Annotated in this window: 185 protein-coding genes, 6 tRNA genes and 5 pseudogenes (1 of these 196 only partly in view); 75 read left to right on the forward strand and 121 right to left on the reverse strand. The window is 40.3% G+C overall.

Going from position 1 to position 230,686, the window contains the following annotated elements; all coding sequences use genetic code 11:
• The first annotated feature begins 268 nt into the window (after window positions 1-268).
• Together C2869_RS15955 and rsmF are read left to right on the forward strand one after the other, a co-directional pair.
• The gene (locus C2869_RS15955; protein WP_108603896.1) at window positions 269-1,078 is read left to right on the forward strand and encodes a sugar nucleotide-binding protein; all 810 of its coding nucleotides are present in this window, start codon (window positions 269-271) and stop codon (window positions 1,076-1,078) included.
• A gap of 194 nt (window positions 1,079-1,272) precedes the next feature.
• Window positions 1,273-2,733, forward strand: a complete 1,461-nt coding sequence (gene rsmF / locus C2869_RS15960; protein ID WP_108603897.1) for a 16S rRNA (cytosine(1407)-C(5))-methyltransferase RsmF — start codon at window positions 1,273-1,275, stop codon at window positions 2,731-2,733.
• Between the two features lie 446 nt (window positions 2,734-3,179).
• Here rsmF and C2869_RS15970 read toward each other — a convergent pair whose 3' ends face one another.
• The 7 genes from C2869_RS15970 to dnaQ all read right to left on the reverse strand — a co-directional run bounded on the left by C2869_RS15970 (window position 3,180) and on the right by dnaQ (window position 7,590).
• Window positions 3,180-4,769 carry a cytochrome-c peroxidase gene (locus C2869_RS15970; RefSeq protein WP_108603899.1) on the reverse strand — a complete coding sequence of 530 codons (1,590 nt, stop codon included), beginning with the start codon at window positions 4,767-4,769 and terminating at the stop codon, window positions 3,180-3,182.
• Window positions 4,770-4,888: 119 nt separating this feature from the next.
• Window positions 4,889-4,965: transfer RNA gene (locus C2869_RS15975), tRNA-Asp, on the reverse strand.
• A gap of 27 nt (window positions 4,966-4,992) precedes the next feature.
• Window positions 4,993-5,069: transfer RNA gene (locus tag C2869_RS15980), tRNA-Asp, on the reverse strand.
• Between the two features lie 47 nt (window positions 5,070-5,116).
• Window positions 5,117-5,193: transfer RNA gene (locus C2869_RS15985), tRNA-Asp, on the reverse strand.
• A gap of 31 nt (window positions 5,194-5,224) precedes the next feature.
• Window positions 5,225-5,301: transfer RNA gene (locus C2869_RS15990), tRNA-Asp, on the reverse strand.
• 114 nt (window positions 5,302-5,415) lie between these two features.
• Complete coding sequence (locus C2869_RS15995) at window positions 5,416-6,837, reverse strand: TIGR03503 family protein (protein ID WP_108603900.1); 1,422 nt, start codon at window positions 6,835-6,837, stop codon at window positions 5,416-5,418.
• 36 nt (window positions 6,838-6,873) lie between these two features.
• Window positions 6,874-7,590: a DNA polymerase III subunit epsilon gene (gene dnaQ, locus C2869_RS16000; RefSeq protein WP_108603901.1), complete on the reverse strand. Its 717-nt coding sequence runs from the start codon at window positions 7,588-7,590 to the stop codon at window positions 6,874-6,876.
• Window positions 7,591-7,701: 111 nt separating this feature from the next.
• Here dnaQ and rnhA point away from each other — a divergent pair, with 111 nt between their 5' ends.
• Together rnhA and ltrA are read left to right on the forward strand one after the other, a co-directional pair.
• The gene (rnhA, locus tag C2869_RS16005; protein WP_108603902.1) at window positions 7,702-8,163 is read left to right on the forward strand and encodes a ribonuclease HI; all 462 of its coding nucleotides are present in this window, start codon (window positions 7,702-7,704) and stop codon (window positions 8,161-8,163) included.
• A 751-nt stretch (window positions 8,164-8,914) separates the two neighbouring features.
• The gene (ltrA, locus tag C2869_RS16010; protein WP_108601131.1) at window positions 8,915-10,150 is read left to right on the forward strand and encodes a group II intron reverse transcriptase/maturase; all 1,236 of its coding nucleotides are present in this window, start codon (window positions 8,915-8,917) and stop codon (window positions 10,148-10,150) included.
• 217 nt (window positions 10,151-10,367) lie between these two features.
• Here the strand turns inward: ltrA and C2869_RS16015 are convergent, their stop codons facing one another.
• On the reverse strand, window positions 10,368-11,108 hold the full coding sequence (locus C2869_RS16015) for a class I SAM-dependent methyltransferase (RefSeq protein WP_108603903.1): 741 nt from the start codon (window positions 11,106-11,108) through the stop codon (window positions 10,368-10,370).
• A 173-nt stretch (window positions 11,109-11,281) separates the two neighbouring features.
• Here C2869_RS16015 and gloB point away from each other — a divergent pair, with 173 nt between their 5' ends.
• The gene (gloB, locus tag C2869_RS16020; RefSeq protein WP_108603904.1) at window positions 11,282-12,058 is read left to right on the forward strand and encodes a hydroxyacylglutathione hydrolase; all 777 of its coding nucleotides are present in this window, start codon (window positions 11,282-11,284) and stop codon (window positions 12,056-12,058) included.
• Between the two features lie 119 nt (window positions 12,059-12,177).
• The gene (locus C2869_RS16025) at window positions 12,178-13,797 is read left to right on the forward strand and encodes a LysM peptidoglycan-binding domain-containing protein (protein WP_108603905.1); all 1,620 of its coding nucleotides are present in this window, start codon (window positions 12,178-12,180) and stop codon (window positions 13,795-13,797) included.
• A gap of 174 nt (window positions 13,798-13,971) precedes the next feature.
• Here the strand turns inward: C2869_RS16025 and C2869_RS16030 are convergent, their stop codons facing one another.
• The 3 genes from C2869_RS16030 to C2869_RS16040 all read right to left on the reverse strand — a co-directional run bounded on the left by C2869_RS16030 (window position 13,972) and on the right by C2869_RS16040 (window position 17,225).
• The gene (locus tag C2869_RS16030) at window positions 13,972-15,309 is read right to left on the reverse strand and encodes a family 16 glycosylhydrolase (protein ID WP_108603906.1); all 1,338 of its coding nucleotides are present in this window, start codon (window positions 15,307-15,309) and stop codon (window positions 13,972-13,974) included.
• A gap of 68 nt (window positions 15,310-15,377) precedes the next feature.
• A complete protein-coding gene (locus C2869_RS16035; RefSeq protein WP_108603907.1) occupies window positions 15,378-16,208 on the reverse strand; it encodes an amidohydrolase family protein in 831 nt (276 codons plus the stop codon).
• Window positions 16,209-16,214: 6 nt separating this feature from the next.
• Window positions 16,215-17,225, reverse strand: coding sequence for a zinc-binding alcohol dehydrogenase family protein (locus C2869_RS16040; RefSeq protein ID WP_108603908.1), 1,011 nt, complete (start codon window positions 17,223-17,225; stop codon window positions 16,215-16,217).
• Between the two features lie 513 nt (window positions 17,226-17,738).
• On the opposite strand from C2869_RS16040, the gene C2869_RS16045 reads away from it, so the two are divergent.
• Window positions 17,739-18,398 (forward strand): putative glycoside hydrolase, encoded by a 660-nt coding sequence (locus C2869_RS16045; protein WP_108603909.1) that lies wholly within the window; start codon window positions 17,739-17,741, stop codon window positions 18,396-18,398.
• A gap of 193 nt (window positions 18,399-18,591) precedes the next feature.
• Here the strand turns inward: C2869_RS16045 and C2869_RS16050 are convergent, their stop codons facing one another.
• Window positions 18,592-19,365: an IclR family transcriptional regulator gene (locus C2869_RS16050; RefSeq protein ID WP_108603910.1), complete on the reverse strand. Its 774-nt coding sequence runs from the start codon at window positions 19,363-19,365 to the stop codon at window positions 18,592-18,594.
• 491 nt (window positions 19,366-19,856) lie between these two features.
• Here C2869_RS16050 and C2869_RS16055 point away from each other — a divergent pair, with 491 nt between their 5' ends.
• A complete protein-coding gene (locus C2869_RS16055; RefSeq protein WP_108603911.1) occupies window positions 19,857-21,509 on the forward strand; it encodes a sulfatase family protein in 1,653 nt (550 codons plus the stop codon).
• Window positions 21,510-21,780: 271 nt separating this feature from the next.
• Here the strand turns inward: C2869_RS16055 and C2869_RS16060 are convergent, their stop codons facing one another.
• Window positions 21,781-22,371, reverse strand: coding sequence for an HvfX family Cu-binding RiPP maturation protein (locus C2869_RS16060; RefSeq protein ID WP_228710685.1), 591 nt, complete (start codon window positions 22,369-22,371; stop codon window positions 21,781-21,783).
• Window positions 22,372-22,582: 211 nt separating this feature from the next.
• On the opposite strand from C2869_RS16060, the gene mfd reads away from it, so the two are divergent.
• Together mfd and C2869_RS16070 are read left to right on the forward strand one after the other, a co-directional pair.
• A complete protein-coding gene (gene mfd, locus C2869_RS16065) occupies window positions 22,583-26,056 on the forward strand; it encodes a transcription-repair coupling factor (RefSeq protein ID WP_108603913.1) in 3,474 nt (1,157 codons plus the stop codon).
• A gap of 3 nt (window positions 26,057-26,059) precedes the next feature.
• Window positions 26,060-27,730, forward strand: coding sequence for a CsiV family protein (locus C2869_RS16070; protein WP_108603914.1), 1,671 nt, complete (start codon window positions 26,060-26,062; stop codon window positions 27,728-27,730).
• 61 nt (window positions 27,731-27,791) lie between these two features.
• Here the strand turns inward: C2869_RS16070 and C2869_RS16075 are convergent, their stop codons facing one another.
• From C2869_RS16075 to gshA, 3 genes are read right to left on the reverse strand one after another with little or no spacing between them, the layout of a single operon-like run.
• Entirely contained in the window at window positions 27,792-28,508 is a 717-nt protein-coding gene (locus C2869_RS16075; protein WP_108603915.1) for a DUF4919 domain-containing protein, read from the reverse strand.
• Window positions 28,487-29,107, reverse strand: coding sequence for a transglycosylase SLT domain-containing protein (locus C2869_RS16080; protein ID WP_108603916.1), 621 nt, complete (start codon window positions 29,105-29,107; stop codon window positions 28,487-28,489). Before C2869_RS16080 ends, C2869_RS16075 begins: the two co-directional genes overlap by 22 nt.
• Window positions 29,107-30,726, reverse strand: coding sequence for a glutamate--cysteine ligase (gene gshA / locus C2869_RS16085; RefSeq protein ID WP_108603917.1), 1,620 nt, complete (start codon window positions 30,724-30,726; stop codon window positions 29,107-29,109). The genes C2869_RS16080 and gshA overlap by 1 nt, the downstream gene beginning before the upstream one ends.
• Window positions 30,727-31,149: 423 nt before the next feature.
• On the opposite strand from gshA, the gene C2869_RS16090 reads away from it, so the two are divergent.
• Window positions 31,150-35,373, forward strand: a complete 4,224-nt coding sequence (locus C2869_RS16090) for a response regulator (RefSeq protein ID WP_108603918.1) — start codon at window positions 31,150-31,152, stop codon at window positions 35,371-35,373.
• A gap of 314 nt (window positions 35,374-35,687) precedes the next feature.
• Here C2869_RS16090 and C2869_RS16095 read toward each other — a convergent pair whose 3' ends face one another.
• The 7 genes from C2869_RS16095 to C2869_RS16125 all read right to left on the reverse strand — a co-directional run bounded on the left by C2869_RS16095 (window position 35,688) and on the right by C2869_RS16125 (window position 41,869).
• Complete coding sequence (locus C2869_RS16095) at window positions 35,688-36,632, reverse strand: NADP-dependent oxidoreductase (protein WP_108603919.1); 945 nt, start codon at window positions 36,630-36,632, stop codon at window positions 35,688-35,690.
• 5 nt (window positions 36,633-36,637) lie between these two features.
• A complete protein-coding gene (locus C2869_RS16100) occupies window positions 36,638-37,519 on the reverse strand; it encodes an alpha/beta fold hydrolase (RefSeq protein ID WP_108603920.1) in 882 nt (293 codons plus the stop codon).
• 7 nt (window positions 37,520-37,526) lie between these two features.
• The gene (locus tag C2869_RS16105; RefSeq protein ID WP_108603921.1) at window positions 37,527-38,258 is read right to left on the reverse strand and encodes a Slp family lipoprotein; all 732 of its coding nucleotides are present in this window, start codon (window positions 38,256-38,258) and stop codon (window positions 37,527-37,529) included.
• Window positions 38,251-38,643 (reverse strand): hypothetical protein, encoded by a 393-nt coding sequence (locus C2869_RS16110; RefSeq protein WP_108603922.1) that lies wholly within the window; start codon window positions 38,641-38,643, stop codon window positions 38,251-38,253. Before C2869_RS16110 ends, C2869_RS16105 begins: the two co-directional genes overlap by 8 nt.
• A gap of 64 nt (window positions 38,644-38,707) precedes the next feature.
• Window positions 38,708-39,406 carry a tRNA (adenosine(37)-N6)-threonylcarbamoyltransferase complex dimerization subunit type 1 TsaB gene (tsaB, locus tag C2869_RS16115; protein ID WP_108603923.1) on the reverse strand — a complete coding sequence of 233 codons (699 nt, stop codon included), beginning with the start codon at window positions 39,404-39,406 and terminating at the stop codon, window positions 38,708-38,710.
• Window positions 39,406-41,319, reverse strand: a complete 1,914-nt coding sequence (locus tag C2869_RS16120; RefSeq protein WP_108603924.1) for an ATP-dependent DNA helicase — start codon at window positions 41,317-41,319, stop codon at window positions 39,406-39,408. The genes tsaB and C2869_RS16120 overlap by 1 nt, the downstream gene beginning before the upstream one ends.
• 286 nt (window positions 41,320-41,605) lie before the next feature.
• Window positions 41,606-41,869 carry a hypothetical protein gene (locus C2869_RS16125; RefSeq protein ID WP_108603925.1) on the reverse strand — a complete coding sequence of 88 codons (264 nt, stop codon included), beginning with the start codon at window positions 41,867-41,869 and terminating at the stop codon, window positions 41,606-41,608.
• Between the two features lie 213 nt (window positions 41,870-42,082).
• Here C2869_RS16125 and C2869_RS16130 point away from each other — a divergent pair, with 213 nt between their 5' ends.
• On the forward strand, window positions 42,083-42,304 hold the full coding sequence (locus C2869_RS16130) for a hypothetical protein (RefSeq protein WP_108603926.1): 222 nt from the start codon (window positions 42,083-42,085) through the stop codon (window positions 42,302-42,304).
• A gap of 70 nt (window positions 42,305-42,374) precedes the next feature.
• Here the strand turns inward: C2869_RS16130 and uvrB are convergent, their stop codons facing one another.
• The gene (gene uvrB / locus C2869_RS16135; RefSeq protein WP_108603927.1) at window positions 42,375-44,405 is read right to left on the reverse strand and encodes an excinuclease ABC subunit UvrB; all 2,031 of its coding nucleotides are present in this window, start codon (window positions 44,403-44,405) and stop codon (window positions 42,375-42,377) included.
• A 30-nt stretch (window positions 44,406-44,435) separates the two neighbouring features.
• Window positions 44,436-45,824, reverse strand: coding sequence for an MATE family efflux transporter (locus C2869_RS16140; protein WP_228710686.1), 1,389 nt, complete (start codon window positions 45,822-45,824; stop codon window positions 44,436-44,438).
• 746 nt (window positions 45,825-46,570) lie between these two features.
• Here C2869_RS16140 and C2869_RS22505 point away from each other — a divergent pair.
• From C2869_RS22505 to nth, 12 genes and pseudogenes are all read left to right on the forward strand, one after another.
• The gene (locus C2869_RS22505; RefSeq protein WP_159084199.1) at window positions 46,571-46,711 is read left to right on the forward strand and encodes a hypothetical protein; all 141 of its coding nucleotides are present in this window, start codon (window positions 46,571-46,573) and stop codon (window positions 46,709-46,711) included.
• A gap of 436 nt (window positions 46,712-47,147) precedes the next feature.
• Window positions 47,148-47,224 (forward strand) — tRNA-Asn (locus tag C2869_RS16145).
• A gap of 32 nt (window positions 47,225-47,256) precedes the next feature.
• A tRNA-Asn gene (locus C2869_RS16150) sits at window positions 47,257-47,333 on the forward strand.
• A gap of 501 nt (window positions 47,334-47,834) precedes the next feature.
• Entirely contained in the window at window positions 47,835-49,655 is a 1,821-nt protein-coding gene (locus tag C2869_RS16155) for an EAL domain-containing protein (protein ID WP_228710687.1), read from the forward strand.
• A gap of 199 nt (window positions 49,656-49,854) precedes the next feature.
• Window positions 49,855-50,439, forward strand: coding sequence for an electron transport complex subunit RsxA (rsxA, locus tag C2869_RS16160; RefSeq protein WP_108603929.1), 585 nt, complete (start codon window positions 49,855-49,857; stop codon window positions 50,437-50,439).
• Window positions 50,436-50,981: an electron transport complex subunit RsxB gene (gene rsxB / locus C2869_RS16165; RefSeq protein WP_108603930.1), complete on the forward strand. Its 546-nt coding sequence runs from the start codon at window positions 50,436-50,438 to the stop codon at window positions 50,979-50,981. The genes rsxA and rsxB overlap by 4 nt, the downstream gene beginning before the upstream one ends.
• Before the next feature lie 13 nt (window positions 50,982-50,994).
• Window positions 50,995-53,601, forward strand: a complete 2,607-nt coding sequence (rsxC, locus tag C2869_RS16170; RefSeq protein WP_108603931.1) for an electron transport complex subunit RsxC — start codon at window positions 50,995-50,997, stop codon at window positions 53,599-53,601.
• A 2-nt stretch (window positions 53,602-53,603) separates the two neighbouring features.
• Window positions 53,604-54,662 carry an electron transport complex subunit RsxD gene (rsxD, locus tag C2869_RS16175; RefSeq protein WP_108603932.1) on the forward strand — a complete coding sequence of 353 codons (1,059 nt, stop codon included), beginning with the start codon at window positions 53,604-53,606 and terminating at the stop codon, window positions 54,660-54,662.
• Window positions 54,659-55,306, forward strand: coding sequence for an electron transport complex subunit RsxG (gene rsxG, locus C2869_RS16180; protein WP_108603933.1), 648 nt, complete (start codon window positions 54,659-54,661; stop codon window positions 55,304-55,306). The genes rsxD and rsxG overlap by 4 nt, the downstream gene beginning before the upstream one ends.
• Window positions 55,303-56,004 (forward strand): electron transport complex subunit E, encoded by a 702-nt coding sequence (locus C2869_RS16185; protein ID WP_108603934.1) that lies wholly within the window; start codon window positions 55,303-55,305, stop codon window positions 56,002-56,004. Before rsxG ends, C2869_RS16185 begins: the two co-directional genes overlap by 4 nt.
• Before the next feature lie 15 nt (window positions 56,005-56,019).
• Window positions 56,020-56,418 (forward strand): annotated as a pseudogene (locus C2869_RS16190) (endonuclease III); the annotation flags it as partial.
• Between the two features lie 38 nt (window positions 56,419-56,456).
• The gene (gene nth / locus C2869_RS16195) at window positions 56,457-57,137 is read left to right on the forward strand and encodes an endonuclease III (RefSeq protein WP_108603935.1); all 681 of its coding nucleotides are present in this window, start codon (window positions 56,457-56,459) and stop codon (window positions 57,135-57,137) included.
• 552 nt (window positions 57,138-57,689) lie between these two features.
• Here nth and C2869_RS16200 read toward each other — a convergent pair.
• Entirely contained in the window at window positions 57,690-58,517 is an 828-nt protein-coding gene (locus tag C2869_RS16200; protein WP_108603936.1) for a MipA/OmpV family protein, read from the reverse strand.
• Window positions 58,518-58,880: 363 nt separating this feature from the next.
• Between C2869_RS16200 and C2869_RS16205 the strand changes: the two genes are divergently transcribed.
• The 10 genes from C2869_RS16205 (at window position 58,881) to C2869_RS16250 (ending at window position 71,186) form a co-directional block, all read left to right on the forward strand.
• Window positions 58,881-59,168: a hypothetical protein gene (locus C2869_RS16205; protein WP_108603937.1), complete on the forward strand. Its 288-nt coding sequence runs from the start codon at window positions 58,881-58,883 to the stop codon at window positions 59,166-59,168.
• A 108-nt stretch (window positions 59,169-59,276) separates the two neighbouring features.
• Entirely contained in the window at window positions 59,277-59,756 is a 480-nt protein-coding gene (locus C2869_RS16210; RefSeq protein WP_108603938.1) for a DUF411 domain-containing protein, read from the forward strand.
• Window positions 59,756-61,141, forward strand: coding sequence for a TolC family protein (locus C2869_RS16215; RefSeq protein ID WP_108603939.1), 1,386 nt, complete (start codon window positions 59,756-59,758; stop codon window positions 61,139-61,141). Before C2869_RS16210 ends, C2869_RS16215 begins: the two co-directional genes overlap by 1 nt.
• Window positions 61,141-62,895 carry an efflux RND transporter periplasmic adaptor subunit gene (locus C2869_RS16220; RefSeq protein WP_108603940.1) on the forward strand — a complete coding sequence of 585 codons (1,755 nt, stop codon included), beginning with the start codon at window positions 61,141-61,143 and terminating at the stop codon, window positions 62,893-62,895. Before C2869_RS16215 ends, C2869_RS16220 begins: the two co-directional genes overlap by 1 nt.
• A 14-nt stretch (window positions 62,896-62,909) precedes the next feature.
• A complete protein-coding gene (locus C2869_RS16225; RefSeq protein WP_108603941.1) occupies window positions 62,910-66,068 on the forward strand; it encodes an efflux RND transporter permease subunit in 3,159 nt (1,052 codons plus the stop codon).
• A gap of 81 nt (window positions 66,069-66,149) precedes the next feature.
• Window positions 66,150-66,494 carry a copper resistance CopC family protein gene (locus C2869_RS16230; RefSeq protein WP_228710688.1) on the forward strand — a complete coding sequence of 115 codons (345 nt, stop codon included), beginning with the start codon at window positions 66,150-66,152 and terminating at the stop codon, window positions 66,492-66,494.
• Window positions 66,495-66,511: 17 nt separating this feature from the next.
• A complete protein-coding gene (locus C2869_RS16235; protein WP_108603942.1) occupies window positions 66,512-67,399 on the forward strand; it encodes a copper resistance D family protein in 888 nt (295 codons plus the stop codon).
• A gap of 111 nt (window positions 67,400-67,510) precedes the next feature.
• On the forward strand, window positions 67,511-68,338 hold the full coding sequence (locus C2869_RS16240; protein ID WP_108603943.1) for a formyltransferase family protein: 828 nt from the start codon (window positions 67,511-67,513) through the stop codon (window positions 68,336-68,338).
• A gap of 81 nt (window positions 68,339-68,419) precedes the next feature.
• Window positions 68,420-68,866, forward strand: coding sequence for a MerR family transcriptional regulator (locus C2869_RS16245; protein ID WP_108603944.1), 447 nt, complete (start codon window positions 68,420-68,422; stop codon window positions 68,864-68,866).
• The gene (locus C2869_RS16250; protein ID WP_108603945.1) at window positions 68,853-71,186 is read left to right on the forward strand and encodes a heavy metal translocating P-type ATPase; all 2,334 of its coding nucleotides are present in this window, start codon (window positions 68,853-68,855) and stop codon (window positions 71,184-71,186) included. The genes C2869_RS16245 and C2869_RS16250 overlap by 14 nt, the downstream gene beginning before the upstream one ends.
• Before the next feature lie 255 nt (window positions 71,187-71,441).
• Here the strand turns inward: C2869_RS16250 and C2869_RS16255 are convergent, their stop codons facing one another.
• Window positions 71,442-71,939, reverse strand: coding sequence for a hypothetical protein (locus C2869_RS16255; protein ID WP_159084200.1), 498 nt, complete (start codon window positions 71,937-71,939; stop codon window positions 71,442-71,444).
• An 87-nt stretch (window positions 71,940-72,026) separates the two neighbouring features.
• On the reverse strand, window positions 72,027-72,956 hold the full coding sequence (locus tag C2869_RS16260; RefSeq protein WP_108603947.1) for a hypothetical protein: 930 nt from the start codon (window positions 72,954-72,956) through the stop codon (window positions 72,027-72,029).
• Window positions 72,957-73,064: 108 nt separating this feature from the next.
• On the opposite strand from C2869_RS16260, the gene C2869_RS16265 reads away from it, so the two are divergent.
• Window positions 73,065-73,313 (forward strand): helix-turn-helix domain-containing protein, encoded by a 249-nt coding sequence (locus C2869_RS16265; protein ID WP_108603948.1) that lies wholly within the window; start codon window positions 73,065-73,067, stop codon window positions 73,311-73,313.
• Window positions 73,314-73,364: 51 nt separating this feature from the next.
• Here the strand turns inward: C2869_RS16265 and C2869_RS16270 are convergent, their stop codons facing one another.
• Entirely contained in the window at window positions 73,365-73,595 is a 231-nt protein-coding gene (locus C2869_RS16270) for a hypothetical protein (RefSeq protein ID WP_108603949.1), read from the reverse strand.
• 371 nt (window positions 73,596-73,966) lie between these two features.
• Entirely contained in the window at window positions 73,967-74,347 is a 381-nt protein-coding gene (locus C2869_RS16280) for a hypothetical protein (protein WP_108603951.1), read from the reverse strand.
• A 1,084-nt stretch (window positions 74,348-75,431) separates the two neighbouring features.
• Here C2869_RS16280 and C2869_RS16285 point away from each other — a divergent pair.
• A complete protein-coding gene (locus tag C2869_RS16285) occupies window positions 75,432-76,304 on the forward strand; it encodes a hypothetical protein (protein WP_108603952.1) in 873 nt (290 codons plus the stop codon).
• Between the two features lie 943 nt (window positions 76,305-77,247).
• Here the strand turns inward: C2869_RS16285 and C2869_RS16295 are convergent.
• From C2869_RS16295 to C2869_RS16305, 3 genes are all read right to left on the reverse strand, one after another.
• Window positions 77,248-77,634 carry a hypothetical protein gene (locus tag C2869_RS16295; protein ID WP_108603954.1) on the reverse strand — a complete coding sequence of 129 codons (387 nt, stop codon included), beginning with the start codon at window positions 77,632-77,634 and terminating at the stop codon, window positions 77,248-77,250.
• 67 nt (window positions 77,635-77,701) lie between these two features.
• Window positions 77,702-78,022: a hypothetical protein gene (locus C2869_RS16300; RefSeq protein WP_108603955.1), complete on the reverse strand. Its 321-nt coding sequence runs from the start codon at window positions 78,020-78,022 to the stop codon at window positions 77,702-77,704.
• Window positions 78,023-78,143: 121 nt separating this feature from the next.
• Window positions 78,144-78,893 carry a hypothetical protein gene (locus C2869_RS16305; RefSeq protein WP_108603956.1) on the reverse strand — a complete coding sequence of 250 codons (750 nt, stop codon included), beginning with the start codon at window positions 78,891-78,893 and terminating at the stop codon, window positions 78,144-78,146.
• 193 nt (window positions 78,894-79,086) lie between these two features.
• Here C2869_RS16305 and C2869_RS16310 point away from each other — a divergent pair, with 193 nt between their 5' ends.
• The gene (locus tag C2869_RS16310; protein ID WP_108603957.1) at window positions 79,087-79,293 is read left to right on the forward strand and encodes a hypothetical protein; all 207 of its coding nucleotides are present in this window, start codon (window positions 79,087-79,089) and stop codon (window positions 79,291-79,293) included.
• Between the two features lie 85 nt (window positions 79,294-79,378).
• Window positions 79,379-81,103, forward strand: a complete 1,725-nt coding sequence (locus C2869_RS16315) for a recombinase family protein (RefSeq protein ID WP_108603958.1) — start codon at window positions 79,379-79,381, stop codon at window positions 81,101-81,103.
• Window positions 81,104-81,376: 273 nt separating this feature from the next.
• Here the strand turns inward: C2869_RS16315 and C2869_RS16320 are convergent, their stop codons facing one another.
• From C2869_RS16320 to C2869_RS16350, 7 genes are all read right to left on the reverse strand, one after another.
• On the reverse strand, window positions 81,377-84,487 hold the full coding sequence (locus C2869_RS16320) for an efflux RND transporter permease subunit (protein ID WP_108603959.1): 3,111 nt from the start codon (window positions 84,485-84,487) through the stop codon (window positions 81,377-81,379).
• Between the two features lie 54 nt (window positions 84,488-84,541).
• Window positions 84,542-85,573, reverse strand: coding sequence for an efflux RND transporter periplasmic adaptor subunit (locus C2869_RS16325; protein ID WP_108603960.1), 1,032 nt, complete (start codon window positions 85,571-85,573; stop codon window positions 84,542-84,544).
• Window positions 85,574-85,575: 2 nt separating this feature from the next.
• The gene (locus tag C2869_RS16330; RefSeq protein ID WP_108603961.1) at window positions 85,576-86,904 is read right to left on the reverse strand and encodes a TolC family protein; all 1,329 of its coding nucleotides are present in this window, start codon (window positions 86,902-86,904) and stop codon (window positions 85,576-85,578) included.
• Between the two features lie 57 nt (window positions 86,905-86,961).
• Window positions 86,962-87,297: a hypothetical protein gene (locus C2869_RS16335; RefSeq protein ID WP_329604274.1), complete on the reverse strand. Its 336-nt coding sequence runs from the start codon at window positions 87,295-87,297 to the stop codon at window positions 86,962-86,964.
• 78 nt (window positions 87,298-87,375) lie between these two features.
• Window positions 87,376-88,278, reverse strand: coding sequence for a cation diffusion facilitator family transporter (locus C2869_RS16340; RefSeq protein ID WP_108603963.1), 903 nt, complete (start codon window positions 88,276-88,278; stop codon window positions 87,376-87,378).
• Window positions 88,271-88,999: a transglutaminase-like domain-containing protein gene (locus C2869_RS16345; protein ID WP_108603964.1), complete on the reverse strand. Its 729-nt coding sequence runs from the start codon at window positions 88,997-88,999 to the stop codon at window positions 88,271-88,273. The genes C2869_RS16340 and C2869_RS16345 overlap by 8 nt, the downstream gene beginning before the upstream one ends.
• Before the next feature lie 12 nt (window positions 89,000-89,011).
• Window positions 89,012-89,668, reverse strand: coding sequence for a cation transporter (locus C2869_RS16350; protein WP_108603965.1), 657 nt, complete (start codon window positions 89,666-89,668; stop codon window positions 89,012-89,014).
• An 80-nt stretch (window positions 89,669-89,748) separates the two neighbouring features.
• On the opposite strand from C2869_RS16350, the gene cadR reads away from it, so the two are divergent.
• The 3 genes and pseudogenes from cadR to C2869_RS16365 form a co-directional block, all read left to right on the forward strand.
• Window positions 89,749-90,153, forward strand: coding sequence for a Cd(II)/Pb(II)-responsive transcriptional regulator (cadR, locus tag C2869_RS16355; RefSeq protein WP_108603966.1), 405 nt, complete (start codon window positions 89,749-89,751; stop codon window positions 90,151-90,153).
• A 286-nt stretch (window positions 90,154-90,439) separates the two neighbouring features.
• Window positions 90,440-90,688 (forward strand): annotated as a pseudogene (locus C2869_RS16360) (endonuclease III); the annotation flags it as partial.
• 18 nt (window positions 90,689-90,706) lie between these two features.
• Window positions 90,707-90,790 (forward strand): annotated as a pseudogene (locus C2869_RS16365) (endonuclease III); the annotation flags it as partial.
• 12 nt (window positions 90,791-90,802) lie between these two features.
• Here the strand turns inward: C2869_RS16365 and C2869_RS16370 are convergent.
• From C2869_RS16370 to C2869_RS16380, 3 genes are read right to left on the reverse strand one after another with little or no spacing between them, the layout of a single operon-like run.
• Window positions 90,803-93,172 carry a TOTE conflict system archaeo-eukaryotic primase domain-containing protein gene (locus tag C2869_RS16370; protein WP_108603968.1) on the reverse strand — a complete coding sequence of 790 codons (2,370 nt, stop codon included), beginning with the start codon at window positions 93,170-93,172 and terminating at the stop codon, window positions 90,803-90,805.
• A 15-nt stretch (window positions 93,173-93,187) separates the two neighbouring features.
• On the reverse strand, window positions 93,188-93,478 hold the full coding sequence (locus C2869_RS16375; protein ID WP_108603969.1) for a type II toxin-antitoxin system RelE/ParE family toxin: 291 nt from the start codon (window positions 93,476-93,478) through the stop codon (window positions 93,188-93,190).
• The gene (locus tag C2869_RS16380) at window positions 93,465-93,722 is read right to left on the reverse strand and encodes a type II toxin-antitoxin system ParD family antitoxin (RefSeq protein WP_108603970.1); all 258 of its coding nucleotides are present in this window, start codon (window positions 93,720-93,722) and stop codon (window positions 93,465-93,467) included. The genes C2869_RS16375 and C2869_RS16380 overlap by 14 nt, the downstream gene beginning before the upstream one ends.
• Window positions 93,723-93,886: 164 nt before the next feature.
• On the opposite strand from C2869_RS16380, the pseudogene C2869_RS22880 reads away from it, so the two are divergent.
• Window positions 93,887-94,015: pseudogene (locus tag C2869_RS22880) on the forward strand (endonuclease III); the annotation flags it as partial.
• A 98-nt stretch (window positions 94,016-94,113) separates the two neighbouring features.
• Window positions 94,114-94,908, forward strand: a complete 795-nt coding sequence (locus C2869_RS16390; protein ID WP_108603971.1) for a substrate-binding periplasmic protein — start codon at window positions 94,114-94,116, stop codon at window positions 94,906-94,908.
• 431 nt (window positions 94,909-95,339) lie between these two features.
• On the opposite strand, the gene C2869_RS16395 is transcribed toward C2869_RS16390, so the two are convergent.
• Entirely contained in the window at window positions 95,340-96,518 is a 1,179-nt protein-coding gene (locus tag C2869_RS16395) for an alpha/beta hydrolase (RefSeq protein WP_108603972.1), read from the reverse strand.
• Window positions 96,519-96,748: 230 nt separating this feature from the next.
• Here C2869_RS16395 and gloA point away from each other — a divergent pair, with 230 nt between their 5' ends.
• Window positions 96,749-97,135, forward strand: a complete 387-nt coding sequence (gene gloA, locus C2869_RS16400) for a lactoylglutathione lyase (protein WP_108605092.1) — start codon at window positions 96,749-96,751, stop codon at window positions 97,133-97,135.
• A gap of 27 nt (window positions 97,136-97,162) precedes the next feature.
• Here gloA and C2869_RS16405 read toward each other — a convergent pair whose 3' ends face one another.
• From C2869_RS16405 to C2869_RS16450, 10 genes are all read right to left on the reverse strand, one after another.
• The gene (locus C2869_RS16405) at window positions 97,163-97,543 is read right to left on the reverse strand and encodes a hypothetical protein (protein ID WP_108603973.1); all 381 of its coding nucleotides are present in this window, start codon (window positions 97,541-97,543) and stop codon (window positions 97,163-97,165) included.
• Between the two features lie 227 nt (window positions 97,544-97,770).
• Window positions 97,771-98,328 carry a hypothetical protein gene (locus C2869_RS16410; RefSeq protein ID WP_108603974.1) on the reverse strand — a complete coding sequence of 186 codons (558 nt, stop codon included), beginning with the start codon at window positions 98,326-98,328 and terminating at the stop codon, window positions 97,771-97,773.
• A gap of 540 nt (window positions 98,329-98,868) precedes the next feature.
• Window positions 98,869-100,161: a tetratricopeptide repeat protein gene (locus tag C2869_RS16415; protein WP_108605093.1), complete on the reverse strand. Its 1,293-nt coding sequence runs from the start codon at window positions 100,159-100,161 to the stop codon at window positions 98,869-98,871.
• Between the two features lie 94 nt (window positions 100,162-100,255).
• Window positions 100,256-100,873 (reverse strand): energy transducer TonB, encoded by a 618-nt coding sequence (locus C2869_RS16420; protein WP_108603975.1) that lies wholly within the window; start codon window positions 100,871-100,873, stop codon window positions 100,256-100,258.
• 4 nt (window positions 100,874-100,877) lie between these two features.
• Window positions 100,878-101,285, reverse strand: coding sequence for an ExbD/TolR family protein (locus C2869_RS16425; RefSeq protein ID WP_108603976.1), 408 nt, complete (start codon window positions 101,283-101,285; stop codon window positions 100,878-100,880).
• Between the two features lie 73 nt (window positions 101,286-101,358).
• Window positions 101,359-101,886 (reverse strand): MotA/TolQ/ExbB proton channel family protein, encoded by a 528-nt coding sequence (locus C2869_RS16430; RefSeq protein WP_108603977.1) that lies wholly within the window; start codon window positions 101,884-101,886, stop codon window positions 101,359-101,361.
• A 3-nt stretch (window positions 101,887-101,889) separates the two neighbouring features.
• A complete protein-coding gene (locus C2869_RS16435) occupies window positions 101,890-103,248 on the reverse strand; it encodes a MotA/TolQ/ExbB proton channel family protein (RefSeq protein WP_108603978.1) in 1,359 nt (452 codons plus the stop codon).
• Window positions 103,249-103,261: 13 nt separating this feature from the next.
• Window positions 103,262-104,023 (reverse strand): DUF3450 domain-containing protein, encoded by a 762-nt coding sequence (locus tag C2869_RS16440; RefSeq protein ID WP_108603979.1) that lies wholly within the window; start codon window positions 104,021-104,023, stop codon window positions 103,262-103,264.
• A gap of 245 nt (window positions 104,024-104,268) precedes the next feature.
• A complete protein-coding gene (locus C2869_RS16445; protein ID WP_108603980.1) occupies window positions 104,269-106,953 on the reverse strand; it encodes a TonB-dependent receptor plug domain-containing protein in 2,685 nt (894 codons plus the stop codon).
• A 69-nt stretch (window positions 106,954-107,022) separates the two neighbouring features.
• Entirely contained in the window at window positions 107,023-108,738 is a 1,716-nt protein-coding gene (locus tag C2869_RS16450; protein WP_108603981.1) for a hypothetical protein, read from the reverse strand.
• Window positions 108,739-109,190: 452 nt separating this feature from the next.
• Here C2869_RS16450 and C2869_RS16455 point away from each other — a divergent pair, with 452 nt between their 5' ends.
• A complete protein-coding gene (locus tag C2869_RS16455) occupies window positions 109,191-109,985 on the forward strand; it encodes an acyl-CoA thioesterase (protein WP_108603982.1) in 795 nt (264 codons plus the stop codon).
• Here the strand turns inward: C2869_RS16455 and C2869_RS16460 are convergent.
• From C2869_RS16460 to C2869_RS16470, 3 genes are all read right to left on the reverse strand, one after another.
• The gene (locus tag C2869_RS16460; RefSeq protein ID WP_159084201.1) at window positions 109,982-110,854 is read right to left on the reverse strand and encodes a phospholipase A; all 873 of its coding nucleotides are present in this window, start codon (window positions 110,852-110,854) and stop codon (window positions 109,982-109,984) included. The two genes, C2869_RS16455 and C2869_RS16460, sit on opposite strands and share 4 nt — an antisense overlap.
• A gap of 366 nt (window positions 110,855-111,220) precedes the next feature.
• Window positions 111,221-112,906, reverse strand: coding sequence for an AMP-binding protein (locus C2869_RS16465; protein WP_108603984.1), 1,686 nt, complete (start codon window positions 112,904-112,906; stop codon window positions 111,221-111,223).
• A gap of 231 nt (window positions 112,907-113,137) precedes the next feature.
• Window positions 113,138-113,749: a DNA-J related domain-containing protein gene (locus C2869_RS16470; RefSeq protein WP_108603985.1), complete on the reverse strand. Its 612-nt coding sequence runs from the start codon at window positions 113,747-113,749 to the stop codon at window positions 113,138-113,140.
• A gap of 128 nt (window positions 113,750-113,877) precedes the next feature.
• Here C2869_RS16470 and C2869_RS16475 point away from each other — a divergent pair, with 128 nt between their 5' ends.
• Both C2869_RS16475 and C2869_RS16480 read left to right on the forward strand, forming a co-directional pair.
• A complete protein-coding gene (locus C2869_RS16475) occupies window positions 113,878-115,272 on the forward strand; it encodes a GH1 family beta-glucosidase (RefSeq protein ID WP_159084202.1) in 1,395 nt (464 codons plus the stop codon).
• Between the two features lie 73 nt (window positions 115,273-115,345).
• A complete protein-coding gene (locus C2869_RS16480; RefSeq protein WP_108603987.1) occupies window positions 115,346-116,185 on the forward strand; it encodes a CvfB family protein in 840 nt (279 codons plus the stop codon).
• Between the two features lie 750 nt (window positions 116,186-116,935).
• Here C2869_RS16480 and C2869_RS16485 read toward each other — a convergent pair.
• The 5 genes from C2869_RS16485 to C2869_RS16505 are packed head-to-tail and all read right to left on the reverse strand — an operon-like array spanning window position 116,936 to window position 120,000.
• On the reverse strand, window positions 116,936-117,388 hold the full coding sequence (locus tag C2869_RS16485; protein WP_108603988.1) for a GNAT family N-acetyltransferase: 453 nt from the start codon (window positions 117,386-117,388) through the stop codon (window positions 116,936-116,938).
• Window positions 117,388-118,536, reverse strand: coding sequence for a cupin domain-containing protein (locus tag C2869_RS16490; RefSeq protein ID WP_108603989.1), 1,149 nt, complete (start codon window positions 118,534-118,536; stop codon window positions 117,388-117,390). The genes C2869_RS16485 and C2869_RS16490 overlap by 1 nt, the downstream gene beginning before the upstream one ends.
• Before the next feature lie 18 nt (window positions 118,537-118,554).
• Window positions 118,555-118,860 (reverse strand): peptidylprolyl isomerase, encoded by a 306-nt coding sequence (locus tag C2869_RS16495; RefSeq protein WP_329604275.1) that lies wholly within the window; start codon window positions 118,858-118,860, stop codon window positions 118,555-118,557.
• 36 nt (window positions 118,861-118,896) lie between these two features.
• Window positions 118,897-119,433, reverse strand: coding sequence for a peptide-methionine (S)-S-oxide reductase MsrA (gene msrA, locus C2869_RS16500; protein ID WP_108603991.1), 537 nt, complete (start codon window positions 119,431-119,433; stop codon window positions 118,897-118,899).
• 45 nt (window positions 119,434-119,478) lie between these two features.
• On the reverse strand, window positions 119,479-120,000 hold the full coding sequence (locus C2869_RS16505; protein ID WP_108603992.1) for a DUF3465 domain-containing protein: 522 nt from the start codon (window positions 119,998-120,000) through the stop codon (window positions 119,479-119,481).
• Between C2869_RS16505 and C2869_RS16510 the strand changes: the two genes are divergently transcribed.
• Entirely contained in the window at window positions 119,999-120,547 is a 549-nt protein-coding gene (locus C2869_RS16510) for an NADAR family protein (RefSeq protein ID WP_228710689.1), read from the forward strand. The genes C2869_RS16505 and C2869_RS16510 overlap by 2 nt on opposite strands.
• A 94-nt stretch (window positions 120,548-120,641) precedes the next feature.
• Here C2869_RS16510 and C2869_RS16515 read toward each other — a convergent pair whose 3' ends face one another.
• Genes C2869_RS16515 through C2869_RS16530 form a run of 4 tightly spaced genes read right to left on the reverse strand, consistent with a single transcriptional unit; the run spans window position 120,642 to window position 123,125 of the window.
• Window positions 120,642-121,142: a YcgN family cysteine cluster protein gene (locus C2869_RS16515; RefSeq protein WP_108603993.1), complete on the reverse strand. Its 501-nt coding sequence runs from the start codon at window positions 121,140-121,142 to the stop codon at window positions 120,642-120,644.
• Window positions 121,143-121,145: 3 nt separating this feature from the next.
• Window positions 121,146-121,811, reverse strand: coding sequence for a fumarylacetoacetate hydrolase family protein (locus tag C2869_RS16520; protein ID WP_108603994.1), 666 nt, complete (start codon window positions 121,809-121,811; stop codon window positions 121,146-121,148).
• Window positions 121,811-122,842 carry a lytic murein transglycosylase gene (locus C2869_RS16525; RefSeq protein WP_108603995.1) on the reverse strand — a complete coding sequence of 344 codons (1,032 nt, stop codon included), beginning with the start codon at window positions 122,840-122,842 and terminating at the stop codon, window positions 121,811-121,813. The genes C2869_RS16520 and C2869_RS16525 overlap by 1 nt, the downstream gene beginning before the upstream one ends.
• Complete coding sequence (locus C2869_RS16530) at window positions 122,829-123,125, reverse strand: YcgL domain-containing protein (RefSeq protein ID WP_108603996.1); 297 nt, start codon at window positions 123,123-123,125, stop codon at window positions 122,829-122,831. Before C2869_RS16530 ends, C2869_RS16525 begins: the two co-directional genes overlap by 14 nt.
• A 188-nt stretch (window positions 123,126-123,313) precedes the next feature.
• Here C2869_RS16530 and minC point away from each other — a divergent pair, with 188 nt between their 5' ends.
• From minC to C2869_RS16560, 7 genes and pseudogenes are all read left to right on the forward strand, one after another.
• Window positions 123,314-124,078, forward strand: a complete 765-nt coding sequence (minC, locus tag C2869_RS16535; RefSeq protein ID WP_108603997.1) for a septum site-determining protein MinC — start codon at window positions 123,314-123,316, stop codon at window positions 124,076-124,078.
• 26 nt (window positions 124,079-124,104) lie between these two features.
• On the forward strand, window positions 124,105-124,914 hold the full coding sequence (gene minD, locus C2869_RS16540; RefSeq protein ID WP_108603998.1) for a septum site-determining protein MinD: 810 nt from the start codon (window positions 124,105-124,107) through the stop codon (window positions 124,912-124,914).
• 3 nt (window positions 124,915-124,917) lie between these two features.
• Complete coding sequence (gene minE / locus C2869_RS16545; RefSeq protein WP_108603999.1) at window positions 124,918-125,181, forward strand: cell division topological specificity factor MinE; 264 nt, start codon at window positions 124,918-124,920, stop codon at window positions 125,179-125,181.
• Between the two features lie 106 nt (window positions 125,182-125,287).
• A complete protein-coding gene (locus C2869_RS16550) occupies window positions 125,288-125,902 on the forward strand; it encodes a LysE family translocator (RefSeq protein WP_108604000.1) in 615 nt (204 codons plus the stop codon).
• A gap of 36 nt (window positions 125,903-125,938) precedes the next feature.
• Window positions 125,939-126,436, forward strand: a pseudogene (locus C2869_RS23160) (hypothetical protein); the annotation flags it as partial.
• Window positions 126,437-126,490: 54 nt separating this feature from the next.
• Window positions 126,491-126,979 carry a GGDEF domain-containing protein gene (locus C2869_RS23165; protein ID WP_408011899.1) on the forward strand — a complete coding sequence of 163 codons (489 nt, stop codon included), beginning with the start codon at window positions 126,491-126,493 and terminating at the stop codon, window positions 126,977-126,979.
• A gap of 231 nt (window positions 126,980-127,210) precedes the next feature.
• Entirely contained in the window at window positions 127,211-128,611 is a 1,401-nt protein-coding gene (locus tag C2869_RS16560) for an IS4 family transposase (RefSeq protein ID WP_108602231.1), read from the forward strand.
• Window positions 128,612-128,727: 116 nt separating this feature from the next.
• Here C2869_RS16560 and C2869_RS16565 read toward each other — a convergent pair whose 3' ends face one another.
• From C2869_RS16565 to C2869_RS16575, 3 genes are all read right to left on the reverse strand, one after another.
• The gene (locus C2869_RS16565; RefSeq protein WP_108604002.1) at window positions 128,728-129,285 is read right to left on the reverse strand and encodes a rhomboid family intramembrane serine protease; all 558 of its coding nucleotides are present in this window, start codon (window positions 129,283-129,285) and stop codon (window positions 128,728-128,730) included.
• A gap of 206 nt (window positions 129,286-129,491) precedes the next feature.
• A complete protein-coding gene (locus C2869_RS16570) occupies window positions 129,492-131,006 on the reverse strand; it encodes a sensor domain-containing diguanylate cyclase (RefSeq protein ID WP_108604003.1) in 1,515 nt (504 codons plus the stop codon).
• Window positions 131,007-131,096: 90 nt separating this feature from the next.
• Window positions 131,097-132,137, reverse strand: coding sequence for a glucosaminidase domain-containing protein (locus C2869_RS16575; protein WP_228710690.1), 1,041 nt, complete (start codon window positions 132,135-132,137; stop codon window positions 131,097-131,099).
• A 349-nt stretch (window positions 132,138-132,486) separates the two neighbouring features.
• On the opposite strand from C2869_RS16575, the gene C2869_RS16580 reads away from it, so the two are divergent.
• The 4 genes from C2869_RS16580 (at window position 132,487) to C2869_RS16595 (ending at window position 137,610) form a co-directional block, all read left to right on the forward strand.
• Window positions 132,487-135,084, forward strand: a complete 2,598-nt coding sequence (locus C2869_RS16580) for an efflux RND transporter permease subunit (RefSeq protein ID WP_108604005.1) — start codon at window positions 132,487-132,489, stop codon at window positions 135,082-135,084.
• A gap of 74 nt (window positions 135,085-135,158) precedes the next feature.
• Entirely contained in the window at window positions 135,159-135,920 is a 762-nt protein-coding gene (locus tag C2869_RS16585; protein ID WP_228710691.1) for an outer membrane lipoprotein-sorting protein, read from the forward strand.
• Window positions 135,920-137,338 carry a hypothetical protein gene (locus tag C2869_RS16590; protein ID WP_108604006.1) on the forward strand — a complete coding sequence of 473 codons (1,419 nt, stop codon included), beginning with the start codon at window positions 135,920-135,922 and terminating at the stop codon, window positions 137,336-137,338. Before C2869_RS16585 ends, C2869_RS16590 begins: the two co-directional genes overlap by 1 nt.
• 47 nt (window positions 137,339-137,385) lie before the next feature.
• Complete coding sequence (locus tag C2869_RS16595) at window positions 137,386-137,610, forward strand: YgaP family membrane protein (RefSeq protein WP_108605096.1); 225 nt, start codon at window positions 137,386-137,388, stop codon at window positions 137,608-137,610.
• A 234-nt stretch (window positions 137,611-137,844) separates the two neighbouring features.
• Here the strand turns inward: C2869_RS16595 and C2869_RS16600 are convergent, their stop codons facing one another.
• On the reverse strand, window positions 137,845-138,234 hold the full coding sequence (locus C2869_RS16600) for a YacL family protein (RefSeq protein ID WP_108604007.1): 390 nt from the start codon (window positions 138,232-138,234) through the stop codon (window positions 137,845-137,847).
• A 283-nt stretch (window positions 138,235-138,517) separates the two neighbouring features.
• Between C2869_RS16600 and C2869_RS16605 the strand changes: the two genes are divergently transcribed.
• Window positions 138,518-141,295 (forward strand): CHASE domain-containing protein, encoded by a 2,778-nt coding sequence (locus tag C2869_RS16605; protein ID WP_108604008.1) that lies wholly within the window; start codon window positions 138,518-138,520, stop codon window positions 141,293-141,295.
• 144 nt (window positions 141,296-141,439) lie between these two features.
• Here the strand turns inward: C2869_RS16605 and C2869_RS16610 are convergent, their stop codons facing one another.
• The 19 genes from C2869_RS16610 to C2869_RS16700 all read right to left on the reverse strand — a co-directional run bounded on the left by C2869_RS16610 (window position 141,440) and on the right by C2869_RS16700 (window position 162,716).
• On the reverse strand, window positions 141,440-143,065 hold the full coding sequence (locus C2869_RS16610; protein ID WP_108604009.1) for a methyl-accepting chemotaxis protein: 1,626 nt from the start codon (window positions 143,063-143,065) through the stop codon (window positions 141,440-141,442).
• A gap of 407 nt (window positions 143,066-143,472) precedes the next feature.
• Window positions 143,473-144,150 carry a hypothetical protein gene (locus tag C2869_RS16615; protein WP_159084204.1) on the reverse strand — a complete coding sequence of 226 codons (678 nt, stop codon included), beginning with the start codon at window positions 144,148-144,150 and terminating at the stop codon, window positions 143,473-143,475.
• An 8-nt stretch (window positions 144,151-144,158) separates the two neighbouring features.
• A complete protein-coding gene (locus tag C2869_RS16620; RefSeq protein WP_228710692.1) occupies window positions 144,159-144,713 on the reverse strand; it encodes an RNA polymerase sigma factor in 555 nt (184 codons plus the stop codon).
• Between the two features lie 100 nt (window positions 144,714-144,813).
• A complete protein-coding gene (locus C2869_RS16625; protein ID WP_228710693.1) occupies window positions 144,814-145,509 on the reverse strand; it encodes a TonB family protein in 696 nt (231 codons plus the stop codon).
• 674 nt (window positions 145,510-146,183) lie between these two features.
• On the reverse strand, window positions 146,184-147,227 hold the full coding sequence (locus C2869_RS16630; protein WP_108604011.1) for an ABC transporter ATP-binding protein: 1,044 nt from the start codon (window positions 147,225-147,227) through the stop codon (window positions 146,184-146,186).
• Window positions 147,228-147,263: 36 nt separating this feature from the next.
• Entirely contained in the window at window positions 147,264-148,940 is a 1,677-nt protein-coding gene (locus tag C2869_RS16635) for an ABC transporter permease (protein WP_408011865.1), read from the reverse strand.
• A 166-nt stretch (window positions 148,941-149,106) separates the two neighbouring features.
• Window positions 149,107-150,330: a flagellar hook-associated protein FlgL gene (flgL, locus tag C2869_RS16640; RefSeq protein ID WP_108604012.1), complete on the reverse strand. Its 1,224-nt coding sequence runs from the start codon at window positions 150,328-150,330 to the stop codon at window positions 149,107-149,109.
• Between the two features lie 2 nt (window positions 150,331-150,332).
• Complete coding sequence (flgK, locus tag C2869_RS16645; RefSeq protein WP_108604013.1) at window positions 150,333-152,426, reverse strand: flagellar hook-associated protein FlgK; 2,094 nt, start codon at window positions 152,424-152,426, stop codon at window positions 150,333-150,335.
• A 152-nt stretch (window positions 152,427-152,578) separates the two neighbouring features.
• Entirely contained in the window at window positions 152,579-153,631 is a 1,053-nt protein-coding gene (flgJ, locus tag C2869_RS16650; protein WP_329604276.1) for a flagellar assembly peptidoglycan hydrolase FlgJ, read from the reverse strand.
• A gap of 6 nt (window positions 153,632-153,637) precedes the next feature.
• Window positions 153,638-154,735: a flagellar basal body P-ring protein FlgI gene (locus C2869_RS16655; RefSeq protein ID WP_199915692.1), complete on the reverse strand. Its 1,098-nt coding sequence runs from the start codon at window positions 154,733-154,735 to the stop codon at window positions 153,638-153,640.
• Window positions 154,736-154,766: 31 nt separating this feature from the next.
• The gene (gene flgH, locus C2869_RS16660) at window positions 154,767-155,450 is read right to left on the reverse strand and encodes a flagellar basal body L-ring protein FlgH (protein ID WP_108604016.1); all 684 of its coding nucleotides are present in this window, start codon (window positions 155,448-155,450) and stop codon (window positions 154,767-154,769) included.
• Window positions 155,451-155,492: 42 nt separating this feature from the next.
• Window positions 155,493-156,281 (reverse strand): flagellar basal-body rod protein FlgG, encoded by a 789-nt coding sequence (gene flgG / locus C2869_RS16665; RefSeq protein ID WP_108604017.1) that lies wholly within the window; start codon window positions 156,279-156,281, stop codon window positions 155,493-155,495.
• Window positions 156,282-156,509: 228 nt separating this feature from the next.
• A complete protein-coding gene (locus tag C2869_RS16670) occupies window positions 156,510-157,274 on the reverse strand; it encodes a flagellar basal body rod protein FlgF (protein WP_108604018.1) in 765 nt (254 codons plus the stop codon).
• A gap of 382 nt (window positions 157,275-157,656) precedes the next feature.
• On the reverse strand, window positions 157,657-159,117 hold the full coding sequence (gene flgE, locus C2869_RS16675; RefSeq protein WP_108604019.1) for a flagellar hook protein FlgE: 1,461 nt from the start codon (window positions 159,115-159,117) through the stop codon (window positions 157,657-157,659).
• Window positions 159,118-159,175: 58 nt separating this feature from the next.
• Complete coding sequence (locus C2869_RS16680) at window positions 159,176-159,913, reverse strand: flagellar hook assembly protein FlgD (protein ID WP_108604020.1); 738 nt, start codon at window positions 159,911-159,913, stop codon at window positions 159,176-159,178.
• A 13-nt stretch (window positions 159,914-159,926) separates the two neighbouring features.
• The gene (flgC, locus tag C2869_RS16685; protein WP_108604021.1) at window positions 159,927-160,355 is read right to left on the reverse strand and encodes a flagellar basal body rod protein FlgC; all 429 of its coding nucleotides are present in this window, start codon (window positions 160,353-160,355) and stop codon (window positions 159,927-159,929) included.
• Entirely contained in the window at window positions 160,355-160,756 is a 402-nt protein-coding gene (gene flgB, locus C2869_RS16690) for a flagellar basal body rod protein FlgB (RefSeq protein WP_108604022.1), read from the reverse strand. Before flgB ends, flgC begins: the two co-directional genes overlap by 1 nt.
• 199 nt (window positions 160,757-160,955) lie before the next feature.
• Complete coding sequence (locus C2869_RS16695; protein WP_108604023.1) at window positions 160,956-161,774, reverse strand: CheR family methyltransferase; 819 nt, start codon at window positions 161,772-161,774, stop codon at window positions 160,956-160,958.
• Between the two features lie 18 nt (window positions 161,775-161,792).
• The gene (locus C2869_RS16700; RefSeq protein ID WP_108604024.1) at window positions 161,793-162,716 is read right to left on the reverse strand and encodes a chemotaxis protein CheV; all 924 of its coding nucleotides are present in this window, start codon (window positions 162,714-162,716) and stop codon (window positions 161,793-161,795) included.
• A 166-nt stretch (window positions 162,717-162,882) separates the two neighbouring features.
• Here C2869_RS16700 and flgA point away from each other — a divergent pair, with 166 nt between their 5' ends.
• The 3 genes from flgA (at window position 162,883) to flgN (ending at window position 164,400) form a co-directional block, all read left to right on the forward strand.
• Window positions 162,883-163,572 (forward strand): flagellar basal body P-ring formation chaperone FlgA, encoded by a 690-nt coding sequence (gene flgA, locus C2869_RS16705; protein WP_108604025.1) that lies wholly within the window; start codon window positions 162,883-162,885, stop codon window positions 163,570-163,572.
• A 75-nt stretch (window positions 163,573-163,647) separates the two neighbouring features.
• Complete coding sequence (flgM, locus tag C2869_RS16710) at window positions 163,648-163,971, forward strand: flagellar biosynthesis anti-sigma factor FlgM (RefSeq protein WP_108604026.1); 324 nt, start codon at window positions 163,648-163,650, stop codon at window positions 163,969-163,971.
• A 6-nt stretch (window positions 163,972-163,977) separates the two neighbouring features.
• Entirely contained in the window at window positions 163,978-164,400 is a 423-nt protein-coding gene (gene flgN, locus C2869_RS16715; protein ID WP_108604027.1) for a flagellar export chaperone FlgN, read from the forward strand.
• A gap of 395 nt (window positions 164,401-164,795) precedes the next feature.
• Here flgN and C2869_RS16720 read toward each other — a convergent pair whose 3' ends face one another.
• The 3 genes from C2869_RS16720 to C2869_RS16735 form a co-directional block, all read right to left on the reverse strand.
• The gene (locus tag C2869_RS16720) at window positions 164,796-166,874 is read right to left on the reverse strand and encodes a methyl-accepting chemotaxis protein (RefSeq protein WP_108604028.1); all 2,079 of its coding nucleotides are present in this window, start codon (window positions 166,872-166,874) and stop codon (window positions 164,796-164,798) included.
• Between the two features lie 370 nt (window positions 166,875-167,244).
• Window positions 167,245-168,636, reverse strand: a complete 1,392-nt coding sequence (locus C2869_RS16730) for a malectin domain-containing carbohydrate-binding protein (RefSeq protein WP_108604030.1) — start codon at window positions 168,634-168,636, stop codon at window positions 167,245-167,247.
• Between the two features lie 542 nt (window positions 168,637-169,178).
• Window positions 169,179-172,865: an Ig-like domain-containing protein gene (locus tag C2869_RS16735; RefSeq protein ID WP_159084205.1), complete on the reverse strand. Its 3,687-nt coding sequence runs from the start codon at window positions 172,863-172,865 to the stop codon at window positions 169,179-169,181.
• A gap of 1,036 nt (window positions 172,866-173,901) precedes the next feature.
• On the opposite strand from C2869_RS16735, the gene C2869_RS16740 reads away from it, so the two are divergent.
• From C2869_RS16740 to C2869_RS16750, 3 genes are all read left to right on the forward strand, one after another.
• Window positions 173,902-177,666: a TonB-dependent receptor domain-containing protein gene (locus C2869_RS16740; RefSeq protein WP_108604032.1), complete on the forward strand. Its 3,765-nt coding sequence runs from the start codon at window positions 173,902-173,904 to the stop codon at window positions 177,664-177,666.
• Between the two features lie 73 nt (window positions 177,667-177,739).
• Window positions 177,740-179,407, forward strand: coding sequence for an Ig-like domain-containing protein (locus tag C2869_RS16745; protein ID WP_108604033.1), 1,668 nt, complete (start codon window positions 177,740-177,742; stop codon window positions 179,405-179,407).
• 82 nt (window positions 179,408-179,489) lie between these two features.
• The gene (locus tag C2869_RS16750; RefSeq protein ID WP_108604034.1) at window positions 179,490-181,001 is read left to right on the forward strand and encodes a tryptophan halogenase family protein; all 1,512 of its coding nucleotides are present in this window, start codon (window positions 179,490-179,492) and stop codon (window positions 180,999-181,001) included.
• Between the two features lie 228 nt (window positions 181,002-181,229).
• Here the strand turns inward: C2869_RS16750 and C2869_RS16755 are convergent, their stop codons facing one another.
• From C2869_RS16755 to dsbC, 15 genes are all read right to left on the reverse strand, one after another.
• A complete protein-coding gene (locus tag C2869_RS16755) occupies window positions 181,230-182,105 on the reverse strand; it encodes a TraB/GumN family protein (RefSeq protein ID WP_108604035.1) in 876 nt (291 codons plus the stop codon).
• Between the two features lie 576 nt (window positions 182,106-182,681).
• Window positions 182,682-183,029, reverse strand: coding sequence for a 50S ribosomal protein L19 (rplS, locus tag C2869_RS16760; RefSeq protein ID WP_108604036.1), 348 nt, complete (start codon window positions 183,027-183,029; stop codon window positions 182,682-182,684).
• Window positions 183,030-183,068: 39 nt separating this feature from the next.
• Entirely contained in the window at window positions 183,069-183,821 is a 753-nt protein-coding gene (trmD, locus tag C2869_RS16765) for a tRNA (guanosine(37)-N1)-methyltransferase TrmD (RefSeq protein ID WP_108604037.1), read from the reverse strand.
• A gap of 3 nt (window positions 183,822-183,824) precedes the next feature.
• Window positions 183,825-184,355 carry a ribosome maturation factor RimM gene (rimM, locus tag C2869_RS16770; protein WP_108604038.1) on the reverse strand — a complete coding sequence of 177 codons (531 nt, stop codon included), beginning with the start codon at window positions 184,353-184,355 and terminating at the stop codon, window positions 183,825-183,827.
• Window positions 184,356-184,379: 24 nt separating this feature from the next.
• Window positions 184,380-184,628 carry a 30S ribosomal protein S16 gene (gene rpsP / locus C2869_RS16775; RefSeq protein ID WP_108604039.1) on the reverse strand — a complete coding sequence of 83 codons (249 nt, stop codon included), beginning with the start codon at window positions 184,626-184,628 and terminating at the stop codon, window positions 184,380-184,382.
• A 223-nt stretch (window positions 184,629-184,851) separates the two neighbouring features.
• Entirely contained in the window at window positions 184,852-186,648 is a 1,797-nt protein-coding gene (locus C2869_RS16780) for a choice-of-anchor I family protein (protein WP_108604040.1), read from the reverse strand.
• Window positions 186,649-186,894: 246 nt separating this feature from the next.
• Window positions 186,895-188,484, reverse strand: coding sequence for an ABC-F family ATPase (locus C2869_RS16785; RefSeq protein ID WP_108604041.1), 1,590 nt, complete (start codon window positions 188,482-188,484; stop codon window positions 186,895-186,897).
• 73 nt (window positions 188,485-188,557) lie between these two features.
• On the reverse strand, window positions 188,558-188,941 hold the full coding sequence (gloA2, locus tag C2869_RS16790; RefSeq protein ID WP_108604042.1) for an SMU1112c/YaeR family gloxylase I-like metalloprotein: 384 nt from the start codon (window positions 188,939-188,941) through the stop codon (window positions 188,558-188,560).
• Between the two features lie 331 nt (window positions 188,942-189,272).
• Window positions 189,273-191,327 carry an alpha/beta hydrolase family protein gene (locus tag C2869_RS16795; RefSeq protein WP_108604043.1) on the reverse strand — a complete coding sequence of 685 codons (2,055 nt, stop codon included), beginning with the start codon at window positions 191,325-191,327 and terminating at the stop codon, window positions 189,273-189,275.
• Entirely contained in the window at window positions 191,328-191,912 is a 585-nt protein-coding gene (locus tag C2869_RS16800; protein WP_108604044.1) for a hypothetical protein, read from the reverse strand. It abuts the gene before it with no gap.
• Between the two features lie 2 nt (window positions 191,913-191,914).
• A complete protein-coding gene (locus C2869_RS16805; protein ID WP_108604045.1) occupies window positions 191,915-193,369 on the reverse strand; it encodes an energy transducer TonB in 1,455 nt (484 codons plus the stop codon).
• A gap of 318 nt (window positions 193,370-193,687) precedes the next feature.
• A complete protein-coding gene (lysS, locus tag C2869_RS16810; protein WP_108604046.1) occupies window positions 193,688-195,229 on the reverse strand; it encodes a lysine--tRNA ligase in 1,542 nt (513 codons plus the stop codon).
• Between the two features lie 25 nt (window positions 195,230-195,254).
• A protein-coding gene (prfB, locus tag C2869_RS16815) for a peptide chain release factor 2 (RefSeq protein WP_108604047.1) occupies window positions 195,255-196,353 on the reverse strand; the annotation gives its coding sequence in 2 pieces (ribosomal slippage) (window positions 195,255-196,277 and window positions 196,279-196,353; 1,098 coding nt in all).
• Window positions 196,354-196,564: 211 nt separating this feature from the next.
• Window positions 196,565-198,280, reverse strand: coding sequence for a single-stranded-DNA-specific exonuclease RecJ (recJ, locus tag C2869_RS16820; protein WP_108604048.1), 1,716 nt, complete (start codon window positions 198,278-198,280; stop codon window positions 196,565-196,567).
• 10 nt (window positions 198,281-198,290) lie between these two features.
• Window positions 198,291-199,019: a bifunctional protein-disulfide isomerase/oxidoreductase DsbC gene (gene dsbC, locus C2869_RS16825; protein ID WP_108604049.1), complete on the reverse strand. Its 729-nt coding sequence runs from the start codon at window positions 199,017-199,019 to the stop codon at window positions 198,291-198,293.
• A 288-nt stretch (window positions 199,020-199,307) separates the two neighbouring features.
• Between dsbC and C2869_RS16830 the strand changes: the two genes are divergently transcribed.
• The 4 genes from C2869_RS16830 to C2869_RS16845 are packed head-to-tail and all read left to right on the forward strand — an operon-like array spanning window position 199,308 to window position 203,587.
• Complete coding sequence (locus C2869_RS16830) at window positions 199,308-201,320, forward strand: methyl-accepting chemotaxis protein (protein ID WP_108604050.1); 2,013 nt, start codon at window positions 199,308-199,310, stop codon at window positions 201,318-201,320.
• A 7-nt stretch (window positions 201,321-201,327) separates the two neighbouring features.
• Window positions 201,328-202,305, forward strand: coding sequence for a cytochrome-c peroxidase (locus tag C2869_RS16835; protein WP_159084206.1), 978 nt, complete (start codon window positions 201,328-201,330; stop codon window positions 202,303-202,305).
• Window positions 202,306-202,349: 44 nt separating this feature from the next.
• Window positions 202,350-202,970, forward strand: a complete 621-nt coding sequence (locus tag C2869_RS16840) for a cupredoxin domain-containing protein (protein ID WP_108604052.1) — start codon at window positions 202,350-202,352, stop codon at window positions 202,968-202,970.
• Complete coding sequence (locus tag C2869_RS16845) at window positions 202,970-203,587, forward strand: cytochrome P460 family protein (RefSeq protein WP_108604053.1); 618 nt, start codon at window positions 202,970-202,972, stop codon at window positions 203,585-203,587. The genes C2869_RS16840 and C2869_RS16845 overlap by 1 nt, the downstream gene beginning before the upstream one ends.
• Window positions 203,588-205,340: 1,753 nt before the next feature.
• Here the strand turns inward: C2869_RS16845 and C2869_RS16865 are convergent.
• The 5 genes from C2869_RS16865 to C2869_RS16895 form a co-directional block, all read right to left on the reverse strand.
• Window positions 205,341-205,721 (reverse strand): hypothetical protein, encoded by a 381-nt coding sequence (locus C2869_RS16865; protein ID WP_108604057.1) that lies wholly within the window; start codon window positions 205,719-205,721, stop codon window positions 205,341-205,343.
• Window positions 205,722-206,201: 480 nt separating this feature from the next.
• Window positions 206,202-206,576 (reverse strand): hypothetical protein, encoded by a 375-nt coding sequence (locus C2869_RS16875; RefSeq protein ID WP_108604059.1) that lies wholly within the window; start codon window positions 206,574-206,576, stop codon window positions 206,202-206,204.
• Between the two features lie 535 nt (window positions 206,577-207,111).
• Window positions 207,112-212,589: an RHS repeat domain-containing protein gene (locus C2869_RS16885; protein ID WP_108604061.1), complete on the reverse strand. Its 5,478-nt coding sequence runs from the start codon at window positions 212,587-212,589 to the stop codon at window positions 207,112-207,114.
• A 579-nt stretch (window positions 212,590-213,168) separates the two neighbouring features.
• Window positions 213,169-214,083, reverse strand: coding sequence for a site-specific tyrosine recombinase XerD (gene xerD / locus C2869_RS16890; RefSeq protein ID WP_108604062.1), 915 nt, complete (start codon window positions 214,081-214,083; stop codon window positions 213,169-213,171).
• Between the two features lie 20 nt (window positions 214,084-214,103).
• Entirely contained in the window at window positions 214,104-214,604 is a 501-nt protein-coding gene (locus C2869_RS16895) for a methylated-DNA--[protein]-cysteine S-methyltransferase (protein ID WP_108604063.1), read from the reverse strand.
• Between the two features lie 114 nt (window positions 214,605-214,718).
• Here C2869_RS16895 and fldB point away from each other — a divergent pair, with 114 nt between their 5' ends.
• The gene (fldB, locus tag C2869_RS16900) at window positions 214,719-215,234 is read left to right on the forward strand and encodes a flavodoxin FldB (RefSeq protein ID WP_199915584.1); all 516 of its coding nucleotides are present in this window, start codon (window positions 214,719-214,721) and stop codon (window positions 215,232-215,234) included.
• A 96-nt stretch (window positions 215,235-215,330) separates the two neighbouring features.
• Window positions 215,331-215,987 (forward strand): S1 family peptidase, encoded by a 657-nt coding sequence (locus C2869_RS16905; protein ID WP_108604064.1) that lies wholly within the window; start codon window positions 215,331-215,333, stop codon window positions 215,985-215,987.
• Between the two features lie 1,012 nt (window positions 215,988-216,999).
• On the opposite strand, the gene C2869_RS16910 is transcribed toward C2869_RS16905, so the two are convergent.
• Window positions 217,000-218,121 carry a DUF3083 family protein gene (locus tag C2869_RS16910; RefSeq protein WP_108604065.1) on the reverse strand — a complete coding sequence of 374 codons (1,122 nt, stop codon included), beginning with the start codon at window positions 218,119-218,121 and terminating at the stop codon, window positions 217,000-217,002.
• A 298-nt stretch (window positions 218,122-218,419) separates the two neighbouring features.
• Between C2869_RS16910 and C2869_RS16915 the strand changes: the two genes are divergently transcribed.
• Window positions 218,420-221,275 carry an EAL domain-containing protein gene (locus tag C2869_RS16915; RefSeq protein ID WP_108604066.1) on the forward strand — a complete coding sequence of 952 codons (2,856 nt, stop codon included), beginning with the start codon at window positions 218,420-218,422 and terminating at the stop codon, window positions 221,273-221,275.
• A gap of 238 nt (window positions 221,276-221,513) precedes the next feature.
• Complete coding sequence (locus C2869_RS16920) at window positions 221,514-221,870, forward strand: ankyrin repeat domain-containing protein (RefSeq protein ID WP_108604067.1); 357 nt, start codon at window positions 221,514-221,516, stop codon at window positions 221,868-221,870.
• On the opposite strand, the gene C2869_RS16925 is transcribed toward C2869_RS16920, so the two are convergent.
• From C2869_RS16925 to C2869_RS16955, 7 genes are all read right to left on the reverse strand, one after another.
• On the reverse strand, window positions 221,867-222,679 hold the full coding sequence (locus tag C2869_RS16925; RefSeq protein ID WP_108604068.1) for a hypothetical protein: 813 nt from the start codon (window positions 222,677-222,679) through the stop codon (window positions 221,867-221,869). The two genes, C2869_RS16920 and C2869_RS16925, sit on opposite strands and share 4 nt — an antisense overlap.
• A complete protein-coding gene (locus tag C2869_RS16930; RefSeq protein WP_108604069.1) occupies window positions 222,679-223,668 on the reverse strand; it encodes an MlaD family protein in 990 nt (329 codons plus the stop codon). Before C2869_RS16930 ends, C2869_RS16925 begins: the two co-directional genes overlap by 1 nt.
• Window positions 223,668-224,345 (reverse strand): ATP-binding cassette domain-containing protein, encoded by a 678-nt coding sequence (locus C2869_RS16935; protein ID WP_108604070.1) that lies wholly within the window; start codon window positions 224,343-224,345, stop codon window positions 223,668-223,670. The genes C2869_RS16930 and C2869_RS16935 overlap by 1 nt, the downstream gene beginning before the upstream one ends.
• A gap of 2 nt (window positions 224,346-224,347) precedes the next feature.
• Window positions 224,348-225,097 carry an ABC transporter permease gene (locus C2869_RS16940; RefSeq protein ID WP_159084207.1) on the reverse strand — a complete coding sequence of 250 codons (750 nt, stop codon included), beginning with the start codon at window positions 225,095-225,097 and terminating at the stop codon, window positions 224,348-224,350.
• 278 nt (window positions 225,098-225,375) lie between these two features.
• Window positions 225,376-226,035: a response regulator gene (locus C2869_RS16945; protein ID WP_108604072.1), complete on the reverse strand. Its 660-nt coding sequence runs from the start codon at window positions 226,033-226,035 to the stop codon at window positions 225,376-225,378.
• Window positions 226,036-226,044: 9 nt separating this feature from the next.
• Complete coding sequence (locus tag C2869_RS16950) at window positions 226,045-228,114, reverse strand: ATP-binding protein (protein WP_159084208.1); 2,070 nt, start codon at window positions 228,112-228,114, stop codon at window positions 226,045-226,047.
• 130 nt (window positions 228,115-228,244) lie between these two features.
• Complete coding sequence (locus tag C2869_RS16955; RefSeq protein ID WP_108604074.1) at window positions 228,245-228,712, reverse strand: hypothetical protein; 468 nt, start codon at window positions 228,710-228,712, stop codon at window positions 228,245-228,247.
• Between the two features lie 566 nt (window positions 228,713-229,278).
• On the opposite strand from C2869_RS16955, the gene C2869_RS16960 reads away from it, so the two are divergent.
• On the forward strand, window positions 229,279-230,184 hold the full coding sequence (locus C2869_RS16960; protein WP_108604075.1) for a DMT family transporter: 906 nt from the start codon (window positions 229,279-229,281) through the stop codon (window positions 230,182-230,184).
• Window positions 230,185-230,575: 391 nt separating this feature from the next.
• Here the strand turns inward: C2869_RS16960 and C2869_RS16965 are convergent, their stop codons facing one another.
• On the reverse strand, window positions 230,576-230,686 hold the 3' portion of the coding sequence (locus C2869_RS16965; protein ID WP_159084209.1) for a response regulator. The gene runs 270 nt beyond the window's last position; 111 of the gene's 381 nt are visible here — the last part of the coding sequence; its start codon lies beyond the right edge, outside the window — the gene reads right to left on this strand; its stop codon occupies window positions 230,576-230,578.

Consider the following 230,686-nt stretch of genomic DNA (forward strand, 5'->3'; position numbering starts at 1 on the left):
AAAAATTTAGCCTTGTATTGGCAGCATAGTTGAGCTCATACAGCTAATACAACAACCCGCATACGTATGCAGATTTAACAATTAAATTACAAACCAACAAAAAAAATGTATGATTACGCTAATCAAAAACATCGGAAACACATGAATATAAAAGGAATTTACTAATACGAAGTACGTAATCACTTTCATATAGCAACAAAAAAAGTTAATAAAGTGTTGCATGAATACGTATGCAAAATGAAACATTTAAATAACATAGAGGTACAAGATGAAAGCCATAATTACCGGTGCCAATGGCAAAATCGGCCAATACCTCACTCGTCATTTAACCGATAGTGGTTGGCAATGCTTATCTTGGGATCGTGCCATTGTCGCGGTAAATGACGAACAAGCCATCTACCAATTTATTGAACGGACTCAACCTGATGTGGTTTTTCACCTTGCTTCGTTCTCTGATCCCATCGGACTCAAAAACGAATCTTGGATTGTCAATTACGATTGGCCTACCACCATAGCTAAATGTTGCCAGAAAATAGGCACTCAACTTGTCTACATTTCCTCAGCGCAAGTGTTTAATCACAGCTCACTTGGCCCTTATACGTTAAACAGCGTTGCCAATGCCACTTCTGGCACTGGCTATGAAAAACGTATGGCGGAAAAGTCATTATTAGATATTAATCCAAACAGCCTGATCATTCGCTTAGGCTGGCAAATAGACCCCAATGCGACAAAACAAGAAATGGCAAATTGGCTAATGAGCTTTAGTCGCTGCCAAGACGGCAATAAGCTACTGATGGCTGAAAATGATTTTCCGAGTTGCGGTTTTATTGATGACACTTGCAAAACACTCACTGCGTTGGTTTTAAGTGAACACCAAGGTGGCATATACCACTTTGACTCCAATCGAATTTGGAATTGTTGGCAAATTGCAACCGCGCTCAACCATACCTATTCGCTTAACTTAACTATTGAAAAAATCGACGTTGAAAGGCAATGTGAAGACATTAAGCCCCACGATAGTCGCTTAATTGATACTCGAGTCAACTTACCGCCACTTAGCGAACATCTCCTGTTTTAACGGACACCCGAACATACTTATATAACAAAACAAGTGGCGGATAGATTTTCCACCACTTGTTCATAACATGTGCGTTATCAACAAACGTAACTAACACGTGTTAAGTTAGAGCATGACTATATCCCTACAGCACAGTCACTTTTTATAACATTTATGCTATAGTCGCGCGAAATTTTCGACCTAGAGCCATTCCTGTGACTGAATTAACCAATAAATTACTACCTGAGTCGTTTATCGATTTTATTCGCCCTCACCTTCCAAGTAATCAAACGCTGGAAGCCTTTGTCGAATACTGCCATCGTCCGCTGCGTAAAAGCATTCGAGTCAATACACTCAAAATTACTGTGCCTGATTTTGTCAGTCAGGTAACAGAGAAAGGTTGGCAGCTGCAACCTATCCCTTGGTGTGACACCGGATTTTGGTTAACTCGACCCGAGCAAGAAGAAAAGTCATTGGCGCTTGGCAATACATTTGAGCACTTATCCGGGTTATTCTATGTACAAGAAGCCAGCTCTATGTTGCCACCTGTTGCTTTACTCTTTAATAGCCAAACACCGCAATTAGCTTTAGATTTAGCGGCAGCGCCGGGATCAAAAACCACCCAACTAGCAGCATTAATGGCTAATCAAGGTTTACTAGTCGCAAACGAATTTTCTTCCAGTCGAATCAAAGGTTTATTCTCAAATATTCAACGCTGTGGGGTCGCCAATGTCGCCCTGACCCATATGGATGGTCGGCTATTAGGTCACTTAGAAGAAACATTTGACAGCATATTGCTAGACGCGCCGTGTTCAGGTGAAGGCACTGTCCGCAAAGATCCTGACGCCATGAAAAATTGGACAGAGCAAAGTGTTCACGATATTGCAGATACGCAGTTTGATTTAATTTGTGCCGCTTTTCGAGCTTTAAAAATAGGCGGGGAAATGGTGTACTCAACCTGTACATTAAACCCGTTTGAAAACCAAAACATTTGTTTTAAATTGCAGCAGGAATTTGGCGAAGCCGTAACATTTTTACCTCTAGCTGATTTATTCCCCGGTGCGGCCGATTGCATGACAGAAGATGGTTTTTTGCACGTATGGCCACAAATATATGACTCAGAAGGATTTTTTGTCGCAAAAATCAAAAAAACAGCTAGCGTTAACCCTAATGACCAAGAAAACCCTTTTAAACGATTAGGCAAGTTTCCGTTTTCTCATACCAAGCAAAAACAAGCCAATGAATTTCAATCATTTCTAACTAAGCAATTTAATTTTAGCCAACTCCCTTTAGACAACCTTTATAGTCGAAATAATGAGCTTTGGTACTTCCCGACCAATATTGAAAAATTAGCAGGAAAAATAAAACTAGACAGAATTGGTGTTCGACTGGCAGAAGCCCATAAAAGCGGTTTTAAGTTAGATCACAGTTTAGCAATAACCTTTGGTCATTTATTTTCAAAACAAGTAATAAAACTAAACACAGAAAATGCAAAATCCTATTTAATGGGACAAGATATCAGGCTTACAGAGCAGGAATTGCCAAAAGAATTGGGCAAAGGCGAAGTCATCATGATGTATAAAGATCAAGTCATTGGCTTGGCAAAAAACCTAGGTAATCGAATTAAAAATCAATTACCCCGCGAGCTAGTAAAAGATAATTTACATAATATATAAATTATTACTATATATACAGATTTAAACTCAAGGCCAAAAGGGGTTTGCCTAGCAAATCCCTTAATTAACAATATATTAACTCAGATGACCTCCGACCAGATATCACTGTTATAACCAAATACCGAATAGTTTTTGAATTAATATAGCTTTTTTATCCTACGCTTTTTTTAATTTAGTCTAATCTAATTAATAACCGATGCGATTATCGCGCCTGATAATTATTTTTGTAAATCAATCACTTAGATATATCCAAATAATTATTGGGCAATTTAGTTTCATGCTGTTACCTCTAGTTTTAGTTTTTGTTAGCGCACGGCTCATCCCTGTGAGCCATTTCCCTGAGCCCGGACAAAGGAACTTTGCTCGGGCTTTTTTTTGCCCAATTGTATTCGAGTTAATAAAAAGTCGTGTTAGTAATAAAAAATTAGCCGACATGGTAATTACACTCAATCAAAATACCGCATTAGCTTGTCTAACCATGATCCCGGAATGTGCACCTCAACCTCATGCCCTTTGGACTTAACAAAATCAGCGGTACGCCCATATAAGGTGTACTGGTAAGTTTTACCCGCTTTAGCAGTGTAATCGATAAATGGGGATCGGCTAGCCCAAAAGTGGTAGCCATCATTGCGTACAATTTCAATATCAATTAACTCGGCATTTTTATCTCTTTTTTGCCAATCTATCTTTGGCACGCTCGAACCTGTTTCTGTCACTAGAAAGCTGACGCCCAATGGTTGCACTTCAGGGGCTTGCTGCCCATTTACGGCCGGTTTTTCGCTACGTAGTTGTGGTCTGTCAAATGGATATAATTCATGTTTAACTCGCTCATCCGTCAATGCGTGTTGCATAAACTCAATAATGGCTTTGCGCTGAAATTCAGTAAATTGAAAATTGTATAACTCGCCATTGGGTTTCTTACTAGCAATAGACTTAAATGGCACCTTTGCATAAACGTCAATCACTTGTCCTAAGCTGTGCTGTTGACCTGTATGCATAAAGGTTTTTTTTAAACCAACATTGCGCAAGCTAGGCACTTTCATTAACCCAATATGCGCTTTATTGCCAGTGATAGCGCTTTGTCCTAAATCGGCGTTTTGCCCCTGAATACCAATATTATAAAATTTATTATCCGTAAAAAGTGGAGGTTTATGACAATCCGTACAACCTGACTGTTTAAAAAACTCCCAACCTAAATTTTGTTGATAGCTTAGTGGCTTTACACCTTGCATAGCTTGATCCCAAGGTGTTTGGTTGGCAACTAATGTTCGCTCATAGGTTGTAATGGCAAAAATTATTCTCGCCAGCGTAATTTCACTATCACCAAATGCGCGTTCAAATAAAGCGGAATAAGAGGGATTGTTCTCAATGGCTTGGGCCACATCAACTGGCCAAGCTGTGGCTAAAGCAAGTGGTGAAGATTGGCGCAGCTTATCAATTAACTCCTGAGGTCGTTGCTCTGCTTTAGCCATTTCAACAGCGCTAAATAAAGGTCCGAGCGCTTGGTTTTCTAACGCACCTCCCTGCTTGATTAACACTTTACCCGTTTGAGGATCTAAAAATTGTGAACCTGCGCGACCGTCCCAAAAATTCAAGTCGGACCACAAGCCCGAAAAATAACTCTGAGCTGCTCGGCTCGTTACCTGCTGGCGATAATGGAAATGTTTATTTTTGCTCAGCTTACCTTGATGATCGCGAGCTTTAACGCCTAGGCTTCCCCAGATATCATCTGGTGTTCCAAGCTTCTCATCATACCCAGGTCCATTAGCTATACGTGGATCAGCCCCTGCCGCTGCAGGAATATGACAGGTACCACACGCTACTGAATTATCGGTTGATAGCTGCTCATCCCAAAAGAGTATTTTACCTAATAGCCGTTTCGGTTCACTGAATGGGTTTTCTGACGGAAAATTAACCGGTGGCAGTTTAGTATAAGCTTCAGCGGATAACGTGATAGGCGAGTAAGTGACAAGTATAAGAAAAACTAGGAAAAGTACGACAAAATAACCAATGGAACAAAACGTGAATCGAAACATTAACCTTGTCTAATATTGCAAGTTGAAAAACAACCAGCACTATAATCTGTTACAGAAACAAAACCGATAGGTTAAATTGATAATGATTTGGTAATAAATAGATATGATAGATAAAGAAGTGGCGGAGTGGACGGGACTCGAACCCGCGACCCCCGGCGTGACAGGCCGGTATTCTAACCAACTGAACTACCACTCCGCGTGGCATGGTTAAGCATAAATAAGATGGCGGAGTGGACGGGACTCGAACCCGCGACCCCCGGCGTGACAGGCCGGTATTCTAACCAACTGAACTACCACTCCGCGTGGTTGCTTAACGCATAAAAGTTCTTAAATTTACAATTCGACGATGGCGGAGTGGACGGGACTCGAACCCGCGACCCCCGGCGTGACAGGCCGGTATTCTAACCAACTGAACTACCACTCCGCATAAATCGAAATCGCAAATTGTCTAGCAGTGGCGGAGTGGACGGGACTCGAACCCGCGACCCCCGGCGTGACAGGCCGGTATTCTAACCAACTGAACTACCACTCCATTTCTGCTATATCAAGCATTCTGCTTGGCTTTTGACGGGGTCTCTGTCAGAAGCGGGCGCAATGTTAAAGTTAGATGGCGCATGAGTCAACCGCTTTTTTTCAATTTTTTCATTTATCTTTCTTCTGGCAAAGAAAGGTCGATTATATCATCAGTATCTGACGATTTTTCATCCGCATCATCTAATACCAGCTCCTTCTTGGCTTTTTTGAAGTTCAGCTTAGGTAAACCTAACTTTATTTTCTTGCCAGATTTGATAAACCAAAACACAAAAATCCCAATTAAAATCAAGCCAACATTAACGCTAACAGTAATAATCATGGCTTTGCGCTCTTTTTCTTCCTGTAGCGCTTTCAATCTAGCCTCTTCCGCCTCTCTCTCGGCTTTTTCTCTTGCCAGTTGTTCTGCTTCCATTGCGGCTAATTCTTCGGCGGTCGGTTCAGGGGGCGGCGGCGGGTCTGCTGTAAAGACCACAGGAGGCACACGGATCATGACATCACGGCCATTAATATCCTGTCCAAATGCATCAAGCTCGATTTTATAAGCGCCATCTTCATAGTTCATTAAAGGTTGCACCCGTATATCAGCACTTTCCTGATCAAGCGAGAATTGCTCTATTTCACCGTTGGGAAAATAAGCTTTGCCATTAAACACAAAACTTTCAAAGTTAATTTTATCGCTTTTAGGACCTATTTTAAGATGATGAAAATCGCCATTTACCACTGTAGTTTCAATACTGATATCAAAAGGTATCGGCTCTAAAATCAAAGGGTCCATCGTTAGCTCTCGATTAAATAAAGCCAAATCAAGATACATACTCGGCAACCATTCACCTGGCGGTAAATTCAAGCGATAAACACCTGTGAACTTGCCATCTTTTGGATATTGATCAAATTCTTTACCGTCATCGGCAAAGCTAGCGACTTTCGCGCTATCTGCGCCAAAGTTTTCGTATTCGCTATTATTAGTACTGGTAAAAGTGACATCCAAGCTGACAACGTCACTAAAGCTTTTATATTCAATAGGCCGACCAGCATTAGTTAAGCTGGCGTTAATTGTGATTGTTTCACCTTGAAACAAAATGGGAGGTAACGGCTCGGCACTGAGTTGAATATCAGACATCACCATTATTTTATTATGATCTTCTAACTTTCCGACAACCTGCCAAGGCCCAACCATAGGCTTGATCAGGCGGATCATGTCATACGTTTTATCGTCAAACCAATCGCCTTCTTCATCTTTAATCGTTGGTGCATAAAGTTTGCTGCCATCAGGACGGATTAAAATAACAGGAGATGAGCCGAATTTACGAAAAAAGATAAGGGTGACTTCGTCTACCGCGTAATCAATACGAAAACGATTATCAAGTAACTTAACACCATTGAAAGCGCCTTTACTGCCTAGCATGCTGATAACATCCAGTACGCTAGGGTCGTTTTTAGGCCAGTGTTCGCTGTCGTTAACCTCAACCGCTAATACGCTAGTTGGGCAACAACAACGCCAAATGATGATAATAATAGCCAACAGGCGAAGCATAGATTTTCCTATCTGATTACCTGAAGGGTTTTATTTTTATTCGTTTAGCCAAAGGCAACTGCCGCCTTTTTCTTTGACTAACGCTAAGCGCTCTTGGTGCGCTTGTATTTCTTCAGGTGTTGCTGTAATTATTGTTAATGGCGAACGGTTAGATGACACTCTGCGAATACCGCCTGATTCTGCGCCTTCGCTGCCCCCATCAGATGCTAAATTTAAATCCGTTTGTCCACCTGTCATTAACAGGTATACATCAGCTAATATTTCAGCATCAAGCAAAGCGCCGTGTAACGTTCGGTGTGAATTATCAATCCCATACCGGTCACAAAGTACATCCAAGTTATTCCGTTTGCCCGGGAACAACTTTTTCGCCATAACTAAAGTATCGGTAACAGTACAAATATCTTCAGTTTTTATATTGTAGCCATTTAACCTAAATTCATGATCCATAAAGCTAACATCAAACGGCGCATTATGAATGACCAAATCGGCACCTTTGATATAGTCAATGAATGACTGCCCTATTTCATTAAACATGGGTTTATCGGCGAGCATTTCATCGGTAATGCCGTGAACTTCTATCGCTTCAGGATCAACTAACCTATCTGGCTTAATATAAACATGAAAGTTATTACCGGTTAACCGGCGATTAATCACCTCCACGCAACCAATTTCAATAATACGATGGCCTTCATGAACGGGACCACCTTGATTCATACCTGTTGTTTCGGTATCGAGAACTATTTGACGAGACATATTTTGCCAACAATACAACGCACTTGGGTTGTAATCTTATTAACCTTGACTATCAATATACCGTATACTGCGCGACAAATTAAATGTTAGTCCCACAAATAACACAAACAAATGAAAAAAGTTTATCTCTATACTGATGGCTCCTGCTTGGGTAATCCAGGTCCTGGCGGCTACGGTGCTGTATTACGCTACGGCAAACATGAAAAAGAGTTGAGCCAAGGTTACCAATTAACCACGAACAACCGTATGGAGCTATTAGCAGCCATTGTTGGTTTAGAATCATTAACCGAGCCTTGCGATGTCACCTTAACAACTGACAGCCAATACGTTAAAAATGGTATTAATCAATGGATCCACGGCTGGAAGAGAAAAGGTTGGAAAACAGCAGATAAAAAGCCAGTTAAAAATGTTGATTTATGGAAACGTTTAGACGAAGCAGCTAACAAACATAAAGTAGACTGGCAGTGGGTCAAAGGCCATGCTGGCCATGCCGAAAACGAACGTTGTGATGATTTAGCCCGCGATGCTGCATCATCAAGTGAATTGCTAGAAGATAGCGGTTACGTGAGTTGATTAAATGTAACTATTTAGCATCTCAAGCTGCGGACTTCTAACCATTTATAATTGATAACACTATTAGCCTTATTTTGGCGGGACTTGGCTTACAAGTCCTACCATTGGTGCCTGCGTGGATGCAGGTACTTAGAATTTGTTGGAAACAAAACTCTGTAGTTTTGCTCTTCTAGTGAGAGGGGTTTGCAGGCTCAGCAAGCATAAATGCTCACCCAGTGTGTTACGAGTTACCAACAGTACAAGGAAGGCTGGAAGGTAACGCAACTATATAAAACATGATGGTTTGGCCCATCCCATCGGCATTCAGGTGCAGGTGGAAACCACCTTATGCGGCATTGGTTAAGAGTCACTGTCGTGAGCGATAAGGGAAAGGCAAACACAATGATTTGTCAGGTGTGAGTTAAAGAGACGAACAGCGTAGGTGTCGAAATATTTAACCGTTGCATCCCGAAACCAAGCTACTGGGTGGAGTTTGGGAAGAGCTTAGAGGCAACCTGATTACCAACTAAGCGGGAGCCGGCAAAGAGCTGACGTGAATTTAACTCGGGGTTTTATATGGAACGTAAGAACCAGTCGTTTTGATGTTAACAGATATCCTCGAATGGAAACCCCATGAGAGCCAAGTCTGAATGCAAAGCACTGGGGCGGAGCAATTCGTAGTAGTGATGATGATAGCTGTAATGGTTATCTAGCGAAGGGATTGCCTCGTTTTAAATGAAACTTTCATCAACTGCTGCAGCAGGAGGAATGATTGAATTCAGCAAAACCATTTAGTATTTCGAAATGGACAGTTTATGAAGCCTGGTTACGTGTAAGAGCCAACGGTGGAGCGGCAGGAATTGATGAGCAATCGATGAGTGATTTTGAACAGGACTTGAAGAAGAACCTGTACAAGATATGGAATCGAATGTCATCGGGCAGCTATTTTCCACCGACGGTGAAGCGTGTCGAAATCCCTAAGGATAAGGGCGTTCGAGTACTAGGCATACCCACGGTATCAGACCGAGTTGCACAGATGGTCGTCAAGATGGAGTTGGAGCCTGAATTAGAATCGGTATTCGATAATGATTCTTATGGTTACAGACCTAATCGCAGTGCACATGATGCATTAGCGATAACGCGCCAGCGGTGTTGGCGATACGACTGGGTGATTGATTTAGATATCAAAGGCTTCTTTGATAACTTGGACTGGGTGTTATTGGGCAAAGCGTTACGCAAACATACCAATAACCCATGGGTATTACTCTATATCGAACGTTGGCTTAAAGCGCCAATGGAAACCTCGGATGGTCAGATAATAGAGCGAACGAAAGGAACACCACAAGGAGGCGTGATAAGCCCATTGCTAGCCAATTTGTTTTTACACTACGCATTCGACAAATGGTTGCGAAGAGAACATCCACATGTTCAATTTGCACGCTATGCGGATGATGCAGTGGTTCACTGTCGTAGTGAGCAAGAAGCAAAGGCGTTAAAGCAAGCTATTGAGCAACGCATGTTAGATTGTTGTCTAGAATGTCATCCAGAGAAAACTAAACTGGTTTACTGCTTTGATGAAGGTAGACAAGAAGCACATGAAGTCATTAGCTTTGATTTTCTTAGTTACTGTTTCAGGCCAAGGTTAGTAAGGAATCGGTGGGGTCGCATGTTTGTTGGCTTTACACCTGCTATTAGCCCTAAAGCGAAACAGAAAATTAGAGAGAAAGTTAAAGCGCTCAAGCTACATAAGCAAACGGGGTTAACGATACAAGAGTTGGCGTATAAGCTTAATCCGATGATAAGCGGGTGGATAAATTACTTCAGTCGGTTTTGGAAAACAGCATTAAGGCCACTTATGTCTTGGATAAACCTTAAATTGTTGAAATGGGCGAAGAAGAAATACAAACGGCTGAAATTCAGTTACCAAAGAGCAAGAAAATGGATGCAAAGGGTGTGTAATACACAACCGTATCTATTTTCTCATTGGCAATTTGGTTGCAGGCCGTAAATGGTGAAACGAGAGGAGCCGTATGAATTGAGAGGTTCACGTACGGATCTGTGAGAGGCTGAGGGGGAAGCTCCCTCGGCCTACTCGACCCAAGACTTGATATTTCACAACGGTTATTTGCGACAAATGCCGGTAGATTAATTACCTAATTCAAAGTTATTAAACGATCTATGGCTTATCAATTTTATTACGCTGAATAGATACAATATAATAATCATCAGCCACGATTTCGCATTCTAACCGTTCCTACCTTCACCGTTTGTAGTTTAGGGTTTAACTTCCATTTCGGTTTAATTGGAGTTAACGGCAACTCACGCTTGCGCGCAATCAAAACATAAACAGCGCCAAAATAACTAAAGTGCTTATGGGTAAAACGGGTAATGCTTTTGTTTTTAATATAAGCTTTTTTCCAGATTAGTGAGCGCTGAACAAAACGTTGCTCTGATACGACCTGGCAACCGAGTAGATTAAGCCAATCAGTAACCCGATTAGGCGAAAAAAAACGCCCAGACCAAGGTAAGTCGTTTTTAAGTTTAGGGACGAATCGCCCCAAACCACATAAGCTAATCGGATTAAAGCCCGTAATAATTAAATAGCCATCTGGGATCAATATTCGATGGGCTTCACGCAATAATTGATGAGGGTCATGGGTAAAATCTAAATTATGCGCCAGCAAAACAGCGTCGATAGAATTTTCTCGAAAAGGTAAATGATGCCAATCAGCCTTTACTCCAATGTTTTTCCCACTGGTTGCGACATTCACTTGGTGCTTTATCGGGCTGGCAGAGCAATCAATTTCAGCACTTAAATGCCCTAGCTTGACCATATGATAACCAAACACTCGTGGTAACCACTGATTTAAATGCCGCTCAGTTTGCTTACGCAGCCATTTACCTTGAGGCAAGTCATCCCACGCATAGGGTTGATTATAGCGGTTATATTGTAAAGCGGGTTTCATCAATAAGCTTAATAACAATTAATTGATTGATTCGGTTTATACTGTGTAACAATCTTGTATGCAGTATTAGTTCAAAAGAAAGATAACCAATAAATTACGCTTATGCTGCCTTTTAAAAATAAAGGTATACAATAGCGTTAATAGCAATCTTTAAACTTAATATAGCAACTGCCATGATTTCAGTCACGCCCATACCCGCATTTAACGACAATTACATTTGGAAAATAAGTTCAACAAGGTCAAATGCTTGCGTTGTCGTTGATCCAGGTTGTGCTCAAGCAACACTGAACAACTTACAAAAACATGAGCAGACGTTAGCAGCAATATTAATTACCCATCATCACAAGGATCATATTGGTGGTATAAACAAACTGACTAAAGCTTTTCCTAACGCCAAAGTTTACGCGCCGCAACATCCAAATATTCCATTAAACAGCCAAATTATAAATTCAGCTTCTACCCTGACCCTGCCCGAACTCGAGATCGATTTGAATTGCTTGTTAGTACCTGGGCACACGCTTGATCATATCGCGTATTACTCTAGTGAGATTGGGTTATTTTGCGGAGATACGTTATTTTCTGCCGGCTGTGGTCGTATGTTTGAAGGCACGCCACCTATGTTCTTAGCTTCATTAACCACACTAGCTAATCTACCAAAAGACACGGCTGTTTATTGTGCCCACGAATACACATTAGCCAATCTTCAATTTGCGTTAACCATAGAGCCCGACAACCAAGTATTACAAGAAGTGCAAAAAACAGTTAATGAAAAGCGCCAAAAAAACATGCCTAGTCTGCCTAGCTCTATTGCCATTGAAAAAGCGATTAACCCGTTTTTACGTTGTCATTTGTCTCATATCCAACAACGAGTAGCTCACCTTTCAAACCAACTACTTACAAATGAAGTCGACACGTTTACGGCTATGCGTAAGCTAAAAGACTGTTTTTAAGTGTGAGTAGTTCAATAGGTGATCTGGCGCTGGCGGCTTAAGTTATAACAGTACAAAGTTGATTTCATCCTGCACTAACTTTACCATCGGTCATTAGTTGATTTTGTCTAAAACGTTTTATGAAAAATATTGTCCTATTAGTCGGTTTATTAAGTCTTGTCGGCTGTAAGCAACTAGACTTGTTAAAAACTAATAACGCGGCTGAAACGAATAAACAGCCTGTAAAAAATGAATTTTTAGCAACCGAAATTGATCCTAATGAGGATATTTTTTATTACGACGTCGCACTGCCTGAAGCCTATGTCAATCAATTACAAAATCCAGAGTTAACCAAACCAGTATTTGGTAATATCTGGCAACGCATTCAATCACAACTGACATTTGATATTCCCAATAATCGCCGCATTGCAATCCAAAAATCATGGTACGCACGCCACCCAGACTACTTAGAGCGTGTAGCAAAACGAGCTGAGCCGTTTTTATATCTCATTGTCGAAGAGATAGAAAAGCGCGGCTTACCGATGGAGCTCGTATTACTTCCAATCGTTGAAAGTGCTTTTGATCCCTTCGCCTACTCCCACGGCAGTGCTTCTGGTTTATGGCAATTTGTCCCCGATACTGGCGAGCGCTTTGGCCTTAAACAAAACTGGTGGTATGACGGTCGGCGCGATGTACTTGCAGCGACCCATGCTGCCCTAGATTACTTAACTTTTTTAAATAAAGAATTTGATGGCGATTGGTTACATGCGCTGGCAGCCTATAATTCGGGGGAAGGACGCGTCGCCCGCGCCATTAAGAAAAACTACAAAAATGGCGAAAACGTTGATTATTGGTCGCTGGAATTACCACGAGAAACCGATGCCTATGTTCCCAAATTATTGGCCTTAGCTGATATTATGCGACGCCCGCATGACTTTAAAATGCGTATGTACCCTATTGCTAATGTCAGTGTACTAGAACAAGTCAATGCACCTTCTCAGATTGATCTAGCTAAAGCAGCCAAGCTAGCGGATATGGACGTCAATGAATTACACGCGTTAAATCCTGGATACAATCGTTGGGCTACAGCGCCAGATGGGCCCCATACATTTTTACTTCCTATTGAAAAAGCTGAAGCCTTTAACAACGCGATTAAGAATATTGAGCCCAAGGCATTGGTAGCTTGGCAACGCTACAAAATTAAATCCGGCGACAGTTTAGGTAAAATAGCGAAACAACATAATGTCACGATAGAAAGCATTCGTACTGCAAATAATCTCAAAGGCAATATGATCCGCGTAGGTAAACACCTTTTGATTCCCGTAGCGGCAAAATCGGAAGATAGTTACGACTTTACTGTCGATCAGCGTTTAGCAAAAACGCAAACTAATGACCAAGGTAAAGCGAAAGCAGAACATATTGTCAAAAGCGGTGATACTTTTTGGGACATAAGCCGAAAACACAAAGTCAATGTCAGAGAACTAGCCAAGTGGAATAATATGGCGCCCGGAGATCCTATATTCCCAGGACAAAAGTTAGTTGTATGGAAGACTGCCCCGTCAGACAATCAACTTCTTGGTGAAGCGCCTACCGTTAAAAAAGTAAAGTATAAAGTTCGCAGCGGCGACTCATTAGCCAGAATTGCAAACAAATTTAATGTCACTATAAGCGACATCGAAAACTGGAATAAATTAAGTCGTAAAAACTACTTACAACCAGGGCAGTTATTGCAACTTTATGTGGATGTGACACGCATTTGATTTAACGACAAATCTATCCCGATCCATACCATGCAGCGCTAATTCAGCTAAAAGTGCTTAAAAGTAAAAAACGGTGATAACTTTAGATTACCACCGTTTTTTGTTTTATAAAATAATGCCAATAGTCAATGGCAACACTTAAACACTATCGTGATAACTTGACCATTATTCAATTCAAATAGCGCTAACTGAAATATTATCTAAGTAAGTTACCTGCCCGTCAGAACCTTCAATCAGCAATGTCACCTGATTAGACTGCTGAGTATTGAAATCCAAAGTATAAAGCGCAAACTGCTCGCTATGTACTTGGCGTTGAACTAGGGTTTTACCCATATCATCAATGACTTTTATAACAGCGCCTTGTTGAGCCGCTGATTTAGCATATAGATTAACCTGATAAGGTGAATTTAACTTGGTGCTCAGTTGCTGCTTAATTTTCCCCTTGGACAACTTGGCGCCCAATGCTTGGGTGTAACTAGCCCCATGCTCGTGAACAACCTCGGCTTGCCCTGACATAGCCCATCCCAACTGACCTTGCTCAAAGCCGGCGTTATCAACAAGATTGGCTTTACTTTCGACTAACTGATAACTTCTTACATAATCATAGTAAGCAGTATTGATTGACGGATCATCTAATTCAATTGCCGTGGGATAAGGTTGATGCTCTCCCGCAATTTTTTTAATCAGTTTGGGTTGCCAGTCATAGGTTTCAACCACCATACGTAACGACATAGGGCCGTTAAATGGCACTGAATCAATCTCATGGTTAAGGTCAACTGTACCCATTTTTTGCCCATCAAAATAAAAATGCACTTGATTGGGTGTCACCCACCACGCAGAGTAAACATGATAGTCTTGGTTTAACTTTACACCGGCATTATGTTTGGCGCCTTGCGACACATATTTGTCACCACGGCATTTGCCATTTTGCATAGATGTTGGCTTGTAATGCGTATTGGAATGCATGCGATTAGCCCACCATTCATTGGGCCAGCCTCCAATAGCCTCTAATATATCTATTTCAATTGAATGCCGCGTATCGCAATCGCTTGGATTTTCCGCTTTATCTGAATGCAACCAAAATGTGGTCGACATTTTAGTTTTAGACGCTTTAATTCGCGATTCAAAATAGCCGTAAGTGGCTTGATGAATACCTGCAACAGCGGCACCGCCCATGGTATAGCCGTCAGCATCTTTTGCGTAAGTCGAGGTTTTTAATTGCAATACACCATTATTAACCGCCACATTGTCAGGTAAAAATCTTGCTGGTCTGCGCCCTTTCCAAGTTTTAATTTGATTGTGCCATTTACTCGAGTCTAATTCAGTGCCATTAAATTCATCAGACATCACCTCAACTTTTCGCCATTCAAAACCAATAGGAGGTTCGGGCAAGTAACTAGGCAAATAGCTTGGAACATTAACTGATAACGAGTTTGAAGTAGTAGAAGCTATAGGCGTGCAAGCCGTAACTAGCCCCACTAAACTCAAACTAAAAATAGGAAATTTGTACATAATAAATAAACTTACAATTAATACAGCGTCAACTAAAAAGCCACCCTAAGGTGGCTTTTTAGTTGACGCTAAACTTGATAAAAACGAGCGGCATTTAAGCCGAAAACTTTGTCATAATCTTCGGGGTATTCCTTTTTAACAAACTCGTCTACTATATTTTTAATTTGCTGATAACTACCACCTAACAAACATACTGGCCAATCAGAACCAAACATTACGCGATCAGCGCCAAATGCGTTAAAAATAACCTTTAGGTAGGGTATAAAATCTTCAGTTTGCCAATTATTAAAATCGGCTTCCGTGACCATTCCAGACACTTTGCAATAAATATGCTGATGCTGAGCTAATTGCTCAATGTTAGCCTGCCAAGCCGAAAAGTCTTCGCCTGTCGCTATTTTAGGTTTAGCAATATGATCGACAACCAAGCGCATTTCAGGTAAGGACTCAACTAACTTTAAAGTTTGCGGTAATTGGTGAGCAAAAATCAAAATATCGTAACTATAACCCGACTCAGCTAACGTTTTAATCCCTTGGATAAAATCGTCAGCAAGCATAAAGTTAGGGTCGACTTCATCTTGTAATACATGACGAAAGCCCACTAACTTGCGACTATTTTTATATTGCGCAAGCAATTGAGGTAGCTGCGCAGATCTTAAGTCAATCCAGCCAACTACGCCCTTGATTTGTGGATACTCATCAGCAAGTGACAACAACCAGTTCGTTTCCTGTTGCGTTTGACGAGCTTGCACAGCAATACAAGCGTCTAATTGATTGCTTGCTAACTCTTGCGCTAAGTCCTCAGGCAAAAAGTCTCGTTGCAAAATACTTAATTCTTCGCTTATCCAGCCATATTCCGCTTTTGAGTACTGCCAAAAATGTTGATGAGAATCGATACGCATCAATGACTAATCCATTTCAACAACAGCTTTGATCACGCCAGTTTCTGGCTTAACCCAAGTTTGAAAACGATCTATTAACTCACTGAATTTTGCGGTATGGGTAACGAACGCATTACTTTTAACTGAACCGTCGCGTAAACAAGCAACTACATGTTCAAAGTCTTCTTTAGTGGCATTACGGCTACCTAATAATGTAGTTTCGCGTTTATGAAACTCAGGATCATCAAATGCAACACTGGCTTTAACAACACTAACAAATACAATACGGCCGCCATGTGCTAGGTTATAAAAAGCGGACTCCATAGCTTTAACATTGCCAGTACAATCAATAATCACTGATGGCATTTCACCTTCAGTTAAATCAGATAACTGAGCACCAACATCTCCCAATGCATCAACCGTAGCAACGTTATATTGTTCTTCACAAAATTTGCGCTTGTCATCACGTACATCTGCAATCATGCACTGAGCACCCTGCACTTTAGCAAACTGCAGCGCGCCAATACCAATAGGGCCAGCGCCAAGTACTAAGACTTTGTCATCTTCGGTAATTTGCGCACGTCGAACTGAATGAGCACCAATCGCTAAACATTCAATTAATGCCATATCATTGAATGCTAACCCTTCAGCGACAACAACGGCAGACTCAGGCACACATAAATATTCACACATGCCACCATCGCGATGCACACCAACGACTTCAATATTGGTACAACAGTTAGGCTTACCCTTCTTACAGGCAACACACTCGCCACAGCTTAAATAAGGAATAATGTAAACCGGAGAATCGATAGCGAGCTCAACACCGTCACCTACACTCTCAACTGTTCCAGCTAGTTCGTGTCCTAATACACGCGGGTATTCAAAATAAGGTTGATTACCACCATAAGCATGTATATCAGTACCGCAAATACCAATAGAACGAATTTTAACTAATACCTCACCAGCCTTGGGTGTTGGCTTTTCAAACTGCTGAGATTCAAGAACGCCCGGTTCTACACATACTATGGTTCTCATTCAAAACTCCATAAGGAAAAATCTAACATCACATCTAATCTACAAACAATAGTAACATCTATATACAAAAAAGCTAACTATTATTTTGCATATAAATCCATGCATTTATATACAACCCATAATTAAAATACCAAATACTAAGATAAAAAGTTCATAACAAAACAGTGGAAACTAAACACATTTTACTTTAAACAATAATTCGATAAGGCAAAAAACAGAATAACAACACTAGCTATTATGTTTGCTTTTATTGCTTAAAATTGATTAATACAAAATCAGTTTCAATAAAGTTTAATAGAGATAAAAAATAAATAGCATCAAATAAACTCAAATCGTGATCACACTTTCGCCTTATATTCCCTCATTTACTCCAAGCCAAACAAAACCAACACATTAATTATATACATCAATTTGAATTTACATTTAAATTTACTAAATTTATACTTTTTACATACAAAAATAATAAACAAGATAAGTACGCCCAAAATAATTTAATAAGAGGTAGTCAAAGAAATGTTCCAACAACTAACCAAAACACTAGCCGTGGCATCATTAATTTTAATTAGCAGTAACAGCTTAGCGTTTAGTAACGATCCCGTTTCTAGTTATATTCATAATGGCCAACCTGTTGGTGCATGGAAGCTGTCCATCGGCAATGCAATGAACTATTACATTCCGATGAAAGAAATGGAGGCTAAAACAGAGCGAGGTAATTTAGAGATTACCCCAACAAAAAAGCAAAGTGACAATGATGCAATCAATATCAAATGGCGAGGAAAAAAAGTTAAAAATGAGTGGGGAGGCAATACCCTCGGAGATAGCTTTGTCGCTATCGGAAAAAATAAAATTGATTTAGAACCAGTCAAAGATCTCGCTGCTCTGGTTTTAGACCTTCGTGTATTACGCTCTCCTAATGAAAATGTCACGTTAACCATGCAATGTAAGTACTCTAATAAGTGCAAGGGTACTTATCACTTAAAATCGATATTAAAAAAGCTACCGAAAAAAGAATGGACTTACCTTCCCATCCCTTTGAATTGTATAGGACAAGGTGATTTCGATTTTAGTGCAATTACCAACTTTTCGATTGCAACCCAAGGTAAGTTAGAAATTGAAGTGGCTAATATTGGTTTAACCGGATTACAAGAAGGCGATAAAGGCTGCGCGAAATAGCCTAAGTTAAACAGGGTACTTCTGAAATGGCTGAAAAAGAATAAGATTACCGAGATTTTTAACCCTAGTTGAAGTCAAATAACCCCCTGCCACCAATATAAATAACAAAGCCGGAATAGATACTTTTATCTACTCCGGCTTTTTACAAAGACTGTTTATTCAGTATCAAATCGGCAAGATACTGAATAGGCTTTTAGAACTTACGGACGACACCATACGTAAGCGCTTTAGAAATTTCTTCAGCCGCTTTTCTTAACTCTTCAACAACGTCCTCAATGCCAACGACTTCAGGAATACGTTGAATAAAAGGAATGGTTAAAGTTGCAACCGCGTGATCAGTGTCAATAATCGGGAAAGACAAATCAGTCACGCCTTGAACAAAGGCACTTTGCGCACGTAAATACCCTTGTTTCGACACTTTTTTACAATCACTTAAAAACTCATTGATCTCTTTTTCATCATGATGCTTACGCAACATATTGATCATTGATTCTTTCTTCTCAGGTGATTGATGTGAGAACAGGACTCGACCCGAAGCGGTTGTCGCAATAGGTCCACGATAACCAACACGTACCGAATAAGAAATGCTACTTGGCGTTTCTACACGGGCAATAACAACAATTTGTTCTTGAGATTCAACCGCAATGTGACAAGACATCGACGTCTTTTCAGCTAATTCGCGCATAATAGGTTGCGCATACTCAAGAATATCTTTAATCGGTTCATGCTCAGTACCTAACTGTAATAACCTGCGGGTTACTTGATAGCCGTCAGTACCTTCGTTTTTTTCAATATATCCGCGCTGCTCCAAGACTAAAATCATTCGATAAATTTCAGCATTTGAACGGCCTAAACGCTCAGCGATTGTCGAGGTGCTAAGCGGTGTAGAATCGGCTGAAAGGAGTTCGAGTATATCTAACCCTTTTTCAAGTGCCGGTGCGGAATATTTCTTAGTTTTATTTTCCATCAGACAAACCTTAAATAAAAATGACGTTGTGTTCCAAACTGCTCTGCTATTAACACAGCTAAAATTTATATATGAGTTTTAACAAATTCAAATACAAACATCCATGACTTAATCCCAATTCTAATTATATATACAGGGTTGTCGACCTTTTTATGAGTGAATATAGCTAATTCCGATGACAAAATAATCGAAAAACACCTATCAATTAGAAAATAAAATTATATGTGAAATAACAATATAGGATGCACATTCACCATATACAAACTTCACACCCTAAAAGTTTCACGAAAACATATCTTAATACAATCATTAAACACCGAAATATAACGAAATTAACTGTATAAAGATGATTTACTGCGTCAACACATTGTTAACCATCATCATTAAACGCTATACTCACTTAGCAAAAATTAACTTTATGTTTATATTTGATTTATGTAGTTTATATAGATACCAAAAAAGCAAACCAACCTCATAGACGTATGACAACAATGAAACTCTTAAAAAAAATACCGATTGTGCTATTAGCATCTAGCTTAGCTGCTTGCCAAGTAACATCGATTTTCAATTCCGATAGTTCTAATTCATCCAAAGAAATAGCAAAAAAACAAAACGTCAGCAAAAAAATGAACGTTTTGTACATAATGACAGACGATCATGCAGCCCGAGCAGTAGGCGCTTATGGTGGAAGGTTTGCCAGTTTAAATCCAACACCTAATTTAGATAAATTGGCCAGTGAAGGCATGCTATATAAAAATGTTTTTGTCACCAACTCAATATGCGCTCCCAGTAGAGCAACTATATTGACAGGTCAATATAGTCAAACTAACGGTGTAATGGATTTAATAGGCTCAATTGGCAAAGAACAGCAACATTTGCCCAATTTAGTTAAACAAGCTGGCTATGAAACTGCAATCATAGGTAAATGGCACTTAAAAAAAGAACCCGCTGCATTCGACTATTACGAAGTGTTAAAGCTGCAAGGCAAATACTTTGACCCTGATTTTAGAGTGCGGGGTGACAAACCTTGGCCACAAAATCAAACCCAGTACAAAGGTCATTCTTCTGACGTTATTACAAACCTAAGTATTGACTGGTTAAAAAATAGAAATTCAGACAAACCTTTCTTTTTAATGCATCAATTTAAAGCACCTCATGACTACTTTGAATATGCACCGCGTTATGAAAGTTATTTAGCCGATGTCGACATTCCTGAACCGAGTGATATGTATGAATGGCACGAAAAGTTTGGCTCTGTTGCTACGCGTGGCGAAAACGACTCTCTGATTTCTGAAATCGGTACGTCAATCTCAAAACGAAATACACGTCGTAACATGGGTGAAGATCTGAAAATAGATACAGGTCTTCCAAACAAAGAGTTCACTCGTCAAACATATCAAAAATTCCTTAAAGCTTATTTACGCTGTGTGAAGGGCGTTGACGACAATATTGCCCGTTTAATTCAAACGCTTAAAGATATGGGTGAATATGAAAACACGATTATAATTTATACTTCTGATCAAGGCATGATGCTAGGTGAGCACGATTATCAGGATAAACGTTGGATGTGGGATCCTTCTATCCACATGCCATTTATCGTGCACGATCCTCGCATGAAAAATCCTGGACGCACTTCTGATTTAATCATAAACAACACAGATTTTGCTCCGTTTATGCTTGATTTAGTCGGGTTAGACACACCAGATTATATGCATGGCCGCAGTTTCGCAGCCACTCTGCAAGGTGAAACTCCAAAAAACTGGCGCACCGCAAGCTATTACCGCTACTGGTCACATCGTAAATATCATGATGTCCCTGCTCATTTTGGTGTGCGCACAGAAGACTACAAATTGATTTTTTATTACGGTCAAAACTTTTTAGAGCCTTCAGCCCCTTTCTACCAACGAAAATGGAGCCAACAAACGGGTAAAAATCCAAATGCAACACCGACACCGGCTGCATGGGAATTATATGATTTACGCAAAGACCCACAAGAAACGAAAAATGTTTATCACGAACCACAATATGCAGGCATTATTGCAAAGCTGAAAAAAGAACTTATCCGTCAACGTGAAATGTATAACGAAACCGACGTGAATTACCCTCAGTTACAAAAGATTATCGATAAGCATTGGCATGATTAATCAAAGGTCGTCCAAGCCTTATAAATAACGAAAAAGAGAGCCAAACGGCTCTCTTTTTATTTTATAGCGACTCTTTTCTCTGCATTGGGTGGATCGGAGAGATAGAATCAGAAAACAATAAACTCTGCGATATAGTCAAAGCGATCGAGTTTTAGGGGAAGCCGTCAAGCTTTGAAACCCCATGAGCATATGCTCTACTATGTGATTGGGGCGAGTAAGCGCTGACAATGAACCATAAGACTTGAGCGAGAAGACTATAGATAGGCGCCGATTAAGGCGAGTTGATAAACTTCCTTGCTAACCAATAATCTATGCTAACGTAACGTCCGCCACCATAAAAAAACAAAACTAAAAACATAATGAAGTAGGTGATCGCAAATTCAATACCATTGTTCAAAATGACAAATGAGCCACTGCTCGTCAACCAATCGTAATTTCCGTACTCTTGCAAAATACTCTTGGCCATCGCCAATTTTTCTTGCGCGGCAATAACATTATCATTAGCTAACCAACTACTACCATCGGCTATCGCTAACCAGCCGTTTTGCCAATGCACACTAAAAGCCGCAACCAACATAGTGATCATCAGTGGAATACTCACCCAGCGCGTGGCAAGGCCAATTAAAATAAGTATGCCGCCAACTAACTCAGTCACCATAGCTAAAAAAGCCATCACACTAGGCAATATAAACCCTAAATAACTAAACCACTCCACCACACCTTCAAATCCAACGTATTTATTGTAACCCGCTTGGATCATTATCGGTGCAAGATACAAACGTAACGCCAAGGGCGCTAAACCTTCAGCGACTTTAGTTTTATCAAGGTAATGGTGAAACGGTAAATAAAAACGAGAAATCAACTGAATGTCCTAAAATAAAAAGCAATTAACCTGATCGTAAAGACCGCTAATCGCAACAATAACTTTCGCCCTACTTGTGAAAATAGTTGTAGCGCCAATAACCTTGCAGGCATGTATTACTTATAGCTAATTAAACCTGAATATCTAGCCGCATCGAGCTAAAAATTGATTACAATATCAAGCTATTAACAGTGTTATTAGTTCAGGAATCATGGCGCAAGCAAGTATATTTTCACCAGCCATACCGTCGTTAAAAAAACGAGGCGATCACATCCGTTGGGGCAATTTAGCCGGTAGTAGTCTAGCCATCGCGTTAAACCATGCCGCAGCCCAAAGCAACAACCCTTTTGTGGTGATCACCCCTGATACACCATCAGCATTAAGGTTAACGGACGAGCTTAACGCGTATGCGAAAAATACAGGGCTTGGTGTCTTTTATTTTCCGGATTGGGAAACATTACCCTACGATACATTTTCACCGCATCAGGATATTATTTCGCAACGGCTAGCCACGCTAAATAATTTACAAATGGGTCAAGCTGGGATTTACGTTGTTTCCGCCAGTACAGCACTCGCTTATCAAGCACCCCAATCTTTTTTTAGTCAGTATTCGTTAATACTAAAACAAGGGCAAACGGTTGATATTAACGCAATGCGCGATAGGCTATCTAACGCTGGCTACAGAGCGGTTGATCAAGTCATGGAGCATGGTGAATATTCACTGCGAGGCTCTATTCTCGATTTATACCCAATGGGCAGTGACTCGCCATTTAGGCTCGATTTTTTTGACGACGAGTTAGACACAATTCGCCAATTTGATCCTGAAACACAACGCTCATCAGAAACCATTAAGCTTATTGAGCTTTTGCCTGCTCATGAATTCCCAACCGATAAAAAAGCCATAGAACTGTTTCGTCGCCAATACCGCGAATTATTTGACGCTAACACCGACAAAGAATCTATTTACTATCAGGTCAGTAAAAATATCATGCCAGCAGGCATAGAATATTATTTGCCATTATTTTTTGAACAATGCCAAACCTTATTTGATTACTTACCTCAAGATACACAAATTGCATTTGCTAACGATGTCAAAGACAAATTAGTCACGTTTGCTGCCGACGTTGAAAATAGATACCAAGACCGACGTTATGACACCAATCGACCATTATTAAAACCTGAATTATTGTTTTTAAAACATGATGTTTTTTTTCAACAACTAGGTCAATTCAACCGCATTGAATATACAACCAGCGAGATTGAAGAAAAAGCCGGACGCTACAATTACCTAACCGATAAAGTGGCAGATATCGCCATTGATGGCCAAGCTAAAGATCCTTACAAAGCGTTTAATGCGTTTATACAAGAACAACAACATGTTGTCATACTTTGCGAAAGTGAAGGCCGCCGCGAAACCATTCTTGAATTGCTAGCCAAAGGTAAATTAAAAGTAAAACAATTTAAGTCACTCAATGAATATCTAAAACAACCACATTCATTGGGCATATGTGTCACCGCGTTAGAACATAGCTTTATCGCCGAGCAAAATAACCAGCCAATTGCTTTTATTTGCGAATCAGAATTATTGGGTAATCGTGTAAAGCAAAGGCGCAGACGGCGTGGCAAAGGTGAAGTCACTACCACCGAAAATATTGTCAAAAACCTAGCAGAGTTAACCTCTGGCCAACCTGTGGTGCATGTTGACCATGGTGTCGGTCGCTACCTCGGCTTACAAACAATCGACGCAGGTGGCATGCCAACTGAATTTCTAACCATTGAATATGCCGACTCTAAGCTTTATGTGCCCGTAGCAAGCCTACATTTAATATCTCGCTATTCGGGTGCTGATGTTGACAACGCGCCATTACACAAGCTTAGCAGTGACGCATGGCAAAAAGCTAAAAAGAAAGCCGCAGAAAAAGTGCGAGATGTTGCAGCTGAATTACTCGATGTTTATGCTAAACGCGCAACCAAAAAAGGCTTTAAGTTCAATCTTGATAAGCAAAGCTACCAACAGTTTTCTGCCGGTTTTCCATTTGAAGAAACAGACGACCAGCAAAACGCCATTAATCATGTAGTCAATGATATGCTATCGGAACAAGCAATGGATCGTTTAGTTTGTGGTGATGTTGGTTTTGGTAAAACCGAAGTTGCCATGCGCGCAGCCTTTATCGCGGTAAACGAAAGTAAGCAAGTTGCCGTACTCGTTCCCACCACCCTGCTCGCTCAACAGCATTACGAAAACTTTAAAGACAGATTTGCTAACTGGCCTGTCAAAGTCGAAGTGCTATCACGCTTTAAAACCGCGAAAGAGCAAAAAGCCGTTTTACAAGAATTAGCCGATGGCAAAGTTGACATCGTCATAGGGACACACAAACTGCTGCAAGCCGATGTCAACTACCACAACTTGGGATTATTAATTGTTGATGAAGAACACAGGTTCGGTGTTAGACAAAAAGAAATCATCAAAAAGCAGCGAGCTAATGTTGATATTTTAACGTTAACGGCAACGCCTATTCCAAGAACATTAAATATGTCGATGAGTGGCATGCGCGATTTATCCATTATCGCCACGCCGCCAGCGAAACGCTTAGCGGTTAAAACTTTTGTTCGCCAACATCAAGATGCACTCGTTAAAGAAGCGCTAACCCGTGAAATTATGCGTGGTGGCCAAGTTTATTTCCTGCATAATAGTGTCGAGACCATAGAAAAAACCGCAGCTGATCTGCAAAAATTATTGCCGGATGCTCGAATTGTCACGGCTCACGGGCAAATGCGTGAACGAGAGCTAGAACAAGTCATGTCAGACTTCTACCATCAACGTTTTAATGTGCTGGTATGTACCACCATCATAGAGACGGGTATCGATGTGCCCACCGCCAACACCATAGTTATTGATCGCGCCGATCATTTTGGCCTAGCCCAGTTGCATCAATTGCGAGGGCGTGTCGGGCGCTCACATCATCAAGCGTACGCTTATTTGCTAACGCCGCATCCTAAAGCCATGACCAAAGATGCGGTGAAGCGACTAGAAGCCATTGAATCTCTCGAAGATTTGGGTGCAGGTTTTGCGCTCGCTACCCATGATTTAGAAATACGTGGTGCCGGTGAATTACTGGGTGATGAACAAAGTGGCCAAATTCAAACCGTTGGCTTTACTTTATACATGGAAATGCTCGATAAAGCGGTAGCCGCGTTAAAACAAGGCAAAGAGCCCGCACTCGATGATGTACTTAAGGAACAAACTGAAGTCGAACTGCGTTTACCTGCGTTGATCCCTGAAGATTACGTGCCTGATGTTAGCCTGCGATTGTCCTTATACAAAAAAATCGCCAGTTGCCAAGAATTAGCTGAAGTCGAAGATACTCATGTTGAATTAATTGACCGGTTTGGCCTACTCCCGCAACCAGCGAAAAACTTATTACAGGTAGCTAAGCTAAAACTGCAAGCGGACAACATAGGTATTAGAAAAGTCGAGGCAGGCCCCAAAGGTGGCTTGATCGAATTTAACAAAGACACTAAAGTCGACCCAGAAAAAATAATTGCGTTGATCCAATCAGCCCCCACTGTTTTCTCATTTGCAGGGCCTGAAAAAATTCGCTTCAATCTTGAAATAGAAGAAGCTAATGAACGGATTAAATTTGTAGAACAACTTATTACAGACTTATCAGGAAAAGCTGCCTAAATTATGATGGAACATCACAATACTAATTGGCTGCGCTATCGCCAAAAACGCACTCCAGAGTCGAGCACTAAACGCGCAATGAAGCAATGCACTGTATTAGCTACAGCGTTACTAGTCGCGTTAAGTAGCGCTTCGGCAAATGCCGAACGTTGGTATGAAATAGAGCTAATATTATTTAAGCATGATACCAAGACAGACGAATTGCTTGAAAACTTTGACGACCACATTACGCCTGTTGCTATTAACCGCGCAAGAAACCTGATTTCTTCTCGTTTTCCTGAATCAGCCCAAGACAGTTTATCTTTGCTCAATAGTTGCGAGCAGCCCAAAGAGCCGGAAATAGAATGGCAATTTTTTACTGATCCGGCAATTTTATATCAAGAAGTCGAAGATAATTTAATTGTACCGACGATTGAAAACGCTACGCAATTAACGGATGAGACTAACGAAAACAGCCAGATAATTAATAATGCAAATTCAGATGCAGCTAATATTGAAAATACAAGCCTTGCTCAAACAAGTAAAAATACAAGCCTTGCTCAAACAAGTAAAAATACAAACTCTGTTGAAGAACAAATAAAGCGAGAGCTTAATTTGCCCGACACACTAGGCACAAATCCAATAATAACTGCACCAGCAGAAGAAAACGATGTTGAATTAGTCCAAGTCACAGCTCAGTCAAATCAAGCCAATGAACCGGTAAACTTGCAAGCCAGTTTTTCACTATTACCTAAAGCGGCTTGGCATGAAGGTGGTTTACGTCACGACTGTCTACCGACTTTACCCTCAGATATATTTACTGAAGGTAAGGCTTTAAAAGATCTACAAAGCGCGATTTACTGGTCTGATATTCCATTACGTTTATCAGCAATAGAGACCCCATATAGCCGTCGCCCGTATTTAATGGCTGACTCCTCATTAAAATTTAATAAAACCGTGCAAAAATTTGTTTGGCGTAAAGACATTAAGCCCTTATTACATATGGGGTGGCGTCAAGCAATAGGCAGTGAACGCAGAGAAAAACCTTGGCGTATATTCGCCGGTCAAAACTTCTCGCGTGATTTTGATTACTATGGTGATGCCATTGAAAAGCAGCCATTATTTGAACAAAACGACCAACAAAATACAGCGCAACCCATTCAAGCGGGTTCACCTGAATTTACCGCCAATGACACGACCTCACTAGAACACCAATCAGTGATGCAAAACATCAGTCAACTTGTTAGCAAGGTAGAAAGTGGTGAATGGCAAGCGCAAAGCGCGCAAAAATTAGCGCTACAAGAACAATGGCAGCAGCAAGAAAAACAAGCCAACACCCCACAAGATGTATGGGAAATAGATGGTTTATTTAAGATTTACATACGTCACTACCTGTTTGTTGAAACTAATTTCAACGTAAGACGTATCGGCCTGCACCCAACGCAAATTAGCCAACTTGAAGGTGAACAAAACCGTAACAATGAACTACCAGAGTTACAAGTTGCCGGTTTACCTAATACTGAGAAACAAGCAACCAGTGAAAATAAAGCAACGCAATACTTATACGCCTATCCATTTAAACAAACGCGTCGTATGCGAAGTGGCGAAATCCACTATTTTGACCATCCGTTGGTTGGCATGATTATACAAGTGAGAAAGTTTGTACCACCAGTTAAACCCGATGATGGTGAGTAAGTAAACCTTAAAGTGTTGAGGGCGAGCATTTATGCTCGCATTGATCTTTATTATTTTTTATTTATTGAGTGCTACGTTGACCTTTGTATTGATCGACTAAATATAAAATATTCGTCACGTCAAAATACAAATCAAAATTTTCGTTAATGTCGGATTCTGTGACCGACACTTTGTCATAATGTCGATCATTATGCGTCACAAATTGACGATCACGGATCGTTAAGCCAAACAAATAAACCAAAGACTGTATATCATCAAAACTATAGGCTTTAAAAGCAAACTCATAACTACGACCATTGGTTTCGTGAGCAATCGCATCCATCAAATGATTAAGCATAAGTTGATGATGATAACTCTCTGGCTCATGGGCAAGCGCACGATGACAATTCATAGCACCAAAATGAGCGGTTAAATGCGTATAGTTAACTGCGAGTATCCGCTCTGCATTTTTTATACAGCCTTTAAAGTCTTGAGCATTAAGTGCTTGCAACACTAAAGGCGTGTAATCATAAATAGTTTTATAATGCTTAAGCTCACGACCGGTTTGGCTGTAGCTATCTCTTAACTTTTGCCATTGACTAATATCGCTAACTTGCTGTGACTTAGCTTGTTCCACCAAGTTAACATAGGTGCTTTCAGCTTGGGGAGAAACTGTCCACTGCGGTGCGGCCGATTGCGTAGATTGACAACCGGCAAGCAAAGCACAAGTCACAACACTTGTGCTTAAACTTAATTTAATCCTGTTTTGCAGCCTATTTAGCCGAAAAATAACCGCCATAACCAACTACTGTCTAAATCTTCCTTACAGGTTTTAAGCTGTGCACCGTATTTTTCAGCGCGCTTCTTAACCTTGTAAGCTACTTTTTTTAACCATGCTTTTTTATTGTAGGTTTTACGCTTATAGCCACCCCAGCCTTCATGGTAATTTAAATATTGATTATATGCATCCCATTTAGAGACCTTATTTAATTTTTGGGTTTTAAATATAAACCAACCCATAAAATCAATCGCATCATCAAAATCGTCTCTATCCGCACCTGAATTATCGGTTTCTCGGATATAGTCTTTCCAAGTCATAGTTTTAGCTTGTGAATAGCCATAAGCCGAACTTTTGCGACCAATCGGAATAAAGCCAAGAAAATACTCCATCGGCGGCGCTGCATCTGCCTTGAAACTACTTTCTTGATACATCATGGCCATAGGTACATGTATTGGCACCCCCCATTTGGCTTGCATATCTGAGGCCGCATCATACCAATCTCTGTTTTCAAAAAAGATATCACAAAGGTTATCAGGGTTTTCTGGTGGCGATGTCGCGCATCCAGCAAGAACACTACAAAGCAGTAAACTTAAAGTCAGCGAAATTGATTTTTTCATTATACGTTATTATTGCTATAGGTATGTTTTGAGAAATATTGATCCAAGAATACATCAAAGTTGACCGTATCACTTTGCTCGACTTCACGCTGACGAGCATGTGATGCTTGCGCTTGCTCAGTCAAATATTGCTCACTATAAACCTGATATTGTGTTTGTTGCTGCTGCTTTTTATATTGTTCAGCAAGGCGCATACCTAAAGCACCGTTATCTAAGTTTTCATTGAGCAATATGTTCATTATTTTGCCAGACGGTGTCGCGCTAGGATCCTCAACTTTTAGCCTTTGTGCGTTAATAGCCGCCATGTAAGATTGGTCATCATTGACCGCGTCAATGTGCGCCGCAAGTTCAGTTAAATCGTCAAGTATGGCCGATGCCCATTCAGTTAATGTCAGCTCTGTAACATCTGCTGGTGCTTCATGGCAAAACTGCTGTAATTTAAGATCGGGGTTTCGTCCTTGTAAAATTACTTTATCAAAATTTTGGTCATTAACGAGTTGCTCTTCTTGACTGATAGCCTTGTTTGTTCCTAAGGCGCACCACATCAAAAATAAATCAATAAAGCGAATTTGTTGTTCATTAACCCCCTCAGGCGAAAAGGGATCAACATCGAGAGCTCGAACTTCCATGTATTGAATACCACGGCGTTCAAGTGCATCAGTCGGCGATTCACCGCTATTCGTTACACGTTTTGGTCTAACCGACGAATAAAACTCGTTCTCGATTTGTAATACGTTGGCATTAAGTTGACGATACTCACCGTTTACTTTAACACCTATTTTTTCATACTCAGCAGATGGCAAATTAATCGCTCGGCGCAAACCGTCTATATATTGGTACAAGCAATTATATTCGATATTTAAATCAGCTTGAGCATCGTTAGTATACCCTAAGTCACTTAACCGCAACGACGTGGCATAAGGCAGATATAATGTCCCCTTGCCCACTTTTTCAAAAGGCAAGTTAACTTCTTTACCACTTAGAAATGACGAGCAAAGCGCAGGAGATGCGCCAAACAGATAGGGTAATATCCACATATGGCGTTTTAAATTACGAATAACGCATAAGTACCCCTCTGATATCGGGTCTTTAATTTCACAACCTGGGTTGGCTTCAACGGTTTTAGCCCAATTTTGCCAAAATTGTTCAGGAAAAGAAAAATTGAAATGAACGCCTGAAATCACCTGCATCATTGAGCCATAACGATGGCGTAACCCCTCCCGATACAAGGTTTTCATTTTACCTATGTTAGACGAGCCATACTGCGCAATAACAATATCTTGCTCGCCACCGACAAAACACGGCATGCTCATAGGCCACAGTAATTCGCCATTTATTTTCTGATAAGTAAATTTTTGAATATCGGCTAATTGCTGGAGACTGACGGTCACATTCTGCTCAACAGGGGTAATAAATTCGAGCAATGTTTCTGAGTAATCGGTAGTAATATGGGGGTTAGTTAAAGCAGAACCTAAACATTCCGGATGAGAATCAGGGCTGAGTTTACCTTCAGCATTAATTCTTAAACTTTCGCGTTCAAGACCACGATTAAATTGCGAGAAAAATGACTTTCCTTGTTGCATTAGGAAAGAACTTAAGGCTTGATTTGCAACCGACAAAATGGACAACCTACTTAACAGTTTGCATCCTATATTGGGTAACAAGCATAAAATTCAATGGGTTGACCCAATTCAAAGGATATTTAAGGGATAACTTTACAGGTTATCACGGTAAATTGCAGTAATGACTCTCATAAAACTGATCCAATTCAGTTTTTTGTAGATGCGCATTTATGCTTGTTGAGCCTGCAAACCTTTTACTACTTTAAGTGTAAGACTAAAGTATTTTTCCTGACAAGCTCTAAGCACTTTGATACGTGTAGGCAAAGCCTCACCTTGTCTCAATAAACTAACTTAATAAATATTACTTAACAAATTGAAAAACCAAGCAAAAAATATCAATTAAGCTATAGTTAAGCAAAACAAATAATTTGTCATATTACCCGGTCATTTGCGGTTAACCAGGGAAGCAATTCAAACAATATGAAATTTAAAGCCTCTAGCAGTTTGTTCAGCCATCTTATGGTGAGCTTTCTTATTGTCATATCATTACCTATTGCCCTACTCACTTATCGTGATTTCACTTATACACATTCAGCAATGGTTAATGCCGAATATAGAGTATTACGCACCGCTGCTATTGAAACTGCACTAAGAGTCGATATTTTCCTTGAAAATCAAAAATCGGTTGTTAGTTTAAAAGCGGATGAACCTAATTTAACCCGTACGCTGCAATACAACACGGCAGGTGACTTACAAAGCGCTAAACTATCGCTAGAAAACTTCGTCGCCCAAAACCCTTACTTTATAAAATCGGCTAACTTGTATAATTTAAATGGCCAATTACATGTCAGCAGTGAGCAATACAGTGCCGCAAGCGAAATTCCATCTTCAGAAATAGCCAGTATTCTAGCCGCAGATGGTGCAGTAATGACGCCAATAAATCAGCTCGCGCAAGAGTTTAAATACAGTAGTATTATCCTAGATGAAAAATATTTACCTATCGGGATCCTCGTTGTTGAATATTACCCCACAACACTGACTCGATTATTGCAGGTGAGTGCTGGTTCCGGCGGGAAAAATACCTTTCCTATCATGGTAACCAAAGATAAAAAAATCATTGCCTCGGGTAACAGTGATTTTGATTTTAACTCAATCATCATTAATGAAAGTCTCGAACCAAATGATAAATCAGCACCACTAGACGCACAGTCTGTACTAATAGGCACTATACAAATCACCAACAACGAGCCTGAGTCCAACAAATTTGCAGCTGTGTTAGCATCAATAGACTCACCTGATTGGCGAATTATTTACACCCAACCCTATGCCGATTTTGCCACCCCGATAAAACAGATTACTGATTCAAATTTTTTAATGATTTTAGCCGTATCTATTTTATCGGCCATTATTGCCATTTTACTCAGCAGAGTTATAACCAATTCTATTCGACATTTAACCATTCAAGTGAGTCATCTTGCCGACGGGCAGTTTATCAACAAAGTAGAAGAGTCAGGCGCAAGAGAAATTCGCCAACTAGCTCACGCGTTTAACGAAATGACCTTGAAAATTAAACAGCGTGAAAATGAAATTATCGAGAATCAAAAATTATTAGCTCGAGCACAAGAACTCGCTCATCTAGGTAGCTTTGAATTACAAATCGACAACTTCGCCATGAAATGGTCGGAAGAACTATACAATATACTGGGTTATAGCAAAAATGATACTGTCCCCTGTATGGACATGATTTTTGCGCTTATGCCCGAAAATGACCAAATTAATTTACAACGACACATAGAAAACGTAACGAAAAAACAGTCCAATTATACACCGTCATTTGAGTGCGTTATAACCTCTGTCAACGGTGTCGAGCGTCAGGTTATCGTTTTACTCGAAAAACGTGAAGAAGAAAAACAGCGTACCGTACTGATTGGCACCATTAATGATGTAAGTTCTATTCGTGAAACACAAGATGCATTAAAAGCCAGTGAAGAACGTATATCTCTTATTTTACAGTCTACGACAGATGCGCTTTGGGACTGGGACCTAAGCAATGATGAAGTATTTTTAAGTCCTCGCTGGTTTGACATGTTAGGCTACGATGAACTGGAGTTAGACTCCAGTACTGACACCTTTGCCAAAGTATTACACCGAGACGATTTTAGTTATGTTTTTGGTAAAGTCGCTGAAGTCAGATCGGGAAGTTTAGACGGGATCAGCATCGAATTTAGAATGTTGAAAAAAGATACCTCAATCTTATGGGTTCATTCTCGCGGCTCTGTTGTAGAGCGTGATAAACAAGGTCGTCCAACCCGATTTGTTGGGACTAATACTGACATATCAGAGCGGAAAGAAATTGAAAATAAACTGCGCGAATTAAACGAAGGCCTTGAACAACGCGTTGCAGAGCGAACCGAGCAGTTAGAAGAACTAAACAATAGGCTACAGGCAGCCAAAGACAGCGCCGAGCAGGCCAACAAAGCCAAGAGTTCCTTCTTAGCCAATATGAGTCATGAAATACGTACGCCGATGAATGCAATCATCGGCTTAACCAATTTATGCTTAAAAACCGAGTTGTCTGAGAAACAAGAAAAGTATGTACGTAATGTTAAACAATCTTCAGAAAACCTATTGGTTATCATTAATGACATTCTCGATTTTTCTAAAATTGAAGCGGGTAAACTCACTATAGAAAGTGAAAAATTCTGTTTAGATGACCTATTATCAAACCTATCTGACCTGTATGCCTATAAAGCGCATGAAAAAGGCTTAGAGTTTATTATTCACGCTGACACTAAAGTACCGAAAGATCTAATTGGTGATCCGCTACGCATAACACAGATCCTTACCAACTTATGTGGCAATGCCATTAAGTTTACCCACAAAGGCCAAGTAATGGTGCACATAAGCTTACTTGGCTCGAGTGATGATCGCGCCCTTATTCGTTTTTCGGTTATTGATTCAGGTATAGGTTTATCCGTAGATCAACAACAAAATTTATTTAAAGCCTTTAATCAAGCTGACGTTTCAACAACACGTAAATATGGTGGTACTGGCTTAGGCCTAACTATTTCAAAACAGCTCGTCGACTTAATGAACGGGGCAATCGCCGTTGAAAGTCAAATAGACAGAGGCTCAAATTTCCATTTTGAAATTCCACTATTTATCGACTTAGCACCAGAGCGTAATACCTCAATAATAGACAACTCATTGCAAGGCATGAAGGCGTTAGTCATTGATGATAACTTTTTAACAACTCAAGCGCTAAAAGATAACCTTCTTTCCTTTGGCATGGCTGTTAACGTGTATACGTCTGGACACGATGCTGTTAAAGCACTGAGTAATAACACGGCGCAATTCGATGTAATTTTACTTGATTGGTTTATGCGAGATGGCTGGACAGGAACACAAACATTAGCAAGATTACGGGAAGTAACAGACGTTAATGTCAATAAATTAATGATATTGAGTAACTCAATGTCAGAACAAGAGGAAGTGAATAAAACCCTTCCCAATGGTGCGGTGCATGTCACTAAACCGGTATCAATTACGCAGTTATTTAAACTCATTAGCAAAGTGATCAGTGGCAATCCAATTTCCAGTCAATTTTCCCAAACATCAGAAGCCGACAATATCTATGTTTTTAGCGACTTACATGTTCTGCTAGTTGAAGATAATGAAATCAATCAACAGGTTGCAACAGAAATGTTAGACAATGCGGGGATCCAAGTCACTGTTGCCAACAATGGTAAAGAAGCATTAGCCATTCTACCTGAGCTGAATATTGATTTAATATTAATGGATATTCAAATGCCGGAAATGGACGGATATGAAGCGACAAAACAAATTAGAACATTGGATCGTTATCAAAATTTACCTATTATCGCCATGACGGCAAATGTCATGACAGAAGATAAAGAGCAATGTTTAGCCGCTGGCATGAATGCACACATTGCCAAACCCATAGATGAACTTCATATGCTAGAAACCATCGCAGACTGGAGTGACAAACCCGTCAATAAAGAACTCGCACCTAGCATGACAATCGGTCTTGCATCACCTCAAAGTGATAACTGCACCACATCAATGTCGCCTCAGCTATTGAATATTGCGTTCGCCACCAAACAGTTAGGTCATAATCAAACATTGGTTGAACGTATGCTGACTAAATTTGATAGCGACTATGCTAAAGCTGGCAAGCAAGAAAGTGAACTGCGCCATGCAGAACAATATGTTGAACTGCAACAAATGCTCCATACTTTAAAAGGCGTAGCGGGCAACTTAGGCTTAGAGCAACTACACCTTGTCACTAAAGCTTACGAAGAAGATTTAAAGCATAAACAATACGACAAACTAGTTGAGCATTCTTCCGAATTATCTGATTGTATTCAAAGTACTCGTGCCAGTATCAAAGATGCCTTTAATATAGACAATGAAGAACACAATGAACTTCATGCTGATAGCAATGATGAAAACACAGATGAAACAATTGCGATAGAAGACTTAATTGAGCAAGCTGCTAAATTAAGTGATTTAGTAGCAGCTAATGAATTTGTGCAAGATGACGATGTAGATGCACTTGTTAATCGCTTACCAAATGATTTGAAAAACCTGTATCAAGGTCCGTTACAAGACGCTTTTATGAACTTTGATTTACATGAAGCAGGCAGTCAATTGAATGCATTAATGAAAGATTTAAAAGCGTAACATCTTAAACTCTATAGTTAGCGAATGGCTGAATGTATAACCATTCGCTAACTTGTAGAAGCGATTTGACATAAACATAGATATATAGTCAAAGCGATCTGGTTTTAGGGGCAGCTTCCGCATCCTGCTCACGCTAAGTACTTACATCCATGTAAGCAAAGCTGTCAAGCTTCGAGACCCCATGAGCATATGCTCTACTATGTGATTGGGGCGAGTAAGCGCTGACAATGAACCATAAGACCTGAGCGAGAAGACTATAGGCAAACCTAAACCGAGAGTTAGTACCGTTAAAACGGCTAACAAACTCAGGAACGTTATCCTAAGTCTAACAATACTTTTCCTGCGTATTGACCTTCTTCAAGTGCTATATGCGCCATTGCGACATCATTAAGACCATATGTCTTCGCTACATAAATTTGCAGTAAACCTTCAGCAATCCAGTCAATCATGGTTTGTAATTGTTGGTTATTAACTTCAACCAAAAAATTGAAACACGCAGTATTTTTTAACGAGGCGGCTTGCTTAACCGCATCCGCAGTGAGTGTTGGTAAGGTGACAACGTTCGTCACTTGACCTAATTGATTCAGTAAATTAATAGCTGGTTCACCGCCCACGCAATCAACGACTAGATCAAAATCTTGATTAACTAAACCAGATTCATCTTGCCATTGCCATTGGAAATCAAGAGCGGACAAGGCTTCTCGTTTTGCCTCAGAACCAGTACAAATAACCTTTGCACCTTGGATACTCGCTAATTGTGCCGCAATATGACCAACACCACCGGTTGCACCAAATATCAAAACGCGATCACCCGCCTTTACTTTACCGTACTGTAAGGCTTGAAAAGCTGTAAGCCCAGCCAAAGGTAAAGCGGCTGCTTGGCGTAAATCAACTTTGGGTGGAACAAACAACACTTCGTCTTTTTCAACTGTGCAATACTCGCTGTAGGCGCCACCCTTAAAAGGAATACCTATCATACCAAAGACATATTGTCCCATAAGGTGTTCGTTGTCTTCGTCACCTACCGCGCTGATGATACCCGCCATATCAAATCCAGGAACCCAAGGTAAGTTATCTTTAATTTCTTTAGCTACCCAACCCAAACCGGCTCGAGTTTTAAAGTCGATAGGATTAACGGAAGCCGCAACCACATTTACCAGCAATTGGTTTTTTTTAATCTCAGGTAAAGCACATTCTTGAATACGCAACACATGCGCATCGCCAAAAAACGGGATATGACAGGCATTAAATACAGACATAATAATTACTCCTGAACGTGTTCCTGAATAAAGTTGATAAGACGTTGTGCAATAGCATATGGGTGTTGCATATGAAAATGATGATGCCCAGCTTCGTAAGCCATGGTGATATTTTTAAACACTTTTTTTCGTGACCCCATCAGCTTATATAAACCTGTATAACCGTCATTAGCAAAATAAGCAAGGGTTGGACATTCAATTTTAGACAACAAATCAATAGCTTGCGCTTCTGACATACGAATCGGTGATAAAGCTGTCAGACGGATATCACTTCGACGCCACATTTTATCGTTATTAAACGCGACGTCTCGTTCAATAAGCATTCGAGCATGACTCAAACAAAGACCACCTGCTCTAGCACGTAGTGCTATAAACGCATCTACATCAGCTATAGGCTTAACTGCCGTTTGACCTTTAGCTTGACGACTAACAAAAGCACTTCGAATTTGCTCTTGTGTATCAGCTTGTTCACTTAATGGTCCACTGGCTTCAAGCATAGTTAGGGTTCTAACATTTGACTCTATGGCGGCTACCACGCTAGCGACCATGCCCCCCATAGAATGACCCACTAAATGACAGTCCGTCATACCTAACGCCAGCAATATTTGCTGAATATCATAGACATAGTCAATAAAATGATAGTGCGCATCAGCGCTGCGATGTTCTGAATGACCATGCCCTGCAAATTCAATACAGTAGATATCAACTGAGATAATTGACGTTATCGCCTCAACTAATGGTAAAAAAGACGCAGCGTTATCTTGCCAGCCATGCAATAACACAATAGGCCGCATTGAGATACTTTGCTCAGCGGGGAAGTGCAAAAAACTGTGTTTTTTACCGCCTAATTCAATAAAGCCTTGCTGCTCTATACCCCAATTTAGCATAAGTCGATTAGTTTACTTTTTTACTGTCGGTTGTGTGTATTTCGTATTTAGCGCCTTTATTAGCCTTTTTCTGGCGTTGCTTATTTGAACGCTTCTTTTGATTGGTATCGTTTAGATAATAATAGCGTAAACCAAGTCGCTGATGATAATAGCTAGGGTGATGCCGCCATAGATCGTGCTGCATGCGTATTAACTCATCATCGCTCATTTGCTCTTTCCACAAATGAATAGCCTGGGCATTGACGACCGGAAATAGTAATTCGTGCTCACCAACCTGCCCTAACTCACTCTTGGTTAATGTGCCTAACACAGAAAGAGAGCGGCCTTGCTGATAGATTTCAGGATCAAGAAACCCATTAACATAAATCCGAAAACGCCCATCTGAGTTATCCGACACTTTAGGTCGAGTGCTCGACATTAAGTCAAAATTAACCAGTTCAATACGACTTTTAGTCTGTAAATTATCGACACGGACAATCGTTCCTCCCCAGCGAACTAATGTATCAGCCGGTTGTTTTTTTTCTAAGTTTTGCAAAACACTTTGATAACTGGTTAATTGCGTACCTTCTGGTACAGTTAAGTTATCTGGAATTTGGCTACAACCCGCCACTGACATTAAACATAATAAGGAGAAAAAACGAACTGAAAAAAACCGGGTGGCTCTATTTAAGGTTAATCTGTATTCACTTATTAATTTGATCACGGATTTCACATTTCTATCTAAACAAAAACTAAACATAAGTATCAACACCTAGTAAACCTTGAATTTCTTCTCGTTTGGTTTGATTTTGTACGGCGCTATAAGCTGAAATTGCACTTCTGTTGGTATTTTCTATTTGTGGTGATTGTGGTGATTGAAAATTTTGCTGATTCTGCGTGTTAATCTGAGAATTAGTATTAAGCGCGTCTAGCTGCTGCTTAGCCGCTTGACGACTATCAAGCAGTTCTTGTCCGGTTAACTCAGACTGTTTATTTGCTGGATTTTGTTCAGTTTGAGATCCAAGCTCAGGCTGCGGCTGCCGCTGAGGATCAGGTTCTGGCGGCTTACGCACAACAGAATTCACATCAGCATTAAATACTGACGCCAAACTTTGTGCAGCTAAACCCGTTTGCAAAATATCCATGCCAACAATAACCGTTAAACCTGTCTCTATTTAAGTATATTCATTGATACTTAGCTCAGCAAATCTATTCTCGTCCTGGCATTTTTTTCCACGCTACGTCATTACGTAGGTATGTTGGCACCACATGCTCAGCCGACTGCTGTTGCCCTTTATTGGCTTTTTCTAACGCTAGCAATGCGATATCAATGGCGTTAGGAAATAAAGTTTCATCATCTACTACGACTTTAACTTGGCACGTAAGTTCATCTCGATACGTCTGCCACCCTGTTCCAGTCCCATGCCATTCATCTGATTGATTAAAGTGTGAAAGGCCACCTTCAGGGGGAGTTACCTTTTCATCTTCAATCGGCTCAACTAAACCTAATGATTTAACCCGATACACTCCTAAGTAAATCTCACTCATTCGCGCATCAATAGCTGCAATCACGTTTTTAGCATTATGTAATCGGTACATCTGATGAGCCATAGCCGCTAAACTACTTACACCAATCACCGGCTTTTTGGCACCAAATGCCAAACCTTGGACAATACCCGCAGTAATACGCACACCAGTAAAACTGCCAGGTCCTGCACCATAAGCGATGAAATCAACCGCATCGAGTGACACTTGTGCTTCATCTAGCACTTGCTGAGTCATCACTAGTACTTTTTTATTATGCTCTCTTGGGCAAACTTCATAACGGTTAGCTAGGACATTTTGTCCATCAACTAACGCCACAGAGCAGGCTTCAGTTGAAGTATCTATTGCTAAAATCTTACTCATTAACTCATCTCAGATAAAAAACGAACAACCTTACTCATACTGCGCGTTCGCTGCATATTAGGTAAGCTTTTTATAAAACTTTGACCGTATTGCCGAGTCGCAATACGTGGATCACAAATGACAAGCACACCGGTGTCATTCACGTCTCGAATAAGGCGACCTGCACCTTGTTTTAGTGTGATCACCGCTTGTGGAATTTGAATTTTGCTAAAGGGATCAAGCCCTTGACGCTTACAATTATCAATTCGGGCTTGCGTAACGGGATCATCCGGTGAAGCAAAAGGTAACTTATCAATTAACACACACTTGAGTGCATCCCCTCGCACATCAACGCCTTCCCAAAAAGCACCGGTTGCCAATAATACCGTTTCATCATCAGCAAGAAACTGATTTAATAATTCTCGTTTACCTGTTTGCCCCTGCACTAACAATGGATTTTTGACTATTTTTTCTAAACGATTAGCCACTAAATTCATCATTCTATAACTGGTAAACAACAAAAAGCATCGCCCACCACTGGCTTTGATTAGTTGCTGGCAAACATCCACTAACGCATTTAATACGTCTCTATCGTTAGGCTCAGGAAACATGCGCGGTACACACAGCAAAGCTTGCTTATCGTAGGCGAAAGGACTATCGAGCACCAAAGTTTTATGCGGGTTTAATCCGAGTAATTCTGTGAAATGACTAAAGCCACCATCAACAGATAACGTCGCCGATGTCATCAACCAGCTTTGCTGTTTCTCTTGCATAATAGGCGCAAATTTATCAGCAACAGATAATGGCGTTAAATTAAGCGAGACATGCCGCATGGTAGTTTCATACCACAAACTCACATCGACCTTAGTCATATCCGTCACAGAAGACAATGCTGCTTGTGCGTGACACAAGCGCTCAAAGCAGCTATCTATGCCTTTGGTACGTGAAACACATTGTTTAACCACTTCGTAAGCAAAATCAATAGTTTCGTATATTTTGTTCAATATCTCGTTAATCGATTCGTCTTGGATTTTTTCTCGCCAATTACCTTTAACGGGATCATGAGGAAAAGCCAGTCGAAATTCCCTTGCAACATGTGTCAGCTTTTCACTGACTTTACCTAATTGCTTAACATCCTTTAATTCAGTTCGATACTCTAATTCAATATCTTTGGCTAAATCAGCCATTTGACGCGTTGAAAAGCGCTCGCCAAAGTATTCGCAAGCAATATCGGGGAGCTGATGGGCTTCATCAAATACCACAACGTCAGAATCCGGTACAATCTCGCCAAAACCTGTATCTTTAACTGCAAGATCGGCAAAATATAAATGGTGATTAACCACCACCAAATCAGCCGCTATGGCTTTTTTACGCGCTTTAACTAGATAACAATCTTCAAAATTTGGACATTCTTTACCCAAACAATTGTCAATCGTGCTGGTAATTAGCGGAAAAACACGAGAATCTTCGCCAATGCTGCTTAATTCACCAATATCTCCTGTTTGGGTTTTATTAGCCCAAGTCGACACTTTTTTCATATCGGCGAGAATTTGCTTATCGGTGACATCTGACACTTGTTTGTTAAGCGTGAGGCGATAAGGGCAAAGATAATTGGCCCGCCCTTTTAACAAGGCGACTTTACGATAGGAACCTAAGGCTTTTTTAATTAAAGGTAGATCACGATGGAAAAGCTGTTCTTGTAACGCTTTTGTTCCCGTAGAAACAATGACTTTTTTGTCTGAAAGCAAAGCAGGTACTAAATAAGCGAAGGTTTTTCCGGTGCCGGTTCCCGCTTCTGCCACTAGCAACTGCTTATTATTCATCGCTTGCCAAAAACCACTGGCCAACTCAATTTGCGCTTGTCGAGGTTGATAACCGTCGATAGCTTTTGCAAGCTGCCCCGATTGACTAAATACTTTTTCTACTTTATTCACTGCAGACTGGAAACGATTTGTAAAAGCTAGTTGCTTATTGGGTTAGATTAAGTGGCGCATTATCGCAACGTAAAAAGCAATTTACAAAGAAATCTCAATGGATTTAAGATAAATGTTAAGGTGAATGAATAAGTCAACGAAACTAAATTTTAATTTAGAGCAAAATTAAAAAATGATTGGGTAATAAATCGTTACGCAATCTCTAATATGGGTTAACGAATATAAATTAACTAGACACTCTTGAACAGTATGAGCTATCCAAGCTCGCTTTAACTGTATGAGTTAACTAGGCAAGAATATCAATATGCTTAGTTGTTGATTTTTCACCATCCGTATTTGCCTCATCTAGCGATCCACCTTCATTACTGTTCTGGTCATGATGCGACAATAACCAATTGTTTAAATCAGCCTGTTTTTTATTTTCTTGTAAATTATTTTGCGACTTTTCGTCCTTTTTGACCTTAGTAATATTCAACTTGGCTGGAGTTTGCCTGACTTGAGCTACTCTAGGCATAAAAGGAATAATGGCGTCGGTATTAATAATGCTCATCTAACACTCCTCATTTACGCTTCACATTTAAATTTTACAATCTAATGCCTTAATTATATATCGGCCAAGTACGCATTGAATTTATGACATTAGTCAAATCTTTATACCCAAAACAAATAAACTCATAACGATAGTGGATATTAAAATCTAATGAACCACGGTCAATATACTAGACTTAAATTCCAATGTTTGTGGTTTGCAGTAAGGTGACATATGAATTCAGTAATCATGGCTCAAGCAGAGAAACTCTCAAGTTTTGATTTAAGTAATGACACGGAAGCACACATGTTTTTAGAACGGATGTTAATCGCAGTTGATATTCAAGATCAGGTGATCCAAGCGGTTTTTGAGCTTAAATCACGCAATCTAGTTCAAGTGGGCGCCTGTATAGAGCAAGCGATGCACTCTTCAATTTCTGACTTTCTGAAACACTAACATAATATAGTGCATTGCTCATTTTGACCGAGTAATGCACGACAATGCAAACTAATTCAAATAATTTGCGCTAACTATTAGCAATTAACTGCTGCTGAAGGTTTTGAATATCGTCACGTAATTTAGCCGCACGTTCAAATTCTAATTGACGGGCAAGCTCAAACATTTGTTGCTCAAGCGCTTTGATTTCTTTGGCAATATCATCAGCTGATTTGACTTTGTAATTCGCTTTACCCTCACCTATTTTACGCAACTTAACCGTGTTACCCGCGTCGGCGTCATTGGACGCATCATCATAACCAACATCCATAACATCAGTGATTTTTTTATTGAGTCCTTTCGGTGTGATGCCATGTTGTAAATTATGCGCAACTTGCTTTTCACGACGACGCTCTGTTTCATCTAACGCTCTTTGCATTGAGCCTGTGATCCTATCTGCGTATAAAATCGCTTTGCCGTTAACGTTACGCGCGGCTCGACCTATAGTTTGAATAAGTGATCTATCTGAACGTAAAAAGCCTTCTTTGTCGGCATCTAAAATAGCCACTAACGACACTTCGGGCATATCTAAACCTTCACGCAGTAAATTGATACCAACCAAAACGTCAAATTTACCTAATCGAAGATCGCGAATAATTTCAACGCGCTCAACCGTATCAATATCTGAATGCAAATATCGAACTTTAACACCGTGATCGTTTAAGTAATCCGATAAATCTTCCGCCATGCGTTTGGTTAGCGTAGTCGCCAACACACGTTCATTTACTTTTACCCGTTCGTGAATTTCCGACAATAAATCATCAACTTGGGTTGCTACGGGGCGAATTTCGACAATAGGATCAAGTAAGCCTGTGGGTCGCACAACTTGTTCTGCGACTTCACCTGCCGAGCGATCTAATTCATAGCTACCGGGTGTCGCCGAAACAAACATAGTTTGCGGAGCAAGCTGTTCAAACTCTTCAAACTTCATCGGTCGGTTATCTAACGCTGAAGGTAATCTAAACCCATATTCAACGAGATTCTCTTTACGCGAGCGATCACCTTTATACATAGCGCCAATTTGCGACACGGTGACATGCGATTCGTCGATGATCAATAATCCATCATCGGGTAAATAGTCAAATAATGTTGGAGGTGGCTCGCCAGGGGCTCGGCCGGACAAATAGCGAGAATAGTTTTCAATACCTGAGCAATAGCCCAATTCTACCATCATCTCAATATCATATTGGGTGCGCTGGGTAACGCGTTGTTCTTCAACTAACTTGTTTAAATCAAGTAATTGTTGCTTGCGTTCTTTTAACTCATCTTTAATGTTATCAACCGCAGCGAGGATCTTTTCTCTTGGTGTGACATAGTGAGTTTTAGGGTAAATAGTGGTACGAGCCATAGTGCGTGTCATTTCTCCCGTCAATGGATCAAACTCACTGATTCGCTCTATTTCATCGTCAAATAATTCAACTCGAACCCCATCGCGCTCAGAATCCGCAGGGAAAATATCAATAACGTCCCCTCTTACGCGATAAGTCCCCCGTGCAAAATCGATATCATTGCGTGTATATTGCAATTCAGCTAAACGCCTTAAAATGGCTCTTTGGTCAATTAAATCACCTTGGCGTAAATGCAATAACATTTTCAGGTAGGAGTCAGGATCACCTAAACCATAAATAGCTGAGACTGAGGCAATAATAACGACATCTCGGCGTTCCATTAATGCTTTGGTAGCGGATAAGCGCATCTGCTCTATATGGTCATTAATTGAAGCGTCCTTTTCAATAAATGTATCTGTCGATGGCACATAGGCCTCGGGCTGATAGTAATCGTAATAGGACACAAAATATTCAACTGCATTATTAGGAAAGAACTCCTTCATTTCCCCATATAACTGCGCTGCGAGGGTTTTATTGTGCGCCATAATCATGGTTGGTCGATTAAGCTGCTTAATGACATTGGCCATTGTAAAGGTTTTACCAGAGCCCGTTACACCAAGTAGAGTTTGATGAGCTAACCCTGATTCAAATCCATCGACTAGTTGTTTTATTGCGCTAGGTTGGTCCCCTGCAGGCTTATAACTAGAAACCAAATCAAACAATTGTTCGCTCATACCTTTAATTACCTTAATGCCTTTAAGCCACTAGTTCTGCTTTGCTAATTCTGCTTTGCTATGTTCTGCACACACTTGGGAAAGCTTTCGATTAAACGTGTAAACAGAAACCCCCATCATAGCCAAATTACCGATTACGCCGCCGACAAATAACCCATAAATCCCGCCTATCAAACCGCCTAAATAAGAAAACGGTACATAAAACAAAAACAAGCGCAACACGCTAAGTAATAATGCGCTCATGGGTAAATGCAGCGCATTTAACGAAGAGTTAGTTAAAATTATAATTCCTTGAGCGCCATAACCTAACGGCATGATCCAAATAAACCAACAAATCAAATTGATTACCGTTTCATCATCAGAAAATGCAACGGCTATTGGCCATGCAAGAAACAGGAGTAAGGAGAAAACACCTAATTGCCATATCAAAACAAATTTAGCGGTTTTACGATAAGCTTGTTTGACACGATCAATATTACCCGCACCTAAATTTTGGCTAATAAAGGGAGGCAAAGACATAGATAATGCCAAAACGACCATACAAGCAATAGACTCAACCCGATTGCCAACACCAAAGGCAGCAACAGCTTCTTGCCCATGCACGGCCACAATAGCGGTTAAAATAGCCATTGCGATTGGTGTTAACATATTTGCTCCAGCAGCAGGAAAACCAATTTTCAATATCACTTTAGCTGAATCGACAAAACAAGAAACCGACGGAATACGACGATAAATCAACCCTCGCGAATAGGCTAGCAAATAAAGAATAACGGCGGTGCCAACAGCCCATGAAATTAAACTAGCGATAGCTGCACCTTGCATTCCTAACGCTGGAATAGGCCCAAAACCAAAAATTAAAATGGGATCCAACACCGCATTAATTAAACCACCCAGTGCCATGATTTGACTGGGGGTTTTAGTGTCGCCTGAAGCGCGCAATACACTATTACCGACCATAGGTAACACTAAGCAGCAGCAACCTATGTACCAAATCTCCATGTACTCTTTAATATACGGCAAGGTTGTTTCATCTGCGCCGAGTAAGCGAAATAACGGTTCAATGGTTAAAAATCCTACTACGCATAAAAACGCGACCATGATTAACGAAATAATCAGAGCATTGGTCGCATGCTGTTTAGCAAGTAAGTTATCACCTTTACCTAACACTTTCGCAACCACTGCCGACGTACCAATACCTAAACCTATGGTTAAACTAATGACGGTGAATGTGATAGGAAACGTAAAGCTGATTGCAGCGAGTTGCTCAGTACCCATAAAGCCAATAAAAAGGGTATCAATTAAGTTAAATGACATGAGTGCAATCATCCCTAGCACCATAGGTATTGTCATTTTTTTTAACGTCGATTCAATTGCGCCATTTAGCATGTCATGGGCAACTGGTTTATCTGCAGACTTCATTAGGTACTAAGAATTCCTGATTAGCTTTTAGACAGAAGGTAACGGTAACTATTTTGCAAATAGGTTTGCGGATGAACAATACTTCCAACCGAGATTAAGTCTATTTTAGCGCATCTAATTGCTTAAAAATACTCAAGCTAAACAGTTAGCTTATTAAAAACGATAGTTTAATTAAAAATTAAGGCTAAACGATCGATTTTCTAACTTTTCTTTATTAGATATACCAAATTCGCAACAGCTATCTCGTTTAGCTAAATAAAGGAAGCTTTAGAGCATAGTGCCTGTTTCTTATATAGGAATAGGCAAAAAATATATAAAAACACTTGAAAGTTGGCATGCCCCAAAGTTCATCAAATTGCACTACAAAAGTGCTAAATTTCAGTTGATTTTTTCTAAAAAATAAAATTAATACACAAGTTTGTTGGTAAATTCAGCGCATAGATTGTTTTTTATCCATATTGCCATTTTTTTATTCACTATTAACTTAAACCATTGTTTTTAAACAATTTTAAATAAAATACAAAAAAAGACAAAAACGGGTATTGACACAGGTGCAATGCGGGATTGCGTGAGATTTCCAACTTTATTAACACAGTTATCCACAGAAGTAGTGGATAACAAGCGTCAGCTCAACAACCGCAAGAGCTAGACGCATTTAAGCGTAACTAAACTGCAACAATTAACAGCCTATATAAAAAAATCTCTATCGAATTTTATAGCATTCGACTTGACAAAAATAACTGATAGTGACAATTGTTCAATATAAAACCAAAACAAGTGCCAAAGCTAAAAAAATAATATTTACTGGGCAAGCAAGTGCAATTTTTATCCAAGAAAATATAAAATTTAATACCGCCGTTAGTGCCAGCATGAATGCAGGTAGTTAGAATTTGTCAGGAACAAAATTCTGTTGTCTTGTTCTTTTAGTAAGAAAGGTTTGCAGGCTCTGCAAGCAAAAATACTCACCCACAAAAGCTTAATACTTTAAAATGGTTATTTTCGACAAAAGTTAATCGAGCAATTACCTAATTAATAGATATAAATCGATCGGCGACTTATTAATTTTATTTCGCTGAAATAGGTAAGCTAAGGACAAATAAAGTTTTCTCTGTATCTATTAATCATTATTTACTGTTCTGTAATAACCTATCATTTACCTAAGTTAAGCTCGAGAAAGACATTTTAAGCGCTAAAACAGGCGAGTTTTGTGCATATTTTGTGCATGTAATATCCAATTGGATTTTTTTTTCAAAAATAACGAAAAACTGTGTTGACAGGTTCAAACGACATCATTAATATCCGCCCCCGTTGAAGCGACACGGTTCCCCCTTAGCTCAGTTGGTTAGAGCGACGGACTGTTAATCCGCAGGTCCCCCGTTCAAGTCGGGGAGGGGGAGCCAACTTCACGCTCAACAATTTTTTTCATAGTTATTCCCCCTTAGCTCAGTTGGTTAGAGCGACGGACTGTTAATCCGCAGGTCCCCCGTTCAAGTCGGGGAGGGGGAGCCACCTTCTCTAAGTGCTCACTTTCCAAATCTTAAAAATCATACTTCACATCATCTAATTTATCCTTAAGTCTTACGAACATTTATCTCGTAATTCAATGATTTCCTGTTAATATTAGGCATGATGTAAGCGATTAGATATTCCAGTTCCAATCGACTAATCAAAAACAATAAATAACAACATAGTCAAAGCGGTCAGATTTTAAACATAGCCGTCAAGTTTTATAGTCCAATGTGCACAAACTCAACTTTGTAATTATTCGGACTAGCTATATGGATTTAGGTTTTAGTGCGACGTTGGAATGACAGTCGAAAAACAATGACAATTACGTTTTAAAATTAGGACGAGAAGACTATAGATACGACTCTACCTAGATCCGGCTATTAATAGGGAGCAAAAAAGGGAATGAGTATTTTTAGACGACTCTTAGTCAGAAATTTAATTACCTTTGCAATTTTAGTCATCTCATTGATGTTCACATACAGTGTTATTCTTTCGCAGTACATGACTGCAAATCAGGAGCAGCACGCAAATACATTACAAAAAGTGGTTGGGGCCTACCCATCGATTGATGTTAAGAACTTGGCTCGTGATATTAAAGCCGCATTCCCCTACTCCAAGTTTTACTTGAGTGAGCTCAATGGTTCATCATTACATAGTTTCGATACACCAATTAACTCGGCAACGCTGGGGGCAACCTTATTAGACTCATTTGGCATGATGCCGCAAAGCAGTAACGTAGTCATAACAAACCACAATATTGCCATTAAATTTAAGTTAAAGTTTGATCAGGAATTAGCCCTATTTGATACCTTTTTCTACAGCTCAATTCTAGTTTGTTTAATCATTCTATTATTATTAAGTATTTCAATTCGCCAACTAATACATAAAGTGGTACGCCGCTCTATTCATAAAATCACCGGCGTAATTAGTGAATTTACCGAAAACGAAGAAGAATTAGCTTGGGATGAAATGCCAGAAGAGTTCCTACCTCTAGCGGAATCACTGGAATCATTACACCACAACTATGAAAATAAAATTCAAGAATGGAAGCACTCAGCAGAGAATTACCGTGTTGAAGCAACGCGTGACGAATTAACCGGTTTAAAAAATCGCATTTCATTTGTTGAATACTTTGAAGAAAAACTGTCTAACATGCAAAAACAAGAGTTTGGCGTGTTAGCCGTTGTTCGGGCATCGGAACTGAATAACATCAATCAAAATCGTGGTTATCAAGCGGGTGATCAATATGTATCAGAGCTTTCTCAAGTTATTACACGAGTGGCGAATACTTACGAAGGCTCTCAAGTTTACCGCTTAAACGGTGCTGACTTTGCAGTAATACTACCGAATATCACGCCAAAAGAATCAGAAAATTTTGCGCTTAATTTGCAAGGACGATTGGGTGAATTCCAAAAATCCTTAGATTTAGAGGCGGTAGGTTATACAGGTATTGTCAGCTATGAAACGGGCCGCCCTATTGGTGAATTATTAGCATTAGCTGATACCGGTATCAGTATTGCCCAAACTAAATACCCCAATGCTTGGCACATGCAGACTGACACCTCTATTTTAGAGAATGTTAGCGCTAAGTATGGCAATCAAAATTGGCGTGAAGTTATTGAAGATGTTATCGATAATAATCGAGCCATTCTATTCTATCAGCCCATTCAACCAACAAACAAAAACTCTAAAGTCTACTCTGAAGTATTAGCCCGATTTGCTAACCCGGATGGACAAGTATTGCCTACCGCATCGTTTATCGCCATGGCTGAAAAAATGGATAAGATCATTTTTGTCGACAAGATGATTATCGAACAAACAATGCGCAACATATTAGAAAAAGGCTTTCACAACCAATATTTTGGTTTGAACGTGACGGCTAAATCAGCGCACGATGAGCAGTTTGCAATATGGCTAGAACGACGTTTATTACGTGACCCTGCTGTTGCGTCTAAATTAGTGTTTGAAGTCACTGAGTTTGGTATGCAACAAAACATGAGCGCCTCCAAACGATTTTTGGATATGGTTCATCGTACCGGCGCCCGCGTGACAGTTGAGCGATTTGGTATGGGCATGACATCGTTTAAATTCTTCAGAGATTTAAAACCAGACTTTGTCAAAATGGATGGTAGTTACAGCCGTGGCATTGACGACGATAAAAACAACCAATACTTCTTACGCGTTATCGTGGATTTAGCGCATCGCCTTGGCGTTAATGTTTTATGTGAAAGCGTTGAAACCCAAGAAGAAAAACACGCGCTTGAACAAGTCTTTGTTGATGGCACACAAGGTTACTTTATCGGTAAACCGGTTGAGTTTTAACCTTGTCGCTTTGATCAGATAAATTGTATTTAACCGCCGATGCGGATAATTCTCACCTAGTAACACAATTAAAAAGGCCTGTTTATAGGCCTTTTTAAATTTATCCGCTAAAAACCTTAATTCCTTAGAAAGGATAAGTTGTTAAACGGCTTATATTTCCGGATAATACGCGTTTTTCAACCAAGAGCTAATTTTCTTTATGACTGACTATATAATGTTATTAATCGCGACCGTACTGGTTAATAACTTTGTATTGGTTAAGTTCTTGGGATTATGCCCTTTTATGGGGGTTTCAAGCCGTGTTGAAACAGCCATTGGCATGTCCTTAGCGACAACCTTTGTGTTAACACTGGCTTCATTTACCAGCTATTTAGTCAATACCTACCTCTTACAACCATTGGATATCGAGTTTTTACGCACCTTAGCCTTTATTCTCATTATTGCAGTTGTTGTCCAGTTCACCGAAATGGTATTGCACAAAACAAATCCAACCTTATATAGGCTGCTAGGTATTTTCTTACCTTTAATTACCACAAACTGTGCAGTTTTAGGAGTGGCATTACTCAATGTTAATGAGCAACACAATGCCATCGAATCCTTAATATATGGTTTTGGCGCTGCTGTTGGGTTTTCCTTAGTTTTAGTTTTATTTGCCGCTATGCGTGAACGACTTGCTGCGGCTGATACGCCACAGGTCTTCAAAGGTACTGCTATAGCTATGATAACCGCAGGTTTAATGTCTTTAGCCTTTATGGGCTTTACAGGATTGGTGAAAGTAGCATGACATTAGTTAGCGCGTTAATAGTACTGGGAATATTAGCTTTAATATTTGGCGGTATTTTAGGTTATGCCGCAATTCGCTTTAAAGTAGACGCCGATCCGCTAGTAGAACAAATCGATGAAGTATTACCACAAACCCAATGCGGACAGTGCGGCTACCCAGGATGTAAACCTTATGCGCAAGCTATTGCCGACGGCGACGAAATAAACAAATGTCCTCCCGGTGGCGACGCTACCATTCAAAAAATAGCCGATTTGACTGGCCGCGAAGTGAAACCACTTGAAGGAGGCGACGACGTAAAAAAAGTCGCTTACATTCGAGAAGATGAATGTATCGGTTGTACTAAATGCATTCAGGCCTGTCCGGTTGATGCCATTGTTGGGGCATCTAAAGCTATGCACACCGTATTAATTGATGAATGTACTGGCTGTGACCTATGTGTAGAACCCTGCCCTGTTGACTGCATCGACATGGTGCCTGTAGCGGGAAAACCTGAAACATGGCGTTGGCAACTCAACAAAATTGAAATTACTCAAGTATCATAAATAAGAGCGATCTGTGAATTCTTTACTCGACAAAATCAGAGCCGGTGTTTTATGGGATTTCCCCGGTGGTGTATTCCCTCCTGAACGTAAAGAACGCTCAATTCAAACACCTATTAGTCAAATAGCATTGGCACCGACTTATTGGGTTCCAGTTAAGCAACATATTGGCAAACACAACGCGGTTTTAGTGAACACTGGCGATAAAGTTAAAAAAGGCCAAGTTTTAACTTCATGTGAAGATACCATGGCGGTACCTGTGCATGCCCCTACTTCTGGCACCGTAGGAGAAATAGAGCCTCATGTATCGGCTCACCCTTCTGGTCTACCAACGCTGGCAATTGAAATTATTGCTGACGGTCAAGACGAATGGTGCGACCGACAACCCTTTGCTAATTTTCACTCTTTCGACAAAATAGAGTTAATCCATAAAATAAAACAAGCTGGTATTGCTGGATTAGGCGGGGCGGCGTTTCCGACCCATATAAAACAATCACCAAACCACCCGTGCGAAATTTTAATTATCAATGGCATTGAATGTGAACCCTACATCACTGCCGACGATATGTTAATGCGTGAAAAAGCCAACGAAATAATCAATGGCATTGAAGTACTCAATTACCTTTTAGAGCCACAATTAGTCGTCATTGCCATAGAAGACAATAAGCGAGAAGCGCTAAATGCAATGGATAACGCCTGTCAGGGTAAAACGAACTTTGTCGTTCGCTCCATTCCTACTAAATATCCAGCTGGCGGCGAAAAGCAACTCATTCAAGTTATTACTAATCAAGAGATCCCAAGCGGTAAAGTGGCCGCAGACATCGGCATTGTGACGCAAAATATCGGCACCACTTACGCTATATACAATGCCATTTACAAAGGTGAACCGCTTATTGAGCGCGTTGTCACATTAACTGGTGAGCAAGTGACTAAACCTGGTAATTATTGGTTACCCATAGGCACACCTATTCACCACGTATTGTCACAAGTGGGCCACATGAAAATAGGTGGTGAAAGAGTGATTATGGGTGGCCCTATGATGGGGTTTGCCGTGCAAAGTCATCAAGTCCCGGTTACTAAAATTACCAATTGTTTACTCGTGCCGAGCGAACAAGAATTACCCGCTCCACCGCCAGAGCAACCTTGTATTCGCTGTAGTGCTTGTGCAGATGTTTGCCCTGCAAGTTTGTTACCGCAGCAACTGTTTTGGCACAGTAAAGCAAAAGAATACGACAAAGCCCAAGATTACAAACTATTTGATTGTATAGAGTGTGGCGCCTGCGCATACGAATGCCCAAGTGATATTCCACTTGTGCAATATTATCGCCAAGCAAAAGCCGATATAAGAATTGAACAAGAAGAAAAACGCAAAGCCGACATTGCTAAGCAACGTTTTGAAGCCCGTAACGAGCGTTTAGAACGCGACAAACAAGAACGCATGGCAAAACACAAACAGGCGGCTGATGCAAGAAAGCAAAGCTTAAATAGTGATCAATCAGCCAAAGACAAGATTGCCGCGGCACTAGCACGAGCGCAAGCCAAAAAAGCGCAACAAACTAATCAAACCAACGACACTACTGAACAGATTTCTTCTGAGAACGCGTCTACTGAAAAAGCGTCAACTCAACAAGCGCCGTCAACCATTGGCAAACAGGCAGATAGCAACTCAGTCAATACGGCAACTGCAGATACAAACAAAAATGACAATCAACCGCCTCAAGACGCGAAATCAAAAGCGCAAGCCGCGATTGAAAGAGCTAAAGCAAAACGATTGCAGAAAAATAACGGCCAAGAACCAACGAGTTCGCCAGATACATCTGAGTTAACGGCAAAAGACAAAGCCAAAGCGGCCATTGAAAGAGCGAAATTAAAACGCTTGCAGGAGCAACAAGCAAGCGAAAACCCTGTAACAAGCAGCACGTCAACTAAAACGTCAAAACATGATGAACTGCCTGAGTCTCAACCACAAGCTGAACAATCTGATGTTAAGTCACGAGCGCAAGCCGCTATTGCTAGAGCAAAAGCCAAAAAAGCAGCACAGCAAACCAACAGCGCCCCGACATCAGAGCAAGATGCAGAAGTAGAAGAGCAAACGGCCATCAAACAAAAAGCACAACAAGCCATCGCTCGTGCTAAAGCCAAAAGACAAAACGCAGATAACGCAACTCAGTCAGCCTCCTCTCACGTTGAACAATCTCAAGTTGGACAAACCGAGGCGCTAAGCAAAGACGAAAATCAATCAGTTACATCAGCTCAAGCGAGAGCCAAGGCCGCGATAGCAAAAGCCAAGGCAAAGCGTTTAGCTGAACAAAGCTCAACTGATTTTGCAAAGCCTGTAACATCCCAAGCTGAAAATACTTCATCTAGCAACAACACTGACTTATCTGAAGACGATAAAAAAGCCCGTGTTCAAGCTGCAATAGCTAAGGCAAAGGCCAAAAAACAAGCTGAGACAAGCCAACTAACACCTGCATCAAACAGCCCTGAGCCGAATGTGTCATCTGAGCCTAATGTGCCAAATGGGACCGCTGAAGTAAATGAGCCGACTGAGCAACAAAGACGTATAAAAGCAGCCATTGAAAAAGCTAAAGCGAAGCGAATTCAGGAGCAGAGCAAGAATTAACTATGAGTTTTAAATTAGCCAGTTCACCTCACACACGCCGCGCAAATAAAACGGCCAATATCATGCGTTGGGTAGCCCTTGCCTGTATTCCAGGTGTTATTACCCAATGGTACTGCTTTGGGATCGGTGTATTAATTCAAATTTTCATTTGTATCATCAGTGCCATAGTTGCGGAAGCGATATGTTGTCAATTACGTGGGCGCCCAGTTAAACAGGTTATTAACGACCACTCTGCCCTGCTCACTGGATTATTACTGGGTATTTGTTTACCGCCATTAGCCCCTTGGTGGATAGGTGTGATAGGGAGTGTTTTTGCTATTACTCTAGTCAAACAAGCCTATGGCGGGCTCGGTCAAAACTTGTTTAACCCAGCTATGGCCGGTTATGTCATATTACTGATTTCCTTTCCTGTCTCCATGACAGGTTGGATCCCCCCTACCGATCTCATCACCATCCCGTTAAGCTTTTCAGATTATGTGTCAGTGGTATTTAGCGGTTATACCGCTCAAGGCTATTCATTAGAACAAATTCGCTCAGGCATTGATGGCGTGACAATGGCAACGCCGTTAGAATCTGTGCGCAATGGCTTAAACCAAGGCTTAACCTACCAAGAAATCATAAAGCAAGATGTATTTAGCAACGGCTTAGGGCAAGGTTGGTTTGCGGTCAACATAGCTTTTTTATTAGGTGGTGTGGTCTTACTTAAACAAAAAATAATAAAATGGCAAATACCGCTATCCTTTTTAATATCATTAGCTATTTTTAGTTTAATTTCGCAAGCGATTAGTCCTGACGGCACAGGTTCAATGTTGTTACACATGACCTCGGGTGCGACTTGTTTTGCCGCATTTTTTATATTAACCGATCCGGTTTCAGCATCTACCACCGATAAAGGTCGCCTAATATTTGGTGCGCTATGTGGCTTTTTAGTCTTTGTTATTCGTCAATTTGGCGGTTATCCAGACGCTGTAGCTTTTGCCGTATTATTAGCCAATATGGCAGTCCCCTTGATTGATTACTACACCCAGCCACGTACTTTTGGCCACGGGAGTCGCTCATGAAAATCAGTCATTCAATGCAAAAATCAAGTTTCATTCTCGCAGGGTTTGCTATTGCAACTACAGGCTTGGTCACATTAACTCATTTGTTAACGGCTCCTGAAATTGCTAAACAACAAAAACTCGCGACACAAAAAAACTTAGACGAAATAGTCTCTCCTGACACATACAACAATCAGCCCAGTACAGACTGTGTTATTGACATAGATAGCAATGGCAATACGATAAAAATATTTCGCGCCCGTTATAAAGAAAGCGAATCAGACAAAGGTAAAGCCGTTGCTGCCGCGATTGAAAGCATAGCCCCAGATGGTTACTCAGGCCGTATTGATTTACTAGTCGCCTTAGATATGGACAACACCATTTTAGGGGTGCGAACCATTAAACACAAAGAGACACCCGGTCTCGGCGACAAGATTGAGTTAGCCAAATCGCCTTGGATCACTCATTTTCGTAGTAAAACCATTGAGCAAAATAACCTACAAGCTTGGGCCGTTAAAAAAGATGGCGGCGCATTTGATCAATTTACCGGCGCAACGATCACACCAAGAGCCGTGGTAAACAGTGTAAAACGCACTAGCCTTTGGTTTGCCAATAACAAGCAAAGAATATTTAATTTGCCGAGTAACTGTGAGCATACAAAATGAATCAACTCAGTGAAATTAGCTGGCAAGGATTATGGAAAAACAACCCAGCCTTAGTACAAATGTTAGGGCTTTGTCCGTTACTGGCGGTTACCAATACAGTTGTTAATGGTTTAGGTTTAGGGCTTGCCACCCTATTTGTACTTATCGGCTCTAACATAACCGTATCTATCGTCAGAAACTGGGTACCGAATGAAATCCGCATACCCGTGTTTGTTATGATTATTGCCGGATTAGTGACAGTTGTTCAGCTGTTAATGAATGCCTATACCTATGAGTTGTACCAAACATTGGGCATTTTTATCCCGCTTATTGTCACCAACTGCGCCATTATCGGCCGCGCAGAAGCGTTCGCCTCTAAAAATAACGTAAAACTCGCTGCTTGGGATGGCTTAATGATGGGACTCGGATTTCTTGCGATTCTAGTTATTTTAGGCGCCATTCGCGAAGTGTTAGGTAACGGCACTTTATTAGCTGGCAGCCATTTGTTATTTGGTCAAATTGCGACTAATTGGCAAATCACCCTATTTCAAGCCGAAGAAGCTTTCTTAGCAGCGATATTACCACCAGGCGCATTTATTGCGTTAGGATTATTAATCGCCATTAAAAATCGCTTAGAAACCCGTATAGAGTCTTTATTTGCGCCGCAAAAAGAACAAAAAGTCAAAACTGAACGCGCTCGCGTCACAACTGAAACTTAAGCAAAAATTCGAGCCATGAATAATACAAAACGTCGAGAAATTTTAACCCGTTTACGCGACGCAAACCCTAACCCTACGACCGAGCTCGAATTTAACAGTCCATTCGAGTTACTCATCGCGGTATTGTTATCAGCACAAGCAACCGATGTCAGCGTAAACAAAGCCACCCGCAAACTTTACCCTATAGCGAATACTCCACAAGCAATGCTTGATTTAGGTGTTGAAGGGATCAAAGAATATATCAAAACCATTGGCCTGTTTAATTCAAAAGCCGAGAACACCTACAAAACCTGTAAAATCTTAGTCGAAAAACACGGTGGCGAAGTACCTGAAGATCGCGCTGCTTTAGAGGCCTTACCTGGTGTGGGACGTAAAACCGCTAATGTTGTATTAAATACAGCTTTTGGCTGGCCTAAAAATAATAAAAGTAGATGGGATTTAAGGTTAATAGCATGAGTACATCTATCAGTAAAAAAGAAAAAGTTCAGGCAATCATCGAGATCCTTGACGAGCTGTATCCTGAGGTCCCTATTCCACTTGATCACAAAGATCCATACACCTTATTAGTTGCTGTATTACTATCTGCTCAATGCACCGATGAACGTGTAAACCAAATCACGCCTAAGCTATTTGCAAAAGCCGATAATCCTTATGACATGGTCAAAATGACCATTGATGAAATAAAAGAAATAATCAAACCATGTGGTTTATCACCAATGAAGTCAAAAGGTATCTGGCACCTTTCTGAGATGATCATTAATCAGCATAATGGTGAAGTGCCACAGAATTTTAAAGATCTTGAAGCAATGCCTGGAGTTGGTCACAAAACCGCATCAGTAGTAATGGCTCAAGCTTTCAACGTTCCTGCTTTCCCTGTAGATACTCATATTCATCGCTTGATGTATCGTTGGGGCTTGTCAAATGGCAAGAGCGTCGAGCAAACAGAGCGTGATGGTAAACGCCTTTTCCCTAAGGAGCGCTGGAATGATCTGCACTTACAAATTATTTACTATGGTCGTGAATATTGCCCAGCGAGGGGCTTTGACTTAGATAAGTGTGTTATTACCAGAAAATATGGTCGCCGAAGCTATATTAACGAAGTTTTAAAAGAGCAAGCCCAAAAGAATAAATAGCCATTCCAAGTTAAAGCGTAAGGAAATATTCACTATATAAACACAAGGCACTAGAGCGAACCACTACCCCGCAAAGGAAATGGATTTTGATTTTAAACCAGGAAGCCTGCAATAATTTAAGTTATTGATTTTATTGAAATATAATAATTATAAAGTGTGACAATATTTTGTCACACTACAAAAAATGGTTACATCACTAGGAAGCTCATGTATCGAAATTGGCCTATCGTTTAAAGAAGCTCTGTACTTTTCACTAACACCATGCAAATATTTTAATAGCAGCTATTGTCGCTCTGTTGCAGAGCTAAAAGGCAACCCTAGCAGTAACTGAATGATGGCCTTGCTCTTTAATCTTAACCAGCACTTTTGCACCATCCACTGCCACTACATCAGCAGTCATCTTGTTACCATCAGCAGGAGAAAGAACCGCAACTGATTTTTTGCCTGATCCTAGTACGATAACCTTTCCTGTGGCTTTGTCTGGTAACCCTTTACTTTTTTTAAGCTTTGTCAGAGTTCCTATACTAATTTACGTGTTTCAAATTAAGTAACCTAAAATATATAAATAACCCCAATACCTACCTCAGTTTCATAATTACTGCGAGCAATAGGGCTGTTTCTGACTTCACTACTGAAGTATTCAAAAAGGGCTTCGCCGAAGATTTGCCAATTATCATTGATATTGTGCCGATAATTATAATCTATGCCAATTGAGCGTAGTCCACCACTGAGATTAGTTTCTTTCAAGCCAGAATTAGCTGATTGAGACTTATTGATGCCAAAACCTTTGTTGGCATATTCGCTGTCATGAACAACAACAACCACGTTGATTTCAGACCCAGTACCGTCGGTTTGATGACCAAAACGACGACCAGCGCCAAATAAACCTAAATTGCCTTCATCACCTGTCACTAAACGACCAACTAACCAATAGCGCCAATCAGAAGTAAAAGAACGACGAGCTTGAAGCACAAGTTCAAAAGCTTCTTCTTGTTCGCCTAGGCCATTAAGCCGTCCTTCATCTGAGTCACTTTCAGCTCGGCCTTCTTCAAACCCAACTAAGGCATCTAATAACCAATTATCTGACAGAAGCCCCCTCCAGCCAAATGCTTCCCCTGCAAAGTAGTATATATGGTCACCATTTCGCCACTGCACTGCACCAGCGGGCTGGACTTCTAATCCAAATTCATCTGAACCTTCATAAGCAGTTTCATATTCAATACCAACTCCTAACCCAAACGCCCATCCATTTTCCCCTTTTGTAAAGTCATCAACAGAGGGTAAGGGAACCAAAACTGAATTCTTGTCTTGTGCTATCGCCGTATAAATGGAAAAACAGTTAACAATTATGGCTATGAAAACGGCTGTTATATTCTTCATTTTTCTAACCTTCTCTTAAACGCTGTATAAATCTTAGTCTAATTGCAGAATTTTGTTCGTCTGATACGATGAATCTCAGTTGAGGGATCATATATTGGTGCAGTGCTTTTAATCATTAGTAGGAAAAATATCGGGAAGCACTTACTAGAAATCAAATACTTATGCTTTACCTAACTATGATTGCACTCCATTATCCTTCGATAGTTGACTTGAATCATATTTACAACCATAGAACATATGTAATATATTAAGAGTGACCTTGTAACGTATGGATTTAATATTTTGTACCGATTGATTATTACATTTGTGATATCACTTGCTCTTATTGGGCAAGCGTACGCATATGGAACAATGGTATGTAATATGACCAATACGGCCTCCGCTGAACATCAGCAAATGCAAGACCACACTATGCATCATGGTCACCATATGGCCGACATGGTTGATATGTCGTCAATGGATAACTCCTCCGCCTGTCTTCATACTGATTGCAAATGCCCTGCAAACCTCTGCCAATCCAATTCGTTTGTAATGGATGCTAACTTTGGCTTTGAATCACTCCCTATTTCTAGTGAAAAAATCAGTTTTAACACGCCTTTATTGCTAGAAAATACAGCTAAATCACTATATCGCCCACCCATTTTTGCCTAACACAGGATCAGTGCGCCTAAAATTTATGGCCACACATTAAATTAATTTCCCTGTTATCACCTTAATGTCGATTGACGTATAAGGATCCAGTTGCTCTGGAGGCAAAATATGGTTTCTAACTATTTTAAAATCATGATCACGCTGATTATGTTATCAGCAGGCGCAAATGCAAAAGAAAACAATGTGCCTACTAACGAACTACTTGTATACAAAACCCCAACCTGTGGTTGTTGTAAAAAATGGATCTCTCACCTTGAAGATGAAGGCTTTATTGCTCATAGCAAAGACTATAGTGATATTAGTCCTGTCAAAAACCGATATGGTATTACCTCAAAATACCGCTCGTGTCATACGGCAATATCACGTAATGGCTACGCTTTTGAAGGTCATATCCCTGCTAAATTTATTAAACGTTTCTTGGCAGAAAAACATGAAAATGCCATTGGACTAGCGGTGCCTGCTATGCCATTAGGCTCACCAGGAATGGAAGTTGGAAATAAATTTACCCCCTATAACGTACTGATTTTATTTAAGGATGGCAGCAGTCAAGTGTATGCCAAGGTAAATCAGTATAAGGATCAATTTTAATGAAAATAACGAAGCCGCTACGATTGATTTACGCGCTAGCCATTGGCGTTAGTTTGTCTATTACTCATGTAAAAGCGGAAACCAAACTCGCTCTGCGTGATGCGATATCGCAAGCTATTGCAAACGATCCTTGGCTATATGGTAGTAAGTTAAAACAATCAGCCTTAGAAAATACCAGTGTCGCAGCTGGCACCTTGCCTGACCCTAAAGTATCCATTGGTTTGCTAAATATGCCGGTTGATAGCTGGGACATAGGCCAAGAAGGCATGACCCAATTCAAACTTGGTGTGTCTCAAATGTTTCCTAGAGGAGACAGTCTCGCCATCAAAAGCGCGCAACTGAAAACAGAATCAACTCAGTTTCCATTATTGCGTGAAGATCGAAAAGCGAAGCTAACGAGCATAGTGTCTGGGCTATGGTTAGATGTTTACCTCGCTCAAAGTACACTTGAGTTGATAAAAAAAGATTGGACATTGTTTGAACAAATGGCGGATGTTGCCAAGGTGAGCTATGCCAACGCAGTAGGTAAAACAAAGCAGCAAGACGTTATTCGTGCTCAACTTGAAATTACCCAACTAGAAGATAGATATAGTGTTGAACAACAAAAGCTGGAGTCAGCGCGCGCAAGACTAAGTCAATGGTTACATCGATTTGATGCGGACAATTTAGCGTCAGCGTTTGATTATGATATGCAACCAAGTCAATTGCTTGTTGAAAATCACTTACCTGAAATTCAATTATTCAATCCGCAATTGTTACAAGACTCTCCACTGTCACGCAATAAATTGGCTCGAATACTAGCTAAGCACCCAGCTATTTTAGCAATCGGTGTTAAACAAAAAGCAGCAGAGCAAGGAGAGGCTTTAGCCAAACAGCAATATAAACCTCAGTGGGGCGTCAATGCCAGTTATGGCCTCAGAGATAGTGCACCAAACGGGTCGAGTAGAGCTGATTTATTTTCGGTTGGTATCACTTTCGATGTCCCCTTGTTTACTGACAATAGACAAGATAAACAAGTTGCAGCTTCAGTTGCACAGACTGAGTCAATTAAAACAGACAAGCTTCTGTTGACCAAAACGATGTTGAGTTCGCTCGAAAAAGAGTTATTGCATGTCAAACGCCTTTCTGAGCGCCAGGCTCGTTATCAACAACAAATCTTAACACAAACGCAAGATCAAGCAGAGGCAGCATTGATTGCTTATACCAATGATGACGGAGATTTTGCCGAAGTCGTTCGTGCCCGAGTTGCCCAGCTCAACGCCAATATTGCAGCCTTAAAAATTGATGTGGATGTGCAAAAAGCTTTAGCTCGCATCAATTATTTTTTCGCTAAGAGCGATGCGAGTTATCACATTGCCCATACAGCTAAACAGAGAACAGAATAATGTCAGCTAATTTAAAATTAACCGTAATCGCTTCATTGGTAGGGGCTGTGGTGGGTGCAGGTATATTATCTGCTTTGCAGCCAGCTTCTACATCAAAGACACAAACAGAATCGACAGAGAAAAAGCCACTGTATTGGGTTGCACCAATGGACAGTAACTACCGGCGCGACAAGCCAGGTAAATCGCCAATGGGCATGGATTTAATACCGGTATATGAAGAAGCATCAGGAGATGAATTTGGGCCTGGTGCGGTTAAAATTTCCCCTCATGTTGTAAATAACTTGGGGGTTCGTACTTCACAGGTTGAGTTGAAAAGCATGCATGCTGAAATTTCAACTGTGGGTTATGTCCAATACGACGAAGAGCAGCTTATTCATATTCACCCCCGCGTAGATGGCTGGGTTGAGAAACTATACGTAAAAGCCGCAGGGAACCCTGTAGAGAAAGGCCAACCGCTTTATACACTGTACTCACCGCAATTAGTTAATGCCCAAGAAGAGTTACTTATTGCGCTAAGTCGAAACAATAAATCATTGATCAGTGCCGCAAAAGCTCGCCTTAAAGCCTTACATTTATCAGGAAAATTTATTGAGCAGTTGGAAACAAGCCGCAAAGTTCAGCAGAGCATTACATTTTATTCACCCCAATCTGGTGTCGTCGACGGGCTAAAAATCCGAGAAGGTTTTTTTGTTAAGCCAGGAAACACATTGCTCAGTATTGCTAAGCTTGATCAAGTTTGGGTGGAAGCTGAAATATTTGAACGAGATGCAGCCCTAATCAAAGAAGAACAGCCTGTTTCAATGACACTTGATTACTTGCCTCGTCGAGAGTGGGATGGAGTTGTTGATTATGTATACCCAACACTAAATAACAAAACCAGAACGCTGCGTGTCAGGTTGAAGTTTGATAATCCTGACTATCAATTAAAACCCAATATGTTTGCCCAAGTCACCATTCATGCTAATCGAGCTGACAGCGCCATTTTAGTCCCTAAAGAAGCGGTGATCAGAACGGGTAAACAAGACCGTGTCGTGCTGGCTTTAGGTGATGGGCAGTTTAAGTCTATCGAAGTCGATATTGGTCGGGTCGATCACGACAATATTGAGATTTTACAAGGATTAAACGAAGACGATGTTGTAGTTACCTCCGCGCAATTTCTGATTGATTCTGAGTCAAGCAAAACCTCAGACTTTAAGCGTATGACACACGATGGAGTACCAAATTCGGTATGGATGGAAGGTGAAGTCAATAGTGTTATGGCAGATCACGGAATGGTCAATATTACTCATGGCCCAGTGCAGGCGTGGGACTGGCCACAAATGACCATGGATTTCAATTTAAGTAGCGGCGTCGATGCCAATGCTTTACAAGCAGGACAAACTCTACATTTTGAAGTGAGTAAGACCGAAGACGATGGCTACGAAATTACCGGCATTCATATTATGTCTGAACCTGACGCTGGCAATGACGAGGCTCCGACAGCAACAGTCAACGGCACAATCAACTCCATTGATGGATCCACTCGCACCTTAAATATTAGCCGAGAAGCAATAGAGAAATGGGACAGACCAGCAGCAACCTTGGACTATGTATTGGCTGACAATATAGATATTTCTGGCTTCAAAGCTGGGCACGAGATCAGGTTTACGTTTGAAGTTCGAGATGACCTAATTATCACAGAAATTGCGTTACCGGCACCTGACACTCGTTCAAGTGAACAAAGCAATATTAACAGCGACCATTCGCATCACTAATAGGACATTTGATTATGATTGAATCAATTATTAGATGGTCGGTAGGCAATCGTTTCTTTGTGGTGTTAATTACCCTGATTGTTGCATTTGGTGGACTGTACTCATTAAAAAATACGCCGGTTGACGCCATCCCTGATCTGTCGGATGTACAAGTCATTATAAAAACCAGTTACCCAGGTCAAGCGCCACAAGTGGTACAAGACCAAGTGACCTTTCCGCTAACAACTGCCATGTTATCGGTTCCAGGGGCGCAAACAGTGCGCGGCTATTCGTTTTTTGGTGACTCTTACGTGTACATCATTTTTGATGATGACACCGATTTATATTGGGCACGCAGCAGAGTGCTGGAATACTTAAGCCAAGTAGCGTCTAGTTTACCCGATAGTGCCAAGCCACAGTTAGGGCCAGACGCCACGGGTGTCGGCTGGGTTTATATTTACGCCTTAACAGATAAATCCGGCAATCATGATATTAGTCAATTACGCAGTATTCAGGATTGGTTCTTAAAGTACGAATTGCAAACGGTTGATGGGGTATCAGAAGTTGCCGCTGTTGGGGGCATGGTTAAGCAGTATCAGGTACAGGTCGACCCTGATAAGTTACGCGCTTATGGTGTACCCCTTAGTCATATTCAAATGGCGCTAAAACGTGGTAACCAAGAAACAGGCGCTTCTGTTGTCGAGATGGCTGAAGCTGAATATATGGTAACTGCTACCGGTTATATCCAATCAGTAAGTGATATTGAGAAGATCCCACTGGGGATCAATCAACAAGGTACACCTCTGACTATCGGTGATATCGCCGACGTTAATTTAGGTCCGCAGATGCGTCGTGGCGTTGCCGAACTCAATGGTGAAGGTGAAGTCGTTGGTGGTGTGGTTGTTATGCGTTTTGGCGAAAATGCGCAAAAAACCATTGAGGGCGTAAAAGCCAAACTTGAGTCGTTGAAAGCGTCTTTACCCGCTGGTGTAGAAGTTGTTCCTGTTTATGACCGTTCTACATTAATAGAGCGAGCTGTTGATAACTTATGGAGCAAATTATTAGAAGAACTAGCGGTTGTTGCTTTGGTTTGTGTCGCGTTTTTGTTTCACTTGCGCTCATCTATCGTTGCGGTGATCACACTGCCATTAGGTATTCTAGTGTCTTTCATCATCATGCACCTGCAAGGGATTAATGCCAATATCATGTCATTAGGCGGTATCGCTATTGCGATAGGAGCCATGACAGATGGTGCAATAGTTATGATTGAAAACATGCACAAGCATATGGAAGCACTGAGTAAAAAGGGCATCCCACTAACCGACGATAACCGTTGGCAGATAGTGGCAAAGTCGGCATCAGAAGTGGGGCCTGCATTATTTTTTAGTCTTCTGATCATAACTGTTTCGTTTCTTCCCGTGTTTATTTTAGAAGCCCAAGAAGGTCGAATGTTTGCACCTTTAGCATTCACCAAAACCTACGCTATGGCAGCTTCTGCTGGTTTAGCCATTACCCTAGTCCCTGTGTTGATGGGGTACTTTATTCGCGGCAAAGTTGTGTCTGAAAAGAAAAACCCGCTTAATCGAGTGCTGATCGCATTGTATATGCCGGTACTTCGGCAGGTGATGAGGTTTCCTAAATTGACCATAGTGGCAGCACTGGCGATTACCATAGTCGGTTTTTATCCGTTGGACAAAATAGGCAGCGAGTTTATTCCACCATTGGATGAAGGCGACTTAATGTACATGCCTACTACATATCCAGGTATATCAATTGGTAAAGCTAGAGAGTTATTGCAGCAAACCGATAAATTGATCCGCACTGTGCCTGAAGTTGAAAATGTATTTGGTAAAGTGGGTCGAGCAGAAACCGCCACGGATCCTGCACCCTTGACCATGATAGAAACCTTTATTCAGCTTAAGCCTCAATCGCAATGGCGTGAAGGTGTGACTACCGATAGCTTAAAGGCGGAATTCGATAATCTAGTTAAATTTCCTGGGTTAACCAATGCGTGGGTAATGCCGATAAAAACTCGCATCGATATGTTGGCAACTGGTATTAAAACGCCTGTAGGTATTAAAGTCGCGGGGCCGGATTTGGATGTTATTCAAGAGATTGGTCAACAAATTGAGCAGATACTGCCGCAAGTAAACGGTACAGCATCTGTCTATTCTGAGCGTGTCGCGGGCGGACGTTATATCAAGGTTGATATTTCCCGTGAAAAAGCCAGTCGCTTTGGACTCAACATTGCCGATGTACAGCAGGTGGTGTCTACCGCCATTGGAGGCATGAACGTTACTCAAACGGTTGAAGGGCAAGAGCGTTATCCGGTTAATTTACGCTACCCACAAGACTATCGTGATTCACCTGAGCAATTAGCCCGATTGCCAGTCGTCACACCATCGGGTCAACGGATCGCGCTCGGAGATGTAGCACATGTATATATTGAAAATGGCCCTCCTGGTATTAAAAGTGAAAATGCCCGTATCAACGGTTGGACTTATGTCGATATTGATGGAGTTGATGTCGGTAGCTATGTCAATGATGCCAAAGCCAAGCTAGAAAAAGAGCTAACTTTACCCGCTGGTTATTCCTTAACCTGGGCAGGTCAATATGAATACATGGAGCGAGCCAAAGAAAAGCTGGCTTACGTTTTACCGTTAACTTTAGCGATCATTGTGATTTTGTTGTACCTCAATTTCAGAGCTCTTAGTGAGGTGGCGATCATTATTGTGACCTTACCTATGGCAATGATTGGTGGCTTATGGCTGATGTACCTTGAAGGGTTTAACTTTTCTGTTGCTGTCGGTGTCGGCTTTATCGCACTTGCTGGTGTAGCGGTTGAGATAGGTGTCATTATGTTGGTTTATCTCAATCAAGCCCTCAATGAACTTAAAGAAAAAGCCTCTGAAAACACTAGACCTATATCGACGGCTGAGTATCAAGAAGCCTTGTTACATGGTGCTGGTTTGCGTGTTCGCCCCGTCATGATGACAGTGGCCACCATTATCATTGGTTTACTGCCGATTTTATATGGTTCTGGAACCGGCTCTGAAGTCATGAGTCGTATCGCTGCTCCTATGGTTGGCGGAATGTCCAGCGCAGTGATTCTAACGCTTATTGTATTACCGGCTATTTATAGCTTGGTTAAGCGAGCTGAAATCAACCGTTTTAATAGAAGCCTTAAAACATAAAGCATATTTGTTCTTAGCTTCTTAAACAGAATCCTTTTACGACAATCGTTAAAACTTTATAACTTAATTTAGATGACAATAATGATGAAAAAACTATTAACTTTACTTTTTACACTAACTATAACCTTCTCTGCACTAGGTCACGCCAAACTGGAAGCGATTACCCCTAGTAATAACGCCATGCTAATGCATTCACCAAAAGAGTTAGCACTTAGCTTTAATCATGCCGTTAAGGCTGTGAAGGTGGTACTGAAAAAGAAAAAGGGACAAGTTGTTAACTTTAGCTTCAAACCATCTAAACACGCTCAAAAGCAATTCAAGTGGGCTCTGCCAAAGCTATCACCAGCGATGTACGAAGTAGAATGGACAATTCTTGGTAGTGACGGCCACAAAATCAAAGGTTCATCCGAGTTTATGGTTCATTAAAGGAATAGGAGAATACGATGGAAGCGTTGGTTTGGAATAGTTTGATTTTTATCAGCCAGCTTATGTTTACGGTTTGTTTTGCATTGTTGACTGGTCAAATATACCTACGTACGGCGCTTTCTCATGTTGCTTTAGGGCTAATAGAGTTTAGTAAAAAACAATATATATTGGCTTGCATGGCAATGGGGGGCTTATCTTCCATATGCTGGTTTTTAGCCAATACAGGGGGACTAGCTGAGTCAGGGTTCATGGGCATGTTTGATCCAACAATGTTCTCAATGATGGCAGATTCGAGTATAGGAAAAGTCACGATAAGCCGCATTGTTATATTAATTGCGATTGTCGTTGTTGTTTGGAGCAGTACCTATATTCCAAACAGTAAACTGAATCGTCAATTTGGCTCCTGCATATGCGCAGTTCTAATTTTTTTACTGGCTTGGTCTTATACGGTAGCGGGTCACATGTCATCAGCGAGTTTAACTCTACGAAGTTTAGTTTCGGTACATTTGATAATAATGGCTTGGTGGTTTGGACTATTGCTACCTCTCTATTTTTCCTCTCTGCGCTTAACAAATGACGAATTATACAAAGTAATGCACCGCTTTGGCATACACGCGTCTTTTCTTGTGCCCATGTTACTTCTTGCTGGATTAACCATAGCTTATTCAAAATTTAGTTCTATCAGTCAACTCATTACTAGTGACTACGGGGTAGTTCTATTAGTAAAGGTTACCTCGGTTTCTATTATTTTAGCTATTGCGGCGAATCATAAGCTTCGATTAGTACCGAACTTAAAAAAGAAGAGAACAACTTTGCAAATGTCTCTAAGGGTAGAAATCGTAGTTGCACTCTGCATCTTAATAATCACGACAGGTTTATCTAGTTTTGTCTCCCCTCCTATGTAAACGCAGAAGCAAAAACATTGTTTGGCCAAATAAACAAATGTTGGCTATTTATCTGCCACACCAGCCCTTATTTTTCTCCTTGCTGTTCCTTTTCCAAAAGATGGAGGCATTATGAAAACGGTCTATTTTGGCACAGATTTATTTTGCTCCTGTCTAGCGCACCTTTACGCCAATCAGTTTGAAATACTTACAATATACACATGTGAGCCAGCCAGTAACGTACAACAGGTGTCAATTTTGGCTCAGCAAAATAAAACGAAAATAACAACGACAAAACCAACCAAGCAAGAGCTTGATGACCTCGTCGAACAAGGCGCTCAGTTATTTGTTGTAGCGGATTACGCTCATTTGCTCCCAAGTATCGATGCTAAATATGCCATCAATATTCATCCGAGCTTGTTACCAGCAGGCAAAGGCGCGACTCCTCTGCCTTATTTGATCGCACAACCAGAATTTGCTGGTGTATCAATACATAAATTATCTGAACAGCTAGATAAAGGTGATGTATTAATTCAACAACCAGTAACAGTAGGTGCTGACGATTCCATTCGCTCTCTTATGGTTAAAGTTCAGTTGTTAGCGAAAGATATGCTGGGTAATGTATTGCAGGATATTGAATACTATTATCAGCAAGCAAAGCCACAATCAGAAAATAACAGCAGTTATTGGCCCGTACCTTCTCTAGCTCAGCGCACAATTCATTGGTATATGTCTGTATCCGAGATCAACCTTATCAGTAAACAGTATGGTCAATTTGGCGTTGTATTTAATTTAGGAAATGAGCAATTTATTAGTAGCCAGCTTGAAGTTAGTTTATGCCAGCATTCTTTCCCAGCAGGAACAATACTCTATCAAGATGATTATTTATATGTCATCGCCTTGATAGATGGCTTTGTTTGCTTTGATAAAAAAGCCTTAAGTCAGCTCAATATAAAATGATTTAAACCCTTGACCTGTGTCTTAGGCACAGGCCTAAACTAACGTTAGATAATTTAATTAGGTGTATCAAAAGGCTTAATAATGACAGTAACTGAACTAGCGAAACAGCTTGGTACGACAGCAGATACGGTTAGGTATTACACGCGGCTAAAGTTAGTTAAGCCCAGCAAATCTCCCAACGGGTATAAATTTTATGCGCCAGAGCAAGTCTCGCGACTGAAGTTTATATTAAGCGCGCGCCAATTGGGCTTTTCAGTATCAGATATCAAGCAAATTTTATCGGAAGCCTCGGACGGTAAAAGTACCTGTCCTTTGGTGCGTAGCTTAATTAAACAAAGATTAGCTGAAACCGAATTGCAATTTCAAGCTATGCTCAGATTGCGGCAAAAGATGAATCAGGCTTTGCAACAGTGGGAATCACTGCCTGATGAAGCTCCATCAGCGCACATGGTATGTCATTTAATTGAGCGCTTTGAGCTTGTAAATGAAAAAGATGATGAAGGAGGGATCAACAATGGCTGCGAGTAATTTTACATCGGCGAGCAAAAGCTCTTGCTGTTCGAAGACTAAACAATTGGTTAAATCTCAAACACCACAACATGCTGAACTATCGACTACTGAGGTTACTCAACAGCTAATCATTGAAGGTGCTGGTTGCGCAAGTTGTGTAGGTAAAATTGAAGCGGCACTTAGTCGTGTACAAGGTGTTAGCCATGCGGAAATGAACTTTGCTGATAGAAGTGTAGTGGTAACCGGAACGGCTGATATCAACGTGTTGATAAAGGCTGTAGAAGCGGCGGGCTACAATGCAAAGGCGATCACTGAACAAAGCGATGAGGTATTACAAGAAAAGGAAGTTGCGGACAGAGCTTATTATAAGAAACTGACACGAGACACTGCAATTGCATTGTCTCTAGGCATACCTTTGATGCTATATGGTTTGATAGTCGGTGAGATGACGGTGGCTACCAATGCAGAGCGGGTTAGTTGGTTAATCGTAGGCTTGCTTACGTTCGGCGTGATGTATTTCTCTGGTAAGCATTTTTATACCGGCGCATGGAACAGCTTTAAAAATCATTCCGCCAATATGGATACATTGATTGCCCTAGGGACAGCTACGGCATGGCTATATTCCATGGTGGTTATCTTAATACCGGAATCGCTGCCATCGATGGCAAGACATGTTTACTTTGAAGCTACAGCCATGATTATTGGGCTAATTAATCTTGGGTTAGCGCTTGAGATAAAAGCCAGAGGTAAAACGTCTGAGGCGATAAAGCGTTTAATTGGTTTGCAAGCCAAAACCGCTACCGTGCTCCGTGACGACAAAGAGATAGAAATTGCCGTTGAGCAGGTATTGTTAAACGATATTGTTAAAGTTCGCCCTGGTGAGAAAATTCCAGTCGATGGTGTTGTTGTCAGTGGATACACTTCGATAGATGAATCGATGCTGACTGGCGAGCCTATCCCTGTTGAAAAAAATAAGCAGGATAATGTCATTGCAGGGACACTGAATAAAACAGGGCTTATTCAATTTAAAGCAACTAAGGTCGGTAAGGATACAGCGTTGGCTCACATCATTAACATGGTAAAAAAAGCGCAAAACTCCAAGCCTCCAATCGGCCGATTAGCTGATGTTATCTCTGCTTATTTTGTACCAGCTGTGATGATTATATCTGTACTTAGCGCAATGGCTTGGCTTAATTTTGGTCCGGAGCCAGCGATAGCATTTGCGGTAATCTCTGCAACCACGGTATTAATTATTGCTTGCCCTTGTGCGTTAGGGTTGGCGACGCCTATGTCAGTAATGGTAGGCGTTGGAAAAGCGGCTGAGGCAGGAGTATTGATACGCAATGGCGAAGCGCTACAAACGGCCTCTAAAATTACCACTATGGTGTTAGATAAAACCGGTACTATTACCCAAGGTGAACCAAAGGTCACCGACATTTGTTTGATTAACGCTGTAGACGAAAACCAAGTGCTATCATGGGCTGCTAGCATTGAAAGTGGCTCAGAGCACCCCTTAGCGCAAGCTATTATTGAGAAAGCGAGTGACCGTAAACTTGAACTACAAACTATAGAACAGTTTCAAGCTGTGGTTGGCCATGGCCTAGAGGGACTCATAGGTGACCAAAAAGTATTACTGGGTAATGATAAATTAATGGAACGTCATAGTATCAAAACCTCGCATTTAGCACATAAGACTCAGACATTGGCAATGGAAGGGAAAACTCCAGTCTTTTTGGCGGTCGATGACCAATTGTCTGCCATTATTGCAGTCTCAGATCCGATTAAGCCTGACTCGATATCGGCCATCAAACGTTTACAAAACAATGGTGTAAAGGTAGTGATGTTAACGGGGGATAATCATAAAACCGCAGCAGCGGTTGCAGAAAAAGTAGGTATTACGGAGTTTGTCGCAGAAGTATTACCTGAAGATAAAGCGGCAAAAATCAAGAGTCTACAAGCCAAGCAAGAAATTGTAGGTATGACTGGTGATGGTATCAACGATGCGCCCGCGCTGGCACTCGCAGATGTCGGATTTGCTATCGGAACGGGGACTGATGTTGCTATAGAAAGCGCAGATATAACTTTGATGCGAGGCTCATTACACGGTCTTGCTGATGCAATTGCAGTCAGTAAGGCGACCTTGAGAAATATTAAACAAAACCTATTGGGTGCCTTTATCTACAACATTGCAGGGATCCCAGTTGCCGCTGGTTTGCTCTATCCATTCTTTGGCATTTTGTTAAGCCCTGTGATTGCTGGAGCCGCGATGGCTTTTTCTTCTTTAACTGTCGTGTCGAATGCCAATCGACTAAGACTGTTTAAACCGCAAGCACAGTAAGGGAAATCATATGATGATAGTTAATTTAGTCGGTGTTGCATTAATTGCCTTGATAATATGGTGGTTTTGGTTTTCTAAGCCGAATAGCCAATAGTAAACACGTTCATTTGGTGGGGCGTTGTTATTTACTTTGTGTTTTAAAGTTTGGAGTTGGCAATACTATTGATCAAGATAAGGCGTGAGGAATTTTTTGTTATTAGCCCACTAAAGACTATAGTTTTAGCATTTCCGCGATAAAAAATAAAATGAGCCTCCTTAGATGAGTGTTGGATTTAATATACTTATCACAATACCTTTGACATTACTTACAGAAAAGTTATTGCCTGTCGATTGGTTAGCGAACGTTTGATATTTACGCAACGACAACGGTAACCATAATCCCCAATTCTGGATTTTGTAATTGTATGGATTGGCATCGAAGATTAGCAACCCGTCAGTGTATGTCACTACGACATCAATGTGATGATTATCTTTTTTTAGCGGTCTATGTCGCTCATAAAAACGTACTGTTTTGGTTTCTCCAAGGTAAATAGAGAATAGCTCAGGCCAGTATGGTCTTTGTGAACCAAAAAATTCCATGGTTCCCTTGGATACACTTACGGTCAGTTGATTTTCATAATCGATACTTGGCGTGTGCGCTGTGATAATTTTTGAATGTTGATTACGAGTACCATGCGGGTCTCGCGGTGTTGACTCACAGGATAATAACAATATGGGAAATAACAGAGCTGGTAGATAGTAATAACAATTCATTTTGAGTATTAAGTGGTATGAGAGGAAGGAAACAGCCATCAACTCATCCTTGAGTCGATAGCTGCCAGGACATAAACAGGTGTTGTTTTAACTCTTGGCTACTTGCTCTAGTTTCTCTGCTATTTGTTTGGTGAATGCACCATTGTCGTATTGAACCGTGCCGTTATTAAGCACCTTGATCTGTTGCTTAATATCAAATTCTACTTTTGAATTGCCACGGTAAAGGTGGATTTTCAGCTCAAAGTTACCGCTTTGGCCATTACTTGTTACATTTTCTCGACCAGATTTAAGAAAACCTGCACTCGCTTTATTCCAACCTAAGTCGCCATATTCACGTACATAGTTTGCTTTTACAGACTCCGGAGCATATTCAACGTTAAACTCGCCTGATTTTTTAACATAGTGAGTAATGGGAATTGTTTCAGCCGTATCTAGCTCTAATACATCATTTACCAATTCTTGTACGCGACTAGTTTTTAACGGTAAGCCAACAGGTAAAAAGATAGGGTTTCTTACTTTGTTTGTCGTTGCGTTGGCCGGTGATTTAATGGTTACAGTAAAAGCATCGGCTGTTTCGCTAATAGTATACGGAAAAGCCGTATCAATTGTTGATGTGTACTCAGATGTTGAGCCACCAAATGGGCTTGATGAGCCTCGGTTGTATGTGTACTCAGTATTGAAGTATTTCAACGAGATTTGGTTCTCATTGATATAGACTTTACGCCCCCACTTATTATATACGCCCTCGAAGCCTTTGTTCTGCTTCTTATTACACTCTCGTGGAGACGTATCACAATGAGCAAAACCAGATGTCGCTTTAACATGCTGCACGACGGCTTGCTTAACGCTATTAAGAGTTACAACGTTCGCCGCATCACCATCTAGCTTTTTAAATGTCAGTGTTTTAGTTGTGTTAGTTGGTTGTAAGTTAATCACCGTCGATTCTGGAGTCGATTTACAGCCAGCTAATAGAGTGAATATTGAGGTTGCAACAAGTAGCTTTCCTAACTTCTTCATTTTTTATTCCTGTAGTTTTTGATTGTGTTTTTAATCTATTTAACCATTAAAAGCGTACATATGTACTTTTTTGGAACATATTAATGAGAAGGGTAAGCTCATGCAAGCATGAAAACAATACATCACCCAGATTATCGCAAGCTTATTGGCTGGCTAACAGCAGAGAGAAAGTTCAAAAAAATGGACCAAACTGCTGTGTCTGAAGCGATGGGCTGGCCGAATCACACCCTTTTATCAAAGACTGAGCGCCTAGAGCGCAAGCTTGATGTACTTGAATTCGTTCAGTTGTGTAAAGTGTTGGAAGTTGATCCAAAAGAAGGCATTGAGATTTTAACTCAAGAAAAGCCAACGATTTAATTTAAGCCGATCGCACAATAAAAAAGCGCTCATTGCTGAACGCTTAGTAAGTTACTTCACTTCTTTTAACTTTTCGTAAAAAGCCAATACAGGCTCAATCAGTAAACATGTCAGCACTATTAGTATTAGCTCCCCTTCAGAAACTGGGAATGCTGGAGTTAATTCATATCCAAAAGCTAATTGTCCAATTAAGTTTGGAAAAAATACATACCCAATATAGTTAATGACATCTGCAAGTTTTTGAAGTTTGGCTGATTTTAGTGTTGGCTCGTTGATTAACATCTTATTTATTCCTTATATATGACCTTGTCAGCATTAACTAGCTCCTGAGAAGGGGAATTATTGGAGAAGCAATAGATAAGAAGTTGAATAAATTAACTCATCAAAGTAATAACAAACCAATTAAATAAATCGAAATAGCATAATTGCTAATAGCTGACGTACCCATATTTTCTTTTGATACTTCAGCAAGACTTCTATCTGTGCAATATTGAAAATTAACTTAATACACATGATAGAAAGCAACACAAAGTAACCAAGTCGGTTCGTTTCAAAATAGAAATAAACTGGCGTACCAACCAATAACATTGCGACTATTAAAATGCAGATATTAAGTTCACTACTCGTTAACGACTTATTAAACAGATGCACAGCTAAAAATCATCAAACGAATTACCAAAACTACAGCTGTCAAAGCCATCAAAACTCATTGAATCAAATGTGTCATTCCCAAAGCAATCTTGCTCGAAAGGATCGGTACAATAGCTGCTTTCAATTTCATGACTTACACCGCACACTCCATTATTTATCAAGTCATCAGAGGATGTCATATCTGGGCAACCAACAACATTGCCTCCCACGTCAATTTGCGTATTTTCTATAACATGTAACCCTGTACTGGGGTTGATTGACGGTATAGTAATTTCAACTAGCGGTTCGACTGTATGAGCGGTAATGTCTGCCGAAGTTAAAGAGTTATTTTGAAGTTTTATAAAGTCGACTAAGCAACTATCAGAAAATAAATGACGATTCATAGAGCACCTTCTCTTGGATTAATATTGCGAATTCATGCACTAGAAAAGCTAACGATTTCATGATAAAAAACAAACTTGTTTGACTGCGAAGCTCAGCAACAAACAGTTTGAAACTCAGCCCTGTTTTCAAGGTATGAAAAAGCGCCGTCGATGAAGGTTTCATCGCAGCACTTTTTGAGAAATAGCTCCTTTTAACGTGCTTCCCTAACACGATTCACATTTCATTTTTTCTTTGCGTTGCTAAATCCAGTTCATTGTTCATTACCTCTTTTTAATTTTTTACGGGTTAAACTTCGGGGTTCGTTTTACGTGACGAGCCTTTAATTTGGGAGTACGGAGCTAGGCGGCTCGTCACTCGCCAGTTGTTGTTAACGTGTGGCCACACTTGTAATTAACGCAACTGATGCACTTATATTGCCAAATTAATTAACTACAACAAAAAACTTATTGTGTTTTGTGCACGTTTTTAGCAAGCATTATTCGGTGTGTTTTCATTGCAAATGCATCGCGTTTTTCTGATAAGAAAAAGGCAATAAAAAGCGTTGATGAAATCAACCAACAAAGCGCGTAGAGAAAGACTTACGAAGTAAGAATTGAACGAAGCAAAGCGTGACGTACAGCTGGTCTGTACTAGAGCCTAATTTAGTTTCGCTTAAGCGAAATTCGAATGCGTTTTTGCTAAAAAACAAATTTGAACATCGTCGTTTTCGTAAGAAAACGCTAAGCATAGAAAGATGCAAACAATAACGAAGTTATGCATCGTCTAATGCTGCGAAATTAGGCTCTAGTGCAGAGCATCGCTCGTAACGTCACGCGTGATTTAAATGCTAGCGTCGAAGATGCGTCAAGTCTGCTCGTTGCAGCGCAACATCAGAGCAGGCGAGCATTTAAAGCACATAGTTGAGTTGTGAAACAACGAAGCTATCGGCTCGAAGTGCGTTTTGTGTTGCAACAATCGTTGCGACATTTGTTCCTTGGTGTTAATTGAACGACCTTGCTATGAATCTGTGTACAAGTTGCGATTTTTCGCATGCATTGAAGCTAGTTAATGACTCAGATTAAATAAACAAAAGAGTCATACATTGTGAATACCAATCAACATACTAAACCAAACCCTAAACTAAATACACAAGACGGCCTAATAGCACACGCTGTTAAGCAGTTTTCTAGTATCGATATGTGTATACGAGTCGGCGTGAACAACAATCAAACCGGCAAATACCGAAGAGAAACAACAGTGAAAGTTGTAGAGCGAGTTGGTCATATTACGCCAACCGTCATCTCATGGCTTTATGACATCTCACGTCATCAAGCACTAGAGCACTTAAACAAGCTCGTCAAAGACGAATTACTAACAATGGTGAAAACACATCGATCGAACGATGGTCGAGTATATGTCTTAACTTATGCCGGTGCACAATACGCACAGTCATTAATGACGAAGCAAGTGAACTTTCGCAGTAAACGAAATCCAGCATTACAATTCAATGCAAATAATGTGATGCACGATAGCATTTGTACGTATGTCTTAATGCTAGCAAATAAGTATGATGAAGGTTGGCAAGGTATTGTCACTGAAAAAGAATTTAAGCAGCTCGTTAAAAGTAATGAGACTCGGCATGTTGACGGACTTGTTTTAGAAAGCAACGGCACTGTTGCAGCAATAGAAATAGAGCATTCATTTAAGACTAAACAAAGCCGCTCATCGATCTTGTTGAAATGGCTTCATGGGCTGAACCAAGGCTACTATCAAAAGATATTTCTGTTTTCTCAGTCAACTCAAATTTTTGACGATATTAAGCGATTGCATGAGCAACTTTTTGATGAAATGCAGCGTCGTATTGATAAGAAAACCAAGCAGCCATCGCTTAGTAAAGATGATGCTGAACTGCTGAGACGTGCAATTATCTTTCGCACAAAATACTGCCATGAAATCAATCGATTATTTTATAATTAGGGTGGTATATGGGGGCTGGCATTTTCATGCATAAATCAACATATAAGCCTAGCGACGAACGTTTAAAATATTGAAGGATAGAAAACAAAAAAGCCATCAGTTACGATGGCTTCTTGATAGGTTACTCATTCTGCATTTTTATCTGCCTATTCGGCAGTAAAGGCTCCCTAAAAATTTAGGGTTAGTTGTCGTCACAACTAGTAAGGCTGCCTGTTCGGCAGTAAGAAATTAACTAAGTTAAATATTGCTTAATTGATTTTTTAATATAGCTAGATATTTTATAGCATATATTTTTTATGAAGCTACCTCTCGGCAGTCATTCGCTGAATGAGCGATGAACATATGATACACATCATAGGGAAAGGAAAGCAACTACTTTTTATTTATGAAAAACAAGAAACGACATTAAGTATACGAAGACTAGACACAACACTACAGTTTAATTAAAGTTAAAATAGCATTGATTGGAGAATATGATGATGACCGCTTTTACAATAGCATTGTTTGTTACGGTTTTGATACTAGCATCTACAGTTGCAGCGATATCATTAATACCTAAGCGCACTTGGATTAAACTTTTCAGAATCAAGTAAGCAAAAACGGACCGAAGTCCGCTTTCACTTATGCTCTGCCATTCAGTTGATCGACACTTTACACTTTCGAAAGTATCCATCGAGTGCTTCTCCTAGTCACACTCTTCTCACTCACTCTCTAAACATCAAAAAGTAAGCTGAAACCCATTAGGTGTTCTAGTCACGTCGCAAAATCTAGGAATTTTGCAGTGGCATTTTGAGAAAGCTGATTTGAGCCTGAGGCCTTATTTATAAATCTTATGTCAATTATATATAGCTGCGCTTGAGGCGAAATTTCAATAGAGAAAAAACACAAAGATAAAAGAAATAAAAACAGTGTAGAAAAGCGAGCCATTACAGCTCGCTTAAGTTTAAATATCGCGGATGATACTGTACCAGCGCAGTTCTGCTGCCTCAAAATATCCGCTAGGATCTAACCCGAATATCGCTTCAAACTCCTCTGCAAAACGCTCACAGAACAGACTAATTTCATCAATGTACATCAATAACACGGCGTACATCTCAACATCATCAAGATAACGTGAATCTAGATCTGGATTATCATCAAGCAATCGTTTACTGATGCTAATGCCAAGTATTCTGCCTAAGCTATCGCGGTGTAAGTAGATGTAGCGCTCAAACGAGAGTTCATCATCTACGACATCTGCTAGTAGCAAAATAGTTGAAGCATCATCCCAAGGGGACTTAGATTTACGTTGGTATTGACGAATATACGGATTAGATTGTGTGTCTTTCATTGTTAACTCCAAGTTTATTGACCTCGGAGCTAACAAAGTTCAGAGCGCGGTAATTATCCCCTTTTAGCTAAAAGCCAAGCTGTAATTGCTTGTCCTTACGAGCCAACATTATCGACTCATTTATCATCTGCTCGTATGTTTGTTCACCTGTTGAATTAAATTCGCATAGCGCTGAAATTAAAACTTCTGCTACTTGCTTGAACATTAAGACTTCCGATTCGGTATAATATTTAAACTGCTTGTCTAAGACTCGTAGCCAAACATCATTAAAATCATAATTATCTCGCTGTAGATTAAGCCCGTGTATTTCTCTTTCTGCTTCGAAAAATGCATTTGACAATTGATTAACAAAGTCGATCACTTGTAATCCTGTTACGTTTTTATTCATTTCCATTTCCTTCTATTAATTCAATATTAAATAACGTCATAGAAGGCGAAATATTGTTACGCTTTTCAAACACAAGTTGAAAGTCTCAAATTAATACTTCGCAGTAATACACCAATTGAATCTATATACAGCCAGCTTTTTTTAGTGCATTTTCATAGTCACATATTTCTTCAAGCATTGTTTCTGGACTATCTATTTCAGGGTCAAAGACATCAAACTTTGAAGGGAATTTTTCGTGCGAGTGAAAATATGTAAGTTTACTAAGCAGATATTCTGCTATTTTTAATCGTTTTTTGTACAAAGGCTGATGTGGCGCTCTATCATATAAAGTCTTGGCTACTTCGTACCTTTTATAAAACTCTGAATACTCAAAATCATAATATGTTTTTTGTTTGTTATAATGCCTTAACCACTCTTTACTACCCTGATTTTTATATATTTTTTCAATCATCAACGCTTGTCTAGGAAATGAATTCAAGCTGCGTTTTAACCATTCTTCTTTATTTTCAGCTTCTTGCATTTGTTGAAATAATATAGCTCTAGAAGGTGCTTTAATAAGGCTACGGGTACTTTCCCACCTTTGGGAACTACTCTCTAAACTACAAGCAACACATTCACGAGATGATACGTAGCGCAATGTCTTCCCGCATGATTTACACGACTGATTTGATTGATAATAAATATCACCAGCCTTAAATGCATTAGACCATACCTTGACTGCTCTAGTTTTGCCTTGCTCATTTAATTTCTCAGTATATTGCTCAGAACTTCGCCTTTTTTTACACCCAACGCAGCTGCGATCTTTATAACGCCATACCCCACCGCACTTTTTACAGGCTGTTTTTGCAATCAAATAAGTGGATTCGGTCATGTTAAATAACAATATTTTTGCAGAATAATTTAGCCAAATTCGAAAATTCAAGCAACGTTTTTTTCAGATTAAATACACACAGTTTCAACAAAAAAAATAACGAGGCATCAATGCAACTACATTTAGCACATCCAAAACCAATTGAATCATTCGAAGTCTGTAAAAGGCCACAGCAAACGGAGGGCTGTATCTAATGAACGATCAAACAGTGATTAAAGCAAACAACGATTCTTTATCTTTACCGCCAGGTACGACACTAACCTTGGTATCAAAAAATGGTGAAGTATTAAACGAAGGTAAAGACCTAATAACACAGATATTTACTGCGATAACCGACGAAGTTGTAGCTCAAATATTCTGTGAAGCTAGACCAATATCAGAAGGAACATTCCGACCATAACATTACTAAATGGCAAGTTTTAAGACTTGCCTTTCGTTTTTAAATTATTAATGTCTTTTTGACTCAAGAATAATTAGAAGTCACGATGAATACTCAGAACTCACATATTGTCGACACGACAAATTCCTCAGCCCTTAGACAAAATGCTAACTTTGAACAGCTAAATAGCCCTGTTCTCATAAGTTATATTAGGTTCTCTACCATTGAACAACAGAAAGGCCAATCATTAGACCGGCAACTAAAGTACGCCACAGAGATAGCCAAGAAGAAAGGTATGAAACTGGAGGAAAATCTTACTATTAAAGATCTTGGTTTAAGCGCATACCACAAAACCAATGTGACAAAAGGAGGTTTAGGATTGTTTCTTGATGCCGTTAAAAACGGAAATATTCCTCCAAAATCAGTTCTGGTAATTGAATCTCTGGATAGGATATCCAGAGCAGCACCAGTAGAAAGCCAAGCTATTGTGACTCAAATAATTAATGCTGGTATTACGGTTATTACGGCAATTGATGGCAAAGAGTATGACAGGGAAACGATAGCTAATAACCCGATGGATCTAATCTATATAATCTTGATAATGATCCGAGCACATGAAGAAAGTGATATTAAATCCAAACGAGTTCTGTCTAAGCTTCTAGCACAATGTAAGGATTGGCAAGATGGTAAGCGAGGCTTTAGAGTTAAGTGTGGTAAAGCCCCAAAATGGGTAAAGTGGTGTGAAGTAAAAAAGGAATTTATTTTTGAGCCCAGAGAAAAAGCTATTATGTTGCGGAAAATCCAGCTATTTAATGAAGGCCATGGAGGTTTAAAAATAGCAGAAATAATAAACAGTGAATTTGGTTCCGGAACGGTTCACCACACTGGAGCAAACGTTTATAAGGAGGTTAAACGACGTACTCTAATTGGTGAAAACAACGTCAACGTCGATGGGCAAGACTTCTGCTTAAAAGGCTATTACCCCTCTCTTATTACAATTTCTGAGTTTAATAATTTAGTAAACAATTCCTCGTCAAGAGGAACTACTAAGCATCGCCAAAAATTTGTTGGCATACTTTCTGGTATCGACGTTTTCAAGTGTGGAGGGTGTGGAAAGTCAGTTAAAAGTCACATAACTTATCGGCAAAAAAAGGCAGAAAAAGTTCCTAAAAGCCACAAGAGATATGGTTGTGTTGAAGCAAGTAGAAACAATAACTGTAATTGCAAAGAAACTTTTCAACTTGATGCAATCGAAAAAGCAGTTGTTACTTATTGTTCAGATACCGTCAACTTGGTAAAAGTGCTAAATCAATCAGATGTACAAAAGCCTTTGATTGAAAAAATTGATCAGTTAAAAGCAGAGCAAGATGAAATTAAAGCTAATATTGATTACCTAATAGAAGCATCGATGAAAACACGCTCGGCGAGTTTAGCTGAGAAGTTACATAGCCTCGAAAATGATCTAAACGTAAAGTCTGAGTTAATAAGTAATACCCAAACAGAACTACAAAAACTTGATTCTTCAGCGACACAAAGTGTTGTAGAACAATGGAAAGAAAAAACAAAAAACCTCGAATATCAATCCAATGAAGAACGAAGACAATTGAGGTTATTAATTAAGGATACATTCAAATTTATTATTCTCGGCAATGATCGAACAATAAATAAAAAAGGTGTTGCAGCAGCCATTGAACGAGCGAAGGAAAAGCTGCTACGAAACAACCAAAACAACTATGTCGATCTTACTTTTAAATTTCATAATGGGCTTGTCAGAACAATTAGGCTAGATAAGTATAGTGGTGAACTGATTAGCGGCTTTGATCTTGTATAAATAGATAGCCTCTGCAATCTTACAGTCGCACATGGGCCATCTTGAGCCATTCAATACTAATTAATAATTTAACATCTGCTTTGAAAATGGACATTCAACCAAATCCGAATAATGTAGAAAAAAGCTCTATTTTTTCAGGCGAAGTTGCTAGATCGATTTTGTTCTAATCGGTTTTCAAAGCATCAGCGTGAAGATAAACACAAAACTCTAATCTACGTGTACTTTGTTAAAAAGGCTTCTCGGATTTACATAAGAGAAGCCTTTATCTAGAGATTAAGTTCCGAATTTTCGATAAACAATTCTATAAAGAACAGGCAATACAACTAGGGTAAGTAAAGTTGAGGAAATGATCCCTCCAATTACTACCGTTGCCAGTGGACGCTGAACTTCGGCACCAGTTCCCACATTTAACGCCATAGGAATGAATCCTAAACTAGCAACGAGTGCCGTCATTAACACAGGACGGAGCCTTATCGTTGCGCCTTCGATAATTGAATTGATTAATTCTCCGGTTTCAATCAATCGCTGTTTAATGAAAGACAGCATTACCAGTCCATTTAATACAGCGATACCTGAAAGGGCGATGAACCCAACAGCAGCAGAAATTGAAAGAGGCATGTCTCTTAACCACAAAGCTAACACGCCGCCTGTAAGCGCTAAAGGCACACCACTAAATATGATCAGCGCATCTTTTATTGAACTAAACGCTATAACGAGCAGTGTCAAAATAACAAACAATGTGGCAGGAACTACGATGGTTAACCTTCGGGTTGCACTCTCCAGTTGTTCAAATGTTCCGCCGTATTCAAGCCAATAACCAGCGGGTAAACTAACATTCTGCTTAATTTTTTGTTGGGCCTCGATGACAAACGAGCCTAGATCTCGGTTTCGAACATTGGCTGTGACTACGATCCGTCGCTTACCATTTTCTCGGCTGATTTGACTAGGAACTGTCGTATAATTTAGCTCTGCAACTTCATTTACTGGTACAAACTCACCACTATCAGTCGCGATTGGTAAATTACCTAGCTGATCAAGGTTAGTACGCAACAGTTCTGGATATCTAACTACAATTTCAAATCGACGATCACCTTCGAATATTAGCCCTGTGCCTTCACCTGACACTACTGTTTTTAACCAATATTGTAAGTCGCTTATATCTAACCCATATAGAGCTAATGCTTCAGGTTTGGGATTCACAGTAAAAATAGGCACGTCATCAACTTGTTCAAGCCTTGCATCTGCGACACCTGAGATGGTATTGAGTGCAGTTAAAATTTCTTTTGCAGATTTGACGAGTTGGGATAGGTCGTCACCGTAAAGTTTTATCCCTAAATCAGCCCTTACCCCACTAATTAATTCGTTAAATCGCATCTGAATAGGTTGTGTAAACTCATAATTATTACCAGGAACTGAGCTTAAATCTTTTTCTAACCTTTCAACAAAGTCCGCTTTTGTAGAGTTGGGTTCTGGCCATTGCTCTCTAGGTTTTAATATTACAAAGGTATCAGTAACATTTGGCGGCATTGCATCAGTAGCCACCTCTGCCGTGCCTGTTTTTGAGAACACCGTAACAACTTCGTCATATTCCATAATCTTTTGTTCAAGTATCTTCTGCATTTCTACAGCTTGCTCAATACCAGTTCCTGGGATACGCATCGCGTGCAATGCAATGTCTCCTTCATTAAGTTGAGGAACAAACTCTGAGCCTAATTTAGTACCAAGAAAGATGCTAAATGTCACAAGTAAAGCTGCACCACTAACGACTAACCAACGCAGTTTTAAAGCCCACTTTAAAACCGGACGATATACTGACTTAGCACCGACAATTATCGGACTTTCTTTTTCACTGATTTTGCCTTTCAAGAATAAGGCAACCGCAGCGGGGACGAGCGTAAAGGTAAATACCATTGCAGACAATAGAGCGATGATCACAGTCGCGGCCATCGGGTGAAACATTTTTCCCTCGACACCCGATAAGGTAAACAAGGGTACATAAACAATTGTTATAATCAAAACGCCAAAAACACTAGGTCGTATTACCTCATTGCTTGCAGCGTATACAATATCTAGCCGCTCTTTTAAGGAAATAACTGCACCATTTCGTTTTTGGCTTTCTGCTAAGCGCCTAATGCAGTTCTCAACGATAATTACCGCTCCATCGACAATTAACCCAAAATCCAAGGCTCCCAAACTCATTAAATTCGCAGAGACTTTGCTTTGAACCATTCCTGTGATTGTTGCCAACATTGCCAGTGGAATGACAGCAGCGGTAATTAAAGCGGCTCGAATATTACCGAGTAATAGAAACAATACGAAGATAACCAGCAATGCGCCTTCAATGAGGTTTTTCTGTACGGTGCTAATTGCTTTATCAACCAGAGTTGTCCTGTCATATAAGGGAACTATAGACACTCCTTGAGGTAAGCTATTTTGAATTTCCCTAAGCTTTTCACCTACAGCTAATGCTACCGAGCGTGAATTTTCGCCTACCAGCATCATTGCTGTGCCTATCACACTTTCTTTGCCTTCCTGTGATGCTGCACCTGTTCTTAGCTCTTTTCCTATCGCAACTTCGGCGACATCTTTTACTTTTACAAGAGTGCCGTCATCGCTTTTAATAATGACATTTTGGATGTCTTGAATAGTTTGCAATTGACCTTGTGAACGAACAAGGATTTGCTGTCCGCTTCTTTCTATGAATCCAGCTCCTTGATTTACATTATTTCGCATTACGGCATTTGATAGCGCTTCACTAGTAATACCAAAGTGCAACATCTTTAACGGGTCAGGATTAATGTGATATTGCTTTTTATAGCCACCTATTGCATTGATTTCTGTGATCCCTTTAACCAATGCAAGTTGCGGTTTTACTACCCAGTCATGGATTTCCCTTAACGCCATCGCATCATAAGGTAAGCCATTATTCTGCTTGGCACTTTTCTCAGCAGTGATACTGTACATGTATATTTCACCGAGGCCCGTTGCAATTGGCCCCATTTCTGGTTCAATGCCTAATGGTAGTTGTTCCTTAATTGCGCTAAGCCGCTCATTGATTAAGTTTCTGGCAAAATACAGATCTGTGCCTTCTTCGAACACAACCGTCACTTGCGACAGACCATATCGAGAAAGTGAACGGGTATAATCCAGTTTAGGCAAACCCGCCAAGCCCGTTTCGACGATAAACGTGATCCGTTGCTCTGTTTCTAAAGGTGAATAACCTTGAGCCTGCGTGTTTATTTGTACCTGTACATTGGTAATATCTGGCACGGCATCAATAGGTAGCTTTTGATAATTCCACATCCCTAAAGCGATGATAAACAACGCCACTAGCAACATAGTTCCGCGTCTACGGATAGATAATTCTAGTATCCAAGCGATCATATTTTCACCTCGATAATACTGAAGCCATTATGAAGTGGAGAAAAAGCGCGGAGATTAGTGATCATGTCCAGCCTCCGATTTTTTTAGATCAGCAACTAGCAGATAACTGTTCTTTACAACCACACTATCGCCGATATTCAAACCGTCAATGATAGCGATGTTGATAGCGTCTGAAGCGCCGGTCTTGACCGCGCTAGGGCGGAATTCATTGCCCTCTTTGATAAAAACAACATCATTGCCTTCAAACTCTTGAATAGCTTCTTTTGGTACAACAATTGGAGCAGAGTGTTGATTTGTTGTAACCGCCCCTTTAATTGCGGCACCAATTGGCCAAAGATTTGTTTTGTTGTCCAACCGTACCAATGCCAAGGAATACGGCTTATTGTTTAGAGATGGCGTTAAATAGCTAATGTGCGCACTTTGATTAAATTCAGTGCTTTGGATTAGCACCTGCTGGTTTGCGTTAACTTTACTTAGCTGAGTAGGAAATACTGATAGTTGTGCCCAAACCACGTCAAAGTTGGCTATTGTCAGCAAGTTTTCACCATTTGTAAGTTCGCCAATATTGGCTTGCCTAGCGACTATACGCCCAGACATTGGTGCTTTTATCGAATATTGATTTAAGCTCTCATTGGATTCAATCACTACCAACGTTTCACCTTTTTTAACTTCATCACCGATATTGGCTTTTATTTCCTTAATAACACCAGGAAACCTCGCGTTAACGTGAGCAACTGAGGCTGGGTCGGCAACGATTTTTCCGTATACAATTTCTTCATCACGAATAACTCCTTTGGTAACAATGGTGGTTTCTATACCATTTTGTTTCGCCACTTCAGCAGACATGGATACAAACTCATCCGTGTGGTCGCCTCCATGTTTTTCATCTCCACCTTGGTGACTATGATGTTCTTCATGCTCGTGGCCGTCTTTATGATCGTGGTCATGTTCCTCGTGCTGTTTGTTATTTTTCCCATGCTCATGGGGCTCACTGGCCCAAGTAGTAATGGTGGTAAAACCAATCACAACAACAAGAATCAATTTAAAAAGGCTGACTGGTAATTTTAATGTTTTGATCGTTTTCATGATTAATTCTCGCTAAAGCTAGAAAGCTGGCTTACTGTATTACCGGAAGAAATTAAAGGAATGCCTGAGAGCGCCTCAATAGCCGCACTTTGCTTGTGTACTTTACTTGCCGCAAAAATAAGTGCGTATTGCATATCAATAAGCTCTTTTTGCACTGAAACTAATTCCAAATAACTATAGCGCCCATCCGAATAGGCTTTTTGAACTAATGATAAAGCGCTTTCTTGCGGAGGAATAATATTAGTTTGTAAGGTTTCAACCGTTAGGCGGGCCTCTTCCTGAGCCGCATACAAAGTCGCTAATTGGCTGTATATTGCTCGTTCACTTGCTTTCTTTTTCTGCTCAACTTCATCAAGTTTTGCTTTTTGAGATTGATAATTACCTCTGTTTCTCTCACTCGTAAATAGAGGGACACTAAACCCTGCAACTAACGCGGTGTCATTGCTACCTTCAAGTCTTTTTACACCTGCGCTCCACGTTATATTAGCTTGGTTTCGGGTACTGATTGATTGCAATTGAGCTTGCTGAATTCTCGACTGCTCTGCATAAGCCAATATATGAGGGCTTTGAGAAAGTTGAGCCATGATATATTCGAGCGATATTGTGTTGGGAAATGTAAATAAATCGCCTGAAACACGAGAGAATTGCGGTGATTGCTCTCCCCACATTATAGCTAACTTACGAATACTGGCCTCTAACTGCTTTGATATGGTTAGCGTTTTTAACTTAGCTGTTGCGAGAGAAGCTTCAGCACGTCGAAGCTCTGATGTTGGAACTGAACCAATACGGGCTTTTTTCGAGACAGTTTGATAGGTTTCTTGTGCTAGCTTTTCAGCATTTTCATTAACAAGCATGACTTGCTGCAAGGTCAAAACGTCGATATATCTGGTTGTTACTTCACCCAAAATATCGAGAGTTTGTATTCTTTTTGCAACAGCAACAGCTTGCTTTTGGGTATTAACATAAAATTTTCTGCTGTCTACCTTATCACCTAACTCTACAACTGAAGATATCGATAAGGTTAATTCAGCTTGATTGAATCCAGATACATCGCCAGTACCGGCAAAGTTTTCCAATTCAACATTAACGTTATATTCAGGTTTTAATCCTGCGGTAGCTAACTCGCCTTCTAAGCGCTGTTGTTTATATTCAAAAGCCGTTAATTGTGGGTTATTTACAAATGTGCGTTGTATTGCATCTGATAATGAAACTAATTCAACGGATAAGTCATTTGCAAATACGTTATTGGTTGTCACCAAAAATGACAACATAAGCAACCGTTTTACTTTCTTCCAAGTAAACGCGGCAGCCTTAAAATAAGACCAATTCATACTTTGTCCTGTTTATTTTTTATGAAACGAGCGAAGGTTGATTGCCTATCGCGCCAATTAAATAAAAGGACTAATTTTGGGAGGGCGGAGTAATCTAGATAGTGGGGCTTCAATGACTACCTTTAAGTAATCAAAGACATGATTTATTTTGAAATCCAAGTTTTTACTAATGTAGATGTGTGTGGCAAATTGTACATGTGAACCATTACAGTGACCACAATGGTGGCAATCAGCATGGTTGTGTTGGTCATTCTCTGCTGTTTGTGTCAATTGTTCAGAATAACGATGGTCATCTAAAGCGTGAATATGCTCGGTTTTTATGTGTTCAGAATCAAAAATATGAATATCCGCAAGTTTAGCCACAGCAGAAAATGACTGAAGTAATATCAGCATGATCATGATGTATGCAGGGTATCGGTTAATATTCATTTCGTTATAATTATCGCTAAGTTAGGCTAATGCTACCATTACCTATTGGCCGGCGTCACGACATTGCTCATCTAGCAACTCAATTTCAATTGTAGTATGAGCAAAATCAAACTCTTCTAGTTCATTCAATAATTCAAGTTTGTACGCTTTCAGCTCTTCATTTGATATTTCTGTATTTAAAACAATATGAGCGGTTAAAACATTATTTTCACCATCTAATGACCAAATATGCAGGTGATGCACTTCACCCACAATGTCTTTTGATAACATTCTTGATTTTATGCTTTCAATAAGCTCAATATCTGGCGTAGCTTGCAAAAACAGCATAAGAGTCGATTTCAATGCCCTAAGTACATTAAACAATATAAAAAGTGTGAAACAGATCGACAAAATGGGATCAAGTATCGGCCAGTCAACAAACATTAGGATTATCGAAACAACAAATATAGCGACCCAACCTAATACATCTTCAAGCAAGTGCCAGTTTAACACTCGTTCATTGAGTGTTTTTCCGTGACTTAGCTTATGCGCAGCGTAACCATTTACCACCATGCCAAAAATTGCCAATAAAAGCATTCCCTCGACTTGCGGCATTTCAGGGTTGACTAGTCTTGGTATGGCCTCGATTAATATAAATATGGAACCAACAGTGAGCACTAAACCATTAATCAGGGCGCCAAGTAGGGAAAACCTCTTGTAGCCGTATGAAAATCGGTTAGAGGCAGGTTTGTTACTCAGCTTATTTAAAACCCATGACGTGCCTATGGAAATACTATCCCCTAAATCATGGATAGCATCTGCCATAATCGCTGTACTATTGGTTAACCATCCACCTATAAACTCAACAATGGTAAATATTAAGTTTAGAAAAAAAGCCCAGCCAATCCTTTTTGAAGCGCCTTCATCATGATGAGAGTGATTATGACCGTGAGAGTGGCTATGCATGTTGAGCCTCGGCGCTTACATTTTTTCCTCTAAGCCTTTGTACGTTCCAATTGATGATATGACGGATAAAGTTTTGGTACGCCCAACGTTTAATCCCAGTTAGATTGGTTCCTCGCTCAGAATAGAATTCATCTGGTGATTCATAAATGCCAAAATCGTCGTGTATGCCTTCTTTTTGGATATAAGTATTTGTTCCTGTCCATTCAGTCTCTGGCTTTGCTAAGCAGGTAACAGCAATACCATAGCCACAGAAACTCTCTTTTGTTTGACTGAATTTGGATTGAATAGCAATTAAGTAGGCTTCATCAAGAATAAAGCCTTCTAAATTAATCCACTCACCATTAAAGAATACTTCAACCCAACTATGGATAATATACTTAGGTGCCAGCCAAAACACATAAGCTGGAATAGCGCCTTTTTGAAGTTGTTGATCAATCGTAAAACCATGAAATCGGCATTGAATACCAAGTGCCCGTAATAGAGCCATCAACAAGTTTCCCTTGGTATTACACTGCCCATAGCCATCAGCCAAAACTTCACTTGCGGCTATATCATCACTACGGTTATAACCGAATTGAATCTCGTCTTTAACAAATGTGTAAGCTTCACCGATTTTGCTGTAATCATCCAAGGCTTGCCAATTACGCTCAGCTATCAATGATTGGATATTGTGGTCATCAAAATCTAATATTTGTGTTTTTTCCAAATAATTGACACTCATTACCACTCTCCATCAAGAACATGACTTTGATTTACTTCCGCTACAGCCACTACTTTCGCTTGTCGATTCAACATTGCTAAGTTCCTTCTTCGCATCAGTAATAATTAGATAAGCGCCTCTTAAAATTAAGATGGCAATGACACTACCAATTACAATATCAGGCCAACGCGAATCAAGTAACATCACTAGAACACCAGCAGCAATAACACCTATATTTGCGATCACATCATTGGCTGAAAATATCCAGCTTGCACGCATATGCACTTCACCATTGTTATGCCTTCTTATTAAAACTAAACAAATGACATTCGCTATTAATGCGATAAAACCAAAGCCGATCATAAACCAAGAGTGTGGTTCACCTTCTCCAAGTATTCTTCTTGCTATGTCAAAGATAATCAATAAACCTAGCGTCAGCTGAAAATAGCCACTAATAAGAGCAGCATTGGCTTTATGTTTTAATGTTCTACTTACTGCATAAAGAGCAATGCCATAGACAATTGCATCAGCAAGCATATCCATTGAATCTGCTATTAACGCTGTCGAATTGGCATAAAGACCTACAGTTATCTCAACGATGAACATAATTGCATTGATGCCGAGTAGCCAATAAAGCACATACTTTTGTTGTGCATCTTTTAATTCAACTTCGCAACCACAACCGCTCATAAAACACACCTCGCACGTATTTAATACTTAAACTATAAAGTCTATACTTGGTATAGGGTCAATAAAAAATATAACTTAATATGAAAATAGGCGAAATTGCAGAGTTAACGGGTTGTAGTATTCAGACAATACGATTCTATGAACGTAAAAAGCTACTACCTAAACCAGAGCGTTCAGAAGGCAACTATCGATTGTATAATCAAACAACTGTTGATCGATTAATTTTCATTAAACAGTGCCGCGCACACGATATGTCGATTCAAGAAATTAATTTCCTACTTGAAAGTAAAGAAAAGCCAGAGCAAAGTTGTGATTCTGTAAATGCCATTATTGACGAGCATTTACAACAGATTACGGTCAAAATTTCTGAACTCAATGCATTGAGAGAAAGCCTAATCCAAATGGCAAACTCTTGTACATCGAACCGAAAGATTAAAGACTGTGGGATTTTGTCTAATCTAAACAAAAGTATTAAGGGAGAATAAGTAAAGTGCGGGTGACACTTTTAACACATGTACTCCTATCTAAAAATCCCCCATAAAACTGACCGCTCTAGAGCCAGCCCCCTTTTATCTCGCGTATAAAGTGTAAATAAATAGGTGAACATCTGCTTTGATAACTCTCGTTACGATTTAGAAAAACAGTCAATGTCCGTTTTGTGCTCAGAAGCGACATAACCATTTCCTATTCATAGCTCCCTACAAGATAAACACCAACTAAGTCAGCAAAATTAGTTACTAGAACAGTATACTTTTTCTAGTATCCTTATACTTTGGCTGGCCGACGATTGCTGTCGATACGCACATTTTCCGCGTTTCTAACCGCACTAAATTTGCCATGGGCAAAAACGTCGATTTAGTGGAAGAAAAACTATTAAAAGTCGTACCTGCTGAATTTAAAGTCGACGTTCACCATTGGTTGATATTGCATGGCCGCTACACCTGTGTCGCCCGCAAACCAAGATGTGGCTCATGTATTATTGAAGACTTGTGTGAGTTTAAAGAAAAGACCGAGATTTAATAGGTTTAAACCGGCAACATGGTCTGGTTTATCTTACATGGCCGATATGTGTGTACAGCACGTAAACCAAGATGTGGTGCTTGTATTATTGAAGATTTGTGCGATTTCAAAGAATTAGCCCGTTGGGTTGTCTCGGTGAGTAAATTCATAGCCCAAAGCTTTATAGCCTTTCACTCGCTTAGTAAACATGCGTTTCAGCGTCGGAAAGTCATCCAGATAGTCAAATACTTGCACAGAACTTTTATTACTCCACTCTCGTTGAACACGACCAGCATACTGCGCAAGGATCCCTTTCCACGCAATAGGTAACGTTATAAACAACGTATCCAAATAAGGCATATCAAAACCTTCGCCAACATACTTCCCTGTCGCTAAAATAACTTGTTTGCTGTTAGTGAGATCTTTGTTAGCGTCCAGCATCGCTATACGCTCTTGCCGTTGCTTGGTCGATATCCCGCCATGTAATTCAACAACAGATAAGCCCTCTTCTGTCAGCATGGTTGATAAGGTATCAATATGTTCCTTTCTTTCAGTTAATACCATCACAGCTCTTCCCTGCTCAACATTATGTGCTATGTCCGCAACAATGCGCTTGTTACGTTCAGCACATTGAACTAAATGCTTGTATACCTGTGAAATATGAGGCTTGGTATCAGGAAGTAACCAGTCTTCTGGAAAACTGGTTTTCGTTTCAGTAACCGTCACGTGCTGCTCAAACGAGGCAGAAGACTTAACGCCCTTAAATACAATGCCTCCTAACTGAAACATCATCAATTTTTCTAAGCCGTCTTGCCTCTTAGGTGTTGCAGTAAAACCGTGAATAAATTTAGCATGACTCGATTTAATCAGGCTCTCATAATTTGATGCTGGAAGGTGATGACATTCATCTACGATGATCTGCCCATACTTTTCTATATATGGCTTGATATCTAAGCCATTTCGACTTACTAAACTTTGATAAGTGGCCACGTCCAACTGGTAGGTAAGCTTCTCTTTACCACCTAATAACGAACCAGATTCTACATTTTTCAGAAAGACATTTATACGTTCTAACCATTGTTCAGCCAATTGACGATTATGAACCAACACCAAAGTGTTAACTTTTCGTTTAGCAATTAAAGCTAATGCGGTAACCGTTTTACCAAAACCAGTAGAGGCTTCTAAAATCCCTACCGTTGAATCTAATAAAGCATTTACCGCTTTATTTTGCTGACTTTTCAGCTTGCCAGTAAACCTAATTTTACAAAGCTCGTCACCGGAATAACGTTTATCATCTTCATTGACTGTAATATTTTGCTTTTCTAAGGTAGAAACGGCGTCGACTAAACAGCCTCGTGGCAACATCAAAAATTTACCTTCAATATGGGCGGCGCAAATATATCTGGGTATACCTATAGTAGCGAGTCTTAGCGCTTGTCGTTTATAAAATTCAGGATTAGAAAATACAGCTAGCTGCTTTAAGCGAGATGTTAGTTTGCCAGGGAGCTTATCAATTGGAATATAAATCTGATCGGCAATAACAATAGTAAGCTCAGACGGACAATTTGCTATGAGTTCATCGTTTACTCGATTAATTTTCTTCCATGGCGAACTAACAATTTCGTCATTGCTAGTATCGTCAAAAACAGTGAATTTAGTGATTAATTCCTCAAGGTCTGCTGGATTAACCTTACCTATTGATGCCAACTTAGCCCATTGGTCTTTATATTCAGTTCCAGCACGGTCAATAAATACACTATTACTTTGCTTTCTAGGTGCGTGCTGTAAAGGTAAAGCGATCAGATTGCCAAAACCACCTTCTGGCATAATATCTTGATTGGGAAATAATCTATCAAAGCAACTAAAAGATAATGCGGGATACATCTCCATTGCTTTACCCAACAATCCATTACCAAGTTTTCTAGCTTTTACTGCTTCTACGGCTTGAGTAAAGAAGATCCAGACATGCCCACCATTACCACTACGAGACCGCTCAATAATATGAGGAATTTGAAAATGGTCACAGGCCTCAGAAAATGCGCCTACCGACTCCATCCAGTCTTCTTTGTCAAAGTCAGTCGCTAATATATAAGTCTTGTTATTTTCAAGTAGTGGATAAATACCAATAGTTTGATTACCTTTAAGGTGTTCAAAAATGGCATGAGTGTCATATGGCTTGAATTTTTGATTTGAACACTCTGTACAGCTAATTTTTGGCTTGTTACATAGCTTAGGCTTCCACTCGTTCCAGCACGCTGGTGAATAGCCACTTCTTCCATTTTGTGATTCCCATCGAAACGGGTAAATATCCTGTCGGCCTTTAAAATATGAGAGGAATAAATTAACTTTCGCATCTGGCGATGCATGTTGATTAAAGTGTTTAGCTAGTTCTGCCTCTTGTTGAGCTAAGATTTGATTGCGCTCACTTATCAACAAATCTCTTTCTTGGCGCAATTGCTTAAGCCGCGCATCTATTTGTGCTAAACGTTCCAATCGCGAGGTCACGAGTTATTCCACAAGTCAATTGAACGAAGTAGTTGGATCTTCTGCTCTCAAAATCCGCATGATGTGAATACTATCATCGCCTATAGTGTAATAAATAGCATGTTTGCCAAATACACTACGTCTGTAACCAGCACAAATATCATCTACTGCCTGATAATGCAGTGGATTAGCAGCAATATTGTGAAATTGATATGCCAAGCCTTCAACATAAGACCTCGCGTTCGATAAACCAAAGTTATCAATACCGTATTCAAATAATTGGTCGAAATCTTTATCTGCTGCTTCGCTTAACCTATATTTCGCCATTAGATTGCTTTCTTTTTATTACATCACTAATGATTTCTGCTGGTGTTCTAGAGCTGAATCCACTTTGTTCAGCCTCGATTAATTTAAGACGTATTGCCTCTACTTCAGCATTCCTTTGTTGCTCTTTCCTAATCAAGTCACGCAGTAGTTCGCTATCACTAGCGTAATTACCAGATGCTAATTGTGCTTGCATCCATTGCTCTTGCTGATCAGTGACAGTAATGCTTTTTTTAACCATCGCCATAATATGCCTCCGAAAAATACATAAAACCCAGATATATTCCTACTTTATACTACCAAATACCTATTTAGTACAGAGATAGCCTTAATTCAGGATTGCATTAAGCCGCAGTTAAAGTTTCAATGTCATTTTATTTTTAACAGATCATCTACTGCGACACTGCCTTTTTCAGCTGGCCGACGATTGCGGTCGATACGCACATTTTCCGCGTCTCTAACCGCACTAAATTTGCTTTGGGTAAAAACGTCGGAGAAAAGCTATTAAGAGTCGCTCCTAATGTATTCCAAACTGCGATTGCTTTTTCCGAATGCCAACGCATACCAGCCTAACTTAATTGACCATTACAAAACTCGGGACTATCTTAATGATATTCGTGTTTTATTTCTAATCATTCATGTGGCGCTTTATTTTACTGTGTTCTTTGTATATTCACGAATCCGTCGCACAAGAAATCTCATTTGACCAACTAAGGTTTGTTACCGTCAACGAACCACCTGCAAACTATCTAGATATAGATGACCAAATCGATGGGTATGTAGTTGAAATTGTGCAACAACTGCGAAGAAGGTTGGAAATTGATACTGAAATAGAACTTCTGCCAGAAGCTAGAGCTTTAAAAACACTGAACACTCTGCCTCACATTGTCATGTTTAGTATTTCCCGCACACCGGAAAGAGAAGATAAATATCATTGGTTATTACACGTAATAAATAAGCGTTGGATTTTTTACTCTAGGTCTGATTCACAGCTAGATATTAGTACCTTTAAGCAAGTTCACAATATTGACTCCATTGGGGTGATTCGTGGCGATATCAGAGAAAAGTGGCTAAAAGACAAAGGAGTTAAGGGGTTAGTTCACATACTAGACTACGAAAATGCCATTAAAATGTTAGTGAAAAGTCGAATTAATTTACTTCTTTTCGAATCATACGGCACTTACTCAACGTTAAATAAACTTGGGTATTCACACAATGAGGTGAAAGTTCAATACGTTGCCAAAGCTTCAGAAGTATATATCGTTATGTCAAAATTCGAAGGTTCTAATTTGTTAGCAGATGAAATTCGAAAACATTTATTATCCATTCATAATTCTAAAAAGCATATTAAACGAAAGAAAAAATGGTTAGATAACTTAAATAAAATTAATAAATCAGGAGCATGGATAAGCGAAGGCATTTTAACGTATTAAACTGTCCAATCATTTTATGACAACTCAATTAAACAGTTTTGTATTTTTTACTTTGTTTCTTTGACAAAGAAGATCGTTGCTTTTTTTAGGATTTCTTTCTCCAATTTACGGTGCTTAACTTTAGCTTTTAGATTATTAAGAGCATCTTGCTCAAGCGTCATTTTGCGTTATAACCAACGCTATACAATGGTTTTCAATTATCGAGCAGCGTAATGTTTATTTAATAGGTTTAAACCGGCAACATGGGCGTGTCGTGTTTCGCTGCGCTCAAGACGACCTACGGATAATTTTTCCAACCTTGTTTATAGTTGTAGCGCCTGCGCGCAGTTCTTTTTCTCCCCTCCTCCACCCCAAGAAAACAAGCCACTTCAAGCCAAAGTGGCTAGGGTTTTTAGTCTATCCGGTTTGAATCATTCCGGTTTAAGTCATTTCTATGGTTTAAACAACCAATTTAATGCAACAGGTAAACGCTGAGCCCAATCGAGTTCGCAGTGCCTACCCTTGGTATCTTTAACCATTTTTAGTTGTGCTGGTGAGTAACCGGCTGTAACAAATGAATCGTACAAGGTGTCTAACAAATCAAACGATCCATATTCGACTTCGCCAACATCAAAATATATTTTATTCTTATCTTTATTGGGCTTAGTTTGTTTGGCGGCACTAATCAAATTACTCTTTGCCGGATCTAGCGAGGTCTGAGCATCAAAGGTTGTGAACGAAAATGAAGGAGAAAACGCAGCGACTTTGCCAAACGTATCGCTATGCTCTATTCCCGCATATAAGGCCATTAAACCGCCTAAAGAACTACCGATAAGCGCAGTATTTTCAGCCTCGGTACGTGTTCTATAATTTTTATCAATGTAAGGCTTAAGTTCTTGTTGAATGAATTGGATGGTTTTATTACCTGTGCCTTGAATACTTTTCCCCATATAGTTCACGCTATCCCAAGGGTTGTATTCTTTCCATCGCTCAGCACCATTGGCGATACCAACCACAATAATATCCAACTTGGTGGCGGTTAGTGTTTCATCCACTTGCCACTCGTAACTATAAGATAACGCTTCCGTAAATAAATTTTGACCATCTAGCATATAAACAACAGGGTAAGCTCGATTAGGCTGATGCAAATAACTGTTAGGTAAGTAAATATAAATATCACCTGAACGCTCAAGGCTTTTCATCGGAAAGTCGTTTAACGTAATGAGTTTACCCACTAGCGTGTCTGGCGCTGTAATAGCTTTATCTTTAGTCCAACCATGAAAATCCAGTGTTAAACTGGAGTCATTTTCGGTATCAGCGAAATAGCCGCAGGTGTATGGCTTTCCATACTCGGTAGCCAAAGGGTTTTGCCAATCACCTTGTTTATACACATTAAATAAAGTGGGCTTTGGACTTTTGGGAATAGAATAGTGATAGGTTTTAGTTGAGTCATTCCACTGCATTTTTGAATTTGGTGTCATTTCCCACTGATTAAAAGAGCCAATTAAATCGACAGAGTAAGATCCAGACGCGCTGCCTGTTGGCTTTAGAATTACGGTCTGCGCTCTTGCATGTAGACTAAGCATAGTTAAAGCAACGAACAGATATGTCACGCGGTAGGTTTTAAGCATTTAATCATTATCCTTAATAAAGTGTATTCGCTTGACAGTATGTCTCTCAAACGGGCTTAAAAGCTTACTAAAGACAAGTCATTAAATCTTTCAACATACGTATGCATGGTGTTAACTAACAAGCCCCACCTCCCGTGAGTTAACCGTACCTTAATCGTGAGCTAGTAACAGGCTTTGAGAAAAAGCTATAATCTCAGCGCCATCACTAAATAACAATAATGGAGACAAACATGCGATTATTACACACCATGATCCGTGTCGGCGATTTACAGCGATCAATTGACTTTTATACGCAAATCTTCGGCATGAAACTATTACGAACCAGTGAAAACCAAGCTTACAAATACACCTTAGCTTTTATCGGCTATGGTGATGAATCTGACAACACTGTTATCGAGTTAACCTATAATTGGGGGGTGACAGAGTATGATTTGGGTAATGCCTTTGGTCACTTTGCCATTGAAGTCGATGACGTTTATCAAGCCTGTGATGAGATCAAGGCGAAAGGTGGAATAATCACACGAGAGGCAGGGCCAGTAAAAGGCGGTACCACTGAAATTGCCTTTGTTAAAGACCCTGACGGTTATGCTATTGAGTTAATTCAAGCAAAAAGCTAACGTTAGAATCGGTTAACAGGTAACAAACTACCAGTTAACCACCCTACCTTTGTCAAACACATGGCCAGATTTAACGGCCGCATGCTGAATGAATATATTCTCTAAACGGATAGCAGTATGTTGACTAATAATTTGCGCAAGATAAATCAACATTTTGCTGATTTCGGTGGTTTGATGAAAGTCTGGAGTCAAAAAGCTAACAATAATGGGATGGCTGTCGTCAGGTTGGTAATGGGCTTTTAACCCAGAATCGGCGTAAGCACCTAATGGTAAATATTGCCAAGTCACACTAACGTGCTCAATTTTTAACTTACTCTTTAACGCAAACGCCTCGCTGATCTTCAAACAGGTATCAGAGATATCCATTTCTTCCGCTATTGGTAAACTTTTAATTTGAATAACAGGCACACCAAACTCCTTCTTGAATCAAGAATAACGATTCGACAATAAAGATAGTCTTCTCACTCAGGTCTTATGGTTCATTGTCTGCGCTTACTCACCCCAATCACATAATAGAGCATATGCTCATGGGGACTCGAAGCTTGACGGCTTTGCCTACATGGATGTAGGTACTTAGGTTTCGTCTGGAACCAGAAACCTGCCCCTAAAACCTGATCGCTTTGACTAGAAATTAACTACAAAGGGTCAAACTGCTGACAATACGAGCTCGATTTAGAACAGACTTCCAGCGCTTGTACGTAATCGAGCCATTTACTGTAAATTGCTGGTATGACACTTTGGTTAAAAATTCGCTCAAAAGCAAATACTGTGTCATTCCCTGTAATTATATGGTGTAACGTATTGATTTGCTGACCATAAGCCATGTGACACTGGGTAAACAGAGTTAATTTATTGTTTGATTTATGAATTATTTGATAATCACTTGTCGCACAGGTGTAATTCAAAAACTGTTTGGTTTTCATTTGATAGTCTGAAAAATTCATATCATGGCGACTCAATACCCGTAACCGAATGGAACCATCTAACGCCTTTTTATTAATCCAACGTTTAGATTGGCGACTAACTTGCCTTTTTTGCGTATCTAAATCCAATATGGGTGAAAAGCCTGATTCTGGAAAATCGACTCGACTAAACAATTGTTCACTTGGTTGAAAAGCGGGTAATGGCTGCTGTGCTGAAAGCGAAAAGTGAATTAGCACAAGGGTCATCAAACAATAACAGCCTAACTTCATATCCTGCCTCTACGGGGTAATTAAGCTAATAAAACAAGCTTACACTATTCTATAGAATTTGGATCGAGTACCTTTTCAATTTAATTTTGATTAGTTGAAACAATGCTAGCTATTTTTGTAGGTTCGACGCTTGCGTCGTATTTAAAGCCTTTGACGAAGCAGCAGCTTCGACCTACAAAAGATTCAACTGATCATTTCTTTATGGAAACACGACTACATTAACTCAAAAGTTTTTGAACGATTGAATTTATAACCGTTGGCTAAATTGTAGGGTTAATTTTACATCGACAAACCTTGTGTTAGCCGAAATAAATTCAGCTCTACAAATTCAGCCCAACTAATTTAGCCCATCAGTGGAACGGGTCTTTAATCTCGCACGCTTTTCTACTTAGATTGCTAATAAAAACAAGCTTTAACGTGTGTGAAGTTAATGTTCAGCTTATTATAAAATGTATCAAAAAAGGCTTCCGAAGAAGCCTTTAAACGAGGTTTTTAGCCCTGTACAGCCTATTGCCAGCTTATCAAAATAAGTGACTAAACTTATTGAGAAAAGCCAGCACGGGCCAACGCCATTTGATTTTCAGACTCGCGACGCACATAACCAACCCATTGCTTGGCCATGCTCTTACTCTCGTTATACTTATTGGCTTGCTCAAACGCGATAAGTGACTCACTATAATTTTTTAAATTAAAGTGTGACATGCCTAAAACCACGTAAGCGATACCTTCTCTTGATAAGCCACCTTTAGCCAAACCTTTTTCAACCGCAGGAATAGCCTCTTTGTAACGTTGTAAGTTCATTAAGGTTTGTGCGAGTTCTACATCCAAATTACCATCATCAGACATGCTAGCGGCTTTTGCTAAAACAGGGATCGCTTTTTTCTCTTCGCGTGCCATCACTAAACTTTGAGCAACAAACTTTAAGTTCTTAGCATTTTCTTCCACTGTGCCTGCTTGCATGGCTTTTTGCAGTAATTCTGCGCCTTTATATGGCACTTCATTAAACACATACAACTGAGCAAGAGTTAATATATCAGAGCGTTTAGTTACAAAACCACGTTGGTAAGCCACTTCCATAATCGCCATTTGTTTAGCTTCTTCTTCAAGCTCACCGTACATATTCGATAGCTGGATCCAATACTCAGGCTTATCAAACAGCTTGACCATTTCAACTAACACTTCAACAACTTTTTCAGGCTGTTTTAATTCAAAGTAAATCGCACGCTGCAATACTAACCAAGACTCTTCAACATTCATACCTTCTGCTTTAAACATAGCGATGGCTTTTTCCAACGGCTTTAATGCGTTTTGGTAGTCTTTCTTTTGATAATACGCTTGCGACAACAATACGTAAGATTTCGCGTTAACCTTATCGCCAGCATTGGCCATCCATTGATTAAGATAATCAATGGCCAAATCATAATCTTCTTCCATCATGGCTAATTGCGCTAGGCTGTACAAGGTACTTAAGCGCAATGAATCAGGGATCGCTTCTTCTGCCACTACATGTTTAAAGTGATCGATAGCTTTTTTGAAATTTTCTTGGTTGTAATAAATAAACGCATAAAAGTTGTTCATCATAGCTATTTCGTAACTATTCATTGATGCTTTTTTGCGACTAACATTATCTAATGCTTCGATAGCTTCAGTAGGCTTACCTTCATCAGCTAACTTTTGTGCTCTAGCCAATTGGCTATATACCTTAGCTCGTAAAGCAGGCACACGTTTAGATTTTTTAGCTTCTTTAACAGCTTCAGCAGCAACTGATTGAGTGAACGATGTATTGACTAACAGAGGCAATACCGCGACAAGGCCTACTAATATCTTACGCATATAGTCATTTCCCAATTTATACATTAATCAAACCCACATTGGTTTGATTGGTTACAAAAAATAATTAGCGGCTTAATTAAAGGCCGCTAATTGTCTATCGAGCCATTTCAAAAGTAATGCGGTTTTGAACACCGGCTACTTCTACAGGCTCACCATTAACCACTCTTGGCTTGTACTTAAATTTAAGGGCTGCATTGATTGCAGCTTGGTTAAATATATTTTGCGGCTCGGCTTCTACAACAAACGGATCGGAAACCGTACCTAGCTTACTCACTGTAAATTCAACAATGACATAACCTTCAATACCACGTTGCTGAGCACGCCTTGGGTAAACCGGCGCAACTTTAACAATAGGTAAATATTCACCATCTCCCGAATCTAATGACAAGCCACCTTCTAAACCAACATCCGCTGCCACATCAGCACTAAAATTAGTCGCGACTGCATCGGCGTTAGGATTAGGTGCTTCCATTTGTGGTTGCTCCATCGGTGGTGGCGGCTCCTGTGGTTTAGGTGGCTTTTTAGGCTTGATTTTTTTCTTTTCAACCTGAGTCTCTTTTTTGACTCGCACAAAATCAAGAACACTGCCCTTAGGCGGCTCACTAAACGCACCTTCACCACTAGCGATTAAAGATTGCATTCCCCAAACAATGACAAATGTCACGCCGGCTGCAAAAGCTATCGCTAATAAATATCTGATTACGCTGTTCATGACGTTATTTATCCGCTGCTATTGATACGTCATATGCGCCTGCTGCACGCGAGGCATCCATCACTTTAACCAAGGTATCAACATTGGCTTTTTTGTCTGCTTGAATAACCACGGAACCTTGTGGGTTTTCCGCTTTTAGGCGCTCAACATTGGCTTGTACTGCACGCACGTCGACACGACGTTTATCAATCCAAACTTCACCTTTGTCATTAATTGCAATCAAAATGTTGGCACGATCTTTTTTAACCGCGGTTGGAGCATCTGGACGGTTGACATCAATACCGGCTTCTTTAACAAATGAAGCAGTAACAATGAAGAAAATAAGCATGATAAAGACAACATCCAACATGGGAGTCATATCAATTGTTGCTTCTTCTTCGTCTTGCATAACGCTGGTTGCTAACTTACGCATTTTATATCTCTCTAAATTGGACTTATTAGCCTTGCTAATAAAATCTAAACTGGCGCGAAACTCGCTCGGCGATTTATCTGTGTACTTCTAAGTGATCTTCAAGCAATTCAACTTGGCGCTTGGCATTTCTTTGCAACCAAGTGAGGGCAAAAATCCCTGACAACGCCCCTACCATACCGGCCATAGTCGGTATAGTGGCTTTAGAAACACCCGAAGCCATAGAACGAGCACTTCCCGAACCCGATATCGCCATCACATCAAACACTTCAATCATGCCGGTCACGGTTCCTAACAATCCCAACAATGGGCATAAAGCAACCAAAGCACCTAAAAACGCAATGTGCTGATTTAACTTGATTGACGCTCGTGAAACTTGTGCTTCACGTATTTGGTGAGCTTCCCATGAAGAATGGTCATCTCGCTTATTCCAGGCCGATACAATTTGTTTTTCAACACGCTTATAACCATTAAAGGCAAAGCCAATCCGCTCTAATATCACAATCCACATAATGAAGATTAGGCCGGCAATCAGGGTTAATACCTGACCGCCTGTTTCCATAAACCCTCGAACTGCTTCGAACATTTCCCAAAAGGCTAGCATTGACTATGCTCCTTTTTCTGAGCGCTCTGCGATAATGCCAGCACTTTGCTCTTGCAAAATGTAGATTAGGTTTTTGCTACGCGTATTAAGTACCGTATAAATCAGTACCGTAGGAATGGCGACAACTAAGCCAAGTACAGTAGTAACAAGCGCTTGCGAAATACCGCCAGCCATCAACTTAGGATCACCAGTACCAAATAACGTAATGGCTTGGAACGTATTGATCATACCGGTCACTGTTCCTAGTAGCCCCATTAACGGTGCAACCACTGAAATAATCTTGATAAAGGTTAAGAAGCGAGACAGCTTAGGCACTTCACGTAAAATCGCTTCACTTAATTTCAACTCTAGCGCTTCTACATCAGCATCAGGGTTGTCGTCTTTCACTTTCATCACACGACCCAATGGGTTGTTGTCTTTAGCAACATCTGATTTAAGCTGGCTATGCATTTTTGCACCGACAACAGCTAGGCCAACAAAGCGAATCAACGCAATTAATAAACCGACTAAACCAACAGCTAGAATGATATAACCAACAGTACCACCCTGCTCAACACGCTCTTTTAAGTCTGGCGCTTGAACCAGAAGACCTAAAATAGAGCCACCTGTTGGGTCTAATGCAAATTGTACTAATTCACCATTACCGGTTTGAATGTTGGCTGCGCCTGCTAAAAAGCGCTCAGAAGGTTGACGCGATAACTCAGCAAGCGTGCCAGTTTCAGTCACATATTCTAAGTACTTACCATCCGCTACTAAGTTAAATGCACCAACACGCACAACTTCTTTTTCAACTTTGTCACCGCTTTGTAAAACAACTGGGGCGTTAAACGTAGCGACTTTACCTGACTCGGTCATTTCACGTTGTAATGCAAACCAAACTTGCTCTATTTCTTCAATTGAAGCTAACTTAGAGCTTTTACCCATTTTTTGAGCTAGCTCGTCCATTACCACATCACGACCTGCATACTGGGCAGAAATTAGTGAAGTAGAGAATTTATTTTTTGCATCGCCAGCCACTTGCTGCAATACACCAAACAACTCTTTTAAAGACCCCATACGCTTATCAAGCGCTTCTTGAAGATCAGCTGTTTTAAACTCGTTTTCTTCAAATTGTGTTTCAAGCTTTTCACTTAACTTAATTTGGTTGTCACGCTCATTACGCGCTTCATTAAGTAAACGAACCTGTTGATCACGTTGCGCTTTAAATTCCGCTTCACGACGCTGGTTTTCTTGAGATTGGAACATTTTACCTTGTTCCAAGGTTTTCAATAATTCGTCTAGGTTAACTGGCTCTGCATTAACTTGTAGAGAAGCTGCAAAAGCACTCGCAATAACTAGAGATTTAGCAATACTTTTTAACATTGAATATTCTCCACTACTTGGCAGAAGCAATTGGTAGGTTAAGTAGATCAGGTGCTAATTGCTTACGCGCAATTCGAATACCTTTAGTAATTTGAATACGGTTTTCAGCAGACAAAGCAACATATTCTTGCTTTTCGTTGTCCCACGTACCGCTGAACTTGCCATCACGTGTTTGATAAATCAGTGATAAACGTCCAACACGTAAAAAGTCGACATCGCGTTCCTGACCTTCAACGTTTAATAAACCGGTATAAGCTTCAATAGTACGGCCGTAATCCACTTCAACTTGATAAGCTTCTAATACACGACGGAACTTTTCAGAACTGCTAACATCCGCTGCAGTCATCATTTTGCGTAAATCAGCAATACGTTTGCTACGCTCTTCTGGTAAAAATGGCACATCCAATTTTACAAACTGCTCTAAACCGTCAATCATGCGCAACATCAGTGGCATAATTTGACGCTCAACTACGCTAACTTGGTCGATAGATGCGTTTAGGTCACGCATTTCTTGTAGTTGATTATCAATCTGTTCCTGAAGCTGACCGTTGTACACCTTAAGGCCATCAATTTCCTTATTGACTGTTTGGAACTGCTGTAAACGACTGACCGTGTCATCACTAATAGAATCGATACGCTGTTGCGACTTTTTAGCCGACTTATTTATTTCACTACTTGCTTTTACGACAGGGTCTAATGTTGAATCTGCATGAACGCCACTGGCCATTAGACAGGCGCTCAAAAGACTTATTTTTAAAGGGTTTGCAAGCTTCATTGCAGCTTCCTCGGTTAAGTAGAATCTTTAATCGAGGCGCAGGATATTGCAGTCTTGTGACCGTTTTATGACACTGAAACAATGTCATTTTTTCTTAATAAAAGTGAAACCTAAATGAAATGTAACATCTAAAATAGACAGTAAAACTCAAATAATCCGTTATAGAACCTAAACTATTTTAGATACAAAAAAGCCCCAGTATTTTGCAACACTGGGGCTTTTGATAAATCTGATGCCTATATCAATTAGAACTCGTATTTAAAGTCGACACCGAAACCAATACCCACTTCTTTACGACGTACAACGACATCTGATTGTGTAACTTCAACATCTGAATCAAGTAAGTTTTTAACTTTTACTTTAACCGTTGTTGAAAAGTCAGGGTAATAACTATAAACCATGTCTAAAGAATGGAATGGTTGTTCAAACGCATCTTCACGGCCACCTACACCCGACGCAAGAATACGCTCACCGAACACGTTATAAACCAACGACGCAGTATGGTTACCATCATCTGAATCATACCCCAATTGCATATTAGCTACGTATTCAGAGTGACCACTCATTTGCTTAGTCGGATTCGTTAAGTTTCCAGCGAATGCAGGGTTAATCGTAACTTCAGATTCACTTAAAGTCACATTACCTGAGAAGAAAGTACCACTAATCAGTCCACTTAAGTCATTTAGCCATTCTACTTCAACGCCGTATACTTGAGCGTCTTCGCCATTGACAAATGTCGCTGAATAATCTTCATCACCAACACGTAAAACCGTTTCAATAGGCGCTTGGATATCTTTATAGAACGCAGCTATAGTGAAATTATCACCATTGTCTGAATAGTTCTCATACCTTAAATCGAAGTTTTTCAAATTACTGCTTTGTAATCCAACACGACCAAAAGTACGAATATCAGTTAACGGGTCATAGTAAGAGACAGGAACAACTTCACGTAAGTCAGGGCGAACAACCGTTTCACCATAACCTAAACGCACTTGATAGTCGTTGCCACCAATGTAAGTAAATGACAATGCTGGATATAGGTCATCACTATTGATGCTACCGTCTTGAATTTTTTGATCTGAATAAAATGTTTCTAAATCATCAGCAGTAAAAATTAAGCTCGACGTACCAATCGAAGTTTGACGGAACTGTTCATAACGTAAACCACCACTAATACGCCATGCTCCTTTATAAAGAACATCAAATGAACCATAACTTGCAACAATTTTTTGTGCCGCAAGATAGTCATCCGCATCAGGAGAGGTCGGTTCGTTAAAGTCGACTAATATCTCATTACCATTTACAAAATCTTCAGTTAAATAACTCGCAACATTTAATACATCGGCTTCGTTAGCGTTTAACTGTAATGGGATATTGGTATCGTTATTAATAACAAAACTTGAAGTCGTATAAATACGACCGCGATCCGTAGCATCCGTACCAGCTTTGAACTCAACTTCAAATTCACCAATATACATTGGGTAAGTTAAGTTGAAACCATATGAGTCAACATTATCCTGCATATCAGTGTAATTAAAGGTCGCACGGTTATCATCACCCGTGATACCGGTATTTTTATACACCCCATCAGTATAATTTTCTTCGAATTCAAATTTTGCATTGGTTGGGATTTCTGTTTCAGCTTTAGAACGCGTGTATTGCCAATCCAAACCTAAGCCATTTAAATCCAAAAACGTATGCTGACCAATTAATTGATTAATTTTTAGCGTTCGTTTTTCGTAGTTAAATTCGTGAATACGGCGCGCTCGATCTTCATTAGCAATAGTAAACACGTTACTACCAGCTGGACTTTGCGCAATAACAACGTCTGTTTCGTCTTCATTATCCGCTAGGTACAAATTAGCCCAAGAGATCTTATGGCTGTCAACTTCATAACCCAAATTCAATACGCCGTTATAGCGCTCAGTTTGAGTTGTTACTGTTGAATCTTTAACTGTATTGAAACAAGAGTTGGTTGCATCTTCCGATGTGCTTAGACTCTCACTACAGTCAGCATCAACATCAGCTGCGATAACACCTGTGCGCTGTTTACTCGCATCCCAGACTCGATCATAAGAAACCGATGCAAGAACACCTATATTACCGCCAAAAAAGTCTTCTTCGAAGCTATTACCAATATGGAATTTACCTTTTAAAGCCGGATCTAACGACTCTTGTTCCATATCATAATTTCTAGGCATTGACGTTAATAGCTCGTTATTCAATGCAATAGCTTGATCTGATTTAGACACGCCGCCTTTAGCTTGTAAATTATTACCTTGGATTAAGCTTCGCAAGCTAAAATCACCTTTGTATTTTACAATAGCTTCAGCTAGTTCTGCTGGAACACCACCTGATGGTCTATCATAGGTGTAACCTTCGTCTGCACTAGAATCAATTGAAGTTCCAATTTCTAATCCAGCAGTAAACTCACTTGGTACTGTTTTAGTTCTGATGTCGATACTACCGCCACCAAAAGCCGCTGGCATACTTGGAGAAAACGCTTTTTGTACTGATAAACTTTCAATAATACTAGAAGGAATAATATCAAGCGGAATAACGTTTCGGGTTAAGTCAGGGCTTGGAATATGCGCACCGTTTAATCGAGCACTAGAATAACGCTCACCTAAACCACGTACATAAATAAACTTCCCGTCAACCAAAGTTAAACCCGTCACACGACGTAATGCAGAAGCCGCGTCGCTATCACCAGTACGAGATAACTGCTCTGCACCTAAAATGTCAGCAACAAATGCTTGGCTTTTACGCTCTTCAATAACGGCAGCAGCCGAACCTTGTAATCGACTGCCTGTTGCAACAACTTCTTCCATCATTGCATCTTCATCTGCAGCCATTACCGCTGGAACACTACCTAACAAACTAAAGCCAACCGCCAACGCGATTTTGTTAAATTTGTGTTGATTTTTCATAATAAAACCTTTCTTCGACAAAAAAATAGGCGCAACAAGGGCGCCTATTCATTCAAATCAAACGGCAAGTTAGTCTTGCTCTGCTGCGTTAACAGCCATTTCAACCCACTTGTACCATTCAGAAGAAGTGTCTTGATCTGAAACCGCACCAATGTATGTAGCAGCTTCGAAGAAAGTATTAATTGTGCTTGGGTCAGTTGCTGTAATAGTAATGTCAGTTGATGCAGTCTTAGTTGCAAATGCGTTTGCCAATACGTCAGCGTTACCGCCTACAGATTCGTTTGAACCACCATTGCTAAACCAATCAGTTTTAGCTTCGCCACCTGGTAATGCATCTGAAGATTTGAATTCATTTACACAAGCCATAACAGAAGTAGTGAAGTTAAGCTTATCAGCTTCTGGCGCACCTAAAGCAGCTGCATCAGCGTCAACATCAGTTGAGTGAGGCTTAGCACCGTCGCCTTTAAATTCGATACAGTCAGTACCATTAGTACCGTCAGCTTTAACCATTAATACATTGTAGTATTGAGAGCGGATGTAATCGTCAAACTTATATGCTTGTGAAGAAGATACGTCACGAACAGATTTACCATCTGTAGTAATAACAGTTACGTTAGCAAACGTTGGGTTAGAACGAGGAGCTTGAGCTGATGTACTACCTTTAATACCGTCAGTTTCAAAACCATTGTTACCCATGAATAAAGGTGTACCTTTGGCTAAAGTCAATGGAACTTTGTCATCTTTATCATCAATTTTGCCGTCACCATTAGTGTCTTCACCTTTGGCACTTTTATCAGCTTCTTGAAGAATTACGGTTTCTTTAACTGTTTTTACAGTACCGTGCTTAACAAAGATGAACTGGCCATTACCTTGCCAACCAGCATCAACATCGATAGCGTCATCTTGCGTGTCAGTTACTGCGATATGTTTAATGTTAGCCGCACCACCGAAGAACTCGATACCATCATCGTAACCTTGGTGAATGTGGATGAAATCAAATAATGAACCTGAACCAACTGCATTCAAAGTTAGTGAGTTCAAATCGTCACCTGCACCGCCAGTTTTAGGGCCTGAACCTGCATACCAGATTTTAGCGTACTTAATGTTACCGCTTGAATCTGTGTTATCTGTACCGCCGTAGTAACTTGTAACAGCTTCTGATTCAGCATTACATGTATGAGGAACGTGGTCACGCTCTTGGTCTGTACATTGGTCTGTCACACCATTACCATTAATGATAATACCACCCCAGTCAGCAAACTGCGGACCATCACCAACTACGTCTAAACGAGGGAAAGCGTTAGCAGAAGTAAAAGTGATTGGCTTATCAAATGTACCAATAGCTTCGATTTTTGCACCACGTGCAATACGAATAATCGCTTCACCACTTTGGAATGCTAATGTAGCACCTGGCTTAACAGTCATTGTTGGACCGTCTGTTGGGATAGTGAAACCTTGAGTTGTGTTACCATCAGCACCAAAAAGTAAAGCACCAGCGAAAGAGTGAACACCACCGCCAGCTAATTCTTCAAATGTTAAGTTTTCTGTAATAGAAATATTCTTACTTGCAAAGCTTGCGTTATATAAACAGTCTAAACCGTCAAAAGTACCTTGTTTAGAACCATATGAAGCACAAGGATTAGTTGTACTATCTTTATCGCCAGTAGCAACATCACCGTTGCCATTGTTATTTACAGTAGGGGTAATATTGATATCACCACCACAACCAACTAGTGTCATTGCTGCAGCAAGTGCAGAAACTTTGAATAAGTTTTTAATTTCCATTGTTGTCTCCCAAGCGGACATAAATAATTATTGATTTTTAGACGGCGCAAAAATTACAGGAGACAGATGACAAATAAGTTACAGTTACGCGTCACAAAGATTACAATTACAACACGACTTTTCCACTTAGTATTGAATTTGTATAGGTAGAACGTCGCCTCCGCGATTTGTTACATAAAAGTAACAGTTTTAAGTTATAGCCAATATCTCACGCTTATTTGTCATAAAACAAAGCGACTAAAATTAACCCTACGTCCCATTTTTATTGACATTCCGTCAAGTAGTACACAATAGACAACAAATACAAACAAGTTATAAACCTAACCGAGCTTAGTAAAATTAAAGTTAAAATAATTACAGTTTGCGGCTTTCTTATCGCCAACTATTTAGATATGTACTTATCTGGTTTGACCAGTTAGACTTTATTTTTAATTTTAAAAAACATTAACGCTATGCACATAGATACGCTATTTGAACAAGTGGTAAATGACCCATCGACCATTATCGTGCCCAATAATTGGACACAAGGCAGAACAGTATTTGGCGGTTTAAGTGCTAGCTTATTATTAAAAGCCATGTTTCAGAAAATTAAAGACGAAACACGACAACTAAGAACAATAAATATTCATTTCACCGCGCCATTACTCGCAGAGCAAAGCTTTAGCATAGTAGACACTCTGCTAGCACAAGGAAAAAATACAACCTCAATGCGTTGTGAAATAATACAAGGTGACAGAGTCTGTGTGTCCTGTATTGCGACGTTTGGCAAAACTAAAGCCTCTAAGCTGACGATGAAATCTGAGTTAGATTTGAAAAAAGCACCGCCAGAAAAAGGCAAGTTTATTCCGCAAATACCCATGGTTACACCAAAGTTTTTGCGCCATGTCGATTTAGCAATAGATGAAGGCGGTTTGCCTTTTTTAGGTGGTAGCCAGAGCCATTACAAAGGGTGGATGCGCTTTAAACAAAAACCTGAACAGATCACAACTTGTCATGTTTTGGCGTTAATTGACGCTTGGCCACCTGCTGTTTTACAAATGTTTAAAGGCCCCATCCCCGCAAGTACCATGACTTGGAATATTGAATTCACTCACAGCGACTTAACTGACTTACCGTTAGATTGGTTAAACTATCAAGTAGAAACCCTGCAAGCGGATGAAGGTTACGCTCACACAGAAGCCAAGATATGTGCGACCAATGGTGAATTAATCGCGCTATCAAGGCAATGTGTAGCTATTTTTGGTTAAAGCCAATCCACAACACTAAAGCCAATGCCGATCTGATTGACCTTAGTAGCATAATCAACCATAGATTCACCATAACCACTTTTATATTCAACATAGAGTGCTATTTGATTGAATAATTTCTGTGAATATTCAATGGTCAGCAATCCTTTATAATCGCCGGTTAATGCATTAGATGCTTGCAGGCCAATGGTTCTATTGGCTGCAAAATGCTTTATACCAAATTCAGCCCGCCCATAGTTATCATCGTAACTAATAGTTTTGTGCTTTTGTGGCTGACTATACCAAGTTTTAAAATTGTATTGCCAGCCAGCACGATGCGAAATTAAATTAACAATAAAACGATTCCAATTGCGTGAATACGGAGGTTGTTCGCCCGTAGACTTATGGTTTAAACCCAGCTCTAAGTGACTAATAGGTATTCCCAACAATGAAAAGTTAGACGGACTAAAACGCCAGATCACTTCGGGTTGATAATGAGTTTCTCGAACAGGCGTTGATGCAGAGTCATTGTAACTTTGCCAAAAATGGGTTTGTGTATAGGCAAAATAAACACGATTATTTTCTGCGTTGCCATTAAATTCAAAAGGATTATCCAACAAGGCTGTTTTAATACTCAACTGGAATTTAGATTCCAATTTTTCGGTATTTTTTTGTTGTTGATCGACATTATATGTTACCGGTAATACAAAACTGCCCTGATGGTGCTGTAAGCTGTATAAATCACTCGCTGATGACGAGTCAATAACAGGGTAATCTCTGTCAGCAATAAAGCTACCTCCAGCATCAGAGTCGATGAACAACTGTGCTGAGATAGGCATTGTGATGACTAGCTGTAACATTAACAGCAAAGTTTGAATTGATTGTTTCACAGTTTGGTTCTCCATAGGTTTAATTTAGCTATGAATACCCTGCTTTATAATTTTTTTTCCTCGCACTTCTAAAACTAGTTCAGTTCAGCAAAAGCGCTAATAAATCTGTTAATTAAAGTTTACCCCTCAAAATAACATAATGAATTTAAATTCAGTTTGCTGCTGTCTCCGCAAGCATAAATACTAATGCCATTAAGTTAACGATTTCTGGTTGGGCTGAAGAATGAAGCCCCACTTACATGGATGTAAGAAATGCTGTGGAGGTCTGGAACAGACCACGGTAAACAAAACCGTGGCTGTTAGTATCAGTTTGCAAGCATAAATGCTCGCCTACAAGGCTTGGGGGGCGAGTGTAGATGAATGGCGCTAAGCAGACGCCAACGCCTTGTTGTTTTCTTCACGAAGTTCACGACGCAGTATTTTACCGACATTGGTTTTAGGCAATTCAGTTCTAAACTCGACCGATTTAGGCACTTTATAAGCCGTTAAGTTTTCTCGGCAGTGGGCGATAACGGCTTCTTTCGTGAGGCTGTTATCTTTTTTAACTATATAAACCTTAACAATTTCACCGCATTTATCGTTAGGTTCACCTATTGCAGCCACTTCGAGCACTTGCTCCATCATAGCGATAACTGACTCAATTTCATTAGGATAAACATTAAAACCAGACACTAGGATCATGTCTTTTTTACGATCAACAATCCTAAAGTAACCCTGCTCGTCTACTGCCGCCATGTCGCCAGTTGCAAACCATTCGCCGTCCATCACTTCTTGGGTGGCTTCAGGGCGATTATAATAACCGGCCATGACTTGCGGGCCGCGAACTTGCAATTCACCCGATTCACCTACCGCAACCTCGCTGCCATCTTCACCGACAATACGACAGTCGGTTGAAGGAATAGGTAAACCTATACTGCCATTGTATTCGCCATCTGCTTGTGCTGGATTAATAGTGACCGCAGGACAACATTCAGTTAAACCATAGGCTTCAAGTAAGGGAGAACCCGTTACCGATTGCCAGCGATCCGCAACCGCTCTTTGCACTGCCATGCCCCCGCCTAACGAAAATTTGAATCGACTAAAGTCCAAATCGGCAAAACCTGGAGTATTAAGTAAACCGTTAAACAAGGTATTCACCCCTGTCATGACAGTGGCTTCATTTTTAGCCAGCTCTTTAACAAAGTTTGGCATATCGCGTGGGTTAGTGATCAATAAGTTAGTGCCGCCGAACTTATAAAATGCCAATGCATTCGCAGTTAAAGCAAATATATGATACAGCGGTAAGGCGGTTACTATGGTTTCCTTGCCGAACTCGATACCCGGCTTAAGCCACGCAGACACTTGTTCTAAATTAGCCACCATATTGCGATGGGTTAACATGGCGCCTTTGGCAACCCCTGTTGTGCCGCCAGTGTATTGTAAAAATGCTAAATCACTACCTTGTACGTTAGGCCGTTGATAATTAAGACTAGAACCGATCGCTAAAGCGCGTTTAAAGGGCTCTGGCCGACTTAGCTTGTATGCTGGCACCATTTTTTTTATGTGCTTAACAACCGCGTTAACTAAAGTTCCTTTTAGTAACCCCAGCATATCGCCCAAACCAGTTAATACGATATTCTTAACCGGCGTTTCTGCAATCACTTTTTCTAGGGTATGGGCAAAGTTTTCAATAATAACAATCGTCGTTGCCCCAGAGTCGTTCATTTGATGTTTTAACTCTCGGGCTGTATACAACGGATTAACATTAACAACGCAACAACCAGCGCGCAAAGTACCAAATAAGGCGATAGGATATTGCAAACAATTAGGCATCATAAGTGCGACTTTATCGCCAACACCTAAACCCAAATGGTTTTGCAGATAACTGGCAAACTGTTTACTTAACTCTTCAATCTCGTTAAAAGAAAGACCTTTACCCATATTGGTAAATGCCAACCTATCTCCGTATTCCTCGCTTGATTGCTCAATAATATCGAGCAAAGAATTGTAATGCTCAGGGTCGATTGTTGCAGGAATACCTTGCGGATAACTATTTAGCCAAGTTTTTTCCACTGTGTTTCTCGCCTATGTTATTTAATGCTTGAAGAGTCCAACAATAATTTTATTTTTGCTTATCAATCATAACTTGTTGGTGTTATTAGAATTTTAGTTCAAAGCGTGTCAGCTTCAACATAAGGAACAACTATTTTGTCGTACCCTTTTAGTTGATTCTCGCATATTTTTTATTTGATCCACAGCAAATTTCAAACAAGTGTTTAAAAATTGTAACAGCTACACAAAACGCTATTTATGTTTGGCCTGCTTAATTAGCCCCCAAGCCCAATTAATTTGCTGAAATTTTTGATTGTCACCGCCTTTATCCGGATGATATTTCAGGGATAAACGTTTGTATTGTTCACGAGCTACAACCACATCACAGCCATTTGAGCAATTCAACGTCTGATAAGCCGCATGTAGTTCAGTTGGTTCGATAAGGTAGGCTGAAAATTTTTGCCAGAATGTCGTTAACATGGCTTCGACATCTTGCCGGTTGGTTTGACAAAAATTTTGCCAATCTAAGTAGTAACTACGCAGTGGGTCTTGCTGCGCCAGCGGCCCAGCATTTTTTTGCTCGTTTGCTACGGGTTGCCTAGCAAAAGGCTGAATATGAATTCGATTAAGTTCAATCAAAAGTTGACAACGTTTATCTGCATACCAAATATCCGCTAAGCGATAAAGTGTGTTGTAAATAGCAAAGTGCACCTGAAATAACTGCAAGCTGTCATTAAACTCCAAATCGGTAAACATAAAATAAGGTGCTTGCTGCAGTTGCTTAATTAGATTTAACTCTTGGTATTCACCATACTGCTGAAACAAAATTGCCGTCAATGCCGCGTCAAGCTTTTTAGAATGCATTCACTCCCCTTTTTTTAAATTTATAAGACGTCACTAAACTGCAATCAAAGATTCATACAAACTTTACCGCAACTAGATATAAATCATAGTCTTAACAGAAAAAGTAGCAAAAAAGGTGAATACCTACCGTGCATACTGGCAAACTCTATTCCCAATCAAAAGCTAAATTTCCACATTTACCTAATGACTTTATTGTTGGCACTGCAACCTCAGCCTACCAAATAGAAGGCGCTTGGCAAGATGAAGGCAAAGGCGAATCCATTTGGGATAGATTTGTTCATACGGCGGGTAAAATAAAAAGTGCTGAAACGGCAGATATCGCCTGCAACCATTACCACTTAGTCGATGACGACGTTGCCTTGCTAAAATACCTTGGTTTTGATGCTTATCGATTTAGTATAAGTTGGCCTAGAATATTACCTAATGGCACAGGCCAGATTAACCAGCGCGGGTTAGACTTTTATAAGCGCTTACTTGAGCAACTGCACCAACACAACATCACGCCATTTGTTACCTTATACCATTGGGATTTACCTCAAGCATTACAAGAGCAAACTGGCTGGGCTAATCCTGAATGCGTAAATTGGTTTTTAGAATACGTTGAGGTCGTACAACGCGAACTGGGCGAGCTTATCCCTAATTGGATCACATTTAACGAAATTTTTGTCAATTGTGTAGCGGGGCAATTTCTTGGCATTCATGCCCCAGGCCGCTATAACATTTGGGCGCATTATCAAGCTATGCATAACCAAATGCGCTCGCATGGCTTATCTGCCCGCTTATTAAAAGCCGCGCATCCCACATCTCAAGTCGGGGTTACCTTAGATTTACGCCCAATCTATCCCTTATCGTCAGCGCAAACCGATAAAGATGCCGTTCACTTTGCCGATTTAACCATGCGGCGTATGCTGCTTGATCCCATTCTTAAAGGGTATTACCCACAAGAACATTTAGACCGTGCTTGGATGTTTATGCCTAACTATAGCCCACAAGAGTTAGCCGATATTCATGCCCCTATCGACTTTATTGGCGTAAATAACTATTCACGCGATATTGTCTCTTACTCACCTTGGTTTTTAGGCCACAATTTCATGCCGAGTTATACCGTACATGCCCCCGAACAAGAATATGAAGAAAACGGCAAGCAATACACCGCCATGGGCTGGGAGATATACCCAGATTCATTATATGAAATTTTGATGTTACTAAAGGACGAGTACAACAACCCCAAAGTATATATTACTGAGAATGGCGCGGCATTTAATGACGTGCTCAGTCGTGGTCGAGTTCACGACACCAAACGAGTGGATTTTTATCAAAGATATATGCAATCACTCTCTAAAGCGATTGATCAAGGAAGCAACTGTGCGGGTTATTTTGCTTGGTCATTTTTAGATAACTTTGAATGGCACGAGGGCTATAAAAAACGTTTTGGTATTGTTCATGTCGATTACGCTAACCAAAAACGTACAATAAAAGACAGTGGGTATTGGTTTAGGGATCTACAAGCGAGTCGACGCTAGCGGTTAATTTAAACAAGCCTTTTTTTGCCAATTAGGTACAATAGCGCCTCTTAACAAACTAGGTAGGTTTTTCATGGCAAAGATAGGTGTTTTTAATACGCTAAAAGCAATTCGCCAAGTCGAATTTGGATTCTTTTTGGATGGTGGAGATGAAGGCGACATATTGCTTCCCAATCGCTATGTACCGAAAGATCTGCAAATTGACGATGAAATTGAAGTTTTTCTTTACCTAGATTCAGAAGACCGTGTAGTGGCGACAACACAAAAGCCTCTCGCTAAGCTCAAAGAGTGTGCCTATTTAGAGTGTGTTGATGTAAACAAAATAGGCGCCTTTTTGAATTGGGGTTTAGCCAAAGACTTAATGGTGCCTTATAGCGAGCAAAAAAAACGCATGGAGCCAGGCCAACGCTATCTTGTGTACTTGTACCTAGACAAGGTTGACCAACGCATTACCGCCACCGCCAAAGTCAATAAATACCTGACAGACTCTGGTGCAAGTTTAAAAGCCAACCAAGAAGTTGATTTATTGGTCGGTGAAAAAACGGATTTAGGTTACAAATGTGTCGTGAATAACTTCTGCTGGGGTATGATCTTTTACTCTGATGCAAAAGACAAAAATCTACGTCTTGGCCAAAAACTAAAGGCCTATGTTAAACGCGTTCGTGAAGATGGCCGAGTTGACTTAAGCTTTAATAAACACGGCTTTGAGTCATTAGGTCCACTAGCTGAAAAGATTTTAGCCATTCTCAAGGATAACAAGGGCTATATGGCTATTTCAGATAAGAGTTCGCCAGAGTTGATTAAAAAAGTATTTGGTTGCAGCAAACGTGAATTTAAAATGGCGATCGGCAGTTTATACAAAAACCGCCAGATCTTGTTAGATAAGCAATCTATCCGTTTAGCTGATAAGTAACCTACACCGCCCCCGCTCGCTCAGATTTTGCACTTCAATGTCTGAGCGGGAAGACTAGATCAAGTTAAAAGGAACTATTCAGTGTCTGAAACCGCGAGCAACTAGCCATCTATCAGTGACAACATATAAAAGTTGTTGCAAGACGAGATTTGGCTTCCAAGCCCCTACTTTTGGTAGTCTTGCTTTGGGTGTTTTGCTAGCATACTCACTAGCATAAATGCTCATCTACAGGGTTCGGTTTGCAGGCTTGTAGGCGAGACTTTAGTCTTGCTCTTTTGGGTTAGGTTTGCAGGCTCAGCAAGCATAAATGCTCGCCTACAGGGTTAGGTTTGCAGGCTTGTAGGCGAGACTTTAGTCTTGCTCTTTAGGGTTAGGTTTACAGGCTCAGCAAGCATAAATGCTCGCCTACAGGGTTAGGTTTTCAGGCTTGTAGGCGAGACTTTAGTCTTGCTCTTTTGGGTTAGGTTTGCAGGCTCAGCAAGCATAAATGCTCGCCTACAGGGTTAGGTTTTCAGGCTTGTAGGCGAGACTTTAGTCTTGCTCTTTTGGGTTAGGTTTGCAGGCTCAGTAAGCATAAATGCTCGCCTACAGGGTTAGGTTTGCAGGCTCACAAGCATAAATGTTCTACAAAAAATTTGTTTTTTGAAAGCTATTTTTCCACAAATAGTCGTTGAATGACCTTCAGCGAAGATATGAAACAACCTCTGGCTTATCAATTTCGTTACGCTGAATAAATCGTTTCAATAATCACTAATGCAACCAATCCCAACTCACGGGTTGAAAACGGTTAACCGGACAAGATAGTTTTTGTCTGGGTACGCCCGCTTCCATAAAAACACGGCCGCTACATTGAAAACCACCTTTGCGGCAGCTCTCAACATGGGCAATATCGGCACAAATAGTCAAAACATCAAAGTTTTTACGCTGAGCTATTTCCGCTAACGCTTTAAATACCTCATCCGCCGCGTTGGTTTTACGGCGAGAAGCTATCACCGCTACTCGGCTTAAATAACCGTCAGGGCATAATCGTCCGGTGGCAACGGGTAACTCGTCATCGTACAGTACGACGTGGTCCGATACCGAGTCTACCTCATCAAATTCAACCGCTCTGGGTATCCGCCATTCGTAAACGAATACCGTACTACGAATGTCTTTAATTACTTTGGCTATTTGCTGCCAGCTAGAATGTTCAATCCGCGTCATTAGTCATTCAAAGTGTATAAAAAACCTTGATTGACCAGTCTAGTTAAAAGATCGAGATTTTCTCGCTTGGTTTGGAACTTTTTTAACTGGTCGGATGAGTATAGATTTTGACCCGTAATCAGTTGTATTAAATCCTGAGAAACCCCATCAATATTGAGCTTTTCACCATTGACATATAAACTATCGGCAACTACCAGTGTTCTTAATCCCCCTAGTTTTCGCCATTGTTCATCCATATCCAACATACTTTGTATGTCATCAATTTGATAATGCGGTTCAGGTTGATGAATATCCAAATCATGTTTTGCCGTACTGAGGTACTCACCTAACCATAAATTGAACTTTTCATCATCTTCAATACAGGCTTGCATCAGTTGTTTGATCGCAGCTTTATCCGCTGAACTCACTTGACCTCGGTTTTTCTCATCAACGGCAATCAAGTTTGGATCAGCATAACGTTGTTTAAAACATTCTTCGGCTAATGCAAAATCGGCAAATGATGAAATAAAGTCTTGTTGATTGGGCGCGCGAAAACCAACCGAGTAATTAAGCGCATTCTCGATGGCGTAACCTTCATGTGGACACCCAGGTGGAATATATAATACATCACCAGGTTCGAGTATTTGATCAATACAAGCTTCAAATCCTTCCACTTGCAATAGATCAGGGTGAGGGATTTTGTCTTGCACAGTCTGACGCTCTCCCACTCGCCAGTGGCGTTTGCCCATTCCCTGAATAATAAACACGTCATACTGATCTAAATGTGGCCCTACTCCACCATTTGGCGTGGAAAAACTCACCATTAAATCATCAATTCGCCAATTAGGTATAAAGCGAAACGCATCAACTAAATCAGCGCCTTCTTGCCACCAATGATCAACAGCTTGAACAAGTAAGGTCCAGCCCTGCTCACCAAATTCGCTGTAATCTTCAAATGGCCCATGTTCAACGTGCCAGCTTTCGCTTTTTTCCGTTATCTGCCGCGCGATAACGCGTGATTCGATTTCTTGCTCTGCTGCCAACCCTGCTAACTCGTCAGGCTCAATGGGATCTTGAAAATCAGTAAACAAACCTTTCAACAATACGGGTTTCTTTTGCCAATATTCGGTTAAAAATGCTTGTCGGTCAAAATGTGAGAGTTGATACATATTTGTACTCACCTACCCTTAACTACGATATAAAACTTTAATAATGTGATAGCCAAATTTGGTTTTAATAGGGCCTACGGGTTTGAGTAACTCAGCTTCAAAAACCGCTTTTTCAAACGGCTTAACCATTACGCCCCGACTAAACTCGCCAAGGTGACCACCTTTTTTCGCGGTGGGGCAATTAGAGTAACGACGGGCTAAATTACCAAAGTCTTCACCTTTGTCAGCTTTTTGTTTGATCTCGTGAGCCAGTTTTTCATTACGAGTTAATATATGTAGGGCTGCGGCTTTAGTGTCTTTACCGAGCTGTCGACGCATTCTCATGTTGATTTGTTTCTCAATTATAATGGGGTTAACAAACTAGCTTTTTAGGGCGTATTCGTAGCGTTGTCTAAATTTGCTTAATTTTGGCGCAATCACCAAAGCACAATACGGCTCTTGTTGATGGCCAACAAAATAATGCTGATGATAATCTTCAGCTGGATAAAAAGGTTGAATGGCGGCCAATTCAGTAACGATAGGATCAAAAAACACATCACCAAGTTCAAATTCACTGATAGCTTGCTCTGCTAAACGCTTTTGCTTGTCATCATGATAAAAAATCACCGACCTATACTGACGACCAACGTCATTGCCTTGGCGATTTAATTGTGTTGGATCATGCAAACTAAAAAAGAAAGTCAGCAAGGCTTGAAAGCTGGTCTGCGTATCATCAAAAGTCACTTGCACAACCTCGGCATGTTCAGTTAAGCCTGAACAAACCGCTTTATAATTAGCCGTTTGTTCACTGCCGCCACAGTATCCTGAAATTGCACTTTCAACCCCTTTGATGGCGTTAAATGCAGCTTCAATACACCAAAAACACCCACCGCCGAACGTCGCTATTTGTTGTGCCATGTCTTAAATCCAATCTCTAATTTAGTCATTATTATAGCAAAGCGTTTATTGATAAATCTTGCCTTTATGCAACAACCAGCCTCCAATATGTTTACCTTTAGGATCGTGATGGGTCCAGTGGATGACTCCACCTTTTTTGTTCCATTCATAAACCCCGTAAAACGTCACGTCATCACCGACTTTCAACTGATTTAGGCGTGGGGCTAAATCAATATTGTGGGCGATTAATAAAGTTTGTTTAGTCGTTAATTGCACAATAAAACGTTGATGCTGACTGCCTTTAACATCATCTTTTAAAAGTCGAATAACCACGCCCTGCCCTTTGATCTGTAATTTTTTTGCTCGCTCTAAAAAGGCTTGCTGTAAGGCTTTGTCAGCTAACTGAACTTGACTATCGCTTAATACCGTAACGAGTTGCTTAGCTGACTGAGATTTAAATATATCAATTTGCGCATAACCAAGCGGAATAAAACACAATTGAATTAACAAAAAGAATTGAAAAAAGACTCGCGAAAACGGCCAACATCTCAAGTATGTAAAGGCGTAGCTAAGCGATGAAACAGGCATGCAGACATCCATTAAGCTTATTGTTATGATGAGCGCCATATTACCCTATTCAACCCTACGACAAAACATGCCACTATTTGCTCACGTAAATGAAAATGCCCACTTTTTCTCCATGAATGACGCTGCACATGACTGGAGCCGCACTTCAAACCACGCATTTGAATTGGAAGGTGTAAACTGGCCAAGCGTCGAACATTATTATCAAGCCATGCGCTTTAGCGATGAAAGCTACCGTGAACAAATACGCCAAGCCGATTTAAAACAAGCCATTAAACTCGGTAAAGCTTGGTTTAAGAAAAAGCGCAGCGATTGGAAAAAAGTCGAAACTGTCGTGATGACTCGCGCCCTGTATACTAAATTTAAAACCCACCCTGAGCTGAGTGATTCATTACTGGCAACGGGTGAAGAAAAATTGATTGAATCAAGCTTGTATGATCATTTTTGGGGGTGCGGCCGCGACCAAAGAGGCGACAATCACTATGGCCAGGTTTTAATGAATATTCGCGCTAAACTGCGCCAAGAAATAACGCCAAATACGCCAGAATAAACCCCAGCGTTATCAATAATTACCTATCAATAAGCGCAGGGATAAAGATTGAGCAACAAAAATCAATTTGGACTCATTCAGCTAATCCATTCACCTAATCCAATTCCTTCAACGGCCAAGTCACAATTCTGTCTTCAAAGTCTTCCATATCAATTTGATTGTCTTTAATCGTTTTACCGCGAATTGACATGCCAGCCTTGTGCATGGCAGTTTTTTTACCTTTATTTAATAGCGGGTGCCAGCTCGGAATATCTTTGCCCTCTTGTAAGCGACGATAGGTACAGCTGGGCGGCATATAAAAAACGTCTTTCAAATTATCCTTGGTTAATTTGACGCAATCTGGCACTAACTTTTGCCGTTTGCTGTAACAAGTACACACACAGGTTTTGTCGTTTATATATTGGCAAACAATATCTGTATAGGCCAATTGCTCGTCTTGATGGATCACTTCGGTCGTCTGCATGTCATCCGTTTCAGCGTCATCAATAAACTTATGTAAACAGCATTTGCCACATCCGTCACACAGGGCTTCCCATTCTTCATCGTTCATTTGCTCTAACGATTTGTGTTGCCAAAAATTAGGATCTAACGCCATCGACTACTCTACCTGTGTTACAAACTGATATTGCTCAGCTAAGGTGACAATCAGTTGATCACCACTATGCAAAGCCCCCACTCCCGCCGGCGTGCCTGTAATAACAACGTCACCCGGCAACAAGGTAAATTGTTGTGATATTTCAGCAATTAAATTAACAATACTGCGGATCATATGGCTGGTGTTACCTTGTTGGCGAATTTCACCATTCACTTCAAGGGCAATTGAGCAAGCTTGTGGATCGACAAAATCTTGTTTGGCAATAAAAGTTGATAAAGGACAAGAGCCATCAAACGATTTCGCGCGCTCCCATGGTTTACCCATCTTTTTCGCCTTTGCTTGTACATCACGCAAAGTTAGGTCTTGAGCGATGCCATAACCCCATATGGCTTGTGGCACTTGTGAGGCTTCAACTTTGCTTAATGGCGCTTGAATTAATACTGCTAATTCAGTCTCGTTATGACATTGGCCTAAATTTTTAGGAGTTGTAAAAGACGGCGATAAAGGCACGATCGCAGTATTAGGCTTCATGAATAACATGGCCTGTTCTGGGTCCACGTTACTGTTCATTTCCGCGATATGGTCTGCATAGTTTTGACCCACACAAACCACTTTACCAACAGGCAAATCAATGGATTTACCATCAAATGTTTGATGCTTGTATAACATTAGTTCACTTTTGGGTAAGCAATGCGATCAGACAAATAGCCAACCGTTGTCACAAAATAATAAGAACGGTTCCAATGCATCAGTACTTTGTAGTTGTCGTAGGCCAAATAGATACGGCCTTTTTCACCATCAGGGATCATCATTGCCGCTTTAATATCCACTTTAGGTAAGTCGCTTCCATCTGCGCGACGCACACCTAATGCTTGCCACTGGGCTAAGGTTTTTTCTGTTTTATTCCATTGCTCTAACCAATGGCTGCGACCGCGGGTTTTTTGTGGCACTGCATGTTCAAAATCAAACCCGCTTGGTACTTTAACCTGACGTCCCCAAGTTAAATCGTCATTCCAGCCTTCATTGGCAAGGTAATTTGCGGCACTGGCAAATACGTCTCCCATATTGCCCCAAACATCTTTTATGCCATCGCCATCATAATCAACCGCGTACGCTTTAAACGAACTTGGCATAAACTGCACTTGTCCCATGGCACCTGCCCATGAGCCTTTAAGCTTCTCATAGGGTACTTTTTCATATTGCAAAATATCGAGTGCATTCCATAGTTCTTTTTTAAAGAAAGCTTCACGGCGGCCATCAAAACATAAGGTCACCAAAGAAGAAATGAGTGGATACTTGCCTTGATATTTACCAAATGCCGACTCCAAACCCCAAAGAGCAACAATAAAGCGCGGTTGTACTCCGTACTGCTGACCAATTTTTTCCAGCATAACTTGGTGCTTTTTATATAAATCGCGGGCTTTTTTGACTTTCCACTCAGGCACGCGTTTTGGTAAGTAAGTTTCTAGCGTTTCAACAAATTCAGGTTGATTACGATCCGCTTTGACAACTTTCTTTTTAAATACGACGTTACTAAATGCTTGCTCAACAATACCTTGCTCGTAACCTTTCGCTAAGGCTTGTGATTTTAATCCAGCAACATATTTATCAAATTCTGCTTGTGACTGTGCCCAAGTTGGCACTAACGCTGTACTAACAATTAGGCTTAGGGCGACAAGCCCTTGTTTAATTATCTTCATTGAGTTTTCCTTGCGCCTTTAATCGCGCTTTGTGCTCTTTTAATAAATCTTCTTGTGGCGGCGGTAACTGGACGAAGTAACCTTTATCTTTTAACTCTTGTTTGACTTTTTCTATATCTGAAATAGCCAACTTGCTGCGACTCGCTAAGTTAACAATAGTCACTAGCTCTGGGGTGCCAAACATAGTCAATAAAGATTCTGGCACTTTATCAAAATTGTCTCTTTGTTCGACAAACAGATAAGTATCTGGTTTTTTGTTACTTTTATAAACTGCGGATAACACCTAAATAAACCTCGTCACTACATTCGATTGAACATGTTTTATGCTTGCGCTGTAAGCGGTGAGACTATACCATTGATGGGTAAAATATAAGAGCCTGATACCAAGATTTTACGAATAAAATCCAAACTGAATTTTTCATCAATTACAGGCTTTGTTTCATCATAATAAATAGGCTTTCATTCTTCAGTATGTCCCAAGCAGGAATAGAACTCAAAGGCAGTAGCTTCACTTTATCTGTGCTGCATATTTCCACCACAGATTTCAGCGAGTTACGCCAGGCACTGGCCGCCAAAATAGACCAAGCTCCAAAATTTTTTGAGATGGCGCCTATCGTGGCCAATATCGAACCCATTGCAGAGCAAGACAGCATTGACTTTGTCGCATTAAAAAATGCACTTGAATCATTAAAACTGGTCCCTGTAGGTATTACAGGTGCAACTGACCAACATAAAGCCGCGGCAAAAGAAGCGGGTTTAGCAATTATGATTGCCGCCAAAGCCAATGCAGCGGAAAATCAAGCTAATGCTCAGCCAGTGCAAAAAGTTGTTGAGCGGGTTGAAGTGCCAGTAATAGAAAAAGTCAAAGTCGAAGTTCCGGTTGAAGTTAAAGTACCTGAGTACATCCCTGCTATGCAGATAACGCAAAATGTGCGTTCTGGTCAGCAAGTGTATGCCAAAGATACAGACTTAATCATCATAGGTTCTGTAGGCAATGGCGGTGAAGTAATAGCCGACGGCAATATTCACATTTATGGTTCATTGCGTGGTAAAGCCATGGCAGGGGCAAAAGGCGATAGCAACGCCAAAATTTATTGTCACAATATTCAGGCTGAATTAATTAGTATTAACGGCACATATTGGACAAGCGAACAACTACAACAACACTGCTGGCAAAAAGCCGGCTGTATAGAACTCGATGGCGAACAGCTATCCGTTAAAGCGTTAACCGAATAAATATAATAGAGGATTGAGGTAGAACAATGGCACGAATTATCGTTGTGACATCAGGTAAAGGTGGTGTAGGAAAAACCACATCCAGCGCCGCCATAGGTACAGGTTTAGCCCTTCAAGGTAACAAAACCGTAATTGTCGATTTTGATATTGGTCTTCGTAACCTTGATTTAATCATGGGTGTCGAGCGTCGCGTGGTTTATGATTTTGTCAATGTCATAAACGGTGAAGCCAACTTAAATCAAGCAATGATCAAAGACAAACGTGTTGATGGCTTATTTATTCTACCCGCTTCACAAACTCGAGATAAAGACGCATTAACCCGAGAAGGGGTTGAGAAGGTCCTAGACGAATTAAGCGAAGAGTTTGACTACATTATTTGTGACTCACCAGCAGGTATCGAACAAGGCGCATTAATGGCTCTTTACTTTGCCGACGAGGCTATTGTAGTGACTAACCCTGAAGTGTCTTCGGTTCGCGATTCAGACCGCATTTTAGGCATTTTGGCGTCGAAATCTCGCCGTGCAGAACAAGGGCTAGAGCCAGTTAAAGAAAATTTATTGTTAACTCGTTATAACCCTGAGCGTGTTGAACGCGGCGATATGTTAAGTGTTGAAGACGTTAAAGATATTCTTGCAATTCCTTTACTTGGTGTTATACCTGAATCACAAGCGGTACTAAAAGCGTCTAACTTAGGTGAGCCTGTAGTATTGGATGAGCAAAGCGATGCTGGCCAAGCGTACTTAGATGCCATTGCTCGTTTACAAGGTGAAAATATCGATTTTCGCTTTTTAACTGCTGAGAAAAAAGGCTTACTAAAACGCATATTCGGGAGCTAGGCTATGTCATTATTAAATTACTTTCGTAAAGATAAAAAGCCAGCTGCATCAGTAGCCAAAGAAAGGCTGCAAATTATTGTGGCTCACGAACGTAACACCTTTCGTCATAATGGTCCTGATTACTTGCCCGATCTCGAGCGAGATATTTTGGCGGTTATCCGTAAGTATGTCGACATCGACACTGACGCGGTTAGTGTACAACTCGACCAAAAAAATGACGACTTATCCGTTTTAGAACTAAACGTGACATTGCCAGACGAAAAATAATCAACAAGCCATGCCTTAGGCTAGCTTGTATCCTCAATTAAGGCGCAATTTGCGCCTTTTTTACTGCCTAAGCCCCAACTCGCAAAGTTAAACAACATAACTAACAATGCTCAGCCAACAAGCCTTACTCTTTATTCCTACTTTCTTTTTAGTGTCTATATCCCCCGGAATGTGTATGACTCTAGCACTGTCGTTGGGAATTCAATTGGGTATAAAAAAGACCTTATGGATGATGCTAGGCGAACTAACGGGCGTAGCCGTGGTGACTTTAGCCGCGGTATTCGGTGTTGCCTCAGTTGCCCTAACCCTACCCAAAGTTTTTATAATATTTAAAATAGCGGGTGCCTGTTATTTAGGCTATATCGGCATTCAAATGTGGCGTGCTAAAGGAAAATGGTCTTTCTCAATTAAACATACCAATAACAGTGAAAAAAAGCACCTTATCAGCCAAGGCTTTGTTACTGCCGTCGCTAACCCTAAAGGTTGGGCATTTATGATTGCTTTACTGCCGCCTTTTATCGACGACCAACTAGCACTAGCTCCACAACTTTTTACTTTACTGCTTATCATTTTAAGTATCGAATTCTGCAGTTTAATGCTTTACGCAACGGGTGGAAAAACCTTAGCCAACCTATTAAGTAAAAATAATAACATTAGTTTATTAAATAAAATATCTGGTGGGTTAATGATCCTAGTTGGTGTTTGGTTGGCTATCAGTTAGTATTAAATTTATTAGCAGGCCGAACAACAACATCGAACGCCAACCATCATGAAAGATGCAGCCTCACTGATCAGTAACATGCGCCAAAATGAAGAAATAGCGCGTAAGTTATTCGAAATAGAAACAGAGATCCTAACCTGTAAAAACAGTAACCAATTGTTTAATACTTTGTTTACTTCCCTACAGGAAAAGTTCAATTTAGGCGGGGTGTTTTTATTATTAAACGACACAGCATCAGTTGAGGTACTAAATGCCAGCAGTACCGCCAGTTTAAATAAACAGTTTTTTGCACAACATGAAAATGTGTTTACCGCTAAACAACGGCAATTTGAACGCTATTTAGATGGCATAAAAATCACCCTAACCAATCGCATTCATGAAGTCCCGGGGCTGCTGCCAGCCAAAATCCTGAAAAACTATAAATCGTTAGCAAACATTCCTTTGTATGTTGAAGGGCGTTTATTTGCCAGTTTAATTTTTACTGATCAAGCACCTGATCGTTTCCATAAAAATCTAGGCACTTATCACCTAGAGCAGCTAGCGGTCAAAATTTCGCTTTGTATTACCAATGTCATTGCCCGCGAAAAGCTGGAGTTTTTAGCCTCACATGATCCATTAACTGGCATTAAAAACCGCCGCAGCTTAGAAGACAAAATGGCGACAGAGTTGTCGCGCTTTAAACGTTATGACACGCCCTTCTCGGTGGTGTTTATTGACGTCAATAAATTTAAGCCAATTAACGACACCTACGGCCATGATTGTGGCGACAGAGTTTTACAATATATTGCGTTTGAACTATCCAGTTTAATCAGAGCCAGTGATGAAGTTTATCGATTTGCTGGCGATGAGTTTGTCATTACATTGGCCAATCAAACTCATGAAGAAGCCATAGGCGTAGCCAACCGTTTAACCGAACACTTTACCGAGCGAACATTTAAATACGCAAACCACGAACTACAGCCGCGAATCAGCTGCGGTACAGCCGAATGTATGCAAGGTGATCATATGGATGAACTACTAAAACGCGCCGATCACGCATTATACGCAGTAAAAAAACAGCTGGCCGCTCACACCTAATGTTATATAGTCAAAGCGATCAGGTTTTAAGGGAAGCCGTCAAAGCTACCGCGTCCTGCTCACGCCCCTTACCTGCATCCATGCAGGCAAGCTTCGAGACCCCATGAGCATATGCTCTACTATGTGATTGGGGCTGCCTAAAGGGATTTAGGCTGTCTCTTATACACAAATATTTTATATTTTTATAACTCTATGATCTAATACACATTTTATAGATGTAAGGTCATATTAATGTTTAATTCAACTACAGAAGAATGGGCCAATTCAATTTTTGGAAATGCTGAACTAGGCGATTCAAGAAGAACTGACCGATTAGTGAAATTCACAACAGATATGGCCAACCATGCTGGTAATTCTGTTGTTAGTGCGAGTGAATACCCAGCCTCAGTTGAAGCGGCTTATCGTTTAATTCGAAATCACGCTGTTCGACCAGAACACATTGCTCTGTCAGGGTTTAAATTCACCGATACTATTGTCAAAGAAAGGCCGTTAGTACTTGCTATTCAAGATACAACAGGGTTGAGTTATCGGCATTCTATTTGCGATAAACTGGGTAATGCCAGCTCAGCAAAAAAATCAGCTAAGAATCCTCAAGGGCGTTCGTTATTTGTTCACTCTACACTCATGATGGATGCTGATTCTGAGCAGATACTTGGGTTAGGGAATCAATATTATTGGTTTCGAGAGCAAAAAAACTCAGAAAAAAAAGAAGTGCTTCAACAACGGCCAATAGAAGAAAAAGAAAGCTACAAATGGCAGCAAAATATAGAAACACTGTCAGCTCGAATGGGTTCTTTAAGCAATGTAATAGATGTTTGTGATAGAGAAGCTGATATTTACGAATATTTAGATTATCAAAAACAACAAGGGAATCGCTTTCTTGTACGAGCGAAAGAGAACCGTAAACTTAATTTACCTAAAGGCTGTTTAAACGATGCAGTTAAAACGATGTCAGCCAAAAGCCATTATACGGTGCACGTGCCGCAAAAAGGTGGAAGAAAAGCTCGAGATGCAAATGTCGCATTAAGTTATAGAAGTATCACCATTAACAAACCCAAAAGAGCGACTGGTTCGGCTGAACTAACGGTTAATATGATTGTGTGCCAAGAAGTTAATGCCGAGAATGAAGACGAAAAGTTATGTTGGGTGTTATACACATCAGAACCGATCACTTCAGACGCGCAAGCTAGAAAATTAGTGCGTTTTTATGAATTACGCTGGCGTGTGGAAGACTTTCATAAAGTCTGGAAGTCTGATGGCACTCAAGTTGAAAAACTAAAGATGCAAGGTGTAGATAACTTAAAGCGAGTGGCTATAGTTCAAGCATTCATCGCAATAAGACTCATGCAGTTACAGCAGTTAATCAAGAATAAAGAAGCAGCCCGCAACATATCATGTGAGAGATTATTACCTCAATTGTTGTGGAAACTGTTATGGAAAAAAATAGAAAAGAAAACAGAGCTCCCCCAAGAGCCGCCGTCTTTGTATTGGGCTTATTATGCGATTGCCAAAATAGGTGGGTGGTATGATAGTAAAAGAACAGGCCAAGTGGGTGTAAAAGCTATATGGGTTGGCTGGAAAAAGATCATGATATACGCCGAATCTTTAGAACTTATACAAGCGTTAGATTGAGTATAAGCTTATGAAAAAAATGTGATCAAGAGACAGGGATTTAGGTAGTAGGACGACGCAGGAGCTAAAGTCGAGAGTAAGCGCTGACAATGAACCATAAGACCTGAGCGAGAAGACTATGATTGTTGCTTAGCCTTGCCTAAATATGCCGCCGCGACAATACCGGCAAAAGCACCAAATAAATGAGACTCGAACGAAATGGGTGAGCGTAACGAAAATAAGCTGACAAACATACCACTGTACAATAAGAGCACAGCTATCGCTGTCCCTATGGCCTTCCAGTCTCTTTGGTAATAGCCCAACGCCAATAAAAAAGCCCACCAACCGAATACCAGACCACTGGCACCAATATGAAAGCTAGAACGTGCAAATAACCAAACTAGACCACCACCTAAAGCCATAATAATAAGCGATGCTTTCGCGAGTTTACGAGGGCCGTGTACCGATAGAATTAAGCCTAAAATGGTCAATGGCACAATATTGCTGAGAAAGTGCCAAATGCTGGCATGTAAAAATGGCGCTGTAATAATCCCTACGAGTCCAAATAAATCACGCGGATATATTCCTAAATGATTTAATATGCGGCCGGTGAGTAAGTTTAATATTTCAACCGCAATCACTAATCCAATAAACTTAAACAGTAAATCAAACCTATCTGACAACAACTTTTTCATTAACTAATCAATAAATTAAAGTAAAAAACAGGGCTTATTCTAACGTAACTATTCACTAACGTAACGATTCAACATCTCAATTAGCGGGCTTTTATAAGATACAATACAATAAGCCTTGTTGTATGGTGAGAAAGGTTTGCAGGCTCTGCAAGCATAAATGCTCGCCCACAATACTAATTGAGCAGCTTAAATCAACAAATATGGGTTTAACTAAAACAATATTGATTTTTACCGTTGCGTTTGGCTTGATACATTGCCGTATCGGCAAGTTTAATGACTTGCTCTAAGTCGGTTTGATTTTCATCAACCATGCAAATGCCAATACTGACTAAAATAGCATAATTGGTAACACCCAAGTCGAGTGGCTCTGCTAGTTTTTTCAAAATGACTTTAACAATACTTTCGGCATTACTCGCTTTATGCACATCCATCAGCAATATATTGAACTCATCGCCACCTATACGCGCACAATGATCAGTATTACGAACAACATTGCGAATGACATTAGCCGTATGAACCAATACTTTATCACCCGCATCATGGCCATATGTATCATTAACAAACTTAAAGTCGTCTAAATCAATATAAATAAAAGCGTGCCTTTGTTGGTTACGTTTAGCCAAAGCAATTGCCTGTTTAGCATTTTCAAAAAATGCTGTGCGATTCTCTAATCCGGTTAACGTATCGTAGTAAGCTAATTGGTGAAGTTTTTGCCCTGCTATTTTTTTATCGCGATTATTCAATGTGGTGCGCATTTGATCCGCTAAGCCGGAGACAAAAATAATTTCATCAATTGACCACTTGCGACAATTTTTCGCCAACACACTGAAAAAGCCGACTAACTCATTGTCGTACTTAACCGGAAAAATAAGCGCGGCCTTAGCTTGATATTGAGTAATGAATAAATCTTTAACCTCTGTATCAAGCCTTTGCGCGGCAATGTCTTCATAATCCAAGCACAAACTATTTTGTAAGTCATAAATAAATTCTGCTGGAAATTCAACAACTTCATTTTGCGGTTTGACTAATGTTGGCTCTGTTGTCGCATCCAATTTATAACGAAATTGTTTAAGCAAACAATGATAAATAACATTGTCAGTAAACAAGCCACTTTTTAATTTATTACAGACAATATCAGCCGCTTGCTTAACATCGCCATCCATTACACTGTCACTGGTTGATAACTCAAAAGTGATAGATTGCTGAAATTGAGTTTTTTCTAATACCTTGACACGGTACTCTTCACTGCGCTGCTGCTCAGCTAAAGTGGCTTCTAATTCTTGTTTTGCTTGCTCTAACTCTTGCGTGCGGTGTGATAATAAACTTTCTATTTGACGCTCAGTTTCAATCGTTTCTGTATTGTCGAATATAATACCGTGTAGGTAATAACTATCACTTTCTGTACAGTTAACCTTGTGACCACGCTCGGTCAACCAATAAGTTTGGCCATCCACTTTTGCCCGATAACTAATCTCATATTCACTTTTACCGTCACCACCAACCTGATTTAATTGATGAAAAAACGCTTTAACTTTTTCTAGGTCTTGCTCTGCGATATAACCTAGCGGATTGTCGACAGCTTGCTCGACTGTTGAGCCAAACAACCGTTTTACAGCACCGTTAATCACAATAAAATTGCGGGCGCTATCGAGCTTAGCCTTGTAGATAACAACAGGCAGTTTGTTTAAGTCGCTAGCGGTTAAAGGCGTGGTTAATGTCATTAATAAAGTCTAAGCTGGCACTAATCCGCCAGCTTTAAAATTTGTTTATATTCAATAATATAGTCTATGAATGACAAAAATTAGTTATTTTTACAAATAAATATAATAGCTTAATTGTGAAGACGAATTAGCCAGTACAGCTTCATCATATTTCTGCAACTTGTTATAGCGTATTAAACTTTGAACGCCATCTACATAGTGTTGACCGCGCTCAGAATATTTATCTAACGTAGTAGCAAGCGCAAGCCCTGTCGAAGGTTTACGTAACATGCGATTTTGATGACGTAACTGTCGCAACTTAGCGTAAGCTCGATTTCGATTAAGGTTCAGCATATACCCTTTAACTGAATCCAGTGGCGATTTAAATCTAGCTAAGCCATAGTTCCCCAATTCGGTTCTTTGTTCCTTAGGGATCATGCCCTTGCCGCTAAAATCCCATTGGCCAAATAACGCGTTACCTTCAAGCGTAAAGCGAGATGTAGCCCAACCACTCTCTTCTGCGGCTTGAGCTAAAGCCAATGACGGCGGTACGATATCAACGCGTCTGAGTAGCTGTGTTCTATGCTTGCTAGTCAGTTTTTCTCCTTTGCTTAATGCTTTACGGGTAATAACTCCGTATTTAATGCATAACTCTTTAAAAGGTTTACTTTTTAGCGATAGAGTTGCCGCAGAACGGCGCTCAGACAATATTGCTAAATTAGATTGCAAAACCAAGGGGAGCATCAAGCGAAAAAACTGTGTCTTTTTAAATTGTACCGGCCGAGTCGCATTAATATATAACCAAGTGGTACTGACATCTTGTAAAAAGACCCGTGGCACTTGCAACGCATATTCCCCCTGACGCGCATCTTGGTATAACTTATCTAGCAAAGCGCCAAGCTGCTCAGCGGTTTCAGGGGCATAATGACCGGGTTTAGCACTCGGTATAGTCGTAAGTAGCTGAGTTAACTCCTCACTTTGCTTAGGCTCAGTTGACGATGGTGAGCGTTTTACATCTTGCCCTTGGTCAGTTGTTATCGGTTGGCAAGCCGCTAACAGGCTAGCCAGTAATAACAATAAACTTATATTTCTCAGTTTATCCGCAGCTAAAAACATGAATAAATGGAACTTTGGGAAGTCAAATATGGGCATACACACCTTTTTCTTATAAGACTTTGAGCTAGATGTAACACATTACATCTGCGTTATGCCTTCTATAGTCTTCTCGCTCAGGTCTTATGGTTCATTGTCTGCGCTTACTCGCCCCAATCACATAGTAGAGCATATGCTCATGGGGTCTCAAAGCTTGACGGCTTCCCCTAAAACCTGATCGTTTTGACTATATTATAGGATTGGACTGCTCTTTTCCCAAAACCATTCTTTGAATTTGATATAAAAATCAGAATTCGATAACAATTTTATCTAAAAACGATCTTTATATTAGGGTTAACTAATATAAACTAAACACATTACATTAGATAAACCTAATATAAAGACACTTATGTTTGAACTGTTAATTGATAAAGCAATACTCCATGCGCAAAAGGTGTTTTGGCTACTAGCTATTCTCACCGCCACAAGTATTAGCTTTTTTAGCCAACTGCAAATTGATACCGATCCAGAGAACATGCTGGCCGAAGGCAATAGCGCACGAAAAAATCACAACCAAACTAAACATGACTTTAATTTACATGATGCATTAGTTGTCGGTGTCGTTAATAAACACCACCCTCAAGGGATCTATAACGCCGCGACGCTAAACGCTATTGAGCAAATAACTCAAACTGCTTTGACAATAAATGGTGTCGTTAAACAAGATGTTATGTCAATGTCGTTGGCGGACAATATTAAACAAATTCAACTAACTGGTGAAAAAACACCCACATTGAAATTTGAGTGGTTAATGCCACAAGCGCCAAGTAACGACCAAATCGCCCTTGAAGTGAAATCGGCAATACAAAGATTGCCTTTATTAGAAAACACCTTGGCTGCAGACAATAACCTAGCGGCTGCGATATATATTCCGATTCAAAACAAAAACCAAAGCTATGCAATCGCTGAACAACTGCGTTCGACTATAAATACACTTGATAAGATTCACGGTGATCAATGGCATATCACAGGGTTACCGGTAGCGGAAGATCAGTTTGGTGTTGAAATGTTTGTGCAAATGGCCATTTCTGCGCCACTGGCCGGATTAACAATACTTGTTTTATTGTGGATGTTTTTTAGGCACATTCCTTTTATTGCCGCTCCCATGATCGTTGCAATGGTTACGGTAATAGTCACCATGGGGCTATTGATCGCCCTAGGCTTTACTGTGCATATTATGTCATCCATGATAGCGATATTTCTCATGCCAATTGCTGTTGTTGATTCAGTTCATGTTATGTCTGAATTCGCCGATCGCTATCAAGCCGGCAACAACCCGCAAGCCTCAGCTAAACAAACCATTAAACAAGTTGTTCTCCACTTGTTTAAACCTATGTTGTTTACCTCACTCACCTCTGCCGTTGGCTTTTTATCTCTGCTTATCACCCCTATCCCTCCCGTACAAATATTTGGTGCTTTTATCGGCTTTGGCATTTTGCTGGCTTTTATTGTGACCTTAATATTTTTACCGGCATACATTAGCTGCTTAAGTGAAAAACAATTACTCAACTTACAAATAAAACTGCAACAGCAGAGCAAAAAACAAGGTTTATTAGCACGCATTATTCAATGGTTAAGTCGTAGCCATTCCAAATACAATAAAACTAAATTATTAGGGTTTGGTGTTATATTTATTTTTTCTATTGTGGGAATGTTATTAATTCAGGTTAACGATAATCCCGTACGCTGGTTCAAATCAAACCATGAAATTCGCGTTGCTGATGCTGAGCTCAATCAACACTTTGCTGGTACTTATAATGCTTATATCCGCTTGAGTGCAAATCCCAATAACAGCCAATTAAACCAAGGCGTATTACCCCCAAAATTTGAGTTAGTCCCGTCTTCTTTGCAAACTTGGTTTCAGCAAATTATCACGTTAAACGAGCAAAACGACAAAGCACTAACTAAAGAACAACTCATTTTCGCGATTGACGACAAGCTATTTTCAGGCGTCGACAAAGAGGCAACAACCTGGTTAGAGCAATGGCTCACACAATTAGAACATGAAACCAGCAAGCCTTTTACTCAACCCGATGTCCTCTCTTACATTGAAGGTTTACAAAATTATTTAAATGATAAACAGCAAATCGGTAAATCTAGCTCAATTGTTGATATCGTTAAAGTTGTCAATCGAGAATTACATTCAGGCCTTGATGTTGACTATCAATTACCTACTTCGTCTCAAGGTATTGCACAAAGTTTATTGCAATATCAATCCTCTCATCGACCGCAAGATCTGTGGCACTTCGTTACGCCAGACTATCAAAACAGCTTGATATGGTTACAACTAACCAGTGGCGATAATCAAGCCATGTTACAAGTGATTGAATGGGTAGAGACTTATGTTCAACAACAGCCGTTACCTAAAGAATTATCCCTAAGTTGGGCTGGCAAGGCCTACTTGAATGTAGTTTGGCAAGAGCAAATGGTATGGGGAATGGCCGAAAGTTTAATCAGCGCTTTTATTATCGTGTTTATCATGATGACGCTCTTGTTTCGTTCGATCACATTTGGCTTATTAGCCATGCTTCCTCTTAGTCTTACCATTAGCTTTATTTATGGTTTGATTGGCTGGTTAGGTAAAGACTATGACATGCCGATTGCGGTGCTTTCAGCATTAACATTAGGCTTATCGGTTGACTTCGCTATTCACTTTTTGCAACGAGCGCGCGAAATTTACCAACAGCAACAAAATATCGAAAACACGATACAGCTTATGTTTGCAGAGCCAGCTAATGCCATTAGTCGCAACGCGATTATTATCGCACTTGGCTTTACCCCACTCTTGTTTGCACCACTGGTACCTTACATTACCGTAGGCATATTTTTAGCTAGCATTATGGCGATATCTGCGCTCGTCACTTTGGTATTACTACCAACGCTATTTATGCTTTTTCCCAATCTATTGATCCAAACAACCAAAGTACAAGGAGACACAGAGCAATGATCCATCTTCCTACGCTTTCAACAAATATAAATACTATGCGGCTAAGCCTGATTATCACAACTGTTTTGCTGATAATGACCTACTCTACCGCCTACGCCCTAACGGCTGAGCAAATTATTCGTAAAGCCGAGCAAGCGGCGTATTATGCTGGCGATGACGGCAGTAGCCTTGCTAGGATCATAATTGTTGACCAACAAGGGCGTAAACTCATGCGCCAGTTTTCACTGCTCAGAAAAGATGTGATTGAAAATGGCCAACAGACTGGGCAACAAAACCTGCTAGTCATGTTCTCGCGCCCAACCGATATAAAAGGAACCGTCTTTCGAGTTGAAAAAAGTAATAATATTGAGCAAGACGATAACCGCTGGCTATATTTACCTGGCTTAGATTTAGTGAAACGTATCGCTGCGAGTGACAAGCGCACATCATTCGTGGGTTCTCATTTTTTCTATGAAGATGTGAGTGGACGTTCAACTCTTTTAGATAACTTTGAGTTACTCGACTCATCAGGTGAAAACTACTTAATTAAAGCGACACCTAAACAGCCGGAAAGCGTTGAGTTTAGTCATTATACAGTGCAAATACACAAGCAAAATTTTATTCCGGTTACCATTGATTACTACAATCAAGACAATAAGCATTATCGACGAGTTGAAGCCATTCAAATAGAAACCTTGCAAAACCATCCTACGGTTACCCGCTCAAAAGTGAGTGATTTAATATCCGGCGGGTATACGTTAATGGAGTTTCGTAATGTGCAATACGATATTGGTTTACCAGACAGTTTATTCAGTGAACGTAGTTTACGGTATCCACCCAGCCAATGGTTTAAATAATGCTTAGTATTCCACATAAAAACTTTAAAACTGGCGTTTTATTATGGCTACTTTTTTTACAAGTTATCCCTCTTGGCTTAAAGGCAAAAGAAACCAGTACACCAACAAACAGCATATCCGTGAAGCCTATCGGTCACACAAGCGAAGGTATAAACGATGGGGATAAAATAAATGTCGATAAAAATGACTGGGATGACAGTAGCTGGGACGACTGGGAACAGGCAGAGCAAACGACGACTGACGGCAAAAGTAGTGCCATAGCGCCAATAACGGGTTATGTAGAAATTGCCCTCGGCCAGCGTTTCAAGCGTGATACTGTCATCAAGCAAAAGCAAACCTTAGGTGATATAAAACTGCACCTTAACTGGCAACACCTTTTGACAAACTCCCTGTTTGACGGCTCTCGATTTATTAGTAAAGCTGACATTTATTACGATCAAGTGCAGGCATCGAGCCAGATTGATATACGTGAATTAAGTTGGCAAACCTCTTTGCATAAATTAGGTCAACAGGGGCAAAACTGGGATCTAAAAATGGGTAAACAAATGCTGACTTGGGGGGTTGGACATTACGTATTTATTAACGACCATTTCGCTAAAGACTGGCAATCATTTTTTGCAGGGCGTGACGATAACAACCTAAAGCTTGCCTCAACCGCTGTTCGCTTATCCGGTTATTATTCATTCGCCAATATTGATTTAGTCTGGCTACCTAAAATGCAAGCTGACCATTATATTAATGGCGAAATATTTTCTTTTTATAGTGGTGCACAGCAGCAAAATATCGCGCCTAGATTGACAGCCAATCAACCGTCTGATGGCGAATTGGCCATTCGACTGAGTAAACAAATAGGCAGTAATGATATTGCCATATACGGATTTGATGGTTATAGCAAGTCACCGGAGGCGATTGATTTTCAAGGCAAGCCAGCCTTTTATAAAATACGCAGCCTTGGTGCTAGCCTGATCTCACCGCTAGCCAATGGGTTATTCAAATCGGAATATGGCTACCATGACCATTCACAAAATTCGCCAATAGAAAATCAATTTATCAGCCTTGCTCAATCAAACCAGCAATGGCTGATTGGTTACGAACAGGAAATCAAAGCTAATTTGAGTTTGGCCTTGCAGTTCCATTGGCGAAACGCTATCGGTAACGACACCACCAATCAAAACCGTAAACAAATAACCGTGAATACTCGATGGCAAAATAGCATGCAAACACTCACTGTAGATTGGTTTCAATTTTACGAACTGCAAGAACACGACAACTACTCTCGACTGACTATGCACTATCAACCAAACGACCAATGGCACTATAAAATCGGCCTTAATCATTTTTTAGGTAAACCTGAAACGTTTTTTGGTCAGTTTGAGAACGCCAGTAATTATTACGCCTCAATTCAATATCTGTTTTAACTAGCCAGCTTTAACTAATCAGAGCTTTAATAGGAGCTATCTTCATGATGTCATTAGAAAAATCACTTACTGCCTTTGCCGGATTAATGATCATATTATCCGTGGCCTTAACCTACTTTATCCATCCAAACTTTATTTGGTTTACTTTATTTGTTGGTGTTAACTTATTTCAGCAAAGCTTTACTGGCTTTTGCCCCGCCAGCATTTTTATGAAAAAAGTTTGCAATATAAAAACCGAAAGAGAGCTAACATTAGAAGAACAAAATAAGTGACATAACGCCTAACACTGTTTCAATATAATTTTGATGTGTTGACGTTGTTCAGTATAGATCGAAATTTATTTCGACAATAGCAGCAGGCTGCTACAGGCGTGGTTTCTAGCTGCCACATTGCCTAATATCTGCAACCTTTGTCGAGGCATTGAACCTCGACCTTCAAGAGTAATTTGATGAGTTGATATTAGGCTAGCTATTTTTGTAGGTTCGACGCTTGATTCAGGCGCCTACTCATGGTGCGTCGCATTGTACTTTGACAAAATCACACCAAGCGTAAAACAAATTAACAAAATCATCGAAACCACATCCAGCCCGAACACTTAAATCATCTAAATATAATTCATTGTCTGGTAATAGATCGGGTTCAAAACCCTCGCCTTGATTAACCTTGACCACGGCTTCATCACTGTCTAAGTATAAAGTAACCTCAGCCCCCAACTTATGTAAAGCTAGGCACTCTATGCGCTTGCTCTGAGCTTTTTTAATTAAAGAGCAGACTTGATGGATAGTTATTGGGTTATTTGCAACCTCATCCATTAGCCAACGACCAAATAGTCCATGCTCCATGGACATGTCACATAAATACCGGCCAGTTAAATCTGTTTTAAAATGGTAATCCACACGCTCTCAACTTAATTTTGCACATACAACCTTCAACACGTACTTTTTATACGCATCTTATTCTCATCCTTCACTCGCGACTTTCAATATGCAATAAATAGTGAGTGAATTACCCTCAGTATAACAACTGAGGTAATGGGATGCTAAAAAGCAAATTGTCTAAAAAATGACAAACAACTTGAAAAAATCACCAAAAAAACGCAAATAAACCAAAGTAAATCAATGGTTAGGCAGTAACTTTAACAATTAAATGCTATAACTAGAGTATAACGCTTAAAATAAAATGCTAACGACCTTGAGATATCAGCCCCTATTTGCAATCAGCATTGCTTTTGTTTGTTATTTTTTGTTTGCCAAGCTCGGCTTATTGTTTGCTATACCACCAGGATTTGCTAGCGCAATTTGGCCTGCGGCTGGTATAGGTTTAGCCATTTACTTAAAACTAGGACGCTGGGCTTTACTAGGCACTTTTTTAGGCTCCACTCTAGCCAACTCTCAAGTCGGCATTGACTCCTTTTTTGCATCTTCATTATCTGACTGGCTTATCCCTAGCTGCCTAGCATTAGGCACTTGCTTACAGCTCATTTTGGCTCGCTGTTTAATTTATCGTTATTGTGAACTCCCGATTAAGCTTTATACCTTACGCAGCATAGTGAAATTTGCTTTGTTAGCTGGGCCAATGGCTTGTATTGTGGCCTGTAGTGTGGGTGCAACAGTGTTGACTATCAATAACGACTTATCTGCCCAACAAACTGCTTTTATTTGGCTAACTTGGTGGGTGGGTGATTCTGTTGGCACGTTATTTTTTACACCACTCGTATTACTTCTGTTCAATAATCAAGTCTTTAGCCGAGCGCCTTATCGTTGGAAGGTTGTTGCTCCGTCTTTAATTATTTTTGTTTTAGTCAGCAGCGTATTCTTTTTATCGCGTGGTCATTTTAACGAGCGAGCACAACTTAGCTTTGTTGAAAAAACGCAAAAGCTCACAAACCAAATTTTATTGGCTGAAACTGAATTTGCTCAACATTTATACTCTTTAGCTGGGTTAATTCAAGCAAGTGAAGAAGTCACCCGAGACGAGTTTAAAACCTTTACAACTATGCTCAACGTCAATGATACTAATTTACGGGCGCTGGGTTGGATCCCTAAAGTCGAGCATAAAAACTTAGCTGATTTTTACAAAAAAGCACAAAGTTATGGTTTTAGCGACTACTCATTAAAAAGTTTAAACCATGACAAACAGTTAACTGCAACCCCAAGTAAAGCATTCTATTTACCCATATTATTTTTAGAACCCTACCAAACCAACCAAGCTGCAGTGGGTTTAGAATTAACGACCCATCCTGTTGCTGCACCTATTATTGACAAAGCAGTTACTCAGGGGACGATTCAAATCACCCCGCCTTTAACGCTGGCACAGCAGCGCGACAAATTCACAGGCTTTGTAGCTTACTATCCGTTGTTTAAGCAAGGCACGCCACAAGGCCAAACTAACTACCAAAACTTAATGGGTATCACTGAAGTCGTTATCGAAATCGACACCTTGCTAAGCTCAATATACAAACAAGCAGCAAATAACGATTTCCATGTACAAGTTATTTATCAAGAGCAAAATAAAACGCTATTTAATAATGGCTACAACAAAACGGCTAATTTTCATTACAGTCAAACGATTGAATGGTTTTCGACACCATTAACCTTTAATTTTGCTAGCAGTTCTAATTTTGATGCTAAAGCCACCGACTGGACAAGTTGGATAACCTTGATCCTAGGGTGCTTACTCGCAGTCATTAGCACAATTTTCATTATGATAGTGACTGGTTTTAATCACAAATTAGAGCTAGAAGTTACACAAAAAACGGCCGAACTTGAGCAAACTAATCAAGATTTAATTAAAGCCAATAACGCTAAAAGCCAATTTTTAGCAAATATGAGCCACGAATACCGCACACCATTAAATGCCATCGTCGGTTTTAGTCAAATTGGCAGAAGCCGCACTCAAGATCCAAAAGTAAAAGATTACTTTAACAAGGTGCTCGAGTCGTCTGAGCATTTGTTAAATCTAATTAATAATGTGTTAGATTTAACTAAAATGGACAGTGGTAAATTAAACCTAATCGAAGCGCCATTCTCTCTAAGTGATGTTGTTCAGCAAACGCGTGTATTATTTGAACAACAAGCCTTGGATAAGAACATCACTTTTAATATTCATGCAGACATCAAGCAAAACCAGCTCATTGGTGATAAAACGCAACTAGAACAAATTCTGGTTAACCTATGTTCTAACGCCGTTAAATTTACCCAACAAGGACAAGTAAAATTAACGGTAACAACGGCCCCTATCAACTCCAATACTTGCACACTGACGATTAAAGTCGAAGACCAAGGTATAGGTATAGACAAACAATATATCGACGGCTTATTTGACGCTTTTACGCAAGCCGATGAATCGAATACACGTGCTTTTGGGGGAACTGGCTTAGGTCTAACCATAGTTAAACAACTGGTTGATTTAATGCAAGGTACGCTCAATGTGCAAAGTGAACTGAATGTTGGTTCAACATTCACCGTCGAATTACCACTAAAAGTCGATTTAACTGCCGAGAAAACTTCTGCTGTAGAAACTAAGGAGCAATCCAATTCAGAAGCGCTAAACATGCAAGACTCACAACCGGCAACGGATTTTAGTCACCTGAAAGTGCTATTGGTGGAAGACAACGAAATTAATCAAATCGTCGCGCGCGAGCAACTCAAATTGATCAATATTCAATGTGAAGCTGTTAACAATGGCCAGCAAGCATTGGATCATATTGAACAAAACGCGTTAGATTTATTATTACTCGATCTGCATATGCCGGTTTTAAATGGCTTTGACACGGCTTATGCCATCCGCAGCAAATTAAATTTAATTGATTTACCCATTATCGCATTAACCGCCAGCGTGTCTGAACAAGACAAACAAAAAGCCGCGGAGTTAGGTATAAACCATTATTTAACTAAACCTTTTAACGCAGAGCAATTACGCCAAGCGATTGAAATGTGCTTTGCTGAGCATAGCTAGCACACTGTTCGACTAAATTTTAATTAGTTGAAACAAGGCTAGCTATTTTTGTGTAGAAAAAACAGGCCCATGCCCTATCGGTACGCAAAAGCCGAGGTAATAGCCGTCCACAGCTTGAGAGTCAGGAAGTTACCGGTCGCCAATTTAATTCAGTTTAAATCGCCCTACACCTTGATGAATATTGCCTGCCAACCCTTGAATTTGTGCGGATGCTTTCTTAGTATCTGCGGCGACCTCAGAAGTAGTTTGAATTTGGCTGTTTAAATCATGTAAATTGCGGTTAATGTCTTCTGTAACTGCAGATTGTTCCTCTGTCGCGGTGGCTGTTTGGATCGACATGTCTTTAACCTTAGTCACCCGACTCAGTGTATTGTCCAGTAATGTCTCGGTCTCTTTGGCTAACTCCACAGAACTGGTTACCTTGTCAAAGCCATCTTGAATTTTATCAACAACATTAGTTACACCATCTTGCACAGCTAAGATCATGCTTTGAATGCTGTCTGTCGATTCTTGCGTTTTTTGGGCCAAAGTCCTTACTTCATCCGCAACAACAGCAAAGCCACGACCTTGCTCGCCCGCCCTAGCCGCTTCTATCGCAGCGTTAAGTGCTAACAAATTAGTCTGCTCAGCAATACCGCGGATCACATCTAACACACCAGAAATATTTGATGATTCGACCGATAATTTTTTAGCGCCGTCCGACGCGCCTTCCACTGTGTGATACAACTGCTCAATCTGCACAACTGATTTATTGATCACCTCCACACCTTGTGACGCAAAACGCATGGCGCTTTCTGTTTCATCCGCCGTATTTTGCGCAATAGATGACATTTCTCTGGTCGCTAAACTCATCTCATGCACGGCACTCACTATCATATCTGACGCTTGGCTTTGTTGTTTTGCCACCGCATCAGCTTTATTGGCAGACTGCCCTAAAACATCTGAACTAGCGTGAAGATCATCAACATCATGCCTAACTTGTGAAATTAAAGTCCGTAAACTGGCAACAAACCGATTAAAAGCTAAGCCAAGTTCGCCAATTTCATCGTGATTTTTTACATTAATGGTTTTAGTTAAATCACCGCCTCCTGACGTAATATCGTCAATACCTTGGGTAATTTCTTGAATGCGCGCTAACAAAGCATTTTGACTAAATATCGCCACCGCGGCAGCAATCCCAACAATCACGATAACCACTAACCAAGTAATTGTTTTATGTTTAGCATTGGTTGCTTTAATGGTCTCTTGCAATAAATTAGCACTTTCAAATGCTCGCTCACCGGCCACGTCGTATAATTCCCGTAATGCGGAAAAATCTTGGTTAGACTGGCCGTTTGTTTGCTCAATAGCTAACTCAACATTACCATTATCATACGTAGCTAAGACTTGGCTAGCTGAGCGATACCACTTTTGATAAGCGGCTTCAAACCCGCGCAATTCTGAAATTACCTTAGGGTAATTTTGCATTAATTGCCGATACTCATTGAATCTATCTTTGGCTTGTTTGGCATTTTCTTCAAACTCTTGGCGAAACTGCGCTTGGTTTTGTTTGGAATAAACATATTGAATTTCGGCCACACGCGCTTGATATAAATCTCGATCGGCATTTAACACCACATTAATTGCAGGCATAAATCCAGTGGGAAAAACATCTGCGTTCTCTTCCAAATTTTTCGTGAGCATCATGTTAGCAATCATAATAACAAGAAGCGCAACAGCAACAATAAACAAGGGAACAGAATATTTAATTCGAATACTAAGATTATTCATGGCTCAAGTTAGGATTAAATTCTAATAACTAACAATCAGTATAGCCAATGAGACAGGAATAACCTCAATCAACACCAAAAAATACCGCTGATAAATCAGATATTTAAAGCATCAATGCGATGTGGAACAAATAGCTTAATTCAAAGTTTTGTCAGGTTTAATCTATCACCATACGCCAATCGCAGGCGCGATATAGCATCTCAAGCAACGAGCTTATAGCCAAGTTACAGCATAATTAGGTTGTTGTGGCGAAACCTAGCTTACAAGCTCCTTTTTTTTGGACAGAAAGGTTTGCAGGCTCTGCAAGCATAAATGCTCACCCACAAAAGTCGGTATATTAATTACCTTCTGCGAAGATATGAAACCACCTAGACTTATCAATTCATTACGCTGAATTATTACAAAATTTAGCAACTATGCGACTGGTTTAGAGAACGAATAGCAATGACATCTCCCTGCCTATTTAACACTAATTGCACCATTTGCGAGCCCGTGAATTGCGATAAATTGAATTGAGTTGGGCTTGTTGTCTCATGCCTCAAGGTGAAATTTTCAAGTACTTTCGCTTTGGCTTGTTCGCAGAGCACTAACCTCAATTGACTATCCTGTTTAGTCAGACGAGCCAATTGCATATAATGTAGATCGTTAGTTTCACCTTGATAAGTGGCATTCAAGTTAGCGACTTGCTGCTGCCAAGTATTTTTATAAGCCTGATACTTTTTATGATCAGTTAAAATTTCTGCCGCTAAACGAGTTTGTAAGTTGGGTTCTATTACATTGATTGTAATGGCTTCTTCGCTAGTTAAATTAGTAGGTTGATATACCAATTCCGCTTCAGATTGCCATGTAGAACTAGCATCAATTATTTGAACGCCAAGAAAGGCAACAAAAACAGATGCGGCAAGAGCCCACCATGCGGTTAGATTTGTTTTCGGTCTTGAACGACTTTGCGAACTTTGTCGGGCAGCTTGAGCAATAATACGCTGCTGCACGTCAACAGGTAATTGATAGTGTGCCTTGTCCCGTTGATAGGCCTCAGACAACTCTGATTCAAAATTGCTTGATGTCGGGTTATCTTTTTTCATGACTTTTTTCATGACAATAAGTCTCGGTGAGCTTTAAACAAATTACGGGCGTATCTAAGGCGGCTTTTAACGGTTTCTGTACTGGTTTGAGTAACATCTGCTATTTGCTGTAAAGATAACCCTTCTTGTTGCAATATAAATGCTTCCCGTTGCTCAAATGGTAATTGCTTTAACAAGTGTTCGAATCCTTGTTTTTGACTCGCCTGCATTAGCTGATGAGCGGGTTGCTCATCCATACTTGCCGGATGGTCTAATAACGTATCTACATCCTGTACCCACTTGTTATTCAGCCGTAAATGATCAATCAAACAATTTCTCGCTATGGTAAAAACCCAAGGTTTAACTTTTTGTTGTGACTGATAACGCTGGCGTTTTTCTATCACTTTTAACCACACTTGCTGACTAATATCCGCTGCAGTTGCAGCATCACTTTGTTTAACAAGGTAATAATACAAATCGTTACCCAATTGCTCGACTAATAAGGACAGTAAATGTGGATCCCCTGTCAAGGCATATTCAGCCATTAAGTCGTCACACCCAGGCTCGGCGTGACGTTCAAACATAGATAATATTCTAGCAGTGAAAGACAAATGACATCCTCGCCCAAAATTAAATTTGAATTTTACTAATTAGGCCAGAAACACGCTCTAGCCTAAGCCAAGTTTAGTTCATATTAAACTCAAGCTTCACGGTTAAGCCCGTTTGTTTTTGTGGCACACCGTCAATCACCTGTGGTTTGTATTTCCAACGCGACAAGGCTCGTTTCGCTTCGCGATCAAATACGCGTTTAGGTTGAGCTTCAATCACTAATACATCTTCAACAGCGCCTAATTCATTAATCGAAAACTGCAAACTAACCCAACCTTCAATACCGTTGCGTGCCGCAGCAGCTGGATATCTAGGTTCGACACGTACTATAGGCGCCGCATCACCATTGGTAAAGCCCCCTGCATTATTAACACCTGTGTCTAACTCGCCAACAAAGTTAGTATTAACGGCAATTAGCGGTTCAGCAATAGCCACTTCTGTCTCCGTTGCGGTTGACAATTGACGCTGCGGTGGCTGTACCGGAGGTTTTAATTTTGGTCGAGGATCTGGCTTCTCAATTACCTTTTCATCCGATTGCGTATAAACAAAATCAATCGGCTGATGGGTTGTCGGGGTTATAGGTGCAACTTGGTCATTCGCGATAAGCGCTTGCATGACAGCAAATAAAGCAAAGGCACAAACGATCCCCATTAGAAAGGTAACGCTAATACGTAGCAAAGATTTGCTCAGTAGCGCCGGTTGGGCAGATAGTGCAGATTGATTAGATAAAACGTTATTTGGATTATGTATTAAAGCTGATATTGATGGCATGATATTCCCCTTTTTTAGTCTTCATAAACAAAACGTTGAACAAAGAAAAAAGGGGTTAAATTATTTTTTATTTGTAACTATAGTCAAAGCGATCAGGTTTTAGGGGAAGCCGTCAAGCTTCGAATCCCCATGAGCATATGCTCTATTATGTGATTGGGGTGAGTAAGCGCTGACAATGAACCATAAGACCTGAGCGAGAAGACTATATTCAGCATTTCAAGCAGCAAACCATCTAAAGCTATAACTTAATAAGGCTTGCTGTAAGACGTGGCTTCAAAGCCTCTACTTTTGGTAGCCTTGCTCTTTTGGTTAGAAAATTTTGCAGGCTCTGCAAGCATAAATGCTCACCTACAAAAGAAAATTTTGCAGGCTCTGCAAGTATAAATGCTCGCCTACAATAGAAAAGTTTTCAGGCTCTGCAAGCATAAATGCTCACCTACAAAAGAAAATTTTGCAGGCTCTGCAAGCATAAATGCTCACCTACAAAAGAAAATTTTGCAGGCTCTGTAAGCATAAATGCTCACCTACAAAAGAAAAGTTTGCTGGCTCTGCAAGCATAAATGCTCGCCTACAATAGAAAAGTTTGCTGGCTCTGCACGCACAAATGCTCGGCCACAAAAGTCGGTATCTAAATTACCTTCTGCGCAGTACCGTAGACCATTACTGCACATTGATTAAAGCGCTATCGCTTGATGCCAATCAACCTGTAAATTAACTGACTGCCCAACTTGCAAGTCGGCACCATTGGCATAATTGGCTAACCAAGCGCCATAGGGCGTATCAAGTTTTAACTGATAATAAGAGCCGACAAAACGTTTACTACTCAAAATAGCGCTAATTTGATTTTCCGCTACTGGGTCGCCAGCATCAGATGTGACAACGCCAATATGCTCAGGGCGAAAACCAACCCGTTCAGCACAGTGCAGTTCTTCCTTTAAATTATGTCTTTGTTGTGGTGCCAAATTGGCAATTGTCACTTTATTGATAGCCCCCATAAATGCCGCGACAAATTCAGACTTAGGCGCGTGATAAAGCACTTCAGGCGCATCAACTTGCTCTAGTACACCTTGGTTTAAAATCGCTACCTTATCAGCAAAGGCGTAGGCCTCTTCTTTACTGTGCGAGACAAAAATAGCCGCAACATTAGCCTTTTTAATAATGTCGCGCACTTGTTCAATCAGTTCAAACTTAACCTTATTATCGATATTAGAGAAAGGTTCATCTAACAATAATAGATCAGGGTGATAAGCCAAAGATCTTGCTAATGCTACCCTTTGCTGCTGACCACCCGATAATTGATGAGGGTATTTAGACTCTTGCCCATACAACTGCACTAATTCTAATAGCTCATGCAAGCGCTTGGTTTTATCCGCTTTAGCTACTTTACTTAAGCCATAAGTAATATTGTCAGCCACGGTTAAATGTGGAAACAAAGCATAATCTTGAAACAGCATGCCCAAATTACGTTTTTCCGCTGCGACTTGTTTACTGGCACTACTCACGACTTGCTGCTTGATTTTAATATCACCTGAATCCAGTGAAATTAATCCCGCCAGTGATTTTAATATTGTCGTTTTACCACAGCCACTAGGGCCTAATAAACACAAGATTTCACCCTGTTCTAAACAAAAATCAATTCCTTTTAATACCGGCTGGCGGCCATAACTAACGTGAATCTTATTCACTTGTAACGCAGGATGCTGTTGATTTTCACTCACTGTGGATAATCCTTAATTGCATACTTTTCAATATTTTTAGGCAGAATTGTTTTTATCATGAGTCGCAAAATTATTGATAAATATTAACGGTATCAGCCCTACAACCACTATGGTAATAGCAGCAAGGCTCGCGTGTTCTAACTGCTCATCGCTCACATACTGATATACATAGGTCGCCAAGGTTTCAAAGCCAAAAGGTCGCAACAATAATGCGGCTGGTAACTCTTTCATGGCCTCTATAAAAACCAATAAACTACTGCTTAATAACGCTTTGGTTAATAACGGCATATGAATTTTTTGCATAGTGCGACTAAACCCGACACCCATCGTCAAACTAGCTTTATCTAAGTTAGGCGAAATTTTTGCTTGAGCTTCGCGTACAGCGCCAAGCGTAATGGCACTAAAACGCACTACGTAGGCAAATACAATGGCAAATAAGGTACCACTTAAAAATAATCCCGGCGTGTAACCTATCCAGTCATTTAGCCAACGATTACTAAGACTCTCAAATTGAGTCAGCGGGATCAGTACAGCAATAGCCAACACTGTGCCCGGTAGTGCGTAACCGGCAGCCATAGCCTGACCAGGAGCTTGCGCCAAAGTGTTCTCATATTGTTGCCGAGCAGCAAAATTAGCCACTAACCCAACCAATAAACAAACACCCGCAACCAGTGCGGCTATCATTAAACTTTTCAATGAATAGTCAATAAACGCTTGATTCCAAGCTTGGGCAAAATAAACCACTCCGTAATCCAACAATATGATGGCTGGCAATACAAATCCTAAAAAGAATACTATTGCCATGTAAATAATCGCACAAACCGTTTGTTTGGTATTTAATGTATATAAAGCGCCTTGATTGAAGGTATCACTGCGAGAATAACTTTTTACCTGCTTACGGTTGGCTTTTTCAATAAATAAAAACAACGCAATAAAAACCAACATAAGTACCGACAAACGAGCTGCTGCAGACAAATTGTAATAACCAAGCCATGTATCATAAATGGCGGTAGTTAAGGTATTAACGGCAAAATAATGTACGGTTGCAAAGTCGGCCATGGTTTCCATTGCTATTAAGGCTAACGCAGCAACAATCACGCCTCTGGCCTGCGGTAAACTAATTTTATAGAAGCTTTGCCAAGCACTATCCCCCAAAATTCGGCTAGATTGTAATTGACTGATACTTTGACTACTGAAAGCCGACCGCAACAGTAAATAAACGTAAGGATAAAGCACGAGAGCTAAAACTATGGCCGCACCGCCGAGAGTACGAATATCAGGAAACCAATAATCGCGAGCCGTTTGCCATTGAAACCAGTCTCTTAGCGCAATTTGTATTGGACCGGCATAGTCAAACAAATCGGTGTAAACATAGGCTACGACATAAGCTGGCATTGCCAATGGCAGTATCATTGCCCATGACCAAAACCGTTTTGATTTAAAATCACACATGGCCATTAACCACGCGGCTGGTAACCCAATAAGTAAACTCAACAAGCAAACGCTAAACACCAATAAAACGGTATTGATGACATAAGTCGACAATACCGTATTCATCAAATGGCTAAAAATACCGTCATCAGCCTGTAAGCTGGCAATAAATAACGAAAAAATTGGCGTAATTAATAGTAGCAACAACAAACAAGTCGCCACTAACCAAACGGTCAGTTTAGGCCATTCAAAGGAAAAAAATTTAACTTGTGTGGATAACAAGGTAGGTTCTCTTAAGCGTTATTCACGCTCTTGGGTTTTAGTGCCGCATTCTACTGAATACGCAGAGTAACTGCAAAATGGATAAAGCACTTATTGATGTATATCGGGGATAAAAATGAATAAGACGCTGAGAGTGACACTCTCAGCGAAAAACCATACGGAAGAACTAAAGGAAATTAAATAAAGACAAGCCAGTGACTTTACTAAAGGTTTGATTCGCCACCGTTAATGCGGTTTCCTGCTTTTGCAGCTCAGTGATGGCTTCTGAAAAATCAACTTCTTCAATTTTAGCTCGCGCTTCTTTTAGGTTAATTTCTTGATCCAAATTGGACAAGTTAACACTGCTCACCACATTTAAGCGACCACCAATTTGCGAACGCGCCGAGCTGACATTTTCCATGGAACGATCAAATGAATATATTGCGCTTTTGAGTTCTTCAAAATAGTCATCACTGGTATTTTCAGCGTTATTCATGGTGTTGATTAAACTAGTCAGTGAATTCAGCGTATTTTCTTTATTGGGTTGATCTAGGGTAAAGTTTAACTGATCGCCAGTTGTGCCATTAATTTGAAACTGTAGACCCGCATAAACAAATTTGTTTTCCGAGTCTAAATTGCCGGAATCCAGTACGGTTCCGCCATTATCCCGCACTTCATAAACTGATGGTGAAGTTAATACCACACTATAGTCATTACTGCCCACAGGGTTTGGCGGCACGGCTACATAGTTAGATTTGTGATAAGCCTCAAACTGATCACTTGAAAAAACTGAGTAACTACCACTCGCAGTTGAGCTAGCAGTATCTATCGATAAAGTACTGCGTGCTTCAGTATCTTCAAAAATAGCAAACCCAGAACCTGGCACACCTGAGTCCAGTTTTAAGGTTTCTGATATTTGAATTTTCTTAACGTTCTCATCGCCTTGATATTCATAACCATTGCTGGTTTTTACAAAGGCAGGATCACTTGATTTAGAGCCCGAAAATATATATTCGCCCTGACCGTTTTTCGAGTTGAACAAGTCAAACAATTCGTCACGGATTTGCTCTAATTCTGAAGCCATCGCGCGACGATCTTGGTCATTCATGGCGCCATTACCCGCTTGAATAGCTAAGGTTCGGGCGCGCTGCATCGAACCATGAATATTTCCTAATACGACTTCTTTATTTTCTAACGAGTTTTCAAGCAATATAGTATTTTTTTCAAATTGCTCTAAGCGCGCTAAATCTTCATCTAAACGGACAATTTTGGTTGCCGCTGCGGGATCATCAGACGGTTTCAGTACGTTAGACTGTTTAATTAACACATCCTGCGCACGCACCAATTTCTTTTGTGTTTCAAGTATGCCGTTAACACTATTCTGATAAAGTTGATTAGTTGTAATTCGCATAATTATCCCCTAACCGCTTGCAGTATAGAATCAAAAGTGGTTTGCGCTACGGTAATCACCCGTGCTGCCGCACTATATGCCTGCTCGTAACGCACTAAGTCCGCCGCTTCTTCATCTAGGTTAACCCCAGACATATCGTCCACCCGCAATTTAGATTGTGCTAGCAAAGTTTGTGACGACTCATAAGCTATGCTGGCTCTATTTGCCGTATCACCAACAAAACCGATCAAATTAGAGTAACTTTCGGCAAAGGTTAATGTATTGCCCGAGCTACTTAATATATTACGCCGCATGGTATCGGCTTGTTGCAATTCTGCCAGTTTTAAACCGTTAAAGTTATCGTCAAAACCATCACTATTAAATTCAATATTGAATTCATCCCCCGCGCGAGGCTGACCATCGACTGTAATTTCATAGCCTGGATAATCCTCGCCATGAGTCGCTGTTGGCCAAGTACCCGCATCACGCAGTTGTTGCATAATGTTTTCACCACTTGCAACCGTGCCAATAACCGCACCGGTTGAGTCTTGCACCTCGTATTGGCCTGCTAAGGTATAAACCACTTTAGAGGGCGCGTCAGCATCTAAACCATAATCTCCCGTTGTACCATCCCCGTTCACATCGTCTGTAAAACCGGTTTGGTTTAAGCTTGTGTTATCCGTGTTGGTATCGGTAATGTCAGTTAATTCAATACGACCGCTACCTAGGTTAGTTAACGGGTTATTAACGGAGATTGGTGCGGCTAATGCTAACTGCTCAGGCCGATCAAAGTTCATTTCAATATCAAGGCCTGACAAGCGGCTTGGACGCAGTAAAAAAGTGTCGCCCGTGGTAAAACCACCACTGGCTGTCGACGAATCGGGATCAAACCTTAGCTCTAAACCATCCGGCAGGCCATCAGATGAACCTTGGAAATCAGTCGTATTACCTGGAATAGTAAACGGGCCAGAGGCACTGCCATAAGCTTCGCCCTGTTTTAAAGCCTGAACCGTATATTCGGTACTGCTAGTAAACACAACTTCATATTCGAAGTTAGTGGCGCTTGCACCTTGACCATCTTCAATGCGAACTTCAATATCATGAAAGTTTGATGAATTATCGCGATAACCTAACGCATTCGTCGACGGTATACTGAACATATCGGAACCAAGGTTGCCTTCTAAATCAACCCCTTTACGATTTTGCTGGTTCATTGCATCAGAAAAAGCGATGGCCATTTGCCCTAACGAATTAATGGTTTCGTCTAATACTTCTCGCCGATAATCTAACAAACCGCCTAACTTGCCACCAGCATTGGATTCAGCAAAATCAGAGACATTGTTAGGGTTGTTAATAGAATATACTTCTATTTGTAAGCGTTCAGGATCAGGATCACCCTGGGTGGTACGTAAATTAAAATACGCCCCGTCAATTGACAGTGGTTGACCATTAGGGGCGACCAATTCAATACCATCACTTTCCACATTGATAGTATTAACACCAATAATTTCTGATAACTCGCGAATAATTTGGTTACGCTCATCCAACATATTGGAAGACGCATCGTTATTTTCACCCGCTGAAGCGGCAACCACTTTTTCATTAATATCGTAAAAGCTGGCGATTAAACTGTTAACCTCAGATATGGTCAAATCGATTTCTTCGTTAACTATATCTTCTTGTTCAAGGACACGCTCAGACAAGGATTGCATACGCGCAACCAAGGCTTGCGAATCAGAGATAACTAGCTGGCGTGGCGTTAAAGCCGACGGCTCATCATTCGCTTCATTCAAGCGGCCGAAAACATCATCTAAACCTTGGGCAATACTGGTTTGGTCATCAGCAAACAAATTGTCTAATGTGTCAGTATTTTTACTAAAGGATTCTGTACGGCCTTTGGTTTCTAGATCGCGGCGATATTGGTCATTGGCAAATTTATCAAACAAACGCACGGTTTCGGAGCGGCCTAACCCCCACTCGACATAACTGGTAAATTCAGTACGCTGCCGTGAGTAACCCGGAGTGTTGAGGTTAGCGATATTATTACTAACTGTTTGTAGGTGGCTCTGATTACCCAGTAACGCAGAGGTTCCTAACTTTAATAACTCAGATGACATGAAATACTCACTCTACCCTAATTGCAATTAGGCTATGGCTTACGATGCAAAGTTATACTGTCGATAAACAAAATCTCGAGTTTTTGTTTATCTAAAACTAAACAATAAATATAAGTATAGCTGTTTTTCTATCGGCAGCATTTCTGGAATCTTTAATAAAGATTTGGTTTTTCAGCCTTAGCGCTATTAAACACTTTATCTTGTAAAACAGATAGTATTTTCTTAGCGTAGTTAGGATCTGTCGCGTAGCCCGCTTTTTGCAGCTCAGTAAAATATTGTTGCGGATCATTAGTCGACTTTAATGCACCTTGATAACGAGGCTGATCTTTAATAAAGCTAACATAATCTGATAACCCTTGCTCTATGCTGTCATAGGCGCGGAACTTAGCTTTTTCAGTCACCATTTGACCATGCTTAAATTCCATAGTGTTGCGCACGGCTGAATCGCCTTGCCAACGGCTATCCGCTTTAATTCCAAAAAAGTTAAATGCATTATCACCCGATACGGTTTTGATCATTTTTTGCCCCCAACCCGTTTCAAGTGCGGCTTGAGCCACCATAGCGATTGGAGGTAAGCCTATGCTACTGGCCACTTTTTCAGCAATAGGCAATAATTTACTGACAAAATCTTGTTTATCTTTGAACTGCTCATCTTGCTCTATTGGCTGTTGGAACTGACTGAGTTGTTTAGACTTTTCTTCAGCCACTTTAAGTACTGAATTTTGCAATTGTTCAGAATGGATGCGTAGTACAGCTAGCGGATCTTGATTTTTTTCGTCATCGGCTTGCTCGGTTGCCAAAGCCAGAGGGTTTACTGATTTTTGCTGCCAACCACCATCAGGTAATAAGCCATCACTGCGCACAACTGAGCCAGGCATGTAATTATCTTTTTCAGGGCTAAGTTGCTGAACAATAATGTCAGCTAACCCCAAAGCCCCTGTGCTAGACAATTCAGTGGCTAACTGATCATCCGCCATACCTTGATAAAACTTAGCCGAATGACTATTAAATGGACTATCTTTGTCTTCTAGTGCTTCATTGGCCTTACGCATGCTTTTTAACAGCATGTTCATAAAAATGGACTCGAAATGCTGAGCCGCCTTGCGTAGCGCCTCTTTATCATTGTTTTGCCCAGCCTGACGCAACTGGTCTAATCCAGCTGGATCATGATATAGCATTTGGGTTTGTTCGAGTTTATCCATCATAGTTATCTATATAACAATTAATTCGCCGTGTAATGAGCCAGACTCTTTCAACGCTTCTAATATCGCCATTAAATCACCAGGGGCGGCGCCAATTTCATTCATGGCCCGAACCAAGTCATCTAAGCTTGCGCCAGCATCCAATACAAACATACGCGTATCATCTTGCGCCACATCAATCACGGTTTGCTTGGTGACCACGGTTTCGCCTTCCGAAAAAGCATTCGGTTGATTAACCTGCTGATTGGCCGCAATTGTCACCGTTAACCCACCATGTGTCACCGCTGCCGGTTGTAACTTAACATTTTTGCCAATCACAATGGTGCCAGTACGCGAATTAACAATCACCTTAGCTGGCGCATCAGCCGGAGTAAATTCGACATTTTCCAGCGTGGCAATATAGGAAACTCGTTGCCCTAAATCACGTGGTGCCATCACTCTTACTGAAGTCGCATCAATCGCCGTTGCTGTTTTAGGCCCGACTAACTCATTAATAGCGTCAGCCATACGGCGCGCTGTTGTAAAATCAGAGTTATGCAAATTGAAGACCAAGTAGTCACCATGGCCAAATGCATTCGGAACTGAACGCTCGACTATGGCACCATTGGGGATCCGACCAACGGTTGGCGTGTTCATCACGACCCTTGAACCGTCTTCTCCTGCGACACCAAAACCACCAACCACTAAATTACCTTGCGACACAGCATACACTTCACCATCTAAACCTTTCATAAAGGTTTGCACTAAGGTTCCGCCATTAAGACTACCCGCGCTACCAATAGATGACACTGTCACGTCAATTTTTTGACCGGGTTTTGCAAATGCCGGTAATTCTGCGGTTACCATTACCGCGGCTACATTTTTAATTTTAGGTTTTAATGTCGATGGCATGGTAATACCAAAGTTAGCCAGCATGGTTCTAAAGCTTTGCTCGGTAAAAGGCGATTGCTCACCCGTACCCGGCAAACCGACTACTAAACCATAACCCACTAAATGGTTAGTGCGCACACCTTGCACACTAGCCAAGTCTTTAACCCGTTGCGCATAACTGTATTCTGTGCCAATCCAAAGTAAGCAAATCAGTATGCCTAGGCGCCAAAAATTAATTTTCATTGTACTACCCTACACCTTGCTTAAATTAAAAAGGAAACCAATCAGAATAGAAGAACTTAGACAACCAACCTTGTTTGTTGGCATCCGCAAACGAGCCTGTGCCACTGTATTCAATGCGCGCATTAGCAACCCGATTGCTCGCCACTGTGTTGGATGAGCTAATATCAGCAGGGCGTAAAATCCCCGTCATACGCACATATTCTTTACCCGTATTCAAGGTTAACCACTTTTCACCGCGCACAATTAAATTTCCATTCGGCAATATTTTGATAACGTGCACCGATATTTGACCATTTAAACTATTGCTTTGATCGGCTTTAGAGTCGCCTTTAAATTCAGATTCATACTGCAATGAAAGGTTTAACGGATTACCGTTGACAGTAGCTGTGCGCCCCAGTGCAGTGAAAGGTGATAGCGCGACATCATTTTCTTTACCGTATTCTGCCTTAGCTGATTTAGACGCTGAGGTATTTTCTTGCAGCATAACCGTAATAATATCGCCGATGCGCCGCGCTTTACTGTCTGAATAAACACTGCTTGAGTAATTCGCTTGAAACAAAGAACCTGTCGGGATAACACTTTCTTCCTGCTGCTCAGGAAAAATAGGAGCATAAAACGGATCATTCGGTATGGCTGTTTTGTCGTCCTGCATGGCAGCACAACCTATAAGCCCATAAGTAATAGCAAAAAGGACAATAAAACGACACATACCTTTTCTCCTCAACACATCTTTTAATTTAATCAAAGCGATTTAAAGTTGCTGAATAGCCTGACTCAACATTTGGTCAACCGACGAGATAACCTTAGAGTTCATTTCAAACGCTTTTTGGCTTTCAATTAGGTTAACCAACTCTTCTGTTACATTAACATTTGAGGTTTCTAACGCCCCTTGCTGTAACAAACCTAAACCATCAATACCTGGGTTACCCTGAATAGGCGCACCACTGACAGCAGTTTCGGTATAAAGGTTTTGCCCTACAGGTTGCAAACCCGACGGATTAATAAAATCAGATACTGTAATTTGGCCAACAACGGTATTGTCGGCATTGCCTTGCTGCTTAACCGACACTTCGCCGTCTTGCGAAATCGTAATGGATTGCGCGTCTTGTGGAATAGCAATATTGGGCTGTAATAAAAAGCCAGCGCCCGATGTCACTAACTCACCATTTTCATTAATGGAGAACTGGCCATTGCGGGTATAGGCAATGGTGCCGTCGGGTTGTAATACTTCAAAAAAACCTCGACCTTGGATCATGACATCCAATGAGTTTTCAGTACTTAACATGTTGCCTTGCGAGAAGTTTTTTTGCGTCGCAGTCACTTTCGCGCCCGCACCTAACATTAAACCATTAGGTAATTCGGTATCTTGCGACGAACGCCCACCAGGTTGATTAATATTTTGATAAAGCAAATCTTCAAAAATAGCGCGACCTTTTTTAAAGCCTACAGTGCTGGCATTCGCTAGGTTATTTGAAATAACTGCAATATCGGTTTGTTGGGCGTCTAACCCTGTTTTACTTATCCACAGTGCCGGATGCATAATCGACTCCTCACAAATAAAATTCTTTAATTAATAACGTCAAAAAAACAACTTTAGTCAAAGCGATCGGGTTTTAGGGGAAGCTGTCAAAGCTACCGCGTCCTGCTAACGCCCCTTACCTGCATCCATGCAGGCAAGCTTCGAGCCCCCATGAGCATATGCTCTATTATGTGATTGGGGCGAGCAAGCGCTGACAATAAACCATAAAACCTGAGCGAAAAGACTAGGTTAGAAAACGCGCATCAACATATCTGACTTAGTATCCATCTGCTTAGCTTCCTTCATCAGTTTGCTTTGGATCTCAAATTGCTTTTGCAGACTGATCATCGAAATCATTTCACTTACTGGATTCACATTACTGGCTTCAAGCGCACCATTAATAATTTTGACATTAGGTGACAACTCACAAAATCCACATTGACCAAACGCATTTAATTCAGATGGTCTAAATAAGCCGTCAGTCCCTTTATCAAGCTTATTATCATTGTTCATTTCAACCACTTTTATGCGGTCAACCACTTCAACAAAATTAGTAGGAGCCCCTTGCGGTCTAACAACTACACTACCATCAGTACCGATATGAACTTTTTCGACCGGAACCGGCAACAGTATTGGCCCACCTTCTCCCATAATAGGGTTACCCCGAGCTGTAGTTAACAAACCTTCTGGCGTAATACTCAAGTTACCTTCTCGCGTGTAGGCTTCGTTACCTGTATTGTCTTGAACCGCGAACCAGCCTTGCCCTTGCAACGCGATATCTAATTCACGGCCTGTTGTGATCAAAGCACCACCCGACATATTTTGACCTGGGCTTTCTGTCATCGAAAAAACTCGCGATGGCAAACCTTCGCCAAACGCTTGCATACTACGCGCTTGCTCAAGGTCAGCTTTAAAGCCTATGGTTTTGCTATTGGCTAAATTGTTGGCGTGCATTGAGACACCAAGCATGTTCTGCTTAGCGCCACTCATGGCTAAATAAAGCATTTTGTCCATAGTTCACCTGCCGTTAAAAAATTGACGTTATTACTACTCTGTTTAACAATGCATCAGGCGTGCCAATTGTAAATTTATTTTTTATCGTTATTTTTCAATAAGTTAAAATGATTTATATAAAATAAAAATGAAAACAGAACCTTAGACAATTGAAAAGTCAGTTATAGTCAATTCACACAGAGAGACTTGTTAATACGCCAAGTTGTGTTAGAGCCTGTTTTTAACGAATGGATAAAGATAAAAGCCTCCAAACTAAAAGCATGAATGCTAGTAGAGTGAAGGCTTTGCTGGGGTAGTAGTAAGGGATAGTTTGAGTGTGAGAGGTAAAACACACCCAAACTAAATTTTTTGCTACAGCCGATAGTTTTTTAAGTATTAAGCACTATCGGATCTGTAGGATATTCTGTTGTAACTGACTATTTACATCTAGCGCCCGCGAGTTCGCTTGGAATGCTTTTTGCGCAGTAATTAAGTCAACCAGTTCTTTGGTAATGTCTACGTTAGATTGCTCCAAAGCAGAAGAAACCACTTCACCAAAGGTACCTGTACCGGCCTCACCCGCTAGCGGCTCACCGGATTGAATCGTTTCTTTCCAACTGGCATTACCTACCTGTTGCAGACCTTGGTTATTCGCAAAGCGCACTAAGGCAACTCGACCTAAAAAGTCGACTTCACCATTACTGTAGTTAGCTGATACCAGACCAGTTTCGTTAATTGATACCCCAGTTAATCGACCCACCGTCGCACCATTTTGCTCTAACGCCGTGACTTCAAACTCAGATGCAAATTGCACAGGATCAGTAAAACTTAACGTGATAGTTTGCGTACCATCTGCGCCGTTAGTTAATGCATTAGCGTCAGCAGTGGCGGCGTTGTTATCGTCTCCTAGAGCTTGAGTGGTAATAAATGGTGGTTGAGCATTTGCTACATCGTAACCATTGACATGACTCACTAATCCAGCTGAATCAAATGTTACGGGAACCCCTACGAAATTGCCATCTCCAGCTGAGTACCCCGTAGGTGATGCTGTTGTACCAGTAGAAGTAGTACCAGCAGCCGCTTGCGGAGCAGCTGCAGTCGAAACATCAGATGTGGTATCTGTAGCAGTACCTGTTAAATCTACTGGAATTGGATTTCCTGACCCGTCAGTATCCATTGACATAAAGACAACCCAACGGTTCTCACCAACTGCTGCTGAACCTGCATCTTTAACATAATAGGTAGTGACAATATGTGAATCACCTAATGAGTCATAAACCGTCGTTGAAGAACGCGCATGGAACGTTGTGTCATCATTAGGGTTAAACAATGTCGGATCTAAACCCGTTTGACGAGCATCCAAGTTCATCGTCATGCCAATTTCTGTAGTTGCGACTGGAATACCCGCCGAATCCGGAATACGTAATGGTGATGTAGTACTTAAACTAACACCCTGTGACGTACCATCTTCATTAACTGGGTAAACTTGTAAATAATTACCCGAGTTTGTCACTACAAAATTATCGTCATCAAGCTTAAAGTTACCAGCACGTGAAAATGTCATCTCACGTGACTCTAAATCAGGGGTTACTGCAAAAAAGCCGTTACCTGTAATGGCCATATCAAGCGAGTTTGTGGTAAACAACAAACTGCCCTGCTCAAATTGTTGTGCAACAACCGATGTCAAACCACCGTCACCGGTTTTTGTATCACCGCCACCAAAAATTGATGATGCGAAAACATCAGAGAATTCCGCGCGCGACTCTTTAAAACCAAACGTGTTGGCATTCGAAATGTTGTTTGCTGTCGTATTTAAGTCTTTCTGACTTGTGGCAATACCACTCAGTGCTACGTTAAATGACATTCTAATTACCTCTTAGTTATTTTCCGATCAACGCCTTATGTTTTGCTACCCACAAAATTTAAGGCGCAACTTCAATAATTTCGTCCATTGCGAAACTGCCCAAACCGCGCAGATTCATTGTTAATTCATTACCATTGCCAAAGCGCACACTATCCACCCGAGAATAGGTGCTGGTGGCCAAACTGACTTTTTCACCACTATTGGCATCAATCCCAGTCGCTGAAATTTTATACAGCGCAGCCGGCAATTGTTCGCCACTTTCATTTTTACCGTCCCATGCGAATTGGATCGGCCCTTCGGTTGCCGCACCAAGGTCAACGGTTGCCACATGCTTACCACCCTCGTCACGAATGGTTAACTTGATGTCGTTCATCGAGTTATCAAATGCAAGTTGACCACCCATAGCAAACTGCTCTTCGCTAAACTGATATAGCGCCGCTTCTTCACTGGCTACCAGCACTTCACGACCAACCATACTTGAAGCTTGTAGCGCTTTATTTGAAGTTTGCTGGGCTTGGCTGTCGGACATAAATGAGTTAAAAGCCGAAGTAAACTCTTCAAACTGACTCGATAAACCACTAATACCGTCAGCCATAGTGAATTGTGTCATCTGCGAGATCATTTGATCATTGTCAGTTGGCTTAGTTGGGTCCTGTGCCGCAAGCTGTGTGGTTAACAAACTAAAGAAATCTTCTTGAGTCATAGCCTGACCGTTCTGATTACTATCAGTTGTATCAACTTTATTTCGTTCCCAACGCAGTGAATCAGCGAAATTTGAATTGCTTACTTCAGACATTTGCTAAACCTTATTAAGTACCTTGTCCTAAACGTAACGTTCTGGACATCATCTTCTTAGCTGCATCTGCAATTTGAATGCCAGTTTCGTATGAACGGGATGCAGAAATCATGTTTGCCATCTCTTCAACCACGTTAACATTGGGTTTGTAGATATAACCTTTGTCGTCTGCCATTGGGTGATTTGGGTTATATTCGATAAGTAACGGCTTATCACTTTCAACCACACCGACAACTTTTACCCCTACAGCGGCAGAATCATTCATATTTGCCGTTGCTCTATCTAATTCGGCTGAAAATACCGGATGACGAGCACGATAGGTTTGATCAATCGAGCTACTAACATTATTAGCATTCGACAAATTACTGGCGGTAGTATTCAAACGTACCGACTGGGCTTCCATCGATGTTGCTGATATATCGAAAATATTAAATAAACTCATTAGCCTTGACCTCCTTTAAGCGCATTTTTAATGCCCTTAATCCGACCGGTTAAAAATTGTATACTGGCGTTATAACCCAATTGGTTTTTCAAAAATTCCATTCGCTCTTGCTGTAACTCAACCGTGTTTCCATCACCCGTATCAGGTTGACTTGGGGTACGAAACTGCAAGCTAGAATCAATTGAACTAGTGACACTCATATGCTTTTCATGCGTACGTGTCATCGAACTGGTATATTGTTTTTTAGCGCCGGACAGCGCCGCTTGGAAATCAAAATCTTTGGCTTTATAGCCAGGAGTGTCTGCATTAGCAATATTGCTGGATAGCACTTCAGAGCGCTTCATACGCAACGCAAGTGCGTCTGGGTGAATACCGAATGCTTTATCTAATGAGATCGCCATTTTTTTGTCTCCAATTGTAACTAATGGAGATAAAGCAATTGCGATGCCAACAATTATAAAATAATTTTATTTGTTATTTTTCAACAACTTAAAATGAATTTAATAGGGGTTATTCTTTGACTGTGCTAAATTTGACAGTGCTATAGTAGAAAGGTTAAAACTTCAAAAATAAAGATAAAAGGCTAAACCACCAAGAGATTTAACCTTTTTTACGATAAATAATACCTGGGTTGCAGCGCTGCATTTCAAATTCGTCACTTAAGCCAGTGATCGATTCAGATGCGCCTAAAAACAAATAACCATTAGGATTAAGCGCCCGTGCAAATTGCGCCAAAATTTTACTTTTTAAATCGGCTGAAAAATAAATTAATACGTTACGACAAAATATAATGTCAAATTTACCCAATAACGTATAACTGTCTAACAAATTTACCTGCCGAAATGACGTAAGGCGTTTAACCTCGGGCTTTAATCTCATACAGCCACCTTCCGTCGGTTCAAAAAACTGACGCTTGCGCTCAGGCGATAAACCACGAGCCAAGGCTAAACTGTCGTATTCACCGGCTTTGCATATATCCAGCATAGATGGCGAAATATCAGTGCCCAATATAGAAATATTACCTTGCCCAGGAAATTTTCGACGATATTCCAACGCGGTCATTGCAATCGAATAAGGTTCTTGGCCACTAGAAGACGCAGCCGACCAAATTTTGACATGCTTATTACCAAAGCTAGGTAAAATATCTCTTTCAAGTAATTGGAATGGGTAGGAATCTCTAAACCATAATGTCTCATTAGTGGTCATTGCATCAACCACTGCCGCACGTAAATTACGCTCGGTTACACTTGAAGTTTTTTTTAATAATTCAGACAAAGAATCAAAGCCAAACTTCGCCATAAGCGGGCTAAGTCGGCTTTTAACTAAGTATTGTTTATTATCACCCAGCACGATCCCGCACTGATGTTCCAAAAATGAACAAAATTGTTTGTACTCTGTATCTTGAATGGTTTTAGCCACGCAACTCGCCTCAACCCATTAATCTACATTTAGCCATTTTTGTACCGCTCCGGCCAATTCATCTGGATTAAACTTAGCAATAAAATCATCGGCTCCAACCTTATCAACCATCGCATGGTTAAATACACCACTCAATGAAGTATGCAAGATAACCCGCAAGCGGCTCAATTTAGGATTATTTTTAATTTCTGCAGTTAAGGTATAGCCGTCCATTTCTGGCATTTCAATATCCGAGATCAATAAAGCGACTTTATCACACACGTCACCGGTTTCTTGTGCCAATTCAGCCAATTGTTCCAATGCATCTTTGCCATTAACCGCTAACTTAATTGGAATATTAAAGCCTTGCAACGCTCGTTTAACCTGATTACGGGCAACCGACGAATCATCCGCAATAAAGATGCATTTTTCACTGACATCTTTAGCGATTGGTTTATCAATAATCTCCTGACTGACTTCCGTTGACATCGGCATGATTTCATTCAGGATTTTTTCCACATCCAAAATCTCAACCAGCTCTTTATCAACTTCTGTAACCGCCGTTAAATAACTGAATCGCCCCGTGCCTTTTGGTGGTGGCATAATCGATTCCCAGTTGATGTTAATAATGCGTTCAACTGAATGAACCAAGAAACCTTGAACCGAGCGGTTATATTCAGCAATGATAATAAAACAATTCTGAATATCAGGAATTTCACGCCCACCAGTGGCTGCGCTTAAATCGATAACAGAGATAGTTTGACCGCGAATATGTGCAACCCCTCTCACATAAGGGTTACGTTTTGGTAGCGACGTAAGTTGCGGGCATTGTAAAACCTCACGAACTTTAAACACATTAATTCCATACCGTTGTCTGCCGTTTAATTTAAATAAAAGCAGCTCGAGTCTATTCTGGCCGACTAGTTGAGTTCGTTGGTTTACTGTATCGAGTAATCCCGCCATTGCATTCTCCAATTCGGTAAAAATCGGCTCACATTTTGCTTTAAAACATTATGAAGCCTGATAGCGCAAGAATTTTGACGCAGTTAGTACGTTAATTTATAACGTTTTTTTGCAAAAACACCTAGGGATTTTGTAAAAAAAACTTATTTATAAAAGAGTAGCACTAATGATACGTTTTTCACTGACAATATTTTTATTTTGTTTTTACTGTATAAAACCCGCCAATGCTGTTTTATACAGTAAAGACCAAATTCAGACTCTCGCAAGTCAACACGCCGAAAGTGTTTACCCCAAACAACAGGGAGAAAACGTTACCGGCGTGGCTACAAGTATAGATCCTCGAATAAAAATTAAACCCTGCGAGTCTGAACTTTCCATGACAGCACCTAATGTTTCTGGATATTCGCGTAATTTAACCGTGCGTGTACGTTGTTTAGACAGTGCTGGTTGGTCACTTTACGTTCCCGTGCAAATGAAAGTGCTGGTACCTATACTGGTTGCGAGTCAAACTATTGGCAAAGGCGATATTTTAGATTCGAGTAGTATGAAATTAGCCATGCTTGATAAATCATACGCACGGAAAAATAGCCTTTCCGACTTAGAGCAAGTCATTGGCGCCAAAGCAAAGCAGCAAATTTTGCCAGGACAAGCTATAATGAATAATAATCTATGCTTTGTTTGTAAGAACGAACTCGTTACAATACAAGCCAATACAAAAGGTTTAACTGTTAAAGCAAGCGGATATGCCTTGTCAGACGGCAGTTTTGGTGATGTAATTAGGGTCAGAAATAGCTCATCAAACCGCATTATTAATGCGCGAGTCAGTGACATAGGAAAAGTACAAATTAATTTGTAATTTATCCTAAAGAAATGAGCGAACAAACCGATAATATAGGTGTAGTAAAAATATTATTGGTAGTGGGAAAATACAATGGCTATAAATATCAATAACTTGGCGAACAACCAAGTCACAGCTAGGCAAGCTGAACAACAGCAAGTTCAGCAACAAAATAATCAAGGTGCGCAGCAAAGTGCTCAGGCACAAGCTAATACCGCGCGTCAGGATTCAGTGTCGCTAACGAATAATGCGCAACAATTGAACAATGCAACTAAAAAAGCAAATGCGTCTTCTGGTTTTGATCAAGAGAAAGTTGATAAAATTAAGAAGGCTATTGCAGATGGTTCATACAAAGTTGATGCTGAGCGTTTAGCCGCTAATATGATCACCAAAGAAGGCAATATTTTCGGGCTGTAAGACTTTATGACAAACGCATTTGAAATCGTAAATCAACAAATGCAACAGCTCGAAGAGTTGTCAGGTTTATTATCGCAAGAATTAGACGCTTTCACGCACCGCGACCCTGCAAAAATTATTGATATAGCTGAGAGTAAGGTCAAGACACTTACTACCATTACCGAACTTGACGCTCAGCTATCTCAACTACCCAATTTAAGCGCATTGAAATCAGAAGCCAAATTTAGCCAGCTTGTTGAACAATGTGCCGTTAAATTAAACGAACTTAAAACCCAGAACGCAGTTAACGAACGCGTGATTAAAACCAGCCTGAATAACGTGACTCAGTTAAAACAGTCTTTACTTTCTCTTAAAAATGCAAACGCGATGACGTATGACAAAAAAGGGAAAGCCATGACTCAAACATTAGGCGCAGGTATTAAAGCCTAAGCACAATCTTGTTTAAATTCGCTCGTCACTAAATCCCACTGACGAACTTTTATAGTCTTCTCGCTCAGGTCTTATGGTTCATTGTCAGCGCTTACTCTCGACTTTACGTAAGTACTTAGGTTTCGTCTGGAACTAGAAACCTGCCCCTAAAACCTGATCACTTTGACTATATCTACCTAACATAAACAAAATCTAGGCTTGTGTTGAGCTTCACCCAAAATAAGCACCTTAACTAAAAAGTTTTGAACTGTTCGATTTAAAACCACTCGCTGATTCATAAAACCGATTTAACACCAGAAAACCTTGTGCTAGCCGAAATAAATTCGGCCCACAATAGTTCTAACTTTTTAACTTTGTGCCCTGCTTGAGATGCTGAAAGTTGCAGTTCAAGCAACTTAAGCAACACGTGCCACCACTTGAAACTCGTTAATATAAATTTCAAGTTGACTGCCGTTACTCGACAAACTTTCGGTCGATTTAACTGTTGAGTTGGCGTGACTAGCGACTTTCTCTGAATCATCACGAATGGCTAAAATACGCTCGTTGATTTCATTCGACACACAGGTTTGCTCTTCTGCTGCTGTTGCTATTTGCACTGCCATTTGCATGATGCTATCAAGCTCAGATTTCATCACCTCAAATGCCGCTGAGCTTTCTATAACGACTGCCACCGCTTTATTTCCTTCTTCCTGAAGTGAGCGCATTTTATTAGTTGCCGCTTCAGCGCCATTTAACAAAGATTCGATTTGCTGGCGAATTTGTTCTGTTGATTCTTGCGTTCGCCCAGCTAGCGATCTCACTTCATCTGCAACAACAGCAAACCCTCTTCCCTGCTCACCCGCTCTTGCAGCTTCAATCGCAGCGTTAAGCGCTAAAAGGTTAGTTTGCTCTGCGATGCCTTGAATCACATTTAACACATTCGAAATTTGCTCAGCTTCATCGTTTAAAGCATTAACAACTTCACTGGTTGTGCCTAACTCTGCGGTTAAATTCTGCATCATATCTCGGCTTAATTCGGCATTTTGCGCACTTTTAACCGATACATCATGTGCTTTTTCGACCGCACTCGATGTTTGCTGAGCCATTGAAGACACTTCTTGAATAGTCGCTGTCATTTCATTGACGGCAACAGACACGCTGTCTGTCGCTTGCAGTTGACTCTCTGACAACTGTAACGATTGCCCCATCGCTTCCGCTACGTAACCTGTAGTCATATTCATCGCATCGGCCTGGCCTTTAACACCTGTTAGCGTGTTGTTAAAGCTAGCAATTAAGTCATTAAAGGCTTTAGCTAATTCACTTAGTTCATCTTGACCTTCAACTTTCAATTGAGTTGTCATATCTTTGCTACGAGCTAATTCAGAAAACTGCGAAACCATAGCCTTTAGTGGCTTAGATACGCTAAAAATAATCGCCCAAGACACCAATATAATGGCAAGAATTAAAATAATGAGTAAGGCTGTCGTTTCATATACTGCATTATTAGCTTGCTCAACAGCTTGATTTTTAAGTGTTTCAATTTCTTGCAACATCATGGTTATTATTTGACTGTAAGCATTTGCTATCGCTTCAGAGTTGGTTTTCCACTGCTGTGCATCTAGTGGCCACTTTTTACCAATTAAATTAAGCTTAGTTGCCTCCCTCACCCTACGATATTCAGCAAAGGCCATTTCATGCGCGGGTAACTTCTTTAATGTTTTGTCATAGTAAGCCAACACATTGCTTGGGGCATTTTGTCTAAACAAAACCTCTGTTCTAACCAGTTGCGCATCTAGCTCAGCGATAGTGCCATACAAATGAACAAACATGGTTCCGGTTATTGCTGTGTCAATCGCGCTATTAATCGCTATAGCCACGTCGCTCGAATACATTAAACTACCATAGGCATTAGCTAACTTGCCTAATTGTTCATCTTTGGTACTAACCGATAATGCAATATTCAAAGAGTTGTTAAGCAGCTTTATAATTCTATTAAATTCAGCCAACACCCATATAGGGCGACCAAATTTCTTCGATAATTCTGCATTTTCACTTTTATGCCGCTTGGCTGCTACTTGTCTAACAAGTTCAAATTGGCTTAAAGAAAAAAGAACTGCCTCAACCTGTTGGCCAAATTTAGGTAATTGCTTAAGTTGTGTTTTGTTGGCGTTGATATAACGGGTAAATCGTTGTTGAATGGCTAACGCTTGTTGCGTCGCATTCTCAGCATCCTGTTTATACTCTTGACCAACCGGATGATCAGGGCGACCTGGGCCTAAATATAACCTAACTAAATTACGCTCATCTTGAAACGCGACAATCATTGGCGAAACTTCATTAACAAAATCTAACGCGGTTTCGACATCTTGCATATTGCTTTGCACTTGCTTAGCTTTAGATAATCGCTCAATAGATAAGTAAGTAACTGCAATAAGAGGGAGAAGTACAAGCAAGATGATGCGAGTCTGAATTTTTATATGACTTAAAAATTTCATATCTTTAATACAACCATATTTACGCCAGTCCCAGCGGCCTTTGTTAAATATCCGTTAATATCGTAATTATATATTAAAAAGTGTAAATGTAAATCAAGTGGGATTCATTAAATTTATATTTGATTTTCAGGTTATCAGGAAAACATTAGACAAGAAGGTGAAGGTATTTACCAAAACTTTTCTACTTAAATACCAAACTGATGATATTTTAAAAATATCGAAAACTGGGAAAACTGGCGCAAAAAAGACCAAAATGCGATTTAGGCAGGAACAGCTATACCAAACGTAATTTACATAACTCAGGTATGCGAATTACGCTTGATACAGCTGACATCAATATAAAAACAGCTCTATTCTTGAAGGAGCATTGTTATTGCCTTGCTGATTGCTCAAGTGACAAGTCAATTGCATCATGACGATTCACGTCGTTACCATCATTATTTAATGTTCTAAATAAGATAACTCTGGCGATCCCATGGTGTTTACTGCGACCTGCAATCTCAATTAAATATTCACCAGCATGATCAAAATCAGCATGGATCGCATGCGCATCATTATCACTAGTCCAACCTGCCCATTTCCACTGTGTAACATCACCTGAACGATAAACTTTAAACCAACCATTTTTACTCGAACCATGCGGTGCTTTACCAACACACTGATTAGTAACAGGCTTACCATTTGGGCACACTACACTATTCGGTTTGGTCGCATAAAAGTTATCTGCATTAATACGCAACCAACTATCATTATGCTCTGTTGGTTGCGTACCATGACCCACAATATTATGCCACTCAACACGATAGGTGCCTGGGTTAGTAATTTTGACTTTAATGGGGATAACACCTTGACCCGGTGAATTAAAAGCATCTGCCCCCATCCAAACTAGATACTGCCCACTGGCGGCATTTGTATCTGATTTCACATGCCATTGTGAAGGGTAATCCGTTTCAGTTAAATTAATAACCACTAACCCTTCTTTTTCAACAAAGGCTTTTTCTTTTTCAGGGATCGGCGGTACAGCACAGCCAGTGTTATCAACTAAATCCAACTCTTGCGCTACAGTAAACGGACAAGCATCATTGATATTCTCAACACCATCATTATCATTATCTGCTGTTTTGTTCAAAATACGCGTAACATGAAGACCCGACACTTTGGCTGACCCCAAATTACCTGTAAATTGTATATTCAGCTCCCCATCACTTACAGCAATCAAGTTTGACTGATAAACATAAGGTTTATTCGCACCAACCTCTTCAAATATATCAAGGTTGGTCAGTACATTGACACCTTCCATATCAATATCCATTTGACGCTTGCCAGCCTCACTGTATGTCGTTTCAGCAAAATGAAAAGCGACATAATACTCACCATTGGCAACAGGTAACTTATATCGCATATTGCCTTCACGACTCGTCTGATAAAAACTGTCAGCTGAAGTATCACTAATTGCTTTAGTTGAGCGCACCATGTTACCACTTGAGTAGTACTGATCTTGCTCGAAACCTTGCTCGCCGACATTCATTGCGCCACCGCCAACATTAAGCGCGTGGGCAGTGTATAAAAATTCATTATCTGCCAATATGATCTCGACCTTCTCACTGGGTTGCGCGGTATCAGGCGTTTCGTTAGTAGGTTGTGACGTTGTGTCGCTGCCACTACCACCACATGCAGATAGCATAATCATTAATGCAAATGCACACGCACTTGTTCTAAATTTATTAGTCACTTGTTGTTCTTGAGGTGTGTTTAAAGACATAAACCTTCCTTAACTCTATTTTTAATATTTAATGCACAGTTTTATGTATACATTAATTTATAATTAGAGTTCACATTCTTGCACATCAAATTTTAAATATAAATATGCTTTTTTATATCAATAAATTAACAAATCGTTACACATGTAATAACAAAGTGCGATTAAATAATATAAAGTTTAGAGATGGACGGTATTCTAGCGCTAGCAAGACGCGATAGCTGTGCCTGCATGGATAGCAGGTACTTAAGATTTGTCTGGAATAAAATTCTGTAGTCTTACTATTTTGGACAGGAAAGTTTGCAGGCTTTGCAAGCATAAATGCTCGCCCACAAAAACTTGATACTTTAAAACCGGTATTTTCTACAAAAGTCGGTAGATAAATGATCTTATTCAAAAATATTAAACGATCTACGGCTTATTAATCTCCCTACGCTGAATAATTACTCACTACTTAATAAAAAACCGAGCCAAAGAAACTTCAGCTCGGTTTTAAAATGGCAATTACAAAATTGTAACTAAAAAAAACAGTGTTTACTTAGCTGCTACTCGACAACTTCAATACGAATGTTATCTATATAAACATCCATTCCCGTGCCGCCGTTTTGATTAAAGTACAAATCGATACGCGCTTTGTTGTCCAATATTGTCCAATCAACTTGGTCACGGACAATTTCAACTGTTTTCCAGGTATCGCCGACATCGAACCAAGTTTCAACACGGCTATCCCATGCGCCTTGCGCAACACTGCGGAACCAACCCGTAATTCGGCCGTTGTTCGATTTAACATCAAAACTAATTTTGTACTGTTTACCTTGTGCTTGACCTAGATCTTGTGGAGTAATATCTGATGGTAATGTGATACCTGTGTTAGTGCTACCATCAGCAGTAATATGCAAGCCACTGTTACCTTCAGAGGCTGCATAATCAGCAATACTCATGACAGTGGTGTCGTTATTTTCCCAATAACTGACCCAAGGCGTTATATCAGCACTTTCAAAATCACCATTTACATCAGACAAAATATTGGGATCAGGTGTAATATCTTCTAACTTAACGTTATCCAGATACCATTCTTGACCCGCAGTGCGGAAGTTGATTTGCAAGCGCGTACCTGTTGCGGGCCAATCAGCGCCATCAATTTCTTTTTCAACAGTGAACCATTGGTTTAAGCCACTTGTGCCAAACCAAGGCCCTTGACTGGTGCTCACCCAAGCTTCGGTATTGTTCCACAATTGAGCAAATCCACCTGCCCAACCAGAGCCTGAAACACGCTTGATATCATAGCTAAGTTTAAACTTCTTACCCGCTTGCATCATGCCTTCAGGAATATCAGCAACCACTAAACCAACAGCGCCGTCAGTGGTATTAATATATAAGCCGTAATCGCCTGAGTTAGCCGCATCAGTTGTTACGTCAACAACACCTGCTGAATCCCAAGCAAATTCCCAATCGGTTAAATCACCCGCTTCAAAGCCCGTATTTAAACCGGACAAGATAGTACCGTCTTCCAGTATTTCTGGTTCAATAGCAACTATATTGATGCCAGTGACAGAGTGACCATCAACTGATGTGCGCCAATTACCACCAACATCATGTAAAGCGGCTAATACGCGATAGCCTTCACCCGCCGGAATATCATCATTAAATTCAAGCGAAACCGTTACTTCACCTTCGCCTGCAGGGACAGTGACTCTGGTGTCTTTCATCCAGCTATTATTAACGTCAAACAAGGATAGAACAACATCACGATCTTCATCGCTTGAATAAGTCACAGTCGCGGTGATCACATTAGACTGTTCCAATTCAGATAAGTCTGACGTAATAGTGACGGTATTTCTTAAGGTTAATTTGTCTTCAACCGTAATATCAGTTGTCGCGACAAATTCACCTTCATATGTTGTTGCGCTAATAACCACAAAGCCAGGAGCAACGGCACCAACTACACCATTTTCATCAACTGTGGCGACTGTATTATCGCTGCTAGACCACAATACATATTTGTTACTGGCGTTAGCAGGCAATACATTAGCCGTTAAACGATGAATACCGTCTTTATTAATACTGACATCGACATCTTCAAACTCGATACCTTCGACCGCAGTCGCTTGATACATTTCGTCAGTTTCAACATTTAATACCATTGAACTAACAAAACCTTGGGTATCATCGAACGTCACATTAACTGTATTATGCGTTTTTAGGAACTTAGCCGGAACAGGGATCTCGATCACACCAAAGAAATCTTCACGCTCAACTTGATCATAGCCAGCCCAATCATTTGGCACTTCCACAGCATGGCCATTTACTGTAACAACAGGTTGCTTAGACATGTCATGCTTACGGCTAATCCCCATGCGCAAGCTCACTTCGCCTTGACCATCGTTGTAGCCATTTTCAGAGTAATGAAGCATTAAGGCATTGCGTAAAAAGCCGCTACGCTGTACACGCTTTAACATAGCTTTATATACTGGACTATCAGCATAAGCATCACCACGTTTACGCTTTATTTGATTAAAAATATGGTTGTAATTACGCAGAACAAATCGATAAAGCTTAATTAAACGTGGGTTTAAGTTAGCGACAACATCCGCATCATATTCAATCGAAGTCGCAACACTGTCAGCAAAGCTCAGATCGTCTTGATCGATTTCAACATCAGCAAATTCGTAAGATAGCGTATTGCCCGCTTCAATCGGTAAAATATGGTTGTCGTTATAGTAACTACGCTCACGCACAACACCCGAGTGAACAATTGGCTCAGCAAAGGTGTATTCAAGCACTATGGTTTCGTGACCAGCCATCGTTAACTGGGTTGGCGCAATATCAGATGTTTCATCGCTATAAATAGCCGCTTCGTTATAAGGCACATCTAAACGCTTGGTACGAACTTGCTCAACTACCTGCCCAGCATCAACAAATGACAAGTCGACTTGTTTAGCATCATCTTCATGGTTGTTTAACGCGATATAGGCTTTATTACCATAGACAAAAGCGTGAACAGCCAAGTCAGGATCGACATTAGTAAAATCAACACGATTACCTTTTACCTCAGACCACAAATGATAAAACTTGGCTTTTTCTGTTGGTAAATAACCATTCACTTTACCGGCCAAAATTTTATCCGGATCAGGATAAAGAACAGTTGCCGAATAAGGATTATTATTGTGCGAATCGTAATACCATTTAGCTGCACCCGTAATAAACGGGATCGACGTTAAAATTCGGTCTTCACGCGCTAACAAGCTAAATAAAATATGGTTGTATGAGCGTAATTCTTGCGAGCTTTTCTCTGGGCTATATTCTTCAGGATAGCCTTGAACAATACCGCCATACTCAGTAACTGCATGAGGTTTGATTGCATCCCACTTAACATAGCTATAGGTTTCTTGCAGATCCATAATAGCTTCTGCGTTACTACCAGAGCGGAAATTATCTTGCCCTGTAACGTTAACACCATCATATAAATGAAAAGCAATACCGTCCATATGATCACCGGCAACGTCCATGAACATCTTCATGCGCGACTCCCAATGCGCGAAGTTATTCAGTTCTAATGATGGCCATGCCGAAGAAAAACCAACAACATTAGTCTCTATACCACGCGCATCGAACTCACGACCAATTTCGGCAAACCAAGTTGCCATATGGCGCTGCATTTCTTCATTTTTAGCATTATCCCAAGGACCATCAACAAACTCGTGAGCATGCACAAAGGGTTCATTCATTGGCTCGTAAAAAATAGGTCGTTTGTCATCTTCATAAAAATATTGGAAAAAATCAGCAGCCCAACGTGCACCTTCAATCGGATCATTACCTTCAACAATCACATTGTAAGGATGCTCGGTAGCAACACGGCGATTTGAAATATACTTATACTTAGGATTAGCTTTGGCGTTAGCAATACTCACCGCGCCTTGCGCCATGGCTTCTTCGGTAGATGGGTAATTAGCCGTTTTAGCCTGCGCCATTGGTCCCCAAAAACCTCGACCAAAATCAGCATTAAGCTCATTCAAAATGTACTTCACATCCATTTCAGCTAAACCTGGAGCGGTTGCTGTACCGTGAAGATTAAAAAATTTATTACGAGTGAGTTCTGAAACATCACCTATATATTGTTGCTTTGACAAATCAATTGTCACACTGGCTGACTCTGCATTCGCTAAACCAGTTGCTGTCCCTAAGCTAAGTGCAATTAACGAAGCTATATAGCTTTTACGCGCCTTAACCATTGCCACCACCGTATACATGATAATAATTAATTTATATTTAACAGCATGCTTTCACATACAACTCACGAAATAGTATCAGCATCCATCGACTTTTATCAAACAATTTTAAAGTTTTGTTTACATTTACAAATTTATTTAAATTAGAAAGACACTAATAACAAAAGATCAAATTAAAAGTATAAATATAAAAAACAATAACTTACAAAATTAAGGCAATATAGAAATAGTTCACGAAAATTTATTCATCATAATAAATGACGTTACAGCCATCGAACTGTAAAGTTACGTGAACCAAATTCAGAATCGTTAACAACCTTGGAAAATTTAAATAAAAGCAACTTTTAACATGAATATCTAGATTATAAAAAATGCCAACACTCCAAGTTAATCCTATTACTAAATAGGGTTAGGGTTTAAGTGCCAGAACAAAAAACGACAAATAGATATCAATTATGTAAAAACGCCAGATCGGAAGTTATGCGAAGTGATTAACATTTTCATCACACAAGGCCAGAAAACGCTAAAAAAATGCGAGGAAAATATTTTTATTGAAAAAAAATCTTCAATGTAATTTGGTAAAAAATAACTATACTTAAGTTAAAAACACCACTAAAAATAACAATTAAAATCCTTATAAATCATAGTCTTAATAAAAACCCCATAACGCAAGCATTTGGCTTATTGATAAATTCACTATTCCCTTCTATTCAATTTTTTTAGTTAAAACCATAATTTTATATTTAACCATTCTTTACAAAATTAAAACACAATCATAAACTACAGAATATATGAATAATTACTTTCATATACGAACTGTAGTTATTTTGAACAAATATTGGAGTGGTTACCAATAATTACTATGTTCAATAATCGTGTAACAGCGACTACAACAATAATAAACATCAGCTTTAAAAGCTGAGTTTGAATAAAACAAATAATAATAAGTTACGGTTTTGCTATTGGTTGAGTTGGTTACTCACAAGCAAAAACCTTGAAGTGACAATTAATTCTAAGGTGTTAAGAGGAGACCTTATAAATGTCCGTTAATTTCAAGTTAAAGCCAATCGCATTGGCTATGATGCCGATCCTATTCGCCGGCACCACCACACTCGCCCTAGCGGCAGAAGAAGATGACAAAAAGAAACAAGAGGAAGCTGAAACAGAGGTAATCGAAGTTACCGGTTTTAAAGCGAGTGTTCAAAAAGCGCTAAACAGCAAGCGATTTTCAGATACGATCTCTGATTCTATTCACGCTGAAGATATTGGTAAATCAACTGACCAAAATATCGCTGACGCATTATCTCGTGTTACAGGTATTGCGATTCAAACAGAAGATGGTGAAGGTACTAAAATTACCGTTCGCGGCGCGAATCCAAACCTTAACCAAATTTCTTTAAACGGTGTCGCGTTAACGAGTGGTGTTAACGACGCATCAGGTGGAAATGCTAGCGTAGACCAAAGTGTTGATTTAAGTACTATTTCTTCAGATATTTTATCTTCTATTAACGTCGTAAAAACCCCTGCAGCGGATCACGATGAAGGTTCGCTTGGTGCTAATGTTATATTGCGCACAGTCAAGCCCTTAAATATCAACAAAGATAAAAGAATTGTCGAGATCCAAGGGCGTTATAACGAGTTTTCTGAAGATGCCAATAGAAAGTTCTCTGCAACCTTTTCGAAAAAGTTATTAGATGAAACATTTGGTTTCATTGTTACAGTTGCAGATGAAACTCAGAGTACCCGTAAAGATCAATTAAGTGGCGATTGGTTATCACCATACGTGCCTGTATTTGTTAAAGATGGCGGCGCTACCTCACTGCAAACGGGTGAGCCAACGAGTGGTGAGTCAATGGCCATTATGCGCAAAACGCTTGGCTATGGAGTAGACTTAAACCAACGTGATCGTGTATCTGCTAACCTAGGTTTACAGTTTGCTCCAGCAGAAACAACCGATATCCAATTAGATTTAAGCTATTCCAAACAAACACTGCAATACAATAATCATGGTATCAGCGTTTCTAATCCACAACAGCTAATTGCCCCCAAAAGTACTGATGTAAATGCCCAATGGGAAGGTACTGGTGATGACAGGGATATTGTAGCTTATGACAATCAGGCTGATTGGTGGACATTAGACGAAGAAAACAAAATTCTAGTCAAATCATTAAACCGCGTTTCAACTGGCGCCATGCGTCGAACGCTTGGTGGTAATGAAACTGAAAATAAAGTTGCGTCATTAACTATTCATCAACAGCTCACTGATGATTTAACTGTTGATATTCGCGCAGGTTATGCCCAAACCTATTACGAATCATTACCAAACTGGACAATTTCAACTAACAACTGGAACTTAATGCCTGTAACAACAAAACAGAATATTCCTGTTGGTGAAGTAGAGCCAGTGGGTTATGACTGTACGGGTGGCACTTGTCAAATGTCAGTTTCGACCACCCCTATTACTTATGTACCGGGTGGCGTTAACAACAATCAAAGCAATATTGTTAAAGGTGGCTTTATTCCTTATGACCCTCATGCCAACCACCTAGGATATACCGCACAATACGATAATGAGCAAACCGATACCAATAAATCGATATTCGTAGACTTTGATTGGGATGTCGATTTTGGCCCAGTCACAAAACTAGAGTTTGGTGCTAAATGGTCAAATCGAGTTAAAGATGTTTACACAAACTTTTTACAAGTTAAAGACGGTGATTCAGAAATCCGTTTCGACCAAGTAACCGGTCAACCTATTCAAGGTCGCTCTCCAGTCAGCATTCGCATGTCAGATATTCTTGATCCAACTGATAGTGGTAAGTTTGCTTTCACAGATTTTATGGGTGACTTAACCGATAATAAGCTTGATGAAAATGGTCAACCTTTATATTCGACTGATTTTTTACAAGGCTGGGGCGTATTAGACCCTATTAAAACCTACCAAGAAATCTTTGATGTACCTAATAGTGAACTAACCGAAAATGATAAAGCTAGTCGAATCATTGAACTAGATAATCATTCATTATACGGTAAGGTTAACTTTGAATTTTTTGATCAACGTTTAACCGGTAACCTTGGTTTACGCTATGTAAAAACCGATGTCAATTCATCTGGTTTTGCCGAGATAAAATACCACGACAAGGCAAACGTATTTGACCAAACAGCGATGTTTTTTGACTTACAACTTGTCAATCAACAACTTGGTGACTGCCCTTATGTAAGAGAAGGCACTAGCCCATGGAAAAATCAAGGCGTTAGAATTGATGGCGTAACAGTAGACAACGTCGACCCTGATGGCGATGGCATTATTGGTTCACCTAACGGTGCAACATGGACCAATGCTGATGGTTCAACGGGTCAAAATTATTACCCCTGTTTTGAACAAGGTGACCCTGAAGGGGGCGGCTTCTTAGTTAAAGACAATGGTTTACTGAATATTCCATTTGATGATCAAGGCCAACCTTTAGATCGCTCGCTTTGGGTAAACGAAGTTGACAGTAGTCGAGGTCCTTGGCCATTATATCGCCATGGTGACATCACCACTCAAAAGCAATATTCTAAAGCCATTGGAGAGTTATACGGCATTGATCCTAAACAAGTATACGAGCGTGGCTACCAAGCGACTGGTGAGGGTTCCACAAGCATACTGTTACCAAGCTTAAACTTAAACTATGCAATAAATGACCAGTTCATTGCGCGTTTTGCCGCCTCAAAAACCATGGCGAGGCCTAGGTTTGATTCTATGCGCCCAGGCTTTAGTATTAATGAATCGACTTGGTGGACATCACCACACCGAGCTACCGTATATAACCCTGGTTTACAGCCTTTAGAATCGGAAAATTTAGATCTATCTTTAGAATGGTATTTCAATGAATCGGGCCTAATTTCATTGGCATTGTTCGATAAGCAAATGACCAATTTCGAAGAAAGCGTTAAAGATCATTTCTATTATAAAGATTTAAGAACTGACTATACCAAAACTGACATTAGTTGGGCTGAAATCGCCATGCCTGCAGATGGGGTCGATTCGCTAACGAATACCGAATGTATGCCGCATCGTATTATTCAAGATGCATTAAGACAACCAATTACCTTTGAATGCGCGGACTTGTTAACAACTGTTATCCGCAATGGTAAAGGTGCCACAAGCCAAGGGTTAGAATTTAGCTATAGCCAAAGTTATGATTTCCTACCTGGTGTTTTATCTGGATTGGGCGCCACCTTTAACTATACCTATGCAGAGTCAGAATCACACATTGAAGAATTATCTGGCTCAGGAAAATTATTACAACCTCTACCACAACAATACACCCCATTACACTCGGCTAACGCGACGATTTATTGGGAAAAAAATGGTCATCAATTGCGTTTAGCTAATCGATACAGTGGCGTACAACTATTAAATCGTGGCCTTAATGTAGGTGCTGAATGGAAAGATGCAACGAATAATCTTGATTTCAGTGCATCTTATAAATTCAATAAAAATCTAACCTTGTCATTCCACGCGTTAAACCTGACGGATGAAGTGTCTAGAACTTTCTTTACGTCAACCAATATGGTGCTTGATTACTCAAGAAATGATGCAGGCAATTACATCAATGAAGCTGGTGATGTTATTGCACTGGATGACGGGACTCCCGCTATGTTGAGTCAGATCCTTAGCGACGGCGATATGACTAAGCAGTTACAACCCATAGAACTAAACGAAGGTAATGCCATGACCGACAATGTCGACAAGAGTAGAACTATTCGTGAATGGAAAACAGGTCGTCAATTCCGTTTAAGCGCTCGTTTCACTTTTTAATTAAGTAGCGCAAATAAGCAATTGGAAGCTAGGTTTACCTAGCTTGAGCTAAGATTTTTGGAGAATTAGTAAGATGAAAACTAACTTACTGAATAAACTATTTACTGTCACTGGAATTGCGCTAGCATTAACAGCTTGCGGCGAAGGTGAAGACTATAAAACAACCTACGAGCCTGTAGAGAAAATTACAGTTTCTGGCGACATTAACCTTGATTTGGAAGAAGGTACGGGCATTCATAATATCGACTTGTTAGCCGGTACCAATAACCCTGCTAATACAACTGTGTATACTACAAAGTTTACTTTTGATAAATATCAATTAAACGAAGAAGGTGAACAAGTTAGAGATGATGACGGAAACTTGATCCCACTGTTTACTGGTCCAGATGTACCGTTTTCAGCAATCGGTAAAACTGGTGACATATTAATTTTTGATGCCGATCAATTAAATGATGCCTTAGTACACGAAAAAACCGCGGCGGAGCGTAAAGCGTTAATTGAAGAAATTACCGCTTATAACGAAACTGTACCGGAAGAAGATCAAAAGTTTGTGCCACCTGAACTTTATTCTGAAGGTATATATAACTTTAACTATGAGTTAGACAATGGCTCTGACGAACTCGTTAAGCGTAATATCCAATTAAAAGTAAGAGGTGTAGAAGACGTATTAACAGATATCGAGTTTAACCACCCTACAGGTTTAACAACCAACCCAGGTTACCCAGCTACTGTTAATGCCCTACCGGTACCTGCAAATGCAACCTATTATGAGTTTAAATACAGTGTTGATGACACAAGTATTGCAACTATAAATGCCGACACAGGAAAACTAACTGGGGTTAAACTTGGTAAAGTTAATGTTACTGCTACATCAGTTAAATACCCGTCGATTAAGAAAACAATTGAAGCTGAAGTCGTACCATTAGAATACCCGAATGGCTTAGAAATTCGAGTAGCTGGAGCTGCTGCCAATGTTGCTTTTGTTAATGCTGGTGAATCGTTACAATTAGAAGTGATTAAACTTCCTGAAGGGGAAACCTTTGTCTACAACGATGATATTACATTTGAGTCTCTAGACCCTCACCGTGTATCTGTCGATCAAAATGGTTTAATCACTGGTATCAACTATGACCTTATCAATGAGAATAACGCGAATACAATTGAAGTTATCGCATCGATTCCTGGCTTAAACGGTACATTAACTAAATCTATCAATGTTACTATTGCTGAACACAAAACCGATTACTATGCATCATTTAACTCTGCGATTGAGCTTGGTTTGATGGATCGCTTTATTAATAAATTTTGGGAAACGGCAACTATTACATCTACGATGGAAGCAACAGAAGCTGCTGCGAAAGATGGTAAGTTTGGTATTCATATTACGTCAGACGGTACCAAACACACAGGTATTAGCATATCAGGTCAAAACAATCCTCAAGTGATGGGTGAAGGTAAAGGCCGTAAATTTAAACTAAGCTACGACATAAAAATTAATAATTTTGACACTCATGGTAAAAAACCAATGCGTTTTTACTTTGTTCCTCAAGGTTCTTGGGATCTGCGCGTAGAGCGCTGGCATGATCCTGTAAAAGATGGTACTTGGACTCACGTAGAAGAAGTGTTTGATGAAAAAGATTGGACTGGAGTAGCAAACCCTGGTCGACTCGACTTATACATGATAACTGGCACTGAAGTGGACATGTATATCGATAACCTTTCATTAACAGTTAGCGAATAACATAATTATTTCTTTTACTATAAGAAAACCCCGCTCTCGCGGGGTTTTCTTTTTTATAGAGACACTCACTTTCTATAAAAGCATGAATAAAACAACAATAGCCATTATTGGTGGTGGTACGGCTGGCTGGATGACAGCAGCAATTTTGGCCAAAGGCTTACCTCAAGCGCAATACAACATAACCCTTGTCGAAAGCCCTGATATTCCAACGGTTGGCGTGGGTGAAGCCACTATTCCACCTATTATTCAACTGTGTAAGTATTTAGAAGTAGAAGAAAAAGCGCTACTCGAAGCAGTCGAAGGTACCTACAAATACGGCATTCATTTTGAAAACTGGTCGCAAATAGGCCACAGCTATATGCATGCTTTTGGTAAAACCGGCACAGAGTTTTATCACGACGACAAGCCCGTCTCATTCGAGAAAATGTGGCTACAGCATGCCGCACAATTGGGGCTAAAATCCTTTACGGCTTTCTCACCCACTGCCACAGCCGCCTATAACAACAAATATTCAGATGCTATCCCCGCACCTGAAAACGCCAACCCTAAATTCTATTATCCTCTTAGTCACTTATTTCACGCTTATCAATTTGATGCCGGCTTGCTGGCAAACTGGCTAAAAGAGTATGCCGTCCCCTTGGGTGTCAATTTTATTAGCGCGACCGTAAACGATATAAGCCAACACTCTAACGGCAATATTGCTTGTGTCCATCTTGATAACGGAGAAAAAATTAGCTCAGATTATTTTGTCGATTGTAGCGGCGCAAAAGGTTTGTTAAGTAAACAAACGCTTAATGGCGAATTTATTGATTGGTCAGCCTATTTACCTTGTGACAGCGCTTGGGCTGTTCAAACTAAACCGACCACTCTACCCTTTCCTTATACCAAATCAATTGCTCAATCATCTGGTTGGCGCTGGCAAATTCCTTTACGGCAACGTAACGGCAATGGCTATGTTTATAGCAGCCAGTTTATTGATGACCAACAAGCAAAAAACGAACTTGAACAAGCCCTTAAAGGGCAAGAGCAATTAACCGAGCCTAAACAAATAAAATTTAACACGGGCTGTTTAAAACAAGCATGGCACAAAAACGTGATTGCCTTAGGTTTATCTGCTGGTTTTATGGAGCCGCTCGAATCAACCAGTATTCACTTAATACATAAATACGCGATCGAACTGAAAAATGCCTTCATATATGGCAAGAATATGCAGCAAGAAGCGGATATGTTTAACAGCAAGTATTTAGAAGACACCCATGCCATTCTTGACTTTTTAACCTTGCATTATCATTGCACTCAGCGAAGCGACAGCGCTTTTTGGCGTCACTGTAGCAATATGCCGATACCAGAATCACTCGCTGACAAGCTGCAGCAATTTACTAATACAGGCTGGATAGACCTGCCGCAAGGTGCACTATTTAGCTATTCAAGCTGGTTGCAGGTGCTGATGGGTCAAGGTTATTTATCTAGTTACGAGCAATTTAAACAAAACGACATATCCGAACATAGCGCTCGCCAATTTTTTACTAACGTCCATGCTGCATTAAACAATGAAGTGGCTAAGTTACCCGCGCATAGTTTAGCCTTGCTTTAATGCCCAAATATTAACCAAGGTACTAAACACCTGCTAACAAGCTAGTTACTTACGTAAAGTTTTATCGTGCTAGGTAAAATCAATTGCGAGGGGTTTGGTAGCAATTTACAATGTTCGCGACAAATTCAGATTATCACCTTGAAGTTGTCGGACATTTCTTTTGGCGAGCTAACCACTCGCCGTTTTAATTTTTCACATTATCGAAAATAGCCTAGCTTGTCGCCTCACCTAGTCCAGTTGCTGAACTTGATAGCCTTTATCCTGTAATTGTTGTAATACACCGGCTTTTTCTACTAAATGCAAAGCCCCTACCAAAACAAATTCCACTTCAGGTGTAGTAAAATAAGACTCTAACTGTGGCATCCAGTTATTATTACGCTTAACAATAAGATCGTTAAACATAGCAGGAAAATCTTGTTGCCAAGAGGCTAAAGCCACTTCTGCCAGCTTAGGGTTATCCCCTTCGCGCCAGGCTTTTTTTAAGTCAGCCATAATTGTCGGAATTTTTGTAGCATCTTGAATAGACAATTTAATCATGTCATCTTCTTGGCCTTTGCCCAAATTGGCCATAAATTGCAATTGCTGCTCAAGCGTTTCTAACTTTAACACCGGCTTTTTATCTTTTTTACCTTTAGCCGCATAAAACGCGTCGACCCCTTCATTGGTCATGCCTAAGCGCTGCAGCTCTATCATGGTTAACATAATGCTCATCATTGCCGGTTTAAACGCTTGCATGTTTTGCATTGGCACACCACGCTCAGCTAAGTGTTTTTTAAGCAAACTAAATGTCGCGCTTGATAATTCACTTTTAATGGTTCTGCCATCCTGATACATCATCTTGGCCATCATCATTTGTTGAAACTCTGGCGTATTAATCGCCTCCATGTCCGTTTCAAACACCAAAATATCAGATTTTTGATACGCTATTTCAAAAGCAGTTGGCAGCGGATAATCCTTTTTTTCGAGTAAATGTACCGTTCCACCTAGATAAATCGTGTGCTTACCTTTAGTTACTTTCCAAACTGGCGCACTGGCATGAGCAGTGAATGAGACGGCAGCGATCCCTGCCAATATTAAGCCTGAAACTAACTGACGAGTTTTCATGATTGTTCCCTTATTCTTTATTATCAAGCGGAAGTGTAACTAAGGATAGCGATGGGTGAAAGCGAGATCGTGAGGTTTGGTATCTCAAGCTGGGGTTAGCGGGTGTGAAACCCGCCCTACAAGTTTGCAGGCTTTGCAAACATAAATGTTCGCCCACAAAGTTTCAATTGTAAGGCAGGGTTTATTCCTGCGAATGCGCAGTCAATAAAATAGCTTGGGTTAGCGGGTGTGAAACCCGCCCTACAAGTTTGCAGGCTCTGCAAACATAAATGTTCGCCCACAAAGTTTCAATTGTAGGATAGGATTTATTCCTGCGAATGCGCAGTCAATAAAATAGCTTGGGTTAGCGGGTGTGAAACCCGCCCTACAAGTTTGCAAGCTCTGCAAACATAAATGTTCGCCCACAAGGTTTCAATTGTAGGATAGGATTTATTCCTGCAAATGCATAGTCAAATAAGATAGCTCGGGTTAGCGGGTGTGAAACCCGCCCTACAAAGTAAACATAAATGTTCGCCCACAAGGGCTAGAAAAAGAAAAGGCCCGCAATTGCGAGCCTTTTCTGTATCAAAATGCCAATTAACCAAGCTTTTCTTTGATACGTGCAGCCTTACCTGTACGACCACGTAAGTAGTACAATTTAGCACGACGTACCGCACCACGACGCTTAACAGTGATGCTATCAACTAGAGGACTGTGTACTTGGAAAGTACGCTCAACACCTTCACCGCTCGATAATTTACGAACAGTTACGTTTGAGTGAAGACCACGGTTTTTCTTAGCAATTACAACACCTTCATAAGCCTGTAAACGCTCGCGCTCGCCTTCTTTTACTTTAACCTGAACCACAATTGTGTCACCAGGGCCAAAATCTGGTAAATCTTTTTTTAGCTGCTCTTCTTCAAGCTGCTTGATGATATTACTCATAATAACCTCTTTACCTAGAATAAACTGTCGTGTCACAGGTTAAGTTAGATGTTCTTGTTTGAACTCATCTAATAACTTTTCCTGCTCAGCAGTCAGAGCTAGGGTTTGCAATAATTCTGGACGTCTTAACCAAGTCCGCCCCAATGCCTGCTTCATTCGCCATGTTTCGATGTGTTTATGGTTACCGCTCAGTAATACTGAAGGAACCGCTTCACCATCTAACACCTCTGGTCGTGTGTAATGTGGGCAATCTAACAAACCATCAGTAAACGAGTCTTGCTCAGCTGATAATTCGTGTCCCAACACACCCGGCACCATGCGGCTGACGCTGTCGATTAATGTCATTGCCGGTAATTCACCGCCACTTAACACATAATCACCAATTGACCATTCTTCGTCGATCTCCGACTGAATGATACGCTCGTCTATGCCTTCATAGCGCCCAGCCACTAGAATTAGCTTTTTATTATTAGCTAATTCCATAACACCTTGCTGATCCAATTTACGGCCTTGAGGTGACAAATAAATTGTCTTTGCACCCTCACCCGCTGCGGCTTTCGCTGCTTGGATAGCATCGCGTAATGGCTGTACCATCATTAGCATCCCTGGGCCACCACCATAAGGTCTGTCATCAACAGTCCTATGTTTATCGTGAGTGAAATCCCGTGGATTCCAGCGATGAAATTCTAAAATGCCTTTTTTAAAAGCTCGACCTGTTATGCCGTGTTGGGTAATAGCATCAAACATTTCAGGAAAAAGGCTTATCACCCCAATCCAGTTTAATTGCGCCATGGATTAAAAATCCGCGTCCCAATCTACCGTGATAACACGCTGTTCCTGATCCACCTGTTCAATCGTTTGTGATTCAACAAATGGGATCAGACGCTCAGTCTTACCAAAAGCATCATTATGGTTAGCTTTGACGACTAGCACGTCATTTGAGCCGGTTTCCATTAAGGACTTAACTTGCCCCATGTTATAGCCTTGTTTATTAACAACAGCCATGCCGACTAAATCGCGCCAGTAAAATTCGCCTTCATCTAACTCAGGCAATTGCTCAGACAGTACGGCTATTTCCATACCGGTTAGCAATTGGGCTTTCTCACGGACATCAACGTGAGCTAATTTCGCGATGAGTCCTTTGTTATGTCGACGCCACTCGACAACTTCAGCCTCTTGCCAGGAATCATCCCGACCAATCAGCCAATGTGAATAATTAAATATATCTTCAGCATAATCAGTGTAAGCAACGACTTTAAGCCAACCTTTAATGCCATAAACAGCACCTAGTTTACCTAAGACAACCTTTTCTTGCGTTGTTGACATTACTTAACCTCTTGCTGGAATTAATTAAGCAGCTTTACGCGCGTCTTTAATTAATTTTGCTACACGATCTGTAGCTTGAGCGCCAACACCGATCCAGTGATCTACACGTGCTAAATCTAGTTCTAAGCGCTCTGCATTGCCTTGAGCAACAGGGTTAAAGAAACCCACTCGCTCAATGAAGCGACCGTCGCGGCTACAACGGCTGTCTGCTACCACTACTTGGTAGAATGGACGCTTTTTAGAGCCACCACGAGATAAACGAATTGTTACCATATCGTCCTCAATAAGTTATTGAAAAAGTTAATAAAAATTAGGGATAAACCCTAGATTAATTGGCTTGCCTTGTTACACCCTAGTTTGGCCAGGTGAAAAAAGCCCGCGAATTATACAGGTTTGAGAGGGGAATGCAATGAGAATGCGAAATAGCAAAGAGTTTATATACGGAACAAACAATAAGGCTTAGCGACTGCTAAGCCTTATTGTGACTACTTAAAATCTATTTTTCAGTCGCGGTAATTTGCCATACTGCAACTGAGCCTGAAATCTCATTACCAATAACAAGCATAGCAGGTTTGCTGTCTGTTGCTGGAATAAACTTCATCCCTTCTGGTGCCAAATCACCGGTAATATCAGCGCCTTCAACCACACCACGGTTATAGAAGTAAGTTAAGTATTCAGCATTAGCAGGATCGGTAATATCGTAAACTAATACACCGCCCATGCGCTCTAAACCAACAAAAGCTAATGTACGGCCTGCAACCACACCAATGGCCAACGCTTCTGGCTCTGCGCCTTTGGCATCTGAACGAGTATCACCTTCGTTTTCATCTTCATCGTTGTTAAACGCTTCACCGTGGATTTGATGAGTAATTTTACCAACATCGTCACCTGAATCGAATACAACTTGGCCTTGCTCATTCCAAATCGTGAAAGAACGTGCACCATAGGTATATAACTCTTCATATTCACCATCGTTATCTGTATCACCGTATTCAACGCTGACTTTTAAACGACCGAGATCTGAATCATCATTTTGCACACCAGCAAAGGCAGTTGCGTCTAACGTTAAGTCTTCAACGCGTGATTCGTCAAGGTAAGATAAACAACCATCGTCTTCATCATAGTCAGCATAGGGGGCTTTAGTTTCATCGATTGCATCATTACATGCTTGTTCATCAGCAACATCAAAGAAATATTCGCGACCGTCGCCTTCATTGGCTGAAACAATGTAATTTTGACCATTCGCCGTGTATGAAACAATAGTATCTGGCTGGTACATGCCATATAGATTCGGGTAAGAGCTAAAATTAACTTTATCGTCTTTATCTGACGCATCTAGCTCGTACATGCCCCAATCTTTAAAGCCTAAACCAAGAATGTCAGTAATGGTTTTTGATTGTAAATCAACAACGGCAAAAGCGTTGTTTTCTTGCATTGCGACATAAGCTTTTTTGCTATCGGCTGTAACCGCTACGTATTCTGGCTCTAAATCTTGAGCAACGGTTGACTCTGTGTTGCTAACCCCATTAATTGTGATAGCACCCGCTTTAGGATGGGCAAAACGTACGCCTTTGGCTTCAAGCTCAGCTTGTTTACCGTTGTACGCTTTAAAGTCCAACGTAGTAGCCGCTGAGATATCTGCCGCCGTTGAACCAGAAATATCGATGATGGAAATCGTACCTTCTGGGTCGATCATATAGTTACCAGCAGGCTCACCTTCGTTAGCAACAACCACTTTGTTGCCATCAGGTGAGAAAGTAACCATATCTGGTAATACTCCAACTTCAACGTTTTTCAAAAAGACAGGTTGCGCACCTGAAATGTCATAAAAAGCAATGTAGCCGTTAGCATCAACCGCGTCTGCTGCCATAGCAACCGCTAATAATTCGCGCTCGTCTGAAATAGCAATGCTGTTAGCATCGCCAGCGGTATTGTCTGACACTTTAATCGTGCTCATCACCGTTAAGTTGGTATTAGTAACAACACCTTCGCCGTTTTTAGTTAACGCTGACTTGTCAATATTATTAGCATCAATGATCTCTACCGTCACGTCATCAGTCGAACTATTGACTGCGTAAATATAACCCGTCGATTTTTGATACTGAACAATTTCAGCTGCACCTTCAGGGTCTTGTACATTGAGTACAGCACGGCCGACCAATTCCATTTCAATAGCAACCGGCTTAGCGGCTACATTTTCGTTATCATCACTGTCATCAATTAAGCCACAACCTGTAGCTAAAGAAGCCAATACTGCAGCTAATGCTGTCAATTTGAAGTTAGCTTTTTTCATTATTATTTTCCTAGTTTGCATTATTATCATTAAACTGCGCGCAAACTTAGGCAACGGGTGTGACAACTAGGTTTAAGTCAGTTGACAATAACATGACTTATTTATTGCAAATCAATGACTTTCTCAAAAGTGTCAAATATTGGATCACAATGGTATTTTGAAGGAAGGTTTTTTATATAAAAATCATACAAAAAAGCCGCTAGTGGTAACTGCGGCTTTTTAGTTTTAAATGATAGACATTTAAGTCTACTGGATACCCTGACTCTTCAAGTACTCATCATAAGTACCATTAAAGTCAACAATACCCGTTGGGGTTAATTCAATAATGCGGGTTGCAATGGAAGAAACAAACTCACGGTCATGACTAACAAAAACTAAAGTACCTTCGTAGTTTTCTAGCGCAAGGTTAAGTGATTCAATTGATTCCATATCCATGTGGTTGGTTGGTTCATCCATTAATAAAATATTAGGACGTTGCAACATCAATTTACCGTATAACATACGGCCTTTTTCACCACCAGATAATACACCAACATTTTTCTTAATATCGTCTTGCGAGAAAAGCAAGCGTCCTAGCGTACCGCGAATAACTTGGTCATCATCACCTTCTTGTCCCCATTGGTTCATCCAATCAAATAAACCAGACTCTTTGGCAAACTCATGTTCATGATCCTGTGCGTAGTAGCCTATATTGGCATTCTCCGACCATTTAATATCACCTGCCGTTACATCCGTATCACCAACTAAACACTTAAGTAATGTGGTTTTACCGATACCGTTAGGGCCGATAACCGCAATGCGCTCACCCACTTCAATTTTTAAATCAAAGTTTTTAAATATTTCTTCATCGTAAGATTTTGCTAACCCTTCGACTTCTAATGCTTGGCGATACAACTGTTTAGTTTGTTCAAAACGAATAAACGGATTTTGACGGCTAGAAGGCTTAACTTCTTCTAATTGAATTTTGTCAATTTGCTTAGCACGCGACGTGGCTTGTTTTGATTTAGACGCATTCGCCGAGAAGCGGCTCACGAACGCTTTAAGATCAGCAATTTGCGCTTTCTTTTTAGCGTTATCTGCAAGCATACGCTCACGCACTTGAGTTGCAGCTGTCATATATTCATCGTAGTTACCCGGGAATAAGCGCACTTCACCGTAATCAAGATCCGCCATGTGGGTACAAACTGAGTTTAAGAAGTGACGGTCATGCGAGATAATAATCATGGTACAGTTACGACTGTTTAATATCTCTTCTAACCAACGGATAGTATTAATATCCAAGTTGTTGGTTGGTTCGTCTAATAGCAGAATATCTGGATCAGAGAATAACGCTTGGGCTAATAACACACGTAGTTTCCAACCTGGGGCGATTTCACTCATCGGGCCAAAGTGTTGCTCAACAGGTATGCCAACCCCCATTAATAATTCACCCGCGCGAGATTCTGCCGTATAACCATCCATTTCAGCAAACTCGGCTTCTAAATCGCCGGCACGAATACCATCAGCTTCGGTCATTTCTGCTTTGGCATAAATTGCGTCACGTTCTGATTTCACCGCCCATAATTCTTCATGGCCCATGATCACAGTATCAATAACACTGAACTCTTCGTAAGCAAATTGATTCTGCTTAAGCTTACCAATGCGCTCATTAGGATCTTTGGAAACGTTACCAGCTGAAGGCTCTAAATCCCCACCAAGGATTTTCATAAAAGTGGATTTACCACAGCCGTTGGCACCAATTAAACCGTAGCGATTACCGTCGCCAAATTTAACCGATACATTTTCAAACAAGGGTTTAGCACCAAATTGCATGGTGATATTAGCAGTTGTTAACAAAGTAAGATCCTAATCTCAAAGTCAGTATTCAATTTCTGGCGGCGATTATACTGAATTCGTCAGATAAATTGGTTTAAATTTGATAAATTTCTAGCGGTAAGCCATCCGGGTCAGCAAAAAAGGTGAATTGTTTACCGGTTAATTCGTCTGTGCGTATGGGTTCTACAGTTATGCCTTGGGCTTGTAGCTGATTTTTACATGCCTCGACTGATGTCACTTTAAAGGCTAAATGACGTAAACCTTGCGCTTCGGGGTAACTGGGTCTTGGGGGTGCACTTGGAAATGAAAAAAGTTCGATTTGGCCGCCGTCCGGCAATGCCAAATCAAGCTTATATGAATCTCTAGCTTGACGGTTGGTTTCTGCAATGACAGTTAAACCTAAGATCTGCGTATAAAAATGTTTTGATTGCGCATAATCGCTGCAAATAACTGCAACATGATGAATACCAAGTAACATAAGCCTGCTCCAATATTAAACCTTAAGTAGTAATGGTACAGGTATTCGACTATTGATTGCAGGCTCTGCAAACATAAATGTTCGCCCACAAAGTTTCTGTTATAGGGCAGAGTTTATTCCTGCAAATTCATTGTCACAAAGAGTGCTTGGATTAGCGGGTGTAAAACCCGCCCTACAAGGGGGATTTATTCCTGCAAGTCATAGTCAGTAAGATAGCCTGTGTTGGCGGGTGTAAAACCCGCCCTACAAGGGGAGTTTATTCCTGTAAGTTCATTGTCAAAAAGATAGCTTGGGTTAGCGGGTGTAAAACCCGCCCTACAAGCAGGTTTGCCTACAGACTTTTAGCTCGCTGTTTATAGTGCCCCGCTTTTTCTTTATCAATCCCTACCATATCAGCTCGCTCAAAGCCTTTCGCGATCAAGCGTAACTCATTTCGCACAATGGCTTTTGCATTCTTACCTGCTGGTAAACCTAAGTTTAATTGGCGACGAATAAAATCGTCGATATAAGCTAGCTCATGGCGGGCACTACGCATATCGCCATGGCCATGACGCGAATGGCGATAGTATAAAAACTCAACATCTGCGTTGTGTTTTTCTAGCACATATTTAAGGCGATTGCTGTGTTCAAAGCTGGCGCGCGTATCTAGCTGCCCCGCCGTAATCAATACTGGTTGCTTAAGTTTTTCGGCGAAATAAACCGGCGAATAACGCTTCATTTCGGCCTGATCATCACCAACAACTTTAGCCCATATTTTCTGCATAAATTCAGCTTGTTTAGTATTGCGATCATTAAAAATTAACGGCAAGTCAAACACCCCAAAACGCGCGATAACGCAATCGTACGTATTTGGGTGTAAAACAGCTAACATAGCGCTGGAATAACCGCCATAGCTAGCACCAATCGCACAAACCTGCTTGAACGTTTGCGAAGCACGAATGTGCTCAACAGCACTGGTAATATCCTGTTCAATACGGCGTCCCCATTGCGCTCTGCCGCTATCTTTGAACTGTTTACCAAAACCATCTGAACCACGATAATTCACTTGCAGAACAGAATAGCCACGACTGGCTAAGTATTGCACCTCGCTATCAAAACGTTTGTGATCCCGTGGGCCAATGGGCCCACCATGCGGCATAACTAATAAAACCTGATTAGTCACTTGTCGATTAGCTGGGGTAAAAAACGCTTCGATTTGATGGCCTTCGGCACTTTTTATATCCAGCACTTGCGTATCAGCAAAGGTGTAACGGCTATGGTTATCGTTTTGTTGGCCGATCAAACTGGCTTGATTCGCTTTGATATCCCAATAATAAAACTGGCCACGGCTGGTACTTGAAAACACTTTGATAACTGCTTTATCTTCCGCTTGATTAGACGAGGTTAAATAAAACTGCTGATCTTTAAACGTGTTAGCCGCAAGTTGGTTGAGTTGTTGTTTAGCGCTATCAAAATATTCCGTGCGCCATTCCCCACCGTCGTAATACGCGATAGATTCCAATCGCTGGCCGTCACGACTAAAGCCAGCATTCACTAAGTCATAGCGTGAATGCTGATAAATCAGTTTACCTAGCGATTGCGTTTTAACGTCAAACTCATATAAAGATTTAAGATCAGAGCTGATATTGGTAATAACAGCTAATTTGCCATTATCCAAAAAGCCAATCGGCTCAAAATCAAACTCGTAAGGATCAAAAGTGTACAATTCTTGCCAATCGTCATCTGCGTCTAAGTACCAATAGCTGGTGGTAATATCATCTTTATCAAAGTGCCGCGCAAAACGAATTTGTCCTTTTGGATCAGTTTGGTAATAATTGGCATCACTGACTAAATCGCTAAACTTTTGTTGGCCGCGAAAATTATCGCGGACTAAAGCATCCACATGAGCTTTATACACTCTTACTTTATCGCGATTGTATTTTTCTGGGTAATGTAAAAACCAAACAAGGTTTGGCTCATCTTCTAGCGGATCGATAATATAACCCGCAGCATTAATGCGGCTGAGTTTATGACTTAATCGTGTCGCGCGCTTACGAATATCTACCGCCCAACGGACATAAGTATTTTTTTGTGAGCGGCGATAGGTACGAAAAACCAAAGTATCTTGATCAACCCAAAGCACTGAACTTAATGAATAACTGTCACCTTGTTTAGCTTGAAAAACCGTAACACTATGCTGAGTATTGGTATCAAATACATTAATTTGTAGATTATTGTCTGGATAACCAGCTGTTAATAAAAAGTCGCCATTGGGGCTTAACTCAACTTTCGATAAGCTGTTTTTGCTAATTAAGTCCCCTAGTGGGATCAAAGACTGGGCAAAGCTCAACAAGGGGGCTATTGACAATAAAGCTAAGCCAATAAAAGAGATGTATGTCCTTAGCATTTAGTTTTGCTCCGTTTGCTTAGCTAATGTATTTTGCGCTTTCATTGCCATCGCAAACTCGATAAAACTGTCTTGCCCTGGGCCTTTATATACCACTTGCGTTCGCTCAAGTAACTCAGGGTGCGCCAACTCTAAATATTCCAGTGCAAATGACGATTTATTCGCCAGCTCTAAGCGAAAGCAGCTATCGCACCATTTAACTTGCGATAATAATTCCAAATTACCGACGTAATTGATGACACCGGGGTCAATATCAAACCCCCACAAATGTTCATCATTGGCCTCAATATCAAATACCCCAGTTTCCACACTTGAAAACGCGTAATAGCCAACAGGCACTTCAGCCAATACATAAGCATTACCCTGCTCTGCACTCTTGGGGCTATAGCGCAGCGGTAATATACCGCTAATATTAACGTGTTTAATATACGAGTCAGTTTGTACGGCAAACAATAAAAATCCGGTTAAACGGTTGGTTTGCTCATGCTTGGTGCTGTCTCGTTCTAAGGGAGTTAATGTTTGACTGCAACTAACCAGTAAACTCAAACTGCTTACCAGTAATAACAGGCGTAATCCTAATGTCATGCCTAACCTTCCAATTGGCTTTGGTACTTAAGCCAAGCTTTGGTATTCCACTTAGCCGCTTTAGCTTCGTCAATCGCCTCTTCGATATAATCACTGGCTTGTGACTTTTCGCCGATTAACTCATGCGCTTTAGCTAGCAAATAATAGGTATTAGGATCAGCCGCATTTTCATCTTCAATTTCTTCTAACCAATCAATCGCCAACTTAACAAAATCTTTGTCGACATTTTCTTGCTTAAAGCGGATTTCGGCTAACTTTTGCTGCGCTTTAAAATGATTACGCTCTGCAGCTTTACCTAACCAAAACTGTGCCTTTGCAATATCTTGTTTAACATAAGGCGATGGTGACTGATATAAGATATCACCCAAGCGATATTCAGCTTGCAATAAGCCATGCTTGGCCGCCTTATTTAACCATTCAATACCATCTTCAATATCATCATTACGATAAATTTGATAAAGCGCATAATCGTATTGCGCGTTGGGTTGTCCTGCTTCTGCTGCTTCACGCAATACCGGCTCAAAAGCTTCTAACTCTTGGTCGTTAAATAAATCGTTGTAGGCACGTAAAAAACAAGCATATTGATATTTAGCTGATGCACTTTCTTCTGCGCGCTTTTGTAGCGATTTAAATTGCTTAAATAAATGCGGATAGCCTTCGCGTAAGCCACCTGTGCCTTGGTAATACACGTTCACATGGCTAAACATGCCATACTGTTCAACATTTTTACCTTTGCGTTTTGCTGGGCGCAGTTTGGATGTTTCAATCGATTTAACAAACTCCTTGTCAAAACGACCTCGTGGCCAAGAAAATATAATTTCAACATCTTCCACTCGACCATCGCGGCGCGCATCGTAAACCACTTCAACTCGTCCTGAGTCTGGGTTTATCATGGTTTTACTTAAATTATTGATTGCCCCTGGGTTGGAGCCATAACTGCGAATAGCACGGTCAATCGCCGCTTGGTTATGCGAGCGAGCGCGACTATCTGAATTGACGTAAAACTTGCCTTTTACATTGATTTTGGAACGTTTATTAATTACCTGATCATCCAATACGCTATCGCTAACATAAGGAAAATACTGCTCATTGATTTTAGTTTTGCCGTATTGCTTAACAAATTCTTCAGCCATTTTGCTGGCTTTCGCTTGTTGCGATTTATCTAAGCTTTGAAAGATCTCACCGGCAAAGTTAATTGCTTGCGGATAATCGTACTGACTGGCTAAAAAAAACCATGCCATGGCTTGTTGCTTATCTACCGTGCCGTCTAAACCTTGGTAATTTAAAATACCGAGTTTAAATTGCGCTTCAGGGTTACCGACCTGAGCCGACTTCGTTAACTCGGCTTTCGCTTTGCTAAAGTCTTTGTCGTTTATCGCTTGATTCGCTGCAAACATATTCGCATGCGCTTGAGACAAACCTAAAACAGCTAATATAGCGAGCACGGATTTTTTCATAAATTGAATTCCTTTTCTGGAAAAGAGTAAAAACTAAAAGCAAACAAAGGAGATGCAAGCGCTTAACTCGCTTGAATAAACAAATCCATTTGTGGAGGTTTTGTAATGTAGAACTATTATTAACATATGATGTTAAATTGCAATAAAAGTTCATTTTCACATAACAATGTTTATATACAAGGTTATTATTTTACATGCAAGTCACATTGTTAACAATAATTATATAGGTATAAAAAAACCAGCGATTAAGCTGGTTTTTCAAATAGATTACTCAAGTCTGAGCATGGGTACCCGGCACTTAAATTTCGACGTAATACTTTAGTCTTGCTGTGGGCGCATGTGCGGGAACAAGATAACGTCTTTAATGGTTGGAGAGTCGCTAAATAACATCACTAAGCGATCAATCCCAATACCTTCACCAGCTGTTGGTGGTAAGCCGTACTCAAGTGCTTTGATGTAGTCATCGTCAAAATGCATGGCTTCATCATCACCTGCATCTTTCTCTTCCACTTGTTTTTGGAAACGGCCTGCTTGGTCTTCTGCATCATTTAACTCTGAGAAGCCATTAGCCAATTCGCGGCCACCGACGAAGAATTCAAAACGATCCGTGATAAAAGGATTTTCATCGTTACGTCGCGCAAGCGGTGAAACTTCCCACGGGTAAGCAGTAATAAATGTAGGTTGATCTAGCAGCTCTTCTGCTGTGGCTTCAAAGATCTCACACAAGTATTTACCTGCCCCCCACGCTTTTTGCTTTTCTGAATCCGGCACACCCACTTGCTTAGCAATCGCTTTTAACGCTTCTAGGTTATTTTCTGGATCATTGATAACTGCCGCATCTAATTCAGGTGCGTATTTAAGGATAGCTTCATTCATGGTTAAGCGCTCAAACGGCTTACCAAAATCGTATTGCTTCTCTTCTAATACTTCACCTTCGGCATCACGTACCGTATTGACAATAGTAGTAGTACCTAAAACGTCTTGCGCTAAGGTACGTAACATATCTTCAGTTAAGTCCATCAGATCGTTGTAATCAGCATACGCTTGGTAGAATTCAATCATGGTGAACTCTGGGTTATGACGCGTACTTAAACCTTCATTACGGAAGTTACGGTTAATTTCAAATACACGATCAAAACCACCAACCACTAAACGCTTAAGGTAAAGCTCTGGCGCGATACGTAAATACATATCAATGTCTAATGCATTATGATGAGTGACAAACGGACGAGCCGTCGCACCGCCAGGAATAACCTGTAGCATAGGTGTTTCCACTTCCATAAAGCGACGTTCTGTTAAGTAGTTACGAATACCACTGATAATTTTTGAACGAATTTGGAAAACATCACGCGTTTGCTGGTTGATCATTAAATCAACATAGCGCTGGCGGTATTTCATTTCTTGGTCAGCAAGGCCGTGGTATTTTTCTGGTAATGGGCGTAAAGACTTAGTCAGTAATTCATACTCAGTCATATTAACGTAAAGATCGCCTTTACCTGATTTGTGTAATTCGCCTTTAACACCAATAATATCACCAATGTCTAGTTGACCGTATTTGGCTTTGATGTCTTTTTGAGTTTGCTTGTCAGCATAGGCTTGAATGCGACCTGACATATCTTGTAATGCTAAAAATGGCCCACGCTTGGCCATTACTCGACCCGCAATAGACACCACAGTTGCTTCTTCTTCTAACTGTGCTTTGTCTTTTTCGCCATGTGCAGCTTGTAAATCTGCGGCATAGTCTTCACGACGCCACTTGTTAGGGTGACCATTAGCGTCACAGTTTTCGCGGATCGCATCCAATTTGGCGCGACGTTCGGCAATTAATTTATTTTCGTCTTGCTGAATTTGTTCAGACATGATCTATTCTCAAAAAGTAAAAATTCTATAAACCTGCTTTTAAAGCAGCTTCTAAAAAGGGGTCTAGTGCGCCATCTAATACCGCTTGAGTATTACGATTTTCCACACCAGTGCGTAAATCTTTAATGCGAGAATCATCGAGTACATAGGAGCGGATCTGACTGCCCCAACCAATATCAGACTTGGTATCTTCTAATGCCTGTTTCTCTGCATTTTGTTTTTGGATCTCTAGCTCATAAAGCTTAGCTTTAAGCTGCTTCATAGCTTGATCTTTGTTCTTGTGCTGCGAGCGATCATTTTGACATTGCACCACTGTATTCGTAGGTAAGTGAGTTATACGTACCGCTGAGTCGGTGCGGTTAACGTGCTGACCACCCGCACCAGAGGCTCGATAAGTATCAATACGTAAATCAGCTGGATTAATATCAATATCGATATTGTCATCCACTTCAGGGTAAACAAAAGCGGATGCAAACGACGTATGGCGCTTATTGTTTGAATCGAACGGTGATTTGCGCACTAGGCGATGAACCCCAGTTTCTGTGCGTAACCAACCAAATGCGTATTCACCTGAAAAACGTATCGTCGCCGATTTAATTCCGGCAACATCACCGTCAGAGGCTTCAATCAGTTCAGTTTTAAAACCATGCGCTTCGCCCCAACGTAAATACATACGCAAGAGCATTTCACACCAATCTTGTGCTTCTGTACCACCTGAACCGGCTTGTAAATCAATATAAGCGTCGGCTTCGTCATTGTTGCCACTAAACATACGACGAAATTCCAGTTGTTCTAGCTTAGCGACTAGCTCATCAAGTTCCGCTTGGGTTTCGTTAAGGGTGTCTTCGTCTTCTTCCTCAACCGCGAGTTCAAGCAAACCTTCAACATCGTCTAAGCCTGATGTTAAGTCATCAATGGTTTTAACTATGTTTTCTAGCGTGGTGCGCTCTTTACCGAGGGCTTGAGCTTTTTCTGGATTATTCCATACATCAGGATCTTCCAGCTCGCGCTCGACTTCTTCTAACAGCTCTTTCTTGTGAGCATAGTCAAAGATACCCCCTAAGCACTTCAGTACGCTCAGCGACATCTTTGATCTGCAATTGGATTGGGTTTATTTCGAACATGAATATTCCGTGCTCGTGTTAGATCCAGTTTTAATCTAACACTGTCTAATTCAATATGTGGACACTACACCGCAGACTATACACGACAGATATCAAAGCAAAATCGACATCCTTGGCGGCAATTATCGGCTACATCGACCACAACAAAGGCGCGCGATTATAACTAACTAGCGAGGATTTTTGTAGCCGTTAACGAGGTGAATTTGCAACTTTACAGCACTTCCATCGCGCGGATCATCATTTGTACGCTGGTTTTTCCGCGAAATGTATTGGTGTCCAAAACGTAAGCTACCCGCACTTGATGAATTTGTTGCGCGCGCCACAGCGATTGATCATAGTTAAACCAGATCGCGTCATAACTTAAGCCACTTGGGTGCTGTAACACTAACTTAAGATGCTTATCTTTGAGAATGCGTTCGTTAATAACAATAAACTCATCATCAAAAATAGGCTCTGGAAACGCCTGCCCCCAAGGCATCGCACGTTTTAGTAAATCCGCCACTTGCGTCGTTAAATAATTGCCATCTAAGCCGCCGTCAGAATATATACAATGCTGTAAACATTCTGGTTCAATGAGCTTGCTTACGGCTAACTCAAAGGCCTGTTTAAATACCGCATAGTCATGCTTGCGAATAGACAAGCCCGCTGCCATGGCATGTCCACCAAATTTAATCACTAACCCAGGTTGGCGTGTATCTATGAATTCAAGTGCATCACGAATATGAAAACCGGGTATCGAGCGGCAGGAACCTTTTAATTCATCATTGTCACCTTCAGCAAAAACCACTGTGGGTCGGTAGTATTGCTCTTTAATGCGTCCAGCAACAATACCAATAACCCCTTGATGCCAAGTTTCATCAAACAGACAAATGCCCGATGCAGAACCATCTACTTGGGTTTTCTCGAGCGTCGCCATGGCTTCGGCTTGCATTCCGCTTTCAATTTCACGGCGTTCTTTATTAAGCTCATCTAATCGCGCTGCCAGCATAATGGCATTACTGTAGTCCTGCGCCATTAAACAACTAATGCCTAAAGTCATGTCATCTAATCGACCGGCGGCGTTTAAACGTGGTCCCAAGGCAAAACCAAAATCACTCGACACTAAAAATTGCGGGTTGCGATCGGCCACATCAAGCAATGCTTTGATCCCCGGTCGACAATATCCTTGGCGGATCCGATTTAACCCTTGTTGCACTAAAATACGATTAACATGATCCAACTTGACGACATCGGCTACCGTCCCTAATGCCACCAAATCTAAGTATTCGGCTAAATTGGGCTCTGGTATTTGTTGATCCGCAAAAAAGTTTTCGGCGCGTAACTGCCCGCGCACCGCCAACATTAAGTAAAACGCCACCCCAACCCCAGCTAAATTTTTACTCGGGAACGGGCAGTCAACTTGGTTAGGATTAACAATGGCGTCGGCATTGGGCAACACGTCACCCGGTAAATGGTGATCTGTTACAATCACTTTAATACCTAATTGCTTGGCTCGTTCAACACCGGCAATACAAGATATCCCATTGTCTACCGTCATAATCACTTGAGCGCCATGTTGTGCCGCTACATCCACTATTTGTGGCGACAAACCATAACCAAAGTCAAAACGATTCGGCACCAGAAAATCGACATTGCGACTACCTAATTGTTTTAACGACATTACGCTTAAGGCCGTACTGGTCGCGCCATCGGCGTCAAAATCACCAACCACAATAATCTTAAGTTGTTGTTTTATCGCATCAATTAAAATGCTAACGGCTTGCTCTAACCCTTTGAGCTGAGGTTTAGGTAAGGCTTTTGCCGATAACTCAAGTAATTCTGGTTGATTAATACCGCGATTGGCTAAAACACGGCGTAGCAAAGGGTGAACAGAAGAAGGTAAACCGCCAACTTGTTCAGGTTGACGGCGAATAATACTGGCTGACACGAGTGATTAATTACGAAGACTGTAAGATTTTTAATAACTGATCGGCCGGTTGATAGCCGGGAATTAATTGACCACTTTCAAGAATGATCGCAGGCGTACCAGAAACACCTAGCTTACTGCCTAACTCGTAATGTTCTTGAATTGGCACATCGCATTTTTTCGCGGTAATAGCGCCTGACATTTTCGCGTCTGTCATGGCTTGTTGCTTATCATCCGCACACCAAATACTGACCAAATCGTCAAATGAACGACTATTCATGCCACCACGTGGAAAAGCTAAATAACGTACAGTAATACCCGCGGCATTGTAATCTTTCATTTCACCATGCAATTTACGACAGTAACCACACGTGGTATCGGTGAAAACATTAACTACATATTTTTCGTCTTTGGCTTTAAATTCAATCATGCTACTGGCAAATTCAGCAACCGCATCTTTACGCGCAACGGCTAAAACGGCTTCTGTTTCGTTCTTCATGCCTTGTTCCATGTTGTAAACTTGGCCATGTACCAGAAAGCTGCCTTTTTTACTGAAATAAAACAAACCGCGTTTCGTGGTAACTTGATACAAGCCGTCGACCGGAGAGTTTTCAACTTTTTCAACATTCATTCGGATATTAGCAAAATGCTGAACTACGCGTTCATATTCAGATTTACTAACCGATACATCCGCCGCCACAGCAGAAAACTGCAGTGATAAAGCGACAGCTAAAGAACTAAATAATTTAATTTTTGCCATAGGTAAAACTTAACGACTCAGAAAATAAAATGGGTTCTAAAGGATTAGACCCTTGCATTGGCCTAAAAGTTACAGACTTGAGCGGGCAATTGCAATAAATGCGCGATAAACGTAACGAAAATCTATGTAAACAAGCTAACCTGACTTATCATTCTTTAAATCTTGCCACACTATAAACCCTATCTGGTCACTATCTATCAAAAAGACTTAATTTTTACGTTAATTTGCGATTTATAGTCTAGGCTTTATAGAGCAAATATTAACCACTAATCATTTTTTGTAAGCCGCATGCAATTAAGTATTCGTACCATGGTTGTCACCGGTTTTATATCGGTTGTTCTGCTTTTATTGGTTTTGTCTGTTTTAACAATTTCAGGCACAAGCAGAATAGGCAACGCATTGGATAACTTTGTCAATGTCGAACAACCTATGGTTGTCAATGCCATGCGCCTATCTACCAGTGTTAACGATATTACAACGCAAGCGGGTTATCTGCTAATTGACCCAAGCCCTGCCTCTCTTAAGCAGCTTAAAGCGACTTTAGACAAGGTTGATAACAAATTTGCGACACTAAAAAGTCAAGTTACAGCTATTGAAGACCAAACCCTACACAATAAATTAAGCCAGAAAATAACAATAATAAATCAAGCTTTAGTTAACCTTAAACGCCAACTAGACGACGTGATCAGTTTGTCCAGTCACCCTGAACAGAATTACCCCGCACAGCAATTATATAAAATGGAAGTCGAGAGCCAAGCCGTGCAAATCAAGCAATACTATATAGATTCACTGCTCATTATTGAGGAGCTGGCATTACCCGAACTGCAACAAGGCTTATCTTATCAATTAGGACAATTTAAGGAGCTGGACAACATAATCCGAATTTTTATTTATACCAGAGACGAAAAAGCGATTGGCGACATCGACCTATTTAGTCGCGGGCTAACAGAGCAATTAGCCTCTTTTATAGAACAAAATGAAGACGAAGCCGACGATGAAATCATAGACATAGCCTATGATATTCAAACGTATTTCGAGCAATACAAAACCTCAGCTGAACAAATTATTGAGTTAAATCAAGCCGAGAACTGGCGTAAAGACGCTTACTTAGTTCGCACTCAATTACAGCCACTGTCACAAAATTTACGCACGCATTTAACCAGCTTAGTCAAAGCACTTAACGACAGTGCTCAGCAACAAAGCAGTAAGTTAATCGACAATAAAAATAGCCTGCAAGTGAGTATTCTCATCATGACAGGCATTGCGATAGTCATTGGCTTTGGCGCTATATTTATTATTAGCCGAACCATAAACAACTTTATAAAAACCTTGAAATCTGCCCTCACTGCGCTTAGTCAAGGTGACTTAACCCAATCTATTGCCATGAGCCGTCTTAAAGAATCAAGTGAGTTTGCGACTGCATTTAATTACTACAATCAGCAAACACATGATTCTATATCGCAGACAACCCATATTGTTAAAGAGATTGAATGCTTGTCGAACAAACTGAGTCGTTGTTCGCAGGCCACCGATAAATTAGTCAATAATCAACGGCAACAAGCGAGTTCGGTTACGCAAAATATATGTGAGCTAGAGCGCTTGTCCCACGAAATGCAACACAGCTCTAGTCACTCTTCTGAACAAGCCCAACAAACGCGGCAACACTCTAATCAAGGTGCGACGCAGATCCAATCGCTAAAAACAGGAATTAACTCGCTAGCTAACAATATTCAGCAGGCGGTCGAACAGGTCGACTATGTTGACCAGCAAAGTAATGAAATAGCCGAAATTACCGGTGTGATTGCCGGTATTTCAGCACAAACCAACCTATTGGCATTAAACGCCGCTATTGAAGCCGCCAGAGCAGGTGAACAAGGCCGTGGTTTTTCCGTGGTCGCCGAAGAAGTGCGCAGTTTAGCGCAGCGTACACAAGAAGCCACAGCCAAAATCACCACTATCATTGAACAGCTTCATACGCTAATTAATTCAGCGAAAGCATCCATGCAATCCAATAACCAAGAAGCAGACGCCTGTGTTGCCAGTGTAGATGGCGCCATTCAAGTTTTTAGTCAAATTGATCATGGTGTGGAAACGATAGTATCGGCTTCGGATTTAATCAGCACTTTAGCGAATAAGCAAAATGCCATGACCGAGGAGATCCATCATTGCATTGACCAAATAATGCTAGAAGCAGAAACAGCAAAAGATAATGCCAGCCAGTTTAAGCAATACAACGACACCCTTGAAAGTACATCGAAACATTTATCCAAACTCATTTCGAGTTATAAGCTCAATATGTGAGGTCAATATGAAACGCTACATCTTGCACTTGATATTCACTTTAATGGTCTGCACGCCACTATTGGCAGCTGAGCCATTAGGCACACCCGACCCTGACGACATGATTTTATATGATGACGAGGAAAATACCGAGCTAGAAGTCGAACTAGGCAAAATGTTATTTTTTGATACTCGTTTATCTGTTAATGGCCAGCAATCTTGCGCAACGTGCCACAACCCAGATTTAGGGTTTAGTGACGGCATGGCAAAAGGCGTAGGCACGAAAAATAATCCTTTGGGTCGCAACACACCGCACATTTATAACATGGCTTGGAGCAGTGTTTTAATGTGGGACGGCCGCGAACCGACGCTAGAGCAGCAAGCACTAGGACCAATTGCCTCAGGTCAAGAAATGATGCTACCGCTTGATGAACTAGAACGCCGATTAAATGCCGTAGCTGGCTATCGCCGCCTATTTAAACAAGCCTATGATGTCGACAAAATAACGCGTGACGAAATAGCCCGAGCCATTGCGGCTTTTGAGCGAACTATTGTTATCGACGATACCCCATTTGACCGCTATTTAGCAGGCGATACCCAAGCCATGAGCCAAGATGCAATTAAAGGGTTAGCCCTGTTTAAAGGGAAAGGAAATTGTACACAATGTCATGATGGCCCCAACTTTACCGACGACAGTTTTCATAGCTTAGGGATTAAAGATAATGATCCGGGTCGCGCCGCTATTACAGGCGATAAACAATTTTTGGGGGCTTTTAAAACGCCAGGGTTACGCAATACCGAGCTCACTGCACCTTATATGCACGACGGTTCCTTAACCAGCTTAATGGATGTCGTTAAATTTTATAACCAAGGCGGAGGTGGCGCTAAACACACAAGCAATTTAGTTAAACCGTTAAATTTAACGGCTAAGGAAGAACGCCAGCTTGTCGCCTTTTTAAAATCGCTAACTCAACCGTTTGAAGTCGACGTACCTAAAATTCCTTAATTAAACGTTAAGAATTAAAAATTAAGCATTAAGTGGTGTAACCCATGAACAAAATAATTGTAATCGTTTTGGCCTTTTGTTTTACCAGTGTTAGTGCGATGGCGGGCACCCTCACCTTAACACTAACATTTGATAAACGCCCTCCTTATGCCGGCCTTGCCTATCTTAATGATGGAGGTAATTTCAGTAATGCGCCTATTGATCAAACCAATAAAGCCTTTATTAGCAACGCCTATATAGTCACGCCAAATAGCAAAGTGGATTTTGTTAACTCAGATGATATTGATCACAATATTTATGCCAACTCCCCTACTCACAATGTCAAGTTTGACTTAGGACTTTTACAACCTAAACAAAGCATCACCCTTTCAAACTCTGATTGGCCAACTGATGCTGTTATCCGCATTGGCTGTAAAATTCATCCGAAAATGAAGTCTTACATAGCTAATGTTGCATCGAGCAATAGTCAGGTGATCGCATTTGACAACAAAACTAAAACTTATACCGTCACGCTAGACAACGTATCCGTTGCCAACGCGCCATTTGCGTTATGGCTACCGGGATATGACCCTATTAAAGTAAATATTAAACAAGGCGAAACCAAATCACTTAAGTTAATGAAACGTGGAAAAAGTAAAGGAACTGGCAGTTTAAGTTACCAATAATGCTGAATATAAAACCCGTGCGGGCACTGTGGATAGGCCTGATATTATCAAGCCTGTCAGGTCAACTTGCCGGTGCCCAACCATGCCAATCACAGCCGCATAGCTGTCAACCCATAACGGGAGACAGTCCTTTAAACATACAGCGCCTCGGCTATCAACAATGGCCATGGCTGGCTGGTGTTGCCTATTCTAGTTTGCATTGGCAACAATTTGTTGCTATTTACATTAATCAAAACGCTGACATTTATAAAAACAACTTTACTAAATACCAGCTCGAATTTAATGACGAAGAAGAACAAGCCGCAGAACTGACTTATCAAACCTATCAACAAGGCACCATAATTGTTAAAGAAAATTACTTAACTAACAACAAAGCAAAAGGCCAACTCGCATCAATCACGCTAATGATTAAACAAGCGAAGGGGTATTTTCCAAAGGGTGGTGATTGGCAATATTTGCAATACAGTGCCAATGGCCGCTTACTTATGCAAGGTCATCAAGGCGACCCGCATATCTATAATGCCTGTGCCAATTGCCATCAAAATGTAGCCGAAAGAGATTATGTGTTTTCGACCCTGTTGAATGCAAAGCCAGAGCCTAAACCTGCTAAACGGTAATCGACTAGAAAAATATTGTTTAATGGGTAAGCATCTGGCAATACTATTTGGGCTTGCTAAATTATAGACGCAACCAGTTAGATGTTTACGCAAGATCTGATTTCATAGTCCCAACGACAGCGATTATCCATACGAGACGACACTTTCACCACTAAAAGCTTTGACATTATTTGGGTAAATCACAGATATCCGCGAAATGCTTGTCGCTAATTACGGCGAGGAAATACGCCAGATCATCATAAAGCCAACGCCTGAGTTAAAACCTCGGGCGTTTTACGTTTGGTCATAGCGAAATTTTAATCATATTCAGATGACCAAAATCATCATATCTGACGGCAGTTTGGTTAAAAGTATGATGCAGTTTGAGAAAGGTTATGATCGGAGTTGGGAGATCGTGCGATAAGAATTTGGTAAGACGATAAAGTCAGTCGATATTATCGTGGTAAAAACGTCATAACCTTGCCAAATTGTTCGAAAAATAATTTGGCGAAAACTATGACATTATTTAGGTAAACAACACCAATCAATCAGAATGACTCATTTTTCTATTACATAAATAAAATAACTCTTACCCGCAGTTGCTACATTAACGGCATTGCAATTTATAATCACTCAAGCTAATACCACTCATAAAATGGTTTTATGTCCCAAATCCAAATTCCGGTTGCGAGTAGATAAAACGATAAAATGAATAAAGAAAAAAGAAACACTTTCAATACAATTTCAGCGACAATCAAATATTTAAGTATTTGAGGAGAACACAAATGAAAAATATTGATTAATTGTTCAATTATCAAGAAAGCGGCGCAGGCACCAACAAATACAAATATCCCCATATAGCTACTATAGCTATCAGGTTTTATTATAAGGCTCGCGAATCCAAGCCAAGTACAAGAATAGAATATTGAATAATCATAAGCTGCTTCTAGTTGCTTTTGGGGTAATACGGAAAGCGTTTTCCCTTTTGATGCAACAAAATAAAAAACAGTCAGCAACAATTTGCAGTAAAAGCTTTTTGAAAACGCGTGCGGGTCATTTACAAAATCTAGCCACGCTAAGTCAATAACCAGGAATACAACGGTTATGATTAGAATGTTTATTGCTGATTTAGTGTTAAAGTAATTTTTCTTAATTTGAACCATAATTTAATTTAGTCTGGATGTTTGAAGCTTATTCTTAAGCACACTCACTCAGGATGAATTTACCATTGAAAAAATACAATTGGTCGTACATACCATTTTTAACGAATAATTGGCTTATTATTCTATCATCGCCACAAAAAACGCTAGTCCAAACCTTATCTGTTTTTTTAGGTTTGTTCCCGTTAGACTGACGAGCTACCTGTCCACCAAACTGAGTAAAATCTTTTGCAACCATTTTATGGTGCCGGTTTCAAATACATATTATCGCCAATTTAAACAGTTATATTCCGTTCAACGCTAAAAATACTCCTACTAAAATACCTAATACAGAGATACATAACCTCAAATTAAAATAAGTGGGGGTTTCTGACTTTTTGATAACGCCTCCAATACTGGATATCTCATTTGTTATCAACCCAAATATCAATTCAAATACAAAGAAAAAAATCATCACTATTGCTAAATAAAAATCCTCTTGTCGGGGGGATATTATTTTTTTTGCAATAAGATACTCTATTAAACCAAATGATAATATAATTAAAAAAATCACGAGCCAAAACGTGGCCGTATATGTAGATTTACTAAATTTTTTATGAATTGAGTTCATTGGGTTAGTCATCTGAAGTTAAGTTGATAATAAGTTCTCCTGCATTAACTCCTGAGTCAAATGCACCCAAAACTGGATAGGCAGGAGCTATAAAGCCACTCCTTTTAGAAAGCCAAGAAGCATCACAAAGGCATTGTGTAGCTCCGTAGTTCACAATACCTACACCTGTTGCACCAATTTTGACATAGGGATGCGGAGCAAATGCACTTGTTGTATTTGCCCCGATTGTAATGACTGGCGAAACAACATTACAGTAGAAGGTCGTAGCATATCCACTACAAAAACCTAGCCCAAATCTTATCGTTTTTTTAGTTTTTTGTTCGCTAGACTTCCCTTTTGGACGCCATGCATTACGGCATTCTTTATTTGCTACACATGCTGCCATAGATTGCTTATTAGTTACTCTACCACTGGAACCAATTGTTGCTACAATACTGTGAGCTTCTTCAATTAATTATGCTATTGACAGCGTTATTGTGATCTGAAAATGAAGTGTCCCATTCAGAAATGTTACGGTTAGGGGCCTCATGAAGCGTTTACGCAAGATTTGTTTTCATAGTCCCAGCGACCGCCATTATCCAGACAAGAATCGATCTCAATTTCACCCGCAAGCCATATAAGACCCACGATTAGCAGAAATAGTGCAGTAGCAACTAAATAATATTTTTTCTTCATAGTTAGTATTTCTGATCCAGTCCATTTGGTCTAAAGGGCGAGCATAAAACTTTACAATCGCCTTGGGGGTTGTTATTACCTTGTTGCTGACCATATAAATTTGCTTTTTGGTCGGCATGACTAGCAGATAAAGGATCACCTTTAATATTGTATCGACCCACTCTCTAGTGTTACTAATAATCAGATATAGTTACTTACATTTATGGTTATTTTTTGAGGAAAGTAATATGTTCGCTAAGTCTTTTATTGCCTTTTGACTTTCATTCCCTTCAGAAACCAATGGGGCGTAATTTACTATTATCTGTTCAAAATTCAGACAAATATTTTCCGAAACTAAAGCCAGTCTCAGGTACGAAACTGTATCAGAAGGATCAATATCAAGGAGCTTTTTAGCTGTTGTAAAAGCATTCTGATAATCACCTAAAGATAGAAAGCGATTATAATCAGTAACTAGCTTGGAATACTCCAATACTATTGGATTAGGAAAGTTATTGGCATTAGCATTTGAAAAATAAATACTAGTAATCAACATAATTACAGTAACCAGCAAAGTAGGTTTATACATAATATTAGCCTTTATTAAATTTCTAAGGTACTACCAACGTACCAGTTCCAGATTTTGGAATCACTCCCATGAAACCATTCCATTCACTAGGTATTTGTTGATTCGAATAGTAGGACCAAGACTGACGAGCTAACTGTCCATAAAATCTTTTGTAACCATTTTATGGTGCCAGTTTCAAATACATATTATCGCCAATTTAAACAGTTATATTCTGTTCAACGCTAAAAATACTCCTACTAAAATACCTAATACAGAGATACATAACCTCAAATTAAAATAAGTGGGCGTTTCTGCCTTTTTGATAACTCCGTCAATACTGGATATCTCTTTTACTATCAATCCGAATATCAACTCCAAAAGAAAGTTCTGTGTAATAATCATTGCAAAATATAACGATTTTTGCTCATCATTTATCATTCCTAAATAGTGCAAAAATATCACTAGAAGGAACAATAAAACGGTAAACCCGATTGAAAGCCAAAATATTAATGTATAAATAGGCTTACTAAACTTTTTATGACTCGACGGCATTTGACTAATCTTCAGAAGTTAAGTTAATAATTAATTCAGTAGCGTTAATTGCTGAGTCAACCACCCCAAGTTGTGGATAACGTATAGCTAATCCGCCGCTTACAGTCGAAGCGTCAGAAGCATCACAAAAGCACTGCGTTGCACCATAGTTTGCAATTGCAACCGTGCCTGCACCAATTTTCACATAGGGATGAGGGGCTAAGGCATTAGTTGTATTTGCCCCAATTGTAATGACTGGTGATACAACATTACAGTAAGTCGTAGCATGACCACTACAAAACGCTAGCCCAAACCTTATCGTTTTTTTAGTTTTTTGTTCGCTAGACTTCCCTTTTGGACGCCATGCATTACGGCATTCTTTATTTGCTACACATGCTGCCATAGATTGCTTATTAGTCACTCTACCACTGGAACCAATTGTTGCTACAATACTGTGAGCTTCTTCAATACTCATTCCCCAGAACTGTCTATTTTCTTCTTCTTGCTTTTCAGCCATATACTTATCATACGCCATTTGTTGACGTATACGGTACCTATTGTAATCACGGAAGCCTGTGGTAGTAATAGTTTCAGTATCCATAGAAGATGTATCAAAATCAGATGGATAACAAGTTGAAACGCCTGGAATGACTTCGCAATAGTTAGATGGTGTATCTGTATTTGTTGATACAGTTTGGAAGCCGCTTGGGTCAACCATTGATAAGGGGTTGTTCCAAGTGTAGCTATACCTGTTATAGCTTTGAGTGTAGATAGGTGCTTGTATTAGTGGGTCTGCACTTAAAAAGCGACCAATTTCAGGGTCATATACTCGGCCATTCATATGAATGAGGTTGTCGTTATCTAGCATTTCATGACCCGTAAAGCCGCGATTGCTTGATAAGGAATAGGTATCAACGCTGCCTTCTGATAAATCACTAATTCGTCTCTCGCCCCAAGCATTGAAACTCAATTCATGGTGGATTTGACCATCTTCATTTGTCACCACATGTGTTGAGCCCAAATGGTCTTTCAAATTGTAAAAGCGTTTAATTTCATCCAGACCAAAGCGATAATCAATTTTGTGTTGCTTTAAAAAGTACCCATCAACGTAGTTATTATAACTTTGCATGGGTCCATTCAATATCGCTTCATATTGCTTATTCGTTGTGTAATACGTGGTTGTCCCGTCCGTGTCTATCTTTTGGTAACGCTTATTATTTGCCGTATAGGCAAACTTTTGTCCACCTATATTGGTTGGCTTATTGAAAACGTTGTAATCAATTGATTGACCATTGCGATTAGTCATATTACCGTAAACGTCGTAACTATAATTTTTTTGCGGTTCTGCCGGCAAGCCGACACTCGTCTCACTAGCATTACCAAAGGCATGACTTACTGCATACGCACTGCCACCACTGGTTTGGTTATACCAAATGTTTTGTGCCGTATTATCGCTGTTACTCACCACGCCTTTATCCGAGCGGTAGGTCAAGTTACCCAGCAGGTCATAGTTATAACTTACATTTTGATATAGTTGATATGGGCCATTAGCGGTATCTCGATCATAGAGTCTTGTGCTTTTAAGGCGGTTCAACTTGTCGTATTCGAACCTTTCTTTTTTCGCAAAAAGTCCTTGGCCGAATTTACGCTCGGTTAAATTGCCGTTAGTATCGAATTGATAATTTATCAGTTGCAATTCGTCACCGACATGGGCGTTGTTGCCGAGATACTTACCTGCAGTGTGCTGTTGAATTTGGCCATAAGCGCTAAATTGCGCACGAGAAACAACATCATTACCGAGTAGTAAAGACTCTATTCTACGGTTTTGATAGTCGATGTCGGTCGCACCTCTATGCCATATGCGCTGCGGTTCTCCGTCTCCTTCAACAACTTGAGTGAGATAGCCTGATTCATGATACAAACGACGAATACTAAAACCACCAGGGTAAATTTCTTTCGCAACACGACCAAAATCATCGTAATAATATTGGAAAGTAGAATCTATCTCATAAGGCACAACTTCTTTGTTCTCAACTATTTGTCCTAATGCATTGTAAGTAAAAGATTGGTAATGTTTGTCGCTACTGAAGGTTCCTGAATCCGATGTGCCCGTTCGAATGTGATCTAAGTAGCCCAATAACTGGCCATCATATACCCATTTGTGTTTTTCCATCTGCTGATCAGCATCGACATCGTGGCGTTCATATAACCTACCCAGTGAGTCGTAATAAAAGTGCATGTACTTCTCATGACTTGTATCTTTAGCCCAGATTTGCTTCTTAAGTTCACCAAAACCTGTGTATTCAAAATCTATTTGGCCCAAGCTTGGATCAGTGAGTTGAGTGCGAAAACCGAGGTTGTTATACAAAATAGAAATTTGGGTTGATGCCTTGTCATTAATTTTTGTATCGACAAGGTTGCCGTGGGCGTCATAACCATAGTTAACATAGTTATCGTTGGCATCTGTTGACTTGATTAATTGTCCCATTCCGTTGAACATTTGCTTAGTGACTTGGGTGTCTTGCAGGTTATTGCCTGATTCATCCGTCGAAACTACTGTAGTCGTTACGCTGACCTCAAATTCAGCTTCATTGATGCCTGAATATTCGTATTGAACATGACCGCCGTCGGCCTTAGCAATCGTCCAAATTCGGCCGAATTTATCATAGGTATACTCGTCCCATTCAGGTGTATTCCCAACTAGGTAAACATTAGATTGCTTATGCAGTTGTTGATTCGAATAGTAGGACCAAGACTGACGAGCTACCTGTCCACCAAACTGAGTAAAATCTTTTGCAACCATTTTATGGTGCCGGTTGTAATAGACAATTAGAGTGGGTTCCCCTATGCCATTGCTAAATGGGTGTGAAGTTTTAACACTTTCGCCATAAACTGCACCTTCTGGACAAGAATACGACTCATCTTGACAGAAAAAACGGATAGTTTGTTTTGTTACGCCGAGGTGATTAATTTGACCTACTTGCCGCCCTAGTTCATTGTAACTAAATTGTGTTTGCAGGCCGTTAGCGTCTGTTATTGAGAGCGGTTGGTTAAATCTATAGTCATAGTCTATTTCTGTTGAAAAGTTCCCCGCGTTACTAATGGTTAAAGGGTTATCAAATTTATCAAACACGCTAATAGTTTGTATTCTGCTTTCGCTTTCGTTAGACGCATTTATTGCAGTTTCAATAGTTTGAGTAATTACACCCTTGTCATTTCGTATTAGTTCAGTTTGATTTATGACATTACCCAACTCATCCTTAATTTTAGTTACTGCTATATCTGTCGTCCCTGTTTCTGCAATGTAGGCAGTTGTTCGACTTTTTTGTTTCAATGATGGGTATTGAGTATCTGTTTCCACTAAAGTATTGACAAAACCGAGTCGCCAATTATCCTCGTCATAGTTTCTATCTTGGCTGTCTAGCTTAGATGTGTGCACTAAACCAGTGATGTTATCATCTTCATCGGTGCCTGTTCCTACTTCAGTTAACGTTTCAATGATGAAGTTATATTCATCGTACTTGTGACTAATTTTAGTGGTACTGTTCCCTGCTTGATATATTGCCTGACGGGTTGACAGTTGATAGTCCAATTGATAACCCGAATATTTATATGTTGTTTCGTACAACTTAGTACCATCTATTAGCTCACTCACTTTAGATGTTAAAATAGGGATGTTATCTTTATCTGAGAAGGTATAGGTATTTACGGTTTTCTGACCCAGTAAGTAATTTATGCGCTCAACACGAGAGAACCCGTAAAAATCACGCTGTTCGAATTCTAAACTTTCGTCATCATACTTGGGAGAAAACCAAGTGAATTCAATATCACCTTGACTGTTACTAGGGTTGATATCCTTAGCGTTATCCCCTGAAAATATTTTACGGATTTCACCAATTTCACTTATTGGATCATAGTAAAAACGTGTGTAGCCTAATTTTTCATTACCCACAAGTTCAAGCCGTTGACCATCGTCGTGCCAATCAAATAATATTGGCTCTGAGCATACTAATCCGCTGCCTTCAAATTCGTAGCCACATTGGTATACTTCTTTTATTGTCCTACCGGTTCTGTTTTTAACTTCAGGGTGGACTTCGTTGTCTCGAACAATTACATACATAGCTATCGGATTTTCTAATGTATTTAGCTTATCCGTCGCATAAACGTTTATGTGCCCTGTTTGACCATCACCCAGATCAACTTTGTAGCCATTTGAGTATATTAGCTTTCCATAATAAACTGGGTTCCCTTCTCCCCCATAAAAATTAATGAAATTACCGTAAGCATCTTCTATCCTTGCTAATCCCCAGATTTCATGTTCTTGTTCTTTAACGCGATACTGCTCAACTTGATAAGTGCTATGATCAGCACCGTAAAAATACTTTGTCCCATCTGGCAGCATCAATTTCATGCCCGTATGAGGTGCATCACTATTGTCGTTACCAGTTGCGACAAATTTTATTTGGGGGTTATCAGGTAAATAATATATTGCGCCTTCAGCCCAGTAGCTTTCATGTGTGGAATTCTGCTGCGGATTACTATTTACTAATGCTTTTCCTTTGTAACAAATCCTCGAAAAGTCATCATTAGAATTACTTGATGGATTTTGCGATGAATCTGGATTATAGCCTTCTTCTTGCGCATGAGTTTTTATTATATTAGTACCATCACATACCATTAAAGCGAGTTCAGAGTCATCACTAATTGCGTAAGTATGCGTTTGAATGTTTAATTTTATATCGGGCTTAATTCCGGAAGGTAAGCTTGGTAAAGCTAGTGGCACTTGATAGTGTACCCTACCATGCGAAACGCTATAACTGCCTTGAGTAAATTCGACTAGTTCGTTGGTGATTTCTGCTTGAACATTTTGCGAGCTATCTAGCTTGAACTCGTCTGGAATATCTAATGTAAAGGCATGATAATTGGTTTCCGACCAGCTTGAACATATATTTTCTTGGGCGTTAACACAGGACTTTATTCTAAATTGGTAACTACCATTGTAATTGATCGGTACTAAATATGATGACTCTGTTGTACTTGCCAAAGGTTGCCAATTTTCACCTTGTTTCCTTTGTTCAATAAGGTAAGTATCACCGCTGTCAGACCAATTAATATTGAAACCAACCTCGGCCACTCTTATGTCAACTCCTTGAGGCTTATAGTCGTAGATAGGTATTTGCGCATAAGTTGAATCTATACTGCAATCTTGATTGCCACTTGATGAATTGAAGTAGCACCCTTCTATTTTAAATTTCTCGACTCCAAAAGATTGTGAAGCGATTCGTTGTAAACTGTACTGACTAGGACCCGTAAATACCTTTTCATAGCTTCCGTCAATATAGTGATAAATATTGACGTAATTTCCCATTTCTTGGGTTGCATAGTTCCAAGTTAACAAAAACTCCTCAGTTGGCTTAACCCTTTCTTTAGAAAACTGAAAAGTAATAGAAGCGTTAGCTGCAAAACTAACAACGAAAAAGACAGTATAAATCAACCTAATCATTATTTTATTTATGAAAATAAATATTTATATAAAAATAACACTCAATTCATAAAAATACAACACACCTTAAAAGGGGATTATTTAGGCGTTATGTTTTAAATAACTAAAAGCTCTACAAAACCTATAATTTTTAGCTACTGACAGCCGAATATCTATTTATTAAAATAATTATACTGGGAAAGTATTTTTATAAATGATAATAGATATTTCCATTTGACTTACACAATCATTACCTGATGCAGTTCTTAAACTTTTGTCTTGTCTAAGTTATGACTCGAGGCGTTGAACACGCTGAGGTTTAGGACATTTAATTGGCCATGGCTATTCGCATTGAGACTAAATTTATGCGTTATAGTCTTCTCGCTCAGGTCTTATGGTTCATTGTCAGCACTTACTCGCCCCAATCACATAATAGAGCATATGCTCATGGGGTCTCGAAGATTGACGACTTCCCCTAAAACCTGACCGCTTTGACTATAGTATTAGTTGAGTATTTACCTGACTGTTACTGTAAATCAATCTCAGAACCATAGATTGTGTAATAAAAGCACATTGATTCAGCAAGAATAGCTCAGCTCACTAAGCCCTTGGGTGATGTTTGGCATGTACTTGTTGCAGGCGCTCTTTGGCGACATGGGTGTAAATTTGCGTGGTTGATAAATCACTATGCCCCAATAGACTTTGTACTACTCTTAAATCAGCTCCGTGATTAACTAAATGAGTCGCAAATGCATGGCGTAAGGTATGTGGTGATAAATCGGCAGTGACCCCAGCTTTGAGTGCGTAGTATTTAATACGATGCCAAAAGGTTTGCCGAGTCATTTGTTGGCTGCGATTGCTTAAAAACAAAACACTGGTTTGTTGCTTAGCGATATTGGGGCGGGCGTATTTGATATAGTAACTTATCCACTCGGATGCCAGCTCCCCCATAGGCACTAAACGTTCTTTATCACCTTTACCTGTGACTCTGACTACGCCATGATTTAAATTAATTTGCTCCATGGTTAACGACACTAATTCAGTCACTCGTAAACCACTGGCGTACAAAAGTTCGAGCATGGCTTTGTCTCGACACTCGATATTATCTTCTGTGTTTGGCGCATCAAGCAAAGCGTCTACATCGGCTTCTGACAATATTTTGGGTAAGGACTTTGGCTGCTTAGGGCTATCGACATTCGCACAGGGATCATGTGATATTTGTTGAGTCACTAATAAAAACTGATAAAACTTACGCAAGCAAGACAACTTTCGGGCTGCACTGCGCGCCCCTATTTTCCTGTCATACAAGTGTGCTATGTAGTTAACGACTTCGTCTTTTCTTAATGTCAGTAATTGCCACTGCTGTTGCGTAACGTATTGCGCAAACTGAACTAAATCTCGTCGATAGGCTGCAATGGTATTTTCACTGCGACCTTGCTCTAGCCAAAGATAGTCTGTAAAGCTGTCAATAAGTTGTTGAGTGTCATCAGTAAGAGCAACAGAAGTGGTAGCCATATAAATGATAATTTGCCTAACTATGTCGATATTAGACGTTGTTTCTCATGCGCTAGCAACCATTGTTTTACATCAACCCGTTTACCGGCTTTCCATTGGCCACTATAGCCGCCAATACCCGAGGCAGCGACCACGCGATGACAAGGAACAACAATTGGAATGGGGTTACGTCGGCAAGCTCCGCCTATCGCTCGTGGGCTGGTTTCTAATTGACTGGCCATTTCGCCATAAGTCCAGCTTGAGCCACAAGGAATGGCTTGCATTAGTTGCCAAACGCTTTGTTGAAATTCAGTGCCCTTTGGCTTAATCGGAATTTCAGATAAATCACATGCTTTGCTAGCTGATTTCGAGAAATAAGCGCGGAGTTGTTCAACAATATGTTGGGTTAGATTTGTAGTGTTGTCTTGCCGATAGTTAATGTCACCGGGAAAAATATCAATTGCCGTTAGGTGCTTCCCGTTATCAAATATAGCAATTCTGCCAACCGGTGAATCTAAAAGCGCTTGGGCAACTAAGTTCATTAAGCTTCCTTAACAACAGTCAAATTAAAGAAATTATCATTAAGACATTATCGTTTTAAACGTTGTGACAGACATTTGTTACAATCCATCCATTGTAGTATTCAGGTAACACAAATGAAAATAGGTTTATTTTATGGATCAACCACTTGTTATACCGAAATGGCGGCAGAAAAAATCCGTGATTTTATCGGTGAAGACATTGTTGATTTATACAATATAAAAGATACCGGCCTTAGCGATACCGCTAACTATGATTTACTCATTTTTGGAATATCCACTTGGGATTTTGGTGAATTACAAGAAGACTGGGAAGCCCAATGGAGCGACGCCAACCAACTGGATTTAAACAATAAAACGGTGGCCATTTATGGTTTAGGCGATCAAGAAGACTATGGACAATGGTTTCAGGACGCTGTGGGCATGTTACATGACGCAATACAGCATAATGATTGTCGGCGCATTGGTTACTGGCCTAATCAGGGTTATCAATTTGAAGCATCCAAAGCCCTAACAGCAGATAAAAGCCAATTTGTCGGTTTGTCGTTAGATGATGAAAACCAGTACGATTTAACCGACTCGCGTATTCAAGACTGGTGTTTACAAATTCTGGAAGAAATAGCAGAAGGCTAATTAACAAATCCGATCTGTTATAAATTTGTTAAAATGACTATTCTCTGACTACACTTAGCGTAAGCCACCATCATACCGCTTGCGCTGAGGGGTCATATGAATAAGACACAACTATCTCGATTAGCTTTAATTATTGTTTGTGCGTTATGGATGACTTTTACCAAAAACCTGAAAGCTCATGCGCAAACAACTGCACATTGCTCACAATTACCCAGCGAAGTTAGCCCATCGATTGTCCGACTTGAACTCAGTGCAACCAATCAAGCATCTGCTATTGTCATTAAACACGACACTCTATTAACAGTTGCTCACGCGTTGCCTTTGGGCAAAGCGATTAAGGTATATATTAAACCCGAGTACACAGCAACAGCGTCAATTATTGCTATTCACCACGGTTTGGATTTAGCCATTTTAAAAGTGGATACTCAAGATTTAACACCCATTCCCTTAACTGACAGTCATTTACAATTTAAAGAAAGAGTGTGGGCGGCTGGCTTTGCCAACCGAGACTGGTTAAATGTGACTTCTGGTTTTTTCGTAAAGAAAAACTATAAGGGCTTAATTAGCTCAGCTTCTATCGAAGCCGGCAGCTCAGGTGGGGCGTTATTACACTGTGGCAATAAAGGGTTAGAGCTCGCTGGCGTATTACATGCATACAAAGCTCGATACGAGCAAGGTAAGCTAATGAATACAGGCTATTCCATCGCGGTACCAACCGAACAATTTTTATCTTTTATTGAGCAGAATACCTAGAACCAGTGCAAGCATACCTGATTCTGTGGCAAACAAATCTCTAGTCGCTAAATCCATGCTGGTAAATTCTCATCGACAAAATAACACTTTAAAACAATTGATTACCACTAAGGCTCGCTTAATGACTTATTTAAAAGTGTTAGTACCTTTTCCAAAAAGAAATGATCAGTTGAATCACTCGCATAATTTACTAACACTCTTGAAGTTTATAGATTAAATAAACAACTTCAGGCTGAGCTCGTCGAAGTCTTATTACTTTTTAACTTACCGACACTCAGACTGCCTTGGTTTATGGTGAGCTTGTCGAACTACGCTCAGTGTGAAAGTGATCACCAATGTTTTCAACTAATCAAAATTATATTGAAACTGAAACTAGGCTAGCTATTTTTGTAGTTTCGACGCTCGCTTAAAGCGCCTACTTTTGGTGCCTGCAGGCAGGAACCCTGCGTCTTTTGCTTAAACTAGACTATATATATCCAACAAAAGTCGCTGGATCCCCGCATGCGCGAGGAAGACGAGGGTATTTTCCTAAGCCTCGGTGATAAAATTTCACCTCATTGACCGAAAAGAGCGCTTCTGAAACTTGTGATCAAGAGGCAGGGGTAGCAGATACTTAGAATTTGTCGGGAACAAAATCCTGTGCGTCGTATTTAAAGCCCTTGACGAAGCAGCAGCTTCGACCTTTCTACAAACCAAGTCTGTAGCAGCTCCGCTACTATTGTCGAAATAAATTTCGACCTACATGAATGTAGGAATACCGTAAAGCATCTGGAACGGCGTAAGGTAAATGCAAGATACAAATGGAATGACGTGTTTAACAATATAGTCAAAGCGATCAGGTTTTAGGGGAAGCCGTCAAGCTTCGAATCCCCATGAGCATATGCTCTATTATGTGATTGGGGTGAGTAAGCGCTGACAATGAACCATAAAACCTGAGCGAGAAGACTATAAGCAAAAACGAAAAACGCCAGCAAATGCCGGCGCTTTAATAAAAATAGCGTTTAAGCTTTAATTACTTAGCTTCTAACAAGTAACCTAAATGCTGATGGAAACGTATTTTTAGTTCTTCTTTTTCTACTTTGTATTCAAGCTTGTCGGCAACATCTTTCAAGGTGTTTTCGATTAAGCTATAAAAGCGGCCGTAACCATGGTTGGTATAGTTGTCTTTCGTGGCAACAAATACAAATTGAATTTTATTAACGCTTTCTGCGCCATTCCATGCTGAATTAAAGGTCATTTTGCTATTACTAGGATTAAATTCCATGCGTAATAACTCACCATCTTCAAATACTTTTTCGTCTTCACTGTAGCGAATAATTGGCACTAAACAATTAGCGACTAATGCGGCATTAGCCAAGCCATGTTCTTTTGCTGAGGCTTCTAACATTTCAGCTATACTGCTGTATAGTTTTTCGTACGGTTTGTTTGCGCCAGCATCAACCCCAACAAATTGCTTAATACGACGATTTAACGGCATATCAACTACAGCATAAGTTAACGGTTCAATACGCTCTGGTAACTGAAAACCACCTACGTTATAACGCTCGCGTAATGCTCTAAATTTATGAGTCTGAGTACCTTTAATACCCTTTTCTTTTGCAAATACATCAAACGTTAAGTGTTGATGATCACAAACTCGAACTCGCGTTTTATCAACACCCACTTCATCTGCAAAGCGCGTGATGGCCTGCGACACTTTTTTATGGAAGTTAGCTGCGTCTAATCGAACTGAGTCGCCATTCGCTAAGAAAATAAGCCTAAATTTCTTGGCGCGTTTTGTCGCATCAAAATACGATTTTTGACTGTAATGGTATCTGGGGTTATACAAGAAGAGAATTTGCTGTTCGGTTTGTGGCGTGATCTCTTCTTCACAAAAACGAACTCGAACAAATTTATCATTGGCGACAAATTTACCGTTTTCTATTTCTAATTCGTCACAAATCTTAAAAAATTTCTCTGCCAAGCATTCGTAAAAAGCTTGATATGGTTTGTCACTATTTTGATCAATATTACTAGAATATTTTTCAACAAGTTCATCGGTCAACGTAAAACGAGCCAGCATATACTGGTTTTCACGTGCTGATGCGGGTAAATATACTTTATTCTGTGGTCTGCGTCGGCGAATTAGAGACATGATAACATCCGATTAACATTATTATTTGCGGTCAGTATAAACGTGAAAATGTGCTTCTACAACAGAGTGTTACTCGCTTTGCTACATAAAATTAACATATACGCGTTTAACTGCTTTCTTTTTCACCGATTGCAATAAAAATGTCTTCTCAATTTCAAATTGTCACTTAAATGACATTTTTCTGAGTTAGCTTAACCGCGTTCGTTAGGTAGGCTGCAAAAACGTTTTTAAAAGAAAATCTAGTTTTAACAGACTAGATACTTTTTAACCGTCAGCACAAATTCAGATAGAAAGTTAAGTGTCAATTTCTAATACTGTCAAATTAAATATCGCAGCAGGCTTGTTAGCTTGCTTTCTTAGCACGGTGGTCTGGTTAACGGTTGACTACCAATCAGCTAGGTTTTCCCACGATGAAAAAGCCAAAGCCGCTGTGCTCGCTGCACAAATTGCCGAGCGGCTTGAAATATTCGCAACCACACGCACACGGGGTTTAGACGAAATAGCTGACAATTGGCCATATTACCACCCTAATATCCAAGAATGGTTTACCAAATTGAGCCTTAGCATACGCAATATGCTACCAGGGATCTCACATGTCATGACAATTGATAGTAAGGGTGACGCTGTTTGGGCTGTTCCGAGTCATATTGCCGCTTATTATCCACAATTAATCCCAGATGATTATCACAATAATAAACAAACACGACTATTATCATCTTTCATGATAGAAAATCGTCAGCAAGCTATCGCCGTTATCAAACCTACCTATACGTTACATGATGAATTTCGGGGTTGGTTAATGATGACGTTTAAAATTCAGGACATTTTAGCACTGGTTAAAACGGATCAACTAAGTGATGCCTACTTTCTATCGCTGAGTATGAAAGACGCCACGTTGTACTCTACTGGTACCGACAGCGCCGTCAGTAACATGGTTGAAGAACGCATACAATTTGCCGATGGCGAGCTTTCTTTAAAACTTGGGCTTAAGCAGCCTGCTTATAATCGTACATTTTCGTTATTCATTGGCTTAGCAATGGCTTTGATTATTACTGCGATCACACGAGTGGCATTATCCAACACTTTAAAAGCCTCACAGCGCCATCGTCAGTTTAAAGCCGCATGTGAAGCTTCACTCGATGGCTTATTACTATTTAAGACACAAAGCGATAAATTATGGTTGTCAGAGCTGAACCAAGTTGCGCGACAAATGTTGTTGATTAATGAGGATTTTCCCGAACTTGATTACCCTGGCTTGTTAGACAAACTGGGCTTAGCACAGCACAAAGCACTTTGCGAAGCGCCAATGAGTGTACGCATGGGCAAAGTTTTTGATTTAGCCTTACCCGTAGAATGTCGCAATCAAAACTTGGAGCATATAAAAATTCAAATAGTGCCAGCCGGTAAAGGTATCGCAGTCACGATCCGTGATATATCGAATCGCAAGCGCTCAGAATTTGAACTGGTGAAACGTGAAGAAAAATACCGACGCTTGGTTGACGGCCTAACCTCACATTTTTTGTACTCTTACGATAATCAAGGCAACCTGAACTATGTCAGTGGCTCGGTTAGCAAAATATTGGGCTTTTCGGCTGAATATTTTATTCAACAATATGGCAGAGAATGCAGTCATTATGTCAAACATTCCATTGCTGCGACTGATCCAACACAGGTGTCAAATAGTTATCAGCTCGATATTTTGGATGAAAACCAACAACATAAGTTAATCGAGTTTACCGACACTAAAGTTTATGGCGAGCAAGGGCAATTGATTGCCATTGAAGGTATCGCCAAGGACGTAACAGAAGAAAGACACCTAGCTGAAAAAATATCCTATCAAGCCACTCACGACTCACTTACCGGTTTATACAACCGCTACGCATTTGATGATGTATTAGCGGATACTCATGAACAAGTACAACATAGCAACTTATCAGCTGTGCTGTGTTATATGGACCTTGACCAATTCAAAGTCGTTAACGATACCTGCGGACACATTGCCGGTGACGAACTACTTAAACAATTGGGTAACTTAATAAAAAACACTTTATGTGGTGATTGTGTTATTGCTCGTTTAGGCGGGGATGAATTTGGCATTATTTTCCAAAATCACGATCTAGTTCAAGCTAAACAAGTGGCAACAGAATTACTGAATGATATTAATTACTTCCGCTTTGGTTGGAAAGATAAAGTATTTCAAATTGGCGCAAGCATGGGCATGGTATCTGTGAATGCGAGCTCTAATTTAGATGAAATTATGCAGGCTGCTGACGCCGCCTGTTATGTCGCAAAAGATGCTGGGCGTAATCGTATTCACCTTTACACTGAATTTGATGAAGCCTTGTCTTATCATAAATCACGCATTAGCTGGGTTAACCGTATTCAGCAAGCATTAGAAAATGACAGTTTTAGTTTATATTTTCAATACATCAAACCGATTAACCCACCTATCGACAAGTTGCATTACGAAATATTATTGCGCCTACGCGATGGCGATCAGGTTATTAGCCCTGGTTTATTTATTCCTGCTGCAGAGCGTTTTGGTTTAATGCCACATTTGGATAAATGGGTATTTAATCAAACTATCAAATACTTAAATGCCAACCCTGAGTTAGTCGCCAGAACAGATAAATGTTCAATTAACTTATCAGGCAATTCAATTACTGATGAATCATTTGCTGATTACATTATTGCCCAGCTTAAGGTTTACAATATTCCTGCCAGTAAAATTTGTTTTGAGATCACCGAAACCGCCGCTGTGACTAAATTGTCACATGCCAATGCGTTTATCGAAAAACTACGTAATATAGATTGTAAATTCGCGCTGGACGATTTTGGTGCGGGTATGTGTTCATTTAGCTACTTAAAACATTTGCCGGTGGATTACGTCAAGATTGACGGTAGCTTTGTAAAAAACATGACCAATGATATAGCCGATAGAGCTATCGTTAAATCCGTTAACGATATTGCTAAGTCATTGCATTTACCAACAATTGCGGAGTTTGTTGGTGATGATTTAACCGAACAAGCTTTGCGGGATTTAGGCGTTAACTATGTGCAAGGCTACGCGATTAACCAACCGCAACCAATTGAGGAAATTAATTTAAATGGTCCGCGATTTGTCCCACAGCAATCACAACTACAAAGCGCATAACGCTTTACCAATATTTTTTGAGCTATACTGACTTTAGAAAAAAGGTAAACAGCGGGATCGATAACCGTCAGCTAATCGTTTACAGCACCCCATCGTGTGCTAGCCAAAATAAATTCAGCCATACATGGTTCAAATTTAAGCCTAACTCAACAAGGCAGAAAATTTTGTGCACAAGTACGAGTCATTTGAATAACAAAAGGTACTAACACGATTAAACAAGCCAGCTAGAGGAATAATAATGCGCCATCCTTTAATAGCAATCACTTTTATTGCCCTACTCTTAAGTCTAATTGCGTGCGGGCCAAAACCATGGGATGAACCTCCGCTACATGCTGCCGCTATGTCGGGTGATTTAGAAGAAGTGAAAACCCTGATATCCCAAGGCACTAAGGTTGATAGCCGTAATAAGCAAGGTGCAACGCCCCTGCATTGGGCAGCGTTTAAAGGGCATGTCGACGTCGCTCAGTATTTGGTAAAAAAAGGCGCTAACGTTAATGCTGTGACCGACAAAGGCTCAACGCCATTACGCTTAGCGACTACACACAAGCAACAAGAGATGATCCAATTTTTAAAGCGTAAAGGCGGGAAGATTTAAAGTTCGCTGGTCATCATGACGATTTTTTGCCGATAATACGCTGCTTTTTGATTATCACCTATTTGCTGGTAATAACGGGCTGTCATAGCAAATGTCAATTGTAACTTACTGGTCATTTCATAATTTGCATAAATTGCTATGAGTCTACTCAAGTAATCAGCTAGCTTATCTGAGTCCTGTTTTTGTTCTATCATGAATTGGCAATAAGTATTAAGCGTAAACATTAATATTTCAATTTGCTCTAACTGTTTTAGCTTATAGCGCTCTACCAACCAATCTACACCTCGGGCAATATCTGCACTTGCAACTGACTCTGGTGCTATTTTCCATTGTTGGGTTAAATAATACCAATACGGCTCTGAATCCGCTTGATGCGAAAGCGTTATCTGCCCGAGCAATTGTACAGCTTGCTCATTATCACCTTGTGCATGGGCGAGTTGTGCCGCCACAAATTTTACCGCTTGTAACGAGCTAGCTGATTCATACTCTGCCATTTTTGTCGCTTGGCTTAACAATTGTTCCGCTAAGGGTAAATCCTGACGTTGAATAGCCATTAATGCACGCTTTAACACACTGTTGATCATCCATTTAACGTCATTTCGCGCAGCAAACAAAGCGTAAGCTTTCTTATACTTTTTGTCGGCTTCTGTATAGGCTGTTTGCAATCTGAGTTGTTCAGCCCAATTATAGTAGTGCCGAGCTTGGTCTTGAATTTGCGTTACACCATATTCACGAGGCGCAGAAGCGCTACAAGCCGCTAAAAGTACAACCAACAAAGCGCATAAAATCGGTAACCTAAACTGTCCCATTATTGGCTCACTTCAATTTGAGGTTCAAAAGATTCAACTGGAAACGCACTTTTTAATAACGGGTTAGATTTTACAGCCTTCAACGTTTTATTCAGTTCTTGTAAGGCTTTATTGCTTTGCAACATCAGTAAACCAATATGTTGGCGTTCAGCATGAACTTGTTGCAGGATCCCTTCTACATACTGTAAATTTTGCTCGGCTGACTCTAACACCTCTGGCAATTTACCACCGGTTGCCTGCTCAATAATTTTGTTGGGCTGCTGATATACCGCCAGCAATTGGTCAACTGACGTCAGTGTCGAGTCGACCTTTGTAACAGATGCTGACAACTGGTTCATAACAGCCTGAGCCTGACCAATAGTCTGATTTAAGTTTTCGATAGTATTTTGCTGATTAAGTTGAGTAATAAACTGTTTAGATTCAGCCAACACGTGAGTTAATTGCGTGATCATTTGCGGTAGGCCAACCGTGGTTTCATTGTTACCCACCCTTAACTCACCCACTAATAATTTAATATCGGCCAACAAGGCTGCCAATTTATCTGTTTCTAATGCTTGTTCTGATTGCGCTAAATAAACGCGTCCCAATGGCGATGTATGAAAAGGAACTAATTGATTGGCTTCAATAAGGCCAGTATTACTTTGGGTTTGCAACAGTTTAAAGGTGGCAACGTCGGTTAATAATACGTTTTGATTACGGACTAAAACACTGCCATGCGTAACCAAGTGTTGATACTTTTCATACACGAAAAACTTAGCTTTAATATTGTTTTGCTGATCAAAGTCAAATTCGGTAAAACGCCCAATATCTACCCCTTTAAATGTTAAAAGCGGTTCACCGACAAGGCCAAATGCGTCTGCCATTTCGGTGTAATAATAAATTTTCTGGCTAAATACCTTACTTTTGATACTTACCGCGACAAATAACGCCACAAACAAGCTAATACCAGTCAATATAAACAAATTAACCACTCTATTAGATGGGCGCATTAATTTTGTTCCTTATCTCGGCTGTCTAGTTCAATAAGTTGGTGAGGTAAGTCAGCTAAATCTTGCCGAGCATTAGTAAACAATATCAAGCTTGAACCTCGACTTTTTAATTGTTGTAGTTTATTAAGCAAAAACGACTTTTTACTTGTTTCAATACCATGAAAAACGGAATCCCAAATTAATACTTGCGGTTGGTGAAATAACGCCCGTGCGACAGCAATTAAACTGGCTTCAGCTAACGATAATTGATTGGGTCGCAAAGGCAGTAAATTAAAAAAATCATACTCTTTGGCTAATTGATTTACTCTATGCTTACGCTGAGCGTAGGTTTCGTCAACAAAAAACCAGTCTGCACATAACATTAAATTTTGCTCAACCGTTTGATTGGATAACAGCGCCGGCACATCAAACACCACTCCCATACGACACTTGAGCTCATCAAGTGCTTTGCTTTCGGCAGCATAGACATCTAGCTCGTTAAAATAAATATTCCCAGCTGCCGGTTTATGTAAACCAACTAGCGTACTAAACAATAATGACTTACCGCAGCCCGAAGGACCAGAAAACACCACTGTTTGCCCAGATTCAATTAAATGACTGAAACCTTGATTTTGTATTCTGCATAAGGGCAAAGCTCTTTGTGAAGCCAATTGTACATCGCGAAATTGGATCTGCATGTCTAAACCACTCGGCCAAAAAACAACAAGTAAACAACGATCCCTAAGCCATTAATTAACGATACACTCAATACACTAAAGCCAACGGTTTTAATCATGTATTGTGGAACTTGGGTGACTGCGCTTTCAACTTTAAGACCAAAATAACAGGATAAGGTTGCAATTAAAAAACCGCTAACACACAACTTAATTGCCATAAAGACAATATCCAACACCGAAATTGCGCCCAATATGGCATTCCAAAACTCGATATGCGATACATTTAAAAATAGCAGTGCGATTAAATTTGCGCTCAAAATACCAACAGTTGAAAAAAAACAGCCAAGGATAAAAATGGATGTCACCATGCCCCAAACCCGAGGCAACACGAGGTAACTCATAGTGCCAATGCCCATGACATTTAACGCTGCGACTTCTTTATTGACTTTCATGTTACCCAATTCGGTTGATATGGCTGAGCCTGAGCGCGCCAATAAAATAAAGCAAATCAAAAAAGGCGCTAAATCGCGCAACAATACCGTATTTAAAATGGTATATATCCAATGCGGTTGGCCAATAGACACAAAAAAGTCATAGCCTATATACATGACTAAGCCGCCAAGCAACGCGGAAACTAAGCACACCAAGCTCAAGGCTTCAAAACCACTAAAAAACACCTGCACCATAAAGACTTGGCGACCCAATGTTCTGTTACTTAAGGCTTTAAATGAGCTGGTGATCAGTTCTATGGCAAATCGAATAAAATTCAACATAAGATTGCTCATCACCTAGGCCACCATTCAAGGTTTTACGTCGAACGGCCAAAATTAAATTGAGAACAGGTTCTCAATTTTGCCAGAGTAATAAACAATATAAAATAGAATAATCGAAGTGTGTTCGATGAGTATAATCAAAGTGACGTGATTTTTAGGCGCTGATTTCTTGATTCAGACAAAACCTTAGTACTGACATCCTATAGGTAAGGTCAAGAGGCAACGCAAGCAAATAACCATAAGGCCCAAACGAGCAGACGGTATATCCATAATTGAAGTTAACTGCTGTAACGGTAGCCAGCGCCGTACACGGACTCAATAACCATTTCTTCACAACCAGCCAGCTTAAATCGTTTACGAATATTTTTAATATGGCTATCGACTACGCGTTCACTGACATCACGTAAATCTGAATAGGCTAAATCCACAATTTGTTGTCGTGAATAGACTCGCCCTGGGCTGTTAAATAACAATTGAAACAAGCTAAATTCCAATGTCGTTAGACCGACATCTGTATCATGAAATTGCACTTTTTGTCTAAAGGGATCAAGGGTAATAGTACTAAAATGAACATTATTGGCCGTGCGGCGTAATATCGCCTTTATTCGCATCACTAACTCAGGCGCATTAAATGGTTTACAAATATAATCGTCAGCACCAACCTCCAAGCCAGTTAACCGTTCGGCATCTGCCGCTTTAGCGGTGAGCATAACAACAGGAACATTTGAAAAAGAACGAATATCTCGACAACAATCAATACCATCTTTAACAGGCAGCATGATATCCAGTAATACCAGATCTGGTTTTTCGTTAAGCACATATTCTGCAACCCCAGCTCCGCTGGCCATATGATGAGTTTCAAACTCTGCGGCTTTTAAAAAAAGTTGTACATGCTGCGCGATATCAATATCGTCTTCTACAATTAAAATTTTTGCCATTGTCTGTTCCTACTGCTCTTCGACAACAATAACTCTGAAATTGATGGTTATTTTTAGACCGCCTAACTCACTCGATTCAGCTTTTATATTACCACCGTGTCCCTCAATAATACTCTTACATATCGCAAGGCCTAATCCTGAACCGCCAGTTTGACGGCTTCTTGAAGATTCTACTCGGTATAAACGCTCGAAAATACGTTCCAAATCTTGACTTGGTACACCAGGTGCTGAATCTTCGATCACTAAACGAACATTACGATTTCGATTAGATACGGTTAACCGAATAACGCCAGGTTTATCCGTATAGTGACAGCTATTCGCAATCAAATTATTTAATACTTGTTTGATTTTTTCGTTATCTAAATCAACACTGAAGTTGGCCGAGAGTAAATTATTAAACTGCCAATCAAAACCTTGTGAAAGTACATATTCTCTTAATTCACTTTGCCACCCGGCCAATAAGCTAGGAAAATGATGATAACGCCGATTTAACTGCAAACTATCAATATCTGATTGGGCAAGTTGATAAATGTCACCAATCAAATTGTTCATATCATTAATTTTGCGATCCAAGCTGCGATAGGCCTCATCAACGTCATCTAGCAACTTATATTGCAATGCCTCAACGGTTAGTTTAAGTGCCGTTAATGGCGTGCGGAGTTCGTGTGACACATCGGCCAGCATCTGATTTTTACGCTTGACCATATCGGCCATCAAACTGGCTTTCATATTGAAAAACTTACGTTTTTGATAAAAGCGGATAACAATAAAACAAACCGTTAATAACACGACAGCCAGTAATAACATCCAGTTGTGCTTTTCTTGTTGAGTCTTAGCATGAGCCAATTGATGTTGCATATTTTCATTTTCTAGGTCAGTAATACGTCGCTCCCGTTCATGACTTTGAAAAATAGCTTGGTACTCAATTAACTTATTCGATTTTTGGTCTTGTAACCACGCCATATAATCATCGTGATATTGCCTAAAGGTTTTCAAGGCTAATTCATGCTGCCCCAAACCGCTTTGCACATTGGCTAATTTACGTAACGCGAATAGTTTGTGCTGGGCTAACCGATGTAAACTAGAAAAATCCAACACGGTTTGCAATACCGTTGCGGCTTGGTCGACATCTTCAATCGCTAAGTAGTAATCAACGTAGACAAAATAAATTTCAATCGCTTCGTTATCCAACCCATGTTCAAGCGCCATGGTTAAAGCCTTATCAAGAATATTTTTTAATTTTTCAAATCGCTGTAAGTTAAGCAGTGCTTGAGAATAAGGCACATACAACTTGGTTTTTCGATAACCTTGGCTAGTACTATCCATCACGTTAAACGCTTTTTCTATATGCTGTAACGCTTGTTCATAATCTTGTTGGCCTAAGGCGTTGTGGGCCAGTTTACGATATGTTTCTATCAATTGAGCGGACTTCTGGCTATCTTGCAATAACAAGGCACCGCGCAGAATATATTGTTCAGCTGTCTTATAATCACCAAGCTCAGTGTAAACTTCTCCTATATTAGTTAACGCGACACCATATTCTTGTGAGCTTGCATCGTCTTCTAAATAATTTAGCGCATCGCGATAAAAATCTAATGCTGACAACAAATCGCCATTAAGCTTAGCAACCTGCCCCAACTCATTTAGATTTTGACCAATTAACTTATTGATGCCTTGTTTTTTGTACAGCTGCAGCGTTTCTTCTAAAATAGCATTGGCCATGACCGTTTTACCCATGGCTTTGTAAACATAGGCTTTATTAATTAAATTATCGGCCTTTAGACGTTCTTGCTTACTCTGCTCACTGGCTTCTATACCTTCATCTATCAAATTTAACGCAAGATTAAACTCTCCGCGCTCTAGGTATATTTTGGGCACAAACACTAATATACGAGCCAATTCTTGATAGGCGGTTTGTTGACGCAAGGTTGGCAAGGCGATATCAGCCAACCCTAGCGCCTGCTCGGGATTAATATTCCAACCAGATACCACTAAATCGACTACCGTTTGCAGGTAATCTGGACTCGGTACTTTCATTTGAGTTAATTTAGTACTGAGTTCCTGATATTTACTTTGCATTTTCTGCAACTGTTGTGTAGAGCCAATGACCTCAGTAGTTTGCTCTGCTAACACCGGAGCACAACTGAACAAATACAGCAACGAAAATAAAGATAGTGTAAAAACAAACTTTGAAAAAAACATAAAGAAGCTAAGATTCAAACTGCACTGAGTTAATGATATTAAATGCAATCTGCTGGGCATCACTTGCAGTGGAATGAATAAATTCAGCGGCTAAGTCTAGGTTTTCGATACAGATTGATTTTTGCAATGCCGCAAGTATTTCTGCGTGCTGTGTCGCGGGTAAATTTAAGCCACTCAATAACATGCGACTGACAACAGAAGTCGGAACAACATGCCCCGGATATTGTTGATTAAACTGTTGAACCAACTTCGTCAGCTTATTGATGTCAGTCGCCATCATCATCTCACTTAAGTGCCTGTCTAAATCCGTCATTTGCTCTGCACTTTGCACCGCAACAAAAGTTTGTTCAGTATCGTCTTGCCAAAAATATAGCTTTTCTGGGCTTTGCTCTAAAAAACCAAATAAAGTGGCTGTTAACAATACTGACAGTAATCCAATTGCAATCAATTTAAAATATAAATAATTATTCAACACTTACACTCCGTGTCTGCTGGGTTGTGCGCGCATTGTTTGTTTAAAATGTGGATGAATTATGGAAGGCAGGCACTATACAAAAATGAATAAATTAAACTGTGACCCGCAACACAAATTGTTACTTAACCTTGAATTATGGGCGTTTATCAAAACTGCTATTGCAGACGAGCTATTGATATGTTGTCATGCTTGCCGATTATGATAAGGAATACTCAGTGAAACTAACCGTTAAATTAACAAAACACATTGTTCGACTCGCCCCATGGCGTCGAGTCGCGATGGCGGCTGTTTGTTTAACGGACGGGTAACCTAATTTAATCCATTAACCCGCCGTAAAACACTTTTGCGGTTGGGTTAGTATGAGTCCCTCCCGCATTTACGGCGTATATAGTCTTCTCGCTCAGGTCTTATGGTTCATTGTCAGCGCTTACTCACCCCAATCACATAATAGAGCATATGCTCATGGGGATTCGAAGCTTGACGGCTTCCCCTAAAACCTGATCGCTTTGACTATACATACCTTTGTTTTGTCATTCACTTGGCGCTTAATTTATAAGGAATCATTTATGTCTGTGCCAGCTGCTTATTTAGCCGTCGTTTTAATTTGGTCCACAACCCCTTTAGGCATTGTTTGGAGTACTGAGTCTATAACCCCGACCTTTGCTGTATTTGCCCGTATGCTAATAGCAGTTGCGGTTGGCGTGTTATTTTTAAAGTTATTTCGAATTCCTTTACCTTGGCATAAACAAGCGGTCCGCCTTTATGCATATGCCTCCATAGGGATCGCTGGCGGAATGATTTTGGGCTATAACGCATCGGTTTACATTACAAGTGGTGTTATGTCGCTTATATTTGGCTTGTCACCAATCATTTCTGGTGTTTTAGCTAAGTGCGTCGATCCCAAGCAAAAAACAACCAGTTATCAATATATCGCCTTGCTGATTTGTGTGACGGGCTTAAGCTTAGTCTGTAGTGAAAATTTACAGCTTAATCCTGATAGCTGGAAGGGAATTGTTTTGATTACTGGCTCAGTCACTTGCTTTAGCTTAAGTGGCGTTTTAGTTAAAACGGTCAAGTTGGAGATTAATCCATTTGCCAGCACCATGGGCTCGTTAATTTTATCAACACCTATATTTGGTTTAGCTTGGTTAATGTTAACTAATGGCGAAATCAACCTAGAACAATGGCAATTACACTCTGTTTGGGCGGTTATCTACTTAGGTATATTTGGTTCGTTAATTGGCTTTATTGCCTATTATTACATATTGCAAAAGTTAACAGCGACCACAGTGGCTTTAGTGACACTGATCACCCCGCCTATCGCGTTAATACTTGGAGCATGGTTAAACCAAGAAGTGATCAGTCAAAGTATTTTATTGGGAGCCAGTTTAATTTTACTGGGACTGGGATTATACCAATTTGGTGGCAAGCTGCTTTTTTTCAAAGCGATAGATAACAAGCAATTAGAGTAGAAGGAAAGTGAATCAAAAAGAGTATAGAAATAGGAGCCGTCCATGGCTCCTTGTCGCCTAACCGTTTATCGACATTCTGATAGTGAACTCACGCAATCTTTGTTTCGTTTTCGCGATAAGAACACTTATATTCTTTATTAAAAACCAGTACCTTTTTATAATTAGTTGAATAGCTCTTTGTAAGTCGAGATTCGCTTAAAGCACCTACTTTTGGAGCCTCGACAACCTTAGGCAATGTCGCAGCTGAAAACCAAGCCTATAGCAGCTCCACTGCTATTGTCGAAATAAATTTCGACCTACATTACTCTGGTTTTTATTACTTCATCGATGCCTTCACTTGTTATTTTTTCTGGAAACAGCACTAGGTGCTGTAACGCTTAAACAATCACAATTAAGCAATCATAGCGTCATGAGATTTATCAAAACTACTTAAGGTTTTGAGCACATCATTAAATTCACAGGTACGTAAACAAACACCGTCGATTATTTTACGAATTCGTTC

Origin of the sequence: Saccharobesus litoralis (assembly GCF_003063625.1) — a bacterium.
GTDB lineage: Bacteria > Pseudomonadota > Gammaproteobacteria > Enterobacterales > Alteromonadaceae > Saccharobesus > Saccharobesus litoralis.

What these genes read in the sequence shown, in the direction of transcription:
- C2869_RS16205 (WP_108603937.1), top strand. Translation starts at nt 58,881, where the DNA reads ATGACCAATACGGCCTCCGCTGAACATCAGCAAATGCAAGACCACACT.
- C2869_RS16100 (WP_108603920.1), bottom strand. Translation starts at nt 37,519, where the DNA reads ATGCTAAATTGGGGTATAGAGCAGCAAGGCTTTATTGAATTAGGCGGT.
- C2869_RS16590 (WP_108604006.1), top strand. Translation starts at nt 135,920, where the DNA reads ATGCTTAGTATTCCACATAAAAACTTTAAAACTGGCGTTTTATTATGG.
- C2869_RS16480 (WP_108603987.1), top strand. Translation starts at nt 115,346, where the DNA reads ATGGCAAAGATAGGTGTTTTTAATACGCTAAAAGCAATTCGCCAAGTC.
- C2869_RS16245 (WP_108603944.1), top strand. Translation starts at nt 68,420, where the DNA reads ATGACAGTAACTGAACTAGCGAAACAGCTTGGTACGACAGCAGATACG.
- C2869_RS16350 (WP_108603965.1), bottom strand. Translation starts at nt 89,668, where the DNA reads ATGAGCGGTTGTGGTTGCGAAGTTGAATTAAAAGATGCACAACAAAAG.
- C2869_RS16090 (WP_108603918.1), top strand. Translation starts at nt 31,150, where the DNA reads ATGAAATTTAAAGCCTCTAGCAGTTTGTTCAGCCATCTTATGGTGAGC.
- C2869_RS16570 (WP_108604003.1), bottom strand. Translation starts at nt 131,006, where the DNA reads ATGACATTAACCACGCCTTTAACCGCTAGCGACTTAAACAAACTGCCT.
- mfd (WP_108603913.1), top strand. Translation starts at nt 22,583, where the DNA reads ATGGCGCAAGCAAGTATATTTTCACCAGCCATACCGTCGTTAAAAAAA.
- trmD (WP_108604037.1), bottom strand. Translation starts at nt 183,821, where the DNA reads ATGGCGCAATTAAACTGGATTGGGGTGATAAGCCTTTTTCCTGAAATG.
- C2869_RS16920 (WP_108604067.1), top strand. Translation starts at nt 221,514, where the DNA reads ATGCGCCATCCTTTAATAGCAATCACTTTTATTGCCCTACTCTTAAGT.
- rsxD (WP_108603932.1), top strand. Translation starts at nt 53,604, where the DNA reads ATGAGTTTTAAATTAGCCAGTTCACCTCACACACGCCGCGCAAATAAA.
- rsxB (WP_108603930.1), top strand. Translation starts at nt 50,436, where the DNA reads ATGACATTAGTTAGCGCGTTAATAGTACTGGGAATATTAGCTTTAATA.
- C2869_RS16620 (WP_228710692.1), bottom strand. Translation starts at nt 144,713, where the DNA reads ATGTTTGAACGTCACGCCGAGCCTGGGTGTGACGACTTAATGGCTGAA.
- C2869_RS16315 (WP_108603958.1), top strand. Translation starts at nt 79,379, where the DNA reads ATGAATACTCAGAACTCACATATTGTCGACACGACAAATTCCTCAGCC.
- minD (WP_108603998.1), top strand. Translation starts at nt 124,105, where the DNA reads ATGGCACGAATTATCGTTGTGACATCAGGTAAAGGTGGTGTAGGAAAA.
- dnaQ (WP_108603901.1), bottom strand. Translation starts at nt 7,590, where the DNA reads ATGTCTCGTCAAATAGTTCTCGATACCGAAACAACAGGTATGAATCAA.
- C2869_RS16240 (WP_108603943.1), top strand. Translation starts at nt 67,511, where the DNA reads ATGAAAACGGTCTATTTTGGCACAGATTTATTTTGCTCCTGTCTAGCG.
- C2869_RS16185 (WP_108603934.1), top strand. Translation starts at nt 55,303, where the DNA reads ATGAATCAACTCAGTGAAATTAGCTGGCAAGGATTATGGAAAAACAAC.
- C2869_RS16415 (WP_108605093.1), bottom strand. Translation starts at nt 100,161, where the DNA reads ATGCGTAAGATATTAGTAGGCCTTGTCGCGGTATTGCCTCTGTTAGTC.
- C2869_RS16930 (WP_108604069.1), bottom strand. Translation starts at nt 223,668, where the DNA reads ATGCGCCCATCTAATAGAGTGGTTAATTTGTTTATATTGACTGGTATT.
- C2869_RS16030 (WP_108603906.1), bottom strand. Translation starts at nt 15,309, where the DNA reads ATGTACAAATTTCCTATTTTTAGTTTGAGTTTAGTGGGGCTAGTTACG.
- C2869_RS16565 (WP_108604002.1), bottom strand. Translation starts at nt 129,285, where the DNA reads ATGAAAAAGTTGTTGTCAGATAGGTTTGATTTACTGTTTAAGTTTATT.
- C2869_RS16805 (WP_108604045.1), bottom strand. Translation starts at nt 193,369, where the DNA reads ATGAAAAAATCCGTGCTCGCTATATTAGCTGTTTTAGGTTTGTCTCAA.
- C2869_RS16130 (WP_108603926.1), top strand. Translation starts at nt 42,083, where the DNA reads ATGAATTCAGTAATCATGGCTCAAGCAGAGAAACTCTCAAGTTTTGAT.
- C2869_RS16945 (WP_108604072.1), bottom strand. Translation starts at nt 226,035, where the DNA reads ATGGCAAAAATTTTAATTGTAGAAGACGATATTGATATCGCGCAGCAT.
- C2869_RS16835 (WP_159084206.1), top strand. Translation starts at nt 201,328, where the DNA reads ATGAAACGCTACATCTTGCACTTGATATTCACTTTAATGGTCTGCACG.
- C2869_RS16330 (WP_108603961.1), bottom strand. Translation starts at nt 86,904, where the DNA reads ATGAATTGGTCTTATTTTAAGGCTGCCGCGTTTACTTGGAAGAAAGTA.
- gloB (WP_108603904.1), top strand. Translation starts at nt 11,282, where the DNA reads ATGATTTCAGTCACGCCCATACCCGCATTTAACGACAATTACATTTGG.
- C2869_RS16520 (WP_108603994.1), bottom strand. Translation starts at nt 121,811, where the DNA reads ATGTTATACAAGCATCAAACATTTGATGGTAAATCCATTGATTTGCCT.
- C2869_RS16625 (WP_228710693.1), bottom strand. Translation starts at nt 145,509, where the DNA reads ATGCCATCAATATCAGCTTTAATACATAATCCAAATAACGTTTTATCT.
- msrA (WP_108603991.1), bottom strand. Translation starts at nt 119,433, where the DNA reads ATGGCACAACAAATAGCGACGTTCGGCGGTGGGTGTTTTTGGTGTATT.
- C2869_RS16875 (WP_108604059.1), bottom strand. Translation starts at nt 206,576, where the DNA reads ATGTATAAACCTACTTTGCTGGTTACTGTAATTATGTTGATTACTAGT.
- C2869_RS15970 (WP_108603899.1), bottom strand. Translation starts at nt 4,769, where the DNA reads ATGTTTCGATTCACGTTTTGTTCCATTGGTTATTTTGTCGTACTTTTC.
- xerD (WP_108604062.1), bottom strand. Translation starts at nt 214,083, where the DNA reads ATGGCTACCACTTCTGTTGCTCTTACTGATGACACTCAACAACTTATT.
- C2869_RS16700 (WP_108604024.1), bottom strand. Translation starts at nt 162,716, where the DNA reads ATGGCGGGATTACTCGATACAGTAAACCAACGAACTCAACTAGTCGGC.
- C2869_RS16925 (WP_108604068.1), bottom strand. Translation starts at nt 222,679, where the DNA reads ATGGGACAGTTTAGGTTACCGATTTTATGCGCTTTGTTGGTTGTACTT.
- C2869_RS16320 (WP_108603959.1), bottom strand. Translation starts at nt 84,487, where the DNA reads ATGATCGCTTGGATACTAGAATTATCTATCCGTAGACGCGGAACTATG.
- C2869_RS16745 (WP_108604033.1), top strand. Translation starts at nt 177,740, where the DNA reads ATGAAAACTAACTTACTGAATAAACTATTTACTGTCACTGGAATTGCG.
- C2869_RS16490 (WP_108603989.1), bottom strand. Translation starts at nt 118,536, where the DNA reads ATGTATCAACTCTCACATTTTGACCGACAAGCATTTTTAACCGAATAT.
- C2869_RS16325 (WP_108603960.1), bottom strand. Translation starts at nt 85,573, where the DNA reads ATGAAAACGATCAAAACATTAAAATTACCAGTCAGCCTTTTTAAATTG.
- cadR (WP_108603966.1), top strand. Translation starts at nt 89,749, where the DNA reads ATGAAAATAGGCGAAATTGCAGAGTTAACGGGTTGTAGTATTCAGACA.
- C2869_RS16155 (WP_228710687.1), top strand. Translation starts at nt 47,835, where the DNA reads ATGACTGCAAATCAGGAGCAGCACGCAAATACATTACAAAAAGTGGTT.
- C2869_RS16470 (WP_108603985.1), bottom strand. Translation starts at nt 113,749, where the DNA reads ATGCATTCTAAAAAGCTTGACGCGGCATTGACGGCAATTTTGTTTCAG.
- C2869_RS16485 (WP_108603988.1), bottom strand. Translation starts at nt 117,388, where the DNA reads ATGACGCGGATTGAACATTCTAGCTGGCAGCAAATAGCCAAAGTAATT.
- C2869_RS16495 (WP_329604275.1), bottom strand. Translation starts at nt 118,860, where the DNA reads ATGAGAATGCGTCGACAGCTCGGTAAAGACACTAAAGCCGCAGCCCTA.
- nth (WP_108603935.1), top strand. Translation starts at nt 56,457, where the DNA reads ATGAGTACATCTATCAGTAAAAAAGAAAAAGTTCAGGCAATCATCGAG.
- C2869_RS16380 (WP_108603970.1), bottom strand. Translation starts at nt 93,722, where the DNA reads ATGGCGATGGTTAAAAAAAGCATTACTGTCACTGATCAGCAAGAGCAA.
- C2869_RS16950 (WP_159084208.1), bottom strand. Translation starts at nt 228,114, where the DNA reads ATGCAAAGTAAATATCAGGAACTCAGTACTAAATTAACTCAAATGAAA.
- C2869_RS16610 (WP_108604009.1), bottom strand. Translation starts at nt 143,065, where the DNA reads ATGAATAATCTTAGTATTCGAATTAAATATTCTGTTCCCTTGTTTATT.
- dsbC (WP_108604049.1), bottom strand. Translation starts at nt 199,019, where the DNA reads ATGGCAAAAATTAAATTATTTAGTTCTTTAGCTGTCGCTTTATCACTG.
- C2869_RS16595 (WP_108605096.1), top strand. Translation starts at nt 137,386, where the DNA reads ATGTCATTAGAAAAATCACTTACTGCCTTTGCCGGATTAATGATCATA.
- C2869_RS16270 (WP_108603949.1), bottom strand. Translation starts at nt 73,595, where the DNA reads ATGTTAATCAACGAGCCAACACTAAAATCAGCCAAACTTCAAAAACTT.
- minC (WP_108603997.1), top strand. Translation starts at nt 123,314, where the DNA reads ATGTCCCAAGCAGGAATAGAACTCAAAGGCAGTAGCTTCACTTTATCT.
- C2869_RS16200 (WP_108603936.1), bottom strand. Translation starts at nt 58,517, where the DNA reads ATGAAGAATATAACAGCCGTTTTCATAGCCATAATTGTTAACTGTTTT.
- tsaB (WP_108603923.1), bottom strand. Translation starts at nt 39,406, where the DNA reads ATGAGTAAGATTTTAGCAATAGATACTTCAACTGAAGCCTGCTCTGTG.
- C2869_RS16390 (WP_108603971.1), top strand. Translation starts at nt 94,114, where the DNA reads ATGTGGCGCTTTATTTTACTGTGTTCTTTGTATATTCACGAATCCGTC.
- C2869_RS16235 (WP_108603942.1), top strand. Translation starts at nt 66,512, where the DNA reads ATGGAAGCGTTGGTTTGGAATAGTTTGATTTTTATCAGCCAGCTTATG.
- C2869_RS16230 (WP_228710688.1), top strand. Translation starts at nt 66,150, where the DNA reads ATGATGAAAAAACTATTAACTTTACTTTTTACACTAACTATAACCTTC.
- C2869_RS16430 (WP_108603977.1), bottom strand. Translation starts at nt 101,886, where the DNA reads ATGCTAGCCTTTTGGGAAATGTTCGAAGCAGTTCGAGGGTTTATGGAA.
- rsxG (WP_108603933.1), top strand. Translation starts at nt 54,659, where the DNA reads ATGAAAATCAGTCATTCAATGCAAAAATCAAGTTTCATTCTCGCAGGG.
- C2869_RS16755 (WP_108604035.1), bottom strand. Translation starts at nt 182,105, where the DNA reads ATGAAAACTCGTCAGTTAGTTTCAGGCTTAATATTGGCAGGGATCGCT.
- C2869_RS16105 (WP_108603921.1), bottom strand. Translation starts at nt 38,258, where the DNA reads ATGTTTAGTTTTTGTTTAGATAGAAATGTGAAATCCGTGATCAAATTA.
- C2869_RS16575 (WP_228710690.1), bottom strand. Translation starts at nt 132,137, where the DNA reads ATGCCCATATTTGACTTCCCAAAGTTCCATTTATTCATGTTTTTAGCT.
- C2869_RS16040 (WP_108603908.1), bottom strand. Translation starts at nt 17,225, where the DNA reads ATGAGAACCATAGTATGTGTAGAACCGGGCGTTCTTGAATCTCAGCAG.
- C2869_RS16300 (WP_108603955.1), bottom strand. Translation starts at nt 78,022, where the DNA reads ATGAATAAAAACGTAACAGGATTACAAGTGATCGACTTTGTTAATCAA.
- flgE (WP_108604019.1), bottom strand. Translation starts at nt 159,117, where the DNA reads ATGTCATTTAACGTAGCACTGAGTGGTATTGCCACAAGTCAGAAAGAC.
- C2869_RS16845 (WP_108604053.1), top strand. Translation starts at nt 202,970, where the DNA reads ATGCTGAATATAAAACCCGTGCGGGCACTGTGGATAGGCCTGATATTA.
- C2869_RS16750 (WP_108604034.1), top strand. Translation starts at nt 179,490, where the DNA reads ATGAATAAAACAACAATAGCCATTATTGGTGGTGGTACGGCTGGCTGG.
- C2869_RS16895 (WP_108604063.1), bottom strand. Translation starts at nt 214,604, where the DNA reads ATGAACTTAGTTGCCCAAGCGCTTTTAGATTCACCGGTTGGCAGAATT.
- C2869_RS16340 (WP_108603963.1), bottom strand. Translation starts at nt 88,278, where the DNA reads ATGCATAGCCACTCTCACGGTCATAATCACTCTCATCATGATGAAGGC.
- C2869_RS16450 (WP_108603981.1), bottom strand. Translation starts at nt 108,738, where the DNA reads ATGGAAATTAAAAACTTATTCAAAGTTTCTGCACTTGCTGCAGCAATG.
- flgG (WP_108604017.1), bottom strand. Translation starts at nt 156,281, where the DNA reads ATGCATCCGGCACTGTGGATAAGTAAAACAGGGTTAGACGCCCAACAA.
- C2869_RS16250 (WP_108603945.1), top strand. Translation starts at nt 68,853, where the DNA reads ATGGCTGCGAGTAATTTTACATCGGCGAGCAAAAGCTCTTGCTGTTCG.
- C2869_RS16885 (WP_108604061.1), bottom strand. Translation starts at nt 212,589, where the DNA reads ATGATTAGGTTGATTTATACTGTCTTTTTCGTTGTTAGTTTTGCAGCT.
- C2869_RS16940 (WP_159084207.1), bottom strand. Translation starts at nt 225,097, where the DNA reads ATGTTGAATTTTATTCGATTTGCCATAGAACTGATCACCAGCTCATTT.
- C2869_RS16515 (WP_108603993.1), bottom strand. Translation starts at nt 121,142, where the DNA reads ATGGCGTTAGATCCTAATTTTTGGCAACACAAATCGTTAGAGCAAATG.
- C2869_RS16680 (WP_108604020.1), bottom strand. Translation starts at nt 159,913, where the DNA reads ATGTCTGAAGTAAGCAATTCAAATTTCGCTGATTCACTGCGTTGGGAA.
- C2869_RS16095 (WP_108603919.1), bottom strand. Translation starts at nt 36,632, where the DNA reads ATGTCTGTATTTAATGCCTGTCATATCCCGTTTTTTGGCGATGCGCAT.
- C2869_RS16255 (WP_159084200.1), bottom strand. Translation starts at nt 71,939, where the DNA reads ATGAATTGTTATTACTATCTACCAGCTCTGTTATTTCCCATATTGTTA.
- C2869_RS15995 (WP_108603900.1), bottom strand. Translation starts at nt 6,837, where the DNA reads ATGCTTCGCCTGTTGGCTATTATTATCATCATTTGGCGTTGTTGTTGC.
- C2869_RS16910 (WP_108604065.1), bottom strand. Translation starts at nt 218,121, where the DNA reads ATGTCTCTAATTCGCCGACGCAGACCACAGAATAAAGTATATTTACCC.
- C2869_RS16505 (WP_108603992.1), bottom strand. Translation starts at nt 120,000, where the DNA reads ATGCCTGTTTCATCGCTTAGCTACGCCTTTACATACTTGAGATGTTGG.
- C2869_RS16215 (WP_108603939.1), top strand. Translation starts at nt 59,756, where the DNA reads ATGAAAATAACGAAGCCGCTACGATTGATTTACGCGCTAGCCATTGGC.
- flgL (WP_108604012.1), bottom strand. Translation starts at nt 150,330, where the DNA reads ATGCGAATTACAACTAATCAACTTTATCAGAATAGTGTTAACGGCATA.
- gloA2 (WP_108604042.1), bottom strand. Translation starts at nt 188,941, where the DNA reads ATGTTACTTGGTATTCATCATGTTGCAGTTATTTGCAGCGATTATGCG.
- fldB (WP_199915584.1), top strand. Translation starts at nt 214,719, where the DNA reads ATGAAAATAGGTTTATTTTATGGATCAACCACTTGTTATACCGAAATG.
- flgA (WP_108604025.1), top strand. Translation starts at nt 162,883, where the DNA reads ATGATACGTTTTTCACTGACAATATTTTTATTTTGTTTTTACTGTATA.
- gloA (WP_108605092.1), top strand. Translation starts at nt 96,749, where the DNA reads ATGCGATTATTACACACCATGATCCGTGTCGGCGATTTACAGCGATCA.
- C2869_RS16045 (WP_108603909.1), top strand. Translation starts at nt 17,739, where the DNA reads ATGTTCCAACAACTAACCAAAACACTAGCCGTGGCATCATTAATTTTA.
- C2869_RS16210 (WP_108603938.1), top strand. Translation starts at nt 59,277, where the DNA reads ATGGTTTCTAACTATTTTAAAATCATGATCACGCTGATTATGTTATCA.
- C2869_RS16425 (WP_108603976.1), bottom strand. Translation starts at nt 101,285, where the DNA reads ATGCGTAAGTTAGCAACCAGCGTTATGCAAGACGAAGAAGAAGCAACA.
- C2869_RS16795 (WP_108604043.1), bottom strand. Translation starts at nt 191,327, where the DNA reads ATGCTAAGGACATACATCTCTTTTATTGGCTTAGCTTTATTGTCAATA.
- C2869_RS16740 (WP_108604032.1), top strand. Translation starts at nt 173,902, where the DNA reads ATGTCCGTTAATTTCAAGTTAAAGCCAATCGCATTGGCTATGATGCCG.
- C2869_RS16735 (WP_159084205.1), bottom strand. Translation starts at nt 172,865, where the DNA reads ATGGTTAAGGCGCGTAAAAGCTATATAGCTTCGTTAATTGCACTTAGC.
- C2869_RS16840 (WP_108604052.1), top strand. Translation starts at nt 202,350, where the DNA reads ATGAACAAAATAATTGTAATCGTTTTGGCCTTTTGTTTTACCAGTGTT.
- C2869_RS16375 (WP_108603969.1), bottom strand. Translation starts at nt 93,478, where the DNA reads ATGGCGAAATATAGGTTAAGCGAAGCAGCAGATAAAGATTTCGACCAA.
- C2869_RS16220 (WP_108603940.1), top strand. Translation starts at nt 61,141, where the DNA reads ATGTCAGCTAATTTAAAATTAACCGTAATCGCTTCATTGGTAGGGGCT.
- C2869_RS16260 (WP_108603947.1), bottom strand. Translation starts at nt 72,956, where the DNA reads ATGAAGAAGTTAGGAAAGCTACTTGTTGCAACCTCAATATTCACTCTA.
- C2869_RS15955 (WP_108603896.1), top strand. Translation starts at nt 269, where the DNA reads ATGAAAGCCATAATTACCGGTGCCAATGGCAAAATCGGCCAATACCTC.
- C2869_RS16720 (WP_108604028.1), bottom strand. Translation starts at nt 166,874, where the DNA reads ATGAAATTTTTAAGTCATATAAAAATTCAGACTCGCATCATCTTGCTT.
- C2869_RS16800 (WP_108604044.1), bottom strand. Translation starts at nt 191,912, where the DNA reads ATGACATTAGGATTACGCCTGTTATTACTGGTAAGCAGTTTGAGTTTA.
- C2869_RS16550 (WP_108604000.1), top strand. Translation starts at nt 125,288, where the DNA reads ATGCTCAGCCAACAAGCCTTACTCTTTATTCCTACTTTCTTTTTAGTG.
- C2869_RS16055 (WP_108603911.1), top strand. Translation starts at nt 19,857, where the DNA reads ATGAAACTCTTAAAAAAAATACCGATTGTGCTATTAGCATCTAGCTTA.
- C2869_RS16435 (WP_108603978.1), bottom strand. Translation starts at nt 103,248, where the DNA reads ATGTTAAAAAGTATTGCTAAATCTCTAGTTATTGCGAGTGCTTTTGCA.
- C2869_RS16280 (WP_108603951.1), bottom strand. Translation starts at nt 74,347, where the DNA reads ATGAATCGTCATTTATTTTCTGATAGTTGCTTAGTCGACTTTATAAAA.
- C2869_RS16035 (WP_108603907.1), bottom strand. Translation starts at nt 16,208, where the DNA reads ATGCGTATCGATTCTCATCAACATTTTTGGCAGTACTCAAAAGCGGAA.
- C2869_RS16395 (WP_108603972.1), bottom strand. Translation starts at nt 96,518, where the DNA reads ATGCTTAAAACCTACCGCGTGACATATCTGTTCGTTGCTTTAACTATG.
- C2869_RS16830 (WP_108604050.1), top strand. Translation starts at nt 199,308, where the DNA reads ATGCAATTAAGTATTCGTACCATGGTTGTCACCGGTTTTATATCGGTT.
- C2869_RS16560 (WP_108602231.1), top strand. Translation starts at nt 127,211, where the DNA reads ATGTTTAATTCAACTACAGAAGAATGGGCCAATTCAATTTTTGGAAAT.
- C2869_RS16865 (WP_108604057.1), bottom strand. Translation starts at nt 205,721, where the DNA reads ATGGCAGCATGTGTAGCAAATAAAGAATGCCGTAATGCATGGCGTCCA.
- C2869_RS16310 (WP_108603957.1), top strand. Translation starts at nt 79,087, where the DNA reads ATGAACGATCAAACAGTGATTAAAGCAAACAACGATTCTTTATCTTTA.
- flgN (WP_108604027.1), top strand. Translation starts at nt 163,978, where the DNA reads ATGACAAACGCATTTGAAATCGTAAATCAACAAATGCAACAGCTCGAA.
- flgJ (WP_329604276.1), bottom strand. Translation starts at nt 153,631, where the DNA reads ATGATGGATAAACTCGAACAAACCCAAATGCTATATCATGATCCAGCT.
- C2869_RS16905 (WP_108604064.1), top strand. Translation starts at nt 215,331, where the DNA reads ATGAATAAGACACAACTATCTCGATTAGCTTTAATTATTGTTTGTGCG.
- C2869_RS16140 (WP_228710686.1), bottom strand. Translation starts at nt 45,824, where the DNA reads ATGAAGTCTGCAGATAAACCAGTTGCCCATGACATGCTAAATGGCGCA.
- rnhA (WP_108603902.1), top strand. Translation starts at nt 7,702, where the DNA reads ATGAAAAAAGTTTATCTCTATACTGATGGCTCCTGCTTGGGTAATCCA.
- C2869_RS16935 (WP_108604070.1), bottom strand. Translation starts at nt 224,345, where the DNA reads ATGCAGATCCAATTTCGCGATGTACAATTGGCTTCACAAAGAGCTTTG.
- C2869_RS16080 (WP_108603916.1), bottom strand. Translation starts at nt 29,107, where the DNA reads ATGAAAAAATCAATTTCGCTGACTTTAAGTTTACTGCTTTGTAGTGTT.
- C2869_RS16295 (WP_108603954.1), bottom strand. Translation starts at nt 77,634, where the DNA reads ATGAAAGACACACAATCTAATCCGTATATTCGTCAATACCAACGTAAA.
- C2869_RS16455 (WP_108603982.1), top strand. Translation starts at nt 109,191, where the DNA reads ATGCACATAGATACGCTATTTGAACAAGTGGTAAATGACCCATCGACC.
- rplS (WP_108604036.1), bottom strand. Translation starts at nt 183,029, where the DNA reads ATGAGTAATATCATCAAGCAGCTTGAAGAAGAGCAGCTAAAAAAAGAT.
- flgC (WP_108604021.1), bottom strand. Translation starts at nt 160,355, where the DNA reads ATGAGTTTATTTAATATTTTCGATATATCAGCAACATCGATGGAAGCC.
- C2869_RS16580 (WP_108604005.1), top strand. Translation starts at nt 132,487, where the DNA reads ATGTTTGAACTGTTAATTGATAAAGCAATACTCCATGCGCAAAAGGTG.
- C2869_RS16585 (WP_228710691.1), top strand. Translation starts at nt 135,159, where the DNA reads ATGACCTACTCTACCGCCTACGCCCTAACGGCTGAGCAAATTATTCGT.
- C2869_RS16605 (WP_108604008.1), top strand. Translation starts at nt 138,518, where the DNA reads ATGCTAACGACCTTGAGATATCAGCCCCTATTTGCAATCAGCATTGCT.
- C2869_RS16960 (WP_108604075.1), top strand. Translation starts at nt 229,279, where the DNA reads ATGTCTGTGCCAGCTGCTTATTTAGCCGTCGTTTTAATTTGGTCCACA.
- C2869_RS16615 (WP_159084204.1), bottom strand. Translation starts at nt 144,150, where the DNA reads ATGAAAAAAGATAACCCGACATCAAGCAATTTTGAATCAGAGTTGTCT.
- C2869_RS16410 (WP_108603974.1), bottom strand. Translation starts at nt 98,328, where the DNA reads ATGAAGTTAGGCTGTTATTGTTTGATGACCCTTGTGCTAATTCACTTT.
- C2869_RS16525 (WP_108603995.1), bottom strand. Translation starts at nt 122,842, where the DNA reads ATGAAGATAATTAAACAAGGGCTTGTCGCCCTAAGCCTAATTGTTAGT.
- C2869_RS16050 (WP_108603910.1), bottom strand. Translation starts at nt 19,365, where the DNA reads ATGGAAAATAAAACTAAGAAATATTCCGCACCGGCACTTGAAAAAGGG.
- C2869_RS16110 (WP_108603922.1), bottom strand. Translation starts at nt 38,643, where the DNA reads ATGGATATTTTGCAAACGGGTTTAGCTGCACAAAGTTTGGCGTCAGTA.
- flgM (WP_108604026.1), top strand. Translation starts at nt 163,648, where the DNA reads ATGGCTATAAATATCAATAACTTGGCGAACAACCAAGTCACAGCTAGG.
- flgH (WP_108604016.1), bottom strand. Translation starts at nt 155,450, where the DNA reads ATGTGTCGTTTTATTGTCCTTTTTGCTATTACTTATGGGCTTATAGGT.
- C2869_RS16070 (WP_108603914.1), top strand. Translation starts at nt 26,060, where the DNA reads ATGATGGAACATCACAATACTAATTGGCTGCGCTATCGCCAAAAACGC.
- C2869_RS16305 (WP_108603956.1), bottom strand. Translation starts at nt 78,893, where the DNA reads ATGACCGAATCCACTTATTTGATTGCAAAAACAGCCTGTAAAAAGTGC.
- C2869_RS16510 (WP_228710689.1), top strand. Translation starts at nt 119,999, where the DNA reads ATGCAGACATCCATTAAGCTTATTGTTATGATGAGCGCCATATTACCC.
- C2869_RS16025 (WP_108603905.1), top strand. Translation starts at nt 12,178, where the DNA reads ATGAAAAATATTGTCCTATTAGTCGGTTTATTAAGTCTTGTCGGCTGT.
- C2869_RS16265 (WP_108603948.1), top strand. Translation starts at nt 73,065, where the DNA reads ATGAAAACAATACATCACCCAGATTATCGCAAGCTTATTGGCTGGCTA.
- C2869_RS16225 (WP_108603941.1), top strand. Translation starts at nt 62,910, where the DNA reads ATGATTGAATCAATTATTAGATGGTCGGTAGGCAATCGTTTCTTTGTG.
- lysS (WP_108604046.1), bottom strand. Translation starts at nt 195,229, where the DNA reads ATGTCTGAACAAATTCAGCAAGACGAAAATAAATTAATTGCCGAACGT.
- rimM (WP_108604038.1), bottom strand. Translation starts at nt 184,355, where the DNA reads ATGTCAACAACGCAAGAAAAGGTTGTCTTAGGTAAACTAGGTGCTGTT.
- C2869_RS16420 (WP_108603975.1), bottom strand. Translation starts at nt 100,873, where the DNA reads ATGAACAGCGTAATCAGATATTTATTAGCGATAGCTTTTGCAGCCGGC.
- C2869_RS16015 (WP_108603903.1), bottom strand. Translation starts at nt 11,108, where the DNA reads ATGAAACCCGCTTTACAATATAACCGCTATAATCAACCCTATGCGTGG.
- C2869_RS16730 (WP_108604030.1), bottom strand. Translation starts at nt 168,636, where the DNA reads ATGTCTTTAAACACACCTCAAGAACAACAAGTGACTAATAAATTTAGA.
- flgK (WP_108604013.1), bottom strand. Translation starts at nt 152,426, where the DNA reads ATGTCATCTGAGTTATTAAAGTTAGGAACCTCTGCGTTACTGGGTAAT.
- minE (WP_108603999.1), top strand. Translation starts at nt 124,918, where the DNA reads ATGTCATTATTAAATTACTTTCGTAAAGATAAAAAGCCAGCTGCATCA.
- C2869_RS16445 (WP_108603980.1), bottom strand. Translation starts at nt 106,953, where the DNA reads ATGAAAAATCAACACAAATTTAACAAAATCGCGTTGGCGGTTGGCTTT.
- uvrB (WP_108603927.1), bottom strand. Translation starts at nt 44,405, where the DNA reads ATGAGCGAACAATTGTTTGATTTGGTTTCTAGTTATAAGCCTGCAGGG.
- C2869_RS16780 (WP_108604040.1), bottom strand. Translation starts at nt 186,648, where the DNA reads ATGAAAAAAGCTAACTTCAAATTGACAGCATTAGCTGCAGTATTGGCT.
- rpsP (WP_108604039.1), bottom strand. Translation starts at nt 184,628, where the DNA reads ATGGTAACAATTCGTTTATCTCGTGGTGGCTCTAAAAAGCGTCCATTC.
- flgB (WP_108604022.1), bottom strand. Translation starts at nt 160,756, where the DNA reads ATGGCGATCTCATTAGATAAAGCATTCGGTATTCACCCAGACGCACTT.
- C2869_RS16670 (WP_108604018.1), bottom strand. Translation starts at nt 157,274, where the DNA reads ATGGACAAAATGCTTTATTTAGCCATGAGTGGCGCTAAGCAGAACATG.
- C2869_RS16075 (WP_108603915.1), bottom strand. Translation starts at nt 28,508, where the DNA reads ATGGCGGTTATTTTTCGGCTAAATAGGCTGCAAAACAGGATTAAATTA.
- C2869_RS16125 (WP_108603925.1), bottom strand. Translation starts at nt 41,869, where the DNA reads ATGAGCATTATTAATACCGACGCCATTATTCCTTTTATGCCTAGAGTA.
- C2869_RS16440 (WP_108603979.1), bottom strand. Translation starts at nt 104,023, where the DNA reads ATGAAGCTTGCAAACCCTTTAAAAATAAGTCTTTTGAGCGCCTGTCTA.
- rsxA (WP_108603929.1), top strand. Translation starts at nt 49,855, where the DNA reads ATGACTGACTATATAATGTTATTAATCGCGACCGTACTGGTTAATAAC.
- C2869_RS16345 (WP_108603964.1), bottom strand. Translation starts at nt 88,999, where the DNA reads ATGAGTGTCAATTATTTGGAAAAAACACAAATATTAGATTTTGATGAC.
- C2869_RS16335 (WP_329604274.1), bottom strand. Translation starts at nt 87,297, where the DNA reads ATGCTGATATTACTTCAGTCATTTTCTGCTGTGGCTAAACTTGCGGAT.